The sequence below is a fragment of the Neobacillus sp. B4I6 genome, from assembly GCF_050434045.1.
In the GTDB taxonomy this organism is placed as follows: Bacteria; Bacillota; Bacilli; order Bacillales; family Cytobacillaceae; genus Neobacillus.
The window spans coordinates 5272402-5503087 of the sequence record NZ_JBNPWB010000002.1 but is presented as its reverse complement, the minus strand read 5'-3'; the positions used below and the strand labels follow the sequence as shown (position 1 = coordinate 5503087).

At 41.8% G+C, this 230686-nt stretch carries 234 protein-coding genes, 5 pseudogenes and 1 riboswitch (2 of these 240 running past the window's edge); of the genes and pseudogenes, 68 read left to right on the top strand and 171 right to left on the bottom strand.

Annotation, left to right across the window (positions count from 1 at the left end; translation table 11 throughout):
- Positions 1-361, bottom strand: the 5' portion of a protein-coding gene (locus tag QF028_RS29480) for a MerR family transcriptional regulator (RefSeq protein WP_429471049.1). The gene continues 62 nt to the left of window position 1, outside the view; only the first 361 of its 423 coding nucleotides appear in the window; the start codon lies at positions 359-361; its stop codon lies beyond the left edge, outside the window.
- A gap of 235 nt (positions 362-596) precedes the next feature.
- Between QF028_RS29480 and QF028_RS29475 the strand changes: the two genes are divergently transcribed.
- Positions 597-1718 (top strand): NADH-dependent flavin oxidoreductase, encoded by a 1122-nt coding sequence (locus QF028_RS29475; protein ID WP_429471047.1) that lies wholly within the window; start codon positions 597-599, stop codon positions 1716-1718.
- A gap of 414 nt (positions 1719-2132) precedes the next feature.
- Here the strand turns inward: QF028_RS29475 and QF028_RS29470 are convergent, their stop codons facing one another.
- From QF028_RS29470 to QF028_RS29455, 4 genes are all read right to left on the bottom strand, one after another.
- The gene (locus QF028_RS29470) at positions 2133-2507 is read right to left on the bottom strand and encodes a hypothetical protein (protein WP_429472596.1); all 375 of its coding nucleotides are present in this window, start codon (positions 2505-2507) and stop codon (positions 2133-2135) included.
- 11 nt (positions 2508-2518) lie between these two features.
- A complete protein-coding gene (locus QF028_RS29465; protein ID WP_429471045.1) occupies positions 2519-2650 on the bottom strand; it encodes a hypothetical protein in 132 nt (43 codons plus the stop codon).
- A gap of 112 nt (positions 2651-2762) precedes the next feature.
- The gene (locus QF028_RS29460; RefSeq protein WP_429471043.1) at positions 2763-3404 is read right to left on the bottom strand and encodes a hypothetical protein; all 642 of its coding nucleotides are present in this window, start codon (positions 3402-3404) and stop codon (positions 2763-2765) included.
- A gap of 998 nt (positions 3405-4402) precedes the next feature.
- Positions 4403-4789 (bottom strand): hypothetical protein, encoded by a 387-nt coding sequence (locus tag QF028_RS29455; protein WP_429471041.1) that lies wholly within the window; start codon positions 4787-4789, stop codon positions 4403-4405.
- A 410-nt stretch (positions 4790-5199) separates the two neighbouring features.
- Here QF028_RS29455 and QF028_RS29450 point away from each other — a divergent pair, with 410 nt between their 5' ends.
- From QF028_RS29450 to QF028_RS29440, 3 genes are all read left to right on the top strand, one after another.
- A complete protein-coding gene (locus QF028_RS29450; protein ID WP_429471039.1) occupies positions 5200-5301 on the top strand; it encodes a YjcZ family sporulation protein in 102 nt (33 codons plus the stop codon).
- A gap of 69 nt (positions 5302-5370) precedes the next feature.
- Positions 5371-5469 carry a YjcZ family sporulation protein gene (locus QF028_RS29445; protein ID WP_429471037.1) on the top strand — a complete coding sequence of 33 codons (99 nt, stop codon included), beginning with the start codon at positions 5371-5373 and terminating at the stop codon, positions 5467-5469.
- Positions 5470-5890: 421 nt separating this feature from the next.
- A complete protein-coding gene (locus QF028_RS29440; protein WP_429471035.1) occupies positions 5891-6010 on the top strand; it encodes a YjcZ family sporulation protein in 120 nt (39 codons plus the stop codon).
- A gap of 265 nt (positions 6011-6275) precedes the next feature.
- On the opposite strand, the gene QF028_RS29435 is transcribed toward QF028_RS29440, so the two are convergent.
- The 3 genes from QF028_RS29435 to QF028_RS29425 form a co-directional block, all read right to left on the bottom strand.
- Positions 6276-6983, bottom strand: a complete 708-nt coding sequence (locus QF028_RS29435; protein ID WP_429471033.1) for a GntR family transcriptional regulator — start codon at positions 6981-6983, stop codon at positions 6276-6278.
- An 88-nt stretch (positions 6984-7071) separates the two neighbouring features.
- The gene (locus tag QF028_RS29430; RefSeq protein WP_429471031.1) at positions 7072-8481 is read right to left on the bottom strand and encodes a GH1 family beta-glucosidase; all 1410 of its coding nucleotides are present in this window, start codon (positions 8479-8481) and stop codon (positions 7072-7074) included.
- Between the two features lie 240 nt (positions 8482-8721).
- Positions 8722-9198 carry a DUF4367 domain-containing protein gene (locus tag QF028_RS29425; RefSeq protein WP_429471029.1) on the bottom strand — a complete coding sequence of 159 codons (477 nt, stop codon included), beginning with the start codon at positions 9196-9198 and terminating at the stop codon, positions 8722-8724.
- Between the two features lie 702 nt (positions 9199-9900).
- On the opposite strand from QF028_RS29425, the gene QF028_RS29420 reads away from it, so the two are divergent.
- Positions 9901-10107: a DUF1657 domain-containing protein gene (locus tag QF028_RS29420; protein WP_410884946.1), complete on the top strand. Its 207-nt coding sequence runs from the start codon at positions 9901-9903 to the stop codon at positions 10105-10107.
- 215 nt (positions 10108-10322) lie between these two features.
- On the opposite strand, the gene QF028_RS29415 is transcribed toward QF028_RS29420, so the two are convergent.
- On the bottom strand, positions 10323-10898 hold the full coding sequence (locus tag QF028_RS29415; protein WP_429471027.1) for a dihydrofolate reductase family protein: 576 nt from the start codon (positions 10896-10898) through the stop codon (positions 10323-10325).
- A gap of 373 nt (positions 10899-11271) precedes the next feature.
- Here QF028_RS29415 and QF028_RS29410 point away from each other — a divergent pair, with 373 nt between their 5' ends.
- From QF028_RS29410 to QF028_RS29395, 4 genes are all read left to right on the top strand, one after another.
- Positions 11272-12060: an alpha/beta fold hydrolase gene (locus QF028_RS29410; RefSeq protein WP_429471025.1), complete on the top strand. Its 789-nt coding sequence runs from the start codon at positions 11272-11274 to the stop codon at positions 12058-12060.
- A 2-nt stretch (positions 12061-12062) separates the two neighbouring features.
- Positions 12063-12557 (top strand): undecaprenyl-diphosphatase, encoded by a 495-nt coding sequence (locus QF028_RS29405; protein ID WP_429471023.1) that lies wholly within the window; start codon positions 12063-12065, stop codon positions 12555-12557.
- Positions 12558-13312: 755 nt separating this feature from the next.
- Complete coding sequence (locus QF028_RS29400; RefSeq protein ID WP_429471021.1) at positions 13313-13702, top strand: YmaF family protein; 390 nt, start codon at positions 13313-13315, stop codon at positions 13700-13702.
- 210 nt (positions 13703-13912) lie between these two features.
- Positions 13913-14179 carry a hypothetical protein gene (locus QF028_RS29395; protein WP_429471019.1) on the top strand — a complete coding sequence of 89 codons (267 nt, stop codon included), beginning with the start codon at positions 13913-13915 and terminating at the stop codon, positions 14177-14179.
- An 82-nt stretch (positions 14180-14261) separates the two neighbouring features.
- On the opposite strand, the gene QF028_RS29390 is transcribed toward QF028_RS29395, so the two are convergent.
- The 7 genes from QF028_RS29390 to QF028_RS29360 all read right to left on the bottom strand — a co-directional run bounded on the left by QF028_RS29390 (position 14262) and on the right by QF028_RS29360 (position 22360).
- Entirely contained in the window at positions 14262-16199 is a 1938-nt protein-coding gene (locus QF028_RS29390) for a beta-propeller fold lactonase family protein (RefSeq protein WP_429472595.1), read from the bottom strand.
- Positions 16200-16259: 60 nt separating this feature from the next.
- Positions 16260-18362, bottom strand: coding sequence for a hypothetical protein (locus tag QF028_RS29385; RefSeq protein ID WP_429471017.1), 2103 nt, complete (start codon positions 18360-18362; stop codon positions 16260-16262).
- 120 nt (positions 18363-18482) lie between these two features.
- Positions 18483-19013, bottom strand: a complete 531-nt coding sequence (locus tag QF028_RS29380; protein WP_429471015.1) for a hypothetical protein — start codon at positions 19011-19013, stop codon at positions 18483-18485.
- Between the two features lie 612 nt (positions 19014-19625).
- On the bottom strand, positions 19626-20273 hold the full coding sequence (locus tag QF028_RS29375; protein WP_429471013.1) for a hypothetical protein: 648 nt from the start codon (positions 20271-20273) through the stop codon (positions 19626-19628).
- Positions 20274-20432: 159 nt separating this feature from the next.
- Positions 20433-21221, bottom strand: coding sequence for an ABC transporter permease (locus QF028_RS29370; RefSeq protein WP_429471011.1), 789 nt, complete (start codon positions 21219-21221; stop codon positions 20433-20435).
- A 3-nt stretch (positions 21222-21224) separates the two neighbouring features.
- Positions 21225-22124 (bottom strand): ATP-binding cassette domain-containing protein, encoded by a 900-nt coding sequence (locus QF028_RS29365; protein ID WP_410884968.1) that lies wholly within the window; start codon positions 22122-22124, stop codon positions 21225-21227.
- The gene (locus QF028_RS29360; protein WP_429472593.1) at positions 22121-22360 is read right to left on the bottom strand and encodes a PLD nuclease N-terminal domain-containing protein; all 240 of its coding nucleotides are present in this window, start codon (positions 22358-22360) and stop codon (positions 22121-22123) included. The genes QF028_RS29365 and QF028_RS29360 overlap by 4 nt, the downstream gene beginning before the upstream one ends.
- Before the next feature lie 124 nt (positions 22361-22484).
- On the opposite strand from QF028_RS29360, the gene QF028_RS29355 reads away from it, so the two are divergent.
- Both QF028_RS29355 and QF028_RS29350 read left to right on the top strand, forming a co-directional pair.
- Entirely contained in the window at positions 22485-23024 is a 540-nt protein-coding gene (locus QF028_RS29355) for a transcriptional regulator (protein WP_168241212.1), read from the top strand.
- Between the two features lie 297 nt (positions 23025-23321).
- Positions 23322-23834: a DoxX family protein gene (locus QF028_RS29350; protein ID WP_429471009.1), complete on the top strand. Its 513-nt coding sequence runs from the start codon at positions 23322-23324 to the stop codon at positions 23832-23834.
- A 332-nt stretch (positions 23835-24166) separates the two neighbouring features.
- Here QF028_RS29350 and QF028_RS29345 read toward each other — a convergent pair whose 3' ends face one another.
- Positions 24167-24289 (bottom strand): YjcZ family sporulation protein, encoded by a 123-nt coding sequence (locus tag QF028_RS29345; RefSeq protein WP_168241215.1) that lies wholly within the window; start codon positions 24287-24289, stop codon positions 24167-24169.
- Positions 24290-24616: 327 nt separating this feature from the next.
- Between QF028_RS29345 and QF028_RS29340 the strand changes: the two genes are divergently transcribed.
- Positions 24617-25234, top strand: a complete 618-nt coding sequence (locus QF028_RS29340; RefSeq protein ID WP_429471006.1) for a DUF47 domain-containing protein — start codon at positions 24617-24619, stop codon at positions 25232-25234.
- Between the two features lie 95 nt (positions 25235-25329).
- Here QF028_RS29340 and QF028_RS29335 read toward each other — a convergent pair whose 3' ends face one another.
- Positions 25330-26574 (bottom strand): SH3 domain-containing protein, encoded by a 1245-nt coding sequence (locus QF028_RS29335; protein ID WP_429471004.1) that lies wholly within the window; start codon positions 26572-26574, stop codon positions 25330-25332.
- 295 nt (positions 26575-26869) lie between these two features.
- On the opposite strand from QF028_RS29335, the gene QF028_RS29330 reads away from it, so the two are divergent.
- The 8 genes and pseudogenes from QF028_RS29330 to QF028_RS29295 all read left to right on the top strand — a co-directional run bounded on the left by QF028_RS29330 (position 26870) and on the right by QF028_RS29295 (position 32766).
- Positions 26870-27298 carry a hypothetical protein gene (locus QF028_RS29330; RefSeq protein ID WP_429471002.1) on the top strand — a complete coding sequence of 143 codons (429 nt, stop codon included), beginning with the start codon at positions 26870-26872 and terminating at the stop codon, positions 27296-27298.
- 81 nt (positions 27299-27379) lie between these two features.
- A complete protein-coding gene (locus QF028_RS29325) occupies positions 27380-27604 on the top strand; it encodes a hypothetical protein (protein ID WP_215004801.1) in 225 nt (74 codons plus the stop codon).
- Between the two features lie 239 nt (positions 27605-27843).
- Positions 27844-28053 carry a hypothetical protein gene (locus QF028_RS29320; RefSeq protein ID WP_429471000.1) on the top strand — a complete coding sequence of 70 codons (210 nt, stop codon included), beginning with the start codon at positions 27844-27846 and terminating at the stop codon, positions 28051-28053.
- A 212-nt stretch (positions 28054-28265) separates the two neighbouring features.
- Entirely contained in the window at positions 28266-28775 is a 510-nt protein-coding gene (locus QF028_RS29315) for a CBO0543 family protein (protein ID WP_429470998.1), read from the top strand.
- Positions 28776-28779: 4 nt separating this feature from the next.
- A pseudogene (locus QF028_RS29310) lies at positions 28780-28890 on the top strand (cupin domain-containing protein); the annotation flags it as partial.
- Between the two features lie 184 nt (positions 28891-29074).
- Positions 29075-29212: a hypothetical protein gene (locus tag QF028_RS29305; RefSeq protein ID WP_168240856.1), complete on the top strand. Its 138-nt coding sequence runs from the start codon at positions 29075-29077 to the stop codon at positions 29210-29212.
- Positions 29213-29755: 543 nt separating this feature from the next.
- Positions 29756-31387: an SWIM zinc finger family protein gene (locus tag QF028_RS29300; RefSeq protein WP_429470996.1), complete on the top strand. Its 1632-nt coding sequence runs from the start codon at positions 29756-29758 to the stop codon at positions 31385-31387.
- Positions 31388-31744: 357 nt separating this feature from the next.
- Positions 31745-32766: pseudogene (locus QF028_RS29295) on the top strand (FUSC family protein).
- A gap of 118 nt (positions 32767-32884) precedes the next feature.
- Here the strand turns inward: QF028_RS29295 and QF028_RS29290 are convergent.
- Positions 32885-33790 (bottom strand): PdaC/SigV domain-containing protein, encoded by a 906-nt coding sequence (locus QF028_RS29290; protein ID WP_429470994.1) that lies wholly within the window; start codon positions 33788-33790, stop codon positions 32885-32887.
- A gap of 75 nt (positions 33791-33865) precedes the next feature.
- Here QF028_RS29290 and QF028_RS29285 point away from each other — a divergent pair, with 75 nt between their 5' ends.
- Together QF028_RS29285 and QF028_RS29280 are read left to right on the top strand one after the other, a co-directional pair.
- Complete coding sequence (locus tag QF028_RS29285; RefSeq protein WP_429470992.1) at positions 33866-34138, top strand: hypothetical protein; 273 nt, start codon at positions 33866-33868, stop codon at positions 34136-34138.
- A 419-nt stretch (positions 34139-34557) separates the two neighbouring features.
- Positions 34558-37500: a DEAD/DEAH box helicase gene (locus tag QF028_RS29280; RefSeq protein WP_429470990.1), complete on the top strand. Its 2943-nt coding sequence runs from the start codon at positions 34558-34560 to the stop codon at positions 37498-37500.
- A gap of 43 nt (positions 37501-37543) precedes the next feature.
- On the opposite strand, the gene QF028_RS29275 is transcribed toward QF028_RS29280, so the two are convergent.
- Positions 37544-38164, bottom strand: coding sequence for a hypothetical protein (locus QF028_RS29275; RefSeq protein WP_429470988.1), 621 nt, complete (start codon positions 38162-38164; stop codon positions 37544-37546).
- Positions 38165-38470: 306 nt separating this feature from the next.
- On the opposite strand from QF028_RS29275, the pseudogene QF028_RS29270 reads away from it, so the two are divergent.
- Positions 38471-39207 (top strand): annotated as a pseudogene (locus QF028_RS29270) (DUF3231 family protein); the annotation flags it as partial.
- 128 nt (positions 39208-39335) lie between these two features.
- On the opposite strand, the gene QF028_RS29265 reads toward QF028_RS29270, so the two are convergent.
- On the bottom strand, positions 39336-39617 hold the full coding sequence (locus QF028_RS29265; RefSeq protein ID WP_410884998.1) for a hypothetical protein: 282 nt from the start codon (positions 39615-39617) through the stop codon (positions 39336-39338).
- A gap of 303 nt (positions 39618-39920) precedes the next feature.
- On the opposite strand from QF028_RS29265, the gene QF028_RS29260 reads away from it, so the two are divergent.
- The 3 genes from QF028_RS29260 to QF028_RS29250 all read left to right on the top strand — a co-directional run bounded on the left by QF028_RS29260 (position 39921) and on the right by QF028_RS29250 (position 41688).
- Complete coding sequence (locus QF028_RS29260) at positions 39921-40067, top strand: hypothetical protein (RefSeq protein WP_429470985.1); 147 nt, start codon at positions 39921-39923, stop codon at positions 40065-40067.
- A gap of 170 nt (positions 40068-40237) precedes the next feature.
- Positions 40238-40372, top strand: coding sequence for a hypothetical protein (locus tag QF028_RS29255; protein ID WP_282599625.1), 135 nt, complete (start codon positions 40238-40240; stop codon positions 40370-40372).
- A gap of 335 nt (positions 40373-40707) precedes the next feature.
- Entirely contained in the window at positions 40708-41688 is a 981-nt protein-coding gene (locus QF028_RS29250) for a DUF3231 family protein (protein ID WP_429470983.1), read from the top strand.
- Between the two features lie 111 nt (positions 41689-41799).
- Here QF028_RS29250 and QF028_RS29245 read toward each other — a convergent pair whose 3' ends face one another.
- The 5 genes from QF028_RS29245 to QF028_RS29225 form a co-directional block, all read right to left on the bottom strand.
- Positions 41800-42117, bottom strand: a complete 318-nt coding sequence (locus QF028_RS29245; protein ID WP_429470981.1) for a hypothetical protein — start codon at positions 42115-42117, stop codon at positions 41800-41802.
- A gap of 158 nt (positions 42118-42275) precedes the next feature.
- On the bottom strand, positions 42276-43049 hold the full coding sequence (locus QF028_RS29240) for a methyltransferase domain-containing protein (protein WP_429470979.1): 774 nt from the start codon (positions 43047-43049) through the stop codon (positions 42276-42278).
- A gap of 133 nt (positions 43050-43182) precedes the next feature.
- Positions 43183-43659 (bottom strand): CBO0543 family protein, encoded by a 477-nt coding sequence (locus tag QF028_RS29235; protein WP_429470977.1) that lies wholly within the window; start codon positions 43657-43659, stop codon positions 43183-43185.
- Positions 43660-44002: 343 nt separating this feature from the next.
- Positions 44003-44833 carry an aldo/keto reductase gene (locus QF028_RS29230; RefSeq protein WP_429470975.1) on the bottom strand — a complete coding sequence of 277 codons (831 nt, stop codon included), beginning with the start codon at positions 44831-44833 and terminating at the stop codon, positions 44003-44005.
- Between the two features lie 47 nt (positions 44834-44880).
- A complete protein-coding gene (locus QF028_RS29225; RefSeq protein ID WP_429470973.1) occupies positions 44881-46113 on the bottom strand; it encodes an MFS transporter in 1233 nt (410 codons plus the stop codon).
- 178 nt (positions 46114-46291) lie between these two features.
- Here QF028_RS29225 and QF028_RS29220 point away from each other — a divergent pair, with 178 nt between their 5' ends.
- Complete coding sequence (locus tag QF028_RS29220) at positions 46292-46663, top strand: winged helix-turn-helix transcriptional regulator (RefSeq protein WP_215004837.1); 372 nt, start codon at positions 46292-46294, stop codon at positions 46661-46663.
- Positions 46664-46961: 298 nt separating this feature from the next.
- On the opposite strand, the gene QF028_RS29215 is transcribed toward QF028_RS29220, so the two are convergent.
- From QF028_RS29215 to QF028_RS29205, 3 genes are all read right to left on the bottom strand, one after another.
- Complete coding sequence (locus QF028_RS29215) at positions 46962-48647, bottom strand: hypothetical protein (protein ID WP_429470971.1); 1686 nt, start codon at positions 48645-48647, stop codon at positions 46962-46964.
- A gap of 192 nt (positions 48648-48839) precedes the next feature.
- A complete protein-coding gene (locus tag QF028_RS29210; RefSeq protein WP_429470969.1) occupies positions 48840-49976 on the bottom strand; it encodes a 3D domain-containing protein in 1137 nt (378 codons plus the stop codon).
- Positions 49977-50374: 398 nt separating this feature from the next.
- Positions 50375-50791, bottom strand: a complete 417-nt coding sequence (locus tag QF028_RS29205) for a hypothetical protein (protein ID WP_429470967.1) — start codon at positions 50789-50791, stop codon at positions 50375-50377.
- A gap of 220 nt (positions 50792-51011) precedes the next feature.
- On the opposite strand from QF028_RS29205, the gene QF028_RS29200 reads away from it, so the two are divergent.
- On the top strand, positions 51012-51425 hold the full coding sequence (locus QF028_RS29200; protein WP_429470965.1) for a helix-turn-helix domain-containing protein: 414 nt from the start codon (positions 51012-51014) through the stop codon (positions 51423-51425).
- Positions 51426-51728: 303 nt separating this feature from the next.
- Here the strand turns inward: QF028_RS29200 and QF028_RS29195 are convergent, their stop codons facing one another.
- Both QF028_RS29195 and ssb read right to left on the bottom strand, forming a co-directional pair.
- Positions 51729-51956, bottom strand: a complete 228-nt coding sequence (locus tag QF028_RS29195) for a hypothetical protein (protein WP_215004854.1) — start codon at positions 51954-51956, stop codon at positions 51729-51731.
- Entirely contained in the window at positions 51946-52317 is a 372-nt protein-coding gene (gene ssb / locus QF028_RS29190; RefSeq protein ID WP_215004857.1) for a single-stranded DNA-binding protein, read from the bottom strand. Before ssb ends, QF028_RS29195 begins: the two co-directional genes overlap by 11 nt.
- 246 nt (positions 52318-52563) lie before the next feature.
- Between ssb and QF028_RS29185 the strand changes: the two genes are divergently transcribed.
- Positions 52564-53001 carry a YwpF family protein gene (locus QF028_RS29185; RefSeq protein WP_168241238.1) on the top strand — a complete coding sequence of 146 codons (438 nt, stop codon included), beginning with the start codon at positions 52564-52566 and terminating at the stop codon, positions 52999-53001.
- Positions 53002-53040: 39 nt separating this feature from the next.
- Here QF028_RS29185 and QF028_RS29180 read toward each other — a convergent pair whose 3' ends face one another.
- The 5 genes from QF028_RS29180 to spoIIID form a co-directional block, all read right to left on the bottom strand.
- Positions 53041-53397, bottom strand: a complete 357-nt coding sequence (locus QF028_RS29180) for a hypothetical protein (RefSeq protein ID WP_429470962.1) — start codon at positions 53395-53397, stop codon at positions 53041-53043.
- Positions 53398-53592: 195 nt separating this feature from the next.
- Positions 53593-54027 carry a 3-hydroxyacyl-ACP dehydratase FabZ gene (gene fabZ, locus QF028_RS29175; protein WP_168241240.1) on the bottom strand — a complete coding sequence of 145 codons (435 nt, stop codon included), beginning with the start codon at positions 54025-54027 and terminating at the stop codon, positions 53593-53595.
- Positions 54028-54119: 92 nt separating this feature from the next.
- Positions 54120-54875, bottom strand: a complete 756-nt coding sequence (locus QF028_RS29170) for a DNA-directed RNA polymerase subunit beta (RefSeq protein WP_429470960.1) — start codon at positions 54873-54875, stop codon at positions 54120-54122.
- A gap of 457 nt (positions 54876-55332) precedes the next feature.
- Positions 55333-56334, bottom strand: coding sequence for a rod shape-determining protein (locus tag QF028_RS29165; RefSeq protein ID WP_088090147.1), 1002 nt, complete (start codon positions 56332-56334; stop codon positions 55333-55335).
- Positions 56335-56529: 195 nt separating this feature from the next.
- Positions 56530-56802 carry a sporulation transcriptional regulator SpoIIID gene (gene spoIIID, locus QF028_RS29160; RefSeq protein ID WP_026568271.1) on the bottom strand — a complete coding sequence of 91 codons (273 nt, stop codon included), beginning with the start codon at positions 56800-56802 and terminating at the stop codon, positions 56530-56532.
- A 93-nt stretch (positions 56803-56895) separates the two neighbouring features.
- Between spoIIID and QF028_RS29155 the strand changes: the two genes are divergently transcribed.
- Both QF028_RS29155 and QF028_RS29150 read left to right on the top strand, forming a co-directional pair.
- Positions 56896-57069, top strand: coding sequence for a hypothetical protein (locus tag QF028_RS29155; protein ID WP_429470957.1), 174 nt, complete (start codon positions 56896-56898; stop codon positions 57067-57069).
- Positions 57070-57532: 463 nt separating this feature from the next.
- Entirely contained in the window at positions 57533-57841 is a 309-nt protein-coding gene (locus QF028_RS29150) for an MGMT family protein (RefSeq protein ID WP_215004866.1), read from the top strand.
- Positions 57842-58230: 389 nt separating this feature from the next.
- Here the strand turns inward: QF028_RS29150 and QF028_RS29145 are convergent, their stop codons facing one another.
- Both QF028_RS29145 and QF028_RS29140 read right to left on the bottom strand, forming a co-directional pair.
- Complete coding sequence (locus tag QF028_RS29145) at positions 58231-60213, bottom strand: penicillin-binding transpeptidase domain-containing protein (protein WP_429470955.1); 1983 nt, start codon at positions 60211-60213, stop codon at positions 58231-58233.
- Between the two features lie 329 nt (positions 60214-60542).
- Entirely contained in the window at positions 60543-61382 is an 840-nt protein-coding gene (locus QF028_RS29140; RefSeq protein ID WP_410885039.1) for a peptidoglycan DD-metalloendopeptidase family protein, read from the bottom strand.
- Between the two features lie 159 nt (positions 61383-61541).
- Here QF028_RS29140 and QF028_RS29135 point away from each other — a divergent pair, with 159 nt between their 5' ends.
- The gene (locus QF028_RS29135) at positions 61542-61958 is read left to right on the top strand and encodes a VanZ family protein (protein WP_429470953.1); all 417 of its coding nucleotides are present in this window, start codon (positions 61542-61544) and stop codon (positions 61956-61958) included.
- A gap of 21 nt (positions 61959-61979) precedes the next feature.
- Here the strand turns inward: QF028_RS29135 and QF028_RS29130 are convergent, their stop codons facing one another.
- From QF028_RS29130 to QF028_RS29100, 7 genes are all read right to left on the bottom strand, one after another.
- Positions 61980-62837, bottom strand: coding sequence for a nuclease-related domain-containing protein (locus tag QF028_RS29130; protein WP_429472591.1), 858 nt, complete (start codon positions 62835-62837; stop codon positions 61980-61982).
- Positions 62838-63036: 199 nt separating this feature from the next.
- A complete protein-coding gene (locus tag QF028_RS29125; RefSeq protein WP_429470951.1) occupies positions 63037-63219 on the bottom strand; it encodes a hypothetical protein in 183 nt (60 codons plus the stop codon).
- A 786-nt stretch (positions 63220-64005) separates the two neighbouring features.
- Positions 64006-65043 carry a stage II sporulation protein D gene (gene spoIID, locus QF028_RS29120; protein WP_429470949.1) on the bottom strand — a complete coding sequence of 346 codons (1038 nt, stop codon included), beginning with the start codon at positions 65041-65043 and terminating at the stop codon, positions 64006-64008.
- A gap of 364 nt (positions 65044-65407) precedes the next feature.
- Complete coding sequence (gene murA / locus QF028_RS29115; protein WP_429470947.1) at positions 65408-66718, bottom strand: UDP-N-acetylglucosamine 1-carboxyvinyltransferase; 1311 nt, start codon at positions 66716-66718, stop codon at positions 65408-65410.
- 32 nt (positions 66719-66750) lie between these two features.
- Positions 66751-67527 (bottom strand): YwmB family TATA-box binding protein, encoded by a 777-nt coding sequence (locus tag QF028_RS29110; RefSeq protein ID WP_429470945.1) that lies wholly within the window; start codon positions 67525-67527, stop codon positions 66751-66753.
- 168 nt (positions 67528-67695) lie between these two features.
- Positions 67696-67953, bottom strand: coding sequence for a DUF1146 family protein (locus tag QF028_RS29105; protein WP_088090158.1), 258 nt, complete (start codon positions 67951-67953; stop codon positions 67696-67698).
- 508 nt (positions 67954-68461) lie between these two features.
- Positions 68462-68782: a general stress protein gene (locus QF028_RS29100; RefSeq protein ID WP_214732837.1), complete on the bottom strand. Its 321-nt coding sequence runs from the start codon at positions 68780-68782 to the stop codon at positions 68462-68464.
- Between the two features lie 340 nt (positions 68783-69122).
- Between QF028_RS29100 and QF028_RS29095 the strand changes: the two genes are divergently transcribed.
- Positions 69123-69377, top strand: coding sequence for a GlsB/YeaQ/YmgE family stress response membrane protein (locus QF028_RS29095; RefSeq protein WP_168241256.1), 255 nt, complete (start codon positions 69123-69125; stop codon positions 69375-69377).
- A gap of 132 nt (positions 69378-69509) precedes the next feature.
- On the opposite strand, the pseudogene QF028_RS29090 reads toward QF028_RS29095, so the two are convergent.
- Positions 69510-70317: pseudogene (locus QF028_RS29090) on the bottom strand (alpha-amylase); the annotation flags it as partial.
- A 107-nt stretch (positions 70318-70424) separates the two neighbouring features.
- On the bottom strand, positions 70425-71924 hold the full coding sequence (gene cls, locus QF028_RS29085; RefSeq protein ID WP_429470942.1) for a cardiolipin synthase: 1500 nt from the start codon (positions 71922-71924) through the stop codon (positions 70425-70427).
- 234 nt (positions 71925-72158) lie between these two features.
- Between cls (QF028_RS29085) and QF028_RS29080 the strand changes: the two genes are divergently transcribed.
- Positions 72159-72617 (top strand): Dps family protein, encoded by a 459-nt coding sequence (locus QF028_RS29080; protein WP_429470940.1) that lies wholly within the window; start codon positions 72159-72161, stop codon positions 72615-72617.
- 280 nt (positions 72618-72897) lie between these two features.
- On the opposite strand, the gene QF028_RS29075 is transcribed toward QF028_RS29080, so the two are convergent.
- The 8 genes from QF028_RS29075 to QF028_RS29040 are packed head-to-tail and all read right to left on the bottom strand — an operon-like array spanning position 72898 to position 77731.
- Complete coding sequence (locus QF028_RS29075; RefSeq protein ID WP_429470938.1) at positions 72898-73497, bottom strand: PP2C family serine/threonine-protein phosphatase; 600 nt, start codon at positions 73495-73497, stop codon at positions 72898-72900.
- The gene (gene sigB, locus QF028_RS29070; protein WP_429470936.1) at positions 73490-74287 is read right to left on the bottom strand and encodes an RNA polymerase sigma factor SigB; all 798 of its coding nucleotides are present in this window, start codon (positions 74285-74287) and stop codon (positions 73490-73492) included. The genes QF028_RS29075 and sigB overlap by 8 nt, the downstream gene beginning before the upstream one ends.
- Positions 74253-74735: an anti-sigma B factor RsbW gene (rsbW, locus tag QF028_RS29065; RefSeq protein WP_429470934.1), complete on the bottom strand. Its 483-nt coding sequence runs from the start codon at positions 74733-74735 to the stop codon at positions 74253-74255. Before rsbW ends, sigB begins: the two co-directional genes overlap by 35 nt.
- A 14-nt stretch (positions 74736-74749) precedes the next feature.
- Positions 74750-75064 (bottom strand): anti-sigma factor antagonist, encoded by a 315-nt coding sequence (locus tag QF028_RS29060; RefSeq protein ID WP_214712042.1) that lies wholly within the window; start codon positions 75062-75064, stop codon positions 74750-74752.
- Between the two features lie 58 nt (positions 75065-75122).
- Positions 75123-76121 (bottom strand): PP2C family protein-serine/threonine phosphatase, encoded by a 999-nt coding sequence (locus QF028_RS29055; protein WP_429470932.1) that lies wholly within the window; start codon positions 76119-76121, stop codon positions 75123-75125.
- Between the two features lie 13 nt (positions 76122-76134).
- Positions 76135-76536, bottom strand: coding sequence for an anti-sigma regulatory factor (locus QF028_RS29050; RefSeq protein ID WP_214732844.1), 402 nt, complete (start codon positions 76534-76536; stop codon positions 76135-76137).
- The gene (locus QF028_RS29045; protein WP_373408518.1) at positions 76515-76901 is read right to left on the bottom strand and encodes an STAS domain-containing protein; all 387 of its coding nucleotides are present in this window, start codon (positions 76899-76901) and stop codon (positions 76515-76517) included. The genes QF028_RS29050 and QF028_RS29045 overlap by 22 nt, the downstream gene beginning before the upstream one ends.
- On the bottom strand, positions 76901-77731 hold the full coding sequence (locus QF028_RS29040) for an STAS domain-containing protein (RefSeq protein WP_429472589.1): 831 nt from the start codon (positions 77729-77731) through the stop codon (positions 76901-76903). Before QF028_RS29040 ends, QF028_RS29045 begins: the two co-directional genes overlap by 1 nt.
- 202 nt (positions 77732-77933) lie before the next feature.
- Between QF028_RS29040 and QF028_RS29035 the strand changes: the two genes are divergently transcribed.
- Positions 77934-78125 carry a hypothetical protein gene (locus tag QF028_RS29035; RefSeq protein ID WP_429470929.1) on the top strand — a complete coding sequence of 64 codons (192 nt, stop codon included), beginning with the start codon at positions 77934-77936 and terminating at the stop codon, positions 78123-78125.
- A gap of 48 nt (positions 78126-78173) precedes the next feature.
- Here the strand turns inward: QF028_RS29035 and QF028_RS29030 are convergent, their stop codons facing one another.
- Positions 78174-78734, bottom strand: a complete 561-nt coding sequence (locus QF028_RS29030) for a magnesium transporter CorA family protein (protein ID WP_429470927.1) — start codon at positions 78732-78734, stop codon at positions 78174-78176.
- Complete coding sequence (locus tag QF028_RS29025; protein ID WP_429470925.1) at positions 78727-79119, bottom strand: hypothetical protein; 393 nt, start codon at positions 79117-79119, stop codon at positions 78727-78729. Before QF028_RS29025 ends, QF028_RS29030 begins: the two co-directional genes overlap by 8 nt.
- Before the next feature lie 170 nt (positions 79120-79289).
- Here QF028_RS29025 and QF028_RS29020 point away from each other — a divergent pair, with 170 nt between their 5' ends.
- The 3 genes from QF028_RS29020 to QF028_RS29010 all read left to right on the top strand — a co-directional run bounded on the left by QF028_RS29020 (position 79290) and on the right by QF028_RS29010 (position 81241).
- On the top strand, positions 79290-79559 hold the full coding sequence (locus tag QF028_RS29020; protein ID WP_429470923.1) for a hypothetical protein: 270 nt from the start codon (positions 79290-79292) through the stop codon (positions 79557-79559).
- A 58-nt stretch (positions 79560-79617) separates the two neighbouring features.
- Entirely contained in the window at positions 79618-80352 is a 735-nt protein-coding gene (locus QF028_RS29015; RefSeq protein WP_429470921.1) for a TrkA C-terminal domain-containing protein, read from the top strand.
- 64 nt (positions 80353-80416) lie between these two features.
- Complete coding sequence (locus tag QF028_RS29010; protein ID WP_429470919.1) at positions 80417-81241, top strand: STAS domain-containing protein; 825 nt, start codon at positions 80417-80419, stop codon at positions 81239-81241.
- A gap of 247 nt (positions 81242-81488) precedes the next feature.
- Here QF028_RS29010 and QF028_RS29005 read toward each other — a convergent pair whose 3' ends face one another.
- Both QF028_RS29005 and QF028_RS29000 read right to left on the bottom strand, forming a co-directional pair.
- Complete coding sequence (locus tag QF028_RS29005; protein ID WP_429470917.1) at positions 81489-82784, bottom strand: hemolysin family protein; 1296 nt, start codon at positions 82782-82784, stop codon at positions 81489-81491.
- A gap of 110 nt (positions 82785-82894) precedes the next feature.
- On the bottom strand, positions 82895-84400 hold the full coding sequence (locus tag QF028_RS29000) for a mechanosensitive ion channel (protein ID WP_429470915.1): 1506 nt from the start codon (positions 84398-84400) through the stop codon (positions 82895-82897).
- Between the two features lie 441 nt (positions 84401-84841).
- On the opposite strand from QF028_RS29000, the gene QF028_RS28995 reads away from it, so the two are divergent.
- Together QF028_RS28995 and QF028_RS28990 are read left to right on the top strand one after the other, a co-directional pair.
- A complete protein-coding gene (locus QF028_RS28995) occupies positions 84842-85012 on the top strand; it encodes a CsbD family protein (protein WP_088090184.1) in 171 nt (56 codons plus the stop codon).
- Positions 85013-85099: 87 nt separating this feature from the next.
- A complete protein-coding gene (locus QF028_RS28990) occupies positions 85100-85669 on the top strand; it encodes a general stress protein (protein WP_429470912.1) in 570 nt (189 codons plus the stop codon).
- 112 nt (positions 85670-85781) lie between these two features.
- Here the strand turns inward: QF028_RS28990 and nuoN are convergent, their stop codons facing one another.
- The 43 genes and pseudogenes from nuoN to QF028_RS28775 form a co-directional block, all read right to left on the bottom strand.
- The gene (nuoN, locus tag QF028_RS28985) at positions 85782-87293 is read right to left on the bottom strand and encodes an NADH-quinone oxidoreductase subunit NuoN (protein ID WP_429470910.1); all 1512 of its coding nucleotides are present in this window, start codon (positions 87291-87293) and stop codon (positions 85782-85784) included.
- A gap of 6 nt (positions 87294-87299) precedes the next feature.
- Positions 87300-88811: an NADH-quinone oxidoreductase subunit M gene (locus QF028_RS28980; RefSeq protein WP_429470908.1), complete on the bottom strand. Its 1512-nt coding sequence runs from the start codon at positions 88809-88811 to the stop codon at positions 87300-87302.
- Entirely contained in the window at positions 88808-90679 is a 1872-nt protein-coding gene (gene nuoL, locus QF028_RS28975) for an NADH-quinone oxidoreductase subunit L (protein ID WP_429470906.1), read from the bottom strand. Before nuoL ends, QF028_RS28980 begins: the two co-directional genes overlap by 4 nt.
- A gap of 206 nt (positions 90680-90885) precedes the next feature.
- Entirely contained in the window at positions 90886-91200 is a 315-nt protein-coding gene (nuoK, locus tag QF028_RS28970; RefSeq protein ID WP_098932392.1) for an NADH-quinone oxidoreductase subunit NuoK, read from the bottom strand.
- The gene (locus tag QF028_RS28965) at positions 91197-91715 is read right to left on the bottom strand and encodes an NADH-quinone oxidoreductase subunit J (RefSeq protein ID WP_214999308.1); all 519 of its coding nucleotides are present in this window, start codon (positions 91713-91715) and stop codon (positions 91197-91199) included. Before QF028_RS28965 ends, nuoK begins: the two co-directional genes overlap by 4 nt.
- Positions 91712-92131 (bottom strand): NADH-quinone oxidoreductase subunit NuoI, encoded by a 420-nt coding sequence (gene nuoI / locus QF028_RS28960; protein ID WP_088090191.1) that lies wholly within the window; start codon positions 92129-92131, stop codon positions 91712-91714. The genes QF028_RS28965 and nuoI overlap by 4 nt, the downstream gene beginning before the upstream one ends.
- A 251-nt stretch (positions 92132-92382) precedes the next feature.
- Entirely contained in the window at positions 92383-93387 is a 1005-nt protein-coding gene (nuoH, locus tag QF028_RS28955) for an NADH-quinone oxidoreductase subunit NuoH (protein WP_335438449.1), read from the bottom strand.
- A complete protein-coding gene (locus tag QF028_RS28950) occupies positions 93387-94487 on the bottom strand; it encodes an NADH-quinone oxidoreductase subunit D (RefSeq protein WP_214999306.1) in 1101 nt (366 codons plus the stop codon). The genes nuoH and QF028_RS28950 overlap by 1 nt, the downstream gene beginning before the upstream one ends.
- Before the next feature lie 3 nt (positions 94488-94490).
- Positions 94491-95732 (bottom strand): NADH-quinone oxidoreductase subunit C, encoded by a 1242-nt coding sequence (locus QF028_RS28945; protein WP_429470902.1) that lies wholly within the window; start codon positions 95730-95732, stop codon positions 94491-94493.
- Between the two features lie 3 nt (positions 95733-95735).
- Complete coding sequence (locus tag QF028_RS28940) at positions 95736-96248, bottom strand: NuoB/complex I 20 kDa subunit family protein (protein ID WP_214999302.1); 513 nt, start codon at positions 96246-96248, stop codon at positions 95736-95738.
- Positions 96239-96613 (bottom strand): NADH-quinone oxidoreductase subunit A, encoded by a 375-nt coding sequence (locus QF028_RS28935; RefSeq protein ID WP_168241277.1) that lies wholly within the window; start codon positions 96611-96613, stop codon positions 96239-96241. Before QF028_RS28935 ends, QF028_RS28940 begins: the two co-directional genes overlap by 10 nt.
- Positions 96614-98190: 1577 nt before the next feature.
- Positions 98191-98598 carry a F0F1 ATP synthase subunit epsilon gene (locus QF028_RS28930; protein WP_410885068.1) on the bottom strand — a complete coding sequence of 136 codons (408 nt, stop codon included), beginning with the start codon at positions 98596-98598 and terminating at the stop codon, positions 98191-98193.
- 21 nt (positions 98599-98619) lie between these two features.
- Positions 98620-100041: a F0F1 ATP synthase subunit beta gene (gene atpD / locus QF028_RS28925; RefSeq protein WP_214732857.1), complete on the bottom strand. Its 1422-nt coding sequence runs from the start codon at positions 100039-100041 to the stop codon at positions 98620-98622.
- A 180-nt stretch (positions 100042-100221) separates the two neighbouring features.
- Positions 100222-101079 (bottom strand): ATP synthase F1 subunit gamma, encoded by an 858-nt coding sequence (gene atpG / locus QF028_RS28920; RefSeq protein ID WP_214999298.1) that lies wholly within the window; start codon positions 101077-101079, stop codon positions 100222-100224.
- A gap of 96 nt (positions 101080-101175) precedes the next feature.
- The gene (gene atpA / locus QF028_RS28915) at positions 101176-102684 is read right to left on the bottom strand and encodes a F0F1 ATP synthase subunit alpha (protein ID WP_429470899.1); all 1509 of its coding nucleotides are present in this window, start codon (positions 102682-102684) and stop codon (positions 101176-101178) included.
- Between the two features lie 25 nt (positions 102685-102709).
- On the bottom strand, positions 102710-103246 hold the full coding sequence (locus QF028_RS28910) for a F0F1 ATP synthase subunit delta (protein WP_429470897.1): 537 nt from the start codon (positions 103244-103246) through the stop codon (positions 102710-102712).
- A complete protein-coding gene (gene atpF / locus QF028_RS28905; RefSeq protein ID WP_098932386.1) occupies positions 103243-103773 on the bottom strand; it encodes a F0F1 ATP synthase subunit B in 531 nt (176 codons plus the stop codon). The genes QF028_RS28910 and atpF overlap by 4 nt, the downstream gene beginning before the upstream one ends.
- A gap of 99 nt (positions 103774-103872) precedes the next feature.
- Entirely contained in the window at positions 103873-104097 is a 225-nt protein-coding gene (atpE, locus tag QF028_RS28900) for a F0F1 ATP synthase subunit C (protein ID WP_088090203.1), read from the bottom strand.
- A gap of 74 nt (positions 104098-104171) precedes the next feature.
- The gene (atpB, locus tag QF028_RS28895) at positions 104172-104885 is read right to left on the bottom strand and encodes a F0F1 ATP synthase subunit A (protein WP_429470894.1); all 714 of its coding nucleotides are present in this window, start codon (positions 104883-104885) and stop codon (positions 104172-104174) included.
- A 22-nt stretch (positions 104886-104907) separates the two neighbouring features.
- Positions 104908-105282: an ATP synthase subunit I gene (locus QF028_RS28890; protein ID WP_088090205.1), complete on the bottom strand. Its 375-nt coding sequence runs from the start codon at positions 105280-105282 to the stop codon at positions 104908-104910.
- Between the two features lie 2 nt (positions 105283-105284).
- On the bottom strand, positions 105285-105509 hold the full coding sequence (locus QF028_RS28885) for an AtpZ/AtpI family protein (protein ID WP_429470892.1): 225 nt from the start codon (positions 105507-105509) through the stop codon (positions 105285-105287).
- 374 nt (positions 105510-105883) lie between these two features.
- Positions 105884-108163: a S8 family serine peptidase gene (locus QF028_RS28880; RefSeq protein WP_429470890.1), complete on the bottom strand. Its 2280-nt coding sequence runs from the start codon at positions 108161-108163 to the stop codon at positions 105884-105886.
- 97 nt (positions 108164-108260) lie between these two features.
- On the bottom strand, positions 108261-109280 hold the full coding sequence (locus QF028_RS28875; protein WP_429470888.1) for a nuclease-related domain-containing protein: 1020 nt from the start codon (positions 109278-109280) through the stop codon (positions 108261-108263).
- Positions 109281-109889: 609 nt separating this feature from the next.
- Positions 109890-110519, bottom strand: coding sequence for a uracil phosphoribosyltransferase (gene upp, locus QF028_RS28870; RefSeq protein ID WP_168241286.1), 630 nt, complete (start codon positions 110517-110519; stop codon positions 109890-109892).
- A gap of 332 nt (positions 110520-110851) precedes the next feature.
- Positions 110852-112093: a serine hydroxymethyltransferase gene (gene glyA, locus QF028_RS28865; protein WP_214712009.1), complete on the bottom strand. Its 1242-nt coding sequence runs from the start codon at positions 112091-112093 to the stop codon at positions 110852-110854.
- A gap of 266 nt (positions 112094-112359) precedes the next feature.
- Complete coding sequence (locus QF028_RS28860) at positions 112360-112926, bottom strand: TIGR01440 family protein (RefSeq protein WP_429470885.1); 567 nt, start codon at positions 112924-112926, stop codon at positions 112360-112362.
- A gap of 48 nt (positions 112927-112974) precedes the next feature.
- Positions 112975-113421: a ribose 5-phosphate isomerase B gene (gene rpiB / locus QF028_RS28855; protein WP_429470883.1), complete on the bottom strand. Its 447-nt coding sequence runs from the start codon at positions 113419-113421 to the stop codon at positions 112975-112977.
- A 171-nt stretch (positions 113422-113592) separates the two neighbouring features.
- Positions 113593-114030 (bottom strand): low molecular weight protein arginine phosphatase, encoded by a 438-nt coding sequence (locus QF028_RS28850; RefSeq protein ID WP_429470881.1) that lies wholly within the window; start codon positions 114028-114030, stop codon positions 113593-113595.
- Between the two features lie 86 nt (positions 114031-114116).
- The gene (locus QF028_RS28845; RefSeq protein ID WP_168241290.1) at positions 114117-114674 is read right to left on the bottom strand and encodes a manganese efflux pump MntP family protein; all 558 of its coding nucleotides are present in this window, start codon (positions 114672-114674) and stop codon (positions 114117-114119) included.
- 245 nt (positions 114675-114919) lie between these two features.
- The gene (locus tag QF028_RS28840; protein ID WP_429470879.1) at positions 114920-115963 is read right to left on the bottom strand and encodes an L-threonylcarbamoyladenylate synthase; all 1044 of its coding nucleotides are present in this window, start codon (positions 115961-115963) and stop codon (positions 114920-114922) included.
- A gap of 184 nt (positions 115964-116147) precedes the next feature.
- Positions 116148-116594, bottom strand: a complete 447-nt coding sequence (locus QF028_RS28835) for a GNAT family N-acetyltransferase (protein WP_429470877.1) — start codon at positions 116592-116594, stop codon at positions 116148-116150.
- A 162-nt stretch (positions 116595-116756) separates the two neighbouring features.
- A complete protein-coding gene (gene spoIIR / locus QF028_RS28830) occupies positions 116757-117686 on the bottom strand; it encodes a stage II sporulation protein R (protein ID WP_429472587.1) in 930 nt (309 codons plus the stop codon).
- A 383-nt stretch (positions 117687-118069) separates the two neighbouring features.
- Positions 118070-119056, bottom strand: coding sequence for a peptide chain release factor N(5)-glutamine methyltransferase (gene prmC / locus QF028_RS28825; RefSeq protein ID WP_429470875.1), 987 nt, complete (start codon positions 119054-119056; stop codon positions 118070-118072).
- Positions 119049-120122, bottom strand: coding sequence for a peptide chain release factor 1 (gene prfA, locus QF028_RS28820; RefSeq protein ID WP_168241296.1), 1074 nt, complete (start codon positions 120120-120122; stop codon positions 119049-119051). The genes prmC and prfA overlap by 8 nt, the downstream gene beginning before the upstream one ends.
- 181 nt (positions 120123-120303) lie before the next feature.
- The gene (locus tag QF028_RS28815) at positions 120304-120816 is read right to left on the bottom strand and encodes a hypothetical protein (protein WP_429470873.1); all 513 of its coding nucleotides are present in this window, start codon (positions 120814-120816) and stop codon (positions 120304-120306) included.
- A gap of 340 nt (positions 120817-121156) precedes the next feature.
- Positions 121157-121756 (bottom strand): thymidine kinase, encoded by a 600-nt coding sequence (locus tag QF028_RS28810; RefSeq protein ID WP_429472585.1) that lies wholly within the window; start codon positions 121754-121756, stop codon positions 121157-121159.
- Positions 121757-121864: 108 nt separating this feature from the next.
- Positions 121865-122080 carry a 50S ribosomal protein L31 gene (gene rpmE / locus QF028_RS28805; RefSeq protein ID WP_088090223.1) on the bottom strand — a complete coding sequence of 72 codons (216 nt, stop codon included), beginning with the start codon at positions 122078-122080 and terminating at the stop codon, positions 121865-121867.
- A 239-nt stretch (positions 122081-122319) separates the two neighbouring features.
- Positions 122320-123585, bottom strand: a complete 1266-nt coding sequence (gene rho / locus QF028_RS28800; protein WP_088090224.1) for a transcription termination factor Rho — start codon at positions 123583-123585, stop codon at positions 122320-122322.
- A 495-nt stretch (positions 123586-124080) separates the two neighbouring features.
- The gene (gene glpX / locus QF028_RS28795) at positions 124081-125043 is read right to left on the bottom strand and encodes a class II fructose-bisphosphatase (protein ID WP_088090225.1); all 963 of its coding nucleotides are present in this window, start codon (positions 125041-125043) and stop codon (positions 124081-124083) included.
- A gap of 116 nt (positions 125044-125159) precedes the next feature.
- Positions 125160-126446, bottom strand: a complete 1287-nt coding sequence (locus QF028_RS28790) for a UDP-N-acetylglucosamine 1-carboxyvinyltransferase (RefSeq protein WP_168241299.1) — start codon at positions 126444-126446, stop codon at positions 125160-125162.
- 183 nt (positions 126447-126629) lie between these two features.
- Positions 126630-126812, bottom strand: a pseudogene (locus QF028_RS28785) (fructose-6-phosphate aldolase); the annotation flags it as partial.
- Between the two features lie 108 nt (positions 126813-126920).
- Positions 126921-127778, bottom strand: coding sequence for a class II fructose-bisphosphate aldolase (locus QF028_RS28780; RefSeq protein WP_429470869.1), 858 nt, complete (start codon positions 127776-127778; stop codon positions 126921-126923).
- 248 nt (positions 127779-128026) lie between these two features.
- Positions 128027-128398 carry a response regulator gene (locus QF028_RS28775; protein ID WP_066248710.1) on the bottom strand — a complete coding sequence of 124 codons (372 nt, stop codon included), beginning with the start codon at positions 128396-128398 and terminating at the stop codon, positions 128027-128029.
- 171 nt (positions 128399-128569) lie between these two features.
- Here QF028_RS28775 and QF028_RS28770 point away from each other — a divergent pair, with 171 nt between their 5' ends.
- Positions 128570-129076 (top strand): DUF2529 domain-containing protein, encoded by a 507-nt coding sequence (locus QF028_RS28770; RefSeq protein ID WP_429470866.1) that lies wholly within the window; start codon positions 128570-128572, stop codon positions 129074-129076.
- Between the two features lie 387 nt (positions 129077-129463).
- Here QF028_RS28770 and QF028_RS28765 read toward each other — a convergent pair whose 3' ends face one another.
- The 10 genes from QF028_RS28765 to QF028_RS28720 all read right to left on the bottom strand — a co-directional run bounded on the left by QF028_RS28765 (position 129464) and on the right by QF028_RS28720 (position 143864).
- Positions 129464-131059, bottom strand: a complete 1596-nt coding sequence (locus tag QF028_RS28765; protein WP_429470864.1) for a CTP synthase — start codon at positions 131057-131059, stop codon at positions 129464-129466.
- A gap of 213 nt (positions 131060-131272) precedes the next feature.
- Positions 131273-131857: a DNA-directed RNA polymerase subunit delta gene (gene rpoE / locus QF028_RS28760; protein WP_429470862.1), complete on the bottom strand. Its 585-nt coding sequence runs from the start codon at positions 131855-131857 to the stop codon at positions 131273-131275.
- Positions 131858-132053: 196 nt separating this feature from the next.
- A complete protein-coding gene (locus tag QF028_RS28755) occupies positions 132054-132251 on the bottom strand; it encodes a hypothetical protein (protein WP_168241305.1) in 198 nt (65 codons plus the stop codon).
- A 150-nt stretch (positions 132252-132401) separates the two neighbouring features.
- Complete coding sequence (gene icmF / locus QF028_RS28750) at positions 132402-135647, bottom strand: fused isobutyryl-CoA mutase/GTPase IcmF (RefSeq protein ID WP_429470860.1); 3246 nt, start codon at positions 135645-135647, stop codon at positions 132402-132404.
- A gap of 241 nt (positions 135648-135888) precedes the next feature.
- A complete protein-coding gene (locus tag QF028_RS28745; RefSeq protein ID WP_214999328.1) occupies positions 135889-136527 on the bottom strand; it encodes a TetR/AcrR family transcriptional regulator in 639 nt (212 codons plus the stop codon).
- Between the two features lie 15 nt (positions 136528-136542).
- On the bottom strand, positions 136543-137682 hold the full coding sequence (locus QF028_RS28740; protein WP_429470858.1) for an acyl-CoA dehydrogenase: 1140 nt from the start codon (positions 137680-137682) through the stop codon (positions 136543-136545).
- Positions 137683-137889: 207 nt separating this feature from the next.
- Positions 137890-139020 carry an acyl-CoA dehydrogenase gene (locus QF028_RS28735; protein WP_429470856.1) on the bottom strand — a complete coding sequence of 377 codons (1131 nt, stop codon included), beginning with the start codon at positions 139018-139020 and terminating at the stop codon, positions 137890-137892.
- Positions 139021-139098: 78 nt separating this feature from the next.
- Complete coding sequence (locus tag QF028_RS28730) at positions 139099-139950, bottom strand: 3-hydroxybutyryl-CoA dehydrogenase (RefSeq protein ID WP_429470854.1); 852 nt, start codon at positions 139948-139950, stop codon at positions 139099-139101.
- Positions 139951-140322: 372 nt separating this feature from the next.
- Complete coding sequence (locus QF028_RS28725; RefSeq protein WP_429470852.1) at positions 140323-141510, bottom strand: acetyl-CoA C-acetyltransferase; 1188 nt, start codon at positions 141508-141510, stop codon at positions 140323-140325.
- Positions 141511-141761: 251 nt separating this feature from the next.
- On the bottom strand, positions 141762-143864 hold the full coding sequence (locus QF028_RS28720; RefSeq protein ID WP_214999247.1) for a 4Fe-4S dicluster domain-containing protein: 2103 nt from the start codon (positions 143862-143864) through the stop codon (positions 141762-141764).
- A 174-nt stretch (positions 143865-144038) separates the two neighbouring features.
- On the opposite strand from QF028_RS28720, the gene cls (QF028_RS28715) reads away from it, so the two are divergent.
- Both cls (QF028_RS28715) and uvsE read left to right on the top strand, forming a co-directional pair.
- On the top strand, positions 144039-145241 hold the full coding sequence (cls, locus tag QF028_RS28715; protein WP_429470850.1) for a cardiolipin synthase: 1203 nt from the start codon (positions 144039-144041) through the stop codon (positions 145239-145241).
- Positions 145242-145256: 15 nt separating this feature from the next.
- Entirely contained in the window at positions 145257-146213 is a 957-nt protein-coding gene (gene uvsE / locus QF028_RS28710) for a UV DNA damage repair endonuclease UvsE (RefSeq protein WP_429470848.1), read from the top strand.
- A 67-nt stretch (positions 146214-146280) separates the two neighbouring features.
- On the opposite strand, the gene QF028_RS28705 is transcribed toward uvsE, so the two are convergent.
- From QF028_RS28705 to speE, 5 genes are all read right to left on the bottom strand, one after another.
- Entirely contained in the window at positions 146281-146469 is a 189-nt protein-coding gene (locus QF028_RS28705) for an H-type small acid-soluble spore protein (RefSeq protein ID WP_374193704.1), read from the bottom strand.
- Between the two features lie 294 nt (positions 146470-146763).
- Positions 146764-148434, bottom strand: coding sequence for an arginine--tRNA ligase (gene argS / locus QF028_RS28700; protein ID WP_429470846.1), 1671 nt, complete (start codon positions 148432-148434; stop codon positions 146764-146766).
- Positions 148421-148846, bottom strand: coding sequence for a DUF1934 domain-containing protein (locus tag QF028_RS28695; protein ID WP_429470844.1), 426 nt, complete (start codon positions 148844-148846; stop codon positions 148421-148423). The genes argS and QF028_RS28695 overlap by 14 nt, the downstream gene beginning before the upstream one ends.
- A 222-nt stretch (positions 148847-149068) precedes the next feature.
- Entirely contained in the window at positions 149069-149941 is an 873-nt protein-coding gene (speB, locus tag QF028_RS28690) for an agmatinase (RefSeq protein ID WP_088084775.1), read from the bottom strand.
- A gap of 146 nt (positions 149942-150087) precedes the next feature.
- On the bottom strand, positions 150088-150915 hold the full coding sequence (gene speE / locus QF028_RS28685) for a spermidine synthase (protein WP_168241315.1): 828 nt from the start codon (positions 150913-150915) through the stop codon (positions 150088-150090).
- A 215-nt stretch (positions 150916-151130) separates the two neighbouring features.
- On the opposite strand from speE, the gene QF028_RS28680 reads away from it, so the two are divergent.
- A complete protein-coding gene (locus tag QF028_RS28680; RefSeq protein ID WP_429470841.1) occupies positions 151131-153200 on the top strand; it encodes a transglycosylase domain-containing protein in 2070 nt (689 codons plus the stop codon).
- 433 nt (positions 153201-153633) lie between these two features.
- On the opposite strand, the gene QF028_RS28675 is transcribed toward QF028_RS28680, so the two are convergent.
- Positions 153634-154143, bottom strand: a complete 510-nt coding sequence (locus tag QF028_RS28675; RefSeq protein WP_429470839.1) for a YwhD family protein — start codon at positions 154141-154143, stop codon at positions 153634-153636.
- A gap of 15 nt (positions 154144-154158) precedes the next feature.
- Positions 154159-154809: a site-2 protease family protein gene (locus QF028_RS28670; RefSeq protein WP_410885127.1), complete on the bottom strand. Its 651-nt coding sequence runs from the start codon at positions 154807-154809 to the stop codon at positions 154159-154161.
- Between the two features lie 203 nt (positions 154810-155012).
- Here QF028_RS28670 and QF028_RS28665 point away from each other — a divergent pair, with 203 nt between their 5' ends.
- Complete coding sequence (locus tag QF028_RS28665) at positions 155013-155198, top strand: 2-hydroxymuconate tautomerase (protein ID WP_168241319.1); 186 nt, start codon at positions 155013-155015, stop codon at positions 155196-155198.
- Between the two features lie 479 nt (positions 155199-155677).
- Here the strand turns inward: QF028_RS28665 and QF028_RS28660 are convergent, their stop codons facing one another.
- The 3 genes from QF028_RS28660 to QF028_RS28650 form a co-directional block, all read right to left on the bottom strand.
- A complete protein-coding gene (locus QF028_RS28660) occupies positions 155678-156181 on the bottom strand; it encodes a YwgA family protein (protein ID WP_168241320.1) in 504 nt (167 codons plus the stop codon).
- A gap of 60 nt (positions 156182-156241) precedes the next feature.
- Positions 156242-157540: an HD domain-containing protein gene (locus tag QF028_RS28655; RefSeq protein ID WP_215002093.1), complete on the bottom strand. Its 1299-nt coding sequence runs from the start codon at positions 157538-157540 to the stop codon at positions 156242-156244.
- 160 nt (positions 157541-157700) lie between these two features.
- On the bottom strand, positions 157701-157922 hold the full coding sequence (locus tag QF028_RS28650) for a DUF1450 domain-containing protein (protein ID WP_066248771.1): 222 nt from the start codon (positions 157920-157922) through the stop codon (positions 157701-157703).
- Positions 157923-158195: 273 nt separating this feature from the next.
- Here QF028_RS28650 and QF028_RS28645 point away from each other — a divergent pair, with 273 nt between their 5' ends.
- Positions 158196-158987, top strand: a complete 792-nt coding sequence (locus tag QF028_RS28645) for an RsfA family transcriptional regulator (protein WP_215002095.1) — start codon at positions 158196-158198, stop codon at positions 158985-158987.
- 81 nt (positions 158988-159068) lie between these two features.
- On the opposite strand, the gene QF028_RS28640 is transcribed toward QF028_RS28645, so the two are convergent.
- Both QF028_RS28640 and pta read right to left on the bottom strand, forming a co-directional pair.
- Positions 159069-159899 carry a lipoate--protein ligase family protein gene (locus tag QF028_RS28640; RefSeq protein ID WP_429470835.1) on the bottom strand — a complete coding sequence of 277 codons (831 nt, stop codon included), beginning with the start codon at positions 159897-159899 and terminating at the stop codon, positions 159069-159071.
- 127 nt (positions 159900-160026) lie between these two features.
- Complete coding sequence (pta, locus tag QF028_RS28635; RefSeq protein WP_215002099.1) at positions 160027-160998, bottom strand: phosphate acetyltransferase; 972 nt, start codon at positions 160996-160998, stop codon at positions 160027-160029.
- Between the two features lie 249 nt (positions 160999-161247).
- Between pta and hemQ the strand changes: the two genes are divergently transcribed.
- Together hemQ and gerQ are read left to right on the top strand one after the other, a co-directional pair.
- The gene (hemQ, locus tag QF028_RS28630; protein ID WP_429470833.1) at positions 161248-161991 is read left to right on the top strand and encodes a hydrogen peroxide-dependent heme synthase; all 744 of its coding nucleotides are present in this window, start codon (positions 161248-161250) and stop codon (positions 161989-161991) included.
- 230 nt (positions 161992-162221) lie between these two features.
- Positions 162222-162707: a spore coat protein GerQ gene (gerQ, locus tag QF028_RS28625; protein WP_429470831.1), complete on the top strand. Its 486-nt coding sequence runs from the start codon at positions 162222-162224 to the stop codon at positions 162705-162707.
- 288 nt (positions 162708-162995) lie between these two features.
- Here the strand turns inward: gerQ and QF028_RS28620 are convergent, their stop codons facing one another.
- From QF028_RS28620 to QF028_RS28580, 9 genes are all read right to left on the bottom strand, one after another.
- Entirely contained in the window at positions 162996-163370 is a 375-nt protein-coding gene (locus tag QF028_RS28620) for a DUF423 domain-containing protein (RefSeq protein WP_429470829.1), read from the bottom strand.
- Between the two features lie 67 nt (positions 163371-163437).
- Complete coding sequence (locus QF028_RS28615; RefSeq protein WP_429470827.1) at positions 163438-163758, bottom strand: YwdI family protein; 321 nt, start codon at positions 163756-163758, stop codon at positions 163438-163440.
- A gap of 175 nt (positions 163759-163933) precedes the next feature.
- The gene (locus QF028_RS28610) at positions 163934-164953 is read right to left on the bottom strand and encodes a thiazole biosynthesis adenylyltransferase ThiF (RefSeq protein ID WP_429470825.1); all 1020 of its coding nucleotides are present in this window, start codon (positions 164951-164953) and stop codon (positions 163934-163936) included.
- A 5-nt stretch (positions 164954-164958) separates the two neighbouring features.
- Entirely contained in the window at positions 164959-165192 is a 234-nt protein-coding gene (gene moaD / locus QF028_RS28605; RefSeq protein ID WP_429470823.1) for a molybdopterin converting factor subunit 1, read from the bottom strand.
- Entirely contained in the window at positions 165185-165649 is a 465-nt protein-coding gene (locus QF028_RS28600; protein ID WP_088084792.1) for a molybdenum cofactor biosynthesis protein MoaE, read from the bottom strand. The genes moaD and QF028_RS28600 overlap by 8 nt, the downstream gene beginning before the upstream one ends.
- A gap of 5 nt (positions 165650-165654) precedes the next feature.
- A complete protein-coding gene (locus tag QF028_RS28595) occupies positions 165655-167586 on the bottom strand; it encodes a molybdopterin biosynthesis protein (RefSeq protein ID WP_429470821.1) in 1932 nt (643 codons plus the stop codon).
- 14 nt (positions 167587-167600) lie between these two features.
- Complete coding sequence (locus QF028_RS28590; protein ID WP_429470819.1) at positions 167601-168833, bottom strand: molybdopterin molybdotransferase MoeA; 1233 nt, start codon at positions 168831-168833, stop codon at positions 167601-167603.
- 17 nt (positions 168834-168850) lie between these two features.
- On the bottom strand, positions 168851-169480 hold the full coding sequence (gene mobA, locus QF028_RS28585) for a molybdenum cofactor guanylyltransferase (protein ID WP_429470817.1): 630 nt from the start codon (positions 169478-169480) through the stop codon (positions 168851-168853).
- Between the two features lie 12 nt (positions 169481-169492).
- Positions 169493-169801, bottom strand: a complete 309-nt coding sequence (locus QF028_RS28580; protein ID WP_429470815.1) for a hypothetical protein — start codon at positions 169799-169801, stop codon at positions 169493-169495.
- 157 nt (positions 169802-169958) lie between these two features.
- Between QF028_RS28580 and pdxK the strand changes: the two genes are divergently transcribed.
- The 3 genes from pdxK (at position 169959) to bshB2 (ending at position 172239) form a co-directional block, all read left to right on the top strand.
- Positions 169959-170801 carry a pyridoxine/pyridoxal/pyridoxamine kinase gene (gene pdxK / locus QF028_RS28575; protein WP_429470813.1) on the top strand — a complete coding sequence of 281 codons (843 nt, stop codon included), beginning with the start codon at positions 169959-169961 and terminating at the stop codon, positions 170799-170801.
- 218 nt (positions 170802-171019) lie between these two features.
- Entirely contained in the window at positions 171020-171352 is a 333-nt protein-coding gene (locus QF028_RS28570) for a YojF family protein (protein ID WP_098932519.1), read from the top strand.
- 218 nt (positions 171353-171570) lie between these two features.
- A complete protein-coding gene (bshB2, locus tag QF028_RS28565; RefSeq protein WP_429470811.1) occupies positions 171571-172239 on the top strand; it encodes a bacillithiol biosynthesis deacetylase BshB2 in 669 nt (222 codons plus the stop codon).
- Positions 172240-172279: 40 nt separating this feature from the next.
- Here bshB2 and QF028_RS28560 read toward each other — a convergent pair whose 3' ends face one another.
- A complete protein-coding gene (locus QF028_RS28560) occupies positions 172280-173023 on the bottom strand; it encodes a Crp/Fnr family transcriptional regulator (protein ID WP_429470809.1) in 744 nt (247 codons plus the stop codon).
- Positions 173024-173267: 244 nt separating this feature from the next.
- Between QF028_RS28560 and QF028_RS28555 the strand changes: the two genes are divergently transcribed.
- The 7 genes from QF028_RS28555 (at position 173268) to QF028_RS28525 (ending at position 179920) form a co-directional block, all read left to right on the top strand.
- The gene (locus QF028_RS28555) at positions 173268-173711 is read left to right on the top strand and encodes a cytochrome c (RefSeq protein ID WP_215001456.1); all 444 of its coding nucleotides are present in this window, start codon (positions 173268-173270) and stop codon (positions 173709-173711) included.
- A gap of 17 nt (positions 173712-173728) precedes the next feature.
- Positions 173729-175594 carry a Sec-dependent nitrous-oxide reductase gene (gene nosZ, locus QF028_RS28550; protein ID WP_429470807.1) on the top strand — a complete coding sequence of 622 codons (1866 nt, stop codon included), beginning with the start codon at positions 173729-173731 and terminating at the stop codon, positions 175592-175594.
- A gap of 81 nt (positions 175595-175675) precedes the next feature.
- Positions 175676-176245, top strand: coding sequence for a hypothetical protein (locus QF028_RS28545; RefSeq protein WP_429470805.1), 570 nt, complete (start codon positions 175676-175678; stop codon positions 176243-176245).
- Positions 176246-177586 (top strand): nitrous oxide reductase family maturation protein NosD, encoded by a 1341-nt coding sequence (gene nosD, locus QF028_RS28540; protein WP_429470803.1) that lies wholly within the window; start codon positions 176246-176248, stop codon positions 177584-177586.
- Positions 177550-178347, top strand: a complete 798-nt coding sequence (locus QF028_RS28535) for an ABC transporter permease (RefSeq protein ID WP_429470801.1) — start codon at positions 177550-177552, stop codon at positions 178345-178347. Before nosD ends, QF028_RS28535 begins: the two co-directional genes overlap by 37 nt.
- The gene (locus QF028_RS28530; protein WP_429470799.1) at positions 178344-179021 is read left to right on the top strand and encodes an ABC transporter ATP-binding protein; all 678 of its coding nucleotides are present in this window, start codon (positions 178344-178346) and stop codon (positions 179019-179021) included. Before QF028_RS28535 ends, QF028_RS28530 begins: the two co-directional genes overlap by 4 nt.
- Complete coding sequence (locus QF028_RS28525) at positions 179018-179920, top strand: FixH family protein (protein ID WP_429470797.1); 903 nt, start codon at positions 179018-179020, stop codon at positions 179918-179920. The genes QF028_RS28530 and QF028_RS28525 overlap by 4 nt, the downstream gene beginning before the upstream one ends.
- 67 nt (positions 179921-179987) lie before the next feature.
- On the opposite strand, the gene QF028_RS28520 is transcribed toward QF028_RS28525, so the two are convergent.
- The 3 genes from QF028_RS28520 to QF028_RS28510 all read right to left on the bottom strand — a co-directional run bounded on the left by QF028_RS28520 (position 179988) and on the right by QF028_RS28510 (position 182668).
- Positions 179988-181058 carry a PQQ-dependent sugar dehydrogenase gene (locus tag QF028_RS28520; protein ID WP_429470795.1) on the bottom strand — a complete coding sequence of 357 codons (1071 nt, stop codon included), beginning with the start codon at positions 181056-181058 and terminating at the stop codon, positions 179988-179990.
- Positions 181059-181073: 15 nt separating this feature from the next.
- The gene (locus QF028_RS28515; RefSeq protein WP_429470793.1) at positions 181074-181928 is read right to left on the bottom strand and encodes a Cof-type HAD-IIB family hydrolase; all 855 of its coding nucleotides are present in this window, start codon (positions 181926-181928) and stop codon (positions 181074-181076) included.
- Positions 181929-181999: 71 nt separating this feature from the next.
- Positions 182000-182668, bottom strand: a complete 669-nt coding sequence (locus QF028_RS28510; protein WP_429470791.1) for a DNA alkylation repair protein — start codon at positions 182666-182668, stop codon at positions 182000-182002.
- A gap of 137 nt (positions 182669-182805) precedes the next feature.
- On the opposite strand from QF028_RS28510, the gene QF028_RS28505 reads away from it, so the two are divergent.
- The gene (locus QF028_RS28505) at positions 182806-182961 is read left to right on the top strand and encodes a hypothetical protein (RefSeq protein WP_168241344.1); all 156 of its coding nucleotides are present in this window, start codon (positions 182806-182808) and stop codon (positions 182959-182961) included.
- Positions 182962-182999: 38 nt separating this feature from the next.
- Here the strand turns inward: QF028_RS28505 and QF028_RS28500 are convergent, their stop codons facing one another.
- The 13 genes from QF028_RS28500 to QF028_RS28440 form a co-directional block, all read right to left on the bottom strand.
- Positions 183000-183233: a hypothetical protein gene (locus QF028_RS28500; RefSeq protein ID WP_429470789.1), complete on the bottom strand. Its 234-nt coding sequence runs from the start codon at positions 183231-183233 to the stop codon at positions 183000-183002.
- Between the two features lie 304 nt (positions 183234-183537).
- Positions 183538-184050 carry a hypothetical protein gene (locus QF028_RS28495; RefSeq protein WP_429470787.1) on the bottom strand — a complete coding sequence of 171 codons (513 nt, stop codon included), beginning with the start codon at positions 184048-184050 and terminating at the stop codon, positions 183538-183540.
- 151 nt (positions 184051-184201) lie between these two features.
- Positions 184202-185305, bottom strand: a complete 1104-nt coding sequence (locus tag QF028_RS28490) for a PRK06851 family protein (RefSeq protein WP_429470785.1) — start codon at positions 185303-185305, stop codon at positions 184202-184204.
- 100 nt (positions 185306-185405) lie between these two features.
- Positions 185406-185882: a Cys-tRNA(Pro) deacylase gene (ybaK, locus tag QF028_RS28485; RefSeq protein WP_429470783.1), complete on the bottom strand. Its 477-nt coding sequence runs from the start codon at positions 185880-185882 to the stop codon at positions 185406-185408.
- 164 nt (positions 185883-186046) lie between these two features.
- The gene (locus tag QF028_RS28480) at positions 186047-186754 is read right to left on the bottom strand and encodes an ABC transporter ATP-binding protein (RefSeq protein WP_088084811.1); all 708 of its coding nucleotides are present in this window, start codon (positions 186752-186754) and stop codon (positions 186047-186049) included.
- Positions 186754-187533 carry an ABC transporter ATP-binding protein gene (locus tag QF028_RS28475; protein WP_215001428.1) on the bottom strand — a complete coding sequence of 260 codons (780 nt, stop codon included), beginning with the start codon at positions 187531-187533 and terminating at the stop codon, positions 186754-186756. Before QF028_RS28475 ends, QF028_RS28480 begins: the two co-directional genes overlap by 1 nt.
- Positions 187530-188483: a branched-chain amino acid ABC transporter permease gene (locus tag QF028_RS28470; protein ID WP_168241351.1), complete on the bottom strand. Its 954-nt coding sequence runs from the start codon at positions 188481-188483 to the stop codon at positions 187530-187532. Before QF028_RS28470 ends, QF028_RS28475 begins: the two co-directional genes overlap by 4 nt.
- Before the next feature lie 15 nt (positions 188484-188498).
- On the bottom strand, positions 188499-189377 hold the full coding sequence (locus QF028_RS28465; protein WP_429470779.1) for a branched-chain amino acid ABC transporter permease: 879 nt from the start codon (positions 189375-189377) through the stop codon (positions 188499-188501).
- Positions 189378-189554: 177 nt separating this feature from the next.
- Positions 189555-190727: an ABC transporter substrate-binding protein gene (locus QF028_RS28460; RefSeq protein ID WP_429470775.1), complete on the bottom strand. Its 1173-nt coding sequence runs from the start codon at positions 190725-190727 to the stop codon at positions 189555-189557.
- A 320-nt stretch (positions 190728-191047) separates the two neighbouring features.
- On the bottom strand, positions 191048-192253 hold the full coding sequence (locus tag QF028_RS28455) for an MFS transporter (RefSeq protein WP_429470773.1): 1206 nt from the start codon (positions 192251-192253) through the stop codon (positions 191048-191050).
- 165 nt (positions 192254-192418) lie between these two features.
- A complete protein-coding gene (locus QF028_RS28450; protein ID WP_429472583.1) occupies positions 192419-194233 on the bottom strand; it encodes an ABC transporter ATP-binding protein in 1815 nt (604 codons plus the stop codon).
- A gap of 50 nt (positions 194234-194283) precedes the next feature.
- Complete coding sequence (locus QF028_RS28445) at positions 194284-196014, bottom strand: ABC transporter ATP-binding protein (RefSeq protein WP_429470771.1); 1731 nt, start codon at positions 196012-196014, stop codon at positions 194284-194286.
- Positions 196015-196194: 180 nt separating this feature from the next.
- Positions 196195-196545: an ASCH domain-containing protein gene (locus QF028_RS28440; RefSeq protein WP_168241356.1), complete on the bottom strand. Its 351-nt coding sequence runs from the start codon at positions 196543-196545 to the stop codon at positions 196195-196197.
- A gap of 138 nt (positions 196546-196683) precedes the next feature.
- Between QF028_RS28440 and QF028_RS28435 the strand changes: the two genes are divergently transcribed.
- Positions 196684-196938, top strand: coding sequence for a hypothetical protein (locus tag QF028_RS28435; protein WP_429470769.1), 255 nt, complete (start codon positions 196684-196686; stop codon positions 196936-196938).
- 38 nt (positions 196939-196976) lie between these two features.
- On the opposite strand, the gene QF028_RS28430 is transcribed toward QF028_RS28435, so the two are convergent.
- The 4 genes from QF028_RS28430 to QF028_RS28415 are packed head-to-tail and all read right to left on the bottom strand — an operon-like array spanning position 196977 to position 200123.
- Positions 196977-197777, bottom strand: a complete 801-nt coding sequence (locus tag QF028_RS28430) for an ABC transporter permease subunit (protein WP_429470767.1) — start codon at positions 197775-197777, stop codon at positions 196977-196979.
- 23 nt (positions 197778-197800) lie between these two features.
- Entirely contained in the window at positions 197801-198598 is a 798-nt protein-coding gene (locus tag QF028_RS28425; RefSeq protein WP_429470765.1) for an ABC transporter permease subunit, read from the bottom strand.
- Between the two features lie 4 nt (positions 198599-198602).
- The gene (locus QF028_RS28420) at positions 198603-199487 is read right to left on the bottom strand and encodes an ABC transporter ATP-binding protein (RefSeq protein ID WP_429470763.1); all 885 of its coding nucleotides are present in this window, start codon (positions 199485-199487) and stop codon (positions 198603-198605) included.
- A 12-nt stretch (positions 199488-199499) separates the two neighbouring features.
- Positions 199500-200123, bottom strand: coding sequence for a TetR/AcrR family transcriptional regulator (locus QF028_RS28415; RefSeq protein ID WP_429470761.1), 624 nt, complete (start codon positions 200121-200123; stop codon positions 199500-199502).
- A 220-nt stretch (positions 200124-200343) separates the two neighbouring features.
- Between QF028_RS28415 and QF028_RS28410 the strand changes: the two genes are divergently transcribed.
- Together QF028_RS28410 and pepT are read left to right on the top strand one after the other, a co-directional pair.
- Positions 200344-201312, top strand: a complete 969-nt coding sequence (locus QF028_RS28410; protein ID WP_429470759.1) for a nuclease-related domain-containing protein — start codon at positions 200344-200346, stop codon at positions 201310-201312.
- Between the two features lie 361 nt (positions 201313-201673).
- Positions 201674-202906, top strand: a complete 1233-nt coding sequence (gene pepT / locus QF028_RS28405) for a peptidase T (protein ID WP_429470757.1) — start codon at positions 201674-201676, stop codon at positions 202904-202906.
- An 83-nt stretch (positions 202907-202989) separates the two neighbouring features.
- Here the strand turns inward: pepT and QF028_RS28400 are convergent, their stop codons facing one another.
- Positions 202990-203931: a phosphotransferase gene (locus tag QF028_RS28400; RefSeq protein WP_429470755.1), complete on the bottom strand. Its 942-nt coding sequence runs from the start codon at positions 203929-203931 to the stop codon at positions 202990-202992.
- A gap of 162 nt (positions 203932-204093) precedes the next feature.
- Here QF028_RS28400 and QF028_RS28395 point away from each other — a divergent pair, with 162 nt between their 5' ends.
- Complete coding sequence (locus QF028_RS28395) at positions 204094-204219, top strand: DUF4023 domain-containing protein (RefSeq protein ID WP_168241366.1); 126 nt, start codon at positions 204094-204096, stop codon at positions 204217-204219.
- Positions 204220-204283: 64 nt separating this feature from the next.
- On the opposite strand, the gene QF028_RS28390 is transcribed toward QF028_RS28395, so the two are convergent.
- The 3 genes from QF028_RS28390 to QF028_RS28380 form a co-directional block, all read right to left on the bottom strand.
- A complete protein-coding gene (locus QF028_RS28390) occupies positions 204284-204889 on the bottom strand; it encodes a hypothetical protein (RefSeq protein ID WP_429470753.1) in 606 nt (201 codons plus the stop codon).
- 13 nt (positions 204890-204902) lie between these two features.
- Positions 204903-206078 (bottom strand): hypothetical protein, encoded by a 1176-nt coding sequence (locus QF028_RS28385; protein WP_410887003.1) that lies wholly within the window; start codon positions 206076-206078, stop codon positions 204903-204905.
- 556 nt (positions 206079-206634) lie between these two features.
- Positions 206635-206775 (bottom strand): hypothetical protein, encoded by a 141-nt coding sequence (locus tag QF028_RS28380; protein WP_429470751.1) that lies wholly within the window; start codon positions 206773-206775, stop codon positions 206635-206637.
- Between the two features lie 531 nt (positions 206776-207306).
- On the opposite strand from QF028_RS28380, the gene QF028_RS28375 reads away from it, so the two are divergent.
- Entirely contained in the window at positions 207307-209721 is a 2415-nt protein-coding gene (locus QF028_RS28375) for an immune inhibitor A domain-containing protein (protein WP_429470749.1), read from the top strand.
- Positions 209722-209875: 154 nt separating this feature from the next.
- On the opposite strand, the gene QF028_RS28370 is transcribed toward QF028_RS28375, so the two are convergent.
- The 4 genes from QF028_RS28370 to QF028_RS28355 form a co-directional block, all read right to left on the bottom strand.
- Positions 209876-211063: a L,D-transpeptidase gene (locus tag QF028_RS28370; protein ID WP_429470747.1), complete on the bottom strand. Its 1188-nt coding sequence runs from the start codon at positions 211061-211063 to the stop codon at positions 209876-209878.
- A gap of 306 nt (positions 211064-211369) precedes the next feature.
- Positions 211370-211825, bottom strand: a complete 456-nt coding sequence (locus QF028_RS28365) for a hypothetical protein (protein ID WP_429470745.1) — start codon at positions 211823-211825, stop codon at positions 211370-211372.
- Between the two features lie 118 nt (positions 211826-211943).
- Positions 211944-213740: a hypothetical protein gene (locus QF028_RS28360; RefSeq protein WP_429470743.1), complete on the bottom strand. Its 1797-nt coding sequence runs from the start codon at positions 213738-213740 to the stop codon at positions 211944-211946.
- 474 nt (positions 213741-214214) lie between these two features.
- Positions 214215-215954 carry an LPXTG cell wall anchor domain-containing protein gene (locus tag QF028_RS28355; RefSeq protein ID WP_429470741.1) on the bottom strand — a complete coding sequence of 580 codons (1740 nt, stop codon included), beginning with the start codon at positions 215952-215954 and terminating at the stop codon, positions 214215-214217.
- A 287-nt stretch (positions 215955-216241) separates the two neighbouring features.
- Between QF028_RS28355 and rluF the strand changes: the two genes are divergently transcribed.
- Both rluF and QF028_RS28345 read left to right on the top strand, forming a co-directional pair.
- Positions 216242-216949: a 23S rRNA pseudouridine(2604) synthase RluF gene (rluF, locus tag QF028_RS28350; protein ID WP_168241370.1), complete on the top strand. Its 708-nt coding sequence runs from the start codon at positions 216242-216244 to the stop codon at positions 216947-216949.
- 44 nt (positions 216950-216993) lie between these two features.
- Entirely contained in the window at positions 216994-217533 is a 540-nt protein-coding gene (locus QF028_RS28345) for a helix-turn-helix domain-containing protein (RefSeq protein WP_429470739.1), read from the top strand.
- A 91-nt stretch (positions 217534-217624) separates the two neighbouring features.
- Here the strand turns inward: QF028_RS28345 and QF028_RS28340 are convergent, their stop codons facing one another.
- Positions 217625-218749: a flavin monoamine oxidase family protein gene (locus QF028_RS28340; protein ID WP_429470737.1), complete on the bottom strand. Its 1125-nt coding sequence runs from the start codon at positions 218747-218749 to the stop codon at positions 217625-217627.
- On the bottom strand, positions 218721-219173 hold the full coding sequence (locus tag QF028_RS28335) for an FAD-dependent oxidoreductase (protein ID WP_429470735.1): 453 nt from the start codon (positions 219171-219173) through the stop codon (positions 218721-218723). Before QF028_RS28335 ends, QF028_RS28340 begins: the two co-directional genes overlap by 29 nt.
- 328 nt (positions 219174-219501) lie before the next feature.
- Between QF028_RS28335 and QF028_RS28330 the strand changes: the two genes are divergently transcribed.
- Positions 219502-220419 (top strand): aldo/keto reductase, encoded by a 918-nt coding sequence (locus tag QF028_RS28330; RefSeq protein ID WP_429470733.1) that lies wholly within the window; start codon positions 219502-219504, stop codon positions 220417-220419.
- 365 nt (positions 220420-220784) lie between these two features.
- Positions 220785-221564: a LysM peptidoglycan-binding domain-containing protein gene (locus QF028_RS28325; RefSeq protein ID WP_429470731.1), complete on the top strand. Its 780-nt coding sequence runs from the start codon at positions 220785-220787 to the stop codon at positions 221562-221564.
- Between the two features lie 97 nt (positions 221565-221661).
- Here QF028_RS28325 and QF028_RS28320 read toward each other — a convergent pair whose 3' ends face one another.
- The 7 genes from QF028_RS28320 to QF028_RS28290 all read right to left on the bottom strand — a co-directional run.
- Positions 221662-222435: an IclR family transcriptional regulator gene (locus QF028_RS28320; protein WP_429470729.1), complete on the bottom strand. Its 774-nt coding sequence runs from the start codon at positions 222433-222435 to the stop codon at positions 221662-221664.
- Between the two features lie 165 nt (positions 222436-222600).
- Positions 222601-223788: an amidohydrolase gene (locus QF028_RS28315; RefSeq protein ID WP_429470727.1), complete on the bottom strand. Its 1188-nt coding sequence runs from the start codon at positions 223786-223788 to the stop codon at positions 222601-222603.
- Between the two features lie 53 nt (positions 223789-223841).
- Entirely contained in the window at positions 223842-225440 is a 1599-nt protein-coding gene (locus QF028_RS28310) for a glucose PTS transporter subunit IIA (protein WP_429470725.1), read from the bottom strand.
- 288 nt (positions 225441-225728) lie between these two features.
- Complete coding sequence (mmuM, locus tag QF028_RS28305) at positions 225729-226676, bottom strand: homocysteine S-methyltransferase (RefSeq protein WP_429470723.1); 948 nt, start codon at positions 226674-226676, stop codon at positions 225729-225731.
- Positions 226651-228060 (bottom strand): S-methylmethionine permease, encoded by a 1410-nt coding sequence (gene mmuP / locus QF028_RS28300; protein WP_429472581.1) that lies wholly within the window; start codon positions 228058-228060, stop codon positions 226651-226653. The genes mmuM and mmuP overlap by 26 nt, the downstream gene beginning before the upstream one ends.
- A gap of 83 nt (positions 228061-228143) precedes the next feature.
- Positions 228144-228247: riboswitch (SAM riboswitch) on the bottom strand.
- A 121-nt stretch (positions 228248-228368) separates the two neighbouring features.
- Entirely contained in the window at positions 228369-229463 is a 1095-nt protein-coding gene (locus tag QF028_RS28295; protein ID WP_429472579.1) for an acetyl-CoA C-acyltransferase, read from the bottom strand.
- Positions 229459-230686, bottom strand: the 3' portion of a protein-coding gene (locus QF028_RS28290; RefSeq protein WP_429470721.1) for an AMP-binding protein. 239 nt of this gene lie beyond the right edge of the window; only the last 1228 of its 1467 coding nucleotides appear in the window; its start codon lies beyond the right edge, outside the window; its stop codon occupies positions 229459-229461. The genes QF028_RS28295 and QF028_RS28290 overlap by 5 nt, the downstream gene beginning before the upstream one ends.

Genomic DNA, 230686 nt, shown 5'->3' with positions numbered 1-230686 from the left:
CCTCTTCTGTCTGAAGTTCATACATGGCTATTTTATAGTTTATTTCTTCCAAGTGTTTTAAGCTTTCTTCAATTTTCTTCTGCACTTCCAATTTATGCTGTATCAACATTTCTTCTCTTTGCAAGAAGGTAGGATTTCCTACTTCATAAAGTTCCTTATATTCTTTTATTTTAGAAAGAGGCATTCCTGTCTCTTTAAGACAACGAATAAAAGAAATCCAATCGATATGTTGTTCGCTATAAACCCTACGACCTTTTTCATCACGAGTTACATTTGGCAGTATCCCTTGCTCTTCATAAAATCTAAGTGTCTTTGCTGATATATTTAAGTTCTCCACTACATATTTCATTGAATACAACATTACTTATCCCACCTTTAGTTACAGTTACTGTAACTAAAAATATATCATAAAGGAGAACTAAAAACAAAAATCCTTTATATAATCATATAAAAATTATCGCTTGACTTACCCTTACGTTAACCAATTACACTAAAGTAGAACTTCTAATAGGGTAGTTGTAACGGCTCAGAATGGTAATAATAGTAGTCCAGATTAACTCAACATTAGAAGAATATTCGATAAAGAGGTTAAAGAAATGAATCAAAAATACAGTAGATTATTTGAATCCTTCACATTCAGAAGTGGAATAACAATTAAGAATAGAATCGTTATGGCACCTATGACAACCTGGTCAAGTAATGACGATCTTACCATTTCGGATGACGAAGTAAAGTATTACAAACAAAGAGTGAATGGAGTAGGACTCGTCATTACAGGGTGTACTCATGTTACTCCTAATGGGCAAGGTTTTACGAATGAATTTGCTGGATACAATGATGAATTTACTCCAAGTTTACGAAAATTAGCTGATGCAGCGAAAAGTGGAGGCTCACCTGCGGTACTTCAGATTTTTCATGCAGGTAATAAAGCCCTGCCTGGATTGGATGCAGTTAGTGCGAGTGCATTGCAATCTGAGGCTGATGCTCTTGGCCCAACTGTGGAAACAAGAGAGCTATCACATGAGGAAATCCTGTCGATGATACGTGCTTTTGGAGACACAACGAGAAGAGCGATTGAAGCCGGATTTGATGGCGTCGAAATTCATGGGGCTCATGGATTTTTAATTCAGAATTTCTGGTCGCCAGCGACCAATCAGCGGACGGACCAATGGGGAGGATCACTTGAAAATCGCTTACGTTTTCCATTGGCGATTATTGAAGAAATCAAAAATGTCATTGAAAAACATGCTAAAAAACCATTCATTTTAGGATACCGATTTTCCCCTGAAGAATCCTCCAAAGTGGACGGATTACGTATGAAAGACACATATGAATTAATTGATATCCTTGTTGAACAGGATTTGGATTATATACATGCTTCATTATTTAATGTGTCTTCAAAGCCAGTAGATAGTCAAGATGAAAAAACATGGCTTGAATTAATTCTTGAAAGAGGAAACAGTAAGGTACCTGTGATGGCTGCTGGTTCCATAATAACACCGGATGATGCTCTTAAAACTATGGAATTAGGATTGCCGTTAGTTGCCATTGGGCATACGTTAATTATGAACCCTGATTGGGTAGAAAAGGTCGCAAATGGACGTGAAGCCGAGATAGCTTCTGAGTTGAATGTTTCGAAACTAGACCAGCTTAATATTCCAGAAAAACTTTGGAATGTTATTCAAGCAATGCCAGGTTGGTTTAATATTGGTAAATAAAAAAAGGTCCTATGGGGGCTGTTAACAAAATGGGAAAGGAGCCGTGACTCCTTTCCCATTTTGTTTTTTTCAATTTAAGTAACGACACACCAGCCACTTTCGAACTCGGATTAATCATGTTTATTACTTTCTTCATCTCGATATTTATTATTAAAAACCCACTATTGGGGATAGGAAATACAATCCTATCCAGTATCTTTAGCGGTATTATTATTACTTTATCTTTAAAAGGTCTGAAGCAATCGTCAAAAAACCAATCTAAAGGTGAAGTTGTTAATCTTGATAGCAGGGTGAGAAGGAGCTATTAATTTAGCCTTTTATGACGCCCTTTGGGGCAGTTCTGGTGATCCGAAGTCAGTAAAAAACCATGAGAATCGTCCCTGTGGTGCTCCGGAATGTTTTCCTCTTCTCGGTTTAATCATTTCTATTTGTTATCCAGCCTATATTAATGGAATCATCATGGAAAAACTCAATTAAATATTTTTGAACAGGGCAATAATAATACATGTCGCTTCCTAGCCAAATAATTTCATCAAATTTGTTCAATAACCCCGTTGTTAATCTCGTTTTTACACATGGAAAATCATCATAACCCCAAAAAACATATATCGAGCTGGAGGGATTAAAGCCTTTTTCTTTTAGAAGTAAAGGGATGCGGCTAATGTCTTTTTCATTTATTTCCATTCGATTAACTGAACTGTCAGCCCAGTCAATTCTATTCCAAAAGGCGATGGGAAAGGTTTCACCCATGTCTTCTAGGATTAATCTAGTTTCGTTTGGATCTAGAATTTCATATTCTATTACATCCCAAATGCCTCTTCGAATGCATCTCTTACAGTTTTTTCTTGTAACTTTGCGTGGTCCAGCATTTCTTTCTGCTTTTGAACCTTTAATAGTTCCTTTAACCTAGCTTCTCGCTCATCTTTGTTCATAGTTGCACTCTACTCCTTTTTTGCACTTCACTAGGCAGCGTTACATTTTAATTGATGGTGATTAGGAGTTAAAGTTGCAATATCCTTTTAACTTTTGCACCAGTTAGTTCGATCACTCCTCATCTTCCCATTCAGAAATCCAATCGTTTGTATAAGGGCTTTCTGCATAAATATCATTAAAAGCCTTATCCATTCCAAAGCTTCTTTGTACCAATGGGTCCATCATTAATTCAGGTTGATTGATTAATAAATATTCTTGAAGATGAGATATCCATTCTTCAATTGCCGCTATAAATTCGTTTGCACTTACTACAAAAGAAGATGTTTCGGGTATCTTTCGGGTAAAAATCATTTGGCTGCCGTCGTACCACAATCCAAAATATTTAAGATGATAGAACACATGTATCTCTTCTTCCTGTCTGTTAAACACCAATTCCGATTGATAGGCATCATGGGTCAATACAAATACCTGATTAGGCTGAATTTGCCTTAACCCCAAATTCAAATCCAAGACCATACTAAACAATGGGAAATGAGTGTGATCATGAGGATAGGTAAAAGCATTCCCCTCCCCCTCCCAGTCAGAATGAACAATATATTTTGCCAGTTCACTATCCTTGGTTATGGGCTGGAAATTTTCAAAAAAAGAGCGACCGTTCTTAATAATGTCGACTGTTGTATCGTAGAATTCATAGATATCCTCTTCTGGTTCAAAACTCAACTTTTTATATTCTATTTCGATTCTAATTGTCATTTATTTACCCACCCACTGCTTGTAGTCTGAAAATCATTCGGATTATTCCACAATCTAACCAACAAATACAACCGGATGCAGCTAATTGATAATATAGCTATTTTTTGTATTTTACGCATATAAAAGCGAGAGCACTTCGATCACGTAAGAGTTGACTAACATCCAGAATATCCATGAAAACTTCCTTTTTTTAATTATTTTATTGAAAATTATAACAAATTTAACGATTAAAACCCCTTTTTTTCCGTATATAGTTTATTAATAGCAATATATGGAGTTTATTAACAAATCTAAATATGTAGTGGCTTCTTTTGTTTTAGTTTTTTAACCGCCTATTTATGAAAGATCCGTTTTTGTTTTGGAGGAAATCGGGAGATTTCCTTAGCACTATCAAGGATTTATACATGTGATCTAGTCAATTGCGGAGTTTAGGTTTTCTAAGTCTGGGATTCGTCTCGGAGCCAAGAATAGGTCACAACCGCACGCGAGGTATAGAAAACGTAGATCAAGTTCATTTAAAAAATAGACTTAAATAAAAGGGATCCTCTAGAGGATGTCAATCTTGGGTTTGATTTTTTATTAAGGTTTCAAGCTGCTTCGCTCCAAATGACAAGGTTTTTTACCCTTATTAAACTCCAAATGCAACAAAGTTTGTGAAAAGAGCCTTACCAGAAAAAGGGGTGATTCCTTATCAAGAGGTTTTGTGCCATTCTCAAGGGGATTTGTGCTATTTCAACAAGGTTTTGTGCCATTTCTAATGGGTTTTGTGCCAAAATCTTGGGGTTTTGTGCAATTAGACAATATATGGAAAAAACCCACCTGAATACGGTGCTCCTCATCGAATAAAATGAAAAAATATTCGGTGCGATTGCGGATTTTTTCGAACAAACGTGAACTTGTCCAATTTTTAGAAAGGATTAGAGCTATGAAAGGGTGTTCATAGAAAATACCTACACAATTAAATGTAGGTATTTTCTTTGTTTTTAGCCTCAGCTTTGCTACTTTTTAAATTTTTGAGTAATTTTACTGAAAAAGGGTGTGATCTCTTTAAGTAATGGTTTATATTGTTTGGTTGTCGTAACGAGGGTGTCATAGGTTTGCATAAGTAAGTCAATATCAACATTGTTCATAAAGTTTTCTATTTTACTCTGGGTGGTTTGTGTCTGATGCTGCCTGTTTTTATGAGCTGTTGCAGGTTCCTTTTTTCTACGTCCAAAAAACCAATCCTCTAAAGACGATCGTTTGTTTTGTTCCGGATTTTCTTTTGCATGGTTTTCGCTTTCTTTGTGTGTTTCTCTACGTTTACGGTTTCCAAACATGAATCTTGAAAAAGGGTCTATTTCTCTTGCCGGCTTTTGTTCTTGATGATGATTATCCCCGTCCAATTACTTCTCCACCTCGCTTTTATCCTCTCTTAGATAAGCTATGATTGGTTTTGTATCAAAGTGTGGATACTTGGACAAAAAATAAAAAAGTAGGCATTTTGATTATTTTTTAATAATTTCACCCTTTTTCAGCGCTTGTCCAGTCCTCTTTATTTCTTTGGCATAGTTTATTAGGGAGAGACAGGAATCTCTCATCCGCCGTAAAGAACAGACATATTATTACCTCCGAAAAGGAGCGGATGACACCAGCATTCGCTTCTTTTTGTTTTTCAGCGGGCCATCAAAATACGGTACGATTGCGGATTTTTATAACAAACGGTTACTTGTCCAATCATGTTTCTTTGGAATAAATATATTAATGGAGAGGATGGAAATTACTTCCTCAAAAATGAATAGGTGGTGAAGAAGATATGGGCTATGGTTATGGAGGCGGCGGCGGTTATAGCGGTAACAGTTTTGTATTAATCGTTGTATTGTTCATTCTATTAATTATCGTTCTTTCAACATTCTAGTTTAGTGGAACAATCTGATCTTGTTTCATTTGAGCTTTAAATTGTCATTTTCAAAATGGGGTGAGAAACATGAGTGATCATCATTCAAGTAGAAGTTCAACTGCGTTAATCGTTGTACTTTTCATCTTGCTAATCATCATCGGAGCTTCCTTCATGGGAGGCTACTAATTTAAAAAAGTGACAGGTCACTTTTTTGAAGGAAGGACAGTCTGGAATAACCCTGTCCTTTTTTCATACATAAATCAACAGAATACCTCGTATTCTGAGCAGCCTGCCAGAGAAAGGGGGCAAAAAATTTTTCTAACCTTTCTCAACGCTTGTCCAGTCCCTCTTATTCTTTTTGCATAGCTTATTAGGGAGAGACAGGAATCTCTCATCCGCCGTCAAGCACAGATATAGAATCACCCCTGGAAGAAGCGAATGTCATCCTGCATAGCTTCTTCTTGTTTTTATCGGTTAAGAAAAATTACGGTACGATCGCGGATTTCTTCAAAATAACGGAGCATGTCCAATCACGTTCTCTTGTAAAAAATATAATAATATTGAGATGGTAATTAACATCCACAAACGAAATAGGTGGTGAAAAGATATGGGATTTTGCGGTTACGGTGGCGGTTACGGCTACGGCGGTGGTGGTTATGGCGGCAGCAGCTTTGTTTTAATCGTTGTATTGTTCATTCTATTAATTATCGTCCTTTCCACATTTTAGTTTTTTGGTGCAATCTGAACATGTTTCATTTGAGAATGAAATCGTCATTTTCAAATGATCGATCGGAAGGAAGAGCCTAGTATGGGCTCTTTCTTTCATATGTTTATTCTGCGAAAAGCACATGTGGACAGGATTAAAAAAACGGTTAAGAACAGGAGACTTAACCGTTTTTTTATTTGGTTATTTTAAAGCTCATTGTTGATTTTGGCACATGTTGATTGAAGCGCCTGGAGCGGAAATCAACAGCCAAGTATAACAGAGTTTTTTATTTAAAATTGATGCGATTTAAGATTTTTGCTTTTTGATAATGAAAGATGGATTGAGATAATTCAAAGATGGTCCCGTTTGTTAAACAGACGGTGTTTTCGATAATTAGGGCTGGATCGAGCGGATGAACCTGGAGCAATTCCGCACTGACCTCATCGATTTTTTCACAGTTGATGACTTTGTCCGCAAAACCAATCGTTAATTTTAAGTCGTCGATCAGGTAACTATAAATAGAACTCGAGGCGATCTCTTCGTTTAAGTAGGGGACAATGTCTTTTTTAAAATAACTGATTTCAATCGAGAAGGGTTCTTGATCTACGATCCGGAGCCGCTTGATATAATAAAGCTTGGTTCCGACTTCACAACGCAATTGTTTTGCTTTCTCTTCATCGGCTTCTAGCACGTGTAAATCGAGAATTTTCGTCTCAATTGTTTTTGAAGTCAAATCTTTTGTTAAGCCTCTTAAACTGCCTAAATTGATCGTATCGGTTTCGGATTTTTCCCGTAAAAACATGCCGCTGCCCTGCACCTGATAGATGTGGCCGCGATTGACGAGCTGATTAATGGCTTTCCGAATCGTATTTCGGCTCACTTCAAATTTTTTTAACAGTTCATCTTCGGTCGGCAGCCTTTTCGTTTGATCGAATTTCCCATCCCGAATATCCCGTTCTAATTGATCCGCTATTTCTTTATATTTTACAGCCATATAATCTCCCTATTGTTTCGTTCCATTATTTAATGACTTTATTATACATCAAGCCTCCTGATTAATATCAAGAGGCTTTCTTTTTAACTTAGAGCTCTTCGCCTCTTGTCTCAATGATCTGCTTATACCAATGAAACGACAGCTTTTTCTTTCGGTTTAAGTGATCCTGATGATCGACGTAAATGAAGCCGTATTGCTTTTTATAGCCGTTTAACCAGCTTAGGAGATCAATGACCGACCAGGCGTAATACCCTTTTAAATGTATGCCTTCTTGAATAGCACGCTTAATCACTTTTAAATGCGCCTCAATATATTTAATCCGAGGAACATCGACGATTTCACCCTCAATAATCGGATCCTCATCACCGAGTCCGTTTTCGGTTACATACATTTTGATATCACCATAACGCTCTTTTAACATATGGAGCCCGTCTAAAAATCCTTGCGGTGAGATTTCCCAGCCCCATTTCGTATAGGTTTTATCTTCCATTTTCACGGTCCGATAAAAGCCATCAAACGACGGGTTGCCTGGAGTCAGCGTCGATGTTTCACGTGAATGTTCCATGGTTGAAAGGACTTCGTGATTTTTTTCAACGCGAATCGGCTGGTAATAATTTAGTCCGATAAAATCATTTTTTCCGGCATTTCTTTTTAAAGTATCTAGTTCTTCGTCTGTCCAAATTGGCGTCCAGCCTTTTTCCTGTAATTGCTCGACCACGTAAGTCGGATATTCGCCTTTTAAAATGGGGTCATAGTACCAAAATGTTTCATATTCATTGGCATGCCGGGCCGCTAGGATATTCTCCTCTTGATCATCTACACTGTAGGCTGGTAAGAATACATGGGTAATTCCAATTTCGCCGTAATGATTCAGCCCCTTATAGACTTCGACGGCTTTCGCATGGGCATAAAACACGTAATGTGTCGCTTGAAAGTATTTATTCTCATCATTTTGGATCCCAGGCGGATGCGCCCCTTTTAAATAGCCTAAGCCGGTAAACATAACCGTTTCATTGAACGTAATCCAATGTTTAACGCGGTCACCGAAGGACCGAAAACAAATTTCTGCATACTTGACGAAGGCTTCCGCTGTTCGCTTATTCGTCCATCCCCCGTCTTCTTCCAGCGTAAGCGGCAAATCCCAATGATACAGCGTAACAAATGGCACAATCCCATATTTCAAACATTCATTGATGACATTGTTATAAAATTCCAAGCCCCTTTCATTAACTTCACCATCACCAGTTGGCAGAATACGTGCCCATGAAATCGAAAATCGGTACGACTCCAATCCCATCTCGGCCATTAATTGAATATCTTCTTTGTAGCGATGATAATGGTCGATCGCTACATCCCCATTGGTACCCTCATACGTTTTTCCCGGAATCTTTGAAAAGACATCCCAATTGGTTACCCCTTTACCATCTTCATTCCACGCTCCTTCTATTTGATAAGAAGCTGAAGCCGCGCCGAATAAAAAATCATGTGGAAACTTCATTTTTTCGCCCTCCATTTTTTATACCAACCTATTCAGTTTATTACTATATATATTATTTATAGGTACAAATATTAAAATGATTATATACCGTTTTTTTATATTTGACTAGAAAAACTTCCTAGATAGTATCTACTGAAATGGATCATTAAATCCGAGTGCGATTTTTAAAATCCTTCTGAATGGTTGAAGATGAAAATAAAAAAGAGGAGACTTTCTTATTCGAAGTCTCCTCTTTGTCTGCTATTCAAATGATTTGGCTGTCTCAATTAAATCCTCTTTGGACAATTCCTTATCTGATTGTTGACCATAGTAAGTTAAGGTGTATTCTAAATTGTTTTCTTTCCATCTTAAAATTTGAGCTTTTTCATCATTTATAGCATATTGACCTTTCAAATCTCCAATTTCTACTTCTTCAAACTTTATATTAGAAGAACTAGCTTTCTTATTTACTACCAAAAGCTCCAAGTGGTTGTTATTTCCTTCCCCATTTGTAAAAAAGTCGAATGTTTGGACGTCAGCTTGATCTGGAATTTCACTAAATGATGCTTTCATATTTTCTAGTGGTAATTTAGAGGGCAATTCAGGTTGGAATTCTTGGTCTTTCACTTGTTCTTTTAATTTTGAATTATCGAATTCATACAAGTTTGAACCGCTAGCGTTACATCCCATCAACAATAGCGGAACGAAAGCTAATAAAATAAGTAATTTCTTTGTCATAACCTCTCCCTTTAATATATTCTATATTTTACCATTAATTATAACCCACTTCCTTCTTCAACCACCACACAAAAAAAGCTAAAAAGCCAGGGGTTTATCCTGGCTCAGGTCTTTGTCTTTGCCCCTTATGGAGAGCAGGCTATTTTTTGTACATATTTCTCTAGTTTGTCAAAAAATGAAGTTACAAAGTTCGAGCCGACCCCTTGATGTGAGAGGCTTTTTTTTTGTTTATTTAACCGTGTTGGGAGTTGAGCTAGTGTTACCTGTATTTTAGAGTTGGTTTTCTTACTTCTTTTGATTTATTAGGCCTAAATTTCAGTTGGGGCTCCATTTGGATTGGGGATTCCGCCAACCAGTGGATTCATTCTCTTGTTTACTGTCCACTTTTCATAGTTTACTGTCGACTTTCTTCACTTTACTGTCCACTTTTCAATTTTACTGTCCACTTTCCCCTGTTTACTGTCCACTCCCACAATTTCAACCTCAAACCACCCAAAAATCCAGTCTCTAGACTGGATCAGGTTATTTTTATTCCTACTTATTCCATTGGACCAGCCTAAATTCAGGATCTAAAACCATTAAGTTACCTTCTGACGCTTTTTTCTATTCAAGCAGAGTAAATTTCAAATTTATGAGCATTTTAAGTAAGTCGAGTAGACAAAAATATTCGCATACTACATCAATGAAAAGAGGGTTTAAAAAATGACAGTTGGTAAAGATGTTCAAACCGCTTTAGCAAGTTTAAAAGGTGCACAAGCAAGCTTTGAAACTTTTGCTTTAGCAACCGATAACCAGAATGCAAAACAGCTTTATCAACAAGCCGCACAACAAACAAAATCCGTGCTTGAAAGCCTTGAACCTCGTCTTCAAGAAATTCAAGGGGAAGAACCTCAGTACAATCAGCAATAAAGTGTAAGCGTCTTTATCAAAAATGATAAGATATCCCAGATACATTTTCTGGCGGTCGGAATATGATGTTATATAAAAAATTCTTGTCCATTTTCCAAAACCATCCTTTCTAGGATGGTTTTGTTTTTTAGAACACCATTTATTCTGTTACATATGTTTTTAGCTAAAGTACATCAGAAAAAATCACACCCGAAAGATGAATTAGTTATTAATTTTCACTTTGGATTCTCATTAAGATGATAACATAATTGAACAACACCTGAAGGAAACCTTTTTGTTTCAACCAGTTTTAAATTCACCCGCTTCTTTATGTCTATAAACAAGGGTTTTCCTTCTCCCAAAATAATAGGGTGAACAGATAATCTAAATTCATCAACAAGTCCTAGATTTAAAAAGGTTGTAATAAGACTTGCCCCACCATAAAGCCAAATATCTTTTCCAGGCTTATTCTTTAATTTAATTACTTCTTCCACAATATTTTCATTTATAAATTTTACGTTATTTTCAGACTCTTTTTGTGTTTTGGAAAACACATATTTCTCTTTACTATGTACCAATTCCCAAATTTCTTTTTCTGTATCAGAAACTTCAATATCAGGGGTATACTGACCCCATAAATCATAACTTTTTCTTCCATATAAAATAGTATCAATATGATTTAAGAAATTATTGAAGTCCATATCGGGGTCCATAATGCACCAGTCTACTTCCCCTTTTGGACCTTCAATAAATCCATCTAAAGTAACTGCCAGATCTAAAAGTATTCTTCTTGGTCTTTCGTTATTAAACACGTTTTTTCCTCCTTATAGTCAGACAACATAAATTATATCCACAAATTTATGTAAAATCTCTTCTAATTTATCAGCCTTATTTTCCAGTTTAGATTACTAAAGTACTTCAACAAATCACTGATAATATTAAGCAACATAAGTCTGTTTGTTTGAGGATTATAATCCCCAACTGTAGCCGTAACTGTTAGGAAAATCCTGCTCGCATAGTACTAGTTACCTGTGGTGTTCGTGCCCTCTTGTACCGGTGGGCAGTTAAATGGGAATTTGAGTTGTAAAAAAGCAGGGAAGACCAAGCTTTTTTTGTATGATTCAACCAAATGAACCCAATAATAAATGAAAGCAAATCAAGGTATTATTAATTTGAGGTGATATAATGCCAATCCTCGATGTTGATGAGAGTACCCTTTACTACACTATTAAAGGTAAAGGGATTCCAATCATATTTATTCATCCACCTGTTCTAACTTCTATGAATTTCATATACCAGTTAGAAGAACTATCTCGTATTTTTCAGGTTATCACCTTTGATATACGAGGACATGGAAGGAGTCCCTTTTCAAGAAAACCTGTTACCTATCCACTAATCGTTGAGGATATAAAAAAACTAATGGACCATCTGGATATTAAACAAGCCTTTTTATGCGGATATTCAACAGGGGCATCTATCCTATTGGAATTTTTGTTATCAACATCAAAAGGGCGTGCTTTAGGTGGAATCATTATTAGTGGAATGTCTGAGGTAAGTGACTGGCGTCTAAAAAACAGAATACGCCTTGCTAAAAACCTTGCAAGGATTGGGGCATTGCCTGCATTAGCTCGGTCAATATCCAATAGCAATTCAAATACAAAAGAGCTGTTCGACAAGATGTTACTAGAAGCTAAAAAAGGTGATGCTAGAAACATCTTGCAATACTATGATTACAGTTTGAACTATAACATTTCCGATCAACTAGAGAACATTACAATGCCAATTTCCCTCATTTATGGCGGAAAAGATAAAACATTTTATCGTTATGCACAACAACTACATACGAAACTACCTCAAAATGAAATAACCTTTGTTGAAGGCATTAAACATCAGGTCCCAACAAAAGCAGCAAGTGAATTGAATCAAGTTATTTATCACTTTATCCAAAATTTTTCAGTAAATAGAGGTGAATAAGCTTGGATGTTAAACTATTTCGTTTAATAAATTTGCTTTCCGGACGTCATTTATTAATAGATAAATTAATGATACTTATTTCCAAAAGGATGAAATTTGTTTTCTTCATTATTTTAGTGATTTTGCTTTTTAAAAAAAAGAATGTAACTATTGAAGCAGTCGTGTCTATCATGATTTCGTTATTCTTGCATTTTATAATTAAGTTATTTTATTTTAAGCCCCGTCCATTTATAGAAGGGAGAGTAGGTATACTTACCCCTTCTAAATTCGATTCATCCTTTCCAAGTAAACATACACTACTAACTTTCGCCGTTTCAACAATAGTCCTCTTTAATCAACGCATCCTTGGATCTATTATGTTGGGGTTTTCTTTTTTAACGGGATTGTCACGAATCTGGGTAGGACATCATTATCCATCTGATATTGCAGGAAGTGCTGTATTAGGCTCTTTTACAAGTGCGATTATTCATAAATTATTTCAAAGAAAATGGCAATGAAAACTCTTAAGAAATTTCACTGCCTATAGTTGTGATTGACTTTTAAATTAATAAATAGCAGCTTCAATAAAAATAAGCGCTAATCCTTTCTGGATCAACGCACCCGTTAGCATAAGAACTTATCTGTGAGTCTTTTTGCCAGTTGGGGGCTCCATTTGGATTGGGGATTTCGACAACCAGTTGATTCATTCCTTGGTTTACTGTCCACTTTCCCCTGTTTACTGTCCACTCCCTCATTTCCACCTCAGACTACCCAAAAGGCCAGTCGATAGACTGGCTCTGGTAACTTTTACTCCTACTTATTCCATTGGACCAGCCTAAATTCAAGACCTAAAACCATTAAGTTACCTTTTTTAATAAAACCCCTGCCATCGAATTACCCTAAGGACAATTTATCGGCCACTTTCTGGATTTATCGGCCACTTTTTCATTTTATCTGCCGCTTTTCGATTTTATCTGCCACTTTCAGCATTTTATCAGCCACTTGTCTTTTTCCTGCCCCCAAAACTCCTAAAAAAACACTAAAAAACTAAAAATCCAGGCGTTCAGCCTGGATCAGGTTATTGTCTTTCCCTTTTCTCAAGACCTAAACCATTAAGTTACCTTTTTAATAAACCCCACCTAGTCAAGTCCATTTAAATGGAAAGGAAGCCTACTCTAGGTTCTTTCTTTCATTATGTTTATTTCGAAAAAGGACATGAATGATTTAGTTTTTTCATAAATTGTAAGAGCGATTTAGAAAAGGGGGAAAAGATATGGAAATTCCGGTTACTGGGTTTATCATTCATTCAAGTAATTCAGATATGGATACTGAGCATTCTCACCAATTATATCTGACGTCTTGGAACGGCACACCTATTCATAGACATCATTTTTCAGGAGTGACCTCTTTTATGGGAGGGCATGACCATAGATATACAGGGGCAACAGAACCTGCCGCTACTGGTATACAACATACTCATAATTACTTTACCGTGACTTCGTTGGATGATGGCCATAAACATGAAATCCGAGGCACAACGGGTCCTGCTATTCCCTTACCTGGTGGAGTTGGGCATTATCATAATTTTCACGGAGAGACGACAGTTAACGGAGTCCATCCTCATTCACATAAATATAGTGGTACAACTAGCCCTAGCGCCTAGGGAAGTTTCACCCCATTAAAAAGCCGATTTCCTGATGGTTTAGGAATCGGCTTTTTTTATCTTCTTTAACTGAGGCACCTGTAAGCTTAATAGGGGTACGACTCCCACTCATTTCTCTATTAATTTTCCACTATCCGTTTCACCCATGTTAAAACACACATAGACTAATGATGACTTTACAAATTATTTATCTAAGGAGATGACTGTATTTTGAATAACCCTTACCAATACAATCCTTATCACTTTAATCAACAACATCATTATAGCCCACACCATTATAAACACACAGTATTAAGTAACGTTGAACCACTTGTTCAATATGGATTACATGAAGCCCAGCACACTTCTTTTCCTCATGCCTTACGAGAAGTTGCGGCTATTACGTACCTTATGGGTATGGGATATGAACCTGCTGTAGCCCGCAAGATCGTTGAGTCTTGGGAAATCAACGAGGCATTTTACCCAGGGCAGATATAATTCCTACCCTTTCAAAAGGGTAATGAAGCACCGTTTACACGGTGCTTTCTGTAAATTTACTTGTCTATTTTTTGATTACCCTCTATTCTATAGAACGTACATATTCGGCTATTTTTAAAATTTCACCGTCTGTAAACGCAGGCTTTCCTTCATATCGAATTCGCTTAATAACCTCTTCAATCGTATTAGCACTGCCATCATGCAAATAAGGTGCACTTGCCCATACCCCTCTTAATGTTGGAACATCAAAATGAAGAGGATCTCTTGGGTTTGTAAAACCTTGTCTAGCATTACCTTTAGATGGTTTATCTAACGGATTAGTAGTACCGATATCATGCAAATAATTAGTATTGCTAGTTGTCAAATGACCGTTTTTATCAATAGCCTTTACGCTATCTGTAAATTGAGTCCCTGCATGACATGCAATACAGCCTGCTTTCCCTTCAAACAATTTTCTTCCATCCTCTGCTGTAGAGGTTAGGCTTCCATCCTTAGTACGATAAGGACTTTTTGGGACTGGGAATGAATCTGGATCATCGAGATAGGCAAACATCGCATCATACATATGCTCGGCATCATCAGGGAGTGGTTTTCCCGGATCAAATTCTGTCATGCCACCCATTTCACCCTGCACAGTCAATATATAATCCGTAAAATCATCACGACTGCCATCCCACATAAATAATCCGGTTTTAGTCGTTAAAACATTGCTTGGAACATCTCTTGGTCCTTTTGAAGTTTTTAAAGTAAGTCCATTTATTTCACCATCAGCATGACAAGAAATACAGCTCATCCAATTATTCCCTGTAATTCCTGTAGCAAACTCCTCGCTATTGGCACTATAAAAGATCGTTTTCCCTTCTCTTACTAGTGGGGACAGAGGATCTTTTGATATCAACTCAAGATTTTCACCTTTCATTTTTGCACGAGCGTATGGACTGTCTCCTCCTATAGAAATCTCGGCAAGATCATGACTCATAGCGTTGTGAACATAAACGGATTCGCCATCTGGTGAAATCACGGCACCTCTTGGATTATTTCCTTCTATTCTTCTTAAAATCTGTGTTGCATTACCACCACGTTTTAAATCGAATACAACGAGATCTTCACTTCCTGACATGACAACATATGCTTTGTTACCGTTTGGATGAAAGACGACATCATAAGGATTTGATGTAATGATTGTGTCATTCTTTTTATCTGTAACATTTATTTCTTCGAACAATTCTTTCCGTTCTTCAATCAACTCTTCATCAGTCGTTAAATCAATGACAGAGATGGCTGGAAAAATCGTTTCCTGAAAATGAATAGGAGTATCAACATTTGTTAACAAGTGTGGAATCCAAGCCTTTTTTCCATCGGGATCAATCACAAATTGTTCTAATGTATTTGGAATCCCTTGGCTTTTTTTGCGATCGTTATTATCTGGTGAATCGGCAAGGGAAATTACTTTACTTATTTTTTCAGTTTCGGTATTAATCACACTAATTTTCGCATCTAAATAATGCGGAACATATAACTTATGCCCATCTGCCGTAATCGCTAATGTTCTAGGTCGATCGCCGACTTTAATCTCAGACTCAACCTTTTTATTAGTTAGATCGATTACTGATAATGTACTAGATCGATAGTTTGCAACATACAGCTTTTTGCCGTCCTGACTTGTTACAACACCATATGGTTCAATTCCGACATCAAGAGAATCAACCACTTTTTCTTTTTCAATTGATATGATGTCAATTTTATTGTCATACCTACAGGAAACATACAAACTATTTTCATCTGGTGAAAGGGTTAGTTGTACCGGGGATTTCCCGACTGGTATTTCAGCTGTCACCTTTTTTGTTTGACTGTCAACAATGGTAACTGTATTTACATCAATATTGGCTATATAAATGGTATTACCCGCCTTATTCATAACAATATTGTTGCTGTTAACAGCATAGTCCCGGACAACTCCTGGCTCTTTCTCTTTTATAACTGCGTTTATTCTTTCCTTACAACCAACTAACGCCCCCATCAATAGGAGCGTTAACCAGAAAAGGGCAATTTTCTTCACGATTACCTACCCTCTTTATCTTTATTTTTTTACTTCAACAGGTACAAGAACAGGTGCAACGCCGTATTTACCATGACCAGCTTGAGTTTGTGGAACTTGGTCTCCATCTGTGTTTCCAGACTCATCACCATCAATGTAAAAATCACCAGTATCCCAGAATTCACTTGCCTGCATTCCTTGTTTAAGATCTGGACCATCTATGACAGTTTCATAAAAATCAACATATCGTGAAATAATGGTTTCCACTTCTAATGCTTCTGGCTGTTTTTCATCACCTTCAATATTGCTTAAGTTATTAATCGCGACACGTAAGACAGCAGATACTCCACCTGCAGTAAAGGCATCATATTTCATTTCGCCTTTCACAGTTTCATAGGCTTTTGCCTCATTATCCCAAAGCATTTCATCCATTGCTTGATAAACGGTACGAGCAGCATTACGATATTTTTCATCCTTTGTTGCAAGATATGCTGCTGTTAAGCCGCGAACGGCCCCAAGTTGTGCATTTAATGTTGTTTCCTCATCTGCACCTTTACCGAATGTATAGCCTTTTGCAACTAAGCCTGAATCTGTTATCAGTTTATCAATGATAAAATCTGCTTGTTTTGTAATTAATTCAATTGCACGTTTACCTTCAGCTGTATTTAATCCTTCAGCGTCTTCTGCATTTGCATATCCAACTGGAAGACCATCAATTGCACGCTGGAAAATACGGAGTGATTCAATTGTATAACTTGCATTAAACGTGTCTACATAATTTCCTTGCTCTTTACCATTATGTTCAACTACAAATGCACCTTCTTTTTCATTAAAGTGCATGGCATCAATGTTTTTAAACACATGAAGCAGTACGTCACGGTTAACAGAGTATGGATCGTTTACAGTCACATCGTTTCCTGCATTGTTATCAAGATTTACTTTTGGTGCAGCAGGATAAGGATCACTATCAAAAAGTGCTCGGAATGATGGTGCAACATTTTTATTTTCCAGACGCTGATCTGTCGTGCCTAAGAATTCAGATGAAGGCCAAAGCATTAACCATTGATCTGTTAAAATACTGCGCGCATCTGTTACTTCTAGTGACTCGGCATTAGGAACGTCTGAATTTCCGTCCTCTTTTACTTGGATTGTATGAGGTAAATAAACATAGCCTTTTGATGGATCATACTGACTTCCAACACTTACAGGAAGTAATTTCTTATCATTTGCCTTGTAAAATAAGTGATTACGAACGTAATTTAATTTGTTCCAAACTTCCTCTACTAGAATGGCTCCCTGCATACCATCTGCTGAGCTAACACCAATGGCAACGTTTTCACCATGATCATCTGTGGGTGTTTCACCTTCCAATTCTTCATCACCTTCTACAGTATGAAACCCACCCATAAAATCCCCGGCCCAAAGAGCTTGTTTTAAGAATACCCCACCATATGCTGCCGGATTTAAAACTTTATCCATTTTATTACGATCCCATCGAAGCGACTTAAAGTTAACTTGATATTGAGGAACGTATGTATTTTCTTCCCCTGAAGCATAGTTAGAAGTATCTACTTCTTGAATATAATGAGGATCACCTTTTGCATATTCAATAAAGGTAGGAAACATATTCCTATGAATCTCTTCACGAGGATAGCCAACTGCATCAGCTAATTTATAGAAACGCTCTGCTAATAATTCATCTGATTCTTTCCCCTGCTTTTTAGCTAATTCCTTGACAACTGGACCATTAATTAAATGTAGCCCTAACCCTGATTTTTCTACCACTTCATACATTGCTTCCTCTGAATATTCATACGATTCAATTCCTGCTGTATAATCAAACTTTGTGGGCGAATCTAACTTTTTTGGATCAAGAACATCCAAATCAAGTCCTAGTCCCTCTACTAAGGGTTCTCCTGAAAGCTCAAATTCTGCATATGCGAACATGTTACCTGCTGTATCAAACGTATAATCTGTCACAGGTACTGTTACAGAAGCGTTTGTCACGTCCTTACTTACTTGTTGCTTTTGTTCTGATGTTTTTTCTTCTTTTGCAACTTTCTTATCGCTCGTACATCCAGCAATTAGTACTAAAGTGGATGCAAGTGCAATAAATGACATCACTTTCCATGGCTTGTTTTGCATAATAATATCCCTTCAACATAATAATTTTATCTATCATTATAATAAAATAAAAAATAAATTGGATTAATAGCTAATAAACGACTAATTTTTAAACTAATCTAAAGAAAATCTTCATTTTAATTATGAAATATTCTTAATAAGCCTTTTTGGTATAACAGGCTCTTCTAACTTTTTGTTCTTAAAAGAAAGCTTTTGATCTATTCCAAAATATCGGTCTAAACTGAAAACATAACTACGTTGTATAAAAAATATAATTGCAAATGCGCTTGTATAAAGGGTCAGACTTATTAAATTCATATTTCCTGAAAGAATAAAATTCACATGCATAAAAAGACAAATGGAAACAGAAGGAATAATCAAAAATCCAACGATCAAACATATTCCCAAAATAATTTGCACAATAGGAATTGTATAATTGAAGAAAATAACATGATCTAATGCTATATGTTCAATGAAATACTTATAAAATTCTGGAACATTCGGTTTTTCTACTGCTGTTAATAAATACTGTTCGATAAAAACACCAGGTTCACTAAACCAGTGTTTTTCACTAATCTTCGTTACACCTGCTAATAGCCATCCTACACCAAAAAGAATACGCATTACAGTTACCAATAATTGCAAGACCACTTTATTAATTAATGTACTCATTATTATCACCTCCTACGAATCTATTAAGAATATTCCATAACGAAAATGATAATGATTATCATTTTCGTTTATGATTTTATACCTAAATGATAATCATTGTCAATCAAAATTGAGTGAAAATTAAAAAATATATGCTATAATGAAAAATTTAATAGTTTAAAATAGAGTAGTATACATATTAATTGTAAGAATAAGGAGAAAAAATGGATCGATTTAAAAACGTTTTAATTATTTCTTTTTTATTAGCAAATATTATCGGACTTTGTGTTTGGATTTTTTCTATATTGAAATAGAAAAATCCCTTTATTAACAGCCTCCTTGAAAAGTTAATTTCTTAATGGAGTAACCTTATTCCACTACCCTGAACCGTTATCTGAACAAGAAAAAAAGGCTGCCAAAAAGACAACCATATCTTGAACTCAAGCACCCGTTACCACTTGTCTCCAATGAATTGAGCGACGGGTTTCACTTATAATGTATTGATAATAAATATTCCCCTTTATATACTTCTTCTACTTTTTGTCATAACTTTGTCGTTGGAGAAAATTATTTAGCCAAAATTCTAGATTCCGACCCCCTAATAAGTGATGAAATACCTAAATCTTAAGCAGATTAAACTCCAATTCCTACTTTATAAGCATACGATTCTTTGAATAACTGTTCCCACTGTTCATATAGGCTTTTAGCTGTCTGATAATCATCGAAGTCCGCTTTTAAATCTTCCTGTAATTTCTCTTTTAAATTGCGGCATGATGCCTCCCATTCCTCTAAACTTTTTATATCAAAGAGTTTTGAAAACCTTGGTTTCATACTTTCCCAATTGGAATAAATGGTATTACACCATTCCAACAATTCTTCACGGTATTGTAGTTCTTCTTCCAAATCCAAACCCTTATCTGTTTCAACCTCAATTTCCTCTTGAAAAGCAGCCCTTTCCATTAATCCTTCGTGGAATGGTTGTTCCTCTTCCCATTCCAAACGTTGATCAGAATCGACTTCAATTTCTTCTTGATACGCATTCGTTTCTTTAAAAAGCTGTTCCCACTGTTCATAAAGACTTTTAGCTGTCAGATAGTCATCAAAGTCCACGTTTAAATCTGCTTGTAATTTCTCTTTTAATTGACGGCATGATCCTTCCCATTCCTCTAACCTTTCCATATCAAAGAGCTTGGTAACCTTTGGTTTCATACTTTCCCAATTAGAATAAATGGTATTACACCATTCCAACAAATCATCGCGGTATTGTTTTTGTTCTTCCATTTTGAAACATTCCCCTCACCAAGGTTATTTATTTTTTCTTATCCTGATTATAAGGACCACAAATTTATACTATGTTCCACGATTGTCCTAGGATTAGACATTCACCCATATGTAATAAAACGGAGAGGTTTCAAGACGCTATTTATCAGTTCTAAGTTTTTATTCATGATTATATTTTTTATTGGCAATCCAATAATTCGTTACCCAGAGTGTCAGCAAAATACAAGCAATTGTTAGTAGTACATTGACTATTTCGTTTAAATTTACCGAACCTGTGATTAGAGATTCCATTGCATGTTTACTCATGCTGGCTGGATTTACATAATCAATTGCTGGATTCAAACCGACGATAATTCTGCAACCCAAAAGGTAAACAATTGAAATTAGTGCGATAATACCTTGACTGTGAAAAATAGTACTAATCATCGTTGTAAAAGATACGATATAAAGAACCCATACAAGATAAAACATTAGTGCAGCAATCATGTCTAAAAATGGAACATCTTCGAAAAGATAATTTACGTAAAGAAAAGAAGAAAGGTATCCAATCGTTACACTAAAAGCTACTATCAAATAATTTGATACAATTTTTCCAGCGATATATGAAATAACAGTAACAGGTCGTGTTAAGATAAAGGCCAACATACCATTTGATTTATCTGTTTGAATTATCCCCATCATTGAGATAACAATAATCATAATCCCAAGCTGATCAAATTGGGACCCTAACGTGGTGGCTAGTACTTTTCCTCCTTCTTGAGCTGTCACACTCGAATCTATTGTAATGCCAGTCCCTCCACCTAACGATTCCAAAATGGATGGCAAGTAATAAGTTACAATTGGTTGAGTTATTCCTAAAAAGAGAAAGACAATCGGTAGCCAAATAACTTTAAAATCACGTACCATTTGAACAAATTCTTTTTTTGTTAGTACAGTAAAATTATTCATTTTTCACACCACCAATTTTAAAAATATTTCTTCTAAAGTATCATTATTGATTTCAAATTTTACGATGTCCACGTCGTGAGAGAGTGCATTCATCAGGAGCATATTTTTGTTTTTTTGGATGTTTTCAACTTTTATTTGGACTTTATTCCCTATGACCTCGACTTCCTTCACATAAGGTAATTTTTTTATCATGCCAATCCATTTTTGATCCTTCGATATGATTTCTAAATTTAATTTATTTTCGTTATTTCGGTTCAACAGTTCAGTGATTGTTGTATCTTCTATTTTTGTTCCATTTTTAATGATTACAAATCGTTCACATATTTCTTCTGCATCGCCTAATATATGGGTTGATAATAAAATAGTAGTATCTTTTTTTATTTCCTCGATCAGGTTTAACACTTCTCTTCGCCCAATTGGATCTAATGCAGATACTGGCTCATCCATGACAATAAGTGAAGGCTTATGTAATAGTGCTTGTGCGATACCAAGTCTCTGTTTCATTCCACCAGAAAATGTGCCGACTTTTGAGTTTTCTTCACCTTCTAGTCCGACTTTTGCCAAAATTTCAGGGATCCCGTTTGTTAATTCTTCTTTTAGCATTCCAGAAAGTTGCCCCATAAACGTAAGCGTTTCTTTCGCTGTCATCCAATGAAAAAAGTTAGGGTACTGTGGCAGGTAACCAATTTCCCTTTTCATTTTCGATATTTTTTTCCCATTCAACAAAACTTCACCAGAGTCTGAATTGATAATATCTGAAATCACTTTTATTAATGTGGACTTCCCTGCCCCATTCGGACCGATTAATCCGACACATTCTCCTGAATTCAGTTCCATCGAAAAATTATTGACAGCCATTTTTCCTTTAAATTTTTTCGTAACATTTTTGATTTCTAATTTCATATTCTCTCACTATCCTTTCTCCCTATGGTGAAGTACAGAATAGGTCCAAGTGTATTGGCAAATAGAATAATTAGCACCCATGGGAGCATATTTTTTCTTGTCTTTCTATGGCGGTATAAATCAATTAATGCAATTAAAATTAAGATCGTACTTACTACAATAACTGGCATTATTATTGGTAGAAAAGCCATAAAATCAAGATCCTTTAGGTCACCCAGACCATATTGCAGCTTCATTTCCATCGTTCCCTTCAATCTCATTCTCATTCTTAATAATGATAACTTAGTCGCAGGTGTGTTGCAATAGCTATTCTCATTATTTATAATGAGATTAAAATTAAACAATGAATAAGGTGAAATTGTGAGTAACAAAATTGAAGTGATAATGCATCCAGTAAGAATGAAAATTTGCCAAGCATTAATGAGAAATAAAGAAAATGGACTAACACCATTAGAAATGGTAAAAATCATTAAGGATGTGCCTCAATCAAGTCTATATAGGCATATACAAACCATGGTGGATTCCGGTGTCATCCACGTTATTAATGAAAAAAAGGTGAAATCTGTTTCCGAAAAATATTATGCTTTAAATGAAGAAGAGGCAAGAATTGACGTAGAGGAATGGAAAAAGGCTTCTAACGAGGAAAAATTAACCTATTTTTCCTATTATCAATTATTACTTATGACTCAATATCAAGATTATCTTAAGAAATTAGGAGAACAAAACTGCCAAGAGGACCTTGCTGCTTTTTCTGTAGTTGAATTAAAGATTGATGAGGAACACTTTATACAATTTCAAAACGAATTAAACGACTTATTGACTAAATACTACAATACTACGAGCAAGAAAACAGAGTCTCCGGTTCGAACAATTGCTTTTACTATTATTCCAGATGCTTAACAGACTTAATTTACCTCGATGGCTTGGAGTATTCTTCGAGCCATTATTTATGCAAAAAAAACCTTCTCCAATGTGGGAAGGTTTCAATTAGGAGTTGATCATTCAGCTTCTGTTAATCTAGAATACATTTGTTCTTTAACTAACTTGCTTCGTAAGTAGAAGAAGGAAATAGGGATATTGGTCTATCTAACCCCAAAAAACTTAGTACTTTACACTCGTTGACTAAAAAATCAGTTTAAACGATAATGATAATCGTTATCAATGATAATAATTATCAATTATTTAGGGGGTTTTATTATGTTTATTACATTTTTAAAGGAAAACCGTTTGGCCTCACTGCTACTTACTTTACTTCGGCTCTATCTTGGTTGGCAGTGGTTAAATGCTGGTTGGGGAAAAATCTCAAGTGGTAAATTTGATGCAAGCGGCTTTTTGTATGGAGCGGTAAAAAATATGTCTGGTGAACACCCTGCTGTTCAACCTTGGTGGGGAAATTTTTTAAAAGAGGTCGCATTACCATATGTCGATCTTTTTAATGTAATCGTTCCTTGGGGTGAATTTTTAGTAGGTCTCGGATTAATTTTAGGTATTTTCACCTCATTTTCTATACTAATGGGGATTACTATGAACTTTGCTTATATGTTCTCTGGAACAACCAGTACAAATCCACAAATGGTTTTACTAGGGATGTTTATTCTAGTTGCTGGACTAAATGCGGGAAAAATTGGTTTGGATCGATGGTCCATACCGTTTTTAAAAAGATTATTTTTAAAAAAGGCAGAGAAAGAACAATTTCCCCAAAGTGCTTAAAGGGAAGACAAAATCAGCAATATGCCTAAAAATACGAAAAACGTCTGCTTTATAAGCAAACGTTCTTTGGAGGTAAATCTTTATTAATTTGGATTGGGTGTAGTAATAATATATGTACAAGATATTAAAACTGAATAGGCAAGTGCTGAGCTAAATGAAAAAAAGTTCTCCAAAATCAGGCTTAACTCATTGGTTATTCAAATGAAAGGCTGCATAAGCTAGAGTGTAGCCAAAACCCATAACCAATCCATGGACCATACACCTTGGTGAGTTATCGTTTCAACCAAAAAAGCCCTTATAGGGCTTTTTTAGTTAAGAATAATTGTTTCTTCTTAGAAACAGATTACTGCTCCTACGATGATTAACAAGATAAACAATACAACAATTAAAGCAAAGCCGCCGCCATAGCCGACACCGCCGTAGCCACAACCACCAAAACCACCATAACCAAACATATTATAGCCCTCCTTTAGGATTATTCCTTACAATTTATGTTAAGAGCTTAAGAATGGGAAGGGCTTTTTCACTAGGTCTTTTACGAGACAACTACATTCCCTATGACGAAACCCGCCATATGTAGCGAATAGCTCATTTCTTTAATATCTTAATAAATAAAAAAAAACATTCGGCCATTTTTTGTCGAGTAGATATAGGACGTAAGCCGTTACTTTTGTCCAATGGTTGCATTTATTATAGTAATTGCTTTTAAAAGCGCTTTGATAAAGGTTTTTTAACCATTTTTTTAGGCAAATACACTAATTGGACCATGTGGAGGGTATTGAATGGCAGTAAAAAAGAAAGACAAGTTCTTTAATCATTTAAATAACATTTCTTTAAATTTAAAAGAAAGTGCGAACTACTTTGCTGACTACGAATTAAAAAATGTTAGTGATCTTAATACTTTTTCCGAAAAGATGAAAGAATTTGAATCAAACGGGGATGCCATGGTTCATGACCTGATTAGAGATCTAAATAATGCTTTTATCACTCCATTTGAGCGGGAAGATATTTTAGCTCTTTCCATCAGCATGGATGATATTTTGGACGGCTTATACCATACAGCTGCCCTATTTGAAATGTACTCTATTATTGAAATGGACGAATTCACGCTGAAATTTGTTGATGAGATCAAAAATTGTGCAACGGAAATTGATGCAGCGATTGAACTGCTTTCCTCTAAGAAATTGCTTCATATAAGAGAATACGCAATCAAAATTAAAGAAATGGAGTCGAATTGCGACCATATTCTGCGTGCATCCATTAAACATTTGTTTACCGCTGAAAAAGACCCAATCCGTATTATTAAATACAAACAAATCTATGAAGGCCTAGAAGAAATCGCCAACTGCTGTCAAGCAGTGGCGATTTCGTTTGATACAATCATTATGAAGAATGCGTAACACGCTTTATCCTCCAGAAGGTATTTTGTTCCTCCATATTGCACTTTATCCCCAAAAAAAAGCCTCAAACCTGAGGCTAATTTTTTTGTTACGATTTATTTTAAAGATAGTAAAGTCATTTGTTGACCCCTTTTTCCTTCGAGTGTTAGGGTCACTTTTTCCCCTTGATGTTCAAATAATTCATTTACCATGCTGCCTGATGCTTTGGCAGCATACGTGATCCCATTAGATGTGATAAACCGAAACGTTCCTTGAGGGTCCACCCCTCCTATATATGCTGCCACTTTGATTTGATTCGTAGCCGTTGCTGTTGTGGCAGGGATTTTGATTTCTTGGCCAATTTTCAACTTTGCTGAGTCTACGGTTGGATTTAGTTCTTGAATGGATGAGACAGAGATCGTAAGGGCTTTACTGATTTTTGTAAAATTATCACCGGGCTTAATCACATACACTGATGTACTTGGTTTTGTTGGTGCTGGCAGGTAAGTAGTTAAATAGGTTTCACTCACATACGCTGTTTTGCCTTTGAAATTAATCTGAGCCCATCCATTTATAGATGCTTCGACAGACACTCGATCGTTTAATCGTAACGTACCTATTTCAGCACTGCTCGTAGAGGCAGCTTCCCTCACTCTCAAGGAAGTGGCCGTTACATACATGGGTTTGGCTTGAGTGATAACTGGTTTCGTCGTTTCTTCTTGTACGGTAAGATAATTGGCACTCACAAAACAAACTCTTCCTTTGATCAGAATGCCAGCCCAGCCGTTTTCTATGAAGGAGACCTTCACTACATCCCCTTGTATATATTTTCCGATGACACGGCTTTCAGTCGTCGGGTGTGACCGAACATTTAGAGTGGTGGCGGTAACCGTTCTGTTATGTACTTTTGGTAAAAGAATTTTTTTACCGTTAATGGAAGTTCGGCCATTGGCCTCTACTATTTCTTGTACTGTTACTCCATGCGCTGCAGCAATCTCTTCGATTTTTTCACCGCTTTTTACCTGATATGTATATTCCTGAATAAAGGCTGCATTTGATGTGCTTGCAAAAAAGCTAAGGACGACGGTAAAAATACCCGTCACGACAAGTCTTTTTACTGGGCTAGTTTGTATCCATTGGTTCACCTGTGACACATATGTATTCCAATTGGCACGAATATCTTGTAGGAATCCTTTGACATCTAATACATTTCGAATATCAAAATAATGGACGCGTTGATCATATTCGCGTTTTTCCATCCTTGAAGTGAACTCTGGGACAGGTTTGGTTTGCTTGCTTTTTCCGTGGGTTTCTTTCCTGATTCGTGTCAATTCACCATTTTCAAATAATTCGTTCGTCATAATAACTTGTTCTCCTATTTCCTGTTTAGGGTCATTCATTTGTTGTCATTTAAGATAAATGGACGATTATGTATTTTTATTAAGGTAGCCGATCAAGTTTAACACTAAATGCGACCCATGACCATTTACCTCCCCTATGTATATTTCGACATTTTCCATCATTTTCTGTCCCAATTTTCGTTGGTCTTTCAGAAATATACGAAAATACTGCACACTGACTACATCACTATGACAAATTTTTCAAAGGCATTCCCCTATATATTTGCATACGTATATAAAGAAGGAGTGAAATACAGTGAATGCTCAAACAGAAAATAAAAAAGAATCCAAGGAAAATAGTAATTCTGACAAGGAGGAACTGATTTCACAACTTGAAAAACAAGTTTCCGTTGCTGTCTGGATTCAATTTATTGGTCAAATCATGGAGGCGTACTATTTATCTAAGATTATGTTGGTTGATGAGGAAATCCGATCGGATGCCAATGAAAGACAGATATTACTGGGAGCATGGATTCAAACCATGGGCCAATTTTTAGAAAGTATTGGTGTTACAAAACAAGTTTTAACGGATGAGGAATCGCTCACGTTGGAAGCTCAAGAAATCACCAATTTGGGAGATTGGTTACAATCCTTAGGGCTCGTATTAGAAGCAAACGCAGGTACGCAAATTATTCTGGAAGAAAAAAAGAAAGAATTGGAACCGACCAAGGAGTTCTTGCCATAACAGTTATTTATTTGTTGAAGTTTGAAGACTTAAATTGTTACATGGCTAAACAACTACATTGAAAAAAGGAATGGGTTGGAAATGAATCAATCGAGTATGCTCTTGTTTAATGAAAATGATAAAAGACGGATATTTCTGCGGCCTCATGCTTTTTATCACCATTTTTACTATGGGGGACCACATTTCGGCACCCCTTTCTGGGGAGGGTTTACGGGTGGAATGATGGGCGGCTACCATTTATCCCCATATGGTTACAGCTCCCCTTATTATGGATATGGTTATCCTGGCTATTATCCTTATTATTAGTTTAATGTCTTTTTTAACTGCCATGTGCAAGAAATTATAGTTGAAGATTGGGGTTGCGGCTGCAACTCCTTTTCTAATTCCACTAACGGCCGTTAGTTTATTAAGATATTTTCCATCTGTTTAATTGAGTGCCAGCTCATGTTATAATGAGTAACTTAGGATAATTACTACATTTACTTAGAATTGAACGGATGCTAAGAAAAGCCTCCGCCTAGCGATAAAATATGAGGTGTTAGAGAATGAATAAACGATGGACGATTGGTAAAATTAAAGAATTTGTTGAGAACCATTCGGAAAGCAAGTTGCTGACTACGGAATACCAAGGTTTTTCGCAAAAGTTACTATTTACATGTGCATGTGGCAACAACTTTGAAAAAACATTTACGAAATTTAAAAATAATGACCAACGTAAATGTGACGTGTGCCAACCTCCAAAAGCGACACGATAACGTATAGCGAATAAACGAAGTGCCAATTTCTATTAAAGAGAAGTTGGCACTTCGTTTATTTTATAGGGGGAATAAAAGTGGATTTCACGTATGGTGATTTGGCGAACTTCTATGTAAAAGAATGGGTTTTTATTGCACCTGTCAGTTGAAGAGGAAATAGTAATAATTTTAAGCTTTTTGGTAAATTTTAAAATAAAAACTGTTGAAATTGGGTGTTCCTATTGCGTGTTGTTCTGTGCCTAACTCTGGTACTTTGCTGCTGGAAATTTGGAGATATAAAAAATTGGAGAAAATATTACCCCACTATTTTATACCTAATTGTAAATAATTTATTATATAGCTTTTTTGTTAACGGAAAATATTTTCTATGGAAGTTGAAACCTGATTTTTTATTAAACCATACCTTTTCAGTATTAATTCAAACCTTCATTAATTTTCCATGTATTGTCATACTATTTTTGTCCTATTTACCTAAAAATCGGAAGAATCAAATAATGTATTTACTAATATCGGGAGTAATTCTTGTTTGTATCGAAGGTATAATGTTTATTGGTGGAAAAATCACCTATCATAACGGATGGAATTTCTGGTGGTCAATCGCCTTTAATTTCTTGTGGGTTATTATGTTGCGATTTCATTACCTTAAGCCGATTCCAGCTTGGTTGGTTTCTTTTTTATTTTCAGCTTTTTTTATCATTTATTTCCATATTCCGTTGCCTTAACACAATCTATTGTATTTCTGGTTCTGCAACAGTATCCATACTGAACCCATTTACAAAACAGATACTCAATTACACGATTACTCCTGGACAGGTGGCGAACGTTCCTCACAACTATAACTGGGACGAAGACCGCTTCGAATCTTGAAGGGGTCTTTGTATGTTTATATAGATGGGCTGGTCTAACTAATGATTAGTTAGATTTTTTTGCGATGGGCATACCCCTACTCAAGTTTACTGGTATAAGAGAGTGATAGTTTGGCAATAATGATGATAGTTCCATATTCGAGGGGGTTATGAGGGTGAAAGAGAATAGGTTGTTATTGTCAGAGTTTGCGAGTGAGGAAGGTTTTGAGCTTAACAGCTATCTTACCAGTTTATTTGAATATTTTTCTAGTTTGACTAAAAATGAAGGTACGAAGATCGAGCCAACCCCTTGATTTGTGAGGAGTGGCTTTTTTTGTGTGTTAATTTTACTGTGTTTGGGATTGAGAATGGGGTTTCAGGCATTTACTGGCAACCAGTGGATTCATTCCATGGTTTACTGTCGACTTTTTTCACTTTACTGTCCACTTTTGATTTTTACTGTCCACTTCTATCAACTTACTGTCCACGTTCCCCTATTTACTGTCCACTCCCTCCATTCAACCTCAAACTTTCCAAAAAGCCAGGCGAAAGACTGGCTCTGGTATCTTTTATTTCTACTTTTTCCATTGGCCAGCCTAATTTCAAGACTTAAAACCATTAAGTTACCTTTTTTTATTAAAACCCTGCCACCGCCTGAAATTTGGTGTCAGGCACCATGATAATTGGTTTGAGATGAATTGCGGTGCGATGGAGTTTTCGCAAACGTTTCCTATTCGGCGAGGGCGATTTTGGGTTCATTTTTCAAAAATGTGTTTTGGATTGAGGGTTGCCTTCCTCTTTGGGCGTGTTTTTGGGTATAATAGAGGAATATGGATTTTTTGGAGGGGGTTGTGGCTTTGGAGTCGACGCCTGCAAGTGAACGGATTGAGCTTTTTGGGGATCAGGTGCGGGAATTGCTGCACCCGACGGTGACGGAGGATGCGAAGCTGGTTCAGAAGGGTTTGATGTTGTACCGGCAAGGGCTGGTGAAGCAGTTACAGATTTGGAATGAGCAGATTACTGCGACCGTCCAGGATGTGACGCCTTGTTATGTGAAGTTGAATTTTGAGTTTTTGTCGCAGAGTGAGTGCTCGTGTCCGACTGAGGGGTTTTGCCGGCATCAGATGGCGGTGTTTTTGAGTGCTTATTCTCGGGTTGGCAGTGTGGCGGATTGGGTCGCTGAATGGCGGGAGCCGATGCGTGAGTCGAAGGCGGTTTCGGACTGGGGGCTGCAGACGGCGAAGGATTTGATTAAGGCGAATGGGGTGTCGAAGCCGGATTATGGGCGTTGGGTTCATTCGTTTGAGGTGAGTTTTGATACGCTGCTCGCGACGAAGAAGTATACGAGTCCGTATGTGATTCCGGAGTTGTTTGGGATTTATGAGCGCCGGATTCATGCGAGTGCGCCGGTTGAGCAGGAATGGCGCTTGCTGTATGAGTTGGTCGGGATTGTGGTTTCGTTTCGGAAGCTGGCTCGGCTGAGTGAGCAGCTCGGGCATGATGAGGATATGGTGAAGCGGGCTTATTTGCATTTGTTCCATAATTTGATGGATGATGCGGAGGAGCTCTCGATGAAGATTGGCGTGCAGTCGCTGCCGTTTGATTTTGATGAGTTTGTCGATAAGTTACGGGAGGATACGTTTGAGCTGTTGACGTGTACGCAGGGGTTGGCGTATGAGAGGATTTTCTTGTACCGGCTGTTGTGGATTCATTTTTTCAAGAAGAAGGCGTGGCGTGAGGAAGAGTTAGTGAAGATTCAGGCGCGGATGAAGGAGCTGCAGGATTGGGAGAGCCCTGCCCCGCTGCTGCTCGCTGGGATTCATTTGAATTTCTTGCTTGGGGATGATGAGGCGGCGTTGAAGTTGACGGGTCCATTTGGCGATGAGGAGATTGCACCTTATTTGGTGTATTGGATTGAGTATTTGTCGGGGCTGAAGGCGTGGAAGCGTGTTGGCCCGGTGATTGAGTTGTTTTTGCAAAAGGTGAAAGGTTATTTGGAGTGGCTCGGTGGTTATCATAGCTGTGCGACGTTTGTGCGGAATGCGCTGCGGGCGGTGGCGCCTTATTGTGCGGAGAGTGACCGGGTGGATTTGTATGAGCGGGCGATGCTTTCGACGCTGCCGTATAGTTTTGGGGATTACGAGTATGTGTTGTTTGAGCGCGGGCAGTATGATCGCTGGGGTGAGCTGCAGGCGTTTGTGGGCTTGGATTATTATGAGTTGCCGAAGGACCGATTGAAGCTTGTGGAGAAGGAGCGGCCTGAGGTGCTGCTGGCGATGCTGCATCAGACGGCGCAGCGTGAGATTGATCAGAAGAACCGGGCGAGTTACCGGATGGCGGTGCGGCATTTGAAGAAGCTGCGGACGCTGTATAAGAAGCTGAAACGGGTCGATGACTGGGAGTATTTCTTGGATACGTTGATGGAGCGGACGAAGCGGCTGCGGGCGTTTCATGAGGAGTGTAAGCGGAGTAAGTTGATTGAGGGTTGAGACAAAAGGTGCCGGTTGATACTAACGACGGGTTCCGTTTAGAGGTGCAAACAACCTATTACACATCTTGTATCTCCCCGAAAATCTCAAAGTAACTCACATAAATAAACACATAAGAAAACGCTGTTGAATCTGACTTCAACAGCGTTTTTCATTTAACTAAAGCTCATTCATTAGTTGAAGATTGGCATATTAAAAGAAAAAGACAGGAATGATGAACACAAATGGTGCAAGAGTTAGCAAGGAAATGAGCTAGACAAGACCAGCTGCTTTTTATATTAAATATTTGCTGCTTCTGTATAAAAGGCCAGGGAGTACCAAACATAATGAAGAAGGACGGATGGAAGGTGGATCCACATGAAAAGGAAAAAGAATCATTTTGAAAATAAAACAGCTATGGTCTGAAAATGGCTATTGGATCGGCTTTTTCTTGGGAATTAGCAAAACTAGTGGGCTCTGATCACCCCTATTTAGCACCGCTTTCTGTTGTTTTATGTTTGCAAACTACCATTGATCAGTCGATTCGATATTCTTTTCACCGTATTGTGGGAACTATTATTGGTATCATTTTAACTGCTTTTCTTGTGAGTCACTTAGACATGAATGGTTGGATATTGGGTCTAATAATGTTAGGCGCAACCTTCATTGCAAAGTGGTTAAGACTAGATGAAACGGTTTTACATCAAGTAGCCCTCACCATTGTATTAATCTTTACGTTTGAACGAAAATCAAAGGATTATGCCCTAGATCGGATAGTCGACACGATTATTGGAGCAGTAATCGCTGTATTGATTCACATGTTTTTATTCCCGCCAGACTTTACAAAGAAAGCAGCTACATCTTTTGAAAAATTAACTCGTCAGCTGTCTGAAATACTTTTAGAACTCTCCCATTGGATCCAATTAGAATGGGGAAGTGAAAAAGCAAAAGTGATGGAGAACAAAATAAATCTTTTTTCACAGGAGTTACATAATACAAAGGATGCGTTAAATATGGCATCCAAAAGCTTAAAATTCAATCCTTTTAGCAAAAAACATAAATCTATTCTTTCTATGTATCGAATGGAAATCAAAAAGATGAACAAAGGCTACCAGTATGTTTCAACTATAGTTGGGACCCTAAAAGAATGGGAAAAGGAGGGGCAGCCATCTTCATATGATCAAATGGAAGTTGGAAATCATTTAAAAACTTTAAGTGAGTTCTTTGAAAATCTGGAAGTTCTACACCAGAACGAATTAAAAAAGGAGAAAGAAACCGATCTTCAGGGGTTACTGGACTTGCTTCCTTCAAAAATGCTGTTGAACTCACAACCCAGTTATAAGCTGTATAGGGATTCTTTCTATTTAGAAACAAAGAAATTATTAAAAAGTTTATTTTAAAGAATTTTGCGCTTAAATCTTATAGAGATTTACCTTTTTGACCCCCGAATCGAACCCGTTAGGTTATACCGGCACCTTTTGTTTTTTACTAGGGCGGTTGCAAATTTAATAGCGGATGTTACTGTTGAAGCAGGCTAAGAAACAATAACGAATGTATGTTTTGGGCTATGGACTGATAGGTGATCTCGAATTCTGCATGGTCCCCTTCTGCATGGCTGACGGGAATGCTAATTCCGAGGGAGTCGCTGGTGAAATAGCTAAATGTGTCGGACTGATTTTCGGTACCGATATTGTCGAGTGAATCGGCGTTTGTGAGCATGTTTAGTAGGTCGCTTGGGTGTATGCTGCTAAGGATGCCTTGGTGTTCAGGCTTCATGGATTTGGCGTTTTGCTTGAGATTATCTACAAAGTTTTCATCGATATTGATCATGTCTTTTAATTTTAGAATCGTTCCCGTTTCGATGTCGATATTGGTTGTATAGTAATGATTATTGGGATGGGCTGCACCGTTCATGTACCCCACGCCTGTGTATTGAATGCTCAGCAGGCTGGGACTTTTGGATTTGATTTCATAATTGATTTCGAGGGTTAGGTCTTGAAGATCGGGCAGGTAGTAGTTTAGTACTTTGATGGCTTCTTTTTTTATAAGTTGATTAATGGTTTTCTCCTTTTGATGATCGCTTGATTTCGTGAGTTGGGGATAGTTTATTTTGATGTTGTTTTCTGTGTAGTTTGTTTTTGTTATTTCGTAGGGATTACTGGATGGACTTGGATTGTTAGGGCTGCTATTGTTGTCGGGTTGTTCGGCGGGTTTTACGCCGGGGTTGGTGTCAGGGTGTTCATCGGCATCGGGCTTGGGTTCGGGCTTATCGGCGGGTTTTTCAGCGGGTTTATCGTTTGGATTTTCAGTTGCTGGTTCCGGTTGTGGGTCACCACTCGTTTTCGGATTATTCCCTTGGCTGCATGAGGTTAACAACAAGAGTAAAAATATTAATAGCATTATAATTAGATTCTTCTTTCCCATATACGATCTCCTCGTTTTATGTCCTTAAAAGATACAATAAAAAATCATAGCTGAAGCTTCCATTGGTGGGTCCAGATGAAACTTGATTTCGCCATCAATTATATGCCGATTTATTCGTTTTATGATCCGACTAGGGCTTTCCTTTCTCAGGTCATTGTCTTTCCGATTATGGAGAATCAGCACTTATTAATGGCTGGATCTCTTGCCCGGGACTACTTTTTAGTTACCTTTTTTAACAATAAACCACGTACGAATATACTACTTACGGAAGAACTTCAAGCCTCGCCCTCCTCTAACCACACTTTTTTGGGTATAATAGAGGATATGGATTTTTATGGAGTAATTTAGATTTCATTTATGAGATTTTTTGGAGTTAATTTTGATGTATTTTAGTGTAATTTTTGGTGTTATTTATGGTGTCATTTTTGGTGTTATTTATGGTGTCAGGCACCGCTCGTGGACACTTTAGTTATTTTGTCCATACGGAGCGGACATTTAGTTAGGATTAGCTAGGTTGACTGGTATTGTGGCTTGTTTATTTTTAGGGGAAATTTGTTTTGTGCTATTTTGGATGGGTTTTGTGCCATTTTAATAAGGTTTTGTGCCATTTCAGGGGGCTTTTGTGCCATTTTTAAGGGGTTTTGTGCAATTAGACATTTTCTGGAAATTTACAACTAGTAAATAGCTTTGATGTTTGTGAAATTATGCATTTTTTGGAGATTTCCATCTAACTTTGTTCTCTCCCCCAATAAAGGAGTTTTGGATCGATGCTTAAAACAAGGTTTATGAAATTGCTGACAACTAAATTAGGGGAAGGTCGCTTTCTTCTTACTGCGGAGGATGAACGGGGTCATGTGATGAGCCCGTCTAGATGGAAGAATCTCGTTTTCAGCAGTCATGAGGAAAGCTTCTTTGGTACGCTCCTTGAGACAGAGACGGTGAACGACGTCGAGGGTGTGGTGGTGAGCGGCTGGCATCTGGTTTCACTTTTTGCCAAGGAGTCGTTTAATCGCTATATCGAATGGGATTGGAATGAGCAATCTGAGATTTGTCTGGCGGCCGCCCATTCGCTGTATGAAGGCATCGTCGAGAAGGATTGGCTGCCGGACTTTTCGGTCTGGGAGCACGGGGATTTCCGTTGGAAGCTTCCTGAACGCGTGAAGGATGAGTTTGACCCGTCGTTTTGGGAACAAAGGATTGAGGAGCCCGAGCCAGCCGTCGATGAACTGATAGGCCATGAACTTGGGACGACCAAAAACTATATCTCAGCTTTGTACAACGATGCCCTCGACGGCTATTTGACGCGGAATTCAGCGATGAAGGAGTTATTCGGGCCGAAGCTTGATTTGCTCCGGAAGCAAAATATTTCCGGCGGCGAGCTCGCTCGCTATTTTGATGAAGAAAGCTGGCTGGAATGGGTCGGAATTAAGGAAAGCGACACACCGTTTACGATTGGGCTGCGCTTAGATGAGCCGGTTGATGGCGAAGGTGCGTGGAGTCTGGATTTATTTATACGAGGAAAGAAAAATGTCGATGAGGTTTATGATGTGGATGGGACCACCAAGATCCCAGCGAAGTGGCGTCCATTTTTAGAAAAAGTTGACCGCGAGCGGGAGCGCTGGGTGCGATTGATTCCGTGGTTGGGTGAAGACGGCTATTTCAAAACGCATCTGAGCGAGGAAGAAGCATGGATGTTTTTGACGGAGGCGAGTGAGACGCTGGTGGCATTGGATGTCGAAATCCTCCTCCCTTCCTGGTGGCAGGCGATGAAAAATGCCAACCTAAAAGTGAAGGCATCGCTGAAGGGTGGCTCAAGTCACCGGCCGTCATTCGTCGGGCTTCAGGCTATGCTCGATTTTAACTGGCGCTTTTCGATGAATGGTGTCGACTTGTCCGAAGATGAGTTTGGGAAACTTGTCGAGGAAAAAAGACGGCTTGTCTTCATTCGCGGCCGTTGGGTGAAGCTTGACCCGCAGTTCATTCGACAAATACAAGATATGATGAAACGTGCTGAAAAAGAAGGCCTGCATGTCCGCGATTTGTTGGAACAGGAATTGATGGAGTCGGATACTGCTGAAGATGAACTGGACAATCCAAAGGCGTTTGCGAAAATTCAAATTGAGTTGAACCGCCAATGGAAGCAAATGATCAAACAGCTAGCGGAAGTCCACGAAATTCCGCTCGAAGACGTGCCTTCTGGGTTGCAAGGTGAGCTTCGTCCTTACCAGCAGCTCGGCATGAGTTGGCTCTGGTTCTTGCGCCAGTACGGATTTGGCGCCTGCCTCGCCGATGACATGGGTCTCGGTAAAACCGTCCAGCTGATCTCTTACCTTTTGAAGGTGAAAGATGTGGTCGGGGATGAATTGGCTGTGGTGCCTGACACCCAAACTGAGACGAAAAAACGCCGCAAAAAGGATGATGAGGCGGCTACAGTTAAGGTTCCGACGAAGGCTGCGCTGATTATTTGTCCGACTTCTGTACTCGGAAACTGGCAGAAGGAGCTGGAGCGCTTTGCACCGGAGATGAAGGTGTATTTGCATTACGGGTCCAACCGCCTGAAAGAAGAAGCTTTTGCGGAGAAGGCAAAAGACGCCGATATTGTTTTGACTTCGTATGGCTTGAGCCACATCGATTTGGCGGAGTTTGAGTCGCTGATTTGGAGTTCGATTGCGATTGATGAGGCGCAAAACATTAAGAATGCCCAGACAAAACAGTCAAAGGCAGTTCGCAGGCTGCGTGGACGTCATCACATCGCGCTGACAGGAACACCGATGGAAAACCGCTTATCGGAGCTGTGGTCGATCTTTGATTTTACCAATCATGGCTATCTTGGCAGCTTGGGGCAATTCCAGAAAAAGTTCGTGATTCCGATTGAAAAAGATGAGAAGAAAGACAAGGTTCAGCAGCTGCAAGCGTTGATCCGGCCATTCTTGCTGCGTCGCACGAAAAAGGATGAAGAGGTTGCCCTTAACCTCCCTGACAAGCTGGAGCAAAAGGAATATTGCCCGCTCACCGCTGAGCAGGCGTCGTTGTACGAACAGCTCATCCATGATACGTTTGCGGAAATTGAAAAGCTGTCAGGCTTTGAGCGCAAGGGGTTAATTTTACAAATGTTAAGTAGATTGAAGCAGTTGTGCAACCACCCTGCCCTCTATCTGAAGGAAAAGTCGGCTGGGCGCGAGCTGCTGGAACGCTCGAATAAGCTAGAGAAACTTGTCGAATTGATTGACGCAGTTTTGGAACAGGGCGAAAGCTGTCTGATCTTCACCCAATATATCGAAATGGGCGAAATGATTCGGAGTACATTGAAGAAGAAGTTTGGCATTGAGGTGCCGTTCTTGAACGGAAGTGTTCCGAAAGTGAAGCGTGACGAGATGATTGAGCGATTCCAGAATCAGGAGTTTCCGGTGTTCCTGCTGTCGTTGAAAGCAGGCGGAACTGGGCTGAACCTGACGGCGGCCAATCACGTCATCCACTACGACCGCTGGTGGAATCCAGCTGTGGAGAACCAGGCCACCGACCGTGCCTACCGGATCGGTCAATCGCGCTTCGTTCATGTGCACAAGATGATCTGCACGGGTACCCTCGAGGAGAAAATCGATGCGATGCTAGAGAAGAAGCAATTCTTGAATGACCAGATTATCCAAAGTGAGAACTGGATCACCGAGTTATCGACGGATGAGCTGAAAGACTTGGTTTATCTGGGGTAACGTGGTTTTTCGTGTAATGATAGTGCCTGTGATGGTAATGGTGTCAGGCACCATCGTGTAGACCTAAAAAACATACAATGAAAAAATGCTCAGAGATTTCCACTCTGAGCGTTTTTTCATTGTTGCACTTATAGTCCCCCGTTTGTAGATAGGCTCCTCTTTTTGGAGGAATATTCCTAAATTGGAATTTGCAATTAATAAATTTCTTGTGTAATGGGAGGAAAAAGCTAAATACAACAAAATACAACGGTATTGAAAAGAAAAAGCTCCAGCCGTGTGGCTTGATATAACCCACTTTTCGCATTCCCCATTCCACTAGAGTAGCAATTATGGTAAATATAATGACTAGTATCCATTTATTTGTTTTCTTAAAATAGTTTAAAAAAATAACGGAAAGAGATGAAGGAATTAAGCTGTAACTTATAAACTCTCCTATTCCCGTGATATTTGGGTTACCAAAATCAACAAGGTCGAACATTTTTGCAAATAAGGAATCACCAATCCAAGCAAAATAACCAATTACTCCAAATGTAATATAAAGATCTCTCCAACCGATCTCTTTTTTAGGCATAAAAAGAGCATATAAAAACAATAGCAAGCCTACACTGATCGGCAGCCAATTTCCTTGTGCATGTAAATCTAAATTCTTACTCAATGAACTCAAACTAATCACCTCTTATTTACTCTCTCCAATTTTATTATGATTATTTCAAGCTTTGCCCTACGGATGGACTAGTCATTTAATTTAAGATTTGTAGATTATTACATCGAATTGATTTAAGCCGCCAAAAAGTCATTCTCGATAGAATGACTTTTTACTGCTTTATACAAATTGATCTGTCTGATTGTTAAACTCTTGCACTCGTTAGTTCAACAAGCAATTGCTCGACTTTTATCATCTAAAAGGTTTAAGTCCAAAGAAATTCATACCTTTTTCTGAATTAGTAAATAATACGGAAGACGTGATAAAATGGAAAATGAAAATTTAAAACTTACAGCTTCCGAAATAGGAACACTATGGGGGGAGTATGTAAACGGAACAATGACCGATATAGTAAATTGATATATGTTTTCCATTATTGAAGACGAATCAATAAAAAAGTTTTTTTAATAGCCATCGAAATCTTCGAAAAGCAAAAGAAGCAGCTTGTTTCCTTCATTGAGAAAGATGGATTTCCAGTTCCAATTGGATTTACTGAGTCCGACCTTAATAAAAGTGCAGAGAGATTGTTTTCTGACACCTTCTGTTTGAATTATTTACATATTATGACTTTACACGGTTTGTTGGGACATACAACCGCTTTAAGTGTTTCTGTCAGAAAGGACCTACGTGATTTTTACAATTCATGTGATAATGATGCAAAAAATATGTACGATTTAACCATTGAGTTATTGCTTGAAAAAGGAAAATTCCAAAGAGACCCCTATTTCTATCCTAACGAGAGCCCTGAATTTATTTCTACCAAAGATTTTACTGATGGATTCTTCGGAAAAGGGAGACTTTTATCTGCTACAGAAATAATCAGTATATCTCTTAACATTAAAAAGAGCATTATGGCAAAAGCTCTTTCAATTGGATTCAGTCAAGTCACTGAATCCAAAGAAGTAAGAAAGTTTTTTGAGGAATCTGAAAAAAGGGCTGATGAAAACATACAAGCCCTTACAAAAATTATGCACAAGGATAATTTGCCAGTTCCAATGTCGTGGACTGTATATAAGGTCAGTTTAGTGCAATAAGAAAAAGCCGCCAAGTAGGCAGCTGGATCTTCGAATCTTGCACCCGTTAGTTTTCCAAGTATCTGTTCTTCTATAATAAAGCATCTTCGTACTTTGAATTAATGATTATTTTTCATTCCTATAATCAGAGTTTCTATTTGTTCTTGTGAAAGTTGCTCACGATCAATCTCAACATCTTTGCCGCAACCAATCAAAACTAGATCATCATGATTTGATAAAGGTTTTCTTCCTCTGGGTACAGATTCTGTGTATTTTTCCCACACACCATTAATCTTAGCGAGTGATACATCACCTCTTTTCATCATCAAACCACCTATACTTTTCGGCATCATCAAACCTCTTATAAATTGTTTTTTTGAGAAATAAAAATCTTCTTCCATTTATTCATCTCCTTAATATAGTATATGTAAATTACGTCATAAACCATTTATGAATTTTCATCGTTATTGTTTAACTAACCTGCTCCGTTAGTACAATAAGAAGAGCCACCAAAAAGAGAGCTGGATCTTCAAATAAAAGTAACGCGCTTAGTCCCTCCTTTTTGTCCCCTCAATGAGACAAACTTCTCTTATTTTTCTGTATAATTTTGCTATTTCGCCTATTTTGTAACCGCTTTTATGTGAATTGATTCACATGTATAATAGGTTTATAAGGAATCCAATAACCCATTCCAGGGAGGAATCATGATGCTTACTGATTTTTTGTTTGAACTCAAAAACTGGTTGCTTGGCGAGCCAATGGATGAAATCCACGAATTCGAACGATTAGAATCAAAACATACCAGGGTTCACCACGATGAATATATTTCCGAAATTATCCGGGTCCATTAATCCATTTTATACGTCAAAGAAGCCTTCAACTTAGAGGGCTTCTTTTTTTCGAATGAGACGAAAGAAATTCAACTAGCATAGCCTCAAAAAAAGAATGCAAACTAAAATCGTGGGTGCCGATAACATATTGGTTGGCATCCTTGAAGGAATAACTAATGGGTGGTGAAAAAATGGCTAAAAATAAGAATAACCAATTTAGAAAACATAATACGGCTCTGCCAAAAGCCGATTTAGAATTTGCGGAAGAACGAGGAAATGGCTTTGAAAAAGTCGCATTAAAAGCCCAAAAAAGTCATAATAAGTAAACAAAAACGGGACAGTTAACCTGTCCCTTTTGTTGTTCTAGTGGGAGGTTTCTGTTATGTGAAAGTATTGGAAAATTAAAGAGATTGGAAAATCCTAACGGGTTGCTTTGGTTTTCCTATAAATCTTCCGTTAACCCTTTCTTCAACTATCCTGCTTAAAGTTTGTCGAAAAAGCAAAGGGATCGCCGCAGCACTTCCCAATCTTCAACTCTTGAAACTGTTAGTTGAACAATTTCGGGTTCATGTTTTCTTAAAAAGTTTATTTTCGAGGAAGAATAATCCTTACCTTACAGGAAATTCTAAGATTTAATTAGGAAAAATAAGGGGAATGTAAAATGGATATACCAAAATTAACTCCAGCAGAAATGACAAATTTATGGAATTCATATTTAATTAACACAATGACACAATGGGTTACAAGATATTTTATAGCGAATTGTCAGGATGAAGATTTACGTCCTATCCTTGAGTATGCGGAAGAGATGGCAATAACAGAAGTCCAAAAGTCTAGAACTTTCCTAGAAGAGGCAAATCATCCACTCCCTCAAAAGTTTGATGCTGAAGATGTGGATGTTAATGCTCCTGCTCTCTTCACAGACAAGTTTGTCCTCATTCTTAAAGGTGTGTTGTGTCAAGAGTCACTAGGTGTTTATTCACTTTCATTAAGCACTTCAACACGGACTGATATTCGTCAATTTTATGAAGATTGCCTAAAAAATGCTTCACAACTATTTAATAGGTTGGCTGACCTTATGATAAAAAAAGGGTTACACCATCCGGAAATACATATCCCTACTCCAGAACTTGTTGAAAAAGTTAGTAAGCAGAACTTTTTGGCTGGTTGGTTCACTGAACGTCGTCCACTAACATCTTATGAAATCTCTCAATTAGTAGCCAACATTCGAATTAATGAAGTAACAAAAGAGTTTATGAGAGGTTTTGCTCAAGTCACTCGGTCAAACGAATTTAAAAATCACTTTCACCGTGGAGCAGAGATAAGGCAAAAACATATCGAAATATTCCAATCAATTCTTCTTGCTAATGAATTACCTCATCTACCTACGTGGGAAAGTGAGGTTACTGACACAACCGTTCCTCCTTTTTCCGATAGACTAATGTTGTTTAAAATGACATTGCTAACAGGAGCAACGGCAGGACATTATGGAGTTTCACTTTCAAGTGTCCTAAGAAAAGATATTGGAGCTCTCTATACACGTTTAATGGCAGAGGAATTACTATATGGTGAAGATTGTGTCAACTTAATGATTGAGCATGAATTTTTGGACCAACTTCCAATGGCAAAGGAACGGAAATAAGGTCTTTTATTTGGAGATTAATAATGGAAATTATAAAACAATATATTTTAAAGTGTCATCTTTTCAAGATGACACTTGAATTGTTTAACAGATAACGACCTACTTCCACTTTTAGAAATAACTTCTGTAATAATATAACATTACTCCAAGGGTAATGATGGTATAAGCCAGGGAGGTTAGGAAAACAACATTTGGTGAAAACTCATACTTTTGTTGGTCAACTTTGACCCCAGTGGTGCCTTGAACTGTCATATCTAAATATCTTGAAGTGTGCCCGCCTTTTGAAGTAAAGAACCAAATGATTACGGTGAAAGCTAATCCAATAAAGAATGAATAATCAATGAATTTTGTATGGGTATAATACGTTATGCCAAAACTCAATCCTGTTAAAACTAAAAACGTAATCCCGATGGTCATTAGTCTTTTCATTATTATTAACTCCCCTTTTAAAATAGTTATCTCTATATACGGATTTACCGCAAAAGGGTTCCAATTATTGGGTTTTTAATATTAGCTCTTTGTTCACAGAGGTACAGAACCATTTACCAGGCTTAACCAAAAAGAAGGACCCAATATGGTCCCCGTGATTACTCTTTTATCCCCAGCACACGAATCCGCTTATAATCCGCGATCCACTCGCCGTTGCGGAATAAAACTTCTCTTAAGTTCTCTTCCACTCTTGTGATGATTAACTCTTTGGTTTCGCTTGTCACGCCTTCGAACATGCTTGTTGCGAACATCTCGATCCAGTTTCTTAAGCCTTGCTCTCCAAATAAAGGGGTCGGCCGATCAAAATGTTGGGCGTGGGTGACCCGAAATCCTACTTGTTCCATTATGGATGTGTATTCGGCAATGCTTGGGTAGTACCAAGGGAACTGCTCTGATTTATACGCGGTTCCGTGTTCGCCTAATTGGTTAATGATTGCATTGGTTATTTTCTGGACGTTGTCTTTCCCGCCGAATTCAGCGACAAATCTGCCCTCAGGTTTTAAGGCATTATAGATGGACTGTAGAGCCTGTTTTGGAGTTTTAATCCAATGAAGTGTAGCATTAGAGAAAACTGCATCAAACTCGTTGGTGTACCCCATGTTCACAGCGTCCTGTACCTTGAAGGTGAGACCCGGGTACTTTTTTTGGGCCTGCTGGATCATGTTTTCGGATTTATCAATCCCAATAATATCGACGCCTAGTTGATTCAGTTGGTTGGCTAGATCCCCTGTTCCGCAGCCAAGATCAAGAATCTTTTCACCTGACTGCGGTGCTAGCCATTGGACCAAATCCCCTCCAAATTGAGAAACAAAAGAATGCTTCGTATCATATAAACTAGCATTCCAACTATCTTCCTTCACTCTACTAGCCATTTTTTATCACAACCCCTTTTTAGATACTCTATTTAATAATTATAGCAAAGGGATGTGGAAAATACCTGTTTGATGTCCCCCACAGGAGGACATGTGTCCATGGACGGTGCCTGACACCATTATTGTGACACCATTATTGTTTCTCGGCGGTTTTACTAATGAGAGACATGAGGATGCGCACGATTAAAAAGGTGGATGCGATGGATGCAAAGCTATGTAGTGAGGTCCAGGATTTTTTATATTTGATTAATTTTGTGTTTTTTTCGAGCCAAGATTCAACTAGTGTCGATGGTAGTGTAAATAATAGGCACTTGGCTAGAATTCCTATAACACCTGAATTTCTAGTTACTTGATTGAAATAAATGCAGCTGATTGGGAAAATGAGATAGCTAAATAAAACACTTATGTCAAAGCTTTTTGATAAGTTAACAGGGTATTTTAAATATCCTCTTTTTACTAATAAATTATCGAGAATGGTGGCAATATAGCTCTTCATTAAGAAAATAATCAGCCAGTCCTTTATAGGTGGCTTTCGAATTAAGTTCATAAAGGTACCAATTCCAGAAACAAATAAAAACCTTAAGATGTTTTTTTCAAGCTGATTTCGCATTTTCTTCACCCCTCAAGCATGTCGCCTTAGTTTATCCAATAAAGTTGAAAAAAAAAGTACTGAATTTATTATTGTTGCTTTATGCTCTTTCCATTTACCGCTGGAGCGGATTTTTGCTTTGGATGGTAAATGAGACGGCTCTCCATTTACCGCCAGTGCAGCTTTCGCTTTGACACGGTAAATGCAAGCATAGAAATAAGGCCAATCTCAGTAGCGAGATTGACCTGTCCACACCTGGCGGACGAATAGGTGCATTTGTCCACGAACGGTGCCTGACACCAATGATGGATGACATAAAAGATGGAACACCAATGATGGCACTAAAGATGGAACCAAAGGTAATTTAAAAGTCAAAGTTGTCGGGGTCTGGGCCGACGCGATGGTTTTGGTTTAGGTTGTTGATTTGGTGCATGTCTTCTTGTGTTAGCTCAAAGTCGAATACTTGTGAGTTTTCGATGATTCGGTGTTCTTTTGTTGATTTTGGGATGGTAACGATGCCGTTTTGCAGATCCCAGCGCAGGATGATTTGGGCGACTGATTTCTTGTATTTTGCGGCGATTGCTGCCAATCCTTCATTGTCTAACAATTGGCCTTGCATTAATGGCGACCAGGCTTCCATCTGAATTCCCTGTTCACGGCAGAATGCATGGACTTCATTTTGGGTTAAGCGCGGATGGTATTCGACTTGGTTTACCATTGGCTTAATTTCTGCATCTTTCATCAGGTCTACAAGGTGGTGCACTTGGAAATTGCTTACCCCAATTGCACGTACACGCCCTTCTTTATAAAGCGTTTCTAATGCTCGCCACGCCTCCTTGTATTTCCCAGCCACAGGCCAATGAATCAGATAGAGGTCCAGGTACTCTAAACCTAGTTTATCTAGGATTGTTTGATACGCTGCTAATGTGGATTCGTAGCCGAGGTCAGCATTCCAAACCTTGGATGTGACAAATAAATCTTCTCTAGCGATGCCTGATTCCTTAATCCCTTGTCCGACACCCTCTTCGTTTTCATAGATTGCCGCTGTATCAATGCTGCGGTAGCCATGTTGGATCGCCGTTTTCACCGCGTTCACGAGCTCCGGTCCTTCCTCTACTTTAAAAACGCCAAGGCCGAACCAAGGCATTTTTACTCCATTATTTAATGTAGTTGTACTTTGTAAGTTGTTATTCATTGATATAGCCTCCATTTTTTTTAAATTGAATTACGCAGCTGTCCTCCTCAGGGGGACAGTTGTGTTTTAATGGTGCCTGACACCACTGCTGTTGCAGTTGTTTGATCTCTCCGTTCCAATGCTCGGCTCCATCCTGTTAGGATGGCGGCTGCGAGGACCATTAAGGCTCCGATCCATGTGGTGTGGATGAGGCCAAGTGTGTCTGTGATGGTGCCGCCTAGGTAGGAACCGATGGCGATTCCGGCGTTGAAGGCGGCGATGTTGATGGCTGATGCGACATCGACGGCACTCGGGACGTAGCGCTCTGCAAGGATGACGACGTATACTTGCAGTCCTGGTACGTTCATAAAGGCGAGTAAGCCCATAAAAATAATCGTGATGAGGCCAGCGATTTTGAATTGTGCGGTGAACATCAAGACGAACAGGACCACGGCCTGGACGATAAACATATAAAATAGGGATCCAATCGGATTGCGGTTCGAGAGCTTTCCGCCCACCATGTTGCCAATCGCGATCGCCAATCCGTAGGCGAGTAAAATTATTGCAATCGAGCCTTCTTTAAAGCCGGTTATTTCCTGTAATAATGGTGACAAATAAGTAAAGACAACAAATGTGCCGCCATACCCCAGTGCCGTGATTGTGAATAGAAGTAAGAGCCGGCCATTGGTCAGGAGCTTGAACTGGTCTCGAACGCTCGTCTGGGTTCCTTTTTTCAAAAAAGAAGGAATGAGAATCCAGTTGGCGATGAAGCCGATGATGCCCACGGCGATGATGATGACGAAGGCTAGTCTCCAGCCATATTGTTGGCCAATGAATGTTCCGAATGGAACGCCTGTGACGGTGGCGACGGTGAGGCCGGAGAACATGATGGATATGGCGCTGGCGCGGCGGTTGGCCGGGACGAGGTCGGCGGCGATGGTTGAGCCGATCGACATGAAGACGCCGTGCGACAGTGCGGAAATCACGCGAGCGACAAGTAGGACGCTGATGCTTGTTGCGCTTGCGGCGATGCTGTTACCGATGATGAAGACGATCATGATCCATAGTAATAAGGTTTTGCGAGACATGCGCGATGTCAGAGATGTTAGGACTGGCGCTCCGAATGTGACCCCGAGGGCGTATAGGGAGACGGTTAGTCCGGCCGTTGTGACGGGAATGTCTAAATCGTTGGCGATGAGTGGCAGCAGGCCGACGCTGATAAATTCGGTGGTTCCGATCGCGAAGGCGCTGACGGCTAGGGCCAGTAGTGCGAATGTGCTTTGTTGTTTATTTAAAGGCATGAATTTTCCTCCTCATTTGTGTAGGTTTATTTAAAAGGGTATGATTGTTTTCATCCGGCAAATGTTATTATGGGATATATGAGGAATATTAGGAAGTACGCACTTTTAAGTGATATAGATACCTTTTGGTGCGGTAGGTACTTTTCGGTGCCTGTCTGAATGAGGAGGAAGATGTGTGATGGAGAAGAAGAAATACAATATATCGGTGGAAGCGACGCTTGAGGTGATTGGGGGGAAATGGAAGTGTGTAATTCTCTGCCATTTGACGCATGGGAAAAAGCGGACGAGTGAATTGAAGCGGTTGATGCCGAATATTACGCAGAAAATGCTGACGCAGCAGCTGCGGGAGTTGGAGGAGGATGGCGTGATTAATCGGATTATTTATAATCAGATTCCGCCGAAGGTTGAGTATGAGCTGAGTGAGTATGGCCAGAGCTTGGAGGGGATTCTGAATTCGCTTTGTACATGGGGCGAGAATCATATTACGAGGGTTTACGGGGATAAGTTTTCTGTCCTGGAGGAAAATGTATTGAATGATCATCTGAAATAGATGGTTTTTATTGGTGTCAGGCACCATTTGTGATGTGAGTCTAGTGCCCATGATGTTTTTGGTGTCAGGCACCATTTGTGATCTACGTCCACTGCCAATAGTGTTTTCCAGTGTCAGGCACCGTTTGTGTTGCTCACCTTTTGCCCCATAATTCTTGACACTGGCCCCCGAGGGATTGTTTACCAGTTTCGTAACGATATAGAATGAAAGGAGCGTTAGTGATAATAAAATTAATAGAGTCACTTTTTTCATTTTACGCTCCTTTTTTATAGGGATTTTTTACACTTATGCCTGCTTTTTATGATTGTATAAATGGCCTGTCTTTTAGATGGTCGGTATGCTCCATCATGTGAACGTAAAACAGGTCGTAACGGACCCAGCGGAGCGGGAATTTAAACGCAAGTTCGTTTTTCTTGTCGTAGACGAGAACGTGCTTTTTGTTGTATTCTACCTTTTTGATTTCGTGCATTCCGATCGCATGCTGTTTAGAACCGTCCTTCATCACTAGCTGCTGGCCTACGACCTGGATGGCTCTTTTCTTATTTTTTGTCAGTTCATATAGACAGAGCGCGCCGCCGATCACGGTTAGTGCAATTAAGAAAGGAATCGAGTCTTCTGAAAATCCTCCGACCGCCTCTCTAATCCAGTTAACCACCGCGAGGCTGAGGAAGAACCAGGCACCTTTGCTGAGCCGTGGCGAACTTTCAAAATAGACACTGATTTCATGTTCTTGCTTTTCCTCTTCTCTTTTTTTGAAAAAAGCGGCTTTGTGTTCTTCGATGCTGGCTGAATCCCATTCGACAAAATCAGTGTAGGTGCCGTCCCATATTTCGGCCGTATCGTCGCCATCCTCGAGCGCATAGCCGCCTGCCCAGCCCGCATATCGGGTCCCGATATGCAAGAAACTCAATAAGTAATAGCGGATCGGCTGGCCATAGGTGTTTTCTGTATCGATTTTATCGATGATCTGAATGTCTTCAGGAAAGCGGATGACTCCTTCTTCTTCCTCTGGCAGATTGATAATTGTCGAAAAAAGCCTAGATTTCGCCAAAAGGGGCTGCTTTCCTTCAGCGATCGGATACAGATGCTCTAGATTTCTTTCCTTCAACTCCCAATAAAGAATTTCTGCAATTTCGATCTGATTGGCAGCCTCTACTAATGTTTTCTGATCATATGGAAGGTTTTTGGCGATAGATATGATCAGCGCTTCTGTATTAATAGACGGATCACGGAAAGCCATTGCCTGCTCCAGCTCGGAGCCTATGTCAGATGAATAATAATATTCCATTAATCTAATTAATAATCGCATTCTCGAACGAAGAGCAAAATAGCTAACCTTCCATGCAGAATACACATATTTGCTTGTAAAATCGGTATCATATTTCAAGTAAGCTTGTTTCTCTGCCTGATAATCTTCAAGCAGGATCGGGAGGATTACCTCTTTTTTATAGCCTTGCTCGAAGCCGGAAGAGTTTAGCGATAATAACAAATCATAGAGCATGAATTTATAGTGTTTGGTATTTAGATGCTCGAGTGTTTTATCAAGGATTCCCTTGATCAGCATCGGATAATTTTCAAGTTCTTTAACGGGAATAAAGAATTCCTCTGTCTGGATTAACCCGATTATTTTTTCCTCAAGCACGTAGAAAATCTCTTCATCTTCTGTTGCTAGCAACATTACAATCGCCAGCTCTTTTGCCTGTAAATCGAGACCGTCGAAATGCTTTATGAGTCCCTCCACCACTTCCGGCATGGGAAAATCACAGACAAAGTCAATGAGATAAAAGGATGGGTTGTCCCAATTTTCCACACGCTCTGGAAAGTTGGATGCAGCCGTCTTGATCATATCCTTTAATACATCGATTTGAACCTCGAGTCCTTCTTGAAATTTATATTGAGCAAGCTGTTGTAGTGCCTCAAGTCTTTTATGCGGACTTTGGCTTTTTACCTGTTTTAAAATCGAACGCAGCTTTAATTCAATCATCGATCCCCATCCCTATCTCAATCTTCTAATTTGTGACATTATGAATTTATTTTATTTCATAACAAGCAAATCAGCAATGAGGACATGGGTCATGGAGTACTCAAAAAAGGAAAATGATCCAAAATTGTGTCAAAAAAAAGACCTAACAGTGGAATGTTAGGTCTTCTTGGATGGCTGAAGTGATTGCCGGGATTAGTTTAGGACGACAACTTTCACGGTCCTTCTGCCCCATTGTAATGCTTTTGCTCTATTTGGCACTAATACGTCGATTTTATGGCCCTTAATTGCACCGCCTGTGTCACCTGCGATGGCAACGCCATAACCTTCAACCCAGACTTTTTTTCCAAGTGGAATGACTCTTGGGTCGACGGCAATCAATTTCATATTCGGATTTTTACGAATGTTGTAGCCGAGTGCGGTAATGGAACCGGACTCTTCTGGGCTGTATGCTGTTGCAGAGACATACATCTCCCTGCCACTTATTGTTGCTGCTGCTGTTGTTGTGATGTTTTCTGATGATGATGGCGCTGCTTTTGTTGTTTTTGCAGTTGTACGTGCTTTGGCCTCATCTTGTTCTTTTTTGATTTTCGCTTGAATATCCATCATTTGTGACTCAACGCCGGCTTTTTCCTGTTCGGCTAGCGCCATTTGTTTAAGGATTTGACTGTATTTTTGTTGCATAACGGTTAAGGTTTGTTGTCGTTTTTGCATGTTTTGATCAAGTAGAGCTTGTTGATTCGCAAGTTCCTCTTGGTCTTTTAATAAAATTTGTTCTTGTCTATCAATCTCTTTTTTATCATTTTCAATCTGTTGAAGGTCTTCCTTCTGGGATCCTAAGATATCTTTATCCGCATCCATCAGGGCCGAAACGGCGCTCGCACGTTGGATAAATTCTGAGATACTATCAGACTCGAAGAATAGATTGATCATCACATTGACGTTATCATTTTGTTGAAGTGCGACGGCCCGCTGCTTCATAATCCCTTTACGTGCAAGGATTTTATCTTCTAGGACTACGATTTCTTGTTTCTTTTGTTCAATGAGTTGGTTTGTTGCGTCTATTTTTTGCTGCGTTTTTGCCATTGTTTCTTTGTTTTTTGTAATATCGCTGTAAAGAGAGTTCAATTCTTGTTGAATTTTTTCTATCTCTTGATTAACAGTCTGCTTTTCTTGGGCTTTTTGCTCTACTATTCTTTGTTTCTGCTCCAGCTGTTGCTTGGCATTATGTAGGGCTTCACTGCTTGTTTGTGCATATGTAACCATAGACCCCGTTACTGATAGCATGATTGTAAGTAACACGAGAATGATACGCTTTTTTGTCGTTTGCATACGCTTTCTCCTCTCCTTAGTACTCTATTTATACCAGATGAATGTACCAGTAATGTTACAAAAAGATTAAAAGTACATCACTTTTTGTCATATTACACGTAAAAGTGTCAATTCTGTGTCATAACAGTGTCCTCTTTTTGAAGTGAAATGTCAGTTGTGGGTGGGGTTTCTTGGTGGTGGAAAATTATTGGTGTCAGGCACCAAGGTTGGTGTCGGGCACCAAGGTTGGTGTCGGGCACCAGGGTAGTCAGTTACCTGAGCCAGGCTGGACGACTGGCTTTTTAGTGGTCAAACGTAAAAAAAGGTCCCGAATAAATCTTCGGAACCTTTTCTATGCTGCTAGTGCATTTCCCACTCTTCTCCGTTCGTTTTCGCGCACCTCATATTAAAAACCTTATCTATCGCTCTTCCCCCTTTAACTCCCTGCTCTCCGCGTGGATGGATGCTTTTCTCACTCCTTTAAGTCTTCTCTTACTATTCGGGAATACGGCTAAAAAGGAAACTTTGTTATCTTCTTTTATAGCAAAATGATTGAGGACCTCGAACACCTCTTTTTCTGTTAGATCGATATTTTCTTTAACAATTTGCAGCGAATGTCGGTGACGGTGGTAGCTGATTTGAATATTGGAATTATTGATTTGAATGGGAATGATTACTTTTTTATAAAACGGGATGGATTGGTATGGAATATCTCCTGTTGTATGGGGCGACTGGGTAGAAAGTTGTAATGCATCGAAAAAACTGGGTTTACTTTTGATTTCGACTTTTTGGTTGCTGTTTTGCTCACCAATAAATATGATTAAGTTTTTTTCCACAAATATAAATACCTCCCAATATTACAATTATTTACACCAACTATCATTATTCGACGATAATTTCCAATTTCCTTTAATGTCATTTTCCGCCAAGCCTTATTTTGTCGACATTGTGCATTTTTTTCACAAAAATGATTGTGCATAATTCACACATTCAAACTTAATGTTCTGTTTTCCCGTTAAGTTAAAACCATGAATTGTTTTAATGGCGGTGAATTAAATGTCTTTATCGGAAAAATTAAGGAAATTGCGCGACAACCGAAACTGGTCCCAGCAAACGCTTGCCGACATGATGAGGATGGATCGGTCCACAGTAAGTCGCTACGAAACGGGTAGAAGTATTCCCAACTATCAGACGGTGGTTCGATTTGCGGAAATTTATCAGGTCGATAAGGAATATTTGGTGGAGGAGCTCGATCAGCTGCTGCCTAAAACGGAGGGGTCTGGATTCATCGCGAAGGAAACCAGCGACGATCACGATCTGCTCATTATTAACCAGTTTCTTCAGAAAGAACCTGATTTTAAAATGGCCTTATTAGAGCTTTATCTCATGCCGCCCAAACGGAAAGCTTTTTATATTGATTCATTTATCAGCCAGATTAAGGTGAGTAGGCATCATAAGGATAAGTTTTAAGAAGAAGGTTTTCCTGTTTAAGCAGTTTACAATCGTATAAACATCAAAGAAGCCGCTGACGAGTTCAGCGGCTTCTTTTTAAAAAAAACAGGGGGGTTTTTTACATAGTTTATCCTGATTAATTATTTTTATACCTGTAGACAACAAAAAAATTCCGGCAATTACCTGCCGGAAAAATGGAGATGAAACACGGAGCTGTTTTTGATTTTCTATATAGATAGTCGTTGCGGGGATATTTTTTTAAAAATATTCGCCTGGCAGCTTGAACATGATGCAACCAAGGCGTATTTTTTTGAATATCACTCAAGAACGAAAAGGAATGTTTTGTGAAGAATCGTGTGGATGTGAGGAGTAAATTCTGATGAGGTTGTCTCTTTCCTTGATTTCATGTTGTTGTTCCTTAATGGCCCATTCTAATTGGCAGACGCGCCTTTGGAGGCTGTCGACGTTTTTGTTGGCATTTCCCACCATCTTAATTAAGCTTTCCAGTAATTGCTCGAGGTTGCTGGCCATTTCATTGTTAGACCCCAATCGTCATTTCCTCCTTTTTTGGCTCAGGCGCTGCTTCATGCGGCTTCGAGCTTAGGAAGCGGACTGTTTCGGCGATCACCTCGGTCACATACACCCTCTTCCCCTCTTTGTTATCGTAGTTCCGGGTTTGCAATCTCCCGGTGATCCCAACGACTGAACCTTTACGGCAATACTTGCATGTATTTTCTGCCGCTTTCCGCCAAAGTGTGCATTGAACGAAATCTGCTTCAATTTCGCCGTTTTGATTGCGATAGTGACGAGTCACTGCTAAAGTGATATGAGACACATGTGTCCCTTCTGTTGTCTCTTTTAATTCCGGGTCCCGCGTCAACCTGCCAACCAATGTGACTTGATTGATCATTTTTTCATCTCCTTTTTGTTTGATGGTCCTAGCATAGCCCGTTGGACTAATGGTTGTAAAACAAGAAAAAGGAAGTTATCGAGGCTGATTCTTGCAGGATAATCGGTTTTTCTCGGGGCTTTTTGTCAAAAAGGAAGGGTCTTTTTTGCAGGAAAACTGATCTTTGAAATTTCGACAAATATTATTCGACATTTGCTTTAAGCGAACCTATGTTATAATTTAGTAAAAAGAAATCAGGAGGTTGTGATGAAATCTTTTAAATTGTACTCATTAGATGTGGTCGAAAATGATGCTTCAGTTGAAGTTCCGTTGGTGGATGGCTTGATTCTTAATAAGGAAGACGAGCGCTCGACATGGCTGCTTGAGGCGTATACAGATTTGTCCCTCTATGATTATTTCAAAAAAATTTCCGAGCAAGACCGCGACCTTATTGTCGAAGCTGTCATCACGAAGAAGGATAATGCGCCTGCTTATTTTCAAACAAAAATTTGTTCATTGACTAAATTCGAAAAGCATATCAGCGTTTTGTTCGAAGGCAGCATTCGCCGCAACAAAAGTGATTACTCCGAACTACTGCTCGAAAGTCTCCTCCAAAAAGGGCTTGAGGGTCCCGCGCTGCTTACTGAATTTAGGGATAAAATAAAAAGCAAACCGAAACTAAAAGTAAAAAACGAAATAAAATAGAAACAAAGGGACAGGCAGATGCCAGTCCCTTTTTGTTACTTATTCATCTTTATTGTCTGCATCATTCCTGTCAATATCATCTTCGATTATTTCTTCCTTTTTGGTGTTGCTATCCTTAATTGGATCTTTGTCGGTATCGGTATTTTTGTCCTCTGTGTTTGGATAATGGTTGTTCTTGTTGTCTAAATCGATGTTGTCATCATCATATCTAACACCATTTGGATTATTCAGATCTGTTCGGTTGTTCAAATCTGTTCGATTATTATTATCTGCTGGATTATTTACAGCCGGTGGTGGTGGATTTTGGTCATCATTATCATTATCGTTATTACAGCCTGTTAACACGCCAGCAGATAAAACCGAACCTGCGAGCAAAAGAAATAACTTTTTCTTCAAAATCATGTACCCCTTCCAAACATAATTTGACCTATCTTTTATTGGTCTGTTTTTAGGGTTCCCGACATTTTTCATATGATAGCAAGCATTTTTTTACAAAAATGTTTTCAAGGTAATTGCTGCTTCTATGTTTTTGCGCGCCTACATAATAGCATATGAAAAAGCGACCAGAATCCTCCGGCCGCTTTCATTTGGTTATTCCTTTTTCTCGCCTAAGGCAAATGTGATTTCCGCTTCGCAGGCAATTTCACCGTCAACAGTCGCAACAGCTTTCCCTTTGCCGATTGGTCCGCGCAAGCGTACGATTTCCACTTCTAGTCGAAGCTGGTCGCCTGGCTTGACTTGCTTTTTAAAACGACAGCCATCAATTCCCGCAAAAAAGGCTAAGCGGCCGCGGTTTTCTTCTTTTTTCAACATAGCGACAGCGCCAACCTGTGCCAGTGCTTCCACGATTAACACACCAGGCATCACTGGATAATCTGGGAAATGACCGTTGAAAAATTCTTCATTGGCGCTGACGTTTTTAATCCCAACAGCGCTTTTTCCTTCTTCCACTTCTAAAATTCGATCGACTAACAAAAATGGGTAGCGATGTGGGATGATTTCTTTGATTTGTTCGATATCGAGCATTATTTAGTACCTCCTACTAGTAACAAGTGTCTATTTTCTATTCTACTACTTAAGGTATACAAAAAGGAAGGGATTTACGTCCCTTCCTCCATTTATTTTCCTTTTTGAACTAAATCAATAATATGTGTCCAAGTGGATTCTTGGAAAACTTCTGCTACTTTTCCGCCGCCAAGCATGCCGTAACCAACAACCGCACCTGCCGTCACACAGAAAATGGCCATTACTAGTAATAGAACGAGCCGCAGCCAAATCGGAATGAGCCGTATTCTGATCCGTTGGTACGAAACAGGTGCTGTCTCCGCATTCTTACCCGCGCTGTTCGTGTTGTTTGAATCCTTTGACCTTTGGGCCTCATGAGTTGAGCTGGTTTTCGTTTCTTTGACCCCTGGCGTCTCGCTTTTCTGACGCGGCTGTTTGGTTTTTGCCTGTTGACCCGCATCCTGAGTTTTTCTTGCAACATTCAGGTCTGGTTTTTTTAAACCCTTTAGTCTACCTGCTACATTCTTGGCTAGTATCTCTATAATCTTTGTTGGCGCTTGTTTCTCTACGACCTTCGTTTGTTGTGCTTCGTCCCTAGCCTGTTTCTCTGCGTCCTTTATTTGCCGCCCTTCGTCCTTGGCCGTTTTCTCTGCGTCCTTTATTTGCCGCACCTCGTCCTTGGCCTGTTTCTTCGCGTCCTTTATCTGTCGCGCCTCATCCTTTGCCTGTTTCTCTACGTCCTTTATTTGCAGCGCCTCGTCCTTGGCCTGCTTCTCTGCGTCCTTTTTCCGTTGCAGTTCTTCGGCTTTAGCGCGTTTGTAATCTTCTCTCGTGCTATATTGTTCATGGTTTGAATTATTTACTGACATTCCTTAATTCCCCTTTAACTGAAGCCGTCCATCTATTTTTATCTGGCATGGTTGACCCCGGATTCAGTGAGTTAGTACATATTATAACCATTAATTGTGTTCAACTCATGTTGCTGAGTCATTCAATTTATAATTTTAAAAAAATAATTTTTCCAATTCATTACCTCTATTATAAAAAATAAATTGAAAATACTCATCAACTTTTTACAGGAAATAGTCAATAAACGTAGAAATAGCTCAATTTTTGTCGCTTTCTTTGGTTTTTAAGGTGTATTATTGCAAAATTATTCCTCTGAACCCAAATAAAAAAGCCCAATGATCGAGGCTTGTCCTGCCTGCTTCATTAGACTTTTTGTATCCAAGGTATGATGTCATACAACAGTAAACCTGAAAGGGCCATAGTGATTAATTGTTTATCCAATTTCTACTCGCAGGCAAAGGACAATTTTTCAAAAAATCATCCAAACTTCCGATTTGGAATCTTGTCGATGTTATCTAGCATAATTCCTGTTCCAATTGCCACACAATCCATTGGATTTTCTGCGACAAGGACTGGAACCTTTAATTCGTCCGCTAGCAGCATGTCGATGCCGTGCAGCAATGCTCCGCCGCCCGTTAAAATCACACCGCGGTCAATGATGTCAGCCGATAGTTCCGGCGGTGTCCGCTCAAGAACGCTTTTTGCAGCCTGAACGATCACGGCCACTGATTCACGCAAGGAGCCTTCGATTTCTTCCGAACGAACAGAGATGGTACGCGGCAGGCCGCTAACCATGTCACGGCCACGGATTTCCATTTCTTCCGAGCGTGATCCTGGGAAAACTGTCCCGATATTGATTTTAATATTTTCAGCTGTGCGTTCACCGATCAACAGTTTGTACTCGCGCTTGATGTAGTTGAGGATTTCCATGTCGAACTTGTCGCCGGCCATTTTGATGGAGGAGGAAGTCACGATATCGCCCATTGAAAGAACAGCCACATCCGTCGTTCCTCCACCGATGTCCACTACCATGTTTCCGCTCGGTTGGAAAATGTCCATTCCCGCACCAATTGCAGCTACCTTTGGTTCTTCTTCTAAGTAAATCTTTTTCCCGCCGCTTTTTTCAGCAGCTTCTTTGATTGCCTTTTGCTCAACGCTTGTAATATTCGTTGGACAGCAAATCAGAATGCGCGGCTTCGATAGAAAGCCTTTTACGTTTAACTTATTAATAAAATGCTTTAACATTGCTTCTGTCACATCAAAGTCAGCGATCACGCCATCTTTTAATGGGCGGATCGCTACAATGTTCCCAGGTGTCCGACCAACCATGCGGCGGGCTTCTTCACCAACAGCAAGTACGCGATTTGTATTTTTGTCAATTGCCACTACGGACGGCTCATTTAATACGATTCCACGGCCCTTGACGTGAATTAACACGTTAGCCGTTCCTAGATCAATCCCAATATCTCTTGCAAACATTCTCTTTTCTTTCCTCCTTAAAACGGTATCCACATACTTTTCCTAATTGTATATTGTACCATACTCATTAAAATTTCCATACTTTTAGAAAAGAAAAGATGGTATATTTTGCAGAAGGATGTCGAGTTAAGGAATTCTAGAGAATGCCCTTGAAATATTTTGTTTTCTCAGCTTGAATGATTCGGAAATTGAGGTCTATTTTACAGCTTCGCCTTCCTTTTCTTCTTTTTGATATTTCATTTTCGTTGCCTCTCCCCCCCGGAGATGACGGATCGATTTATGATAATCTAGAATACCTTTAACCTCATTTGCCAGCTCTGGATTAATCTCAGGAAGCCTCTCAGTTAGATCCTTATGGACTGTACTTTTGGATACGCCAAACTCCTTCGCAATCACGCGAACCGTTTTCCTCGTCTCCACGATATACTTTCCAATCTTGATAGTTCTCTCTTTGATGTAATCGTGCACACTCTCGCCCTCCCTAAATTGGATGTGAGAAGTGTGAAATGAGACCCGCTTATCACTTCGACGAATTCTGCTTCCGTTTTGGTGTCTGTTTTGGTGTCATCAATTTTGATGTCATGGTGGTGTCATATTTGGTGCCATTTTGGTGTCACCATTTGGTGCTACTATTTGGTGTTACCATTTTGGTGTCAGGCACCATTAAAAGACATTCGTCCACCAGTGGAGGACACTTCTGTTGATGAGTGTCAGGCACCAGACGGCAGAAAGTAATTTACCTTCTGACTATACGATGAATAATCATGTCCCCGACTGAATATCCGCTAATTTCAAACGACTCTTCACCTCAAACACTCTCTTTGTAAAGGTTTGTAATCATTTTATTAGCTTGGATACGGGATTATGCTATAAATACTCAATCTGGACAAGATGATATTCCAAAGTTTTTTGAAAATTGGACTTCTTACTTATTTTCGACAATCGTGAAGAATCGTCCAGAATAGCATGATATATGGGTTTTGGGCTGGAAATATCACGCTCTCAGCATTTATTTCCCGAGAAATTTGTCGAGAGAAAATTATTCAAATATGGCGATAATTATTGGAATGAGGAGAGAATTTAGGTTTCGAAAGCCCGTACTTGATATGATTTGGGGCAATTTTTTACAAAAAGGATTGTTCAATTTATTATATTTTTGATACCTTTTTGATATGTACTTTTCGAAAGGACGATCACGATGACACCTTTTACGGAAAATGTAGTAGAAATTATTCGCAGTATCCCTGAAGGCAAGGTTGCGACTTATGGTCAGATCGCTGGGCTCGCTGGAAGCCCCCGTGCTGCCCGCCAAGTTGTCCGCGCCCTCCATTCCATGAGCAAGAAGCACCGCCTCCCCTGGCACCGCGTCATCAACGCTAAGGGGCAAATCGCCCTCCTAGATGACGAGTCCTACAATGAGCAAAGGCTGTCGTTAGAGGCAGAAGGCGTGGAGATCGGTCTAAACGGGGTCATTGATCTGGAGCGGTATCAGTGGAAGCCACAATAATACTCGCCAGGGAGGGAAATTGCCTCCCTGGCATCATCCGGTGAAAAATGGATATTGAGTTGGACAGTAAAACTTGAAAAGTCGACAGTAAATCTCTAAACCTTGACAGTAAATGGCTCAAAGTGAACAGTAAAACCCTAACCGGACAATATATGGCACCAAGTGGACAGTAAATCCTCAAACCCCGACAGTAAATGGACAAAACTGGACAGTAAAACCCTAACCCAACAGTAAATAGGACTCCCCGCAATCAGCCCCACATAAAAATGACCTCAAAACAAAGAAAAACACCTAGCCCCCTAGGTGTTATCCCAAATCTATTTAAAAGTCCACATGGTGGTGCCTGACACCAGATCCTGGTGCCTGACACCAACCGATCCATCGTCCATTTACCGCACCAACTCAAATACCTTCTTCACTTTCTTCACGGGCACCAGCGAACCGCCCCGGCCTTGGACGTTCTCGACCATCATCGCCACCATCAAACTCGGAGACTCTGTGTTGTAACCAATAAACCAGCCATTTTCCGTGCCTGTTTCGCCCTGTTTCTGTTTTATCTCCGCCGTCCCCGTTTTACCAGCCAACGGATACCCCAATATTTCGGCAGCATGGGCCGTTCCGCCAGTGTCACCAACGACCTTCCGTAAATCTGACGCAATGACGCCGGCGTGTTCAGGCGAAACTACCGCCTCTTTCAGCACCTGCCCCTGCTGCTCATCCGCCAAAAGAATCGGCCTAATCATATTGCCATTATTCACAAACGGCGTATACGCCGAAAGCAAATGAACGATACTCATCTGAATCTGCCCTTGGCCATAACCAGAATCGGCCAGTGCAATATCCCGATCCAACGCACCAATCGTTGATTTTTCAAGCGGGAATGGGAACGCCAAATCTTCCTCAAAGCCAAATTTCTTCAGCCCACCCGCAAACGCATCTTTCCCCGTTTTCAACGCCGCCTGAGCAAAATAAATATTATCGGAGAACACCAATGCTTTTTCAAGATTAATCGGGCTGCCTCCATGGACCCGCGTCACAAAATAGCCGCCCCACGATTTATCCTTTTGCCACTTCGACCCTAGAATCGGCACCGCCAGCTCCGGCGTAATCGCCCCGCTCGACAACGCCACCCCCGCCGTAATCGGCTTCATGACCGAACCCGGCGCATAGGCCTGTTTAAACCGCGTGGAGAGCGGCTGTTGCTTATTGTCCTGTAGCGCCTTCCATTCAGCCGCCGAGAAGCCAAGCATCGCTTGATTCGGGTCAAACGAAGGCGTGCTGACAAGCGCCAGCGTTTCCCCCGTCACAGGGTTTATGGCCGCACCCGTGCCGGCTTCCTTGCCAAGTTCATCATAAATAGCCGCCTGAACATCCGCATCGATCGTCAGCTTGACATTTTTTCCATCTTCGACCGGTTTTTCAGCAAGCACCTCGGCGTCACCATTCTTCTTTTTAATCGTAATCTTTACACCGGGCTTGCCCTTTAACTGCTCGTCATAGACTTGCTCGAGCCCTCTTTTTCCAATCATATCACTGCTCGTGTACCCTTTATCCTTCAACTTTTCCAACTCATCGGCCGTAATCGCACCCACATAACCAATCAGCTGCGCCGCAGCCTGATCATACGGATAAATCCGTGCCTCCACCTTCCTCGTTTGCACCGGCTCGATCGCGATCAACTGGGCAATCCGCTCCTCATCCTGCATCGACACCCGCTTCAACGGCACAAACAGCTCTGGCTTTACCCAACTCGCCGTAATCGCCTTCTTGATTTGGTCTGGACTCATTTTTAACAGCGAGGCTAACGGTTCCAACACTTGGTCCGTCACCTTCCCAGCAACCACCCCAACCTCATACACATGGCCATTCACCGCCAGCCCGATGTTATTACGATCAAGAATCTCCCCTCTTTGCGGCGCATCCGTACTAATCCCGATCTTATCGCCTTCGTGCAATTTTGGAAAAATGAACTCAGTATTCCAGTCTACATACCAATTCTTCTTGTCGTCTCTTTCTTCTTTTTGCAACTTAGCTTCCTGAGTGAATTGAATAGCTCCAGCGATGCTATTCATTTTCGCGTCAAAAGAATATTGGGCTTGCTCTTTGTCTGCCTGCTTATCCTCTTTCGGTTCTTTGAAGTCAATCTTGAGGTCAGTAATCTGAAGGTCTTTGTAGATTTTATGATAGCGGTTCGTAAATTCTTCTTTAGTGATTTTTTTCTTGGCATCCGTTGAAAGATAATCATACATCTGATCAAACTTCTGCTCATTCCACAAAGCTATGTACTTAGAAAATCGATCCTGTGGCGTCGGTTCTTTGCTACAGCCAGCGACTAGTAGAATCAGAAGCATGGCTGCTATTATTTTTCTCAATGTAATCCCTCCTTTTATTACCATTTTAACACACATGCTAGAAACACCTTTTAAATTTTCCTCAACAAAAAATCCAGTCTTGTCTTACTCACTGGATTTCGGTCTCGTTATATTATTTGGTATCCATAAAGAGCTAGAGCAAAACTAAGCGTAGTATATAAAAGCTGTTTAGGTGTAATGTTGACCAATTTATAAACGTTTAACTTTTGAAAAAGCCAATTGAAATTCTTTATCCAAGTTAGTATTTCTGCCTTTATGCCATTTAATTCCTCAAAAGCCATCTAAACGAAAAAAAGAGGAAAGAATTCCCCTTCCCCTTTGTAACGATATTATGAATTTGTATTTTTTGTAGAAGTAGATGATTCTTCGTCCACATTTGTTTCTTGGTCGGAAGAGTTTGCTGGGTCTTCAATCTTTTGTTGTTCTTCCTTCATTTGTGGAGTCTCTACTGATTCGCTTGCCTTTTCATTCGAAAGTTCGGCTTCCTGTAATGTGCTTAACGATTTGTTAAAATAGTTAGTGGGATTTACAGCAATTCCATCTTTACGAATTTCAAAATGTACATGTGTTCCAGCTTTTTCATTGAACAAGCTTTGTCCAGCCGTGGCAAGAACTTGTCCCTGTTTTACTTCGTCGCCAACCTTGATCTTTATGTCTTTTACGGATTGATATTGTGTTACAATACCTTTGTCGTGTTCCACTTCAATGACATTCCCAAGGACTGCATCTTCATCAACTCGTGTGACCGTACCGCTTAATGCTGCAACGACATTAAAGGACTCATCGTCTTTCATGGTAACGTCGATTCCAGTGTTTGGCTGGTAGGTATTGTTATAAAATACCAATGCCGCTTCCTGGTCTTCTGTTTTTCCATTGAAATCATAGAATTTCGTTTTAACGACTGCTGCGTCTGCATTTTCCACTGGCATTTTGAAGTTTTCAAGTGTTTTGCTAACTTCAATCGCTGGTTCTTGGTTCTTTTTACCGGCAATATCAGTGGATTTGTAATCGTATTTGTCTGTCGCACTGTTGCTCGATTGATACCATAGTACTGCGGTCAGAATGAGTGCTGCACTTGCAATATAGATGGCTGGAAATACCCAACGCTTTTTGAAAAAGCGTTTTACGCTGGAACTTTGAGAAGATCGTTTGTTTTCTTCCTCTCTCATTTTCATCACCTCAGCAATCATTCTGAACAGATAAGTAGAATTATATACACGAGCGAAAAAAAATTTTTTGAACTTATTTTTTAACAGTGTTTATGTTTTTATGCATGAAGGGTGAAAAATTATTTTAAAAATGTTTTTACGATATAGGAGGAAATTTTCATGAAAATCATAAAATGGGTGTTGCGGGTGCTCCCGTTTGCCTATATGGCGGCCATTTGGATTATGTCTAGTCTGCCAGCGGACCATTTTGTAAAGCTGCCCGATTCCCAAATCGACCACTTTATAAAGGAATCGTTGCATTTAATAGAGTTTGCGATTTTGTATGTTTTGCTCGTGCTAGCGATGTTAACCCGCCGCGCTGCCTTCACACCTGCGTTGAATATAGCCTGTGCAGTCTTCGCAGCCCTCTACGGAATCAGCGACGAAATCCACCAATCATTCTATTCCTATCGCTCTTCCTCGCTCTTTGACCTTGTAAAAGACTTCACAGGGATCTTGGTTAGTTTTTATTTTATCAGAGGGGCATTGTTTAAAGGGAAGTTTACGCGGCTTAGGAAGGTGCTGGGGCGTGTGTAGCGACTGCAACTTTTGCGGTGGTTATTTTTGATTTTTTGGTGGGTGATGATAGACCCGGTTTCTATATGTTCCTGTAAAAGGTAAGTTCATGGAAGTTAAGAATTTACTTGCGATACTAGTCGAACCAATTTGAAGGAGCTCCCGCAGCTCCGCATTCGTGATTGAAGGCTTTACCAGCAGAAAATAATCGTTGATTGTTGGTATATGGGCGGTTTTGGATTTCAGTTTACATTTTGGACAGCACCATGTTCCATAGTGTAAGTTTATAGGTACATAGCTACATATGGGACATTTTACGCCCGAGAGGAGTTCTAATGGAGATAGGTTGAATTGTTTAAGAATATCTGGATTTTCGGGAGTGTGTTTTGCGAGGAGAAGCCGTTTTATTCTTTTCATCTCTTTACTATCTAATTTCTCCTCCTTATTAAAATTTGCTATTTGATCTATTTTGTCTATTAAATCCTCACTATTGCAAATATGCCGAGTGATCTGTTCGTTTCCCGAGGATGACGTGATCGTGGTTTTTTCATTACTGTTTACAACAAGATAATGGATTGGTATTGCTGTACAATTATGCTCTTTTAGCCATCCTTTCAGTTTCTTCGCCTGGAGCTTTGCTTGTAATACAGGGTTTTTGATTCTTTCCTCATTCCCGTTCTTTTTACAAGTAGTCTGGTTAAAGTCTTTTTCAAATTTCAACTCCCCGCTAATATTTTTCACTTCAAGAACTAAGGCAAATGCTGAACAAAGGATTAGGTAATCAATTTGAAAATAGTATCCTTGATATAATAGTCGTATACCATGGAAAATGTAGTATTTTTCATCGGGAAGCATGCTTAGGTGAAAGACCAGGGACTTTTCCCCCCGATAGCCAGCCATCCTACTTTTATATTCCGCTACTACTTCAGGATAGGATGGTTGTATGGCAGCCTCCCACCTTGAAGAAGAATTTCTAGTTTCTGGATTCTTAATGACATCGTGCACTCTTTACAAAACAAATGCATCATTCCTTTCCTTTTTTTCTATACTTCTTTTCTTCCTCCGCAAATTCCTGCAAAAATCGACACTACTTTGGAAATTATTTCTTCCCGTTTCTATGAAAAACTGGTTTACTGTCCACTTTGAAAAGGTTACTTTCCGGTTCCGAGGATTTACTGTCCAGTTTTCTTATTTTACTTTCCACTTTCATTGGTTTACTGTCCACTTTCCCACTTTTACTGTCGAACCACATCAAAACCACATAAATTTCTAATTTTCCCATCTAACCCAAGCTCCTTTATTTAGAAGGAGCACTATTTTTGGCTATTTTCCTTTGCCTGGATTCTATTTAATTACACTTTTTAGAAAGAACTTTCGATTACTGTCCACTTTCAATAGTTTACTGTCCGGTTCCAAGGATTTACTGTCGACTTTTTAATTTTACTGTCCACTTCCAAAGGTCTACTGTCCACTTTCCCACTTTAACTGTCGAACCCCCTCAAAACCACAAAAAATGCCAATTTTCCTTCTAACCCAAGCTCCTTTATTTAGAAGGAGCCCTATTTTTGGCTATTTTCCATCGCCTGGATTCTATTTAATTACACTTTTTAGAAAGAGCTTTCGATTACTGTCCACTTTGAATAGTTTACTGTCCGGTTCCAAGGATTTACTCTTTCTAACCTTTACTGTCCGGTTCCAGAAATTTACTGTCCACTTTCCCACTTTTACTGTCGAACCACATCAAAACCACATAAATTTCTAATTTTCCCATCTAACCCAAGCTCCTTTATTTAGAAGGAGCCCTATTTTTGGCTATTTTCCATCGCCTAGAGTTCTATTTAATTACACTTTTTAGAAAGAGCTTTCGATTACTGTCCACTTTGAACAGTTTACTGTCCGGTTCCAAGGATTTACTGTCGACTTTCTAACCTTTACTCTCCACCTCCCAAGGTTTACTGTCCACTTTCCCACTTTTACTGTCGAACCCACCCAACTTCAAAACCTCCCACCTAAAAATCCATCAAAAAAAGCCAGGCATCTTCCCAACCCAGCCTGGCTCCCCACTTATTCATTTCTTCGCAGTAACCGTATCTAGCATTTGATCCGCCGACGTAATCTCGACTCCTTGATAATAATGCTTCACAATTTCCTTATAATTCTTTCCTTCCATTGCCATTCCGTTAGCCCCGTATTGGCTCATTCCGACGCCATGCCCGAATCCTTTGGTGGAAATTATAATATTATCGCCCTTACGCTTCCAGGCAAAGTCAGATGACCGCAGATTCAGTTTATCGCGGATATCGCGCCCGCTCAAAACCTTTCCATTAAAATCAACCTTGCCGACACGTTTCCCCTCTGTCCGATCGACAATTTTTCCAATCGTCGACCCCGAACCGAGCTTCACTCCAAGCCGTGCCTCAAACTGATGAACCGTCATAACCTTTTGACTGTTAAATTTCGGGGAATTTTTATCCCATGGACTGGATACACTTCTTAAGTATGGGATGTTGCCTGCCCAATAATCTTCCGAGTTTTCCGTATATCCATTACTCGTGGAGAAGAACAATGCATCAATTGGCTCGCCATCATAGGCCAAAATTTGCCCAGCCGTTGCCCGAACAGCGTTTAAAATCTTCTTCCTTTTCGCGTCGTACTCCATTCCCCATTCCCTTCTTAGTTCATCATCATTCATGTAAACCTGATGGATTTGGGTGTCCGTTACCTGCGCACCTTTAGGGACGCCGAGCGTATCCTTACTTAGTAACCTTTTCACGATATATGTTCTCGCTGTTAGTGCCTGGGCCTTCAGGGCTTCTTCCTTAAACTCTGTCGGCATCTCAGCTGCTACCACACCAACGAGGTAATCTTCTAATGGTACATTCTCAATTTGGGATTTTGAGGTACGGAACACCGCAACTTCGACGGCCGGATCGGAAGAAGTGGGCACCGCTTTGGTTTCTTTGGCCGGGGTCTTGGTCAAATCCTCCCCTAACTTTCCACTCGCCCGATGCTCATCCGAAAACGGTAACACAAGCACTGCGGGAATAATTAATGTCAAGGCAATGAGGACTGCTGCTAGTACGACGAAAGGTTTGATTTTTTTCATGATAGTGCCTCCAGTTTGCAAATTCACAACCCCGCCTACAGCACAGGCGGGTTGCGTCTCAATTAATACATATGGAGGCGGACAAGCATTTATTACGGATTTTTTATATAAATAATGAAACGGGTGTCAGGCACCGCTCGTGGACAAATGTCTTTTATTGGTGTCAGGCACCACCCAAACACAAATATCCACACCACGTGGACACACGCACCACGCGCGCCGCGCCACGATTCCCGGAAAATATAAAAAAGGCCCTGATTCTACATCAGGGCCCGTTGTTTTGAGTTTGTTTTTATTGGCTGTAGGAATTTGGTAAAGCGTCGCCTAACAAATCCGATACAAGTTACACGATCTAAGATCCAAACTAAGCGTTCATGTCCGATACGTAGTCTTGGACTTCTGTGAATATTTCGTCTGCTTCAGTAACACGTTCGATGTCGGCGCCTAGGCTTGCTAGCTTGCCGTGGAAGTCGACGTAGCCGCGGTCTAAGTGTTTCAACTCGGTCACGCGTGTCATGCCTTCAGAAACTAAACCAGTCAGAATTAATGCGGCAGCGGCACGTAGATCTGTTGCAGATACTTCCGCTCCTTGTAAATTGGAAGAACCATTTAAAATAACAGAACGGCCTTCAATTTTGATGTCGGCATTCATGCGGCGGAATTCCTCAACATGCATAAAACGGTTTTCGAACACAGTTTCTGTAATCATCGAGGTGCCGTTTGCGCGAAGCAATAAAGCCATCATTTGTGATTGCATATCGGTTGGGAAACCTGGATGCGGCATCGTTTTGATGTCAACAGCCTTCAAACGATCGGTTCCGATGACACGAACGCCATCTTCTTCCTCACGGATTGTGATACCCATTTCAACCATTTTTGCAATCAAAGAAGATAAATGTTCAGGAACTGCGCCCTTTACCAATACATTTCCGCCAGTGATTGCGGCAGCCACCATAAAGGTTCCCGCTTCGATTCGGTCAGGAATAATATGGTGTTCTGCGCCAAATAACACGTCCACACCTTCAATACGAAGGGTCCCAGTGCCAGCGCCGCGAACCTTAGCGCCCATTTTATTCAAGAAGTTTGCAAGGTCAACGATTTCTGGTTCTTTTGCCACGTTCTCAATAATGGTCGTACCAACCGCAAGAGTTGCAGCCATCATAATGTTTTCGGTAGCCCCAACACTTGGGAAATCCAAATAAATCTTTGCACCTTTTAAGCGGCCATTAACCTCCGCTTCAATAAAACCGTTTCCTACCTTCACTGACGCTCCCATGGCTTCAAAGCCTTTGAGATGCTGATCGATAGGACGGGATCCAATAGCACAGCCACCCGGCAGGGCCACACGTGCACGGCCATTTCGAGCGAGTAATGATCCCATGACAAGCACAGACGCGCGCATCTTTCGAACATATTCGAACGGCGCCTCATCCTTTAACACTCTGGATGCATCTACTACGACTGTATTGTTTTCAAACGACACTTCAGCGTTTAAGTTGCGTAAAACTTCATTAATTGTGTATACATCGGAGAGTGTAGGTACATCACGAATTACACTTTTTCCGTCACTTGCTAATAATGTTGCAGCGAGTACAGGCAAGACAGCATTTTTTGCGCCTTCTACTTTAACAGTTCCATCAAGCCTTTTTCCGCCGCGGACGATAATCTTTTCCAAGAGTATTCCCCTCCGCGTCCATTTTCTCTATATTAATATTCAATCGTAATGATTGGTGTGCCAACTACGATGGTAGTCTTACCGCCCAATCCTTCGGAGCGTATACCAATTTGTAAATTCATGTTATCTCTTTGATCATCTATGGAGCCTTTAAACATCGGCGAGTTCGCCGAAACAGACATGAATGTCTCCTCTTTTAACGCTTCGATTTCTTTTGCCTTAAATACGGACAGCAAATGTTTCGCTGTCTTGGGTAAAGCCGTATTCATCTTATCACCGACCGTACCTTTCATACAAGAGAAAATTGTTGGTTTCCCTCGAAATATGTCAGACAGCCTAGATTTAAATTGACGGGTCGTGAAATAGGCCTCAGTAGACTTGTTCCACTCTTTACCACTGATACTATATACTATATACGCATTAACCGGTTGTTTTGTGTGGGTTGCCAACATTTGAAGCTTTTCTATGTGGTGTTTAGTCGTTGGAGATACTGCCGTTACTTCCCATTTTTCGCTGGTACTTTTTACAGACCATTCCCAATCAGGAAACTTCGTTTGAAGCTCTTTAGCATATTCCTTAACTTCCTGCTCACTTTTTAGGCCATCCACATGCTCTCTTGCATAAAAAGTCCAATCATCGAGCAAAATATCTTCGGCTTGTAAAATAGAGCCGATTTTCGTTAAGTCCATTTCTTTTTGAAAAATGGAGCCGATTCCGCCACCGTTTGCTTCAGTTTGGTTCCCAATAACAACCAGGATTAAACTGATGATTGTTATTACGCTCAAAAGGATCTTACGATTTCTCTTCATCTCTACTCCCCCTCATTACCATTGTTACCAGGTAGAGGAGTAGCATACTTGGGAAATGTCGTCACTTTTAGACAAGTTCCAAACTTTATGACAGTTCATTTGAAGTTATTTTTCCACATAAAGACGATTGTACTCAATTTATTAACAAATTGGAACATGTACGAAGACCTAAATTTTTACCAATTGAATATTTTGCATGATCAAAGGTAGTTGTCTAGACCATTGGAGATAATCAAGGAAAAAGTTACTAACAGATGATCCGACGAAAATTGCTAATAATATGTAAAGTAAGCGCGCCTGAAATACATGGTTGGGTTTCAGCAATTTTTCTAAACGGATTGCTTGTAGGGCCCACCAGGAAATCGTAATAAAAATTAAATGAGACAGGATACTTAACACGGCAATTTGCCCAAAATCATTTATCACTCGGTAACCTCCTTTTTTCACACAAAGATTATTCTATCACAAAGAAGTTCAGAAAAGTTTCCTTTTGTATCCATTTTTAAAAAATAAACACATTTTCTATCTTTAAAAAAAAATTCACCTTCCTATGACTCGATTCGAAGGCGAATTTTTATTGCTTTATCTGGTCGGTTGACACGACCTCGGTTTCTAATACCGTACAAAAATACATAACCCACGCACTTACCATTAATTTACCTGATTCCAAACCCTGCCTAGATTTAATGGGACATATACTTTCTCGCCCTGTATTTCCTTGTGTATGATCGGATTTTCAAAATTCGAATCCCAACTATGATCTACTCTAATTTTGCGCCGGGCTCTGATGTTTCCTCCAAAAAAATCACCTAAGTTCACTCTTGAAAATTTCATTCACCTTACCCCTTTCTTCATATGATGAGGGATAGGAAACAAAAGGAATGTTCCCTTTTGTTTCCTTTCATTATACTAACCTAGTAAAACTGTCTTACTTTTATTTTGCAGCGACCACCAATACGCGTCCCCTGTCCAATTCTTTTTCAAATTGTTGTGCTTCTGTGTTGGTTAATCCTAAGGATTCCATTTTAGAACGTAGTTCGTCCCCGCGTGATCGAAAAACATTTGCGATTGAATCAAAGACGCCTTGCTCGTTTACCCCAATTTCATTGGTATCCAGTGCATCTGACAAATCTTCTGAACGATCTTTGCCGTGGGCCAATAAGTAGACCTCATCTTTTTCGAACCCTTGATTTAAAAATTGTTCAATTTCCTTTTTTGCTTGAAGTCCATTTTCTACTATTTTTACTTGTGTCATTTTAACTTCCTCCTCCATTTTTAATGTGTGACCATCTTGATTTTGTAAGTAAGTTGAAATGCAACTTGTTGTTCTATTTGATATATAACCCTTTTTAAAAAGTTGAAACCTTTTTTGTGAAGATTAACTGTTCTCCCTAATTATTTTCCTGTCAGTTAAGTCGATGAATTACCATGCAGGTACTGAAGCTCATCCGCTGTTTGAATGCGTTTATCTCCTCTTTCATCTTCCTTCGGAGTGGAAAATGGTAGAATTTTTTTATCAAAAAAGGTTTGTCCATTGAAATAACGGGTACTTATCTTAGTAGATTCACATTAAAATTTGAAAGGGATGAATTTTCATGGGATTTATTTGGTCTTTAATTATCGGAGGAATCATCGGGTGGTTAGGCGGTCTAGTCATTGGACGTGATTTACCTGGAGGTGTAATTGGAAATATCATCGCCGGATTTATTGGTGCTTTTCTCGGTTCATTGATATTAGGAGATTGGGGACCTGAAGTGGGCGGTTTCTATCTCATTCCAGCCATCATAGGAGCTATTATTCTCACCCTAATCGTTGGCTTTATTTTAAAAAGTATGAGACATACAGCATAATTATATAGGATAACTTTCACTCAAGAGGCTGCTAATCATGCAGTCTCTTTTTATGTAGCATTTTTTAGACAAAGGAAAACACCTTAAAACAACAAGGTGCTTTCCTTTTTGATTCTTATTTTAAAATAGCAACTATTCCTCGTCTTGTTCAGAATGAGCCCAAACCGAGACACTGCCACCGTTAACAAAGAAGGTGGCAAATCCATCTTCTTCAATTATAATATGATCGTCTCTCGTTCCTGCTAGGTCCACCCATACTTCTCCTGCCCGCGCTTCACCGACGAACATTCTTTTTTCGCCCTCGTCCTGATTAGAAATGAGGACGGCGCAGCCTGAAGACTCCATTTCCTCAATCCCCAGACGGACCCATCCAATCAGATGGGGGTCATCGAAATAATCCTTTTGTTCTCCATAGGCTTTATGGTAACGAGCAATAAAGGAGCGGATCAATCGCTGCCTGTTTTCCATCGATTGGTTTTTCTCCCCCAATGCCAAAATAATCTCCGTAGAATATACATGGATGTCCCTCTTTGCGAAGCAGGATAAGCGCATAAGCACTCTGCTTAAACCAGTCATCCACCCATGATTCAAGGGCTTCGTTTGCTTGGGTATCATGATTGTCCACAAAAGTGACCGCATGTTTTGGATTCACATTCACTAATGTATCATCGAAGATCGTGGTAAGATCAAAATCAGCTCCCGCTTTAGAGACTTCATGTAATTTATAATGAAGCGGAACATCAAATAAATTCAGTTTGAAATCAACATTTTCCAAAAATGTTTGGCATGCTTCAAGTTCTGGGACCCAAAACTCACCTTGAACATAAAAGTCTTCTCCTCGCTGCTGCCTTACATTATCTACAAAACTTTTAATAAAATGATAATCAATATGTTTAATCGCATCTAAACGGTAACCATTGCATTGTAAAGTATCGGCCAGCGGTTCCAATGCGTACCACCTGGATCTACATTCCATTCAAAAAATTGCATCATCGTATGATTTCGTTTCATGTTTGTATCCCCCTTTTTTCTTCTATATTAGAAATTTTATAAAATTCCCGAAAATAGACGAGCAAATGACTCTTTTGCCTTTTCAGTAAATCCTCTTTTGTAAAATTCGACTGGGCGAATTCTCAGGCAATCCTCTCGGTCTTCCTCATAATGGGCCACTAGGTCTTGGATGGAATCTGTGCCTATTAAAAATAAATTCACTTCAAAGTTGAGGCGAAAACTGCGCATATCCATATTGGCTGTTCCAATTGTGGCAAGGTCCCCATCAACAATCATTATTTTTTTATGGAGGAACCCTTTTTGGTACGCATAAATTTCAATTCCAGAACGCAAAAGTTCAGGTAAATACGACCGTGAAGCATATTGGGTGAGAAAACCGTCATTGGTGTCAGGCACCATGATTCGTATTTGAATCCCTTTTTTGGCAGCAATCCTTAGTGCTGTTCGAATTGCTTGATTAGGGACAAAATACGGCGACGCAATCCAAATCGATTTTGTTGCACATGAGATCATCGAATAATAATGATCACTCATCCGTTCGGTTTCGGGACCGGTGGCGACGACATGAACCAGACCATCTCCAGCGGCAAATATGGGTTTCATATAGCGTTCGTCCATAACCAGCATTTCCCCACTAACATAACTCCAATCTAATAAAAAAACGGCATGTAATGTTTGGACTGCTTCCCCTTCCAGGACGACATGTGTATCACACCAAAATCCAATTTCCTCGTCTTTACCAAGATATTCAACCCCAATGTTCAGTCCGCCGACAAATCCTACCTTCCCGTCAATGACAACGATTTTTCGATGATTCCGGAAGTTAAACTTTTGATTATAAAGGCCGCTTTTTATGGGCAAAAAAGGATGGACCATGATTCCGGCCTCCTTCATTTTTTTAATAGCGGCACCTGAAAGTGTGATACTTCCCATCGCGTCGTACATAAGACGGACTTCTACTCCTTCCAGCACTTTCTCGATTAAGATGTCGATGATCTCACTGCCTAATCGGTCATCTCGGAAGATATAATATTCCATATGGATAAAGTCGGTTGCTTTCTTAAGCGCACTTTTCATTTCTCGGAAAGTTTCCTCACCATTTTTTAATATTTTTGTCTTCGTGTTGGTATTCATTGGTGTGAAGGTCGCCCGATCCAGATAGTGTGCGAAATGATGCTGGTGATGATTAAGCTGCGAAAACTCGACTTTCTGCTTTTTCCTACTGATTGTTTCAAACACTTCACGATCTTTGATGCGCTTACTTTTAAAAAGATACCCTTTTAAAAATAATTGACCTGAATAGACATAGATGATATATCCCAAAACCGGTAAAAACACCAATATATGTATCCACAAAAGCGTGTTTTGCGCCGTCCGATTTTCCAGCATCAAGGAAAACACTGTAATCAAGATAATTACGCCGTAGAATGCCATTGATATCATTTTCGGCAGGAAAGGAACGTCTGTAAAAAACACCAAATATGCTAGAGCAATCATCATAATGACAAAAACAAATTCCATTCTCCGTTTTTTCATAACGTTGTTCTCCCCCATAATTTTATCTAGATACCCTTATGGGGTAATACCCGATTTATACGGAGATTAATCCTGCTCCTAAAAAAAAAAGATGCCCGCGCCTCCAATCGAGGGAATAGACACCTACGCCTTTCGGTAAACTTTCTTGGAAAAATTTTTTATATGGTTTCAAATGATGTAATCCGGGGTATGGAATAGATATCAACACTATTCCACTAAACGGAGGTAATGAAAATGGCAAAAGTAAAAGAAAAAAATAGTTTAGTAACAGAGACTCTCAACACTCAGGTAGCTAATTTCTCAGTTCTTTATATGAAGCTGCACCACTACCACTGGTATGTAAAAGGTGAAAATTTCTTCACCCTGCATCCTAAATTTGAAGAATTGTATAAGGAGTCGGCGCTCCATCTTGATACCATCGCTGAAAGAATGCTTTCACTAGGAAAATTACCTACGGCGACACTAAAGGGGCAATTACAGATCTCTTCCATCAAGGAAGCCGCGGGCGACGAAAATGCCGAGGGAATGATTCAGACTCTGGCTGATGATTTTAACACCGTCTGCACCGAACTGACAGAGGGAATCACCTTGGCCGAGGACAACGATGATCAACCTACGGCAGATCTGTTCATTGCGATTCGCACTTCCTTAGAAAAGCACAGATGGATGCTCGAAGCCTATCTCGCAGAATAAATAGAAAAGCGTAAGCGCCTTGCTCAGGGGCGACAGGCATAAGACGAGCCGGCGAGAAGGTTGCTCTTTAACCTTCTTGACGGATTGGCTTATGACCCCGAGCCCCTAGGCGCTGAAGCTAGACAGTTATCTATGTTCAAAAACTTTCTTATCTTTTAAAAAGGGTGTCAGCTTTACAGCTGATTCCCTTTTCCTCTCTCACGGACACTGTGAACGGACAAAACAAAACACGTATCCAAAAACGGTTGGATACGTGTTTTGTTACGCTTATAATAGTAGGTTACAAGAGTTGACCAATAATATAGGTTAAGTCATCATTCCGTGTTTTCGTATACATTTTTAAATGATTCGACATCTCTTCAATGGATCGAATACTTGATAATAAATGTTTAATGGCGGGAATATAAATGCCGTCGGTATGAATAATAAACTTCGCATCTTTTTCATACGTAAACGTTTCAATTCCATATTTTTGCGGCTTTCCAGATAAATATCCATAGACAGGGACTGGGTTGAAAAATTGACCAGAGGGCGAATAAAGAACAAAGCGAATGTTTCCTACGGAGCTATAAGTAATTTTTTTAAGTAAAAAGTCTACCTTAAAAAGAGATACGGTTGCACCTCTTTTATCCTTAAGGACTTTATTACAATAATCGATTAATACATCGACCTCTTCATAATGGTATTGTTCTACCACTTCCCGAATCGCGTTAGACGAGGCATGTGCGTATATCCCGCTTCCCAAACCGTCCGCAACGGCACAAATGAAATAATCATCGGTTGTCTTAATAAAAAAACTATCGCCGTTACACACATTACCTTCCTTTTGAATCTGATACACTAAGGTTTGAATATATTCATTTGATTCAAGTTCAAGCATTTGTTACTCCTGTATTGGCATTATCTTTGTTTAGTGCCTGTCGTAATTTTTGAATCGCCTTTTTTTGAAGACGAGATACATGCATCTGAGAAATCCCCAAGGACTCTCCTGTTTCTTTCTGACTCTTATTAGCGATAATTGTCAACATGAGAATTTCTTTTTCACGTTCTGTTAGCACATGCAGAACACTCTCAAGCAAGAGCCTTTGGTCGACTCTTTTGAAACCATCATCATGCGATCCGATGGTGTCGAGAATTGTAACCGTGCTGCCATCTGAGCCCGTTTCAATTGAACGATCCACAGATACGGCTTGATAACTTTTACCCATTTCCATCGCTTCTAATACTTCTTCTTCCGAAACGTCCAAATGCTCGGCAATTTCATGGATCTTTGGTGACCTTTGATGTTGATTGGTCAGTTCATCGACAACTGTCTTTATTTTCGTCCATAATTCCTTTACCCGTCTCGGTACATGGACTCCCCATGTTTTATCCCTTAAGTAACGTTTGATTTCTCCAATAACTGTTGGTATTAAAAATGTTTCAAAGGATGATCCAAGTTCCGGATCATATCTTCGTATCGCACCCAATAGCCCGACTATTCCTATTTGCATGAGATCCTCATGAAAATTGCCGCCTTTTGAATATTTCATCACAAGGCTTCCGACTAGCGGTGTATAGTGGTCTACTAATATTTCTTGAGCTGACTTACTCTCATTTAGCTGAAAGTCTTTGATTAGGGCGTTGATTTCTTCCTTAGTTCTCTTCATAGTTCGAAATGGTCGAGTCATGACCTGCACGCTCCCCACTTAAATACTTCACCATGAAGACCGTGACTCCGGAATGATCAAATACATGGACTTCATCCATGAGCGTTTCCATTAAAAATAGACCCAACCCTCCCTCCACCAGTTGGTCGGTTGCACTTGAGGCGGAGTATGGGCCTAGCTTGCTTCTTGTCTGTTCAAAATTAAAACTCTCTCCATTATCAGCGATCATAATTTCTAGTTTATTTTCATAAATTCCAAATCCAACAATGGTTTCTCCGCCGGCGTTATCTTTATAAGCATGTTGAACGGCATTCGTACATGCTTCACTGACGGCAATCTTTAAATCTTCAATCTCCTCATATGCGTATCCCATTCTGCTGGCTATTCCGGATAACGTTAATCGGATTACCCCTACATATTCCGGCTTAGCAGGCATTTTCACTTCAATGTAGTCAACTAATTGTTTCATTGTACCCCACCTCTCTAGTTCGTAGAAATATCAATGATGTTGCTTAAACCTGTAATTTGAAAAAGTCGTTCCAAGCGATCTGACAAGTCCACGAGCTTTAATTCCCCATCATTTTTCATTATTAGTTTGAATAAACCAATAAATACACCTAGGCCAGTACTATCAATATATGACACATCTTTTAAACTGACGATCAGTGATTGGTTTTGCTCTTCAGCGAGTGGTAATAATTCCTCTCGTAGCTTTGGTGCAGTGTATGCATCTATTTCTCCTGCAACAAAAACGAATGTCTTTCTATTATTTTGGTGTTTATCAACTTTTAAATCCATTCATTATCACCCCAGGAATTTAATCTATTTTTATGTACTTACCCGCACTCATGGAAGATTAAACCTTTCTTCGAAAAATAATTAGCGTAAAATCATCATTCATTTCAAAGTTCTGCATCTTTTCCAACTCACGATAAATTTGTTCCACCATTTCTTGGGCTGTTAATTGCTTATATTTTTGAATTAAGTCAGTTATCAACGAACGTTCGATAAAACCATCTTCTGTTCTTACTTCCGTCACTCCATCCGATAATAAGACAATCATATCCCCGGGTTCCACTTGTTTTTGATACTGCTCATATGTAAAGTTCTGGTCCACGCCTAATACTAGACCTTTTGTCACGAGATCCTCAAATGAATTCGTAACGGAATGATAATAGAATCCTTGTTCATGCCCTGCTGCTCCATAGGTAAAGGAATGATTATCTGTATCGTACATCCCATAGAACATGGTAATAAACATACCTTCATCCAGATTATCTTCTACGACTCTATTTATACTTTCTAAAACAAAGTGAGGACTTTTCCTAGACTCTGGTAAACTATCGATTGCATACTTGATCATCGACATACAAATGGCTGCAGGTATTCCTTTACCAATTACATCTGCAACGGCTATATGAATATTTTGCCCCTCTTGAATAAAGTGATAAAAATCCCCATTCATTTGTTTGGCAGGAATACTTGTTGCCCCAATATCTAAATCGTCCATTTGAGGAATAGATGTTTCTAGTAAATTTTCTTGAATGCTTGCCGCAATCTCAATTTCTGATTTTATTTCAAGCTGCTGATCCCGCATGCTTTGATGCTCCTGGTAGGCTAAGCCATAGTCCATCATCACCTCTAAAAGAAAATCAAAGGACAATAAGACCTCTTTTTGAATATCCGGAAAAATTTCTTTCAACGCTTCACTATGTAAACTGACAATTTCCTCAGGAGAAATTTGCTTTAAAATCGATTTTCTACTAAATAGTTGTGCTTGGTACAAAGCTTTTTCGGATGATTCTTTCAGATAACTGCGAAGCAAATGCCGATACCTTGATTTGAAAATTTCCATAGCAAGCATCCTCCTAACGAGTCCATTTTACCGTCTTAATAATCGTACCTTCCTCTAGTGAAGAGGTAATATCAAATTCATCCATTAAGCGCTTAACCCCCGGTAATCCTGCTCCTAACCCACCTGATGTAGAATATCCATCTTCCATCACTTTTCTAATATCCTGAATTCCTGGTCCATTATCAGCAGCGATCACCTTTATACCACGTTTATCACGTCCATTTATGCGTTCAATCCGTATTTCACCTTGCCCTGCATATAAATAAATATTACGTGCAAGCTCAGAAATCGCTGTCGTGATTCTCGCTTGGTCAACTGTACCAAATTCAAGCTCCTTGGCAATATTTCTTCCTAGTTGCCTAGCTGCAACGATATCCCATTCGGTAAAAATTTTCACATAGGATTCGTTCTCCATGCTTTCTCCCCCAACTCCCGTTGTAGTGTTTCTAACCCCTTTTCTAAATCTAGTGCTGTAAGCACCTCTTGAAGATGGATTCCTAGTTCAACTAATGTAATGGCTACAGCTGGTTGGATGCCCGTTAAAACTACTTTTGCCCCCATCAATTTGGACATACTAATAACATCGCCTAATACTTTTGCAATAAATGAATCAATCACATCGATCGACGTTAAATCGATGACTACACCATTCGATCCTGTTTCATGGATTTTATGAAGCAAATCTTCTTGAAATTGTATTGCCGTTTGATCATCAAGTTCCCACTGAATAGAAATAAGCAGGCAGTTATATAACTTTAGTATAGGTATTCTAGCGACCATTATGATTCCTCCGTTGATATGACCTTTCGATTCGTCATTTCCAAGGCAGCCTCAATTCCTTTTTGTAAGCTATTCTTTGTCATGACTTGAGTTAAATTTATCCCTAAATTAACGATTGTTTGTGCAATCTCTGGACGAATCCCAACGATTAAACATTTTGCTCCTACTAATCTGACGGCTTCGGATGCCTGAATAATATGGTGGGCAACCATCGTGTCTACGACAGGAACTCCTGTGATATCAATTAATACAACTTGGGCGCGATGCTTAACAACCCCTTGTAATAAATTTTCCATAATCGATTTTGCTCTTTCTGTGTCAATGGTTCCAACTAACGGCATGATCGTAATATTTTCAAAAATCGGGATAAGCGGGGCAGATAGCTCTTGAAGCGCAATCTTTTGTAAGGATACCGTTCTTTGCCAAGTTTCAGCATACTGATTAAACACTGCAACGTTGATCGGACTAATCCATTTGTCATAATCCAAAATAAATTCAACTTGTTCCTTTTCTGAGGTCTTATCTGCCATCGGAAAGAAAACAATTTTTCCAAATTCACTTAAACTGTCCATAATAAAACCTAATGTCCAGCCGAGTTGAACTATTTTTTGAGTAAATTCACTTATCTTGCTTTCACTATTTTTCTGTTGATTGGTAGAACTATTAATTAGTAAATTTATATAATCATTACAAATATTGATATAGACTTTCTCTGATATCAAATTAGCTGCTCTTTGTTCATCCATCAGAATTACTTTCTTCGACCACTCTTTTAAAATTTGCTCCCGGTTTGTTTGAATATATTCTACTATTCGATTTGATTTTTCCATCATTTCCCACCTAAATATATCTTCGAAGTTCGAAGAATTATTTGTTATCTAGAATTATACCAATTTATGCTAGCTGAAAAATGAAGAAAATAGCATAGACTTTTAGCCCTAATATCCTCAAGGTTTCAAACGAAAAAAAAAGGGTACATTAAAGGTAGAATAGAATCTTTGTAACCTAATTTTCCAAAGAGGAGGAGACGCAATGGATAAAGAAAAAAGGCAACGACAGTTTAAGGAACAAGGGTCCACACTACAATCAGTCGAAAAAAACAATAATGGCTCGATGGCACAAAATTTAGACGAAATGAAAAAGCTCGGTAAGGAAATGAATCAGATGAAAACCGGGAGTCAGCAACAAGAAAATGAAAATCTGATCCCTGATCCAATCCAATAGCTGAAGCATTTTAGTAGCGGTCCCTCCTTAGGGGACCGCTACTTTTGGTTATTTAAAAAACGAGCCTTTCTTTTTCCCTCTTAATAGGTCACCGGTCCAGCCATTAAATTTCAAAAATCCATAAAGTAGGATGGTTGAGACTCCAATTAGAATGACGGACATTATATAGCCGAACTTCCATTCTAGTTCCGGCATATGCTTGAAATTCATCCCCCATAATGCCCCAAACGCCATGACCGGGGTAAAGATCGTTGTGATGACCGTTAAGGTTTTCATAATTTCATTTCCACGATGGGATGAGATGACTTCCTCCAAATTAATGATTGAATCAAGCTCATGTTCATATTCATTGAGCAATTCAACCGCCCGTTCAATCCGTTTACACGTCGTCTTAAAAATATCCCCCGTGCTTACCTCATTTAGATTGATCTCCTCTATCCCCATTTTCAACTCTTTTATCGGGATTAATAGATTCTTCCAGACTAATAGTTCATGCCTTTGCGTATAGATTTTTTCAAGAATACTCGTTTCATTTCGTTTCCGAACACTCCAGATTAGTGTTTTTAACGCATCTTCAAATTGATCGATCTCATACAACATTTCATTCATAAGTTCTCACCAAAAAAATTAAAAAGCCATCAACCGGGTTTTCTGTTCGATCAATGAGCCTGAGAAGGTCCTCCGTATGGATATGTTTAAAGGAAGACAGCATCAGATCAACTGTAATCAACTGATCCGTACTTACATAAAAATGAAAGATTTTATAATCTAGTTCCTCTTCAAAATTTTGCTGATAAATAAGGGAGCCGGTCACAACCTTTTTTCCATTATCAAGTGTTTTTATCCGTAAGAAATTTGTTTTATGTTCCTGCAGCTGTTCCAGCCATCCGGTGCTCCCGCAGTTAACATTTTCAATAATTGGTTCTATTCGTTCGCTGTCGTTTTTGTCAAATTGATACCACTTCCATTTGTTCGGTCCGATAGTTTTCTCCATAGAATCTCCTTTTGATAAAAGTTTTCCTAATTAAATCCCCTAATTTTCAAAAAATGAAACATTAAAAATAGGTTTTAAATGTAAAGAAGCGGGTATGAAAGGATTAATAGAACTTAGTTGAAATGAAGTCCTATTTTAAGAGATTGTTAAAATCTAAAGGAGGTCTTGATATGAAACGAGTTTTGCCTATTACATCATTGGTTGTGGTTGGAATGGGGGCATCTGCAGCGATGTGGTTATCTTCTAAACCGAACAGAGTAAAAGCAGAGAGTGTATTTAGAGACTGGAAACGTAAAATTAAACCTTCTCCTTTTGATAAAAGTGAAACACTCCCGATTGAAAAAGGAGGACACCCGCATCCACATGATCTAGAAGATAATAATATGGTCAGCGAAGGGGCTATGTATTCGGTTCAATTTTTTAATGAGAAAATGCAGTGATAAGCGGTTGGGGCACGTTACTGCCCCAGCTAATTTTTTGACCATTTGAGGTGGTAAAATGAATTTATTTTTTTTACTCATCTACTTCATCATCATTACAGCCGTTATCGAAATTTACGTGGTTTTATTTCGGTTAACAGGGCTCAAATTGGAGATTTCAAGATTTCAGGTCATATCTTTGATGACAGGCACTGGCTTTACTACAGGAGAATCCGAGCTTATTTTAGGTCACCCCATTCGAAGAAAACTTGCCACTTTCCTGATTCTGTTTGGGGCCTTCTCCCTTGCAGTGATTATTTCATCGATTAGCAATTTCCTTTCGGACGATCTTAGAATGAATGACATTTTATTTGTAGCAGGTGGTGTCCTGCTAGTCTTTGGGGTATTAAAGCTGGCATGCATCCAGAAGTTATTATCGAAATTATTTCATAAAAAAATGAAACAGAATATTGAGCTTGGAGATTTGCCCATCCGGGACGTATTCTTAACAGATAAAGATGATTATCTACTAAATCTGCATATCTATAAAGACTCTTTTCTCGCTTTCAAAACGATAAATCAAGTGATAAAAGAACATGAGCGGCTTGAGTTTGTTGTAATTTTTATTAAAAGAGGTGAATTGAAGATTAGAAGAAACATCTACAACGAAAAAATCCATGAAGGAGATCAGCTGTTTTTATTTGGAGAAAAAGAGGTTATCACCGAGTATTTTAAAGATGATATGAACATCATGGAGGAAAATTTAAAGAATCAACAACATACACCGTTAACGAGGCAGTTTAACAGTGGATAACACCTCATCTAGATAAACTATGAAGCTTTGAAATAAAATTTATTTATATAAGGAGGAACTACCTTTGAATACCTTTTATGACACAAGAAATATTTCGGAATATCTTATCAACAATAATGTGGATTTTCAGAAAAAACTTTTATCCGAGGCTGTCAATGTTGCCTCTAATATTGAGCGTATTTTACAAGCTGGAAATATTGATCTTTTGAAAAACGCTCAAAGGCTAGTTCTTTACGTTGTGGAAAATAGAACAGATGAACTCATTGCTTTTGCTAATGAAGAAGGAGTGGCTTGGGCGAGATTTTCTTTAACTCTGGCATTCAAACTAGAATGGGTACATGCCATTAGACGTGCCTTATGGCATTTCATAAAACTTTATGATCGATTAAATGAGAAAGGTAATTATGTTGATGATTTTTTCGAATTGGAACATAAAGTTAATGATGGGATTGATGAATTTCTAAACACCTTTTTCATTAGCTATTCGCAGTATAAAGATGAATTAATTCTTTCTCAAAGAAAATTAGTTGAACATCTCTCGGTTCCCATCATACCAGTTAGCACAACTGTAGCTGTATTGCCGTTGATTGGTACGCTTGATTCTTATCGAATGAATATTATTGAAGAAAAAGTATTAACGGATATATCAAGGTTAAGGATTCTGACATTGATTATTGACCTTTCGGGAATATCGGACATGGACGAAGGTACCATTTCTCATTTTCAAAAAGTATTGATTGGCGTAACGTTAATGGGTGCTAAATCAATCATTACTGGATTACGCCCTGAACTTGTAAGAAGAATGGTTAATTTAGGAATTGATCTTCACAGTTATACAGAGACAAAAGCAACGTTACAGCAAACATTAAATGAACATCTTGTTGTTTAGCACTCACATTGTTTAGAATGAAATAATTTGAAGGGCTTGGATATTCCAAGCCTTCTTTTATTTTCGAGATTTTTAATTTTGGCTCTGTTATACTTGGCCGTTGATTTCCGCTCCAGGCGCGTGCGGTTCGCGGGCGGTCCGGGGAGCCTCCTCGGCGCTAAACGCCTGTGGGGTCTCCCCTGCCCCGTCCTCCCGCAGGAGTCTTCGCGCCTTCCGCTCCAATCAACTTGGCTATAAATCCTTAATTTTAAATCTTTTTTACTTCTAAATTCGAAATGTGATAACCACTGATTGTGTGGATTTTGAACTGATATCCTTCTGTTATAACTTCACTACCATTTTGGAAGTCAAGGTTTTGTGATAGAAACCAGCCGCCAATTGTTATTATTCCTGCAGTCGCTAGGTTTGTCCCGAGTAAATCATTTACGTCCTCTATTAATAGTTTTGCATCTACTAAATAATGGTTTTCCTGTATCTTTAGAATCTCTGCAACTTCATCCGCATCAAATTCATCTCTAACTTCTCCGACGATTTCCTCAATAATATCTTCAACCGTAACCAAACCAGAAGTCCCACCGTATTCATCTATTAGGATGGCCATATGGGTACGTTCTTTTTGCATTTTCACCAATAAGTCATGAATGGGAATGGTTTCGATCACGTAAATAACAGGATTGATATAGGATTTTACCCTCAACTCTTCCGTATTACCTTTATTCATTATTTTTGCTGTTAAGAGTGCTTTAACGTTTATGATTCCGATGATATTATCTATATCACCGTCCATTACTGGATATCGAGTATAATTCTCCCTTCTCACCCTCTTAATAACTTCATTAATTGTGTCGTCTATCGTTAAGCTGCTAATCTCCGTGCGAGGGACCATGATTTCTTTTGCCAATCTCTCATCGAATTCAAAAATATTGTTTACATATCGTAATTCATTCTGATTAATCTCGCCGCTCTTATAGCTTTCTAACAAGAGGATCCGCAGCTCTTCTTCGGAGTGAGCTGATTCCTGTTCGGATGCTGGATTTAAGCCAAATAGACCGGCCAACAGACGGGCAGAACCATTTAATAGCCAGATAAACGGAAACATGATTTTGTTAAACCATATGATTGGCCGTGAGAAGTAAAGCGTTACAATTTCCGCTTTTTGGATTGCTACTGTTTTAGGCGCCAATTCACCAATTACTACATGTAAAAAGGTAACTGAGGCAAAGGCAAGCCCAAAGGATAAAATATGTGTAACAGATTCATTTAGGTTGAGTACCGTTAACAATGGGTGCAGCAGCCTTTCTACTGTTGGTTCTCCTAACCATCCCAGCCCGAGTGCCGTTACTGTGATTCCCAGTTGGCAGGTTGAAAGGTATTCATCGAGATGTGATACCACCTTTTTAGCTGCTACAGCGCCCTTCTCTCCTTCCGCAATCAATTGATCAATTCTAGAGGGGCGTACTTTTACGATGGCAAATTCGATTGCGACAAAAAATCCAGTAAGTGCGATTAATAGTGTGATTAAAAGTAAATTTATTATCATCAAGAGAAGTTTCACTCCCTCTCTTTTTATTAAAATAACAATCCGAAATTATCTGAGTTTCGGATTGTTATTCGTGTGATCAGGTAACAACCTGTCCCTTTTGCTTAAATCTTTTATTCTACTATTTTCTTGTCTATTTTATTATCTAGCTTACCTAAATATTTCGTGGCAAATTCCTTTCCTCCGAGACCGAAGGCGAGGCCGAATGCTAATGCTACTCCACCTAATACGAGAATAAAGGCCGCATTTACGATGGAATGAGCAACCCCAAGCTGGTCTAATGCCATAAAGACAGTAACTGCAAAGATTGCATATTTCCCAACAGCTGCGAGTGTCCGCGAGTAGCTGTTCTTTAAAATGTTTTGTAAAATACGTTCTACTAAATGACCTAAATATAATCCAACTCCTAAAATAACTAGTGCAGCGAATAACATCGGTAAATAAGCAATCACGCCTGTTGCAAGAGTCACTAAGAACTCTAAGTGGACAATTTGTAATGCTTCCACTGTAAATAATAAAACAATCACTATTTTTGCGAGCATACCAACGATTTGTGAAAGATTGTACTTGGATTGCTCTGGATTTAATGAGCCAATGCCCATATGGTGAAATAAATTGTTAAATCGTAAGCGCCAAAGCATTTGAGTAACCATTTTTTCGGCCCATTTTCCAAGCCATAAGCCCACTAAGATTAAGATTACCGCCACAGCGATGTTTGGAATGAGGGAGAGCACATGATGAAGCATCGTTATGGCTGGATCAGAAATTCCTTTTAGATCGAGTTTTTCTAAGGCTGTAATAATCGTCGGAATTAAGATTAAGATAAACACAATATTGCCGATCATACTTGAAAGTGTGGTTCCCTCTCCTGTTGGGCTTAACCCAAACCGTTGACCAATTCTCTCTGTACCAATACTTCTTAAAAAGTTGGTTAGAATATCACGGACAATTTTTGCAATAAGCCAGCCGACAAAGACAATCAGTGCGGCAGCAAATAACTTAGGTATAAAGGCAAGCAAAGTTGATAGAGTGTTTGCGAAAGGTTCAGAAACACCTTCCATTTGCAATGCATCTAAGACCCCTGGTAAAAATAGTAAGAAAACAAAATAGAAAAGAGCTTTTGCGATACTGTTTACCTTACTTACAGCATCCGCTGGATTATTTGTCATCTTCCATTGGACTAAAAGACGTTCAAAATGAAACATTGCAGAGGCCTTTTTAAAGAGCATACGAACGAGTGAGGCAACTGCCCAAGCTAGTAGTAATATTAGAGCAGCTTTTAAAACGTTCGGAATCGCTGCTGTAATGATTGATAACATTTGAACCAGTGGTGTGGCAATCAAGCTTAAGTTCAGCATATTAAAAAAGATAATCCACACAAACACTAGTAAAATATAATAAACAATTTTTCCAATAATCACTTCAGATGAGTATTTTCTCTTTCCAAAGTTTGAAAAAAGCTTATCATCAAAGCGTGTTTTCTTTAAAATTGCCTCGACACCTTTTCCGATACTCTTAGCGATCAGCCATCCAACTAATAATACAAGAAGGGCAAACAGCAAGTTCGGAAGCTGATTAAAATAAGAGTACCAACCCGTCATCATTTGATTCATATCCATCGTATCGATCTCCTTTTCCCCATTTTTTCTGTTTCCAACTTATTTACGTAAGTAAGTTTTCTATTGGATATATAACCCTAATAAAAGAAATGAAACCTTATTTTTTTTTACTAGTTGGTCCAATCTCCATCAATTAAAATTTTTTTAAATGGGAATCAGAAGCTTTTAAAAAAGGGCCTTTAATAGAAAGAAAACGATTTTTTATTCTGGTATGGATCATCCAAACCTTACTCTTAAAAAAATTGAGGTTTCGTATTTTATACAGTGGGAATATAACCAATATGCAAACGAAAGGGGCTGAAAGGTATGAGTTTAATAGCAAATCCAATAACCATATTGGCACCATTAACCTCCCACGTTTACTTATTGAGATCATGGTGAAAAGAAAGATGAACTAGATAATAAAAATCCATAAGAACAAATACAAGGAGGCTAAACAATATGAATAAGGATAAATTGTCAGGTAATGTAGATCAAGTAAAAGGTGAGGCTAAAGAGCAATGGGGTCATTTAACAGATGATGATTCAAAGGTAGCAGAAGGAAAAATGGATAAAGCAAAAGGCAAAGTAAAAGAAGGCGTTGGCGAAGTAAAAGATAAACTATCAAGATAGTAAACATTCACATTGGCAGCCTATTGATGATACTACTATATTCATTTTTTATAAAACATCCAAATTTTTATAAGAGGAGGAGTAAAAATGAACAAACATGAAAAAAACATTGTAGGTGTTTATCAATCCGAACAAGAGGCCATTGCCGCAATTGAGGATCTTGTAAAATGGGGATACGATAAGTCAGAAATCAGTGTAATCGGTAAAGATCACAATCACGTTGATTACGTTACCGAAGAAACAGGCACTGCAGTCGAAGATACCGCCACCACAGGTGCTATTACAGGTGGGGCACTTGGTGGCGCAACAGGATTATTAGCTGGACTTGGCGCTCTTGCCATACCGAGTATTGGTCCAATAGTTGCCGCAGGTCCTATTGCCGCAAGCATAATGGGTGCATTAACAGGTGCAGGTTTAGGAGGTTTAACTGGAGCACTAATCGGACTTGGAATTCCAGACGATGACGCCAAGTATTATGGGGAGTCCGTTGAAGAAGGTAAGATCTTAGTCCTGGTCAAGAAAAGAGAAGACTCTGCCCATAATATGATCGACAGTGATGAAGAGATTCCTTTAGACGTGGAACCAGCTGCTGATCATGAGGATGACCGATTCAAATCGATTAGAAATCGAAATCCTGCCTTGAGTAACAAATATTAAGTAACTTATAGATAAAAAAAAGAAGAGGTTCCCCAACCTCTTCTTTTTCATATAAAACCCCTTTAAATTAACCCGCCGCCTTCCCCCAAGCAGCACAACTCTCCCTTAACAACTAGCTGAAAAAGTCTGCTAAGATATCAAGGTTATTTTGCATAAAATCTAAAGCGATATTCGGCATCACACCAAACAGTACTGAACCAACCACCGCAACAATCAAGACCACATTAATTCCGAATGGAAGATTGAACTTGCTGTCATCACTTGCCGGACGGAAGAACATTTGCGTCATTACGCCGAAATAATAGTAATATGAGACGACCGTCGTCGCGATCATAATCGACGCAAGCACATAATGCGGCGTACCATAAAATGCCCCGATAAAGATGTTTAATTTTCCGATGAAACCAGCTGTACCCGGGAAACCTGCCAACGAAACAAGCAGTAAGCCCATCACGACTGCAAGCACCGGCGAGCGGCGATACAATCCAGCAAAATCAGCAATCTTCGTTGAGCCTGTTTTTTCGCTAACCACCTGGATGACCGCAAACGCGCCAAGGTTCATGAACAAGTAAGCGAGCAGGTAGAACCAGATCGAATAAAACATATTCGAGCTCAAAGATGTTAACGCCACTAAAATATAGCCGGCATGAGCGATACTTGAGTAAGCAAACATCCGTTTTATGTTCGACTGCTTCAAAGCGATCACGTTACCAATAATCATGGTCGCCCCAGCGATAAAGGCGATATAATCCTGCATCTCTAGCAAAATCGGCATTTGTGGATTTCCAACCGATGCGGCCGAACCAAATACCGTTAACAAAATGCGGAGCACAATTACAAAACCAGCTGTCTTCGAAACCACACTTAGAAAAGCGGTAACTGGTGTTGGCGCCCCTTGGTAAACATCAGGTGCCCACATATGGAACGGAGCCGCACCCAGTTTAAAGGCTAATCCAACAAAAACCATCAAAAATGCCAAGGTTAACAAGTACGCTTGCTGGCCATCCGTAACCGTGGACAACCGGCCGGCAATGTCGAGCAAGTTGGTTGAGCCTGTTAAGCCATAGATATAGCTCATCCCAAACAACGTAATCGCAGTTGAAATTCCGCCATTGATGACGTATTTCATCGCTGATTCGTTAGACTCTAAATGATACTTGCGGATCCCCGCTAAAATATAAGAAGAAACAGTTAACAATTCCAAGCCGATAAACAGCGTAATTAGATCACCGCTGGATGTCATAATCATCGCACCGAGCAAGGCCGATAAGAACAAGTAATAAAACTCGCCGCGATATTCTTCCAAGCCTTCTTTCGGCTCATAGCTGACGGCCAAGAACATAACCAGACCTGCACCCGCAAGAAGCAATAATTTAAAGGCCATCGCGAAACTATCTAAACGGAATGAATTCTCCAAAATCGACGTCACTGGTCCGCCGACCATGCCAAGCACAGAAACGATCGCTGCAAAAATGGCCGCAATCCCGATCCAGCCGAGAATTTTTCGATCCATATTTTTCGGCATAAATAAATCTAAAAGTGTAAGAAGTGTAGATACACCAAGGATGATGAACTCTGGCGTCATGGCACTCCAATTGATTTGCTGCAAGGTCTCAAGACTCATCCTTCATCACCCTCCTATCCCTAGCATGATCGTTTCAAGTGTAGTTTGTAGCGGTGCGCTGAGGACACTTGGGAAAACACCAATTAAAACGATTAACAGCATCAAAATAACCACCGGCACGAATTCCACGCCTTTAAGATCGAGGATGCCGGTAAATTCACGATGTGACTTGCCGTACGTGATCCCTAATACTGCGCGAAGCAAGTAAGCCGCCGTCATGATAATCCCGATTGTACCAACTGCGGCAATCCACGGCATTTCTTTGAAAAGACCGAGGAACGCCATAAACTCACTGACAAATCCAGACATCCCTGGCAAGCCAAGCGACGCCATCCCTGCAGCCAACAAGAAGCCCGCTGCAATCGGCATGCCCTTCGCCATTCCGCCCAGATTCTCAATCAGCGATGTACCGGTGCGTTCATAAAGGATGCCCACCAAGAAGAACAACAGTGCGGAAATCAATCCGTGCGAAATCACTTGGAAAATCGCCCCTTGAACCCCAGCCTCATTCATCGCCGCAAGTCCGATTAACACAATTCCCATATGAGAAATGGATGAATAAGCCAAAACCATTTTAAAATCTGTTTGAATGAACGCTAGAAACGCCCCGTAAAGGAGATTAATCACTCCAAGGACAGCAATCAGCGGCGCAAGTGTCTTAAATTGCTCGGGAAAAATACCCATCCCAAAACGGATTAATCCGTACGCACCGATTTTCAGGAGAATCCCTGAGTGGATCATAACAACAGATGGCGGCGCTTGAACGTGTACCTTCAGCATCCAGCTGTGTAATGGGAAAATCGGTAATTTTACCCCAAACGCAATCAATAAGGAAATGAACAAGCCAAGCTTCAAGTCGCCAGACAGCGGCGCATTTGGATCAGCCACCATTTGGACTAACGTATCAATGTTTGTTGTGCCTGTTTTTGCAAACAGAATCATGATCACGATAAGTAGTACGGCTGACCCTAAGCCGTTATAAATTAAGAAGCTGTAAGCTGCCTTTTCTTTTTCAAAATAACCCCATTTTCCAATTAAGAAGAAGGTCGGGATTAAGGTGATTTCAAAGAAGATGAAGAACAGAATTAAGTTTTCGGCGGTAAACACGCCGAGCATTCCGATTTCTAACAGAAGGAAGAGCATAAAATAGCCTTTCCATTCTTTTTTCACAAACTTTGCCGCCGCAATCGCTGACAGCGTCGCTACGACCGCTGTGAGGACGACCAGCAAGAGTTGAAAGCCGCTCAAGGCAAGTTCATAGTACACCGAGAAAACTGGCTCTTCGATGCCTGCAATGCCGCGGAATTGAATCCACGGGACGGATACGGTAAAGTCCGCCAAATCCTTGCCAAATTGATAATGAAGATAAGCTGCGATTGCCAACAGTAAGGCCGGCAGTGTGGCTAGAAAGCCTACCGCTTTAATCGCTTTTTCTTCCGTTTTAGGCATAAAAGCCAAAACCACGATACCTAGTAAAGGGGAGAATACTAGGATTGAAAGAACAGATGTTAAATTCATCGTAAGTACCCCCCTGTTAATGCAAAGATGACAACGAGTACCGCTAGCCCAATAAAGGCGACCGCGCCGTACGTTTGAACCTGTCCGGTTTGCAGCTTTGAACCTGCTGCCCCAAGACCTTGGACAATCCCAACCACGCCCTTGACGAGTCCTCCGACAAGGAAGCCATCAATGAACCGTAAAAAGTAGCTGAGTCCTTTGGTGAATGCGACGACCGTCAGTTGATAGAACTCGTCGACGTAATATTTGTTCGTTAAAATCGTGTGTAATGTATCCCCTGTGCCGCTTAACCAGTTGCGGGCCACAGACCGCTTGCTGTACATCAAGTATGCAAGGTAAATTCCCGCTAAGGAAACAACCGTTGCGGCAATCATGATCCAGCTTGGACCTTCGACGTGACCATGGTGTGCGAGCGCTTCGTTGCCATCGACAAGCCAGTCGCCAAGGAACGTTCCAAACCAAGGTGTATTGACATAACCAGCAACAATCGCTAGCACACCGAGGAGAATCATCGGGTAAGTCATGTTCGCTGGTGATTCGTGCACATGCTTTTGTTCTCCGCGTGCTTCTCCGGAAAATACCATGAAGAACAAGCGGAACATATAGAAAGCTGTCATAAATGCGGCCGCAAGTGCGAGTAAGAAGAGGAATGGATGTCCGCCTTCCCAGGCCGCAACTAAAATTTCATCTTTGGAGAAGAATCCGGAAAGCCCTGGGACACCGCTGATCGCGAGAGTTCCAATTAAGAAAAGCGGTCCGGTTAGTTTGAGCTTTTTCCAAAGTCCGCCCATTTCTTCGATGTTCTGAGTATGTACCGCATGAATGACGGAGCCGGCGGCTAAGAATAATAGCGCCTTGAAGAATGCGTGTGTCATCAGGTGGAATACCCCAGCAACATAACCGGCAGACCCTAAGGCAAGCATCATGTAGCCAAGCTGTGAGACCGTTGAATAAGCGAGTACGCGTTTGATATCAGTTTGCACAAGACCAATACTTGCCGCAAAAATCGCGGTAAATGCGCCAATCACGGCGATCGTAAGGAGCGCTGTTTTGCTTGCTGCGAACAGTGGAAATAGTGCCGCTACCAAATAAACACCGGCAGCAACCATCGTCGCCGCGTGGATTAAGGCCGAAACAGGCGTCGGACCTTCCATCGCATCCGGAAGCCAAGTGTGAAGCGGGAACTGACCCGACTTACCCACCGCCCCGATGAAAATAAGGATGGCAGTTAAGGTAATCATGGTGCCTGACACCGCACCGGCATCAACGGCAGCAAAAATTTCACTATATTCAAAGCTTTTGGTTTCCCAGAATAGCAGAATCATGCCGATAAATAAGCCTACGTCCCCGATCCGGGTCATAATGAACGCTTTTTTCGCGGCCGCCTTCGCTTCGTCCTTGTAAAAATAAAAACCGATTAATAGGAAGGAACCGACACCGACAAGCTCCCAGAAAACATAGGTTTGCAGTAAGTTTGGCGAAATCACCAGACCAAGCATTGCAAACGTAAAGAGTCCTAAATAGGCATAGAATACTGGAAACCGCTCGTCCCCTTGCATATAACCTTTGGAGTAGGTATGTACTAAGAAACTTACGAGCGATACGATAAACAGCATTAATGCATTTAATTGATTCACTTCAAAGCCCGCTGTTAGATGCATATCTCCTATCGTGAGCCAGTCAAATTTCGTAACATAGGTTGGCTCAGAAAAGCGCTCGAATAATACCAAAATCGAGTAGACAAGCGATGCCAATGTGAGCAGAATCCCCACATACGCACTCGCCTCTTTCAGTCGCTTCCCGAAAAGAAGAAGGATCAAAAACGATAATAGCGGGAAAAGCGGTATGAGCCATGCATTCTCCATCATTATCACTATCCCCTTAGACACGGGCGGTGACTGTCACCACCCGAGTTTTGTCGAAAGTTATTTTTATCTGGTGCCTGACACCCTTCGTGGACAAATCCACATAAATGTCCGCGTACAGTGAACAACCCAACACAAAGTTGCAGTGTCCGTCCAAGGTGGACAAAGTGACGAAGTGTCTTTTCGTGGTGCCTGACACCCAATTTTTTTTAGTTTTTCATTGTGTCCATTTCGTCGATGTTGACGGTCTTTTTGGCGCGGTAGAGTGAGATTAATATGGCTAGACCGACAGCTGCTTCGGCTGCTGCGACGCTGATCGCGAACAGGGCGAAGATTTGGCCGGTAATGGACGGCGCCATTCCATATTTGCTGAAGGTTACGAGATTAATATTGACCGCGTTCAGCATTAATTCAATCGAAATCAGGACAATCACGGTGTTTCTTTTGGTAAGTGCACCGTATAAACCGATGCAAAACAAGATCAGTGCAAGTGCCAGGAAGGCTGAAGCGGGAACAGAACTCATTGGTCGTCCGCCTCCTTCTTCTCATTTTTCGCTAAGATAATCGAACCAACAAGGGCAACCAGTAGTAAAACAGACGTTAACTCAAACGGAATGATGTATTTTGAGTAAAGTGCTTTACCGATTTGCATCGTGTTGTTTTCATGCAAGGTGGTCGGAACCTGTGCGATATTGAAATTGTAAATGCCAATGTAAACAGCAAATGCAAAGCCGAGAATCCCTAAGAAGACAAGGATTTTTCTCCATTTGCCGGTTTGTGGCTCATGTTCATCATTATGCTTTGTTAACATGATTCCAAACAGCATGATGATGGTAATCGCACCTGAATAGATTAAGATTTGCACAGCTGCCACAAATTCGGCTGACAGCAGCACGTAAATTCCAGCGATTGCGACAAAGGTGAAGATCAGTGAAACGACCATATGAACCACCTTGGTAAGGTTTAAAAGAAGCACACCGCCAATAATGGCGACAAGTGCGAGTCCCATAAAAGCGAGGAATTCGCCGGAAAAGGTCATGGTTTATTCACCTGCCGTATGTTTTCATCGTTTTCATCTAACCATTCTAGGTTTTTAAATAACATGTCACGGCTGTATTCAGCGAGCTCGAAGTTATTGGTCATGATAATCGCTTCGGTCGGGCATACCTCCGTACATAAGTCACAAAGGATGCAAATTTCAAAGTTAATATCATAGGTATCAATGATTTTCCCTTTTTTCGTTGGGTCCGGATGCTTTTTACCCGTTAAATTAATACAATCCGTCGGACAGATGTTCATGCACTGATTACAAACAATACATTTTTCCGGATAAAACTTTTGAATACCGCGGAACCGGTCTGGCAGTGGAAGCGGCTTGTTTGGATAATCATACGTAACCTTTTCTTTGGTCAAGTTTTTTAGGGTATATTTCAAGCCTTTTGCTAATCCAAGCACGTTTTTCACCCCTTTTACATTTTAAAGATGGTTTTTGGTGTCAGGCACCATAAATTTTTTTAAGGCTATTAAAAACTTGTCTGTTGATTTCCGCTCCAGGCGCTTCGCTTTCCGCGGGCGGTCCGGGGAGCCTCCTCGGCGCTAAGCGCCTGTGGGGTCTCCCCTGCCCCGTCCTCCCGCAGGAGTCTCGCGCCCTCCGCTCCAATCAACAGAGGTACAAAATCAACAATGACTTTTAACACAGCCTTTTCTTAAAAAAATAACGATTTAACTAGCGCTGTTAAGAATATGTTTGCTAGTGCGATTGGCAATAGTACTTTCCAGCCAAATTCCATGAGTTTGTCGGCGCGGAAACGTGGTAGCGTGGCCCGCAGCCAGATGTAGACAAAGACGACGACGCTGAATTTGAGTGCGAACCAGACGGCGCCTGGGATGAAGTCCAGGAAGCTGATTGGTGCCAGCCATCCGCCAAGGAAGACGACGGTAATGAGTGCGGACATTGCGAATAAGTACACATATTCAGCGAGCATAAAGAAGGCCCAGCGGAATCCGGAATATTCTACGTGGTATCCAGCAACTAGTTCATTTTCCGACTCCGGCAGGTCAAATGGTGTCCGATTTAATTCGGCGATTGATGCAATGAAAAAGACGATGAAGCCGATTGGCTGTAAGAGTATGAACCAGCCATGTTTTTGTGCTTCGACGATATCATTTAGGTTTAAACTTCCTGATAAAAGGATGACGCCTAGGACGGACATGACTAACGGGATTTCGTAGGAAATCATTTGGGCTGAAGCACGCATTCCTCCTAAGAGGGCGTACTTGTTATTTGATGCCCAGCCGCCAAGGAGCATGCCAAAGGTGGTTAATCCGCTAACGGCAATATAATAGAGTAATCCGACACCGATGTCAGCAAACTGAAAGGCGTCTGTGAACGGCATCGTCGCCAGGACCATAAAGGATGGTGCGAAGGCGATGACTGGTGCAATGATAAATAATGGCTTGTCGGCTGCCTTTGGAATGATGTCCTCTTTTAGTAACAGCTTGAGGACGTCTGCGACGGTTTGTAATAGTCCCCATTTACCGCCGACCTGGTTTGGACCATGGCGCAGCTGCATGTAGCCTAAGACTTTCCGCTCTGCTAAAATTCCGTAGGTAACAAATCCTAATACGATTAAAAGCAAGACAGCGCCGAGTAAAAAGAAAATTCCAAAGTTAGCCCAACCCGGACTTGACTGGAGCAATTCTTCTATCATTAGCCGTCAACCTCCCCAAGGACAATATCAACTGCCCCTAAAATAGCAATCATGTTTGCAATGTTTTCACCCTTTAAAAGTTTCGGGAGAATTTGCAGGTTATAGAAGGATGGTCTTCTAAACTTTAAGCGGTACGGCTCTTTTTTGCCGTCGCTGTAAATATAGCAGCCAATCTCTCCGCGCGGTGATTCAATGCGGACAAATGCTTCGCCTTTAGGTGCCTTAATGATTTTCGGCACTTTCGCCATAATTGGACCTTCACCAGGGAATTGTTCCACAGCTTGTTCAAGGATTTTCAAGGATTCTTCAATCTCCGCCAAACGCAAATGGTAGCGAGCTAAGCAATCGCCGTCTTCTGAGGTTGGTACATCAAAGGTAAAACGGTTGTAAACAGAGTAAGGCTCATCTTTACGAAGATCCCATTTCACGCCCGTACTGCGCAGGTTTGGTCCGCTCAGTGAATATTGAAGCGCCTCTTCTTTTGTATACTTGCCGACGCCTTTGACCCGGTCGAGGAAGATTTCATTTCCACTGACAAGCTCGTGATAGCCTTTCAGCTGGCCGCGCAGGTATGGTACAAAGCTGCCTACTTTTTCAATCCAGCCTTCAGGTGCATCCCACTTCACGCCGCCAACGCGCATATAGTTGAAGGTCAAGCGGGCCCCCGATAATTCGTTGAGCATATTGATAATCATTTCGCGGTCACGGAAGGCGTAGATGAACGGACTTGTTGCACCTAAGTCAAGGATATACGTACCCCAGGCAACAAGGTGGCTGGCAATCCGGTTCAATTCCATCGCAATCACACGTAAGAAATCAGCTCGTTCAGGAATTTCAATCCCCATCATCGTTTCGACTGCATGACAGAGGATGTAGTTATTGGTCATCGAGGACAAATAGTCCATTCGGTCGGTGTAAGGAATAATCTGCGTATATTGCAGGTCTTCAGCTAACTTTTCTGTTCCGCGGTGTAAGTACCCGATGACAGGTTTCGCTTCGGTAATGATTTCCCCATCAATTTTAACAACCAGCCGGAACACTCCGTGCGTACTTGGATGCTGAGGACCGACGTTTAATATCATTTCTTCTGTTCTGATCATTGGTTACACCTCCACGTCGTACGGCTCGTAATCTTTTCGCAGTGGATGGCCAACCCAATCTTCACCCAGCAAGATGCGCCGTAAGTCTGGATGTCCTGGAAACTTGATTCCTAGTAAATCATAGGCTTCACATTCAGGCCATTCTGCGCCTGCCCAAAGCGGCTGCAAGGACTCGATTGTTGGTTCGCTGCGGTCAATCTTCACTTTTAGGGCGACGGACTGACGGTTTTTGTATGAGTACAAGTGAACATAAACTTCCATATGTGTTTCAAAGTCTGTCCCATGAAGCTCTGATAAATAATCGAACCCTAAGAGCTCGTTGTATTTTAAAAATTGAGCTACTTTGTAATATGTATCACGCTTCGCCACGAGGGTTGGAACGTCCTTAGATAGTTTATTAATATAAGAATCTTCTAAAACATCTGGTCCCAGATGTTCGGTAATCACCTTCACATACTTATCGAGGTATGGCTGGTTTGGTGATGGCTTCGTTTCGGCTGCTGGAGCCGCTGTCTCGTCGACTTTTCCGCCCGCTGCCGCTTTCGCCTTGGCTGCTGCCGCTGCTTTTGCCTTTGCTTTAGCCGCCGCAATCGCTTTTGCTTTTTCGTCATCGCCGCCTGCTGGTGCGACTGAGTCGGTTCCTGCTCCTGCCGCTTTAGCTTTTGCCGCCGCTGCTGCCTTTGCCTTTGCTGCCGCCACTGCTTTTGCCTTGGCCGCTGCTGCCGCTTTTGCCTTGGCATCGTCTCCGGCTGCGGCGTTATCGCCTGCCTCGGATTCAGCTGCTGGGGCTGCACCGCCAGCTAGTTCCATCGCTTTTTTCTTCGCTGCGGCCGCCGCTTTCGCTTTCGCTACCGCTGCTGCCTTTTTCTTTGCTAAATCGTCACTGTCGTCTGAAGCAGAAGTTTCAGCCGCTGGTGGTGCCGGCGTATCAGCTGGGGCAGATTCCTCGGCTGGGGCTGTACCACCGGCAAGCTCCATCGCTTTTCGCTTTGCCGCTGCGGCCGCCTTCGCTTTCGCTACCGCCGCCGCCTTTTTCTTCGCTAGATCGTCGCCGTCATTTGCCGGTGCCGGTGCCGGTACTGGCTCTGGTGCTTCGGCCTTAACTGGTTCCGCCGGTTTTTCCTCCTGCTTCGGAGTTGGTGAGGCTTCCCCTGCGGCCTTCGCCGCCCGTTTCGCCGCCGCTGCCGCTTTCGCCTTTTCAACGGCTTCCTTTTTTAACTGATCAAGATCTTTATCCCCACTCATCGGTTAGATCACCTTCTTCCCAGTCTTCGCTTCATAGCGAATCTTTTCCTTTAATTTATTGATTCCATAAATTAAAGCGGCTGGGTTTGGAGGGCATCCAGGTATATACACATCGACAGGAACGATTTGATCGACTCCTTTAACGACGGAATAAGACTTTACATACGGCCCACCTGCTGTCGCACAAGAACCCATCGCAATGACCCATTTCGGTTCAGGCATTTGGTCATATAATCTTCGTAAAATTGGTGCCATCTTCTTCGTCACCGTTCCAGACACAATCATACAATCCGACTGGCGTGGTGACGTACGGAAAAAGGAACCCGAACGATCCAAATCATAATTCGCTCCGCCTACACCCATCATCTCAATCGCACAACAAGCCAGACCAAATGTCACCGGGTAGATCGAACTGCTTCGAGCCCAAGCTTTAATTTGCTCTAGCGTAGTCATAAATACATTTCGCTGTAACTCGGACATTTCTTGTTGTGAAATGCCATCTAGTTTTAATTCCATCGTAGCACCTTCTTTTTCCAGGCATACACAAGGCCAATTAATAACATAATAACGAAAATCAACATCTCGATTAGTGCAAAAATCCCCAGTTTATCATAAGCCACCGCCCACGGATATAAAAACACGGTTTCTACATCAAAAATAACAAACATCAGGGCAAAAATATAATAGCGGACATTGAACTGTACACGGGAATCGTGAAAAGGCTCAATACCGCTCTCATATGTGGTATACTTCGCTTCGCTCGGTTTATGCGGACGCAGAAGCTTACCTAAATATAAAGCCACCACAGGCAGCAGCACCCCAAGACATAGAAACGCAAAGACGATCAGATAATTATTCTGATATACATTTAGAAGTTCCATGTCTATCCCCTCCAATGTTGTAAATTTTCATACTAATGAATATTGTAACCGAATTCATTATAGCATTGTTACAAACCCATGTCGACAAGCCGAATTCATAATAATTGGAATTCTATCCGCCGCGAAATTCCTGATTAAAAGGCTCTTGAGAGCTCGCTCTCAAAAGAGACTTTCAATCAGGAATTTTGCAAGCTTCAGCGATAGCTGAAGCGCAGGATGCGCTAGCATCCGGCGGGTAGAATTACAATTTACACCTGAACTAAGTCGTCGACATGAAGTCCCCTCCCCTGAGCGTTTGCGTGATCTCACAGAAACACATCCTGAATTACTTCAGAAATGACGCAAGAGCGAACCCGTCACACTAGATTAAAAGGACATGCTTTAGCGCACGTGATCTGGAGCGTTAGCGGAAGATGACGTGCATAAAGGGTTCGCACGAACCCAATAACCTACCTAATAATTCGACAACAACCCCTATTTAACAACAAAATGTGTATAATGTCAGTGAGTTTTGTCATTAAAAATACATCAAATATCTCTTTTTTTAAACAAACTTATATTTTTCTAAAAAAGTAATAAACAAACCAAACAAAACTCAACCTCGCATTAATGTAAACATGTCCCCTCTACAATCATATTCACACCCAAACTTTTCATGCTATTTTCCGGATCAAGTCTTAGCTCCCGTTAAAAAGCCAATCGCAAGACTGACACACCTAACTAATTTCCCACAATTATAGAAATAAATCTCCCTCATAACCCTTTCCAAATACCACACTTTCAATAAAACCTCATATTTACTGTCCACTTCTACCAGTTTACTGTCCACTTCCCTAATAATACTGTCTAATTCCACAATACACCCTCAAACCAAACCAAAAAGCCAATCGCAAGATTGGCTCAACTTACTAATTTACCCCAATTATAGAAATAACCCTCCTTCATCGGCCTTTCCAAATACCACTTTCAATAAAACCTCATATTTACTGTCTACTTCCCCAATACACCCTCAAACCAAACTAAAAAGCCAATCGCAAGATTGGCTCAACTTACTAATTTACCCCAATTATAGAAATAACCCTCCTTCATAGGCCTTTCCAAATACCTCTTTCAATAAAACCTCATATTTACCGTCCACTTCTCCTAGTTTACTGTCATTTTCCTCACTTTACTGTCGACTTTTATAAATTTACTATCCACTTCTAACCATTTACTGTCCATCCTCCAATAAACCCTCAAACCAACCCAAAAAGCCAGTCGCAAGACTGGCTAGGTATCTAATTTCCTCAAATAAAAGAACGAGCTGCTCCCTCTTTAACATTTCCAGATACCGCTTTTAATAAATCCTCATATTTACTGTCCACTTTTCCCAATTTACTGTCCACTCCCATATAAACCCTCAAACCAACCCAAAAAGCCAGTCGCAAGACTGGCTAGGTACCCTTCTTCCCATCATGAATACGCTAAAATCCCCCTCCCTCCACACCACAACCATAGCTACACAAAAACCCAAAAACCACAAAAAACCCCTCCAGCAGCATTTAGCCGCCAGAGGGGGTTTACTTTTTTCAAAAAAACTACATTCTTCTATCCGATACGCCGAGGCGATTGATGGCACGCTGCAAGGCAAGCTCAGCACGTCTGAAATCGGTATGATCGACTTGATGGTCTCTCAGACGCTGTTCCGCGCGTTCCTTCGCTCTTAGGGCACGTTCAACATCAATTTCAGACGCAGTTTCCGCTGATTGGGCTAAGATAGTCACCTGATCAGGACGGACCTCTAAAATTCCACCACTGACTGCAACATAATCTGTTTTACCGCCTTTTTTAAGACGAACAGAAGTAATTTCCAGCGGGGCAACCAACGGCATGTGGCCAGGGGAAATCCCCAAATCACCACTTGTTGCCTTGGTACTTACCATTTCTACATCTGATTCATACACCGGGCCATCGGGAGTAACAATACTGACTCGAATCGTCTTCATTTTTTACCCTCCAGGCTCTGTTTAGACCTCTACACCCATACGTTTCGCGCTCTCAATAACATCCTCAATACGGCCAACGAGACGGAATGCATCTTCTGGAAGGTGGTCATACTTGCCTTCAAGAATCTCTTTGAAACCACGAACCGTTTCCTTAACAGGTACATAAGAACCTGGCTGGCCAGTAAACTGTTCAGCAACGTGGAAGTTTTGAGATAAGAACACTTGGATACGACGCGCACGTTGTACCGTTAACTTATCATCATCACTTAATTCATCCATACCAAGGATCGCGATAATATCTTGTAACTCTTTATAACGTTGTAATGTTGATTGAACTTGGCGCGCTACATTATAGTGCTCTTCGCCAACAATATCAGGTGACAATGCACGAGAAGTTGAAGCCAAAGGATCCACCGCTGGGTAAATACCCATCTCAGAAAGCTTACGCTCAAGGTTTGTTGTTGCATCTAAGTGAGCGAAAGTAGTAGCCGGAGCCGGATCCGTATAGTCATCGGCTGGTACATAAATCGCTTGGATCGATGTAACTGATCCTAAGTTTGTAGACGTAATACGCTCTTGTAATTTACCCATCTCAGTAGCAAGAGTCGGCTGGTAACCTACCGCTGATGGCATACGGCCAAGTAGCGCGGAAACCTCAGAACCTGCTTGCGTGAAACGGAAAATGTTATCCATGAAGAAAAGAACGTCTTGTCCTTGCTCATCACGGAAATACTCAGACATTGTCAAACCTGTTAAAGCAACACGCATACGTGCGCCAGGCGGCTCGTTCATTTGTCCGAATACCATCGCAGTTTTCTTGATAACGCCTGAATCAGTCATCTCGTGGTAAAGGTCATTACCTTCACGAGTACGCTCACCAACACCGGCGAATACCGAAATACCACCGTGCTCTTGAGCGATGTTATTGATCAATTCCTGGATTAATACGGTTTTACCTACACCCGCACCACCGAAAAGACCGATTTTTCCACCTTTAATATATGGTGCAAGAAGGTCTACTACCTTAATACCAGTTTCAAGAATTTCAACTTCAGTAGAAAGGTTTTCAAATGTTGGTGCTTCGCGGTGAATCGAATCACGGCGCTCACTTGCAGGAATCTCAGCCGCAAGGTCAATCGTTTCACCCAATACGTTAAATACACGACCAAGTGTTACATCACCAACTGGTACAGAAATCGGTTTACCAGTATCTTCAACTTCTATTCCACGAGTTAAACCATCTGTGGTAGACATCGCGATCGTACGAACTGTATCATCACCTAAATGAAGAGCTACTTCAAGGGTAATGTTGATATCAACTTCGGATGCATTACTCGCTTTACTTGAAATTTTCAACGCATTATAAATCGCAGGCAGATGACCGCTTTCGAACTTAACGTCAACTACCGGACCCATAATCTGAAGAACGCGTCCTTTGCTCATCGTTTTCCCTCCTTACTTACTCTCTCGCAGAAACCACCACAAGCATTTTTATAAAAATGAACTCATTGTGGTCACGCGTCTTGTTCTATAATGAACAAAATGAGTGGGAACGGACATAGCGTTCCCTGCTCAAAATCTAGTCAAACCCGCTACATCGGGTTCATTTTTAAAATAAAGGTTTTATTCTAGCGCTGCCGCACCGCCAACAATTTCCGTGATTTCTTGGGTAATCGCTGCTTGACGGGCACGGTTGAAAACTAGTGTATAGTGATTAATTAATTCTTTAGCATTATCAGTTGCATTTCTCATTGCCGTCATCCGAGCAGCATGCTCACTCGCTTTGCTGTCTAAGAGTGCTCCGTAGATCAAACTTTCAGCATATTGAGGCAGGAGAACTTCTAATATTTCTTCAGCAGACGGCTCAAATTCATAGGAAATGAGTTTGTTTGAAGTGGCTAAGTCCGATAACGGAAGGAGCTTCTTCTCCTGTACTTCCTGTGAAATGGCACTTACATAATGACTGTAATAGACATATAATTCATCGAAAGTTCCATCGGTAAACATTCCAACCGTTGCCCGGGTAATGTCTTGAATGTCAGCAAAGTTAGGTTGAGCTGGAATCCCAATTGATTCAAGGACCACATTCATGCCGCGTTTGACAAAAAAGTCACGTGCCATTCTTCCGATTGCAATGATCGCGAATTCATCATTCGATTTATGACGGCTTTGGATTGTTTGATAAACATGACGGAGAACGTTGCTGTTAAAACCGCCAGCAAGTCCGCTGTCAGAAGTCATAACAATATAACCGGTTTTCTTAACAGGTCGACTGGTCAGCATGGGATGATTTACTCCGCCTGAGCCAATTGCAATCGATGCCGTTACTTCTTGGATTTTTTCCATATAAGGTACAAATGCTTTCGCATTTACGACGGCACGATTCCACTTTGCAGCAGAGGTCATTTCCATTGCTTTGGTTATTTGACTCGTCTTTTTGGTTGAATTAATACGAGTTTTTATCTCACGTAATGAAGCCATAGGTTCTCACCACCCTTTTTCAAAGAATGTCTGGCAAGGACGTGCGGCACGCCTCACGGGGCCGCACACTCTCACCGTTCTAAATGTCAGACCCTATTATTCGGAAACTGCAAACGTCTTTTTGAAGGCGTTGATTGCAGAAGCCATATCGTCATCAGAAGGAAGGTCCTTCGTTTTTGTAATATGGTCTAACAACTCTTTGCGGTTGTGGTCTAACCAATTAAGGTATTCTGATTCAAAACGACGGACATCCTCTAATGGAATATCATCAAGGAAACCGCGTGTTAATGCGTAAAGGATTGCAACTTGCTTCTCAACTGAAAGTGGCTTGTGAAGATCTTGTTTCAGAACTTCAACTGTACGTGCACCACGATTAAGTTTCGCTTGGGTTGCTTTATCTAAGTCTGATCCAAACTGAGCAAATGCTTCTAATTCACGGTAAGATGCAAGGTCAAGACGTAAGGTACCAGATACCTTTTTCATCGCCTTGATTTGTGCAGATCCACCTACACGTGATACGGAAAGACCCGCGTTGATCGCCGGACGAACACCGGAGAAGAATAAGTCAGATTGTAAGAAAATTTGTCCATCAGTAATTGAGATAACGTTTGTTGGGATATACGCTGAAACGTCGCCTGCTTGCGTTTCAATGAACGGAAGCGCAGTGATTGAACCAGCACCAAGTGTATCGTTAATTTTTGCAGCACGCTCAAGTAAGCGGCTGTGCAAGTAGAAAACATCCCCTGGATAGGCTTCCCGACCTGGAGGACGACGAAGCAGCAAGGAAAGCTCACGGTAGGCAGCTGCTTGTTTAGAAAGATCATCATATACGATCAATACGTGCTTGCCAGCATACATAAACTCTTCAGCCATTGATACGCCCGCATATGGAGCTAGGTAAAGCAACGGAGCCGGTTGTGATGCAGATGCAGTTACAACGATTGAGTATTCTAACGCACCGTATTTACGAAGCGTTTCAACCGCGTTACGAACGGTTGATTCTTTTTGTCCGATCGCAACATAGATACACACCATGTTTTGACCTTTTTGATTGATAATGGTATCAATCGCAACAGATGTTTTACCAGTTTGACGGTCACCGATTACTAACTCACGTTGACCACGTCCGATTGGCACTAGGGCGTCAATCGCTTTAATACCTGTTTGTAATGGCTCATGAACGGATTTACGAGCCATAACGCCTGGAGCAACTGCTTCTACTGGGCGTGTTTTTGTTGTATTGACTGGACCCATACCATCTACTGGTTGTCCAAGCGAGTTGACAACGCGTCCGATTAGTTCCTCACCAACTGGAACCTCCATGATGCGTCCTGTACGGCGAACCTCGTCACCTTCTTTGATTTCAGTGAAAGGTCCGAGAATGATAATACCAACGTTATTTGCTTCAAGGTTTTGTGCCATACCCATAACGCCGTTTGAAAATTCAACAAGTTCTCCAGCCATGACATTGTCGAGGCCATGAACACGTGCGATACCGTCACCGATTGAGATAACTGTACCGACATCAGTCACTTGAATTTCCGCCTGATAGTTTTCAATTTGCTTTTTTATCAGGGCACTAATTTCTTCAGCTTTGATGCTCATGAGTTTCACCCCTAATCTTTCGAATCTAGCTTAACAATTTACGTTCTAAACGATCGAGTTTTCCTCTTAATGACCCGTCATATATACGATTTCCAATGCGAAGGCGGATACCGCCAAGCAGATTGGAATCTACGATATTTTCAATTTTTAGGGACTTTTTGCCCACTTTTGCTGCAAATACAGACGAGATTGCTTCGCGTTCCGCATCCGTTAATTCACGGGTGCTGTAAACTTTCGCCTCGGCAATGCCCATCTCATCATTTGCCAGCTCTAAAAATTCATTTGCCACGTCAACGATTTGGTCTTCACGGTGGCGGTCGATTAAGATCAACATTGTATTTAATACATTTACATTTACTGTTGCGAAAGATGCTTTAATGATTTCTTTTTTCTCTTCAATTGAAAGCTTAGAAGAATTTAAGATATTTTTTAATTCAGGATTGTATTGTACAACTTCCTTCACTACACGAAGTTCTTCTTCAATAACTCCGAGCGCTTGAGTCTCTTTCGCAATTTGGAAAAGAGCCAACGCGTAGCGTTTTGCTACCATTGAGTTACTCATCGCTCTTCTCCTGCCTCTTTAATATATTCGTTAATGAGTTGCTCCTGATCTGCTGCAGTTAATTCCTTTTCAATTACTTTAGAAGCAATTAATACAGATAGAGAGGCAACCTGTTCACGAATAGCGGCAACAGCTTTTTCTTTTTGCTGCTCAATTTCAAGCTTTGCTGCTTCTTTGACGCGTTCAGCTTCTGTACGAGATGCCGCAACGATTTCTTCACGTTGAAGTTCACCTTGCTTTTTGGCATTTTCGATTAAGTTTTGCGCATCATTACGTGCTTCTTTTAAAAGATTTCTTTGTTCTTGTAAAATCTTTTCTGCTTCTAAACGGCTGTTTTCTGCCGCACTAATTTCACTACCAATATGCTCTTCACGCGTCTTCATAATGCCCATTAATGGACCCCATGCAAACTTTTTGAGCAAGGCTAACAATACTAGAAAAACGATAAGCTGGAAGAAAATATCTCCAGTATTAATGTGGCCGCCGCCTTCAGCAGCAGTGGCTAATACTAAACTGTTTGTTAACACCCTCGGTTCACTCCTTTCAAGAGTTGCTTAACGATAGCAAAAACACATAAATGAATGGCGAGGATTTGTTGATCATCGCCATCTGGAATTTTTCTACTATTATCGGTTTAATACCATGAACGCGATAACTACACCGATAATCGGTAATGCTTCTACTAACGCAACCCCGATAAACATAGTTGTTTGAAGCAAACCACGATGTTCAGGTTGACGAGCGATACCTTCTACTGTACGACCTACGATAAGACCGTTACCAATACCTGCACCTACTGCTGCTAAACCGATTGCGATTGCTGCTGCTAAAACACCAATTGATCCTGTCATTACTTTTTTCCTCCTTAAATGTATAAAACATCAATTAATTTTTTATTTTGTTCATAAAAATGAACGGTGTATTATTAATGGTCGTGACTCACTTTATGAGCCAAGTAAACCATTGTTAACATTGTGAAAATATAAGCTTGAATCGTACCAACGAAAATAGAGAACCCTTGCCATACCAATGTTAGCGGCACAGCTGCAATGGTACCAGCTATTCCTTGATGTGCTAAGCCTGTTGCTAATAGTGATAGAAGCAACTCACCCGCGTAAATGTTACCATATAGACGCAGACCAAGAGTCAGCGTATTGGCAAATTCTTCAATGATCTTCAATGGAAATAAGAATTTCATTGGACTGAAGAAACCTTCTGCATAGCCTTTGACACCTTTTAGCTTGACGCCATAATAATGGGATAGCGCCAGAACCATAACTGCTAGTGTTAAAGTGATGATTGGATCGGCTGTTGGTGATTTCCACCATAGCTTTTCATCCACCACAATCGCAAATGGAAGACCTAGCATATTGGATACAAAAACATACATAATTAATGTAATCCCAAGGATGTGGAATCTCCCGCCATCTTTCCAATCCATCGTGCTGTTGATGATCCCTTTAACAAAGTCCATTACCCATTCAAAAAAGTTTTGCATCCCTGTAGGTTTCATTGCCAGCTTTCGTGTGGAAAGGACAGCAATTAGGAAAACAATTAGACTTGCTACTGTGATCATCAGCATATTTGCGCCGTTAAACCAAAGGCCCATAAATTTAAACTCTGGAACCTCATGATGCATGTAAACTCACCTCGCTTCCGCTTCATTTATGTACATGCAATGCATGGTAAAAATAATCTATCATAATGACAATATAGGATGTCATTAATCCTATCACTAAACTAATCATATCGAATTGCTCTGGGTATCTTAATGCGATTAACGCAGCAATTCCCGCCACAGCCATCCTCGAAAGTGAACCTAAGGACTTGGGCTTTTTGCCCTCTGTTACCTTTTTATCAAAGCTTTCCGTCTTTCTAACTAGTATCCAAAGATTTAGATAACTAAAGCATGTCCCAAGAATCAGCCCTAGAAATATGGTTTGGTACGAGGTGAAGCCCCAGCCTAGAACATAAATGGACAACAAGTAAAAAATCCATTTGCGCTGCCTGTTGAACATTACTCTGAAATCTGGCATAGTTATTTATCTCCTGAATAGAAATGGCGGATTGAAAGAAGCATGGAATAGGTACCACCTCCAAGACCTATAAGCAGTCCGATTATTAAGAAAATTGGTTCGGTACCCCAATGCTGATCCAGCCATCTGCCTGAGAAAATACCTATTAGAATGGAACCTACTAATTGGGAGACGATTGCGGACATTAAAGCCATAGCTTGTAATGGGTTGCGGTTGTTTTTACGCATATAACACATCCTCACTCTGAGAGAATGTCAATCGGGCAAAAAGTAAATTCCATAGCCTAAATACTATCTTTAGATAGATTTATTTACATGAAAACCCTATCATTTACACCCTTAGTTAGCATACAATAGCACCCTGTCAATGTCAATGAAATTACGTGAATTATGCCACAAACTATTTCCTGAAGTATTTTCCAATTTGGAATTTACTCAACAATCTTATTGTAGAGTAAATTGTGAAGGAATTTTGTTCATTTTGTGTCTATTTTGTGAACAATTATAATTATACTAATGGTACAATATTATGAACTTTTATTATGATTTTGTTAAAAAGACCATGTCTTGGTGTGGACAAGGTCTTTTCTCAAAATTGCTATTTAGTTTTCTTTCCTCTCAATCGTGATCATCCGTTGGATATGGTCCTCTTTGCTGGCCTTTTTGGCAAAAACCTTTACTAAATAGGTCCCGTTTGTTGGTAGATGGTCGTCTGGGATGTCCTTGCGAACAAGTCCCTTTTTCACATTGGTAATCGTATCTAAATAGCCGACAAACCGATAATCCTCCGGGTTAAACAAGGCAATCCCAAATTCCTCCGCCCCGCCTGGCAAATACACCTCATAGCGGTACTGCCCTGGTTTGTCGCCTTCGGCAAAATCAAAGCCCATGACACGTGGATAGTCCGGTTCTTCTAAAACATAGAGATAGGGAATGCGAACTGATGCCCCGCCCGCCTGCAAGCGGAGATATCCGTCATGAATTTTCCCTTTAAACACCTGCGGGTCCACCGTTAACTCGACCGTTATGTCCTTTGTTTGCTGAGGTTCGAGCGTAAACGAAAGCGGCAGCCGCCATTCCAGCCCATCGACATACGGCGGGATATCAAACGAATAACGCTGGTCTTGCTGGCTTGTATTTTCGACATGCAAATACGCTTTATGGACGTCACTCTGTTCCGTAAATTTCCCAAACCGGATACTGCTCGGTGTGACGAGTGTGGTGGCTTGGATCGCTTCGTCGACCTGGATTCTGCCTGCCCCCTGTTCAAAGGTGCGGTAGTAGGCGGGTTCCCTCTGTGTCCCAAGGGTTCGGCCGTTGATGGTAGTGGTCTTACGTCCGGCTCCGTTCGGGATGGTCGCCGTACGGTCAACGCTATTAGACTTTGCGAGCGGTTTTGCCGTGTTCATCAGGGCCGCTTTGATTTGTTCGGGCGTCCAGTCCGGATGGGCCTGCTTAATTAATGCGCAGGCCCCAGCGACGTGCGGCGCCGCCATACTCGTCCCTTGGAGCGACAAATAGCCGCCCGGAATCGTCGAATTAATGGCTACCCCGGGGGCAACAATATCCGGTTTGATTTCCCACGTCCCCGTCACCGGACCCCGCGAGCTAAAGTCAGCAAGCCGGTCCAAATCCTCGCTGACCGTGACCCGAGCCGAGGTGGTTTGTTTTTTTAAGGCTTTTTGTAATATAACCCCGTCTTCCTTCGAGATGGCCCCGACTGGGATCGACATTTGCATGTCGAGGTTTCCCATGAAACGGCCGCCGCTCATATTGTTGTAGATGAGCACCGCTTTTGCCCCTGCCCGCTTCGCATTTTCTGCTTTTTTTGAAAAAGTTAAGACCCCTCTTTTGATGAGGGCAATTTTCCCTTCAATATTTTTCAATTCGTCTGGTCTGCCGATGCCGCCATCGACAAGATCAGCGGAGCGGTCGAGCGCCCACTTGGCTGAGCCTTCGAGCGGTTCAATCTGGAGTTTATCCCGACTTCCTTCTATTAATAGATAGGGCGTCTCCAAAGTTGGGGTCGATGCTCCTACCGATATCGCTTTGGAGGCGGTTCCAGGTGAGCCAACACTCCAAACATTTGGCCCGGAATTACCAGAAGCCGCTACGGCAACGATTCCGCGATCAACGGCGCGGTTGAGGGCAAGGCTGATTGGCAGGTCGGGCCCGTTGATATCATTTCCGAGCGAGAGATTGACGACATCCACTTTATCCTTAATTGCCTGATCAATCGCCGCGAGCACCTGCTCGGTGGTCCCTCCCCCGCCCGGCCCTAGCGCGCGGTACGCAACAATTTTTGCCTCCGGGGCAACGCCTTTTATTTTTCCATTTGCCGCAATAATACCGGCCACATGGGTTCCGTGGATCGTCGCCTTCCCGAGCGCCAGCGTTTCCATCGGATCGCGGTCGTTGTCAACCAGGTCCCGGCCGCCGGCATAATTGCGCTTGAGGTCGGGATGGTTGTAATCGACGCCCGTATCAATGACCCCGACCGTTACCCCTTTTCCCGTCAGCCGCTCATTTTTTTTATCAAAAAAACTGCGGACTGCTTCCCCGCCAATAATTTTGACGCTTTCCTCGGTTTCGGCTTGGTAGGTAATAACAGGCGAGACGTTTTTGATTTGTTTATGGCTGCGGCCGATTTCGGCAAGTGTTTCTGCACTGCCTTCGACCGAGAATCCATCTAGCGCGTGGTGGAAGACACGGCGCAGCTTAACGTCTTTATAGGGTTTCATGAGCTGTTGGATTTCCTGGTCGGTGTGTGGTTTGTCCAAGATTATAATGGCGGTTGTCTCCCGCGTGCTTTTGGTTATCGAAGGATGGATGAGTATTTTCGGAGTTTGAAAAGCTAGCAGTAACGCGAGTAAAAGTTTCATCGATAGATTTCCCCTTTTTCCATATCGTTTTCTTCGAGGGGGGAAAGTATGCACGACTATTTTGGGAAACGGGTATCGGGTATCGGGTATTTCCTATTTACCCGGTGGGAATCGTGTATGCGTTGATTTCCTTTTCATCGAGCGGGCACAGGAGTTGATTTTTTGGAAGTGTGTATTTTGTTCCTCGTTTAGATCCATTAGACGTGAGGTTAAGCGCCCTTAGTTGTTTCCCTGCTACAAAGGTGGATTTAATATGTGTAAACTCAGCAAACTGCTTCCTCGTAATCATCGGTCCAATCAAGAGAAAATAATCATCTACAGTTGGAAAATGAGCCGTTTTTGAGATTAACAGGCAATTAGGACAGTGCCAATTTGCTGAATAATAGTCCATCGTGACGTTTTGACACTTAGGACATAACACTCCAGTTATAATGTCGTCTTTTGATAATTTGTAAGTTTGGAGAATATCAGGAATAGGAGTTTGATGGAGGGCTAAAAGGAGGTCCACTAATTGACTGGTTTTTCTTTTGCTAAACACGGGTTTTTGATACTTCATTTCAAGCTCTTCCAGTTTGTCCAGAAGTGACTCGGCATAAATCAACTCATTGAAAATTTGCTGATTGTCAGGAGTTGTTTCCACTTTAGTCGTCGGTTTACTGATGATTACCACTTTTTCAATTGGCAAACCCTGCATTTGCATCTTTCTGAGCCAATTTACGAATTGCAGTTTCTGCCTTTTCACCTGAAGAATTGGATTCGAAATGCCCTCTTCTTCATTATTAAATTCCTTGGTTACATGATTGGTTTCCTTGTTAAAAATCAATTTCTTCGATAGATTTTTGACTTCTGCCATGAAGATAAACCTCTGTGAAAGTATCACTAAATCAATTTGGAATGCCTTCTTGTCAGTTAGCCGCAGGCCATGAAAAATGTAATATTGTTCTTCGGGCAAAAGCGAAAGATAGTAGCTGCATTCCTTCTCGCCGTAGTATCCCTTCAGCCACGATCTTAAATCGCGTTCGACTGTCGGTCTGATTAGATGATTTTTCGATATCCTGCGGAGTATCGCCATACATTGGTAAGCTTGAATTGGTAACTTCAGTTCTAAAACGACCATATACATCACCTCTTTTTATATATTCAGTGGTAATTTCTATTAAAAGATTAGATATCCTGCTTAAAAATTAAGCAAATTATATCTTTTTAGTGAAATATAGTCGTTTTGCCGTTCATTTTTTAGGTCTATTTCGGTTCTTGTTATCGATTTTTGTTCTTTATTCGAGTTTAAAATTGTTCTCGTTGAAGTTTTGTGCCAATTCTCGGTGGTTTTGTGCCATTTTGGGCAGGTTTGTGCCGATTTCTATAGTTTTGTGCCATTTCTAAGAGGTTTTGTGCCATTTCCAAGGTGTTTTGTGCTATTAGACATATTTTCCCAAAAATGAACCCTTTTTTTAAAAATAAATGGGTTCCAGTATGGATTTTCTCTTATTTCGAGAAATATATCGGGTTCCAAAAAGGATTTTGTATTTTTCGAAAAACAATTTGGTTCCAGTACAGATTTTCCTTTTTTAAGAAAAATAATTTGAGTTCCAAAACCGATTTTTTATTTCCCAAAAAAACAATTCAGGCTCCCAATCTCATTATTTTTCCAAAAACAATTGACCTATTTTTAATAAAACCAACAAAAAAAAAGCCGAATAAGCTCGACTTTATTTCAAACGGTATCCTATTTCGTTCCAAACAACCGATCTCCTGCATCACCAAGGCCTGGGACGATGTAGCCGTGGTCATTTAATTTCTCATCCAAAGCAGCGATATAGATATCCACGTCCGGGTGGGCTGACTTTACTGCTTCCACGCCTTCTGGTGCTGCAATTAAACACATAAATTTGATATGTTTCGCGCCGCGCTTCTTCAAGGAGCGAATTGCTTCAATCGCCGAACCGCCTGTTGCAAGCATCGGATCAACCACAATGAAATCACGCTCTTCCACATCACTTGGGAGCTTAATATAATACTCAACCGGCATCAAGGTTTCAGGGTCGCGGTATAAACCGATATGGCCCACTTTCGCAGCTGGGATTAATTTTAAGATGCCATCAACCATTCCGATTCCTGCACGCAAAATGGGCACAATCCCGATTTTCTTACCGGATAGAACCTTGGATTTCGCTGGGCAGACAGGTGTTTCGATATCGATATCCTCAAGCTGCATATCTCTGGTAATTTCAAACGCCATCAGTGTCGCGACTTCATCGACAAGCTCGCGGAATTCCTTTGTTCCTGTGTTTTTATCACGTATGTAAGTTAGTTTATGTTGAATGAGTGGATGGTCGAATACGAATACCTTGGCCATAATCATCGCTCCTTATTTTAAATTATAAACACTTCGTCTCATTTTACAGAAAAAAAAGGCAATGAGCAAATAGAATTCAGCACTTTCAACTAGTTAGATTTTTCAAAAAAAATCGGCCTACGATAGGCCGATTTTCTGTTGCTAAAATAAGAAAGTATAAGTTTTTGAACATAGACAACTGTCTAGCTCCAGCGCCCTAGCGGCTAGTGTCCTTCGCTCTCCACTCTACGATAAGTCAACATCGAATCACCTTCGGCTCTTCGTGTTTCCTTTATCTCAGTTGGAGCGCTCCAGGCCATACGCCGCTGAAAAGGGCGCTTGCGCTTTTCTTATTAATATTCAGGATAAAGAGTAAATTTGCTTGTTAATGCTTCGACACGGCCTTGAGCTTCTTCAAGTTTCGCCTCATCTTCATGGTTCTTCAAGGTAAACGCGATAATTGAAGCGATCTCGTCCATATCTGCTTCAACAAAGCCACGGCTTGTCACTGCTGCCGTACCGATACGGACACCGCTTGTTACAAACGGACTTTGCGGGTCAAATGGAATTGTGTTTTTGTTAACCGTGATGCCAACCTCATCCAGGACCTTTTCAGCAACCTTGCCAGTTAATCCAAGCGTCGTTACGTCCACTAACAAGAGGTGGTTGTCCGTTCCGCCGGATACTAACTTCAAGCCTTCTTTTTGAAGACTTTCAGCTAAGCGCTGAGCGTTCGTGATAATCTGACCAGCATATTCTTTGAAGCTTTCCTGTAATGCTTCGCCAAACGCAACAGCTTTTGCAGCAATGACATGCATTAGTGGACCGCCTTGAATACCTGGGAAGATCGATTTATCAATTTTCTTGCCGAATTCCTCTTTGCAAAGGATCATCCCGCCGCGTGGACCGCGTAATGTTTTATGCGTAGTTGTGGTAACAAAATCAGCGTACGGTACTGGGTTTTGATGCAAGCCTGCTGCAACAAGTCCAGCGATGTGCGCCATATCCACCATGAGGTATGCACCGACTTCATCGGCAATCTCACGGAACTTTGCAAAGTCAATTGCACGCGGGTAGGCACTAGCACCAGCAACAATCATTTTCGGCTTGTGCTCGAGTGCTTTTGCACGCACATCATCATAATTGATGCGGTGCGTTTCTTGGTCCACACCATATTCAACAAAGTTATATTGAACACCACTGAAGTTAACTGGGCTGCCGTGTGTTAAGTGGCCGCCGTGGGATAAATTCATGCCAAGCACGGTGTCACCTTGCTCTAGAACTGTGAAGTAAACTGCCATATTAGCTTGTGCACCTGAGTGAGGCTGCACGTTCACGTATTCCGCTCCGAAGATTTCCTTTGCGCGGTTGCGGGCTAAATCTTCGACGATATCAACATATTCACAGCCGCCATAATAGCGTCGGCCAGGATAGCCTTCTGCATATTTGTTCGTTAAAACGGACCCCTGGGCTTCCATAACTGCTTCACTTACAAAGTTTTCTGAGGCTATTAATTCGATTTTTGAACGTTGACGACCTAATTCTTTTTGAATCGCTTGAAAAACCTGTTCATCAGCTTGTGGCAAATGCTTCATGACAAAAATCCCCCTTATATGTAAGTAAATTAGATACTTTTCGAAAATTCTTTTTTATTTTAGCAGAAACACCCTTAAATTAAAAGAGAAACATTTTTCGGTTTTTAATTATATTTTATACCTAAAGTGAACATCTTTATACATCAGTACGTTATTTTCCGAACGAAATTAATTTTCATCACATAAACATTCGTGTTTTAGCATAATGTATCAAAATTTACCAGAATATAAAAAACTTTAATGATGGTGCCTGACACCCAAGTTTATTAAGAGCAGCTCGTGTTTTCCTGATTCCGTTCGTATACGGCTCTTGCGCCGCCGATCAGTTTCGGGCGTACTTTGGCGAGTGTTACATGGGCCTGTCCGATGCTTTTTTGCTTCACGCGGACTGGAACGGCGACATGTTTTAAGTGCATCCCGATGAGTGTGTTGCCGATATCAATCCCGGCATCCGCCTTCACGAACTCCACTACAACCGCGTCATCCATCGCTCCAAACGCGTAAGTCGCCATCGCCCCGCCTGCCTTTCGGACAGGGACAACCGAAACTTCATCGAACCGCCTTTCCTCCGCAACCGCACGTTCGACGACCAAGGCCCGGTTTAAATGCTCGCAACATTGGAAGGCAAGCGTGATCCCCGTCTCCGCTTGAAGGTTTTTCAAACAGCGGTAAATCATTTCCGCCACTTCAACCGTGCCAGAGGTGCCAATTCGCTCCCCAATTACCTCACTCGTACTGCAGCCGACCACTAACAGCTGCCCTTGTCTTAACGCACCCTGCTCTTTGAATTCCGTTAAAATCGCTTCCAGTTCTTTTTCACACGTTTGAATCATACGCCTTGACCTCCACTAAAAAATATTTCCAGTCCAGTCCGAGCTAAATTAGAGGTGCTTATCCTCGTATTCACCAATTTTTCCTATCCGGTTCGCATGACGGCCGCCTTCAAATCCACCCGTCAGCCAGATTTCAGCTATATCTCGGGCAAGGCCAGGGCCAATGACGCGTTCACCCATCGTTATGATGTTTGAATCATTATGAGCCCGCGTTGCTTTGGCGCTAAACGTATCATGGACCAAGGCACAGCGAATCCCTTTCACTTTATTAGCAGCAATACTCATGCCAATTCCCGTTCCGCAAATCAGAATCCCGCGGTCAAACTCGCCGCTCGCTACCTTCTCAGCAACTGGCAGCGCGTAATCTGGATAATCAACCGATGTTTCACAGTCACAGCCAAAATCCTCAAATTCAATCCCCAGTTCGTTAAGTAATTGCGCAATTTCCTTGCGAAGATTCACTCCGCCATGGTCTGATGCTAGTGCCACTTTCATGTGAAAAACCTCCTCTATTCTATTTATCTTTTACAGACTAGCCCCAGCTCCTCGCCACTAGTGTCCGTCACGAAAAGGGGCTTTGCTCTCCTGATTAATTTTGACATACTGCCACAAAAATATAAAGTTTCAATCAAAAAATAAAAGCCCTCTTCGAAAAGAGAGCATCTGTCACTTTAGTTTTCCAATTGTTTTATCAATTAATCCATTTAGTTCACGAAAGGTTTCTTCGTACATGGCGAGCGGTCCGCCGTACGGGTCGACGACATCATGATTGAAGCCTTCCCCGCTGTATTCCTTTAAGGTATATACCTTCTGACCCTCATGAGGGTATTGCTGCAGAATGGCCAACTTATGCGAAGATGTCATCGTTAGGATGAGGTCGGCCCATTCGACCTCATCACTCGTTAACAAACTGGAACGGTGATTGTGCACGATCCCATTGTCCTCCAACACCCTTTTTGCATGTGGCGATGCCTCACTGCCGTTCGCAGCATAAATTCCTGCCGACCTTACTTCGATCTCGTCGACCGCTTTATTTTTCAAAATCGCTTCTGCCATTGGACTCCTGCACGTATTTCCTGTACATACAAACAAAATGTGCTGCAATGTGTTTGCCTCCTTACAAGATTCTTATGTAATTTATTTTATCATATTTAAGTTAGGGATTCGAAAAGGTTGGCCGATCCCGCCCGTTAAAAGAAGGGAGCGAGCAGCTTTAAGCCAAAGGCCAGTAAAATAGCTCCTCCAAGTGCCTCACTATATGACCCGACCCAGCCCTGCATCTTGCGGCCAAGCAGCAGTCCCGCCCATGTTTGGATGGTTGCCATGATTCCAAAACACAAAATAACCATAATCGTCTTCGCACCATAAATGCCTAAGGTAAGCCCTACGGAAAAACTATCAAGACTCACACTCAAGGCAAAGAGCAGCAAGCCGAAACCAATTGGGGAAATAACCTTCTCATCGCTCTTTTTGAGGGTGGACCAAACCATTTGCACACCGAGTAAAATCAGCAGAAAACCGCCGATAAAGGTCGCAAAGGTACCAAATTTATCTGATAAAAATTTCCCAGCAATTAAGCCAAGCAGCGGCATCCATACATGGAACAAACCGATCGTGATGCCAATATTAAAAATTTTCTTGAGCCGAAGTTTGTACATCCCCATGCCAAGTCCGACTGAAAATGCATCCATCCCTAGTGCAAACGCCATTAACATAAGAGTTACTATTTCGCCAATCATTTCAGACATTCGGACCCCGCCTCCTTGGACTAACTACCCTAGCATATGCACGTCCAAACTAATTTAGAAGTCTTGTTGGGGAACTGGAATATTGGCCGCATACGTCTATTATACCGCTTCTTCCACGTTTCTAATTCCAAAATTTGTTACATAATGGTGTTTGCGACCACATTTAATTGGTGCCTGACACCAAAAAATTGGTGCCTTACACCGAAAAAAAAAACACCAGGTCCCCTCACCGGAGAACCTAGTGTTTATTCAGCGATTAGTTTATTTCCAGCGGCTTTCTGAAGGCGGTTCATGATTGCATTTCCGACACCTTCGTTCGGAAAGATCTCACTGTAAATGACATCGACCTTTTCTAAATTAAATTTTCGCAGCGTATCATAAAGCGCCGCGGCAACGGTCGTAAGTTCTACCCGCTTCCCGCAAGCTAGCACCACATCCGCTTCATACACATCCGCCTGCTCTTCCGTTGTCAGCACCCCGACCCGCAACCCCTCCATCCGTTTTTCTTCTATTAGACGCTGGAGAAATTTAGTGGTGCCTGACACCATAAATAGCGGTGCATTCGGGGCGTAATGTTGGTATTTCATGCCTGGGGCTTTCGGCCGCGCCGCCTCGTCTGTTAACGCGGCATCGACACGAACTTCACCGAGCACAGCCTCAAGCTGCTCCTTCGTTACCCCGCCTGGTCTTAAGATAACCGGAATCGCTTCCGTGCAATCAATGACCGTTGATTCCACGCCAATTCCTGTTGCCCCGCCGTCGATCACCCCAGCAATTTTCCCATTTAAATCGTCAATGACATGTTGGGCCTTCGTCGGACTTGGTTTGCCCGAACTGTTGGCGCTCGGGGCAGCAATCGGCAGTCCACAACTTTTCAACAACGCCAGTGCGACAGGGTGGTCCGGCATCCGCACCGCAACCGTCGACAATCCCGCCGTGGCCGTTTCCGCTAGGACGCCTTCTTTCTTTTTAAAAATAATCGTCAGTGGTCCCGGCCAAAATGCATCCATCAACACTTCTGCCTTGTCAGGAACCTCAGTTACAAACGTGCTCAGCTGCTTTTTTTCAGCGATGTGGATAATTAGTGGATTATCACTCGGCCTTCCTTTGGCTGCAAAAATCTTCCCAACCGCCAGATCACTTTCCGCGTTCCCACCAAGACCATAAACCGTCTCTGTCGGCAGGGCAACCACTTCGTTATCCCGTAAAAAATTCGCTGCATCCACAACTTGTGGATTATTTTCAAGATTATCCACATACTTATCCACTTTCCAGACCTTTGTGTTCATAGTTATCCACCTTTATCTCGAATGAGTCTATTAGCGAAATTTGGCGAATTTAGTCACCTAGACTCATATTTTTAGCTCAATACGTTTGAAAGTATAAAAGAAGGTGGGTATAAAAACAAGTGTTATCCACAAATTGTGCACAACTTCCTTGAAAAAGTGGATAACTTTGTGGATATACCCACAATTATAGTGAAAATTTCAAAAATATAGAGTTATCCACATTTAAAACGTGTCGAATATGTTCAGATTGATAAAATTCGCTGGGTATATCCTCACGATCCACTCTTTGGAAGCCCATTAATTCGAAAAACGGTAAGGCCACGCTCTTATTTGTTGCCAAAAACAAACCTTTCATCCCTTTTTCTTTCGCTAATTGCACCATTTGATCAAAAAGAACGAAGATTTCCTTTTCAGCTTGGCCAGGTGTCACAACGAGTGAGCGCAAGAGCCCGAACTCCGTGAAAGCCTCCATGCCAAGCGAACCCTTTAAGGTGCCCTCCTCATTCTCTAGCAGCAAAAAATAGTCAATCGTTTCATCTGTTAGTCCATCCGTCCCCAGATTGGCTCTGGATAAAAACGCTCGTAAACTGCCCAAGTCTTGTTTATTTGCTCTGCGAATCAATGCCTGCATCGCTTCCACCTCTTCTTTTAAGATTCTACTCTATGGATATGGATGAGCTAGAACAAATAGAACCGCTAGATTTGGGAATCTAGTAAAATTTTATTGAAGAAACGACCACAGCCTCGCCGCATTTTTCCACACAAAAAAACCAGCCCCATTGCTGGACCTGGTCTAATTAAACATCTTCTCCCACATCTCTACGACGAAAAACTTCACTTCCACCGGCTTTTCATCTTCAGCAGTATACACGGGCGCATCCTTTTTAGCCAACTTCACTGGCTCATCATCAACCTCAACCATTATCTCATTGAACACCGGTGCATCTTTTTCAATCAGCCTCTCCGGCTTCTTCATTTCTTCTTCGTTCACAGTTGCGGCTTTTTCCTCTTTTTCACTCTTTACCTCAACCTCTTTTTCTACCTTAACCGCAACCTCTTTCTTATCCTCAACTGAGCTTGCTTCTTCTTTTACTTCTTCTTTTACCTTTTCAACCGTTGCCACTGTTTTGGCCTTTTCAACCTTTTCCTCCGATTTAGCAGTAGCAGGAGTCACTGTTTTTGCCTTCGCCTTTTTCTCTCCTTCAAAGCCATCACTGACAGCTACACCATTTGAAAAATCAAGGAAGCATAATGGCGGGTAAAGCACACACCACCAGTTCGCGCCTTCCCCGCTCCCGAGCGTAATCAAAATCGCTTGATATTCTCCGGCAGGATATAAAAATTGACCATATAATTTCGTCGGAAACTGAACCTTGCCAAACTCCACTTTCACGGATTGATCAGACCCTTGGTCGCGGACCACTTGTTCCGAAATCGCTTGAATCTCAGGAAGCTTCGACTTGATGACCGTTCTTGCTTTTTCCATTGACGTTAAATCCTGAACCCACAGGGTAATCTGCGCATTCACCGCATCGCGCACTTTCCGTTTAATGGCCTGATCTTCTTCAAAATCACTATTCGCAAGAATCCTAAGCCGAATCGCTTCACCAGGAATCACAATCGATTCTTTCGACGCGGCTTCCGTCTTCGGCATATATAAACTCAACATCGTCCCTAAAGACAAAACGATTAGATATCCCCAAACAATCACTTTACTTTTCAATTCTAGCACCGTCCCTTCGATACCTTCATTTTGGACAAAATGCCAGAATCTTAAACTATTAAATTTTGATATTTTCCAAAGAAACGATTGCATGTGCTTCCACTCAAAAGGATAAAATCTAATATATTGAAATCCTCACAGAAGAATAAAGTAACCGAACTGCAGATTAACACCATTATCACCTGCTCAGCTAACAGTACCCAAATCGTAGAAAACAAAAAGAAATATGCATTTTGTAACGTATACCAATTTTCCAGGTCCCGTAATAACTCCAAAATCAAAGAAATGACATCCTATCTAATTGAACTATAAAAAAGCTCAGAGCCAACATACTCTGAGCTTTTTTATGGTTTTCATTATAGTATTCGCCACATCAATGGAACCTAAGCCCCGAAGCCGATCTCCGCAAACACCATCCGGTCCTTGCCATTCAAATCATTCACGATCTCTACCTGTGCATTGGCAAACGCTTTTTGAAAAAGCTCCGCTACCGCTTCGCCCTGACCGGCCCCAATTTCAAACCCAACCAGTGCACGCTTCTCCAATACTTGCGGCAGCTCAACCATAAAGCGGCGGTAAAAATCCAAGCCATCCGCCCCCGCAAACAAGGCCCGGTGCGGCTCATGCTCCGTCACAACCTCCGACATCGCCGTCATATCACCGAGCGGAATATACGGTGGATTCGAGAGGATCACATCAAACCGAGCCCCGCTCTTCATAAACGGGCCAAGCAAATCCCCCTGAACAAACTCCACCTCCGCCCCAAGCCGGGCCGCATTCTCCCGCGCCACAGCCAGCGACACCTCCGCAATATCAGTGCCTGACACCAATAACACTGGCTCGATAGGAGAATTGGTACCTGACACCATTTCCAACGGCTTGATAGGACTATTGGTACCTGACACCATTTCCCCTAGCATGATGGTACTATTGGTGCCTGACACCCGAAGTTCCGCTTCTTCCAGCTTCATGGTAATCGCGATGGCACCGCTCCCGGTCCCGATATCCGCTAACCTGATAACCTGCTCTCCACTGAACAGCCGCTTGATCCGTTGAAGTGCACCGTAGACAAGTTCTTCCGTTTCCGGCCTCGGGATCAGCACCTCTTCATTGACGATAAACGGGCGCCCGTAAAACTCCTCCGTGCCGATGATATATTGGACCGGCACACCCTTCACGTGTTCACCAACCGCTTTTTCAAAGACTTCCCACACGCCCGGCGCTAACTCATCACGCATATTCGCAAACAACTGCGCCCGCGACATCCCCGTAAAATGGCGAAGTAACAGCTCCCCGGCATTCTCATCACGACGCGCTGAAACTAAAAAAGAAGAAGCCCATTGGAGAGCTTCATAGACTTTTTTACTCATTAGAGGCACTTTCCAGCCTGCGCGCTTGATCATCCATAATCAACGCATCGATGACATCATCGAGCTTGCCTTCTAAAATTTGATCGAGCTTTTGAATCGTCAAGCCGATGCGGTGGTCCGTCACCCGGTTTTGCGGGAAGTTGTACGTACGAATCCGCTCCGAACGGTCCCCCGTACCAACCGCAGATTTACGGACAGAATCATACTCTGCCTGCGCTTCCTGTTGATACTTATCATAAATTCGTGCCCGTAAAACCTTCATCGCTTTATCTTTATTCTTGTGCTGCGATTTCTCATCCTGAATCGAAACCACGATCCCAGTTGGAATATGCGTTAACCGAACCGCTGACATCGTCGTGTTAACGGACTGTCCGCCGGCGCCACTTGACGCAAACGCATCAAAACGGATATCTTTATCGTTGATTTCCACTTCTAATTCTTCCGCTTCCGGCAAACAGACAACCGTCGCCGTCGACGTATGAATCCGGCCGCTTGACTCCGTCTCCGGAACACGCTGCACACGGTGTGCGCCGTTCTCATACTTCAACTTCGAATAAGCCCCCTGGCCATTAATCATAAAACTAATTTCCTTATAACCGCCAAGACCAGTCGGGTTCGCATCAATCAATTCCGTCTTCCAGCCCTGCGCTTCCGCATAACGGCTGTACATGCGATATAAATTCCCAGCAAACAAGGCCGCTTCGTCTCCGCCCGCTGCCCCGCGGATTTCAAAGATAACGTTCTTGTCATCATTCGGATCCTTTGGAATCAACAATAGTTTCATCTTAGCTTCTAACTCAACGATTTGCGCTTCCAGCTCATTAACTTCTTCCTTCACCATTTCACGCATATCCGCATCCAACTTCTCATCCAGCATCGCCTTGGCATCCTGAAGCTGTTCGCGCGCCTCTTTATATTCACGATACGTTAGTACAGTTTCTTGTATATCAGATTGTTCTTTTGAATATTCACGAAGTTTCTTTGAATCATTAATAATTTGTGGGTCGCTCAAAAGTTCATTCAACTTATCATAACGATCTTCCACCGATTGAAGACGATCAAACACGGTCTATTCACCTCAATTTTTTGTCCATAACATTCTAATTATAGTATAGGTGAAAACAACCGTCAAAACCAAATTAAGGGGAATTTTATTCACGGAGTGATTTTTCAGGTCAAAATCCTTTTTTAAAAAAGGAACTCAGGCTACAGCCGTAGAAAAAACATGCCCTGATAATCAGAGCATGCTACCTTCGATCTTCTTTGACACGTACTTCAATATTATACCGCGGCAAGGCCTGGATTAGTTTCTTATGGAGTCGTGCCTCGGCATTAATTTTTCCCCGCTCAGACTGCATTCCTTTTTTATAAACAGAAACCCACATCCGGTCGCCGTTGATCCAGATGGAATCGGCCGTAAACTCATCGGAATCCGCGATAACCTGCTTGGCCTTTTGGATATCGTTGCCTTGATTATTCGCACCAGCTTCGCTGCCGCTTCCTGTCCCCTTCAGGTCAAGGAAGTTCGGATTTTGATTGGTGATATCATCTTCGACCATATGCTGCTTATTCTTGCCCCTATCCGACATATTTGTCGACGTGTTGCGGTCATTGCCACGATTGGATATATAATTGGGTTTGGATTGGTCACTCCGTAGGTCATACGCCTCTTCATTCCCATGATTCCCACCCCGATTTCCGTCACAGCCGCTTACTAAAAACAATATACTTAATGAGAGAAACAACATAAATTTTTGCATCTTACACCTCCCATTACTATCATGCCCGGTCACGGCAGCAATAGGTCGAGTGAATTCTTTCCAAGTCCGGGGGGCGGAATTTGCGGTCCCACAAGTGATTCCGCTAAAACTGGGTCGGATTCCGCCAACTTCCAAAGTGATTCCGCCAGACTCCCCAGAATTCCACCGAACTCAAAGTTTATTCCGCCGAACTACCCAAACATTCCGCCAAACCGCAAATTTCTCCCTAATCAAACAAAAAAACTGCCTGAGAATCCCTTCTCAGACAGTTTTTCCAATGGTGTCAGGCACTAATTATGTAAACTCAACCAACCCTGACATTCATTTGTACCTTTTTGCTCTATGCATGAACGGTATAGGACGCCGTTTTTGGGACTTCGTGATGATGACGGCAGCGGGGCTCGTACGCTTCGGAGGCACCCACTAAAATCACTGGGTCATGGTAAGAGGCTGGACGTCCATCAATCAGACGCTGCGTCCGGCTTGAAGGCGAACCACAAACAGAACAGACCGCCTGCAGCTTCGTCACCGACTCAGCAATCGCCATCAACGCAGGCATCTGCCCAAACGGCTCACCGCGGAAATCCATATCAAGACCCGCACAAACCACACGATGGCCGCTGTCAGCCAGCTGCTGAACGACCCTGAGAATCCCCTCATCAAAAAACTGAACCTCATCAATGGCAATAATATCCATATCCGCTTCCACATGGTGAATAATCTCAATCGAATGAGTAATTGGCTTCGCATCAAAAGAAGATCCATTATGAGAAACGACAGATTGATCGTGATAGCGATTATCAATTTTCGGCTTAAAAACAGCTATCTTTTGTTTGGCGAACTGAGCACGTCTAACGCGGCGAATCAATTCCTCCGATTTCCCAGAAAACATACTGCCACAGATAACCTCAACCCATCCGCTTTGCTTCATTAAATACATAAAACGGCGTCTCCTTCCAAGCAAATCCTTAAATATCTATCAATTATTTGAATTTTATTAAAATAAAAAACAGGCAAGTAAATTGCTGCTTGCCTGTACTTTTTACAATTATTGTTGCTGTTGGCTCTTGATGCCGTATTTCTTGTTGAAACGGTCAACACGTCCGCCAGCTTCAGCGAATTTTTGACGACCAGTATAGAATGGATGACATTCTGAACAAGTTTCAACGCGAATTTCTTTCTTAACTGAACCAGTTTCAAAAGTGTTTCCGCATGCACAAGTCACCTGTACCATTTTATAATTTGGATGAATTCCTGCTTTCATTCTTTTCATCTCCTTCCGCCCTGAATCATTCGAAACAGAGTTATATAAAGCACTTGTAAAAACAAGCACTGAAATACTAAAAACACACTGCACCCATTATAACAAGCAAAGCCATCTTTGGCAAGTTGGGATTTATTGGTTTCTTTTTTTAAAAAGGAACCCATCATGCCCCCTTTACCAGGGTTGTCCGATTCCTAATTTACAAGGACCGGCTTAATTTGACCCCTTCACCGCATCGGCTACGAACGTCTAGATTTCAGCTCTTCCCCTAGTTGCGCGAAGAACTCTTCATTCGACTTAGTTTGTCTTAATTTTTTCAAGAAGCGCTCCGCAAAATCTGGTGAATCTGACATCGACTTTCTGATCGCCCATAATTTATCCAAATGATCCTTCGGAATCAGCAGTTCTTCCTTACGCGTTCCCGAACGACGGATATCAAGCGCAGGGAAAATACGGCGTTCAGCCAGCTGACGGTCAAGGTGCAGTTCCATATTACCTGTCCCTTTAAATTCCTCATAAATCACGTCATCCATCCGTGAGCCTGTATCGACTAAAGCCGTCGCAAGAATCGTCAAACTGCCGCCCTCTTCGATATTACGGGCTGCCCCGAAGAAACGCTTTGGACGGTGGAAGGCTGCTGGGTCAATACCACCAGAAAGCGTTCTTCCGCTTGGCGGAATTACAAGGTTGTATGCACGAGCCAGACGCGTAATACTATCCATCAGGATCACGACATCGCGTTTGTGCTCGACTAAACGCATCGCGCGGTCAAGCACCAACTCCGCTACTTTAATATGATTTTCAGGTACTTCGTCAAACGTCGAACTGACGACGTCACCGGCAACCGAACGCTCGATGTCGGTCACTTCTTCCGGACGTTCATCGATTAACAACATGATTAATTCCACTTCAGGGTGGTTCGTTGTAATGCTGTTCGCAATTTCTTTTAACAGCATTGTTTTACCGGCCTTTGGCGGAGCGACGATTAAGCCACGCTGCCCAAAACCAACCGGTGCCACAACATCCATAATCCTTGTCGATAGATGTTTTTGCGTCGTTTCCAATTTCATCTGTCTGTTTGGATATAATGGTGTGAGGCCCGGGAAGTACACCCGTTCTTTCGCTGATTCCGGATCTTCCCCGTTGACAGCCTCCACGTGCAATAGTCCATAATAACGCTCATTTTCCTTTGGAGGTCGTACCTTACCGGAAACTTTATCCCCATTACGAAGGTCGAAGCGGCGGATTTGCGAAGCAGAAATATAGATATCCTCTGAGCTTGGCGAGTAGTTAATTGGTCGTAAGAATCCAAATCCTTCTGATTGGATGATTTCCAAGACGCCTTCCATAAAGAAATACCCCTGCTGTTCCGCACGAGATTTTAGGATGGCAAAAATTAATTCTTTTTTTGTTAATTTGCTGTAATAGGTCACTTTATATTCGCGAGCAAGCTCATAAAGCTCCTTCAGCTTCATATTTTCTAAACTTGAAATTGTTAAGTCCATTTGTGCACCACACTTTTATTTTTTTGGTTCTTTAAGCTTGGTCGTTGATTTCCGCTCCAGGTGCTTCGCTTTCCGCGGGCGGTTCGGGGAGCCTCCTCGGCGCAAAGCGCCTGTGGGGTCTCCCCTGCCCCGTCCTCCCGCAGGAGTCTTCGCACCTTCCGCTCTAATCAACGTAGGCTTTATATCAGCAATGACCTCTAACACAGCCATTTCTTTCAATCAGATAATAATTAAGAGAGTTGAGGAATTGAAATAGAAGTAGTAAGAAATGAATAGAATTGCAGAAAAGTGCATAAAAACAATTACTATTTTACCCTCTATGCAAAAAATTAATCAACTAAATTTTCTATTTTCATTCATTGGGAATTTTTTCTGTGAAGGAGTTCGTTGAAAATTCCTAATCGAGTGTAATAGGAGTTTTTTAATTTAGGAGAGGTGATGCCATGAAGGGTGCCTGACACGCACTGGTGTCAGGCACCCTTCACGGGGCATCGCCTATTTAATCACTAAATTAGGTTTTTTCTTTAAACTATGACGACCTTCGACAAAGCGGACGGTGCCTGATTTGGCACGCATAACGATTGAGTGGGTCGAACCGTAGGATCCTTTGAATTGAACACCGCGCAGCAATTCTCCGTCGGTAATCCCTGTCGCAGCAAAAATGGCGTCATCGCCTTTGACAAGGTCCTCCATCCGCAGGACGCGATTGACATCGAGGCCCATCTTGATGCAGCGCTCAAGCTCCGCATCATTTTGCGGCAATAGTTTACCGATGATTTCGCCGCCAAGACATTTTAAGGCAACAGCAGACAGAACGCCTTCAGGAGCACCGCCAGAACCAAAGAGAATATCAACACCGGTATTGTCGAATGCCGTATTAATGGCACCTGCCACGTCACCATCATTAATTAACTTGATTCTTGCCCCTGCTTCACGAAGCTGGGCAATGATATGCTCATGGCGCTCACGATTTAAAACAGTCGCCACGACATCCTCGATATCTTTATTTTTCGCTTTGGCAACGGCCTTTAAGTTATCTAGAACAGACGCATTGATATCAATATGTCCGACTGCTTCGGGCCCAACCGCGATTTTTTCCATGTACATATCAGGAGCATGAAGAAGGTTGCCATGGTCAGCAATCGCAAGAACCGCTAAAGCATTCCAGCCGCCTGATGCTAAAATATTGGTACCTTCGAGCGGGTCAACGGCAACATCGACGCGTGGTCCGTAGCCTGTCCCAAGTTTTTCACCAATATAAAGCATTGGTGCTTCATCCATTTCCCCTTCACCAATGACAACTGTACCTTTCATTGGCACGGTGTCAAACACATCGCGCATGGCAGAAGTAGCTGCACCATCGGCCTCATCTTTTTTCCCACGGCCCATCCAACGGGCTGAAGCTAGTGCTGCTGCTTCTGTGACACGGACAAGCTCCATCGTTAAACTTCTTTCCATCGGTCTCCATCTCCCCTATGTCTTTTGTTTATCTCCCGAACTTTGCTTTCTGTCTAGGCTACAGCGCTCTGCGGCTAAACGGGCGCTTCTGCTTTTCTATTGTCTAGCTCCAGCGCCTATGTGTTTTTCATCTGTTCTACTTCTTCTTTTGTTAACGCTTCCCGCCAAATGGTTGCACCGAGTCCGTTTAGTTTTCCGACAAGGTCACTGTAGCCGCGGTCGATATGTTCAAGACCGGTTACTTCAGTAATTCCTTCGGCAATCAAACCGGCAATGACAAGAGCGGCTCCTGCCCTGAGGTCGCTTGCCTTCACTTTGGCACCTTGAAGCTGAATCGGGCCATTTATGATGGCGGAGCGTCCTTCCACCTTGATATTGGCGTTCATTCTTCTTAGTTCATCGATATGTTTAAAGCGGGCACCGTAAATCGTGTCTGTCACAACACTTGAGCCGGCAGCTTTTGTCAGGAGTGTTGTAAACGGTTGCTGTAAATCGGTCGGAAACCCAGGATAAACAAGCGTTTTAATATCGACAGCCTTTAATTTTGTTGACCCGTCAACAAACACTTGATCATCGCCGGATTCGACACGAACACCCATTTCGCGCAGTTTGGCAATTAATGATTCTAAATGCTGCGGGATGACGTTATCAATTAACACGCCTTCGCCCACTGCTGCGCCTAAAATCATATACGTGCCAGCTTCAATTCGGTCCGGAATAATGGTGTGGCGGCAGCCATGGAGTGATTCCACACCATCGATGCGGATCACGTCGGTTCCTGCGCCTTTAATTTTCGCACCCATACTTGTTAGCAGCGTCGCCACATCAATGATTTCTGGCTCTTTCGCCGCATTTTCAATCACCGTCCGGCCTTTGGCCCGAACAGCCGCCAACATGATATTAATCGTTGCTCCCACACTGACGACGTCGAGATAAATCCGTGCGCCGCGAAGCTCGTCCGCCCGTAAATAAATCGCCCCTTGTTCATTGGTGATTTGGGCCCCAAGTGCTTCGAAACCTTTAATATGCTGATCAATCGGTCTTGGTCCTAAATGGCAGCCGCCAGGTAAGCCAATTACCGCCTTTTTAAACCGGCCGAGCATCGCACCCATTAAGTAATAAGAAGCACGGAGCTTTTTTACTTTCCCGTTTGGCAGGGGCATGGAAATCATGGTAGATGGGTCGACCGTCATATCGTTGTCAGAGAGCTGAACATTTCCGCCGATTTCTTCAAGAAGGTCCTTCAAGATTTCAACATCTGAAATGTCCGGCAATCCCTCAATTGTCACTGGTGATTCCGCTAAAATTGTTGCAGGAATTAATGCGACGGCACTGTTTTTTGCCCCGCTGATCCGTACAGTTCCCTTTAACGGATATCCACCCGCAATTTTAAGTTTTTCCATTTTCGACTCCCTTCTAAGCCCTTGTAAGTCAATCGGTACGCATCCGCTTATTACTGAATGAGGCTCTAGGTATATTTTTCCATCATGAAAAGTCAAAATCCGACAGTTTGTCTATCCTTTAGTTTACACCAAAATTCTATTTTCAAGTATGGCAATGAAAAATTTTTTCATAAAACTGGAAATTTATGCCTCTGTACGAGCTTTCCAGTCTGTTAGGAAGCCTTCAATACCCTTATCTGTTAATGGATGATGGAATAATCCCATTAATACTTTGTATGGAATGGTTGCAATATGAGCGCCTCTTAACGCGGCTTCTGTCACGTGAACTGGATTACGAATGGAGGCTGCAATGATTTCTGATTCAATTTTCAGTTTTCTTTACAGACTGAAACCGCCCTTTTGTAAGGACGGTTTCATTTTATCATAATTGGAACAAATATAAAAACGCCATTGTTCCCGTTTTTTAGAATTGTCTTACGCTTTGCCTGAAGAACCGAATTCACGAATTTTGCCAATAACGGTTTCTTTGATGGCATCACGAGCTGGTCCTAAATATTTACGTGGATCGTATTCTTCAGGTTTAGCAGCTAATGATTCACGAACAGCTTTTGCAGATGCGATTTGATTTTCTGTGTTCACGTTTATTTTGGCTGTTCCAAGTGAAACAGATTTTTGGATATCCTTTAATGGGATACCAGTTCCGCCGTGAAGGACTAATGGAAGACCAGCAATCTTTCCAATTTCTTCCATCTCAGCAAAACCAAGGTTTGGTTCGCCTTTGTATGGACCGTGAACAGAACCTAATGCAGGTGCAAGGCAGTCGATACCTGTGCGTTTTACAAGTTCTTCACATTCTTTTGGATCTGCGTAAATGACGCCTTCAGCGATAACATCGTCTTCTTGGCCGCCAACAGTTCCTAGTTCCGCTTCAACAGAAACACCTTTTGAATGAGCATAGTCAACTACTTTAGATGTAATTTCGATATTTTCTTCAAATGGGTGGTGAGAAGCATCGATCATAACAGATGTGAAGCCTGCATCAATCGCTTCTTTACATTTTTCAAAGCTTGAACCGTGGTCAAGGTGAATGGCCACTGGTACTGTCACTTTCAAGTCTTCCATTAAGCCTTCAACCATTTTTACAACGGTTTTGAAGCCGGACATATAACGGGCAGCACCTTCAGATACCCCAAGGATAACTGGTGAATTTTCAGCTTGTGCAGCTTGAAGAATGGCTTGTGTAAATTCTAGGTTATTTAAGTTAAATTGCCCAACCGCATATCCTTCTGCTTTTGCTTTGATGAGCATTTCTTTCATTGAAACTAATGGCATTTCTCTTCCTCCTTAGTTTAGGTCGCTATCTTTTTCAAAAATGAGCCTTCCATATTAAGGTTTTCCCTCAATTTTACGGATTATGTATTACTTGAAAAAGATAACCAAACAGTAAAAAGTTCATATGTATCATATCAAACCAAGGTTCGAAATGCCATTAAAAAGACAGAGTTTTATAAACTTTCATAATGAAAGCGCGTCCATTTAACTATTCCTAAAGTTCTTATGTTTTTTATAAAAAAATGACGTTAATTCATCTTTTGAGGGATGTGTTTTCGAACGGCTGCACGAATATCATCAATGTCAAAAGGCTTGGCAAAATGAGTAATTGCTCCAAGGTCCTTCGCTTCTTGAATCATATCCAACTCGCCATAAGCTGTCATGATAATGACGCGAATGTCAGGATCGATTACTTTCATTCTTTTTAAAATCTCGATTCCGTCCATTCCAGGAATTTTCATATCCAATAGGACAAGGTCGGGGTCATGCTTTGTTACAATTTCAAGGGCCTGAATGCCATTGGCAGCCTGAAAGGTCTGATACCCTTCTTTTTGAAACACTTCATTTAGCAGGATTCGAATGCCAAACTGATCATCAACAATTAAAATTTTCTCTTTCATAACTCCACCTCTTCCTTATTTTTAAATTGCTTTTTTATTATCCCCTATATCTCTCACTTGTTATATTTCTCGCTGAAAGAGAAATTCTCCTGCAGAAATTTTGATATTTTTCTTTTATTTTTGCAGTGGCATAAAAATGCTTATAATAAGAGGGTGAATAGGAGGGTTTTTATGTTAAAAATGTTTACTACTCAATTAACCGGTCTATTGAAGCGGATTGAGGAAAAAGAGGAATATTCCTTTGAAGATGGTGCCCGCTTGCTTGCGCAAGGGCCGATATATATTTTTGCCACGAAGGAAATGAAGGCGGTTGAGTTTGAAGCTTTAGAGGGTGCCGAACCATTAAAGGGCGCAAAGGTGTTTGAGCACATGGGAGAGCTAACTGACTCGGATCGGGTGCTGATTTTCTCACGGTATTCAAGTGATGAAGACGCTATGGAGGTGGCCGCTCAACTTCAGGAAAAGATGATACCTTTTGTGGCTGTTTCCACGGCTGTACCGGAGGGTGGAAAATTGCAAGAGTTGGCTGATCTCCATATCGATTTACGGCTGACGAAAGGCCTCCTCCCCGATGATTTTGGAAACCGCTATGGATATCCATCATCAATGGCAGCATTATTCGTTTATTTCGGCTTGAAATTTACGATTGAGGAGATTTTAGCGGAGTATGAGGAGTAAAACGGGGTGAATAACCCTGTTTTTTTTATTGCCTTTGATTATTTCCCGGGGGGTTAAGAGGTCAAAATTATAGACTTTGGACCTTTGTGCCATTTTGGGGTGGTTTTGTGCCAATACCAGGTGGTTTTGTGCTTTTTTGGCATGCTTTTGTGCCATTTTCAAAGGGTTTTGTGCCATTTTGAAGTAGTTTTGTGCAATTAGACAATAAATGGAAATTACTTGCATGATGTTAATACCACTTTTACAAAAATCCCCTATATATATTTCACTGCAAGTTACCTTTTTATAAAAATCACCTTTGTATAACCTGACACACATACCCTTTTTATAAAAACCCAAAGATAAAAAAACAGGACCAGCAAACTAAACTGGTCCTGACCACAAAACTTATTTTTGAATTGTTGCTTTAATAAAGTCACGGAACAAGGGCTGCGGACGTGTTGGTCTAGAGACGAATTCCGGATGGAACTGCGAAGCTACAAACCACGGATGGTCCTTCAATTCGACAATCTCCACTAAACGGCCGTCCGGGCTAGTCCCAGAGAACACAAAGCCGCGAGCTTCCATGTCTTGACGATAATGATTGTTAAACTCATAACGATGGCGGTGGCGCTCATAAATAACCTCTTCGTCGTACGCTTCAAACGCCTTCGAGCCCTCAACAATACGCGCAGGATAAAGACCTAAACGCAACGTGCCGCCTAAATCCTCAACATCCTTCTGCTCTGGAAGCAAATCGATAATCGGATGAGCTGTATCCTCATCAAATTCTGCAGAATGCGCACCTTGAAGTCCAAGCACATTGCGGGCAAATTCAATCGTTGCCAGCTGCATTCCTAAACAAATACCAAGGAATGGCTTCTTCTGTTCACGAGCATAGCGCGTCGCTTCAATTTTCCCTTCAATCCCGCGGTCACCAAAGCCGCCCGGAACAAGGACACCGTCGACATCATTCAATAACTCAGCCACATTTTCACGTGTAACCTCTTCGGCATTAATCCATTTAATTTCAACATCGGTATCAAACGCATAACCCGCATGTTTCATCGCTTCAACGACAGAAATATAAGCATCCTGAAGCTCCACATATTTTCCGACAAGACCAATGCGCGTCTTATTCGAAAGGTTGATGACGCGGTCAACGAGTGCTTTCCACTCCGTCATATCCGCTTCGTTCGTAACTAATTTCAAATGATCGCAGACGATTTGGTCCATATTTTGATCTTGAAGCGCTAGTGGAATCGAATAAAGTGTATCGGCATCGCGACATTCGATTACAGCTTTTGCATCAATATCACAGAACAAGGCAATTTTATCCTTCATATCCTGTGAAACCGGCATTTCCGTCCGCACGACAATAATGTTTGGCTGAATACCAAGGCTGCGAAGCTCTTTCACACTGTGCTGGGTCGGCTTGGTTTTCATTTCACCCGCTGCTTTAATATATGGAATCAGCGTACAGTGAATGTACATCACATTTTCCGAGCCGATATCGCTCTTGATTTGGCGAATTGCCTCAAGGAATGGTAGTGATTCAATATCGCCTACCGTTCCGCCGATCTCCGTAATCACGACATCGGCATTCGTTTCTTTACCAGCGCGGAAGCAGCGCTCCTTAATTTCATTGGTGATATGCGGAATAACCTGTACGGTTGCACCCAAATAATCACCGCGGCGCTCTTTCCGTAAAACCGTCGAATAAATTTTTCCGGTTGTTACGTTGCTGTACTTGTTTAAGTTGATGTCAATAAAACGCTCATAGTGACCTAAGTCCAAATCTGTTTCAGCGCCATCACCGGTAACGAATACTTCACCGTGCTGGTACGGACTCATTGTTCCAGGGTCAACGTTAATGTATGGGTCGAATTTTTGAATGGTCACATTCACGCCCCGATTTTTCAATAAGCGTCCTAAAGATGCTGCTGTAATTCCTTTTCCTAGTGATGAAACCACACCACCAGTTACAAAAATATATTTTGTCATAAATATTTCCCCCTCTTATACAGTTTGTACATTATTCAGTTTGTTTAAGGGTTTTTGTAAAAAAATATTTTCCTTACGCCCGAAAAAATTTGGAACAATAAAAAACGCTCTCCTACTCTTAGTAGGGAGCGTATTATAAGTAAATAACGTATCGTCCTTTTTTAAGGAGCCCAAAAGTGATTCTACAAGGGCATGCAAAAAAAGTCAAGTTGATTAATCTTTTTCTACTTCTTCCTCATCATCGAATACTTCTTCTTCCTCAAGATCATCATCGAGGTCTTCGTCTTCTTCATCAAGGTCAATCTCGAGCTCATCCTCAATCACATCATCATCATCGTCTTCATCAAACTCGTCTACTTCGTCGATATCAAGATCATCTTCATCATCAAGGAGATCATCTTCATCATCAAAGTCATCAAAATCATCATCAATTTCTTCCACTTCATCGATTTCATCGAAATCTTCTTCGTCGACAACCTTCTTCGCCTTTTTCTTCTTAGGTTTCACAACGGTGACAACTTCTTCCTCAGCAGTATCGACTGGATACCAAACGCGAAGTCCCCAGCGGTTACTTCCTAATGAAAGGAAACGGCCATCTACATTTATGTCGGTGTAAAATTGTGCTAGTCTTGATTGAATTTCCTGCTCAGTAATCCCAGATGCCTTCCTTATCTCCTTTAATAGATCATTAAAGGCAATCGGCTCCTTACTATTTTTCAAAAATTCAAAAGCCATTTCCATAAGGGAAAACTCTTTTAATTCCTCTTTTGAGTATTGTGCTAAACTCAATATGGGCACTTCCTTTCTCTATTTAACACTCTTAAATGAGTGATTAACGGACATAACAATAAGGTTGATTAATATAAATTTGAGAATTGTCCAGCTCCAGCGACTAGTGTACTTCGGTAAATAGGCGCTTCCACTTTTCTCTTAAAAATACATATTCTTCATTATAAACAAATTCTTCCGGTTTATGCTAGTGCTAGTCGTTGTTTCACTTGAATTTTTGCGGATGAGCCTTTTCACTATCCGTTTTCTTGGCTTGCTTCTGCTTTCTCATCTCCTTAATAGATATCACTAGAAAGAAGATTGCTAGCAGCAGGAACGAAATTGCGCCCAACTGACGTTGATAGAGATAATTTAATGGCCAGGCACAAACAATTAAAACCACCAATATATGACTTACCTTCATTTGCTCACCTGCCCAAAACCCTCGAAATATGTACGCTAAATCGATTATATAAGATTAACGCAAATATTAATATCTCATAAAATAAGTTTTATTACAAAAATTGGTGTCAGGCACCATGTGAAACATTCACATGGTGCCTGACACCGTACTTTACATATTTCGTCGATATTGTCCGCCCACTTCGTACAGGGCTCTCGTGATTTGCCCGAGGCTGGCTACTTTAACGGTTTCCATTAATTCGGCAAAAATATTGCCATTGTTGACGGCGGCCTCTTTTAATCGCTTCAACGCTGCCCCTGAAGCATCTGCATGACTTTCCTGGAAGGCCCGTAAATTGACGATCTGCAGTTCCTTCTCTTCGTAGGATGCGCGCGCTATTTCCATATTATTGACATCTTCCGCTGACGGAGGATTCGGGTTCAAATACGTATTAACGCCAATAATCGGTAATTCGCCGGTATGCTTTTTCATTTCATAATACATCGATTCATCTTGAATTTTGCCGCGCTGATACTGTGTTTCCATCGAACCAAGCACACCGCCGCGGTCATTCAAACGCTCAAACTCTTGTAGGACCGCTTCCTCGACGAGATCGGTCAGTTCCTCGACAATAAATGAACCTTGCAACGGATTTTCATTTTTCGCTAAACCATGTTCTTTGGTAATAATCATCTGAATCGCCATCGCCCGGCGTACTGATTCTTCCGTCGGAGTCGTAATGGCTTCATCATACGCATTTGTATGGAGCGAATTACAATTATCCTGCAGGGCCATTAATGCCTGCAGTGTCGTCCGGATATCATTAAAGTCAATTTCCTGAGCATGGAGCGAACGGCCAGAAGTCTGGACATGATACTTTAATTTTTGGCTGCGCTCGTTAGCGCCGTATTTATTGCGCATCACCGTTGCCCAAATTCGTCGTGCGACACGGCCAATCACCGTATATTCTGGATCCAATCCATTCGAGAAAAAGAACGACAAGTTCGGGGCAAAATCATCAATGTTCATTCCGCGGCTTAAATAGTATTCCACATACGTAAACCCATTTGACAATGTAAACGCCAGCTGCGAAATCGGATTGGCACCGGCTTCCGCAATATGATAGCCCGAAATCGACACAGAATAATAGTTGCGGACTAGATGTTCGATGAAATACTGCTGAATATCACCCATCATCCTTAGAGCAAACTCGGTTGAAAAAATACATGTATTTTGGCCCTGATCTTCTTTTAATATATCGGCCTGAACCGTCCCGCGCACCGTCCGTAACGTATAAGCCCGTACCTCCGCAAACTCTTCAACGGTTAACACGCGGCCAAGTTCCGCTTCCTTCCGCTGCACCTGCTGGTCGATCGCGGTATTCATAAACATCGCTAATATTATCGGTGCTGGTCCATTAATCGTCATCGAAACTGATGTCGACGGATGGCACAGGTCAAAGCCGTCATATAGCTTTTTCATATCATCTAACGTACAAACACTGACGCCGCTTTCCCCGATCTTCCCGAAAATATCCGGACGGTAATCCGGATCTTCACCGTACAATGTCACGGAGTCAAACGCGGTACTTAACCGTTTCGCCTCATCATCCTTCGATAAATAATGGAAGCGGCGATTCGTCCGCTCCGGTGTCCCTTCGCCTGCAAACTGCCGTTTCGGATCTTCCCCCTCACGCTTGAACGGAAATACCCCCGCCGTATACGGGAACGAACCCGGTACATTTTCCTGGTAGACCCAGCGCAGAATTTCACCGTAATCCTTATACCTCGGCAGCACCACTTTCGGAATGTCGAGTCCTGAAAGGCTTTTCGTTTTTAACACCGTGATAATCTCTTTATCACGAATCCTCGTCACGAACTTATCGCCAGAATAGGCCGCCTTTGTCTTCGCCCACGAATCGAGGATTTTCCGTGATTCTGGTGTCAGACGCGCCTCGGTTTCTTGCTTCACCGCTTCTAAAGCAGCATTCACCGCCGCATCGCTTACCGCTTCAATCGCCCCTTCTAACTGGAATAACTTCCGGGCAATATTCGCCTGTTCTTCGGCTTTCTTATGATAACCGCGCACCGTTTCAGATATTTCACGTAAATAATAACGACGGTCGGTTGGGATAATCACATTTTGCTTCTCCACAAGGGCATTTTTACTAAAAGAAGTCACCCAGCCGGTGCCCATTTTGTCATTAATTTTTTCAATCAAGGCCGCGAACAATGCATTCGTGCCCAGGTCATTGAACTGGCTCGCAATCGTTCCATAAACCGGCATATCATCGATGTCTTTTTCAAAAAGCATATGGCTCCGCTGATACTGCTTTTGCACCTGACGCCTTGCATCCTCCGAGCCCTTGCGCTCAAACTTATTAATGACAATCAGGTCAGCAAAATCAATCATATCAATCTTTTCAAGCTGGGACGGCGCTCCAAATTCACTCGTCATCACGTACAAGGAAACATCGCAAATCTCCGTGATTTCCGCATCCCCCTGGCCAATCCCGCTCGTTTCGACAATCACGAGGTCAAAGCCAGCAGCCTTCGTGACGGCAACCGCATCGCTGATCGCCAGTGATAATTCACTTTTCGAATGTCTTGTGGCCAGACTGCGCATATACACATTCGGCGAAAAAATCGCATTCATGCGGATCCGGTCCCCTAACAGCGCACCGCCTGTCTTTTGCTTGGTTGGATCCACCGACAGAATCGCCACCTTTTTATCCGGCAATTCATTAATAAAGCGGCGGATCAATTCATCGGTCAAGGAACTTTTTCCGGCACCGCCCGTACCCGTGATCCCGACAACTGGAATCCGCTTCTCCAGTGACTTTACTTGGTCAAGCACCTGCTCAACCGTTGCCGCCGCCTCGTTCCGTTTATCAACATGAAGCTCTGCCAAGGTAATCAACTTCGCCACTGCATTCACATCACCCGTCGGAAGCTTCTCCATTTGTTCAGCCGCATCCAGCGGAACCGTCGCAAAATCGCACTCCTCCAGCATCCGGTCAATCATCCCTTGAAGCCCTAACTTCCGGCCATCTTCCGGTGAAAAAATCCACGCAATCCCGTACTCATGCAGCTCATTTATTTCCCGAGGGATAATCACACCGCCTCCGCCGCCATAAATGCGGATGTTCGGCGCCCCTTTTTCCTTCAGTAAATCGTACATATATTTAAAGTATTCAACATGCCCGCCTTGATACGACGAAATCGCAATCCCCTGCACATCCTCCTGAATCGCCGCGTTCACAACCTCCTCAACCGAGCGATTATGGCCAAGATGAATGACCTCGGCCCCGCTTGCTTGAAGAATACGCCTCATAATATTGATGGAAGCATCATGCCCGTCAAACAAACTCGAAGCCGTGACAAAGCGAATATGATGCTTCGGCTGATAATTTCCCATAGTTCTCCCCCTTTTTTATAAAAGGCTCCGTTAAACTTGGCTGTTGATTTCCGTTCCAGGCGCGTGCGGTTCGCGGGCGGCCCGGGGAGCCTCCTCGGCGCTAAGCGCCTGTGGGGTCTCCCCTGCCCCGTCCTCCCGCAGGAGTCTTCGCGCCTTCCACTCCAATAAACATAGTGAGCACTCTTAACATAGCCTTTTTTATAGAAATGAACTCCATTCACTGTTCGCCATACGTCTAGCATTACGAGCTTGCTTGTGTGGACGAATGAATGCCGTTAAACAATTGATCGGTTTGGAGTTCAATGTATTCATCAAGTGTATATAATTTTTGCAGCGCCCAGCGGCGGAACGCCCACATTTGGCCCTCGACAATAATGTTATGGGAAATCAATTCGATCTGCTTTTCTGATAACTGCAGCTCGCCATTGTCGACGCACCTTGTGATCAAGCTCTCAAACATCGCCGCCATTTCCATTTCTTTTTTCAGCACATAGGGAAGGGCATCCTTCGTCAGCGATTTGGCTTCTTGATACATGACAAGAACCTCATCCTGCATCTCATCAATCACTCGGAAATAATGACGGACCCCCATCTTCAGGCTCAAAAGCGTGCCTTTTTTCTGCTCGAGATCCTGCTCGAGGCGCTCACGAACATGATCATAGATTCTGTCGCACACGAGATAAAGGACGTCTTCCTTGGAACGGATGTATTCATAAAGTGTCCCGATGCTAAAACCGGCCGCTTTCGCGATTTCCCTTGTCGTCGTCCGATGAAATCCCTTTTCCTTAAAAAGGCTGACGGCCCCTTTGATCATTTGATCACGCCTTTTTTGAACCAGGCGTTCATCCTTTACTGAAGCCAGTACTTCCCGCTTTTTCATCATGCTCTAACCGCCTTATTTCGTGATCATCCGTGAGATAACGAGGCGTTGAATTTCTTGTGTTCCCTCGTAAATTTGCGTGATTTTTGCATCGCGCATAAATCGCTCAACAGGATAATCCTTTGTATAGCCATACCCGCCAAAAACTTGTACGGCTTCGGTTGTTACCTTCATCGCTGTATCGCCAGCAAATAACTTGGACATCGCTGACTCCTTGCCGTACGGCAGACCTTGTGACTCCAGCCATGCCGCTTGATAAGTTAATAATCTCGATGCCTCAATCCCGGTTGCCATATCCGCCAGCTTAAAGCCGATTCCTTGATTGGCGACGATTGGTTTTCCAAATTGATGGCGTTCCTTTGCATAATCCACTGCTGCATCGAGCGCCCCTTGAGCAATTCCTACGGCTTGCGCAGCGATGCCGTTGCGGCCGCCATCAAGCGTCTGCATGGCAATTTTAAAGCCTTCGCCTTCTGCGCCGAGTCGATTGGCAACAGGAACCTTGCAATCTTCAAAAATAATTTCTGTTGTTGGTGAGGAACGAATGCCGAGTTTCTTTTCTTTTTTTCCAACCGAGAAGCCTGGGAAGTCGCTCTCGATAATAAACGCGGTCGTTCCTCTTTGTTTACTTGTTGGATCGGTTAGTGCAAACACGACATAAATGTCGGCCACGCCGCCGTTTGTAATGAAGATTTTCGAACCATTAAGGACATAGTGATCTCCTTCTAGACGTGCGGTTGTTCTCATCCCGCCTGCATCCGAACCGCTGCCAGGCTCTGTTAAGCCGTACGCGCCAATTTTGGTTCCTTCTGCCATTGGGCGCAGATAGGTTTGCTTTTGCTCCTCACTGCCAAATTTGTAAATCGGCCAGCCGGCTAGAGACGTATGGGCGGAGAGCATCACGCCTGTCGATGCGTCGACGCGGGACAGTTCTTCAACGGCAATACAGTAAGCAAGATAATCGCTGCCAATCCCGCCGTATTCTTCCGGCCACGGAATCCCGGTTAAACCAAGCTCCGCCATTTTGTCAAAAATCTTCCGGTCAAAGCGCTCTTCCTCGTCCCGCTCTGCGGCTGTCGGTGCTACTTCATTGCGCGCAAAATCCCGTACCATTTTCCGGATCATTTCATGTTCTTCAGAAAGTTTAAAGTTCATTTCAAGTCCCCCTAGTGGATGAATATATATTAAAAGATTAAGATTTGAACTCAGATTACTGTCTAGCTCCGGCGCCCAACGGCTAGTGTACTTCGCCCTTTTCCCTACGATAAGTCAACATCGGATCGCTTACGCTCTCCGTGTTTCCTTTATCTCAGTCAAAGGGCTCCAGTCCATACGCCGCTAAACGGGCGCCTCCGCTTTTCTTTAAAGATGTTTACTAATCACAATCCGTTGAATTTCACTCGTGCCTTCATAAATTTCGGTTATTTTCGCGTCACGGAAATAGCGTTCAACCGGATAATCTTCGGTATAGCCGTAACCGCCAAATACTTGGATCGCTTCGGTTGTTACCTCGACCGCTGTTTTGGTCGCGAACAGTTTCGCTATCGACGCCTCCAAGGTACATTTCAACCCATGAGTTCGTAAATAAGCAGCCCGATAGACTAATAGTTTTGCCGCTTCGACACTTGTCGCCATGTCGGCTAGTTTGAAACCAATCCCTTGTTGGCGGGCGATCGGCTTGCCAAATTGCTGGCGGTCCCCAGCATAGGTGGTTGCGGCTGACAGTGCGGCCTCGGCAATCCCTAGTGCTTGGGTTGCGATCCCGATGCGGCCGACATCAAGGTTCGCCATCGCGATTTTAAAGCCCTCTCCTTCTGCCCCGAGAAGGTTTTCTGCCGGAACTTGCATGTCCTCGAACGTGAGCTGGACAGTTCTCGAACCATGCAAGCCCATTTTCTTCTCATCCTTACCGACGACAAAGCCAGGGGTATTTTTTTCAACAATAAACGCAGAAATTCCCTTGCTGCCTTGTTCCGGATTCGTTTTCGCAAAAACAATATAAACATCGGCCTCGCCGCCGTTCGTAATGAACACCTTTGAGCCGTTGATGAGGTAATGATCACCCTTCTTGACCGCACGGGACTTTAAGCTGGCGGCATCGGAACCTGAACTTGGCTCGGTTAAGCAAAATGCACCAAGGTACTCCCCTGAAGCAAGCTTCGGCACATACTTCATTTTCTGTTCTTCTGAGCCAAAATAGAGAATCGGGTTGGTGCAGACCGAGGTATGGACTGATAGAATCACTCCCACCGTCGCACTGACTTTGGACAGCTCATTAATTGCTAGGATATAGGAGGTGAAGTCCATCGCGGCTCCACCGTATTTTTCAGGTACAGGAATCCCCATCAGGCCAAGTTCGCCCATTTTGCGGAGGATTTCGCGCGGGAATTCGCCTCTTTCCATATTTTCAATAAATGGTGCAATTTCGCTGTTGGCAAAATCGCGAACCATTTTACGCATCATTTCTTGTTCTTCGGTGAATGAAAGATTCATGGTGGTCTCCCCTTTGGAGGAATGTAATATCGTGGTACTCATCATCATCACGACCCCTTTTTCGAAGAAATGCTGTGTTTATTCGTACGTATAAAAACCGCGTCCTGTTTTCTTACCGAGCCAGCCTGCTTTCACATATTTACGGAGGAGCGGGCAGGGACGGTATTTGTCGTCGCCAAAGCCTTGGTGAAGCGTTTCCATAATATACAGACATGTATCTAAGCCGATAAAATCGGCCAAGGTTAACGGCCCCATTGGGTGGTTCATGCCGAGCTTCATGACTTCGTCGATCGCTTCCTTCGTAGCCACGCCCTCATAAAGCGTATAAATCGCTTCGTTGATCATTGGCATCAGAATCCGGTTCGAAACAAAACCAGGGAAATCATTGACTTCAACTGGTACTTTGCTTAAGGTTTTTGTCATATCTTCAATGACTTGGTACACTTCGTCGGCAGTCGCGAGGCCGCGGATGATTTCGACGAGCTTCATGACTGGAACTGGGTTCATGAAGTGCATGCCGATGACTTTTTCCGGACGCTTGGTTGCCGCCGCAATTTCGGTGATTGGCAGTGATGAGGTATTGCTCGCTAGTATTGAATGTGCTGGGGTAATGTCATCGAGTTGGGCAAAGATTTTTGTTTTGATGTCCATATTTTCAACGGCTGCTTCGATGACGAGGTCGACGTCACTGGCATCATTTAGGTCGGTGGAAGTGGTGATGTTGCTGAGAACTTTCTGTTTTTGCTCTTCAGTCAGGCGCCCTTTATCAACGTTCCGTTTAAGTATTTTATTGATCCCTGCTAAGCCGCGTTCCACAAATTCCGGTTTTAGATCATTTAAGATGACCGTGTATCCCGCCTGGGCACAAACTTGAGCAATCCCTGAGCCCATTTGTCCTGCACCGATCACCATAAGCTTTGAAATCTTCATTTTTTCCCCTCCGAAGTAAGGCCGGAACAAGTCCGACCTAGATTTTTTATGTTTTTGTCTATTTTTTATTTCGGTTTTGTGTTAATTTAAGAGTACTTTTGAGTCATCTCAGGTGTTTTGTGTTTTTTCAAACAAGCTTTTCGAGTCATCTCAGGAGTTTTGTACGTGCTTCTTGGTGTTTTGTGCTATTCCGGCAAGGTCTTGTGTCATTTTCCAAGTGTTTTGTGCCATTTTCAAATGGTTTTGTGCCAAAATTCTGCTGTTTTGTGCAATTAGACATTATTTGGAAAAAGACCACTCTGAAAGTTAGCTTTTTGGAACCCTCCGTTGAACACGACTCCGATTAATCACATTAAAATCTCACCCTTGAGATTAGCCCTTTGGAACCTCGATCATCACGGCATCCCCTTGGCCGCCGCCGCTGCAAATCGCAGCAATCCCAATTCCGCCGCCGCGGCGCTTTAATTCGTGCATTAACGTAAGGATAATGCGCGCCCCGCTGGCACCAATCGGATGACCTAAGGCAACCGCACCGCCATTGACATTGACTTTTTCTAGATCAAGACCAGCAATTTTCCCGCTCACTAAAGCAACCGCAGCGAAGGCTTCATTGATTTCAAATAAATCTATCTCCGCCAACGTTTTCCCTGTTTTTCGTAACAGCTCATTAATTACAAGTCCTGGTGTTTTCGGGAAATCCTTTGCTTCCACAGCGACCGCCGCATGGCCGACAATCACCGCTTCCGCCTGCCTGCCTTCACGAATTGCACGCTCTTCACTCATTAACACGAGGGCTGCTGCTCCGTCATTGACTCCCGGGGCATTTCCAGCTGTAATCGTACCGGTTGAATTAAATACCGGTGCTAATTTAGCTAACCGTTCAATCGATGTGTCTTTACGCGGTGATTCATCATTCTCGACAACAAGTGGCGCATCCTTTCGTTGTGGAACCTCAACCGATACGATTTCTTCCGTAAATTTTCCACTCTCGATTGCGGCAACCGCGCGCTTGTGGCTTCGCAATGCCCACTCGTCCTGTGCTTCCCGGCTAATTTCCATATCGGCAGCCGATACGTTGCCGTATGTGCCCATGTGAACACCGGTAAAGCTGCAGGTTAACCCGTCATGAATCATTAAATCTTTGACCTGTGCGTCACCCATTCGGAAGCCCCAGCGTGCTTTTGGTAAAACATATGGTGCATTGCTCATCGATTCCATTCCGCCTGCAACAATCACTTCTTCATCGCCAGCACGGATGATTTGGTCTGCCAAGGTAACACTGCGCATCCCTGACGCACAAACCTTATTGATTGTTTCGGTTTTCACTTCCCACGGCAATCCGGCGTGATGCGCTGCTTGGCGCGATGGAATCTGCCCCTGGCCCCCTTGTAAAACAGTTCCAAGAATGACTTCCTGTACGTCTTCAGGCTTCACTTCGGCACGAACTAATGCCTCTTTTACGGCAATTCCCCCTAGTTGGGAGGCAGTCAAGCTGCTTAATGTTCCCCCTAATTTTCCAAAAGGCGTTCTAACCCCGCTTAAAATGACCGTTCTTCCCATTCAAAACACTCTCCCTTTTCTTAATATTCAGTCAAACTTTTGTAAAAATATCGCGGCGACTGAACGCTCGCTCGGGTAGGAACCAAAAAAGAAGCGCAGGCTCCTGCTTTTTTTTAAAAATGTTAATGTAAGCGTTTTTATCTACATACTATATTCTACATAAAAATGAGCAGAAGTTGAAATGTTTTCCATAAAATTTTTAAAATTTTATGAATATGTAAACAAATCGAACCTCTGCTCCCCCTTAAAAACTATGCGACTTCCCCGCAAACCGCTTTTTCAAGCAGCTCAGCCACATCGTAGGTCGAAACCTTTTCTTCCACTTCTTTTGCCTTCGTACCATCTGACAGCATCGTTAAGCAATACGGACAGCCTGAACTGATCACCGATGGATTAACAGCAAGTGCCTGCTCGGTTCTAGCCACGTTAATGCGGTGTCCAGTTTCTTCCTCCATCCACATCAAACCGCCGCCAGCACCACAGCACATCGCTTTCTCTCTGTTCCGCTCCATTTCAATCAACTTCACGCCCGGAATAGATTTAAGAATCTCACGTGGTGCATCATAGACATCATTGTAACGGCCTAAGTAACAAGAATCATGGAAAGTGATCGTTTCATCAACCGAATGTTTCGGCACAAGCTTGCCATCGCGAACTAGCTCATATAAAACCTCGGTATGATGGAACACTTCGACATCCGTTAAGCCAAAATCAGGGTATTCATTTTTGAAAATATTATAAGCATGCGGGTCAATTGTGACGATTTTCTTGACTTCTGCTTTTTCAAATTCCTCAATATTTTTCGCTGCCAAGTCTTGGAACAAGAATTCATTGCCGAGACGGCGCGGTGTGTCACCAGAATTTTTCTCTTTGTTGCCAAGAATCGCAAATTTCACGCCTGCTTCGTTCAGCAGCTTCGCAAACGATAAGGCAATCTTTTGGCTGCGATTATCGTAAGAGCCCATGGCTCCTACCCAGAAAAGGTATTCAAATTCTTCGCCGGCTTTATTCATCTCTTTCACAGTTGGCACATGAACATCTTCGCGGGCCTCACGCCAAGTTTCACGTTCCTTTCGGTTCAAGCCCCATGGATTGCCTTGGCGTTCAATATTCGTCATCGCACGCTGGGCATCGGCATCCAATTTCCCTTCGGTTAAAACCAAATAACGGCGCAGGTCAATAATTTTATCGACATGCTCATTCATGACTGGACATTGGTCTTCACAATTTCGGCACGTTGTACATGCCCAAATTTCTTCTTCGGTAATGACATCGCCAATTAAGCTCGGGCTATAAGCTAATGCGGCAGCGGATTCCTGTGCGCCTTGACCTGCAGATGCAAGCGCCAGTTGATTTCCCTTCGTATTCGCAAATGCAATCGTTGGCACCCACGGCTGTTTCGAGGTAACCACAGCACCGTGGTTCGTTAAGTGATCACGAAGTTTGACAATTAAGTCCATCGGTGACAGCATTTTGCCAGTACCCGTTGCCGGACACATATTCGTACAGCGGCCGCATTCAACACATGCATAAAAATCGATCATTTGGTGCTGCGTAAAGTCTTCTATTTTTCCAACCCCAAACGTTTCTTGGGATTCATCTTCAAAATCAACTTTTTTCAACTTTCCTGGTTTATCTAAACGGTTAAAATAAACATTCGCTGGTCCAGCAATTAAGTGAGCATGTTTGGACTGCGGTACATACACTAAGAACGTTAACAAGAATAATAAGTGCGCCCACCAGGCAATGTAAAAAATTACAATGGAGGCGGTTTCATTTATCCCTGAAAAGATCAGCGAAATCAGCGAGGCTACCGGTTCTGTCCATGAAGCTTCTTCCCCATGCCAGATCAGACTCATTCCGTTGCCAAGTAAAACAGAAAGCATTAAACCACCAATAAATATAAGGACAAGACCGGATTTAAAGTTCCGCTTCAAGCGGACTAATTTTTCCACATAGCGGCGGTAAAAAGCCCAAATGACAGCCACTAAGATCATCAGTGTGACAAGCTCTTGGAAAAAAGTGAACCCTGCATAAAGAGGTCCAAGCGGCAAATGTGCCCCAGGTTTAATCCCTTTGATAATAAAATCAATCGCACCAAATTGGACCAGAATAAAGCCGTAGAAGAACATGACGTGCATGATCCCGCTTTTCTTATCCTTCAGCAGTTTCTTTTGGCCAAACACATTGACCCAAATTTTTTGAAGCCGCTCTTTCACATTGTTATCAAACTCAACCTTTTTACCGAGTTTAATAAATTCAATTCGGGTTTTGACGACATACACAAACAGACTGACTGCGTAAGCGGTTACAACAAGAAATGCAATCAGGTTGACCCAGAGTAAACCATTCATACAAATGCCCCTTTCCGATAACTTCTAGAAAATAATTAATTTTCAGAATCTACACTTAACTCTATTATATTATGAATGAGCATTCAGTCAAATAGTTTTTGAAAAGTTTCTCTAACTTATAGAAATGACCGCTTTCGGAAAAACTAACAAAACTGATTGGAGGAAAGAATTCTGATGACGTTTGCACTCTTTTCGAGCGTACTTATTTTTCTCATCATTCTATGGCTTGTTTTAGATTTTATTTTAGGTAAAAGGAAGCATCTTTCCATTGTCAGTCGAAGAGAAACAGCCATCATTCATGGGAATTTTGATATTTTCACCCACGGAAAGAAGTTATTCGCCGACTATTTCCATGAACTGCGGAACGCGAAAAAGCATATTCATGTGCTATTTTATATTGTTAAAGACGATGCGATTAGTCAGGAGTTTTTCTCTATTTTAAAAGAAAAGGCCCAGGCCGGGGTGGAAGTTCGGCTGCTTATTGACCGGCTTGGCAGCTGGAAGGTGAGGAAGGAGGCCGTTAATTCTTTGCAGGAGGCGGGTGTTCGATTTGCTTTTAGCAATACAATCAGGCTCCCCTTCCTTTTTTATTCTTCTCAGATTCGAAATCACCGCAAGATTACGATTATTGACGGGGAAATTGGGTATCTTGGCGGTTATAACGTTGGGAAGGAATATATTGACGAAGAGCCTTCCTTGGGGATCTGGCGCGATTACCATTTAAAAATTACCGGCCGGAGCGTAAATTTTTTACAAAGTGAGTTTTTGCTTGATTGGCACGAGTATGCGGGGGAAGATATTATGGGGAATCCGGCCTATTTTCCGCCCCTGGCTGATGGTCCTGTCCGCCATCAGTTTGTTCCAACGGAAGCCAATCAATTAGAGCAAAATTATCTTCGTCTGATTCAAAAAGCAACCCATTCGATGATCATTGGCACTCCCTACTTTATTCCATGTCATAAGATTTTGGCCGAGTTACTTGCAGCCATAAAACGCGGGGTTCAGCTTTCTGTCATCGTCCCGTATACCGCTGACCACCTGCTTGTCCAAGAGGCCTCGTTCCGTTATTTACGGAAGCTGATGCGGGCGGGGGCGGCCGTTTATCAATATAAAAAAGGCTTTTATCATGCCAAAACACTCGTTATTGATGACAAACTGTGTGACATCGGCACCGCCAATTTTGATAAACGAAGCATGTATTTAAACAAGGAAATCAATTGCTATATTTATGACCCTGCCTTTATCGAGCGCTTGATGGATATTCTCAAAAAGGACATCGATGACTCAGAACCTCTGACATTAGCTGAACTTAACAAACCGAACCCTGTCCGCTCCATCAAAGAAGGCATCGCCGCGGCCGTTTCCTATTTTTTATAAGAAAGGAGTTTGTCTATGAAGATTCGGTTTGGGTATGTTTCGCATGCGATAAGCTTATGGGATGCTTCGCCCGCAAAGACGCTGACATTTACTCGTTATCAGCAGTTAAGCACCGGGGAACGGCAGGAAAAATTGCTTGATGTGACGAAGCAAAATCTGGACCACACCCTCAGGATGCTCTACTACAATATTGCTCATCAACTTGAATTGTATCGAATGTCTAGTTCGATTGTCCCGCTAGCGACCCATCCCGAAGTGAACTGGGACTTTGTGACCCCCTTTCATTCGTTGTGGCAGGAAATTGGTGAACTGGTTAAAAGGAAAGAGCTGCGGGTGAGTTTTCATCCGAATCAATTTACCTTGTTTACCTCACCGCAAACGAAAATTACCGATAATGCCGTAGTCGATATGAGCTACCATTATCGAATGTTTGAAGCGATGGGACTGGAGCAGGAAGGACTGATTAATATCCATATCGGTGGTGCTTATGGTGATAAACGGAAAACTTTACCACGATTCCATCAAAACTTAACCAAGCTGCCAGCGCCGATTAAACGCGTGATGACGCTGGAAAATGATGATAAAACGTATAATGCTGAAGAAACGTTAGCCGCCTGTGAAAAGGAAACAATCCCATTTGTATTCGATTATCATCACCATATCTCCAATCTGTGTGAAACCGCGCTTGAGGATTTGCTGCCGCGGATTTTTCAGACGTGGAAGCATGCACGCCACATCCCGAAGGTACATATTTCCTCCCCCAAAAACGAAAAGGAATTCCGCTCACACGCTGATTTTGTTGACCCGGAATTTATCATGCCTTTTTTGAAAATGCTGCGCGAAATCGGTACGGATATTGATTTCATGATTGAGGCCAAAGCAAAGGATCAAGCCGCCCTGAAATTAATCGAAGATCTCAGCCGGATCCGCGGCTTTAAACGGGTCAGCGGCGGTGCTGTTGAGGTGAAATAGACTAACCGCTGGGTCCCTGGGCTAGACACAATGAAAAAAGTCTTCGAACGACTTCGAAGACTCTTTTCTATTCCTCAATTAAGTTTAAAACAGGAACTTCCCGCTCATTGTCCGGGTCCGTTCTTGAGTATATTCGCGCCACTTGTGTGGCCTCATCGACATGTTGAATGATCACAGGCTTCCCCTCGTAAGTGACATTAAACATGTCGGCAGATTCGACGATCTCCTTCGCTCTTCCCACATTCATCCGCTTCATCCACTCCTCTCTCAAAGTTCCCTACTAGTATTTGCCTTTTATTAGGTAATATTCACAAATAGGGACAAGTTTACCTTGATAAATTTTGCCTGTTTTTCAGGTTACTGTCGGGTTTTGATCCTTTACTGTCCACTTTACTTAGTTTACTGTCCAGGTCTACGATTTACTGTCGACTTTATTCAATTTACTGTCCACTTTGAAAAATTTACTGTCCACTCCACCTAATTCCGAATATTCACATAACAACAACCACAATAAAAAGCCCCCTTAACCAAATAAGGGAGCCATCATCATTTACATTTTTTCAGGAGCTGAAACCCCAATCAACGCCAGCGCATTGCGGAGTGTAATCTGCACCGCTCGCACCAACGCGAGGCGTGCTTTAGTGCGCTCTACATTATCAAGGTCGAGCACCTTTTCCGCATTATAAAAACTATGGAACGTCGACGCTAAATCAAAGATATAGTTGGTAATCCGGTGTGGGACACGCTTCTGTGCAGCCTCGCCAACAGCCAACGGGAACTCACCAAGCTTCTTCAATAAATCCATTTCCTTTTCCGATGCCACTAACGAAAAATCCGCATCCGCATCAACGCGAACACCCTGCTCCTCACCAGAACGCAGAATACTAGAAATCCGTGCATGGGCATAATGCGCATAATAAACTGGATTTTCATTCGACTCCGACACCGCTAAATCCAAATCAAAATCCATATGCGTATCCGAGCTGCGCATCGCAAAGAAATAACGCGTCGCATCGAGGCCGACCTCATCAACCAAATCACGCATCGTGACCGCTTTCCCGGTCCGCTTACTCATCTTCATCTTCTCGCCATTTTTATAAAGGTGAACCAGCTGAATGATTTCCACCTCAAGCGCCTCGCGGCTAAACCCGAGCGCCTGAATCGCCGCCTTCATCCTTGGAATATATCCATGGTGATCCGCGCCCCAAATATTAATCAACTTCTCAAAGCCGCGGCCTAACTTGTCCTTATGGTAAGCAATATCCGGCGTCAAATACGTATACGATCCATCCTGCTTAATTAACACACGGTCCTTGTCATCGCCAAAGTCCGTCGAACGGAGCCAAGTCGCACCGTCTTCCTCATACACATAACCGCTCGCCCGCAATGCGGCCAACGCCTCATCAATTTTTCCATTTTTATAAAGAGACGTCTCCGAGTACCAGACATCAAAGCCCACGCGGAAATCCTCAAGGTCCTGCTTCAACTTCGCCATTTCATATTTCAGACCGTACTCACGGAAAAATTCCTGGCGCTCTTCAACGGAAATATGCACATACTTGTCGCCAAATTCTTCGGCCAAAGTTTTCCCAATGCCAATAATATCGGTACCATGGTAACCGCCCTCCGGCATTTCTTTTTCCAAACCAAGTGCCTGGAAATAACGTGCTTCCACCGACAGTGCCAGATTATTAATCTGGTTCCCAGCGTCATTAATATAGTACTCACGCGAAACATCATAGCCCGCTTTGTCCAAAATGTTACATAACGAATCGCCGACCGCTGCACCGCGGGCATGACCCAGGTGCAAGTCACCCGTTGGATTGGCCGACACGAACTCCACCATTATTTTCTCGTTGCCGCCTACCGTGGTCTCACCGTACCGCTCACCAGCCTTTAGAACCGTCGGAATCAGCTCCGTTAAATAACTATTATTCATATAAAAATTAATAAACCCCGGCCCCGCCAGTTCAATTTTTTCAATCGAAGCCTTTGAGCGGTCTATATTCTCAATCAATGCTTCCGCAATCACTCTTGGCGCCTTCTTCGCAACACGAGTCAGCTGCATCGCCATATTCGTCGAATAATCACCGTGCACCTTCTCCTTCGGCGTTTCAAGAACCACAGCAGGAATCTGCTCCTCCGTTGCCAGACCCGCCTTCAGCACCGCCGCGCGAATCTCTTCCTTTAACTTACTTTGTACTTGTTCAACTATGTTCATGTTTATCCTCCTGAAAGGTAATTTCCAAATGGTATGTACCGGCATGCGAGCCCTGCATCGTAAAATCATAAAGGATATCAATCAAGCCATCCGAATGCTCAATCCGCTTTGCAAGCGTCATCGTCTCAAAGGTACCAAACGGCATTTCATAACTGCCGCGAAGCTTCTTGTGCAAGCGAAACGGCAAACGCATCTTCACCGCACCACCACGCAAAATCAGCGCCTCATCCCCAGCCACCTTCACAATCGTCCGAACATTGCCCTCTTCCTGCACCTCTTCATACTTAAGAAACGAGGCCCCATCTTTTTGCAGATAACGGCCAAACACCGCCAGCTCATAGACTTCCTTGCCCCCATGCTGATGAATCGTCGTTTTCACATTAATTTTCATAGGAATTTCCGTACTAGACAAACGAAATCGCACTTCCTTTTTTCTTTTTTAAAAAGGAACTCAGTAACACTCTTTGGAATGGTTCTAGTCCTAGTAATTGACTTAACTGCATTATTGCATACTTTTTCTATTATAAACATTGCTGGGGCACAAATCAAAAAATGCCCGCCCTCAAAAAGGGTCAGGCAACTTAAGTTTGAGAATTGGCCAGCTCCAGCGACTAGGCGCTTCCGCTTTTCTGTTTTATTTCACCCAGCCAAGCAGCATTTCACGAATTAACTTGCTCGCTGTATTGGCTGTTTGCTCGGAAGGGTCGTAGATTGGCGCAACCTCAACCAGGTCCCCGCCGACAACATTCACTTCAGAACGGGCAATCGCATGAATAGAGGCAAGCAACTCTTTCGAAGTGATCCCGCCGCAATCAACCGTACCTGTGCCAGGTGCATGCGCTGGATCAAGGACATCGATATCAATCGTGACATAAACCGGACGTCCGGCAAGTGTCGGCAGGATTTCTTTTAATGGCTCAAGCACTTCAAACTTCGAAATATGCATCCCGTTTTGCTTCGCCCACTCAAACTCTTCCTTCATCCCTGAACGGATCCCGAAGGAATAAACGTTGTTCGGCCCGATATGTTCCGCAATCTTGCGGATTGGGGTCGAGTGTGACAACGGTTCGCCTTCATATTGCTCACGTAAATCGGTGTGGGCATCAAAATGGATAATTGCTAAATCTGGATACTTTTTATACATAGCTTTCATGACCGGCCAAGAGACCAGATGCTCGCCGCCCATGCCAAGCGGGAACTTGCCGGCAGCAAGGACTTGGTCAACAAAATCTTCAATGATATCAATGCTCTTTTGCGGATTCCCGAATGGAAGCGGAATATCGCCAGCATCGTAATATTTTACATCCTCAAGTTCACGGTCAAGATAGGCGCTGTACTCCTCTAAACCAATCGACACCTCGCGGATACGGGCCGGACCAAAACGTGACCCCGGACGATAACTGACCGTCCAATCCATCGGCATCCCGTACAGAACAACCTGACTCTCCTCAAAATTTGGATGACTCTTAATAAACACATTCCCTGAATACGCCTCATCAAAACGCATCTATGTATCCCTCGCTCTCTATTCTATAAGGGTGTCAGGCACCATCGGTGGACAAAACACTCACTTTGTCTGCACGGAGTGGACACTTATGATTTTGTACCACTTTCTTTGTGGTGCCTGACACCACTTCATTATATCTATTTGAATTACTTCACTAAATCCCCAACAAACTTAGGCAGTACGAATGCTGCTTTGTGAAGCTCTTTTGTGTAGTATTTTGTTTCGATTTCGTGGAAGCGGTCTTCGCTTACTTCTAATGGATCGTATTTCTTTGATCCGATCGTGAAGGCCCATAAGCCGCTTGGGTATGTTGGGATATTTGCAACATATAGTCGTGTAATTGGGAAGATTTCACGAACGTCGCGTTGTACGTTACGGATTAAATCCGCTTTAAACCACGGATTATCAGACTGAGCCACAAAAATTCCGTCTTCTTTCAACGCCTTCGAGATGCCTGCATAGAAACCTTTTGTAAATAGGTTAACCGCTGGTCCGACTGGTTCGGTTGAGTCAACCATAATAACGTCATACTCATTTTCGCTTTTCGCAATGTGCATGAATCCGTCGTCGACTTGAACATCCACGCGTGGGTCATCAAGCATCCCGGCAATCTCCGGAAGGAATTTCTTTGAGTACTCAATTACTTTGCCATCAATATCAACAAGCGTCGCTTTCTTCACGCTTGGGTGCTTTAACACTTCACGAATCACACCGCCATCGCCGCCGCCGACAACAAGAACATTCTCAGGGTTTGGGTGTGTAAATAAAGGAACGTGTGCCACCATTTCATGGTAAACAAATTCATCGCGGACAGAAGTCATCACCATGTCGTCTAATAACAGCATGTTGCCCCACTCTTCTGTTTCAATCATATCGAGCTTTTGAAATTCCGTTTGTTCTGTATGTAAGGTTTTATTTACTTTCATGGTGATTCCAAAGTTTTCGGTTTGCTTTTCTGTAAACCAAATTGACATGTTCATCTTCCTTTCACTTCATTCTATTTAAACCTCTAGTTAATTACAAAGTAATCACTTCAATTTTATAGTACCCAAACTATTGAATTACAATCACACCAAAAAGTCTAGCAAAATTTAAATAAATCCTACATTAAATGTTTAAAATGACTCTATTTTTTCAATACTATTACTATCTATTTTTTTAAAATCTGGAAATACGGTGGTGAGATATAGTGGAAATCATGACTGATCAAGGGTTTCGGAAGACGATTAAATATTTGCGGGCAGCTATTATCATCAGTTTGATAGGCATGATTTGTATGCTTATTCTCTTCCTTGGAATTCTGGCCTATGCAAAAATCCTCGGCGCGCCGCCGCTCGCCGTGCCGCAATCGACCCTTTTCTTCGCGGATGACGGGACATTGATTGGCGAAAGTAATAGTGGCCAAAAACGGTATTGGGCCCGGTTAGAGGATATTTCACCGGATATTGTCGCGGCAACGATCTCGATTGAGGATAAAAATTTTTACGAGCACCATGGCTTCGATTTTAAGCGTATTGGGGGTGCTGTCTTAGCCGATATTCAAGCCTTCTCAAAGGTACAGGGGGCAAGCACAATTACCCAGCAATATGCCCGAAATCTATTTCTCGAACACGATAAAACGTGGACACGGAAGCTGCACGAGGCTTTTTATACGATCCGCATCGAGATGAATTATTCAAAAAAGGAAATTCTCGAAGGCTATTTAAATACGATTTATTATGGCAACGGTGCCTATGGTGTACAGGCGGCCAGTCAATATTATTTTGGAAAAGATGCAGCTGACTTAAACCTTGCGGAAGCGAGCATACTCGCCGGAATTCCAAAGGGGCCGGGAATCTACTCTCCGCTGGCCTCGATGGAACATGCAAAAAAGCGCCAGACGATTATTTTGAAAAGCATGGTAACGAATCATTACATCAAGAAAAAAGAAGCAATAGATGCTGCCATGCAGCCGCTGACAATTGTCGGCGCTCATAACACACAAAAAGTGAAGGTGGCTCCTTATTTTCAGGATGCTGTCAGAAATGCCTTAAAAAATCAATTACATTTAGATGACCGCACGATTGCCCTCGGCGGATTAAAAGTCTATACCACGCTTAATCGCAAACAGCAGGAGGCAGCTGAAAATCAGGTTCATAAATTTGTCGCGAATCTATCGGAAATTCAAGTGGGTTTAGTTGCAATGGATCCGAAAAACGGTTATGTGAAAGCGATGGTCGGCGGCAGGGATTATGAAAAGAGCCCGTTTAACCGCGCCGTTCAGGCGATCAGGCAGCCAGGCTCCACGATCAAGCCGCTGTTGTATTACGCAGCCCTGGAGCAGGGGTTCACTCCATCCTCGACGATGCGCAGTGAGTTTACGACCTTCCATTTTGACGATGGCCAGGCTGATTATACCCCGCATAACTTTAACAATAAGTATGCCGACGGCGAAATCACCCTCGCCCAAGCACTTGCTGTTTCTGATAATATCTTTGCCGTCAAAACGCATTTATTTTTAGGAGAAGAGACCTTAATTGAAACGGCTAAGAAATTTGGCCTTTCATCCAAAATGGCTCGTGTTCCCTCACTCGCTTTGGGGACTTCAGGTGTACGGGTCATCGAAATGGCGAATGCCTATAGTCTGTTTGCAAATGGTGGGAAAAAGGTGAATCCAACCTTAATTACCAGAGTGGAAGACTACAATGGCAATGTCATTTTTGAAAAAGAAAATGAGACGAAAAAGGTTTTGGACCCAGCAAAGGCTTTTGTTATGACGCAAATGTTGACGGGGATTTTTGATCCGAAGTTAAACGGCTATGCCAAGGTAACCGGCAGCACGGTCATTAAGGATATTTCGCGCCCTTATGCAGGTAAATCAGGCTCAACGGAAACGGATAGCTGGATGATCGGCTACTCGCCGCAGCTGGTTACCGCCGTTTGGGCCGGCTACGATATGGGAAAACCGATTGAGCTGGTCGCGGAAAAAACATACGCCAAGAATATCTGGGCTAATTTTATGGAAGAAGCCTTAAAAGGCAAGCCCGTGAAGGCGTTTAAAGCACCAAAAGAAGGTGTCAAAGGGGTTTATGTCAATCCTGAGAATGGCAAATTGGCAACAAAGGATTGTCCAGTACGCCGCTTTACCTATTTTGTCGCTGGAACGGAGCCAACCGAATACTGCACGGAGCATCTCAACCATCATGAATCCGCTCCTGCAAATCACAAAGACACCAACAAGAGAGTGCCATGGTATAAAAAGATTATGCCATGGAGTTAAACAAATCTAAATATAGAAAAGCTCCGGAAAAATTTCCGGAGCTTTTCTTGTCCTAGTTTTAAAGCGTTTTTACACTGCTTATAATACTATACCTTTTGAAAAAACTACAAGCATTTATTTCAAAATAAGAAGGTATAAAAGTTTGAACCTAGATAACTGTCTAGCTCCAGTGCCCAGCGGCTAGTGTACTTCGCCCTTTTCCCTACGATAAGTCAACATCGGATCGCTAACGCTCTCCGTGTTGTCCAGCTCCAGCGCCTAGGGGCTCGGGGTCATAAGCCAATCCGTCCTGAAGGTTAAAAAGCTACCTTCACGCCGGCTCGTCTTATGCCTGTCGCCCCTGAACAAGGCGCTTCCGCTTTTCTATTTTCCTTTATCTCAGTCAAGGGGCTCCAGTCCATACGCCGCTAAACGGGCGCTTGCGCTTTTCTTTTTATTCGGCCATTAAACCACGTTTTAGCTCATCCGTTGAGTTGTTCCACAAGACCTCATTATGATTGCGCAAGAAATCGGCTAACACCTTTTTCGAATTCGCATCCATGTCGTCCACAATGATATGGCGTTTCAAAGACTTATCCATGCGGTTCACGTGTTCAGGCAAGGATTTGTAGCCGCGCCGAATCTCCCGGTCAACGGTCATAAAGCAGGCCGTCACACCGGCGTAGTACGGACCTTCTTGCTTGCGGTCAATCGTTACCCATACAAGCCAATACGGTTTCCCGTTCGGAACCTCTTCTTGCGTTTTCAAAAATTTAATTCCCTTTTCCACGACGCTGCGGGCATGCATTGCACCGACATCAATCTCAGCCTCGCCTGCATCGACATCAATGATGACCGGTGACACATTATCAAGGCTCAATGCACCTTTTCCGTAGCCTTTGTGACCATCCGTCGGGTCACTTTTTATAATATTAAAACCAAGTTTCTTCTTTTTTTCATCCATTAAAACGCAAGCCTCCTAAAAAAACAACATACTAAAGAAATTACTTAACCCATCCCACACCCAAGGGATGACCACCCCAAAAATAGGCTCAATTGTAAATTTATCAAGGGGTGTGAAAACTAGAATTAAGAAGATCAACGCACCGTACTGTTCATACTGGGTCATTTTTGCCCGCACATGAGTGGGAGCTAAATCTTCAATAATTCGGTACCCATCGAGCGGTGGAAAGGGTAACAGGTTAAAAATAAATAGAACAATATTAAGCCTGATAAATATTTCGAGAAAATCATAGAAACTATCTGGTACGATGACCCCTGATCGGTTTAATCCAAACGCAACAATGAAGCCTAGCGAAGCTAAAATAAGATTGCTGAGCGGCCCTGCAACCGAAACGAGAATTCCTGCGAGACGGGGCTTTTTAAAGAAAAAGCGATTAACCGGAACCGGTCGGGCCCAGCCAAAGCCGGCGATAAAAATTAAGATGGTTCCAATCGGATCGAGGTGCTTGAGTGGATTCAGCGTCAAGCGTCCTTGGTTTTTTGCCGTCATGTCCCCGAATTTATAGGCAACAAACGCGTGAGCAAATTCGTGAAACGTAAAGGCAATCATCAGGGTTATTGCCAAATAGGGAATCATGCTAAGTGGATAGGCAAGAAAATTTTCCAACGCGTATCTCCTTCCAGCTCTACCGGATGGCACACTTTGTATGGTGCACAAACTCCGTTTTTCTATCTATACTATATTCCTTTTAGTATACATGAAACCGTTTATAAAAAGAAAATCAAAAGCGTCATCTATTATTGCACTTTTCGTCGAATTATGGAAAACTAAAATAGAAAAGCGAACGCGTTATATAGGAGGGAAAAAACATGCCATATGTTACCGTAAAAATGCTTGAAGGACGTACCGATGAACAGAAACGTGAACTTGTTTCAAGAGTAACCGAAGCAGTCAGCGAAACAACAGGAGCACCCAAAGAAGCAATCCACGTAATGATCGATGAAATGAGCAAAAGCAATCTCGGAATTGCCGGGATTAGAAAAAGCGATCAATAAGAATGGTTTTAAAGGTGTCAGGCACCAAGTGAAATTTTCACATGGTGCCTGACACCTTTTTTGTTACAAAAACTTTATCTCGTCTTTTGGACTCCCAATCTTCATTTTTTCCAGCTCTATCTCCATTTTTCCCCTCTTTATACAAACCATAACAAATCCACAACTAAAAGAGTATTGATTTAACTGAAAATCGCGTGCGATTGTACGGGCTCCGATGGACAAAATTCCACAAGGGAACAGGAGAAATGTCTTTCGGACGGGTTCCGATGGACAAAATCCAACTAGGGAACAAGAGAAATGTCTTTCGGACGAGCCACGATAGACAAAACCTCACATGGAAACGAGAGAAATGTCTTTCGGACGAGCCACGATGGACATAACCTCACATGGAAACGAGAGAAATGTCTTTCGGACTAGCTTAAATAGACTCAAAAAAACACCACCCAGACTCAGCAGCTGTCCAAGTGGCGCTCACAAACTTATTGAATTTTACCTTTTAAGGATTCGATATATTGATAGGCCTCATCGATTTCCGCTTCCGTATAGCGCTGGCTTGCCTTTAATGTAAACACCTTGTTCATGACCTCTTCTTTTGGAAGATTATCAAAATATAAAACCGTGGAAACCAACTCCAAGAATCTAGCATTCTGCTCATTCATATCCACCAGGCAATCCTGCAAAAACGGCATCTCAACCTCATTCACACTTAAAAACTCTTTCCCCGGCTCTGTCAGAGAGTAGCGATACTGAAAATAACCGCCCTTTTTCTCCTTCACCTCATTGAGAAATCCCATATTACATAGCTCTTCGACCCGTAACGTCAATTCCTCTGAGTAGGGGCCATAAAAATGAAACTGGAACCGCTCATGAAAAGGGAATGCCACCTTTTTCGCAATATATATCATCTTTTGCAGCTTTTTTCGTCCGATAATTTCACCGGAAACCATAACCGCCTGCATCAGCTTCGCGTGATCATTTAACAACGTTCGTCATCTCCTACTCCATCTCAACAGATCAATATTGGGTGTCAGGCACCAATCGTTCTATAGCTCTAAAAGGGCACGGATTTGCTTTTTGACATTCTTTTTGGACGAGTCATCCTCTAGGAAATCAGCCGGGTAATAGAGCTTGTGGTCCGTTCTTCTTTTCCCCGAGATCGCATCAACGATCTCTGACTCTCTAGAAAGCTCCTTCAATTCCCCATTTTGCATCAACAAATGAATCGGCAGCCGTTCCTCTTCCTCTCCAGGACGGTAGAAATCATACGGCAAATCCGACGAGGAATCGACAACCAAATAGTATTCAGGATCAATCCCTGCCTTTTTGAATAAGGAACCTAATTCGGCGAGCTTTTTGTATTCCTTCGCAGGATCAAATTCGGCATACTTAAATAGATTGCGATTCACAAACCGCCGGCAGAGGTCACTAATAATCGGGTCAGTTTCCTCCTGCCAAATTTGAAAATAATATAAAATCACGGATTCATCTAATTTTAGATAGTCTTCTAAGGTTACTTTTTCATTGAAGATCGAAGTAAAGTGGATCGGTTCATATTTAAAAGAATAGTTCTCTTCAAATAATTGCTTGGCGCGGTGGAGAATTTTTGTCAAAATAACCTCCGCACTGCGCGAAACTGGATGAAAATAGACCTGCCAATACATCTGGTAGCGGCTCATTATATAGTCTTCCACCGCATGCATCCCGCTTTTTTTGATCACCACTTGATCCTCGCGCGGCCTCATCACCCGCAGGATCCGTTCCATATCAAACTGACCATAACTGACACCCGTAAAATAGGCATCTCGCTGCAAATAATCCATCCGGTCGGCATCAATTTGACTGGAAATAAGGCTGACAACTAGCTTTTTCTCTGAAGTTTTCGCGATCACTTCGGCTACTTTTTCAGGAAAATCTTTACCAACCTTCAACAGTACCTTATTCACTTCGGTATCTCCTAAAATAATCTTTCGGGTGAACTCCTCATGATCGAAATCAAACACTTTTTCAAAGGAATGAGAAAACGGTCCGTGGCCGAGGTCATGGAGCAGGGCCGCGCATAGGGTCAACAGGCGTTCGTCATCGTTCCATTCCGGCCTTCCCGCAAACACATCATCAATGATGCGGCGGACAATTTCATAGACACCTAGTGAATGGTTGAAGCGGCTGTGCTCTGCGCCGTGAAAGGTTAAAAAAGTGGTTCCGAGCTGTTTGATGCGCCGCAAGCGCTGAAACTCTTTTGTGCCAATTAAATCCCAGATGGCCAGGTCACGTACATGGACGTAGCGGTGGACGGGGTCTTTAAATACTTTTTCTTCACTTAGCTTTTCCGCCGAATATGCCATAGACTTCCCTCTTCCTCGTATACTAGTTCGGGCTTCCAGAGCCCTTCGCTTATATATTTCCTATTATATCCCAAAAACCACCCAGTTTTCAGCAAAATTCTACAGGATTTTTCGACATTGATGAGAAAAAAAGTCACCTAAGTTTATTTGACAAAGGTGACTATTTTATCTTTTTATTCACTTTTTCCATTAATTCCTCTTCCGTTAATGCGGCAACCGGACGGTTATTAACGAAAGCAAAGGTCTTTTTCCGGCCTGGTCCGCAATAGGATTGGCAGCCAATTTTCACTTCAGCATCCGGATCCAGTTCTTTTAACCGAGGGATTAATGTCTTCAAATTCACGGCCTGACAATCATCACAAACGCGAAATTCATTGGACATTTGTTACAACCCTTTCTTTTGGCACTCTCTATCTATATTTTATCCAGTTTGGATTACTTAAAACAACCGATTAACTCCTATGGTATTTTACATTTTCTTGTTTTCGATTGCAAGTTGCAATCTTTACTAAACTCGTGAAAAAAATCTACTATCCTTGCAACCATTTTGGTATAAAGGCTCATAAACTTGTCCATCCTAAGACTAGAACTTTTAAAAACTCGTCAAGATTCATTGGCGGGTTCATCAAAAAAACTATAATAGGGAGTTGAAAATATGAAAGTTCGTCAAGATGCATGGACAGATGAGAATGATTTGCTTTTAGCCGAGACTGTCCTTAGGCATGTAAGAGAAGGAAGCACCCAGCTGAACGCTTTTGAAGAAGTGGGCGATAAACTGAATCGTACTTCTGCCGCGTGTGGGTTCAGATGGAACGCTGTCGTCCGTCACCGCTATGAAAAAGCACTACAGCTAGCTAAAAAGCAACGGAAACAAAGACAAAGAGTTTTAGGAAAAGATCAGGGCGGCAAGAAGAAGCTGCTGTATAGTCCGCCGCTCACGGGAACACCGGAGTTTGAAACGATGCCAATGGAAGTTGAAATGCCGCTCGAAACTTCGTTTGAACTGCCAGATATGACGGCAGAAATGGCAGAAGAAACTTATGTAAAACCGGCTGCTTCCGTCCAAACACAAGCGCCAGTTCAAGCACAGGCACCCGTTCAGCCATCCGTCCAAACGTACCGGCAGGCAAATACCACAGGGCTTTCGCTTGATTCCGTCATTACTTATTTGCAAAACTTTCATCATGCCAATCTGCAAAATGAAGCATTAAAAAGTGAGAATGAAAGATTGAAAAGAGAGTTGGCTGAGGTAAGGCGTCACAATGAAGAAATGGCAGCCAAAATCGCGGGGCTTGAGCAGAATACCGAAACAATCCAGGAAGATTACGAGACCTTAATGAAGATTATGAACCGCGCCCGCAAGCTTGTTTTATTTGAAGAAGAAGAAAGACCAGCGACTAAATTCAAAATGGACCGTAACGGGAACTTAGAAAAAGTAGCAGAATAAATAGAGCATTGGGAGAAGAGCAAAAGCGCAACATCTCTTTGAAAAAAAGCCGCAATTCCACTTTGGTGGGATTGCGGCTTTTTACATGGCGGCGATTTTTTCATTACGATCAATGACCCTTTGATAATAACCGGGAAATAACGCCAGCTCATAGTCATTCAATGGCCCAGTATATAAAAATTCACTATTTTCCTTTAACTGGTTTAATAGACGGAGCATTACATCACCGATAGTCAAATCTGTCCCGAGCAATTCCGCAAGTGATGCCATGACAGAAGGGACAATTTCCGGATAAGCAAATTTTGTTTCTTCCTCTTGTTTTGCTAGTTTGTAAAATTGCCTGACCAGCTCGGCCCGCTTTTTACCGCTCCCATTCACACAAAGATAGATCTGAACGGCAACCCCTTTTTTAAGGCGGCGCTGGGAGATACCGGCAAACTTTTTCCCATCGATACTCAGGTCGTAACTTCCTGGGCAATAAGAGCCGATAATTTCCCTGGCCTCAATCTGGTGCGGGAAGTCCGCAAACATGTTTTGAATGAGCTGCCACATCGTCTCATAGCCGCGATTAATATCAATCCCTTTTTCCGCCTCTGGAAAAATTAACGAAACGTTGAGGACGCCTTCATCAAGGACGACAGCGAGGCCGCCGGAATTTCTAACAATTGATTGATAGCCTTGCTCCTGTAGAAATTGAATGCCTGCTTGTAAAAATGGTAATTTGGTATCCTGGATGCCGAGGACGATGGTATTGTGGTGGACCCATGTCCGAGCGGTTGCTGGTGCCTGCCCCGATCCGACCGATGCACACAGGGTATCATCCGTTCCAAACGATTGTAATGCTTGAAAATGAATGCCAACAGCTGATTGATCGATGATTCGCCATTGCGGTTGACGCAGTAACCCTTCCATATGAGTAACTCCTTACTGATTTGATAGACTTATTTTAACAAAAAGAAGCAAAATAAAACAGATTGGACCGGGTTCGGTCACTAAAAAAGCCAGCCCACTACCCGTGGACCAGCCCTTCTCAAACCTCTTATAATCCTTGCGCCGCTGTAATTAACGCCAGTTTGTAGACGTCTTCTTCATTACAACCGCGTGATAGATCGTTTACTGGTGCATTTAAGCCCTGTAAAATCGGTCCTACTGCTTCAAAGCCACCTAGGCGCTGTGCAATTTTATAGCCGATATTTCCTGCTTCAAGGCTAGGGAAAATGAACACATTCGCATCCCCTTGCAGCGGTGAATTCGGCGCCTTACTTTTTGCAACAGATGGCACAAACGCTGCATCAAACTGAAATTCTCCGTCCAAGACAAGTGATGGGTCACGACGCTTGGCTTCTTCTACTGCCGCTGCCACTCGTTCCGTTTCCGGTGATTTTGCTGAACCCTTCGTCGAAAAACTGAGCATTGCAATACGCGGTTCCATATCAAACATATGAGCAGTCTTCGCGCTTTCAATTGCAATTTCAGCTAAATCATTGCTGTCTGGTGCAATATTAATTGCACAATCGGCGAACACATACTTTTCATCCTCACGAACCATGATGAACACACCTGACGTTTTCTTAACGCCTTCTTTTGTCTTGATAATCTGTAACGCAGGGCGCACCGTATCTGCTGTGGAGTGGGCCGCACCGCTAACAAGGCCGTGTGCTTTATTTAAATAAACAAGCATGGTGCCGAAATAGTTTTCATCAAGCAAAATTTTCCGGGCATCCTCTTCGGTTACTTTCCCTTTACGGCGGTCAACAAACGCTGCCACCAACTCGTCCATGCCTGCATAGCTCGCAGGGTCATAAATTTCCGCATCGTCGAGCGATACGCCAACCTCTGCCGCTTTGGCCTGAACCTGTTCGATATTGCCAACCAAGATCGGTGTCATTAATTTTTCTGAACCCAAACGACCTGCGGCTCTGACAATCCGTTCGTCTAATCCTTCTGGAAAAACGATTCTCAAATCACGTCCAGAAACTTTTTGCTTTAATCCTTCAAATAAATCACTCACGACTAAAAATCCTCCCTTAATAAACCTACCTAATTAGCATACTTTACCTTTTTTAAATTTCAAGGATATCACTCACACCAGCTAAAAGTTTATCTTTTCAAAAAATTACACTCTAGGTTTTAGAATTTACTTTTTCCCACAAAAATATCCATTTGCCTATTTAGAAAGGTTTATTCGCGCGCCACTGGGTCAAACTATGATATAGTAATGAATGTAAATAAGAAGAATGATTATTTAGGAGTGATTATAATGAGTGAAGCAGCAGTAACGCTTGATGGCTGGTATTGCCTCCATGATTTCCGTACCGTTGATTGGACAACTTGGAAAATGCTCCCTAGTGATGAGCGCCAGGCAGCGATCCACGAGTTTTTAAGTCTCGTTGAGAAGTGGAATGCTACACAGGAACGTAAAGAAGGCAGCCATGCTTTATATACAATTGTTGGTCAAAAGGCAGATTTTATGATGATGATTCTGCGTCCAACAATGGAAGAACTAAACCAAATTGAAACCGAATTCAATAAAACAAGATTGGCTGAATTCACGATGCCTGCACATTCTTATGTTTCAGTGGTCGAGTTAAGTAACTATTTACCTGCTGGTGAGGATCCATATCAAAACCCGCAAATTTTAGCCCGTCTGTACCCGACGCTGCCTAAGTCCAAATATGTCTGCTTCTATCCAATGGATAAGAAACGCGAGGGCAACGATAACTGGTACATGCTGCCGATGGAAGAGCGCAAAAGTTTAATGCGCAGCCACGGAATGATTGGTCGTACATACGCTGGTAAAGTAAAGCAAATCATCACGGGTTCCGTTGGTTTTGATGATTATGAATGGGGCGTTACTTTGTTTGCGGAGGATGTCCTTCAATTTAAAAAGCTTATCTATGAAATGCGTTTTGATGAAGTAAGTGCTCGATACGGAGAATTCGGCTCATTCTTTGTTGGTAACCTGCTTGAAGAAGAACGAGTGGCAAATTTCTTACATGTGTAATTTTTAAGTCTTCAGCTTCGGCTGGGGACTTTTTTGCTGTTTCCCCCTCATTAGCTAGTCATATTCCGCCCTGTGTGCTCATACTATTTAAACAGCGAGTCTAAGAAAGAACGCCACTAATCTCAAAGGGAAAAAAGTTTATTTTCCCCCTTTGGCACATATTTGGGATTAAGGGAGTATTAATAGGATGTTGGGCCACTTGTTTTATTCACTTTTTAGGAGGGAAAAAGATGAATCAATACTACAATCCACAGGGATATCAGCCTTTTACTGGAGCAGCAGGGCAACAACAGGGAGCTCAAGGGATGCCGGGGGGCGGACAAAGCTTTTATCCCGCACCTGGTGCACAAGGATTCCCACAATTTCCACCCGCCGGGGCAGGAGCTGGAGCTGGAGCACCATCTGCACCGCAAGGGCAAACACCAGGCATGCTGCCAATTGAGCAGTCGTACATCGAAAATATTTTACGCTTAAATAAAGGGAAATTGGTAACGGTCTTTGCCACGTTCGAGGGGAACAATCAATGGAATGCTAAGGAATTTAAAGGGATTATTGAAGCGGCAGGAAGAGACCATGTTGTCTTAAGTGACCCACAATCCGGGGCCCGTTACCTTATCCCAATGGTAGCCGTCGATTACGTCCAATTTTCTGAGGAAATTGAGTATGAATATCCTTACGGCAGCGCTCCGCCTTTATCTACTTACCCGCCAAGATAAATCATTTCAAACAAACACCAATTGACCCACAATTGGTGTTTTATTTTTTTGGGTAATCTCTTTATACTAGCCTGTTGATTTCCGCTCCAGGCGCTTCGCTTTCCGCGGGCGGTCCGGGGAGCCTCCTCGGCGCTTAAGCGCCTGCGGGGTCTCCCCTGCCCCGTCCTCCCGCTGGAGTCTTCGCGCCTTCCACTCCAATCAACAGAGTGCCAAAATCAATAATAATGTTTTAAAAGAGACTTCGACAAAAAAAGTCATCGGGAGCGTTGCCCAATGACTTCCTTTCCATTACAGATGTTTAACCGCCCCAACCACCATTAGGATCCAGGCTGCTAAGAAGCATACTCCTCCAATAGGTGTAATCGCCCCTAAGATGCCAATCTTCGTCAAGCTCAATACATACAAACTGCCGCTAAAAAAGATAATACCGGCCAGCATTAACCATCCTGACCAGGTGAATTGCGGACTGGCGGCGGCTACTTTCCCAATCAGCAGCCCGATCATTAAAATACCTATCGCATGGAACATTTGATAGGTGACCCCTGTTTTCCAAATATCTAAATAATGTGCATCCAGTTTGTCTTTTAACCCATGGGCACCAAAGGCACCAAGCGCTACTGCTATAAAGGCATTTATGGCTCCTATAATAATAAATGCTTTCATTTAAAAATCCCCTCCACTTTTATATTTGCTAAAGTGCCAATCTAAAACCGGCCCTTCCGCTTTTCCTTTAAAAATCAAATAACGAATCCCCATTTGCTTCGTCTTCCATGTCGAGTTTTTTGGGCTGCTGTAATGTTGGTGCTTGTTGAACGATTGGTTGGTTCATTACTGGCTGTTGGTAAGCCTGGAACGAGATGGCAGGTTGAACTGCAGGCATTGGGACCGCCGGAACCTCGCCTGTCAGTGACGGTTTTTCGTCTAGCAGCAATTCGCATAATATTTTAATAGAGTAAACTTTTTCCCGCAAGCTTTCTTCCTTCGTGCTGGTTTTCGCCAGCTTCAATTCTGCTTCTATTTTCGTTAATAGTTTTTGGACGGATATATTCACTTATCAAGCACCTCAAATTTCAGTCTCGTTTCTATTCTACATGAGTATGACCTTTTTTTCGAAAAATTAGCCCGAGAGATTGGCAGACACTTCGACATTATCTCCATTGTTTCACGTGAAACACCTCGAATGTTGACAAAGAAAAACCCGTACCACTAAAGATACAGGTCATAGCTTATCCTAAGATCCGCTGGTAAATCGATTTGGCATGGGTCAAATCCTTTGTCCCGTGAATAAGGGCGCGGCCATCTTGAAAAATAACCATCCGTTCTTCGCCCATTTCAACCGACACCAAATACGGGTTGCCCTTCACCACATAACCAAGTGTACTAAGTTGTCCAGCAAGGCGCTCCAGCGATATCTCCCCTTGAGTCGAGGGGCGGATTTGGACCGTGTCGCGGCCGCACAGGACTGTTGTTTTCGTCATATTTTCATGATCAAGATATGGATACGTCCGTTCCTCGCCGCACGACAAGCAGCCGGCAAACTTTGCCTTCGACATCTTTAAGAGACTATATTGATTTCTCCATAAATCAAAGCTGACAAACGAAGTCCGCACCGCGTCCCAATCCTCGACTAGCATCTTCAGCGCTTCCGCTGTCTGATGGGCGATTACCATTTGCACGGCAGGAGAAATAATCCCGCCCGTATCACAAGTCATCCCCTGAAGTGGAATGGAGCGTAATAGGCAATTTAAACAGGGAGTTTTCCCTGGAATCATTGAAAACATCATTCCAAAGCTGCCGACGCATGCCCCATAGATCCACGGGACCTGGTATTTTTGTGAGACATCATTCATCGCCATCCGGGTTTCAAAATTATCCGTCGCATCCATCATCACATCGACACCAAGGATAAGTTCCTCCAGCAATTCAGGGGTGGCATCACCGATGATTGAAACCACTTCCACATCGGAGTTAATCGCCCGCAGGCGTTTTTCTGCCGCTGCAGCCTTCGGAAGTTTCTCGGCGACATCTTCTTCGGTATAGAGCTGCTGGCGCTGCAGATTGCTGGCCTCAACATAGTCTCGGTCAATTATCGTAATCTTGCCAACGCCGGCCCGGGTCAACACCTCCGCACTGCCTGACCCTAAGGCCCCCGCCCCGATGATCAGTACATGCTTGCGACTAATCTTAGCTTGTCCTTCTTTACCAATCCCAGGAAAGAGGAACTGCCGTGAATACCGTTCGTTCATGATGATCAGCCCCCGCTTACTGGCGGAATAAAAGCAATTTCATCACCATCTCGAATGATTTCATCGTTCGAGGCAAATTCCTCATTGACCGCAGTCATCACGGTGTCCATTTTCGGCAGGTTATATTTAGCCGATAAGTCCGCTTTTAATTCTGCCACCGTTTTTCCACTGGCATCGACGGAAAGAAACTCTTCGCCGACTGCGTCGCGTAAATGGGCAAAAAATAGTACCTTATTCATTTAAGTCACTCTCCTCCGGCTTGCCGCTTGGGTAGGCGACTGTTTCCAGCTGATTGCCCATCCATGCTTCGCCTTCTTCCCAATGCTCTTTCTTCCAGATCGGGACGATTTCCTTGATCCGTTCAATTGCATAGCGGTTGGCTTCATAGGCATCAGCACGGTGCGGCGTCGAGACGGCAATGACCACCGCAACATCCGTTATATCTAAACGGCCGACCCGGTGGGTGATTGCAACGCATGAACCTTCCCAGCGCTGTTCAATTTCCTGGCCAATCTGCTCGAGCTTCTTCACAGCCATTGCTTCGTACGCTTCATAGATTAAAAACAACGTTTTTTTACCCTTCGTTAATTCCCGAACGGTACCGATAAACGTCGTAATCGCACCAGCTTCGCGCTGGACCACCTTATCAATTACTGCTTGAATATCGATTGGTTCCTTTGATATTTGATACATCATCCTGATTACACCTCTACATCCAAGCACTTAGGCTCTGCATTTTCGACCACTTGGTAACCGCCAATTTTTTCGACTTGTTCTTTAAACGCATCCGATTGGATTATTGCCATCAGCAGCTTGCCGCTTTCGCTCTCATAAAAGCCTCTCGTCATCAGCAAATCATATTCTTCATCAGCAACAGGCACAAAATCTAGGTCCATCGCCTTTGCGGCAGGATAAATCCCGAGACCTGCCCCGTGCGCATCACCGTTCACTTCCGCTGCTACCGCTAAATGAGAAAACATTTCTCGGTCATAACCGGTAATATCCTCTGGTGTCAGGCACCCTTCCTCGAGTAAAAGATCAAAGAGGATTCGAGTTCCCGCTCCTTTTTGACGGTTGACGTAATTCGCGTTCACACGGGCTAAGTCAGCCGCTGATTCAATGCCAAGCGGATTGCCTTTTGGAAGGATCCAGCCTTGCTTTCTTTTTAAAAATGGATACAGAACGACGTCTTGACCGGCTAATAGTTTGTTTACATAGGAGATATTATATTCTTTTGTACTTGGGTCAAGCAAATGAATACCCGCTACATGGGCCTCTCCTTTTCGAATCGCCATGATGCCTGCCATACTGCCGACATGCGAGGAGACAACTTTCATGTCGGTCCGCACCTGCTTTAACCGTGACGACAACAGGTCAATCGTCAAATCGTGGCTGCCGCAAAACACAATTGCCTGCTTGAGTTCCTCAAGCGGGCGCATCAGTTCTACTTCGGCTAGATCCCCTTGTTCATAGCCAATAATGTTAGCTGGGACGATTAACAAGCCATCTGCCCTGACATATGACATCGTTACTCCTGCTGCTCGAGTCAGCGGATTGGCAACGAACTGTCCATTCACATAGCCGATATTCATTCGTACGAAGTCCTCCGCACCCATGGACGAAACGATGCGGCGCCCTAGCTTAACGGTCACGGTCTGCCTTTTGGGTTCAGGGATTTGCAGGTACTTGCAGATAAGCGGTCTGACAAACCACTCGAGCGCCAAATAAGCTGAGACTGGATAGCCCGGAACTCCGACAACGATCTTCCCGTTTATTTTCCCCAAAATGACAGGTTTGCCTGGCCGTGCGGCGACCCCATGGGTAAAGACCTCGCCTATTTCGCCAATAATGTGGACCGTGTAGTCCTTCGAGCCTGCAGATGAACCCGCATTAATGACGATGATATCAGAGGTATCAGCTGCTTCTAAAAGTACTTCTTTTATTTTTTCAGGTTCGTCCTTCACAACCGGAAGGAGGTTCGGTTCTCCGCCCCAATCCTTAATGAAGCCAGCAAATACCGAGCCATTAAATTCAATAATCTTTCCAGGTGCTAACTCAGCATTGGCTTCAACCAGTTCATTCCCGGTCGGAATAATCGTCACGACAGGCTTTTTTGCAACAGGAATGACCGTTTGCTGTCCTCCTAATAGGACACCTAAATCAGCTGGCCGGATAATATGCCCTTGTGGAAAAAGCATTTCCTCTTGAACCACGTCTTCGCCAATCGGACGAATATGCTGCCAAGGGGTTGCCGGCTCGATAATTTCAATCGTTTCCTCATCAAGACAATCGACATGCTCAATCATAATGACGGCGTTAAACGGTGAAGGGATCGCGTTCCCCGTATCAACATAACAAAATTCTTCGCCCCGTTTGAGACGAAGTGGATTTTGCTCATGGGCTGTATAGGTATTTTCAGCAATGACCGCAATTCCATCCATTGCGCTGGCATGGTAATGCGGCATCGAGACCCGTGCAAAAATGGGTTCAGCTGTCACACGGCCCAAGGAGGTAATCGTTGAGATTTCTTCCTTTTCAGGGGTCAGGACCTGAGCTGCGAGAATTTCCTCTCTAGCTTGTGCTCGGGGTTTATCTTCTAAATATATTTTTCGTTTAAAGTTTTTATAATTCACTGCTTAGCCCCCCCTTATCGTGAGACAAACACAGGTACGTATTCCCCCTGTGAAATTCCCTCTTTTTCTGAACTAATCTCAACAAGTCCATCGCTTTTGACCAAGGTTGTAATTAAACCGGACTTGCCAATAATCGGCTCAGCCCACCATTCCCCTTCTTTTTCAAATAAACGGACCCGAATATAATCAGACCGTCCTGGTGAGGAAGGAATATTTTTTGTGATTCTAGCAAAAATACGCTCCGGTTTCCGCCGCGAGTCCTCGCCCTTTAATTTTCGTAAAATTTGCTCGCCAAACAGCTTAAAGATAATCATCGCAGAGGCGGGATGACCTGGCAGTCCTATCACTGGTTTCCCATTAGCCATTGCCAGAATGGTCGGTTTCCCCGGCTTAATCGAAATACCGTGGACAAATACTCCCGGGTCGCCTAAAGACTGGATGACATCCGTGGTATAATCCTTTGCGCCGACCGAGCTTCCGCCGGAAAGGATTAAACAATCTACCTGCTGATAGAGTTCACGGGCCTTTTGTTTAAACTCCTCAAAATCATCACGGACAATGCCGCCATATAAGACATCCACATTCCATTCGCTCGAAGATCCTGAAATCGTCAAATAGTTGATATCGCGAATTTGCCCTTCTACTAGGTTTTTTGTTTGATAGGGAACAATTTCATCCCCCGACGAAAGGTAACCGACTTTTACTTTGCGGTAGACCGTTACAGTCGTAACCCCTAAAGAAGCGAGGGCCCCTAGCTCCTGCGGACGAAGTTTCGTGCCTGCCGTAAGAAGCGTTTCGCCTTCTTTAATATCTTCCCCAGCCCGAATCACGTTTTCTCCGGGTGCAATCTGCTTGTACGTATTTAATAGCGTATCAACCTCTTCACAATGCTCAATCATGATAACGCTGTCACTTCCGATCGGAAGCATCCCGCCCGTTGGCACATAGACCGCTTTACCTGGGCCGGCTTGTGCATTTGGAACCTCACCCATTTTTACTTCCCCTGTAACCGTAAGGAAGCCTGGCATGGATTCGGAAGAACCATACGTATCCTTGGCACGAACAGCATATCCATCCACCGTTGAACGATCAAAACTCGGCACATTTTCCTGTGCAATCACTGGTTCAGCGAGGATATAGTGAAGCGCCTCTTCGAGCACCCGTACTTCGGTTTGCTTGGTTGCCGGTATTTTTTCCTCGATTAAGGCAAATGTTTCTTCCACTGTTTTTACTTTGAAAAATTGCATGGTTCCCTTTTTCCCCCTTATACTTCCTTGTTCTGCCCGTTAAAGCGGGGAAAATCCGCTTCAGCCCACTTTTTGGCGTCTTCATACTCATTTGGGTGATTCATATTAAAAAAGACTCGTTCTATGTCAATACTGTTTGAGTGAAGGTCTTTTTCCGTTACATATAAAACGTTTAAGTGATCGAGCAAATGCTTCATCCGTAGACGGTCCGCTTCGATCCTTTGTGCAACCTCATCTGCCACCCTCTTTTGGAAGACGGCAAATAAAGGGTGCTGGACTCCATTAATAACGGGGATAACCGCATCATAATCGCCGCATTTGTTTACGAGCACCTCTGCAAGTTCTCCTGAAACAAATGGCATATCACAAGCTACAATAAAATTCGTATCATATGTGGAAGACAGCAAGCCGGCATGAACCCCTGCAAGCGGTCCTTTATCTGGATAATAATCCGAGACCATCTTCAATCCTAAAAATTGATAGTCTTCAGGATGATTGGTTACAAGAATTATATCATTAAAGGACAACTTTAGCGTATCGGCAATTCTCTCAATGTTGGTTTTTTCGTTTATTTTTAAAAGCGCTTTATTGGTGCCCATCCTGCTTGATTTTCCACCTGATAAAATAATAGCCGCTGCCTTCATCATTCGAGCACCCTCTTAATTCAAATCTTTTTTCTCGCCCACCGCATGATAGCCATTTTCCTGTGCAACATAATCCAAGTGGATCGAGTTTAAATCTAGTAAGGCTGCTGATGGTTTTTCAATATATTGTCGTATATCAATAATTTTAATATAGCCATTACATTCTTCGCAAACCTGAATTTGCGATACCGCATCGCCTTCAGAAAACAAATATCCATAGGTCCAATCGTCTAAGTTGTATTTTGTTAGTTGAAAAACAGCGATTTCGTAGCCGTTAATAAGCAAGGAAATAGGATATTCATCGGGACAACCTTTATGGTTCATTGTTTTCTCTCCTCTTCAGGAAATACTTCATAAAATGACATTGAGATACTATTTCTTCCAAATCGATTTACCTAGTCCTGTCCTCGCATGAATTCTGTTAAATTTATAAAATTGTTCTATAATAAGTAGAAGGTTTTAGATACGAAGGAGGATACATATGACGATCAAAAAGGTAATGACGATTGCGGGCTCTGATACCAGCGGCGGTGCAGGAATTCAAGCAGACTTAAAAACATTCCAGGAGCTTGGCGTCTATGGAATGACGGCGCTGACATCGATTGTAACGATGGATCCGAAAAACCATTGGCACCATAACGTGTTTCCGATTGCGGTTGATACCCTTGAGACTCAATTAGAAACGATTCTTTCGGTTGAAATTGATGCAATGAAAACGGGCATGCTTGGTACGGTTGAAATTATCGAATTAGCGGCGCGAAAAATAGTTGAAAATAAACTGGAGCGTGTCGTCATTGATCCGGTTATGGTTTGCAAAGGGGAAGATGAGGTCTTAAATCCAGAAACGACCGATGCGATGCGCGAGTTCCTCTTACCACGTGCACTGGTAGTTACCCCCAATTTGTTTGAAGCCGGACAGCTTGCAGGGATGAAGACTCCGCGTACTGTTGCGGAAATGAAGGAAGCAGCGGTAAAAATCCACGAGCAAGGGGCAAAATTCGTATTGATTAAGGGCGGCGGCAAGCTCCAATCCGAAGAAAAAGCAGTTGACCTGCTTTATGACGGAAAGGACTTTATGCTGTATGAGTCTGAAAAGTTTGCAACTACCTACACGCACGGTGCAGGCTGTACCTACTCATCGGCGATTACCGCAGAATTAGCCAAAGGGAAATCCGTTTATGATGCTGTCGATGTCGCGAAAGAGTTTATTACAGCCGCCATCCAGCAAGGCTTCAAGCTAAACCAATATGTCGGTCCGACCTGGCATGGTGCTTACCGCAGTGGATTTTCAAAAACAGAGTACTGTGAAGATTGTGTTGAATAACCATAGAGAAAAGAGCCGGTCAATTGGTCGGCTCTTTCTTTTGGTGTCAGGCACCGCAACCTTAAGCACCGTGACCCTTTGGTGTCAGGCACCGAGCATTGATTTCGCATTTTTTTCCTGATTCTAGTATGATAGTTACATTATTAACTAAAATAGACATTAGACATAATCATTCTATTTATAAAGGGAAAGGAGGTTGCACTTTGGAACCTATTGATATGAAAGGCGCACAGGCTGCGATTACGAGCTTTGCCAATAAAGATGTCTACATTCACCTTGAAACGACAAACGGTGCCTATGCATCACATAACGACCAATCATTTTTTTCCGCTGGTGCTTTCATCCGCAATGCGCTTGTCCGTTATGAATTAGGAAAAATAACAGGGAATGGCCCGTTTCGGGTTGGTCTGAAGATCAACCTTGGCTGGATTTATGCAGAAGGGATTACACATTACGAAATAGATGAAGACAATCATCTGCTTTTAGCCGGTCATGATAATGCAGGAAAACTAGCGGTTGCCTTGGAGATTTCCAGCACCCCTTTTGAATAGGCTGTGTTTACTTGCATGTTTATTTCCGCTCCAGGCACTTCGCTTTCCGCGGGCGGTCCGGGGAGCCTCCTCGGCCCTTTGCGCCTGCGGGGTCTCCCCAGCCCCGTCCTCCCGCAGGAGTCTCGTGCCTTCCGCTCCAATCAACATGACTAAGATATCAACAATAACCTTTAACACATCCTTTGAATAATAGGCAAGGCCCGAAAGGAGAATGATTTATGGAAAAAGAACGTCACCTCTTGGTCGTTTTTCCGCACCCTGATGATGAGGCATTTGGTGTGTCTGGGACGATTGCGACCCATGTACAGAACGGCACTCCTGTCACCTATGCGTGTTTAACCTTAGGAGAAATGGGACGCAACATGGGGAATCCCCCGTTTACCAATCGCGAAAACCTTCCGAAAATTAGGAAAGAGGAATTGAAGGAAGCGGCTCGGGTGTTGGGCATTCAAGACCTGCGCATGCTTGGATTCCGTGATAAAACGATTGAATTTGAAGACGAAGAGAAACTCGCCAACAAAATGTTAGCTTTGATTGAGGAAGTCAATCCTTCCCTTATTATTACCTTTTATCCAGGCTATTCCGTTCATCCTGACCATGATGCCACCGGTGCGGCGGTTGTTCGGGCAGTTGGGAAGATGCCCGCTGCCGTGCGGCCAACCTTACACTGTGTCGCCTTTTCGAATAATTGTGTAGACGAAATTGGGGAACCAAACATCGTCAATGATATTAGCCCCGTCGTAGAAACAAAGCTGGCTGCCATCCAAGCTCACCGCTCGCAAACCGAGCAGATGTTTATTGGTATGGAAGAGAAGTTGAAAAATCAAGACCCGCAAATGATGAAGTGGATCAATAACGAACGATTCTGGACGTACAAATTTGATTAGCAAACGAAAAGCCCTTCATAGCGAAGGGCTTTTTTCAATGTTAATATTCCCGGTGCAGCAGTGTACAAAGCGTGCACCAATCCCGGATAATAATCTTCCTAGACTTCATATCAATAATCCCATCTTTTTTTAGCTTGGAAAAAACACGGCTTACGCTTTCTCTCGTCGTGCCAACGACGGTTGCAAACTCTTGAATCGTCAAGGGAATTTCAATATCCCATCTGTTTAGACCATTATTAAATTTATTTCCCAGGCGCTCTAATGTCTTCACTGTCTTCGCATAAACATCGAGCAAGGCAACATCTCGTAATTGTGAGGTCATTTCCCGTAAGGCATCGCTCATATAACTGATCATTTGCATCGACAGCTCTGGGTGGTTGAATAAATCCCGTTCTAATTCCAACTTATCCAAAAAGAAGATCTTTCCATCCTGGAGCATAGTCGCTGTCGCTGGATAAAACTCTGTCCGCTTTGTAAACAAACAGGCCTCTGCAAACACATCCCCTTTTTGCTTCACACAGACAATAATTTCATTGCCATTCTCATCCTGCTTTGTCAGCTTAACAGCACCTGAATGAACAAAATACACCCCCTTGGCCACATCCGCCTCAGAAATGATCTGTTCCCCTTTTTTCAACTCCAGCGTTTGAATCCTCTTTTCAATAATCGAAAGCGACTTTTGTGATAGATCCTTAAAAATAACAATTTTTCGAAGTAAATCCGTTTGTATTACTTCTTGATAGACTCCTAGATGCGGATCTTTTAAACAATCGACTCGATTCATCCTTCTCACCACCCCTTTATAGAACTCTACTTTTGATAAATACTTACCATCTATTGTAAACAACTCCATCCGCTGATGTAGTGACGAAATTCACAAAATGTTCATTGTTATAAAGCCAATTGTAACAATCGGTTTCACATAACGTTCAAAATCTACCAAAAAGGTGTGAGGTAGGTCACATTTTTCTCCCTCCTGAGCGTTTAGGATGAAGGTGTTCATTTTATATAAAAAGGGAGGGAAAACAGTGAATAAAGCCATTATTAGTTTTGTAGTCTGTGCATTACTTGGCTTTGGACTTGGCTACTTAGTGTTTGGCGTGATCATGGGGGATTCCGAAAAACAGCCTCAGGTGGCACAAACAGAAACTACAGAAACTGCTGCTGCCAAAGAAGAAAGTACGGATGCAAAGGAAGCAACAACCGTTTCAGCTAATGAGGATAACATCCTTAACAAGAAGGGCTGTCTTGGCTGTCACAGTGTTGAAGCATTAAATATTAAGGGCGGTGCCGTAGGACCGGACCTTTCCCAAGCGTTTGCTAACGTGGAAGGGAAACATGGCAAGCCGATTGAAGAATTCCTGAAGGCGCCTACTTCTGCCGTTATGTCAGGCGTTATTGGCAAAAATCCATTATCAGATGAAGAACGCAAGCAAGTGTTAGAACTACTTAAACAAGCTTCTGAAAAATAAAAAGGTGGTGTAATTAGATGAAAAAATGGATTCCGATTGCATCGGGTCTCTTAGCCGGGTTTGTTGCAGCAACGATTTCTTTTGCCGATTTCTCAGCAAAGACGAATACTGAAGCTTCTTCAAGCACTAAGAGCGATGCAGAAAAGATGTATGTGCCATTCGGTCAAAAGGATGATTATTACCTATTTGCCTCTGGCGGCCACTCCGGCCAAATGTTTATTTATGGGGTTCCGTCGATGCGAAAAATTAGAACGATTCCTGTATTCTCCCAAGATTCCGCCACAGGATACGGTTTCGATGAACATTCCAAAAAAATGATGGGCGACTATACATGGGGTGACCTTCACCATCCAGCCTTTTCAGAAACAAAGGGCGACTATGATGGAAAATATATGTTTGCTACTGATGTAGGAAACAGCCGTGCCGCTGTTGTAGACCTTAAAACATTTACGACGAAAGATATCATTCAAGTTCCGAACACTGCCGGCCCACACTGTGCAGCATTCGTGACAGAAAATACAGAGTACATGTTCCTGCCAACACGTTTCGCCGTTCCGCTTGGCCAGAAGTATGAATCTCTAGATGACTTCAGCACACAATACCGCGGTGTTATGTCTGCTGTAACCTTTAATGAAAAGAATCAAAAACTAGGTATTGCTTATCAAGTGGCTCTTCCGCCATGGTCCTATGACCTTTCCGACGCTGGTAAAAAGAGCTCCGCGGATTGGGCCGTTATGACGACCTACAATACAGAGGAAGCAACTACAAACATGGAAATCAACGCATCACAAGCTGACCGTGACTATATTGTTCTTTTTAACTGGAAAGAGCTTGCGAAGATGGTCAAGGAAGGTAAGTACGAAAATGTTGGCGGTCAAAAAATGATTTTCCCTGGAAAACAAAAAGGAGGAATTTATTTAATTCCTGTCGCTAAATCACCACATGGTGTCGACGTCACACCAGATGGCAAGCAGTTCATCGCTTCAGGAAAATTAGCACCGACAATGACTGTCTTCTCGTTTGAAAAAGCGTTTAAAGCGGTCGAAAACAAAGACTTCGCTGGTGAACGGAACGGAATTCCAGTACTTAATTACAAATCAGTAATGGAAAGAGAAGTAAACCCTGAAAATGCTTTAGGACCGCTTCACACCCAATTTGATGACAAAGGCATGGCCTATACAACGATGTTCATTTCTTCTGAAATCGTGAAATGGGATCCAAATACAGGTGAAACATTAGACCGTGTGCCTGTTCAATATTCCCCAGGACACTCTGTTTCTGCAGAAGGTGATACCGTTGCACCAGATGGAAAATGGATTATTGCATTAAACAAGATTGCTAAAGACAGCTACTTGTCTGTTGGACCTTCCCATCCTGAGTCGATGCAATTGATTGATATCAGCGGGAAGATGAAGGTCATCCAATCTTCACCAGTAGACCCTGAACCGCACTATGCACAAATGATTAAAGCCGATAAGATTAAAACGATTAATGTATATCCTAAGGATGTCAAGAATAAGGAAGCCGTTTACAAGCAGAGTGATACGAAAATCGTCCGCAATGGCAACAAAGTTGACGTATACGGTATTGCGATGCGTTCAAAATTCATCTTTGATGCAAAAGCAAAACGACCAGACGTCATTGAAGTGAATGAAGGAGATCACGTCACCATCCATCTGACGAATATTGATTTCGATGAGGATATTACACACGGATTTGCCATCAACAGCTATAACTTAAACATGGAAGTTCAGCCTGGACAAACCAACACAATGGAATTTGTCGCGAATAAAGCGGGAACCTACCCACTTTATTGTACAAACTTCTGTTCTGCGCTCCACCAAGAAATGAACGGTTACTTCCTTGTAAAACCTAAGAAATAATATGTTGGAGATGGGTATCAATTAAAGAGATTGATACCCATCCCTGTTTAACGAAGATTTCATAATAAAGGCGATGTTAACATGAAGGGTAAAACTAAGAAATTATCAGTGGTTTCTTCATTATTAATAACTGCTTCAACTATTTTAATTGTCATCTCATTATTTTTCCCATGGTGGAAAATGGTCTTTGTTGCACCGCAATATCCCGAAGGGTTGAATATCATTGTTTACCCAAATAAGCTTGGGGGCGAAATCGATATTGTCAATGGTCTCAACCACTATATTGGGATGGCGAACTTCAGTGAAAAAAACTTCCCTGAATTATCGTATTTACCCTATTTAGTGGGAGGATTAGCTGCTCTAACTCTATTAACAGCCCTTCTACGAAAAAAATCGGTTCTATATGGATTAATCGGCCTATTTGTAATTGGCGGCGGGCTAGGAGTATTCGACCTCCAACATGCACTGAAAAAGTTTGGCACCAACTTAAGTCCCGATGCACCAATAAAAATGGATCCATTTGTACCGCCTATTTTAGGGCATAACACTGTAGCGAACTTTCAAACCACCAGCCTGCTTGGCCTAGGTACGTATTTGGTAATTGCAGCCTTTATCCTATTACTCATTCCGATATGGAAGGATCGAAAGTAAATGAAAAAAACTGCGCTCTTATCTTTCATTTTTTCTCTATTTCTACTGATGAGCCCTGAGAAAAAGCTGGCCGCCGAAAGTTTACAAGCAACCATCGACAGCCTGAAAGATGGGGCGGTATTACAGCTTGAAAATAAAACCTATCAGGGCAATATTGTCATCAACAAGGCAATGACGATTATTGGCTCACCTAAAACCGTTATTAAGGGCGACGGAACGGGAAATGTCATTTCCATTAAAGCCCCTCATGTGAAGCTGAGCCATCTAACAGTAACGCACGGAAGTATGAACCGGAACTCTGCTGAGGAATACGCGGCCATCAAGATTTATACAAACAGCAACGTCGTCGAACATATCAACATCCGCGACTCCTTTCACGGCATATATTTAAGCCAGGCTCACGATAATACGATTCGTGCAAACCATATTAAGGGAATGGGCAAGGGCAAAATCGCCGAGCAGGGAAATGGAATTCACGTTTATTATGCAAATGATAATCTGCTTGAAAAGAATACGATTGAGGGCACCCGGGACGGGATGTTCTTTGAATATGCCAACAACAATTACAGCTATGAAAATAATATCAGCCACACAAGATATGGACTGCATTACATGTATTCCGACGAAAACATTTTTAAGAAAAATACCTTCACGATGAATACCGGCGGCGCAGCCATTATGAACTCCAATCATTTGAAGCTCGAGGATAATCAATTTATCGTTAACTACGGCAACCAATCATTTGGCCTATTACTCCTCCAAGCCAATGATAATTTTATCGCCAATAATATCTTTTACATGAACCAGCGTGGTTTGTATATCGATCAAGCGACAAGAAACGAATTTCGTCACAACAAAATCGTTCAAAACCAAATCGGAATTGAACTATGGGCGAGTTCCAATGATCAAGTATTTACATTAAACCAAATTTCCGAAAATACGATTCCTGCGGTAACTCTTGGCGGCAATAGTGAGAATAACTCTTGGAGCAAGGATGGCAAAGGGAATGACTGGGGCAGCTCGTTCCCGATTACCGATTTAGACCAAGACCGCATTGGGGATTTTCCAATAACCTATCGTTCATCTTTATATCAATTAATGGAGGACCAAGAATTATCCTATTTATTTTTAAAAAGTCCGGCCCTGAAGATATATGAAAAAATGAATGCCGCACTTACAAACGAAGCCATTATGTTTAATGACCCACACCCATTAACAGCGTCAAATGGAACACATACGAAGGCTATTTTCCTTATTGTCAGCTTACTAATTGTGGGGATTTTAATAAAGGGGAGACACCTACTATGCATTACATTTGGAAGGAATGGAAGGAAAATATAAGAGGAAAAGGGCTTTGGCTAAGTCTAAGCATTATTGTTCTCATTTCAATCGCGATTTTATTTCGTTCCTCAGCCCTTTCATTTGATAAAGGCTTTTATGTTCTCTTAATCAACTTGTTTGATACGATTATCTATTTTATTCCGATTCTATGCCTATTTATCGGGGCCTTCTCGATTTTTCAAGAAAAGGAACAAAAAACATTGATCATGCTGCTGACAAAGACAGACTCTTTCGGAAGCTTCCTAATTAAAAAAAGCCTTGGGCTTTATGCAGTCGTCCTTGTCCCGCTGATTACTTGGTTTTTCATCTATTTGTTCCTATTAAAATTTAATTTCCATCTCGATATAAAGGGCTATTTTATCTTTGTTGCAGCAATCGTTTGTATGAGTCTCGTCTTCCTGCAAATAGGTGCGGCCATCGGCAGCTTTAGCCGCTCGCGGATGCAGATTTTAGGGTTTACGATCTTCGTCTGGTTTTACTTTTTCTTCTTACATGATTTTATCTTGCTGTCGTTCTTACCTGATGTCACCCATGAAAATGTGAAACTATTTTCTTCCGTCTACTTTTTAAATCCGCTTCAAGCAATTCGAATGTTTCTAGAAACAGGCACGGGCGTGTATTCCTTTGGCCATATGTCAAGGCTCTTACAAGCATTTATGTGGACGAAACCTGTATTCTTCCTGCTCGGAAATCTGTTATTCTGGCTTATCACTTCGTTTTTAACAGCGATTGTTTTCAACCGTAAGGAGGGGTACGAATGATCAAAGTAACGAATTTAAACCAATCGTTTGGAAAAAAAAATGTCTTAGATTCCATCAATCTAGACATTAACCCGAACGAAATATGTGCCCTTGTTGGCCGCAATGGGGCCGGAAAATCAACGTTCATCAATAGTCTGCTTGGGTTACTGCCAGTGAAGCAAGGGGAAATTTTGATTAACGGGACTGCTGTTAACAAGAAAAATGATGAATGGAAAAAGACGATTGCTTATTTGCCGGAAAAATTCATGCTATATCCGATGCTGACCGGTCTTGAAAATATCACCTTCTTTGCAGAAGCTGTGACCAAGACGGTCAACCAGGAACGGATCGAGCAGGTGCTTCGCTCGGTCAGCTTGTGGGAGGACCGTGATGTTCAAGTGAAGAAATATTCCAAAGGGATGCTGCAGCGCCTTGGTTTAGCAATCACCCTTTATCAGAATTCAAGCCTGCTCATTCTGGATGAACCGACGAGCGGCATCGACCCGCTCGGAAGAAAAGAAATTTTGGAGGTCCTTGGTTCCCTCCATGATAAAACGATTCTGCTGTCTTCCCACCATCTTGATGAAATCAAGCAGATTTGCACCCATGTCGCCTATTTGGACAATGGAAAAATGGAAAAGTTTACAGTAGATGAATTCTTACAAACTCATAATTTAGGAGGAATCAGTTCATGAAGACACGGATTATCTTTAGCTTGCTTCTGCTGATTGCCTTAATCACAGGATGCAGTTCAGGCCCTGACTATAAGGTAACAGTGACGAAGGACCTTTATTTCGTCAAGGACACAGCGATGCCCTTTGAAATAAAAGTAACTGAAAACAACAAGGCCGTGAAAGGGCTGAAGGTCGCCGCACAATTATCGATGACCAATATGGACCATGGCAGCTATGATGTTAACCTTGTGGAAGGCAAAAATGGGACCTACTCCGGCAAAGTGAATCTGCCGATGGGCGGTAAATATGAGGCCGCGTTTACATTAGAAAAAGACGGCAAAAAGGCAGAGAAAGTCATCGATCTACATGTGACTAAGCCAAAAGGTGTCGCCATCATCAACGGCGAATGGATTACCAATGAAGATGTCAGCTTCTATAAGTTTATTAACCAGTTACAGCTGGAAATCAACCGTGAGAGCGCCCAGAAAAAATACACGGGTAAACAGTTAGAGGAAGAATTGGCTTATTTAGTTTCCCAGGAAAAAACACTTGAGGATAAAAATCAATTATTAACGCAAATTATCCGCCTCCGTGCGATGGCCTTACTGGCGGATGAAAAGGGCCATAAAGCAACTGAAACGGAAGTGGATACAGCCCTCCTCAAAGCGCGCGAACAATATAATCAGTTCGAATCCGCTAAAAAGCTAATCAATGAGTACGGTGCAGAGAAATTTTGGGCAACGGAAAAACAGCAATATCAAATGATTGTCATGTCCCAGAAGGTGCAAAAGGACTTAATTGAAAAAGTCAAAAAAGAAAACCCAAAAGCAGGCGAACAAGAAATCTACTACCAAGCTCAAAAAGAATACGAAGAACTCCTCGTCTCTCAGGTGAATTCCTTAAAGATTGAGATACTCTAGAAAAAGAAGGGTGTCAGGCACCATGTGAATTCTTCACATGGTGCCTGACACCCTTTTCCTTTTCGGTTTATAAATCTCGTAATAGCACACGATATAGTTTATCGTCTTTTTCGTCCGGATTTCCTCTGCCGTCGGTGTTGTTGCTGACAAAGTAGAGGTAGTCGCCGTCGACATAAAGGTCACGAATTCGCCCCAGACTTGTAATGACGGGTCTAGTAATCTTCTGACGCAAACCAAATTCGCGGACGGCATTGCCTCTTAATGTTGCTGCATAAAGCTTCCCATTCGCCACAGCCAACCCTGACGGTGCCCACGTTTCATCACCGGACTGATACAATGGGGTTACCATCCCCGCTTGCTGTTCGTCGCCTTGAATTACCGGCCAGCCAGAATTCGCCCCTGGGGTAATCCGATTGATTTCATCATGAGCCGATGGACCGTGCTCACTTGCATATAAAGTCCCGCCAACCCACACTAATCCCTGCGGATTGCGATGGCCATAACTGTAGACATATGAGTTTGGAAAAGGGTTGTCTGCAGGAATCGTCCCATCTAACTTCATTCGTAAAATTTTTCCATTTAATGCATTCAGGTTCTGAGCCGTTTCCGGAGTGGTCGCATCACCTGTGGTGATGTACAGCATCCCATCCGGACCGATTTTCAGCCTGCCGCCGTGATGATAGGCAGCACTCGGAATCCGGTCCAGCAGAATTTTCTCCTCGGACCACACAGAACCGTTCGTCCTTAGGATAATCACCCGATTAAATTGCCCCTTGCCATCATCACTATAGGTATAATAGGCGTAAGCCTTATGATTATCTAGAAACTGAGGATCAAGAACAAAGCCTAGCAGTCCCGCTTCAGCCGCCTTGGCAAGCGGCTTTTCTAAACGAACTGGCTGGCGTTCTATTTTACCATTTTCAATCTTAACGATATTTCCGGTTCGTTCATTGATGTAGAAAGCTTGGTTCACCCGATCAATTGACCAAGGCACTTGCAATTTTTCAGCCAAAACTTCTATATTTGGCTGATTCACAACGACCTCTTCCTCTTGGATCCTATCGTCCCTTTTTTCAAAAAGAGAACAGCCCGACAACATGACAACCATCAGTAGTAAAATAGAACACGCTTTATTCATTGACTCCTACCTTTCTTAAATTACCTCAAGAATCGCCTTCGCTACGCCACTTTCTTCATTCGTATCCGTAATCACATCACAAAGAGACTTTATGTAATAATCGGCATTTCCCATTGCGACCGATCTTCCTGCTTTTTCAAGCATGGAAACATCATTATAATTATCGCCAATCGCCATGGTTTCCGCTAAATCAATCCCTTTTACCTTTACAAACGACTCCAATGCAATCCCCTTTTGAGCCTGTTCATTGGTAATTTCCAAATTATCATGGCCAGACGTTGAAACGACGATTCCTTCTAGCTCTGAAATGGACTCGTTTGCTGACTCCAGTCGGTCTGCATCAAAGGAGAAGGCAAGTAATTTATAGATTTGGTAGTTTTCATCGGCAAATAAAAGTTCATAATCTTCGATCGTATGTATTAGGCCATCACGCAGTCTAGCCCCAGCAGCCTCTTTAATCTCTTCTCGATTTACTTCGGGATTGGCACTCATAATGATGTCAACGAGAATGGATACCGCCTTGTCGGCATCCATCGTGAAGGCACCTTTGTTTGTGTATACTTCGAAATAAACATCCTTTTCCCTTAGCCTTGCCGCTACCTCTCTTGCCATTTGTTTGCTGATTGGCGTAGCCGAAAGAACGACTCCTTCCTTGGAGCGTACCTCTGCGCCATTCGCACAGATAACCGGGCAAGTTATGCCAGCTTGAGCTAAGACGTAAGTTGCTTCTTGATACGATCTTCCAGTTGCGACCACAAATTCAATTCCTTGCGCTTGTGCTTTTACGATCGCTTCCTTATTTTCCTCGCTGATTAATTGATTCGAATTCAATAATGTTCCATCCATGTCTGATGCAATACATTTAATCATGTTGTCCACCCTCTATCCATTTTCATTATTGCCATTTTAACATGATTACCAAAACATTTTCTCCCATATGCTCATGCTACATACTTACTACCTTCGCGAACACTTAACGGCGCTAACTTTGTTCCTTCAATAAATCCCTTTGCAGAGGAAGGATTTGTCTTCGAATATTCACGTAACACCCAGCCAATTGCCTTTTGGATAAAAAATTCCTTACTGTCCGCATTTTGCCGTATGTACTGATAGAGCAATTCCTCATTCGTTTTTCCCTTATATTTTAATTGAAAAAGCAGTGCCGCTCTTCGCAGCCAGAGATTATCATCAATGGCCCAGCCATTAATTGTTTCGGCCGCCACTTCGGGGAATTTCTCGGCAATTTTCCCAACCGGCTTGGGAGCAATCGCATCAACCGTATCCCACCAAGACTTGGTTGTAATCAGTTCCTCCATAAATGGCAAATCCGTTTTCTCTAGCTTATTCAACGACTTTTCCATATAAACCAATGCTGTATATTGGTATTCTCGTTCTTCCTTCGCCCAAAGCTCTCGAATCAGATCTTGGTTAAACGGCTCTTTTAAGATCCCTGTCTCTTGAAAAAATTGCTTTTCCAGCACACTGCGCTGTGGTTTCTTGATGCCCAAGAAGGGGAAATGATCTTTCATATATTTCTTCATCGGTCCGGCATTCTCTTCATTGCGATTTTCTTCAAATAGTTGTGTTAACAGCGCAATATTTGGCGACATCCAATTCCACCCTTTAAAAAAAATACCCACTAAATCAATAGTAATTCTCCTACCTCCCAATATTTCCTTTATTTTTTTCGAATAAACCACTTTCCTGAAACCAAACTAAACCATAGTAGAAAAGGAGGGATATTACCATGACCAAGAAATACAACAAGGGCAGCAACAATCAAAACTCCCCGCAAGCAGGGCATGCAGAGGCTGAATTTGCCAGCGAGTTTGTGAGCGGTGACAACAGCAAAGGTAATAAGCGCAATAAAGGACAGAAAAGCAAGACGAATCCAAACCCTTAAAAGGTAAAAATCGACTTTCACATTTGAAAGTCGATTTTTTAGTCTTCATTATCCTCATTTAATTTTATTGATGGGTTAAAAATAAATGCACCCGAAACACCTTCAGAGGGCTGTTTTTGCTCACCTCTGAATTGATCCTGCATTTCGAGGTTTGCACTTTCTGCTGCAGAACGTCTTTCTGTAGATGCCTGTACCTTCCCATCTTCAAGTTGTTCGTTAATCTTAATGTTTGCTTCAACCGTTTCATTTTCTGCATTCTCGTCTTTTGCCATTATGTAAGCCCCTTTGATTTCAAGTATTTTAGTATGTTGCCCAATTCACTCCTTTGTTATCTAAATTTTTCATATAAGTTGGAATGTGTATGGCTACACTCAACCATTGATTATTAAGATGAGTGCCACCAAAAGAAAGAACTGCCCAGTTTAGGGACAGTTCTGACTCCTTAGTGACAACTAAACGAACGGATTCTGTTTAAATCCATTCCGTAATATTCCCAGTGGTATCCTCGCCAGCGATACCCGGCGATCGAGGTTCTGCCTACATAGGTTGGATAATACCAGAAGCTTCTACCATTATTCAACCAAACATAGGTATAACGGTACAGACAGTGCCTAATTCCACCAGGGTCAACCGCATATAATCCAGCTGTTTCCTGAGGGATGTAGGTTGGCGGCGGTGCAGTCGGGGCACCTCCATAATGAAGGCCACCTCCAAATGGTGGATGATATCCCCCTCCGTACGGCGGTCCTCCCCCGTGCGGCGGCGGGTGATGTCCTCCTCCGTGCGGTGGTGGTTGATGTCCTCCTCCGTGCGGCGGTGGTTGATGTCCTCCACCGTGCGACGGTGGTTGATGTCCTCCACCGTGCGACGGCAGCTGCTGGCCTCCACCATGCGACGGCAGCTGCTGGCCTCCACCATGCGACGGCAGCTGCTGGCCTCCACCATGCGACGGCAGCTGCTGGCCTCCACCATGCGACGGCAGCTGCTGGCCTCCACCATGCGACGGCAGCTGCTGGCCTCCACCATGCGACGGCGGCTGATGCTGTTGGCCTCCACCATGCGGCGGTGATTGCCGCAGGTTGTTTTCATAAGAAAAATTAGGCATACTACCATGCCCCTGAGGGTAATTGAAATGATCCAAGGCTTTAGTCCCCTTCTATTTATATTCCCTCTACTGTATGCACCCAGCCTAAATTGGTGAAAAGCTATTAATATATACTAGTGATATTCAAACGTTTGGTTATTCTACCTTGCTTGCTGCTAACTCCCTGATTTCCTCCGCAATTTTACCCTGGATCCGTTCGACGACTGAAAAATCCATGGCGGCAATATAAATTTCCTCTAACTCATCATGAAGTTCCTTTGCCTTAGCCAAATAAGAAGTAGCCTCAAGCATTTTATTTTTGTAATTCGTCGAGATTTTAGTGATGATATCGGCAAAAATTTCATCTGTCCCGGACGCAATCAGTAATTCATACATATCAATGATTTCATCCCCATCTCTGCTTGGGAAATATTCATGTGGTGCGGTACTATCAAAGATAGCAATTCCTAATTCCCTAAAGATGACCATATCAAGGCTGTGCGGGTCAAATCCGCAATGATATACTTCTACATCGACCCCTCTTACTTCGGCCGCTGCGGCAAGCTTCTTCAGCATCGTTGATTTCCCAGAACCCGGGCGCCCTTTAATGAAATAACGTTTTGGAATTTCTTCGGTTAGATTCGGGACATAATCTACCGGCCCTTTTGGCGTAGCAGCACCTAAAAAGCGATGGCGGATATCAGATTTTTTACTGAGCTTCATTTTTCCAAAGAAGGTATCAATTAATTTGTTAGTTAATTGATCGGCTTTCTTAAAGTCCATACTGTTGATATAAATCTTTTCCCAATCATCGTGGATATCCAGGGCTTCTTTATAGGTATCGTACGCCTTATGAAAGGATTGACTAATCTGATTGGTTAACTTCAGGATCGTATTTTTATGGATGGCCAGCGCACGGGCATCCCAGGCTTCACCAAGGTTAATGTATTCGTCAACCGCTCCTGGTGCCTTCGGTTCAATCACATGCGGAGCGGTACCATCGACAATTCCCACTTTTAACGCTGGGATCAACACTCCATCAATGGAATTGTTATCAGAAGAACAATGTAAAAATTCAATATCATAGCCCTTTTCAAGCCACTCATTACCGATTTTTTTCATTAATGAGGATTTACCTGTTCCTGGACCGCCTTTTAAAATAAATAATCGGTCGAGACCTTGAAGATTGGAGTCATATAAATTATGAAAGCCTCTCGCTGTATTCCCGCCTGCAAAGTAATTTCTGGTTTTCCCTGCCACTCATCAACACTCCCTTTTATAGTGACAATCGTAAGATAAACTCAATTTCACCCTATCTTATGCGATTGTTATTTATGGGTGAGTGCCTAGGGAAAAAATCTTACTTAATGATGGGGACAATGTCAGCTTTTGTGACCTCTTGCAATAGAATAGGGTCTAATACGATTTGAACCCCGATTTTCCCACCACTAACTATGATTGAATCGATCGACCTACAGCTTACATCAATAAACGTCTTAAATTCTTTTTTCATGCCAATCGGCGAGCAGCCGCCGCGGATATATCCAGTCCATTTCTGAATATCCTTCACCGGAAGCATTTCAATATTCTTTTCACCGGCTGCTTTGGCTGCCTTCTTCAAATCCAATTCCTCTGCCACGGGAATGACGAAAACAAATATATTCCTGCTCGCGCCCATTGCAACAAGCGTTTTATAGACTTCCTTTGGCTCCCGGCCAATTTTCTCAGCAACTGAAACACCGTCGATTTTCCCATCTTTATTATCGTAGGTCAGCATCTCATAGCTAACCTTTTTTGCGTCAAGAATACGCATTGCATTGGTCTTACCCTGTGCCACTTTACAAATTCCTCCCTGACTTTAAAGACTACTATCCAGTATCAGCATACTGGATCAGCAAAAATTACACGAAATCACCCAAATTCTAGCTTGATACCGAACAGAGAAAAATGAAATATTAAAAGGAGTTGGGGGATTCCCAACTCCTCTTTTATAGTCTAGGCTTAATGACCGCCTAAATAAGCATTTCTTATTTGATCGCTTTGATTTAGCTCTTCAGCTGTACCTGAAGCAACAATTTTTCCGGTCTCAATGACATAGGCACGATCGGCAATCGATAACGCCATATTAGCATTTTGCTCTACCAATAAAATGGTTGTCCCGGTTTTATTGATTTCCTCAATAATCTTGAAAATGGTTTTTACTAAAATCGGCGCAAGACCCATGGAAGGCTCATCTAATAGCAATAATCGCGGTCTAGCCATTAATGCGCGGCCCATGGCGACCATTTGCTGCTCTCCCCCTGAAAGGGTACCAGATAGCTGTTTACGACGCTCGAGCAAACGAGGGAATAGCTGATAGATCTTTTCAAAATCTTCTTGAATGCCTTTTTTATCTTTCCTTAAATACGCACCTAATTCTAGATTTTCCTCAACTGACATGTTTGAGAAAACACGGCGGCCTTCTGGTACTTGTGAAATCCCTCGTTTAACAATTAATTGAGGAACCTTGCCCTCCACATGTTCACCTTCAAACAAGACTTCACCATTTTTCGGCTTTAGTAACCCTGATATGGTTTGTAATAGCGTACTTTTCCCAGCACCATTGGCGCCAATCAGTGTGACAATTTCTCCTTGATTGATCTCGAGAGAAACTCCCTTCAATGCATGGATATTTCCATAATAAACATTAATATCATTTACTTTTAGCATTAGGAGACCTCCTCTCCAAGATAAGCTTCGATAACTTTTGGATTATTTCTAATTTGTTCAGGTGTACCATTGGCAATTAATTGACCATGGTCAAGCACATAAATTCGCTCACAGACACCCATAACGAGAGGCATGTCGTGTTCAATTAATAGGATCGTTAACGAAAATCTCTCACGAATTAACGCGATTAAATTCATCAGTTCTTCTGTTTCCTGTGGATTCATGCCAGCAGCTGGTTCATCCAGAAGCAATAATTTAGGATTAGCAGCTAATGCCCGGGCAATTTCAAGGCGACGCTGCTGACCATATGGTAAGTTTTTTGCCTTTTCATGCATCACATTTTCTAGCTTAAAGATTTTTAAGAATTCAATCGCCTTTTCTTCCATTTCCTTTTCACCGGAGAAGTGGGAAGGGAGGCGTAAAATAGAGCTCAGCATCGAATGCTTGGCCAGCGAATGATAGGCAACCTTTACATTATTGAGAACCGACAGTTCACTAAACAAACGAATGTTTTGAAAGGTCCGGCTGATTCCTTTTTTGGTAATTTTATAAGGCGCTAAGCCATTTAGTTTTTCGCCATCTAGCGAAATGCTTCCCTCGGTTGGAACATAAACACCTGTTAGCAAGTTAAAAAACGTCGTTTTCCCGGCACCATTTGGGCCAATTAAACCGACAAGTTCACCCTGATTTAATTCCAGGTTTACATCCGAAACAGCCTTTAAGCCGCCAAAACGGATCCCGGCATTTTCTACTTTAAGCAGCTTTGTTTTTTCATTCATTTTTGCACTCCTCCTTTAGCGGTTTTACCAGCTTTAAAGAATGAGGTAATCTCTCTCGTTCCTAGCAATCCTTGTGGTCGGAAAAGCATCATTGCAATTAAAACAAGACTGTAAACAACCATCCGAACCTCTGGATAACTGGAAAGGTAGGTCGAAATAATTGTTAATAGGACCGCTGCAATGACCGCTCCAGACATACTTCCAAGCCCGCCTAATACAACAAAAATTAAAATATCAAATGATTTCAAAAAGCCAAAGTTAGTCGGCTGAATGATATAAAAGTTATGCGCATATAAGGCACCGGCAATTCCGGCAAAAAAGGCACCGATGGCAAAAGCTGTAACCTTATAAAAAGTTGTATTGATCCCCATTGCATCGGCAGCAATTTCATTTTCTCTAATTGAAACACAAGCACGTCCATGTGTCGAGTTGGTAAAGTTCACAATCACAATGATGGTTAGCAATACACAAGCGACCAGCCATGGCCACGTTGTTAAGTGGGAGACTGTCATCCCGCTTGCCCCACCGACATATTCAATATTTAAAAAGACAATTCTTACAATCTCTCCAAAGCCAAGCGTGGCAATGGCAAGATAATCTCCTTTTAATCTTAGTGTTGGAATCCCTATAATGAGCCCCGCCACTGCGGCTGCCAATCCGCCAACAAGGATGGCCACTGGAAAGGGCAGGCCCAATTTCATGGTCATAATCGCTGAAGCGTAGGCTCCAACGGCTAGGAAACCAGCATGTCCAATTGAAAATTGCCCTGTAATCCCAATAATTAAATGGAGACTTGCGGCAAGGATAATATTAATTCCGATAAAAAATAGTGTGTTTACATAAAACTGGTTCAATGACCCGCCAGTTATTAAAAATTGCATGACGACTGAAAATATAACGGCTAGAACGATTGAGGTCCAGAAAAACTTCGCTTGTTTTAAAATTCCCATCGCTAAAAGACCCCCTTAAACCTTTTCCCTGATATTTTTACCAAATAAACCTGCTGGACGGAAGATTAAGATTAAGATAAGGACGACAAATGCTACGGCGTCACGCCATAGGGAGTAGCCTGCTGCACTAACAAGTGACTCGATTACACCCAAAACTAAACCGCCAGTCATTGCCCCGGGAATACTCCCAATTCCGCCTAAAACTGCGGCAACAAACGCTTTAAGTCCTGGGATAATTCCCATCAATGGCTCAATTTTTGTATAGTAGACACCAAAAATAACTCCTGCTGCACCAGCAAGGGCAGATCCAATTGCAAAAGTTGCTGAAATCGTGTTATTCACATTGATTCCCATTAATCTTGCGGCATCCATATCGTGTGATACGGCTCGCATGGCTTTACCAATTTTTGTTTTATGAACGATAAATTGTAGTAAAATCATTAAAAATAACGATGTTCCTAAGATAAGTAAGGACTGACCGCTAATTTTTACCCCAAAAAGCTCTAAGCTCTTGATTGGAACGATTCCATCTGGATAGGCTTCCGGCTGGGCACCACGAATATAAATGGTTCCATACTCAATAAACAACGAAACCCCAATTGCAGTAATAAGGGCCGCAATTCTAGTTGCATTTCTAAGAGGCTTATAAGCAATCCTCTCGATTAAAACACCAAAGATGGCACAAGCCACCATTGAAATAAGTAATGCTGGGAAAAATCCTAAATCAAAAATAGTAATGGAATAAAAACCTATGAATGCACCAACCATGAATACATCTCCATGGGCGAAGTTAATCAGTTTTACAATACCATAAACCATTGTATACCCTAGCGCGATTAATGCATAAATACTGCCCAAGGATATTCCATTTACAAGCTGCTGTATTATTTCCATATGTCTTACACTCCTTCGGACCGACTTCACGTATCTTTTTTTAAATACAATTAAACAAAGTTTGCATGTTGGGAAACTTGTATTCTTTTTATACAGCGGAATAGGGAGACATCACGCTCCCTATCCCTTTAACAAACTATAAAATTTGTCTCACACTAAGGCGCTTCCGCTTTTCTCTTAAGGATTGATCTTTGTCTTAAATTGTTGTTCACCGTTTTTGTACTCAAGGATAACAGCGGCTTTGATTGGATCATGGTTTTTATCAAGCTTCACTTTTCCAGAAACAAGTTCTAATCCATCTGTTTCAGCGAGTGCCTTCTGAATTTTGTTAGAATCACTGCTTCCAGCACGTTTAATCGCATCCGCAAGGAAGTATACTGTGTCATAACCTAGAGCTGTAAAGGCATCCGGAGATTTACCATCGTATTTTGCTTTGAACGCTGCAACAAAGTCTTGAACCTTCTTATCACTATCACCTGATGAATAGTGGTTTGTAATAAATGTGTTATTCAGTGTATTTGCTCCAGCGATTTCTACTAGTTTAGGAGAGTCCCAACCGTCACCACCCATGATTGGCACATTTAAGCCAAGCTCACGAGCTTGTTTGATAATTAAACCTACTTCTTCATAAAAGCCAGGAACGAATATATATTCTGGTTTTGCTGATTTTATATTTGTTAAGGTTGCACGGAAATCTGTATCCTTCGCCACATAGGCTTCTTCTTTAACAATTTTTCCGCCATTTGCCTCAAAACTCTTTTTAAAAGAAGCAGCAAGACCTTTAGAGTAATCGCTTGAACTATCAATCAGAACAGCCGCACTCTTAACCTTTAAATCATTGGAAGCGAAATTTGCTGCAACTGTACCTTGGAATGGGTCAATGAAGCATGTACGGAATACAAAGTCATTTACCTTTCCATCTTTATTTGTGATCGTTGCGTTTGTTGCCGTTGGTGTAATTAATGGAATTTTGTTATCTTGAGCAATCTGCACTTGTGCTAATGTGTTTGTACTTGTTGCCGCACCGATCATCGCAACAACTTTATCCTGAGTGGCAAGTTTTAGAGCACCATTTGTAGCCTCTGCTGCATCTGACTTATTGTCAACTGTCACCAATTCTAGTTTTTTGCCATTAATACCTTTTTTGTTGATTTCTTCGATTGCTAACTCAATACCTTCTTTGGCAGATTGACCATAAGAAGCTACTCCACCCGATAGTTCAAGGTTCGCACCAATCTTAATTGTGCCTCCTTTTTCCCCATCGCCACTAGCACTTGAATTACATCCTGCCAACACACCTGCTGCAACCATAAACGACATAAAGATACCAGCTAATTTCTTTTTCCTCATGATTTACCCCCTGTTTTTTGAAAAAAATTTTCCCAAACACCTTTGTCTAACTGTTTTAAAAAAAGATAATATTCTGAAAACATTGTACAAAATATTTGGGGGTTCGTCTAGTGGTATTATACATTATTTTAAGATAATTTGCAATATATCAAATATACGATTTTTACTCACTCAAAAGACTTTATTCCACTAAAGTTGAAAAGGATTTATGTGAAACAGGAAAATAAATTCTCTTTTTTAAATATTTTGGTTAAATATGATTCAACGTTCTATATAAATAAAAGGAGACTCCTCTATAAGGAATCTCTTTGGACTATTTATTATACTAGTTCCGTATTTTTCGTTTCTTTTCCCAACACGAAAACGGACATTGCTCCAATTAAGACAGAAATACAGAAGATCATAAAGATGGTTGAAATCGATACTTGCTGTGCGAGAAGATTACCTACTAATAAGGGTCCTAACACGCCGCCAACTCTTCCAATCGCTGCTGCCATACCAGAGCCTGTACCACGCATAATGGTTGGATATTGTTCAGGGGTATAAGCATAAAGACCTCCCCAAGCACCTAGGTTAAAAAATGATAATAGAATTCCTGAAGTCATCAACAGGGCAGTCGATTCTGCTGCACCAAAGAAATAGGCACTCACTGCTGTACCAATTAAATAGACAACTAAAACGAACTTACGGCCGAATTTTTCAATAAACCAGGCAGCTGTAAAATAACCGGGGAGCTGCGCTAACGTCATAATTAGCACATATTCAAAGCTTTTAATTAAGCTGAATCCTTTCATAATCATTACACTTGGAAGCCATAAAAACATTCCATAATAGGAGAAAACTACACAAAACCATAGGATCCAAAGCATCGTTGTTTGGCGCCTGTAATCCTTTGAAAATAAATTCCTCATGCTTTGGAAGACTGAAATTTTTTCCTTGTCCTTTACTGCCGTAAATCGGGGTGAATCCGGCAACCCCATGCGTAGGTATAATGCATATAAAGCTGGAATGGCACTAATAAGTAAAGCCACTTGCCAGCCAAACTTCGGAATAATGAAATACGAGATAACTGCAGCAACTAGCCAGCCTCCTGCCCAAAAGCTCTCAAGCAGAACCACAATCCTGCCGCGTTTTTCGGCGGGGACACTTTCTGATACGAGTGTGGAGGCAACAGGAAGCTCTCCTCCTAAACCAGCGCCGATGAAGAATCTTAACACTAAAAAGGCGGTTAAAGTGGTGGTCATTGCGGATAGCCCGCTCCCAACGGAAAATAATAATAATGTGATGATAAATACATTTTTGCGGCCAACTTTATCTGCCATTAAGCCAAAAATAAGTGCACCAACGGCCATCCCAATCGAATTGACACTTCCAATCCAACCCATCTGCCCAGGAGTCAGCTCCCATTCTACTTTTAAGGCTGCAATGATAAAAGAGAGCATGCCGACATCCATGGCATCAAACATCCAGCCCATCCCGGCAATGCCAAGCAATCTTCGGCCTGAAATTTCCTTTTTATTTTTCATGTAGATCCCCCTAAGTTGTAGCTACTTTTTTACATTATTCCCTAATTTTCTATACTTTAGGTACGAAAATAATCGATTAACCATAAGTATTCTAGCAGGTGTCTTTACAGTTGTCATTAATAATTTAAAAAGAAGAGACTGGAACCCCAGTCTCTCCTTCAATACCTATTCATCCAAACCCGTTTCCACATTTTTGAACTGGTTAAAAAACATATTGTAATATTTGCCTTGCTGCCTCATTAATGTATCGTGGTTTCCACTCTCGATAATTTCTCCATGGTCAATGACCATGATGGTGTCGGCATCACGAATTGTATTGAGGCGGTGGGCTATGATAAAGCTGGTCCGGTTCTCCATCAATGTGAGCAGGGCTTCTTGAATATGGAGCTCTGTCCTGGTGTCAATGCTGCTCGTCGCTTCATCTAGAATCAGCAGGGCGGGCTTAGCTAAAATGACTCGCGCAATCGCCAGAAGCTGCCGCTGTCCTTGGCTTAGATTGCCGCCATTTTCAGACAAGACCGTTTCATATTGGTTAGGAAGCCGTTTGATAAAAGTATCGGCATTGGCCATCTTCGCCGCGCGTTCCACCTCATCGTCCGTTGCCTTCGTATTTCCATACTTAATATTTTCCTTGATTGTCCCTGAGAATAAATAGGTATCCTGGAGGACAAATCCAAAGCATCTTCTTAAGCTGTCCCTTGTGTATTCCCGAATATCATGGCCATCGAGGAGAATTCTTCCGTCTGTCACGTCATAAAATCTCGTCAGGAGATTTACGATCGTCGTTTTTCCAGCGCCGGTTGGTCCGACGAAGGACGTACTGCTGCCGATATTCGCTTCAAAGCTGACATTTTTTAGAATCGGCACATCCGGACGGTAACCAAAACTTACTTTCTCAAATATGACATGTCCTTTTGGGTTTTCTAAGGCGATTGCCTCTGGCAGATCTTCTGGCTCCTCTTGTTCATCGATGATTTCAAAGACACGTTCAGCCCCAGCAACGCCAGACTGAAGAATGTTGAAAATATTCGCCAGGTCATTAATCGGCCTGACAAATTGCCTGGAGTAGGTGATGAAGCTGGCAATTGCCCCAATCGTGATGATGCTTTTGACCGCAAGGATTCCTCCAACCACCGCGACCACTGCAAAGCCAAGGTTATTAATGACGTTCATGATCGGCATCAAAAATCCGGACCAAATTTGCGCCTTGAGGCCGACCTCACGCAGCCTAGTATTGACCACTTCAAATTCTTCGATGACCTTTTCCTCGTGATTAAAGGCTTTGACAATTTCAATTCCAGAGATTGTTTCCTCAATATGACCATTTAATTTTCCCAGCTCCACTTGCTGGTTTTTAAACAGGACACTCGTCCGTTTGGCGATCGTTTTTGTGAGTAAAAAGACAAGCGGTACGGTTATTAAGCTGGCGAGCGTCAAGATAGGGCTCAATAGTAACATCATCATTAATGACCCGGTAATGATGACCACCCCGGACATTAATTGCGTCGTTGATTGCGAGATTGTATTACTAATATTATCGACATCGTTCGATAGCCTGCTCATTAACTCACCGTGTGAACGAGAATCAAAAAAGGATACCGGCAGCTTTTGTAATTTTTTAAAGAGGGCATCCCTTAAGCTTTTGACAATTCGCTGGGAGACGCCGGCCATCAGCCATCCTTGTAAAAAGGTTAACAGGCTGTCAGTCAGATACGCTGCAACCAAGATCCAGATCATCACCTCAAGAAATCCAAAATCTACTTTTCCACCATTCATTCGCATCGCATCAATCGCTTTTCCAATCAGGAAGGGGGCCAGCAGCATCAGGGCTGCGTCCATTACAATAAAAATAAAAATAACCGTGAGCATTTTTCGCTCTTTGCCGAAGTATTGCCAAAGTCTTTGCAATGTCCCTTTAAAGTTCTTTGGCTTGACAACAGGCCCACGGCGTTGGGCTCCACCAAAGCCCGCTGGTCTCATCGGCGGCGGGGCAGGGGGAGTATTCCCAGTCTGTACGTTTCCCTTTGACACTACGGATGCACCTCCTTGCCGACTTGAGATTGGTAGATTTCCTGATAAACACGGCAATCCTTCAATAGTTCCTGATGTGTACCAACCCCAACAACTTCGCCGCGGTCGAGGACGACAATTTTATCGGCATCGATAATCGAGGTGATTCGCTGGGCAATTAATAAACAGGTAAGCCCTTTGGCATATTTCTTCAAGGCCTCCTTGACTTTTGCCTCGGTTGCGACGTCAACGGCACTTGTACTATCATCTAATATCAAAATTTCTGGTTTCTTTACTAAGGCTCTAGCAATGGAAATCCGTTGCTTTTGTCCGCCGGAAAAATTGACGCCCCCTTGGCCAATCCTTGTTTGGTAGCCTTCCGGTGACCTCTCAATAAAATCATGTGCCCCGGCCATTGTCGCGGCCGTAACCACTTCTGCATCCGTTGCCTCTTCATTACCCCAGCGAATATTTTCCGCGACACTCCCCGTAAACAAAATATTCTTCTGCGGCACGATCGCAATTTTCTCACGTAATTTCTTCGGACTGACCTGTTTACTATCAACACCGTCTACTTTAATCGTACCGCCCGACGTATCGTAGAAGCGGGGGATGAGTCCGACAAGCGTGCTTTTCCCTGATCCTGTTGAGCCGATGATTCCTACTGTCTCTCCTGGCAGGATGGTAAGATTAATATTTTTTAAGATTGGCTCGCCTGTTGCTTGTTCATAGGAAAAAGAAACATTTTCAAAGTCGATTCGGCCTTTTTCAATAGAATTTACCCTAAGTTCCTCATTCCAAGAAACGTTATCCGCTTGAGAAAATACCTCATCGATTCTTCCTGCCGAGGCCTTTGCTCTGACAAACATCGTAAAAACCATCGAGATTATCATCAATGAAAATAGTATTTGCGTCATATAGTTGATAAAGGCAATAATATGGCCGACCTGAATATCGCCCGTATTCACACCATTTCCGCCGATCCAAAGGACAACAACTATCCCAAGATTAACGATGAGCATAACCGCTGGACTGAAGGAGGACATCAGTCGATTTGCTGAAATGGCTTGATTTTTATATTGGTCATTTACCTTCGTAAACTTACCAACCTCGACATCAAAGCGATTAAACGCTTTCACAACTCGGACCCCGGATAGGTACTCCCGCATGACACTATTCACCCGGTCCAATCCATTTTGAACACGGGAAAAGAGGGGAAAGCCCAATCTCATATTAAAGATGATTAATAGCGCAACAATTGGAACCACAACCGCCAGGACCACGGAAAGCTGCAGGTTTAACCGTGTGGCCATAATCAAACCGCCAATGGCTAGCAACGGGGCTTTGACAAAAACCCGCATCAATCCATTAACAAACACCTGAACTTGGGTCACATCATTCGTCAATCTGGTAACAAGGGAGGCGCGGTCAAATTTATCGACGTTCCTAAAAGTGAGCGTTTGAATTTTTTTAAATAAGTCAGACCTTAACTCCGTCCCGAAGTTTTGTGAAACAATACTAGCAACCACACTCCTGGTGGAAGCAGCAATCGCTCCACAAGCCGTAATCAGCAGCATCAAACCGCCCATTTTCAAAACATAGTTGATATCCTTGTTGGCCACACCTACATCAATAATTTTCGCCATAATAGTTGGCTGCATCAAATCACTAATCGCCTCAATGGTAAGGAATAAAACCGCTATGCTAAAAGATTTCCAGTACTTCTTTATGTATTTTGATAAAAATTTCATCCACTCACCCCAGCCTCTCGGAAATCCTTCTCTAGGAACATTATAAATTTTTTACTTCGATTAACCAACTAATTGACCTGCAAACGTAAAGGTATATTTCGAAGGCTTTTTTGGGATTATTATCGAAAATTCCATAAAAAAAGGGTCCACTTTTAAAAGTGGACCTCGAGCATTTATAGACTATTTTTGAACAGGGCTAAACTCATGAACCCATACACGCATTTGCGGCAGCCATGGCATTCCAGGATGAATACTTAGAATCGATTGTTTATAGGCTTCCACATTTTCGAAGCCCTCACGGCGTGCATCATCATCCGTTAATTCACCTAATGACTGGGAATAGACACGGTCTACCACAAAGTCACGGCCTTCCAATGTCATGACTTCACCTGGGTCCGCATATCGCCCATTCCGTCGTGTCGCTGTTTTTTCACCTGAGAGTACTTTTTTCACATCTTCTTCTAGTGTGACTAAGCGTTCCACGGAACAAGTTTTTGGCGGCAAGGTATTGTTTTCATTTTGAGTTGTCATTCGCTTCTCCTCCTATTTCCAATTCATTAACCTATATTATCACTATCGTTATCATTAAATCCATTTTCAAGGAAAATTATACAACCTGTCTGCCTTTATCATGGTATTTAATGATTCCTTCAGCCTCTCCAGATAGGCGTGATTCCAAATGGGAAGAAATCCCGCCGTCATGGAGGCTGGAACTGCCAATCAAGCTATAATGACAATTTAGATCGAGCCAAAGAATTGATGGACAAAGCCTTTAACGGCCATGTTCAAATTTTAACAATTACAAACCCAAAAGCATTGCCGCTCATTGATGGGATAAAGGCAAATATTAAGTTAGATACTCCTTCCTATAGCAAGCTTTCAAGCGATATCAATCCCCTTGTTAAAATGACGCGGGAAAAATAGTCTCATAAGGAGAGGCCTGACAAAAGTCAGGCCTCTCCTTATGCATTTAAATCCTTCTTTTTATAAAAAGTGAAGGTCACTACTAATAATGCGGCAATGATAATCACGGATATGGCGATGAAAATCGCCTCGAGTCCACCGCCAAACATCACATTTTTTGCATCAAAATATTTAAAGGGGGTGAAGTATTTCATGCCTTCAATGTTCTCATTCAAATCAATCGCAATCGATAACATATACGTAAGTAGAAGGATACCAGTTGCTAGAGATGGAGCCGTTTTCGGTTTCTTTTTTACAGCCGCAAGCGCGCTCCCGATGACCAGAAACAAGACCTGTAAAATAAACATGCCTGCCATGGTAAGGGCGATATCGCCATTCACAGCTTCACCTGCGCGGTTGTATTTCCCAACCAAAATAATCAACGAACCCCAGGTGACAAGATTGAAGATGACAAGATTCGTGAAGGCAGCCAATAATTTTGCGCTAATAATGGTATTTCTGGAAACTGGTTTGACAAAGAGAAACTCCGCTGTTTTGTCCCGTTCTTCTTTGGCAATAATCGAGGCCCCGAGCATTGCTGCATGGATCGTTGCCATTAATAATAAATAAATATACAGCAAGGAATAATAACCACTAATCTTTGATAAATCAACGACACCGAAACCCATGACTGCCTTCATCGATTTGGGCAGATCGGCAATCAAATCATTGATCGATTGGCCCGATGAGGAATAGGCCTCATATTTAGCCATGCCTGATGCCACCATGAGGAAGACACCGATGCTCCAAAATATCAGCGATTTTCGATAAGATTTCAGCTCTTTTAAAAATATAGTCATGACCAAACCCCTCCATTTCGCAGCTATACAGCGTGGATATCCTTTTTGAGATAAACAAAATAACTCGCAGCGATGGCCAGAATGACAATAACGGCGCCAGCCACTAAAAAGGATGCTTCGAAGCTTTCATGTTTGATGATATAGGTGGTGTCAAAATACTTAAACGGCGAGATATACCGTTTCGCTTCCTCACCGGTTGTGCTGCTAAACATCCCCAGAAAATAGAACGCAAACACGGTCGTAAGGGAGACGGTCAATACAGACTTAATCTTAGGTACAATCACCGACATCAACACCCCTAAGGCGAGGAAAATCAGCTGGATAAAAAAAAGCGTCAGTGAAAGCATAATAAGTACCTTCAGGCTAAAGTCATCTGTCTTGACTTGAAATGCCAGGATTATTGTTACAGCTAGGTAGACAATATTAGTCATGATGATTGAGACAAAGGCTGCCATCAGTTTGGCTGTTAATACAGTTGTCCGGGTAACAGGCTTCGTTAATAAAAAATCGGCTGTCTTTTCGCGGACTTCCTTACTGACAATGCTCGTGCCAAGATTCATCCCCTGAATCGCCCCGCACAACGTAATAAACGATAACGGGAAGCAATAAAAGCCTAGAATGGTAAAGAAATTCCCAAGATCAAATCCGATGGCATTCCTGATTGCCTGGGGATAGCCTTCCATGATCTTTTGGAAATCCTCTGCATCCTTGGCAAAGGCAGGATAGAAGGACATAAATAAAGCGATGATCAACACTAACGAAACAGACCAAATAATCGTCGACTTCCGATAAGCCTTCAATTCATGAAAAAAGATATTCATAGTCTTAGGCCTCCTTTTCGTAGTAATGCATAAAGATCTCCTCAAGGTCCGGCTCTTCAATCCACAGATTCACAAGTTCAATGTCAGCAATCTTTTTCAAGATGGCATTGATGTTTCCTCTAAATAAAAAGCTAGTCGTCGTGTCCTTAACTTCTAAATTATTGACGCCGCTGATGTTGAAGCAGCTTGGATCGAGCGGTGCTTTCGTTTCAATTTTGAACTTTTTATAATTGTTTTCTTGTAAGGTACTAATCTTTTCAACCGTAACGATTTTACCTTCTTTAATGATGGCGACCCGGTTACATAAGCGTTGAACTTCACTGAGGATGTGAGAGGAAAAGAGAATTGTCGCCCCTTTTTTGTTCTCTTCCTCTAACAGTTCAAAGAATTTTTGCTGCATGAGCGGGTCGAGTCCGCTCGTTGGTTCGTCAAGGATAATCAGCTTCGGTTCATGGAGAAGTCCCTGAACAATGCCAACCTTCTTTTTATTTCCCAGGGAGAGGTCATCGATTTTTTTGTTAAGATCCAAATCCATAATGTTTGCTAATTCTACAATTCTCTTACTGCAATCTTTTTTATAAAAACTAGCTGAATATTTTAATAGGTCCTTAACCTTCATATTGTCATAGTAAAAAACTTCAGAAGGCAAATAACCGATTTCCTTTTTAATTTCAGGTGCAAATTGAACACAGTCTTTGCCAAAGATAGTCGCTCTGCCGCTGGTTGGGTAAATGAGGGACACAAGGGTCCGGATCGTGGTTGATTTACCGGCACCATTTGGCCCAATGAAGCCAAAAATCTCGCCTTCTTCGACATGAAAGCTAATGTCCGTGATCCCCCTTGACTTGCCATACGTCTTTGTCAGATTTTTGATTTCAATTACATTCATCGTAACAGCCTCCTATTTGTAGAAACATTTAATCAAAACCTCAAAATACTCCTCTGCTTCGGCTTGGATCGCTTGATAATTAAACTCGTGGGTTGGCGACAACTTGGCTTTTTCAATTGCTTCATCACTCATCTTTTCAAACGTCCAGTTGATGATTTTTATGATTTTTGTCAGATCGACATCATCTCTAAATTTCGAGAAATCAATGCCCTCATACGCTTTTTCCATATTAATATGTGTTAGTTCTGATTTTTTTCTATCAAATTCAACCTTAATTTCAGCAGATTCCTCCAAAAATACTTCTTGGATAAATTTAAAGATATCTGGATACGTCCCAAGCATATCCGCTTTGATCATGATGGCATGGCTCATACGCCTAAAAAAGTCAGTCTCTTTGAAATTAATTTTCTTGTAAAATTCGTCGGTAACGAGTTCGTAGCAATAATCAAATAAAAATAAAAACAGCTGCTTTTTGTTCTGAAAATAATGAAAGAGCAATCCCTTTGAAATACCCGCCTCTTTGACGATTTCATTGGTCGATGCTCGGTCATATCCTTTCTCAGCAAATTCCTTTATGGCGGCATTAATAATTCTGTCTTGTTTTTCTTTATCTAAGTTGAGAAATTTTGAAAACATTGTCGCTGCCCTCCTTTTTCAGCTATTGACCACATCGGTCAACCACATTGTACTACCGTTGACTCATTCGGTCAATAGCGGTCAAGCCCTATTTTTTTACAAAAATATGAAATAACTGTTTGAAGTATAGTATGGCCTTCGGGGACGTGCTACGATGCAAGATGACGGATAGATTTTAAGGAGCTGATCGAAGATTATTATTAAAGACAGAGATGTATCATTGACGTTAGAAGGATTAATTGCAGCTCAGCAACGGTTATCAGCTGGCCATTCCCTCCAGCCAGTACTGGCAGCTAAACGAGCGTCCGTTGAGGCGGGTATTGGAGGAGAGGAAAGAGTAGCAGAAGTCTTCCGGAAGCACTCATTTTCAGCAGAACATCACATTTTCCACGATTTATCTCCCGCATGGTCTGAAAATTTTCAAATGGATACGTTTGGGCTGACTCCTTGGGGTGGCGTGGTTTTAGAGGTAAAAAATATTGGCGGAAGCCTGGAGTTCAAGGACAATCCTCCTCAATTAATTCGAACACGGGAGGATGGACACAAGGATGGTTTTGAGAATCCTGTAGTCCAATTGGAAAGAAATCGTGGGTTAATTAGTGATTGGTTTCTGAATCGAAACATCCATCTCCCAGTCTACGGGGCAGTCGTTTTGGCTTACCCGAAACAAATGGTTACCGTTCCCCCTGCAAAGACTAAAATCTTGTTCCCCAGCTTAATCCCCTCATTTATGAAAAGCATCCCACAACAAGCAAATAAGTTGGACCAAGAAACCCTTCATTGGCTGTCTGCCGAACTTCTAAAAAGTCATCAACCATTTATCCCAAAACCGATATGCGCGGCCTACGGTATTCCTTTCGAGGATTTTCGTTCTGGGGTGAGGTGCTTGCCATGCGGCAGGTTTGGCATGGTGAAGCTGCCCCGGACCTGGTGCTGCCCATATTGTGGAGCGAATGATCATCTTGCCCACCTTAGGACTTTACGAGAGTGGTTTTTGATTTGTAATAGGACCATCACGAATAAGGAATGCCGGGAGTTTTTGGGAGTTGATGATATCCATACGGCCAAACGCATATTGCTAAGTATGAATTTGCGAAGCCAAGGGACTTATCGAGATCGTTGTTATTTTATGGATTTTAGCTGTAAAAACCTCAGCCAGAACCAGGAAACCATAATAATTCGCAATTGAGGAGTAGTTTCGCCAGTATTGGATGCTTATCCGCCAGTTATTTCGGCTTGCGCCAGTAAAGTGTGCTCATCATCCAGTAAATAGCGCCTACCCGCCAGTATTGGATGCTTATCCGCCAGTTATTTCGGCTTCCGCCAGTAAAGTGTGCTCATCAGCCAGTAATTGGCTCTTATCCGCCAGTATTGGATGCTTATCCGCCAGTTATTTCGGCTTCCGCCAGTAAAGTGTGCTCATCAGCCAGTAATTGGCTCTTATCCGCCAGTAAACCACACCACTCAAAAAGTTTCTGAAAAAGTGTAACCGCTCTCTCATAGTGATATGATAATCATGAATTCATCCAAAAAAGGGGAGTGTAGTGCAATTGAAAAACGAACTCATTGAAAGATTTACTTCCTATGTAAAAGTGGACACACAATCCAATGAAAACAACGAAATTTGTCCATCAACAGAGGGGCAGTGGACATTAGCTCGCATGCTTGTCGAGGAATTACAATCCATCGGGATGCAAGAAGTTACAATCGACGAGAACGGTTATGTGATGGCGACCTTACCGTCAAACACAGAAAAAGAAGTGCCCACCATCGGCTTCCTGGCCCATGTCGACACTGCCACGGACTTTACCGGAAAAGGCGTTAACCCGCAAATCGTCGAAAATTATGATGGCAACGAAATCGTCTTAAATGAGGCGCTAAAAGTTGTGATGTCTCCGAAGGATTTTCCAAGCCTACCCGACTATAAAGGACACACCCTAATCACAACTGACGGAACCACATTGCTTGGAGCGGACAACAAAGCTGGCATCACTGAAATCATGACAGCAATGGCTTACCTGATTAACCATCCGGAAATTAAGCACGGTAAGGTCCGCGTTGCGTTCACCCCAGATGAGGAAATTGGCAGAGGTCCACATAAGTTTGACGTTGCGGCCTTCCATGCGAAGCATGCTTATACCGTCGATGGCGGTCCGCTAGGGGAGTTAGAATACGAGAGCTTCAACGCGGCAGCAGCGAAAATCACGATCAAAGGTAACAATATTCACCCCGGTTCCGCAAAAGACAAAATGGTCAACTCCATGAAAATTGCGATGGAATTACATAGCCAACTTCCAGCACAGGAAGCACCAGAACATACTGAAGGATACGAAGGCTTCTTCCATCTGCTATCATTCAATGGTGATGTCGAACTAACAAAGCTCCACTATATTATCAGAGATCATGACATGGAAACCTTCAAGTCGAGAAAAGCGTTGATTGAAAACATCGTCAATGGACTCAAGGCCAAATACGGCACAGACACCATCAACCTCGAATTGAACGATCAATATTACAACATGGGTGAAAAAATCAAGCCGGTCATTGAAATTGTCGACATTGCCCATGAAGCGATGGTGAACTTAGACATTAAGCCAATTGTCAAACCAATCCGCGGCGGCACCGATGGCTCCCAGCTTTCTTACATGGGACTGCCAACACCAAATATCTTTACAGGCGGCGAAAATTTCCACGGCAAATTTGAATTTATCTCCGTGGATAATATGATCAAAGCTACCAACACCGTCATTGAAATCATCAAATTGACAGAACAAAAAGCGTAAATTACACAATAAAGCTAACCTTACATGAACCATGCTTAATATACACAAAAAAGCTAACCTTGCATGAACCAAGGTTAGCTTTTTCATAAAATAAGAGCTGCTGCGCACTGTTGAAGACTCGAAACAGTTTCTTCAAGCTGGGTGTTTAGTTGCTCAACAGACCATTTCCCGCCGTTCTCCACTAAATCTTTCTGAATCAGCAGGATCATCCAAATCGAAAACACGGATGAAAATAAATAATACTCTTTGAAAAAATAATCCCGATCAATCTCAAACTTAACTAGACTAAGATAGGACTCCAAGATGTGATCCCGAAATGGACTCGTTATTTTTTTCGGGAAGAGGGGATGTGACATATCGATGAGATGGTACAAATCCCAGTGTGGTGAATTAATATGGGTATGCTCCCAGTCCAAAATCTTCAGCTCTTTTTCGACGATTGCAAAATTCCCCGTATGTAAATCGCCATGAGTTAACACCTTTTTTTCCAAAAATTCCAAGTGATTAATTTGTGAGAAAATAGCATCGATGAGCTCTTCCTCGATTTTTAAGGAAGGCAATAAACGGTAAAACTCCTTCTTTTTCACACAAACATCTGATACTATTTGCTCTATTTTTGGCTTCAATCCTGTTAACGGGACATTTCCTAATACCTCAATTGGGAGCGAATGCCACCACGCCACCCATTTGATCACACCTAGTACACTTTCTTCATTAAATTCGTGGGAGAGTGGGCCAAGATCCTCAAGGATCATCCAATTTAATTCAGTCCGTTCACTTATCGAGTAGGAGATAATTTTTGGATAAATCGCTGGAAATATGGGAAGAATATGTTCATGGACCCAGACCTCTTTGCCTAATTGGCCATCGTTTGTCAGTGGTTTAAAAATATAGCTAGTTGATGGAGTTAGATAGAATCTCTCCACAAATCTCCCATTCATCCCCTTATAGAGGATTTCTTTTTTGAGGATGATCTCCTCATTTAATTTCCCGTTGGCCCGGACAATATTGTTAGGCATTACCATCGGCTCACCACCGCATCTATTAATAGTTTCATAGATTTATTTATTTTCAACTATGACTATAATGATTATTCTTATTCACAACAAATGAAATGCATTACAGAATATTTCCGACTTGTTTGGTCAAAATAACATTGGTTCGATTTTTCAAGGAGGTTAGGCAGAATGGATAACAGAAGTACACACGAATTTGTAGAACAGCTGCATGAAAAACAGGAAAAAGATAAGAAAAATAAAGAACGGCAAGCAACAGGCCAAAAAAGTCAAAGGATGCCTAATAAACAGCATTAATTACGAAAAAGGACCAAACCTCTCAGCCGCGCATAGGCGGTGTGTGAGGTCTGGCCCTTTTAAATTACTTATTCATGTTTGCAAGAAAACCGCCAAGTAAGTCGTCGATATCCGGCTCGACTTCGTTTTCCTCTTCTTCAATTAACGGCTGCTTTTCTTTTGCACTTTCCCAATCAAACTCACTGAGGTCATCTTCCATATCACTTAAGTCGATAGGGGAGGGCGGGACCTCCTTACCTACAGCGACCTGCAGATAACTTTCATCTCTTTGAAGTTCCTCGGGAAATACTTCTTCCTGAAGGTACAAAGCTTCGTCGATATCGATTGAATGGCTATTTAATGAAGCAAGCAGCGAAGTCGAACGGACTGGGTCAGAAATCAGCTGATAAAGAATACTTCCCAGCAAGGCTTCTGAATGCTCATGCTTTAACCAATTTCGCTGGGCTTTCGTTAACTTCTGGGGGAGGGGGATCGTAATTGTCTCCTTTTCCCTCGAAACAGAACTACTCACACCTTGCATCACAAACTCGGCAATTTTACTGGAAAAATTCCTTCTTTCTGTATCCTTCAACTTTTGTAAATGTTTTAAAATATGGTCAGGTGTATCAGAGGGGATACGAAAGGATATCGCTTGACCCCGCTGAACTTCATTTTGGGCTGCTTTTTTCATATAATCACCTTACTTAGCTTTTTACAGGTTCAACTCTAACTGGTTTTTGTTTCTCTGCTTTACGAACAAAGTCGTTGATGAGTTTATAATAAGCATTGGCCATCATCCAAATACTCTCTTTTTCATCTTCAAAGAAATCTATATTATAACCTTCTAAATTATTATTTAACGTTTTAAGATATTCCTTTAAGACATTGGCTCCGCCACCCACAAAGTAGCAAATTTCCGTTTGCGAGTTTCTCTGCCAAACATTACGTAATAAACGATATTGCTTTTTAGCTAAATCAAGCAGGATTCGATCGGTAATATCATGAACGCTTGTACGGCTTCCTTTAACCATAATATGATTACGATCGCTTTTCTTAGTGATAATCTCAACCACATCACGTCGGCTATCAAGTTCGACTCCATGCTTTGTTCTAATCTCTTCGCGAATGGCTTCTAATGATTCTGAAACCCCTAGATTAAACCCTTGTGCTTTATCATCATCAACATTACGATTTTTGATGACTGCAATATCAGTTGATAATCCGCCGATATCTTGAATTAAGATACGCTTATCAATAAGTTCCTTATTGATTATTTTCCCGCTGTTGTCCAAAACAAGGTTAATAAATGCAGCGAATCCCTCAGGATATACTTTTACTTCTTCAAATTTAATATTTACTTTCAATCCTTGGTACTTTGGTGTGACAAGGAATTCAACTTGATGAACGGAACCAACTAATTTAGAACGATAGCCAGCATCCTTGCCTTCTTTTACTTCACGAAGGGGAAGACCTGTTCCCAATGTATAGTTAGCATCAATCACATTTTTTGTTCGTGGGAAAGCATGTGAATTATTTTCCTTTACTGCGTCTAAAGCTAATGTTGCAAAAAGCATAATTAACGTTTGATCTTCCTCTGACTTGCTGCTGCCAGGGTCTAGTTCTGTGGCGTTAATACTTTTAGTAGCTAAATTACCAATACGATAAATTCCGTTGTTCTCTTTTAAAGCAGGGGAGTGGACTTTGATGTGAATTCCATCCAATGGATTTTTATTATCAAGTTCTTCAATCCCAATAACAGGTCGATCTTCTGTATCCCTAGCAATAATGTTAGGAATATTCAATTCATAGTCCAGTTCTCCGAAAATGGCCTTAATGGAGTCATTCCCAACATCAATAGCTGCAACTCTGGATTTAGTCATAAACATCATTCCTCTTCATTTATAGATTTATTTTTTAATAGAAGTTATGTAATTTTAGTTACACCTTTAAGGGTATAGAAGATTGAGAGATTCTTCAATGATTTATAAGTAAAAAAAATATAACTGTAAAAATGTAAACAACATGTAAACTTCAGAAAGATGTAAACATTATTGTATACAACGATAACAAATTTGTAAACATGCGCAATTCCAAAATGTACACGATTTTGTATACATGTAAACACTTTCGTAAACACAAAGTATACAAATTGTAAACAAGTGCACATAAACTGTAAACATGTATACGAAAATGTATACAATCATACAAATAACGTAAACATGTATGCAAAATTGTATACTTCCTAATGCCCCCCTGCCCGATCCACCCTATTTCGATCAATACTTTTATCAGCAAAAAAGCACACTCTCTAAGGTGTGCTTTAACTATTAATTTATCATGAGGGAGGAAGAAGGACACAGGTCCCTACTCTTCAAACATCGAACTGGCAACCATATCTTTTTCTACATATAAGCACTACCATTTCTCATTGTAATTTTACCAGCCCGTCACTACTTCATTTTTACTATTAAGTTTGTATTCCTCTAACAAATTGGAACTATTTGAATCAACAGCCTCATCTTTATCGAGATAATCCCACTGACTGTTGCTGACAAGAGTTTGAGGATTATTATTCATGTTATATCATCGAGAACGCATCATCTCCCTTCAGAGCTTATCTAGCCAGTCTTCATGAGACGAGGAGCATCCAGACAACAACATTCTCCACCGTCCGCTAACCAGCCTGTTTTCAGGTATCGCTGTTATCAAGTTTTTGTAAACAACGATTACAAACATGTATACACTGCGCCATTACGCGATGTGTACGAGTTTGTACACATGTTTACATTTTGTAAACACAAAGTATACAAAATGTAAACATGTGTACGAAAATGTAAACATGTATACGAAAATGTAAACTTTTCGATATCCCCCCACAGTCCGCTCTCACATGGATTTATGTTCCCCTCCCCTCTTCTAAAATCGTTAACTAAGAAACTATTAAACCAGCCTTCTTGTAAATATTTAATCTATAAATTTGTTATTAATTAGCGAAGAATTGTAGATTATCACTATTTTTGTCGTAATGTAATTTTAATATTCACAACATTCAGTCGCTATTGTATGATTAAAAATGCACTATAGACACATTAATTAGGGGGAATACGTTTGGTAAAGAAAAATCGAGCACTGAAGGTTTTTTCTAGTATTACCGCAAGTACGATTGTTGCTTCCAGCTTGTTTGTTGGAACGCTGGGAGGCTCTACCTTAGCACCAAAGTCCGCAGCAGCAGCCACAAAAGTACCCACATCATTTGACGCAGGGATTGCAAATGATGAAAAATTAATTGAAATGTTGAAGCGCGAAGGAAAACTAGCAAAGAATGCAAGTCCGGCAGAATCTGAAAAGGCGTTAAAAACCTACTTAAAAGGAAAGAGTAAACCTACTAAGACAAAGGACCAATTACCAAAAGGAATTGGAAATTTTAAAGAAAGTGAACCATCGATATCAAATGGACTTAAGAACGGAAAGGGCAACAAATTAGGACAAGCAAAGAAGAATACTGTCGATTCTGTTCAAAAAGAGCCGTATACCGATGGTGTTCGTAAGGACAAAGTCCTTGTTCTTAAAATTAAATTCCCTGATTTTGCAAATAACTCAATAAAAAAAGAAGAATCAGACATGTTCTATGAAGATTATACGGATCAACACTTCCAAAATATGATTTTCGGTGAAAATGGGTATATAGGGCCTGATGGAAAAAATTATATCTCAATGAAACAATACTACGAACAGCAATCTGGAGGCAGCTACTCTGTTGAAGGTGCTGTTGCAGGTTGGTATACAGCAGATCATCCTGCTGCTTATTACGGCGGTAACGTACCTACCCCCGATGGTAGTGATGCTCATGCTAGGGCATTAGTATACGAGGCCCTTAAAAAAGCAGCAGCAGATCCTAACATTAATTTAGGCGATTACGATAAGTGGGATCGTGATGATTTAGATGGAGATGGTATCCACGCAGAGGCAGATGGAGTCATTGACCACTTAATGGTTATTCACTCAGGTGTAGGGGAAGAAGCAGGCGGTGGCAATCTTGGCAGCGGTGCGATTTGGTCACACCGTTGGGACCTTGGGGAATATACTATTGTCCCTGGAGAAAAGTCCGAAAGTGACAATTTTAGTCTAGAAGGTTTTGGAGACCATCTCTTAGTAGCATTAGATTACACCATCGAACCTGAAGACGGCGCGGCTGGTGTCTTCTCCCACGAATTTGGCCATGACTTAGGTCTTCCGGATGAGTATGATACACAGTACACTGGGGCCGGTGAGCCAGTTGAGTACTGGTCACTAATGTCAAGCGGAAGCTGGGCAGGTGCTATTCCTGGTACAGAACCACCGGGAATTAGCCCATACTCAAGACAGATGCTGCAAAATTTACATGGAGGGAATTGGTTATTAGGAGACACTCTTAAGTCCAATGAGATCACAAAGGCTGGTACTACTGTCCTTCTTGATGAAGCAGTTACAAAAGGTACGAATAATGATGCTGTAAGAGTTGATCTACCTGATAAAGTAAATACCCTGAATACTCCAATAAACGGAGCATTCGAATACTTTGGCGGTAAGGGTGATGAGACTGACCACCATATGTCGGCAACAGTTGATTTAACAAGTGCTACTAGTGCATCTCTCGATTTCGATGCTTGGTATAACATTGAAAAAAATTGGGATTACGCCATGGTACAAGTATCAACAGATGATGGGACTACTTGGAAGTCTTTAGAAAGTTCAAAAACTAGTACTACCCTTGATACTAATGGAGATCCTAACATTAGAGCAAATCTTCCTGGTTATACAGGTTCAAGTAATGGCTGGATTCATGAAACTATTAATTTAAGTGCCTACATAGGGCAAAAAATTCAACTTCAATTCCGTTCAATGACTGATGCAGCTGTAAATTTAGATGGCTTCTTTACGGATAATGTCAAAGTTACCGCTGATGGAAATGAAGTATTCTTTGATGGTGCTGAAGGGGCTTCAAAATTTACATTGGACGGCTTTGAAAAGCATGATGGTAAATACACAACTAAACACTATTACCTACTAGAATGGAGATCCCATAACGGTGTTGATGCTGGTCTAGCCCATATCCGCCGTGGAGCAAGCTTAATGTCCTATGATCCAGGATTAGTTGTCTGGTATGTGGATGAGTCCTATGGGGAAGACAATTGGACTGGTATTCACCCTGGTGAAGGATTCTTAGGAGTCGTAGACGCCGACCAGCATACAACCTATTGGAGTGATAAAGCCGTTGCGGCTACTCGCTACCAAGTCCATGATGCGGCATTTGGGCTAAGCAAAACAGATAAAATGTTCTTAGACTATTCTAATATCCCAGGATTTGGTGTCACAATGAAAGATAACTTCTCTCAACGTAACCCATTATTTGATGACAGCGCAAACTACAGTAACGCTGGACTCGTTGATGCTGGCCGTAAGGTGCCAAATTACGGATTAAAATTCCGTGTGGTTGGGGAAAGTCATGATGGTACAGTAGGTAAAGTCTTAATCTTCAAATAAACTAATAAAAAACCTACCTTCAGAAGCTTCTGAGGGTAGGTTTTTGCTTGTCTATGTCCATTAAATATTCAGGCTTTACTGCAAAAAAAAGCACCTGCAAGAGGCACTTTAAGGTATCTATTAATCTATGAGGCATTATATCCTTCCAACCTATTTACCCTTCACTCATCGCGCTAGCAACCATGTCAGCACCTACATACAGGTAATACCATTTCTCCTTATAATTCAACCAACCAGTCACTACCGACTCTTGACTGCTAAGTTTGTATTTTTCCTCTAATAAATTGGACCGATCTGCCGTTACTTCTTCATTTTTGCCGAGGTAATCCCACTGACTATTGTTGGCAAGAGCCTGAGTATTTTTCAAGACACCACTACCATTGAGATAGAACCAGCGACCTTCCGAATTGACCCAGCCCGTTTTCATCAATCCTGAATTATCGAGATAGTACCATTCTCCAGCATCTGCTAGCCAGCCGGTTTTCATAGCTCCGCTGCTATCAAGATAGTACCGATTCTCAGCGATAGATAACCAACCTGTTTTCATTACACCTTTGTTATCAAGATAATATTCCTTCCCACCGTCTGCGACCCAGCCCGTTCTCATCGCACCTGTTTGATCGAGATAATACTTATTTCCATCATCGTCCAGCCATCCCGTTATCATTTCACCTTTGTTATCAAGATAATATTTCTTATCACCCTGGGTTATCCAACCGGTTTTCATTACACCAGCTTCATCAAAGAAATACCTTTTTCCGTCTATCGACTGCCAGCCCGTTTTTACTTGGCCATCCACATAATAATACTTGTTGCCGCTAAGTTCCACCCAGCCACTGCCATAACCGTTGGCCTTTGCAATCGAATCAAAGCTGCTATTTGAATGGGTGATGACTACCAATGTATACTTATTGACATGGCTATAAAGCCAACGTACTTCCGAATTGTGCATCCGTACACAACCTGAACTTGCATAAGTACCAATCGAATTTTCATTTGCATTCCCATGAATAGCATAGGTGGTACCAAAGGTGCCCCGTGCTTCTAATCCCAGCCAACGATTACCTAGCGGGTTGCGAGAATCTCCACCCGGAATTTTCAATTTATAATAGGGGCGATTAACGATCTTAGTTACAATTCTAAAAGTTCCTTCCGGTGTAAGAGACCTTGATCTTCCAGTAGCAACGCTGAATGTTCTAACTAATTTACCACTATCATAGAATGCAAGGGTATTTGTCTTTTTGTTAATAATAATTAACTGTGACCCACTGCTTGCATCTGCTTGGCCTGTAAATAAGAATACACTGAACAGCAAAACAAAAATAATAGATAGTTTTTTCATCGTAATCTCCCCAATTATGTAGTTTTTACTAAAAGTAACATATGTAATCAGAATATTTTGTCAAAAATTGGAGATAAAATGGTGATAATTTCCTGCCTATTTAGAAATTTAGTTTGTAAATCTTTACTTTTTCGACATATTACTTCTCATTCCATCTCTTAATAAATCGTATAAAAAAGGAGAAGCGAGATAATCTCTCTTCTCTAACTATGAAGATTATGTAAGTATTGTCACTGCAAAGAAAAAAACTTTACCCTACTTCTCTTTCATTGACATAATCTTACAAACTCAAGTTGTAACTCATCCTTATCTGCTAGGCAATTTCACCACAGATGAAAACTGTACATTTGTTGTATGCGCAGTTTGGTGCTGAATGGTTTTGCCGTTACGAAGGGTTACATCAACACTGTTTGCGACCGAATGGCTTCCTGATGCCTGGATCACTTGGCTTGGCTCTGAAGTAGCAGCTGTTTGATCCACAGCACCACTTGCACTATTATCACCCAGGTCTACAGAAGTAGAACCTGATTGCGTTGCAGTTGCAGGTCCTGAAGTATTTGCAGCTTGTACTTGTGCACCATTGGCGCTTCCTGCATTTACTCCACTTGAACTGTGACTAGTGGTTGATTGGATTCCAAAATACTTACTCCAAGATGGAGTAACACTTTGAGTTTGAGAAACCTCTGTAGCGCTAGCAGCACTGCCCATACCTGCAGTTAATAATCCAACTGCCAATAAAGAACCTACGCTTTTTTTCAACATAACCAAACCCTCCAAAGTTTTCTAATATAATCAGGAAATAATGACTGCACCATTTTTTAACAAAAAACTCCATCCAGCAAAGTACCAGATGGAGCTGAATTCATTTTAAAGCTATAAATTAATGTGCACTTTGTCCTTGAATGACAACTGAGCTAGAACCTTGAGTTTGGCTGATGTTAGCACCAACCGCAGTTGCTGTTTGATTTTTAGTGCTGCTAGCAGCCTGTCTTTGTTTTGCACTACCAGAAGCAGCTTGTGCCTGTTGAGTAGTAGTTTCTGCTGCTTGAGTTTGATCATTATTTACCCCTGCAGTAGTAGCAGATTGGCTAGTAGCCTCAGCAGCTGCTTGGTCTTGCTCAACATTGCCTTCTCCAACTTGAGTTTGGGTAGTTTCTGCTGCTGCAACTTGAGCTTGGTCGTTAGCTACGCCTGTAGCATCAGCTTCCTGAGATGTAGCAGTAACGGCAGCTTGCTCTTGGTCTGCACCGGAGTCTGCTGCTTGACCTTGAGTTGTTTCATTGGCTGCTACTTGAGCTTGGTCGTTAGCTGCGCCTGTTGAAACTGCAGCTTGAGCTGTTTCATTACCAGAAGCTTGCTCTTGATCCGTGCCTAATGCACCAGCTTGTTCTTGAGTTGTTCCATTAGCTGCTACTTGAACTTGATCATTGGCTACACCAGTTGTATCAGCCACTTGGGTAGTTTCGTTTCCAGCAGCTTGACCTTGGCTTGCACCAAAAGCTCCTGCTTGAGCTTGGGATGTGCCATCCGCAGATACTTGAGCTTGACCGTTATTTTCTCCTTCAGCCCATGCATCTTGTTCTGTACTATTAGCAGAACCTTGACCTTGAACTACACCTACTCCAACGGCAGCTTGGTCTTGTTCAGTAACACCTACAGCAGCTTGAACTTGATCATTCTTTTTGCCATCGGCAACAGCATTTTGTACTGAATCATTTGCAGATCCTTGAGCTTGAAGAATGCCTGCACCTAGAGCTAATTGGTCTTGTTCCGTTACTGTTGCATTTACTTGGGCTTGATCATTTTTATACCCATAAGCGTCTTGATATTGTGATGAACTGTTAGCAGAACCTTGTAATTGACCAATCAATAGGCCTGCTGCTGCTTGACCTTGAGAGCCAACATTAACGTTCGCTTGAGCCTGATCATTCTTGGCTCCAGTTGCCACTTGTGTTTGGTCTCCAACATTTGCAGAACCTTGAAGCTGGCCAATAAGCGCACCTAAAGCACCTTGAGCTTGCGCCCCTTTATTGACAGAAGCTTGACCTTGGCTGTTGCCAAAACCGCCAGCTGATTGATCTTGAACATTAGAATTTCCTGATCCTTGACCCTGACCAATTAAAACACCCAATGCACCTTGAAGTTGAGCATTTTTATTCTTGCTAGATTGGTCTTGGTTATTAAATGCACCGCTTGTATTTTGATATTGAGCAGTCCCGCTTCCAGAGCCTTGAGCTTGCAAAATTAGCGCGCCCAATGCACCTTGGCCTTGAAGTGAAGTATCTTTAGAACTTTGTTTTTGTTTTGATTTAAAATCATTGGCTGCATTTTGATCTTGAATCGATAGTTTTGATGCCCCTTGATTTTGGCTAATAAGGGCACCGGCTGCTCCTTGAAGTTGAACAGATGTTTTTGACGCCTTTTGTTTTTCCTTTGTTTTAAAGGAATGTGCAGCCGTTTGGAATTGGCCTGTTGCATCACCAGCTCCTTGATTCTGCGATATAAATGTCCCTAACGCAACATTAGCTCCATATTGGTTAGAATTGGCGACATGTTTTTGGTTTACACCATAAGATGCAAAAGCAGAGGTAGAACCAAGTAAAGTTCCTGCAATCACACCTACGCTTACTACCTTCTTCATGTTAAGAACGTTTTTAATTTTCAAATAATTTTTCACCTTTCATTCCTCCACTATAAATATTTGGAAATTTGTTTCCCAAACTTAGTATACGACCTTCATATGTTGTAAGAAAAACCCCATATTCGTTCATTTTTTCCTTATAAAGAACAATATTCGTTCGTTATTGAGGTGTATCTCTCTTTTTCTTTGTTTTTCATTTTTTTACCACAAAATGAAAATATAGCTAAACAACCGATAAAACTACCGATATATAGTGATTAGAAGAACTTTTTGTTCTATATAGGGAACAAAAACATTGATATCATACACCCTAGAAAGAAATTAACATGAGATCTCAGGAAGCTCTGGTTAATTGCTGTTAAGTTGGGAAAAATTTGCGATTTATTTATGAAATTTAATGAACTGAATAATTCGGCAAAAAAAATAAGCGTAATGTTGACAGTGTCAATATTACGCTCATATAACATCCATTTTAAACTGGTAATCTTGTATTCTCTTTTTAAGGAACGGTTACACCCTTTTCCTTCTAATTAATACGAATACTGAGCCCGCTGTAACCAAAAGCAACCCAAAGATAAGGTAATTATAGGTATTTGAAGCTGTAATCGGCAGTGAATTTGCCTTATCTGACACTGCAGCTGTATAAATTACATTTTCTGGTTTAGATTCAGCCAGTTTTTGTACTTCTGTTTCAGTGGTTAGCGATGGTACTTGCCCATTTTCAACTGGAGGTGAAGTTACTACATCTCCTCCATTACCGCTATCTTGTGGCGGATTTTCATTTTCTCCTGGAGGCGGTGTTACTGGGTCTCCTCCATTATCTCCGCCTTGTGGCGGATTTTCATTTTCCCCTGGAGGCGGTGTTACCGGGCCTCCTCCATTATCTCCGCCTTGTGGCGGATTTTCATTTTCTCCTGGAGGCGGTGTTACCGGGCCTCCTCCATTATCTCCGCCTTGTGGCGGATTTTCATTTTCCCCTGGAGGTGGTGTTACTGGATCTCCTCCATTATTTGGATCTGGCTTGTCATCATTATTAAACAAATTTACAAAAAATGTAATCCCTAAAAAACTGCTCATTGTTGTCTCAAAACTTTGTAATTCTTCATTAAAATGAACCATTGCTGAATTTTCAACAACAAGATTTCCCCAATCAAATTGCTTCTCATATTTATGTTGAGGTGCATCGCTGATTTCTGTACCATCTAATTTAAACTGATGATAATACAAATCAACCAACTCATTATTTACGACAATTTCTTGGAAGACTTTTACCATACTGCTGACGGAATCCTTGACAATCTCAACATAGTTTCTGGTTGTTACACTCACTCCAGTTTCTACGATTTTCTTTAATGTATCGACCACTTTACTTTTGACCTCTGCTGTTTGGGTTTGTTCCACCTTTGCAGAACCAGAAGTGCTCAAATATTGATTTTGCAGTGCTTCTATTGTGGTTTGCTGCTTTTGATCATCCACCTTTGTTTCAGAGGCGCTAAGCTGCTGTCTTTGGTTGATGCCCACGCCTGTTAACTGCTCCTGGAAGAAAACAGCTTGTTCTTCTGCGGTTATTGATTGTGACTGGCTTGTCTGAGCATTTGTCCCTTGATTTTGTGATAGAGGATCTCCTAAAGGTAAAGTGACCTCTTGAGTTTGACCAGATGTTACATCGATTTCCTGCTTTTGGTCTGCGTCTACTTTTTCAGACGAAACACCTGATTGCAGTTGACCAGCCTCTATTTTAGTGATTTGGCTTTGGTCTAAGTCTCCATTTACATCACTATCAAGTTTGTCATTACAGGAAACAGATGCACTGACGGATTGCTCTTGACAAACTGCATCATTCGCCACTTGGTTTTGGACAACCTCTGCCTCACCATTTACAACTTGTGATTGATTACCGTATGTGTCTGTTGATTGGTTCTGATCCATAGTATCTTCAGAAACGGCATCTTTCTGTTCACTTGTGGCAGGCTTATCTTGTCCTGCATCTGATGGTGCAACTTGATCCTGCCCAGCCGTATTTTCATTTTGCTGTTCGGTAGATCCAATTGGTTCTTCTGCTAGTGTCGATGTCTGACTTAATTCGACATCTACAACTTCCTCCGGCGAATCGGATGGAATAGTAGCCTCTGCGTACCCAGCACTGCCATCATTAGCAGCAACTATTTCATCTGCAGCTGCATACCCAGTATGTAATCCCATTGTAGCGAATTGGAATAATAAAATAGCAAGAACGAGCTTTTTAAGCATCCTTTTCCCTCCCTTCAAATAAAATATATCGAACATTAGGTTCAGTATATAGAACGGAATTTAAAAATAAAATCCCTGTTTTTTGGCGTTTTTCACTATAAAGAACACTTTTTGTTCACTATAATACGTTTTCCTTTCATTTTCTTATATTTTCAATTTTTAAAATCAATGGTTTAAAAGATCATGTTCTATAAAAAACATAAAACGGTGTCAGGCACCGAGGACTTGAAAAAAAGGCAGCAGTTGGGTATGGTAAACTTACAATTCTCCACTTAAGGGTGTGTATCATGCGTATTAATAAATTTATTAGCGAGTCTGGCAAGGCATCTAGAAGAGGAGCAGATAAGTTAATTAGTGAAGGAAGAGTTACGATTAATGGGAAAGTTGCGGTGATCGGGAGCCAGGTTGAGCCCGGGGATGATGTCCGTATTAGCGGCAGCCCAATTAAAGTGGCTAAAAACTATGTCTATATCGCTTTAAATAAACCCGTTGGGATTACCAGCACTACAGAAAGGCATATAAAGGGAAACATCATTGATTTGGTCAATCATCCCTTACGGATTTTCCATATTGGCCGCTTAGATAAAGAATCAGATGGGTTAATTCTCTTAACGAATGATGGAGATATCGTTAACGAGATTTTGCGTGCCGAAAATAAGCACGAAAAAGAATATATCGTGACAGTCGACAAACCGATCACACCTGAATTTTTAAAGAGGATGGCAGCGGGTGTGGAAATTCTAGATACGAAGACATTACCATGTAAAGTAACGCAATTGTCTAAATATGTATTTCAAATCATCTTAACACAGGGGCTAAATCGGCAAATCCGCCGAATGTGTTCTGCCCTTGGCTATGGAGTTGTCAGGTTGCAGCGGACGCGAATCATGAATATTCATTTAGGCAATCTACCGATCGGACAGTGGCGCGACCTATCTAAGAAAGAACGCAATCAATTGTTTGCAGACTTAAACTATCAGCCGAAAGAATGGTAAAATAGAATTATGTTTTTTATTTGGAAACCTTTGAGGTGGATCATTTGGATATTGGATCAAAAATCCGTGCAATACGAAATAGAAAAAAAATCACCATTGCGCAAATGTGTGAGGGGACTGGACTTTCAAAGGGATTTATCTCAAATGTCGAGAACAATAACACCTCACCATCGATTAGTACTTTGCAAACCATTGCAACCTTTCTTGGTATCCCTTTACCTTATTTATTATTAGAAAAGAAGCAGCATATGCGCGTCGTTCGAAAGGCTGAAAGGACTCACTCCACCTTTAACAATTTGAAGGTTGAGCATCTAACCTCCAAAGGTGGATTAAGAATGATGCTGGTCGAATTCCCTGCTGGTGCTTCCATGGGTGAATTAAATGCCCATGAAGGAGAAGAATGTCATTTGGTTTTGGAGGGAAAAGTCCTGGCCGAACAAGGCGAAGACTCGATGATCATTGACGAAGGCGATTCCTTCAGTTGGAACGCTAGTGTCCCGCATTTCGTAAAAAATATTGGTGATGGTAAAGCTGTTGTGTTAATTTCCATTTATTCTGATAGCGAATTAAATGACATTTTCTAAAAACGGTTAGCTTTCCCTTAGAAATTCACAATAAAAAAGGCTGACAAAGAGGAACAACAGATTCCATATTTCTCAGCCGTTTTTATTTTCCCTAATCTACTTTCATATCATTGATTACTTCATGTGCTGCCCTCTCACCAGTCTCGACCGCCCCATTTAAATAACCAGGAAACTTAATCGAAGTGTGCTCACCGGCAAAGAGGATATTGCTTTCCCGCTCTCCCAAAATACCAGCAAATTTCGTATATTGGCCAACTTTCCAATAGGAATAAGCCCCTTTACTCCATTGGTTACTTAGCCAATGGTCTACGGTTGCTAAACCATTCCATTTATTATTACTTCCAGGCAATACAGGATCAAGCTTGTCCAAAAATTCTTTCGTCTTCTCTTCTAATTCTCGATCTGTGTAAGCAAGCAGTTGCGCCGCTGTTTCACCTCCTAGGAAGTTAACAAGAATTCCTGAATTACCTGGTTGAGATCGAGAGGATTCAAAGGTCTGTTGATAGCCTGTATCCGCAAAGGTTTCACCATTATTTCCAAGCACATTCCAGAACCGATTAACAAATTGTACATGAAGTTTTGTGTTTACCCCCATTCCGAGCTCTTCAATTGCTGTTTCTTTTAACGGACGAAATCTTGCATTCTGATAATCTATCGTTCTTAAAATACTAAAAGGGAGAGCAAGAATAACTTTATCGGCTATGACCTTCCATTCCCTTTCTTTATTTCGAAAAACGAGCGTTAGTTGATTTTGAATGGACTGTTCAATCTTAATCAATTGGGCATTAAATACGATTTGACCATGAAGTTTTTTTGCTAATAAAGCAGGGAGCTGGTCATTCCCACCCCTTATATGAAAGCACTCATCTGAATCACCATACATTCGAAAGGGCTCATTTTGTGCAAATCCTAACATATAAAGTAGATTTAAGGCACTTTGCTGGTGAGCATCAGCTCCATTTTCAATGGAATAGGCAAGGGCAAGTAATTTACCAAATCTTGAATGGATGCCTTCTTGTACGGTTTCATTGATATAATCGACTATAGACATATGATCGAGTTCAAATCCTCGCTCAGTATAACTATTATAAAGGGTCGTTTCACCCACTGCTTTCAGATCCTTTTGTAGTTTAGGGAGGATTTTTATAAAATCATTAGTTACTTCATCAAAGGAATAAGGGCGTTGATCAAAAAAATAAAATGGGTTTGCTGTCAACCGGTTCTGCCATGATTAAATTATCTAATTCTAATCCCAACTCTTTGGCGAGTTCTTGAATTTCGATATGGCAGGTATCTATTAATTCCCCGCCACGCTCGACAATTTGCTTGTCGTTGAAGTACCCTCTTCTTGTCCAACAACGTCCCCCAACCCGATCGGTCGCTTCATAAATAGTTGATGTGATCCCAGCTTGTTTAAGTCGATAAGCACTCGTGAGACCTGCCAATCCCGCTCCTACAATGACGATCCTAGGAGCAGCCTTTCCACCCTCATTCGTATACTTTTGTGGCGTGAGTAGAGCCTTTTGTAAATGATTATTATCTAGTGTACTAGCTTGTCCAGTACTTAATGGTTTCTTCGTTTCAGTACCTGCCAACAAAAATGATTTCTGCAGGATACTTGCCAATGGCGTTCGTGCCAAGAAAAACCAGCCCCTTTATGCAAAAATAAAACCATGCTAAATGATCGATTAACTATCGTGTAATAGTAATTACCAATAAAATATGCATGGTCTATTGATTTGCTTGAGGCAAGAAGCCTGTTTCCGGATTTATTTTTTATCGCTACTTCGATATGGCTGTAGCCGCTGCTGTTTAAAAATTGCCTATTACTAAACCCATGTGTCAAAATAGGGAAGAATAGGTAATAATAGTTTCACTCATTCTGGTAATGATGTTGGAAGAAATAGTCGAAGTCTAATTACATACCGACATCATTCGCCAAGTTCTACAAATTGGAGGAAACAAAAGATGAGAACCATTAAATTAGGAAGCAGTTCATTAGAGGTGCCTGTCGTAGCAGTTGGCTGTATGCGTATTAACTCTCTAGAAAAAATCGAGGCTGAACGCTTTATCCAAACTGCCTTAGAAGAAGGGGCAAACTTCTTCGACCATGCGGACATCTATGGCAGCGGAACATGCGAAGAAATATTTGCAGATGCCATCCATATGAACGCGGAAATTCGTGAAAAAATCATCCTGCAATCCAAATGCGGCATTCGCAAGGGAATGTTTGATTTTTCGAAAGAATATATTTTAGAATCAGTTGACGGAATATTGAAACGGCTGAACACCGAATATCTTGACGTTCTCCTTCTGCACCGACCGGATGCGCTGGTCGAACCTGAAGAGGTTGCCGAGGCCTTTGATAGCCTTGAGAAATCGGGGAAAGTGCGCCATTTTGGTGTCTCCAATCAAAATCCGATGCAGATCCAACTGCTCCAGAAATTTGTGAAGCAGCCACTTGTAGCTAACCAATTGCAATTAAGTATTACCAACGCCAACATGATTTCTAATGGAATCAATGTAAACATGGAAAATGATTCTGCAATTAACCGGGACGGCAGCATCCTCGATTTTTGCAGACTAAATGATATTACCATTCAACCTTGGTCTCCATTCCAATATGGATTTTTTGAAGGAGTATTCCTTGGAAACGACAAATTCCCAGAATTGAATCAGCAGATCGATGAAATTGCGGCCAAATATGAAGTGAGCAACACGACCATCGCTACCGCCTGGCTTTTACGTCATCCGGCCCACATGCAGCCTGTGATCGGAACGATGAATATCGACAGGTTAAAGGACTGCTGTAAGGCAAGCGAAGTTCAGTTAACACGTGAAGAATGGTACCGTATCTATCGTGCAGCAGGCAATATTCTCCCGTAAATAAACACTCCAAAAAACAAGGCACAGCGAATGCTGTGCCTTGTTTAGATGGGAAATTAGTTTTTAAAGCAAAAAATAAATGGTATTTAAGGAAAATAATAGGATGATATAAACTTCAAATTCATTTTATGTAACACTATTGTAAAAATAGAAGTAACGCGCCCAGATAGGACTACTACTGGGTCTTTTGCATTTTAGGAGCCTTGAAGGGTGGTATTTTCAAATTATTAGATGAATTTAGAAATATTATCGCAATAATATTGCCACGGATGTAAACGATTTAACATCTCCCTGTTCTTTGTGTCAGAAAATTCTATGTTACGATGATAAAAACTTAGCAACCAAAGAACATGGAGGGTAAAAGAATGCTTAAAAGAATTATATCAATAATAGCAGTTGCTGTACTCTCAGTAACTGTAAGTGCTAATGTACAAGCTGCAACAGTAACAGTACAAAAAGGGGATACCCTTTGGGATCTATCACGCGCAAATAATACATCTTTAGAAAATATACAAAAGTTGAATCATCTTACTACGGACCTTATTCACCCTGGAGATGTACTAACCATTGCACCAGAAAAACATTATGATGTTAAACAAGGTGACACTTTATGGGACATTGCCATGGATTATCAGGTAACTGTTTCGCAACTTAAAGAATGGAACAAATTAACTACCGATCTCATCCATCCTGGATTAAATCTATTAATCTATGAAGGTTTAAATACGACTAATACTACTGTAACAGAAAAACAAACGAAGCCTGCTGCACCTACAGCATCAGCAAAGCCTGCAGAGCAAGCACCAAGGGAAAGTGAACCCGCGGTAGAAGCTGCATCAACTACTAATACAAGTTCAAGGGAAATTACAGTGAAGGCTACAGCCTATACAGCTTCGTGTGAGGGATGTTCTGGTACCACGGCAACTGGAATTAATCTTAAAGCAAATCCAAATGCAAAAGTCATCGCAGTTGACCCCTCGGTTATACCGCTTGGCAGTAAAGTTTATGTAGAAGGCTTTGGTGAAGCAACCGCTGCAGATACTGGCGGGGCTATTAAAGGCAATCGAATTGATGTCTTTATTCCTTCTGAACAAGATGCCATCAATTTTGGGGTAAAACAATTAAAGGTAACCATTTTAAACTAACATACCCGTATGTTAGCCAAAAGATTCAAAGGACCCGAAATATCATTTCGCGGTCCTTTTTCATTTTAACCATAACGAAGATCAATATGTCCATTCTTCAATATTTGTTATTAAAGTGCTGGTTAATTGTTTGACATGTATGAAGGAGGGCAGCCGCTAGCTTCTCTTCATTGCCATAAAAACGAATGGAGGGGAGCGGAATCGAGATAGCGCTTAAATTTCCCATTCGATCATAAATAACTGCGCCCACTGCACAAATTCCTTGAATGTGCTCTTCCCTGGCAAAAGCTACTCCCTCTTTACGAACCACTTCTAATTCCTTTAGCAGTTCATACCGGCTTGTAATTGTCTGATCATTGAACTGTTGCATATCCACCGGTAACAATTTCTCAACCTCAGCTATAGGTAAGGAGGCCAGTATCGCCTTTCCGTTTGCCGTGCAATGTAATGGAAAAGACGCACCAGGTTGTGAAGTTGCTTGCAATGGATGCGGTGCGATTATTTGATCCACAAAAAGCACCTTACTGTTATCTAAAACGGACAGGTCTACCGTTTCATTAACTTGACGTGATAGTTCTATTAAAAATGGCCTGACTTCTTCTCTTAAATCACTCTGGACCGCAGCCGCTAGTAATGCAATCTCTGGCCCAAGACAGAAACCTTCATTAGCGGAAGCTGCTGCAACTAACCTCTCCTGTTCAAGAGCAGTCACAATTCTTTGAACCGTCGATCTGGCCAGACCTACTTCTTTAGCAATTTTCGATAGGCTTAATCCTTTTGGATGGTCTCTAAGAGCCCTTAGTATTTTAGCCGCACGAGAGATCACTTGAATATTGGATGTTTTTGTTTGATCCTGTTTATCGATGTTCAAAAATATGAACTCCTTCCTCCAATCTATTCATTCTATTATAACTGAAATTGGTCAAATGGCATCCAGTTTCTACAAAGGTGGTACTAATATAGTGTCACTGTCCATGCAAAAAAACCTATCACATACTGAATCTAATGGCGGATGTCATAGGTCTTTTTAAATTTTTTAATCTAATTGATAATAACTGCAAACCACTTGTCCAACAGCTTTAGCAGCTACTAGGAGTGCATCTTCATCGATATCAAATTTTGGATGATGATTGAAATAAGGATTTTCTACTCCTTTTGGTGTACATGCGATGTAAAAGAAACAGGCAGGGAATTTTTCAGCATAATAAGCAAAGTCTTCGGATGGAGACATGGCTGGAAATTCGTTTACTTCTTTTATATCTTTATCATTCATGCTTCGTAAACTTTCTGCAACCATTGCCGTAAGCTCAGGGTTGTTGTATAAAGGTGGATAATCTGGAGCATAAGTAAGCTCGCATGTTACACCAAATTCTTCTTCAATTCCTTTTACAATCCGTTTAACTTCTTTCTCAATCGTTTCTTTTGTTTCTACAGTCATATACCGAATATCACCTTCAAGTTCGACGCTGTCCTTGATCACGTTGAATGTACCTTTTCCATCAAAAGATCCGATTGTGATCACACCGAAATCGAATGGACTTAATCTGCGGCTAACAATGGTTTGAGCAGCTGTAACAAAATGTGCAGCAGCAACAATGGCATCGTTAGCTAAATGAGGAGAGGAACCATGTCCACCTCTTCCTTGAACTTTCAATTTCATGTAAGCTCGTCCATTGAAGGAATACCCCGCATGATATCCTACTGTTCCCGCAGGTCCCATCGGTAACAAATGAATGCCATAAATGGCATCTAAGTCATTAATCAAGCCAGATTCGACAATACTTTTTGCCCCACCTGGCGGAACTTCTTCTGCATGTTGGTGAATGATTTTGATGGTGCCTGGGATGGAGTCTTTTAATTGAATTAAGCAATCAGCTAAAACTAACAGGTAAGCTGTATGTCCATCATGTCCACACGCATGCATAACGCCTTCATTCTTTGATTTAAACGGTACATCCGTTTCTTCTGCAATTGGAAGTGCATCAAAGTCAGCGCGAAGACCAATGGTGTTTCCAGGTTTTCCACCTTTAATCGTTACAATCATACCATAACCATTTCCAACATTCGTTTGGATGTCAACATCTTTCCCTTTATAAAAATCTGCAATATACTGAGCCGTTTTCTCCTCTTTAAAAGAGATCTCAGGATTTTCATGTAAGTGGCGGCGGATTTCGATTATTTCTTCCTTACGTGATTCTAACATGCTTATTAATTCACTTTTCATCCTGTTCGTCTCCTTTTTTGATGGCAAAAAGAGTCGGAATAAATATATTCCATTTATACAACTAGCTTGATTAATTCATCTTTTGCCTGGACTTTCCCATCTATGACTGGGACAACATCAACATATTGATTGGTATTAGTGATGACTACAGGAGTTTTTACATCAAAGCCTGCAGCTTTAATTTTTTCAATGTCAAATTGAATTAGCAAGTCGCCCTTTCTCACTGTATCCCATTGTTTTACTTGAGAAGTGAAAAATTGTCCTTTTAAATTAATGGTATCAACCCCAATACAAATTAAGATTTCAGCCCCATCTTCTGATGTAATCCCAATGGCATGCTCGGTTGGAAATAGAGTGGTAACCGTTCCATCAACGGGTGAGATCACTTCACCGTTTGTGGGTTCAATCGCAATTCCTTTACCTACCGTCTCAGTTGAAAAAAGCGGATCGCTAATTTCACTTAATGGAACAATTTCCCCGCTTAATGGGCTTAAAATGGTTTCTCTCTTTACATTCGCTAGTCCAAATTCTTTCGCCGTTTTGGCAGGGACTGCATCGCTTTTCCCTTCATATCCAAATACAAGTGTCAGAACCAAAGCGATAACTAAAGCCGTTAAAGTCCCCATTAAATATAGTCCGATTGGTGTAAATACAGGAATCGACAAGAAACTTGGGAGAGCGAATGCCGTCCCTTTTACTTCAAATGCCCCATTTATTGCTCCGCCAATTGCTCCGGCTACTGCAACAAAAAGCATCGTTCGTTTGTAACGTACTAGGATACCGTATGTAATGATTTCTGTTGTACCTGCCAAGGCACTAGGGATAAGCCCTGATCCAGCTAGCGTTTTCAAATTTTTATCTCTCGTTTTAAAGAACACCCCAAGACCCATCCCGATTTGAGCAAAAGGAGCTGCTGATATCATCGCACTAAGCGGATCACCGCCAGTCGCAAGATTTGCAATAAATATTGGAATTATCGCCCAGTGGAGGCCTAATATAGTCAGGAATGACCATGCAGCTCCCATCACCGCTCCAGTTAACATTCCACTTTTTGAACTTAAAAATTTGATAACCACAGCTAAGGCCCCGCCCACATATGTACCAAAAGGACCAAATACGAGTACGGTTAAAGGAACAATCACCATTAATGAGATAAGTGGATTTAGAAACATTTGTAAGTCTTTATAAATTACTTTTTTCAAAAACTTATCTAATACGGAATATATGGAAACAGCCATTAATATTGGAAAAACGGTTGCAGAATAATTCGCTAATATAACCGGAATCCCCAAGAAATCTACGTTTTGAGCATTTGCTTCAACTAAACCCGTATAATGCGGTTCCAAAAGTGCTGCACCGATCGCACCACCAACATAGCCGTTGGCTCCAAGTTTTAAGGCTAATGTAATCCCTAGAAAAACTGGGAAGAAATAAAAAACAGCATGTCCAGCTGCAGAAAGTATGGCATAGGTTCCGCTTTTAGCAGACAACCATCCTAATGTCGATAAAATAGATAATAAGGCTGAAATTAATCCGGATCCAGCAAGTACCCCTAAAATAGGCGCGAAACTTCCACTGATTGCTCCTAAAATTTTATTCATGACTGTTTCTTTTTTTTCTATAGAAGCATCATTCGTATTAATCGCATTCATTTTTTGATCTCCTTGTTTGGAATTTCACCTTAGATAAAACGATTTTTTATAAGCAGAAACCTTATCTTATGATTTCCGAAAAGGTAGAATTCAAACGAAGATAATCCTTTTTTTAAAATTTTTTAAAATATATAAAAGAACCTCTCATTCCCAAACGAGAGGCTCAAATTTCAGCAGTTATTTATCGCTGGGTGTGAAAGTAAAGTTCCCCTTGCTCTTACTCAACAATAAATATTTGACCATACGAATAATGAGGCATGATACGGTTCTCCGTAACGATCTAAATAATTAAGAAGTTCGCCACTTTTTTGAAATCTCTTCAATATGACGAGGTGCTGTTCTGCAGCATCCTCCTATTAGTCGTGCCCCTGCAAGGTACCATTCTTCAGATTTAAAGTCGAGCCCATTACATAATTCTTGACCATGCCATGTTTTAGTTTCTGGATTATAGGTTTCACCAGAGTTCGGATAAACAATAATCGGTTTTGTGGTGTTTGTTCGCAACTCGTTTATAGCTTCCGTCACGATTGTCACTGGTGCACAGTTGAGACCAATGGCAACAATTTGTTCGTTGTCACCAAACACTCTTGCACACTCTGCCAGCGGCGTACTGTCACTTATCGCTTTCTCATTTTTCAAAGAAAAGGATAGCCAGGCATATGTATCTGGAAATTCCTTTAACAATGAAGCTAATACCTTCGCTTCCTGCAGGGAAGGAATCGTTTCAAATGCTAATAGATCAGCACCTGCTTCAATCAACGCTGACATTCTTGTGCGATGAAAGTCTATTAATGTTTCATCTGTAACACCGTAGTTTCCCACATACTCTGAACCATCGGCTAGGTAAGCCCCATAAGGGCCAACGGATGCGGCAACCAATGGCTTAGGTCTATTGGTTTGTGAATTTTCCTGCCAAAAATCATCTCTTGCTTTTCTCGCAAGTAACACCGTTTTCTTAATTAGTTCTAAAGCTTCTTTCTCTTGAATACCACGCTTGGAAAAACCGTCAATGGTTGCTTGATAGCTTGACGTTATGGCACAGTCCGCTCCAGCACGAAAATAGTCAGAATGAACCTGATAAATCAATTCTGGATTTTCTAGTAATACACGTGCAGACCAGAGGGGATCGTCCAAATTACACCCATGCGATTCAAGCTCTGTGGCTAACGCACCGTCCAGCAGCATAATGGAATGTTCGGATAAAATAGCCTTAATAGGGTTGATTTTGTTGAACATAGCCTACTCCTCTTTTCTTTAATCTTTGGGTTAAATAATAACTTGCATAGCAAAACAATATAAATGGAATGCCACAATATAAGGCAATTCGTTGTGTAGGGTCAAATGCGATTCCAATACATGAAGCAAGACAAAGGATAAAGGAAGCGATTGGTACCAAAGGATAGAATGGTGTACGATAAACCAAGTCCTTTACGGAATTTCCTTCTTTAATATATTGTCTGCGAAATAAAAACTGTGAAGCACTAATACTCATCCAAACTACCACCACAGCTAGGCCCGAAATGGATACAAGTACGATATACACTGTATCTGGTGCAATAATACTTGAGAACAAAGCTAAACCACCGCCAAACATGCTAAAAATGACTGCATATATTGGAACACCTTGTTTTGTTAATTTTGCAAAAATGGGTGATATCGTATTCTTATCTGCTAGTGACCAAAGCATTCTTGAAGAGGCATAAAGACCTGAGTTTGCAGCAGATAGAATGGCTGTTAATATGACAAAGTTCATAATATCCGCTGCATATGGTACGCCAATTTGTTCAAGAACGGCAACAAAGGGGCTCTCTAATACTCCTGCATCTGAAGTAGGCAATAATGCAGATAATACAACAATCGTTCCTACAAAAAAGATAATCAATCTCCACAATGTAGTACGAATGGCCTTTGGTATCGTTTTTTCCGGGTTTACTGTTTCCCCCGCTGCAATTCCTATTAATTCCGTTCCTGAAAAGGCAAAGTTAACCGCAAGCATTGTCATGACAATCGCAAAAGCACCATTAGGAAATAAACCTGCACTTGTAAAATTAGAGAAGAACGGTGCTGATTGGGAATGAGTCATAGGAAGATAACCTACCATTGCCGCTGCTCCTACAATAATAAACAGAACAATCGCTATTACCTTTATAGACGCAAACCAGAATTCAGATTCAGCGAAAAACTTAACCGTCAGTATATTTAAGACAAAAACCAAAATAGCAAACAGCAAACTCCAAATCCAGACATTAATGGATGGAAACCATCGCTGCATTAATAATCCTGCAGCCGTAAATTCAGAACCTAAAGCAACAGTCCAAGTTAGCCAGTACAACCAAGCAACTGTATACCCAGTCCCTGGTCCAATATATTTAGTCGCATAACTGTGAAAGGCACCAGTTTCAGGCATATGTACGGAAAGCTCTCCTAAACATAGCATGACGAGATAGACCACTAGTGCACCAATCAGATAGGACAGAATGGTCCCAAACGGGCCAGCTTGTTGAATCGTGTAACCCGAACTTAAGAATAATCCTGTTCCAATCACTCCGCCGAGCGATAGCATAACTAAATGCCGTGTTTGCATTTTTCTTTGAAATTTTTGCTTGCTTTTCTTCTCCATCATAGTCTCCTTTTTCCTACATCCAGAAAAAACAAAAAACGCACTCAGATAAATGAGTGCGTTACTGACAAATAATAACGTAGCTCTTATCTCTCAAGGCTTCACACCCGATGGAATTAGCACAGTGTCTTATTGACCTGCTGCTGAGGTTTCATAGGGCCAGTCCCTCCACCTCTCTGGATAAGAAATATTTTTTTAAACTTTATCAATCTATTAAATAATTGTCAATATATTTCTGAGTTTTTTAAAGTTTTAAACAAGTTGTTGCACATCTTCTTTATTAAAAATAAACTCATTTTCCTTAGTTTTCATGTTACCACCTCGAATAGGACTGCTACTCCAACTCCTCCACCACTCCCAATCGCGGCCAGTGCATATTTGATATCCTTTCGTCTTTGTACTTCGTAGAAAAGCCTCGTGATCATAATACTTCCTGAAGCTCCATAAGGATGTCCTAGCGTTAAAGCTCCTCCGCCGACATTTAACTTGTCATAAGAAATGGAAAGTTCTTTTGTACAGGCAACAATCTTAGAGGCGAAAGCTTCGTTTATTTCAATTAGGTCAATGTCCTCAATGGTTAACTGGTTTCTTTTTATTAAGGCTTGAATAGCCGGTATAGGGGCTTCTCCTGGATAATTCGGAAGTACACCTGAGACTTCACTATCCAAAAATCGTAAAATAGGCTGGAATCCATTATTCAATGCCATGTTTTCTTCCATGACAAGTACAGCTGAAGCCCCGTCATGTATCCCACAACTGTTCGCTGCAGTAACCGTCCCGTTCTTTTTAAATATAGGCTTTGCCCTATTTAAAAGTACTTCCATCTTTCTTTTCTTAAAAAGTTCTTCATCTTGGTGGAGATCCCCAATTTGAATGATCTCTTGATTAAAATATCCTTTATCGTAAGCTTCCCAGCTACGTTTATAACTTAATAGCGCATATTCATCCTGCATTTCCTTTGAAATAGCATATTTTCCAGCCACATATTCTGCTGCAACGCCCATATCTGGATCGCCAATTTTTTCAGGAGAAAATCTTGCTCTAGAAGGAAACGGGGAGGTACTCGTACTTTCTACACCACCAGCAATATAACAAAGGCCAGCTCCACCTTGGACAAAGTAACATGCCATTCGAATCGCTTCTAACCCTGCACTACATTGTCGGTCAATGGTGATTCCCGTTACTGAAAGAGGAAGTCCTGCTTCTAACGCAGCAACTCGAGCTACGTTTCCACCTGGTCCAACTACATTTCCCAAAATGATGTCATCTATCCTATCATCCAATCCCTTCGCTAAATGTTGGAGGAGTGGAGCTGCAAGCTCATGTGGCAGAATGTCTCGTAACATTCCACCCGTTTTTCCAATTGGTGTTCGTTTCGCTTTGACAATTACTGCCCTTTTAATCACTGCTCACCTTGCTTTCCAATCGTTTTATAAGCTCAGCACGAGCTATCTTGCCACTCGTTGTATATGGCATTTCAGATAGAAAAAACCACTTACGTGGAATTTTATAAGAAGATAAATGCGTCTTACAAAATCTTTTTAACTCTAATTGGCTACCCTTTCCTTTCACCACCGCAGCAACAACCTGACCCCAATACAAATCTGATAGGCCTATTACAGCAACTTCCTCGACATCTGGATGCAAGGAAATCACTTTTTCAATTTCTTCAGGAAAAATATTAATTCCCCCATATAAAATCATACTTTGTTCACGGCCTACAATATATAAAAAGCCATCCTCGTCAAAATAGCCCATATCATGGACCGTGGCCCATCCCTCTTCATCATGAATTGAATGAATGGTACTTCCCTCATAATCAAAGTACCCATTTATCACAAATTTGCTTCTTACATATATTTTTCCGGTCTCAGTTGGCATTGCTAATTTCTGATCTGGACGCCGTATTTGTACCTCTACACCATAACAAGGCTTTCCGACAGATGTTGCTTTCTGAATACCTTCTCTATCAGAAAGTACAGTAATGAAGCTCAATTCACTAGCTCCATAAAACTCGTACATGGTCATGTTAGGAAACATATGACGGATTTCTAATTTCGATCTATCCGACCATTTTGCACCAGATGAAATAATTTTTATAGACTTATCGACTTGGATTCCTTCTTTCAAGAATGCTTCTACCATTGTCGGAACTACATATATCGTTGTAATTGGAAAGGAATGTATCCATGATAGTCCTTCAATAGGAGAAAACTTTTCTAAAAGAAAAACGGTTCCACCTAAATACAAGGTGCTAATAGCTCCATACAGAAAATGAGAATGAATTAAGGCACCAGGAATAAGAACTTGATCGGATTCATCTAATCCGAAATCAAAACGATTGCAATCAAAGCTAGCCACCCACGAATCTTGAGAGCGAACAAAAGCTTTTGGGTTACCTGTCGTACCAGAAGTAAATCCAATGTAAAAAGGCAGATTTTCTTCCGTTTTTCTTACAGTTGTAGGATCAAATTGAGAGATTTCCTGTAAACAATCATCTAAAATCGTTACATTAGGAATGATTTGTTTGATTTGAGAGTAAATTTCTCTAGTTGTGACAATGATAGAAGGATGCGAAAGTATCACCCTTTTTTCCAATTCGGTTATCTTCCATTTCAAATCATAT

Coding starts and splice junctions, on each gene's coding strand:
- QF028_RS28940 (WP_214999302.1), bottom strand. CDS start 96,248: ATGGAATTAAAACTAGATGGCATTTCACAACAAGAAATGTCCGAGTTA.
- QF028_RS29390 (WP_429472595.1), bottom strand. CDS start 16,199: ATGGGGGCGTTAGTTGGTTGTAAGGAAAGAATAAACGCAGTTATAAAA.
- QF028_RS29385 (WP_429471017.1), bottom strand. CDS start 18,362: ATGCAAAACAAGCCATGGAAAGTGATGTCATTTATTGCACTTGCATCC.
- rpiB (WP_429470883.1), bottom strand. CDS start 113,421: ATGAAAGTGGCACTAGCATCAGACCATGGCGGAGTGAATCTTCGCAAG.
- QF028_RS28570 (WP_098932519.1), top strand. CDS start 171,020: ATGAAAGGCGCACAGGCTGCGATTACGAGCTTTGCCAATAAAGATGTC.
- QF028_RS28815 (WP_429470873.1), bottom strand. CDS start 120,816: ATGCAAAAATTTATGTTGTTTCTCTCATTAAGTATATTGTTTTTAGTA.
- QF028_RS29460 (WP_429471043.1), bottom strand. CDS start 3,404: ATGACAATTAGAATCGAAATAGAATATAAAAAGTTGAGTTTTGAACCA.
- QF028_RS28845 (WP_168241290.1), bottom strand. CDS start 114,674: ATGTCTGAAATGATTGGCGAAATAGTAACTCTTATGTTAATGGCGTTT.
- QF028_RS28835 (WP_429470877.1), bottom strand. CDS start 116,594: ATGCAGGCATTGATTCGCAGAGCAAATAAACAAGACTTGGGCAGTTTA.
- QF028_RS28910 (WP_429470897.1), bottom strand. CDS start 103,246: ATGAGTAACTCAATGGTAGCAAAACGCTACGCGTTGGCTCTTTTCCAA.
- QF028_RS29265 (WP_410884998.1), bottom strand. CDS start 39,617: ATGGAAGAAGATTTTTATTTCTCAAAAAAACAATTTATAAGAGGTTTG.
- QF028_RS29255 (WP_282599625.1), top strand. CDS start 40,238: ATGGCTAAAAATAAGAATAACCAATTTAGAAAACATAATACGGCTCTG.
- speB (WP_088084775.1), bottom strand. CDS start 149,941: ATGCGTTTTGATGAGGCGTATTCAGGGAATGTGTTTATTAAGAGTCAT.
- QF028_RS29375 (WP_429471013.1), bottom strand. CDS start 20,273: ATGGAAGAACAAAAACAATACCGCGATGATTTGTTGGAATGGTGTAAT.
- QF028_RS28655 (WP_215002093.1), bottom strand. CDS start 157,540: ATGGCATATTCGGCGGAAAAGCTAAGTGAAGAAAAAGTATTTAAAGAC.
- QF028_RS29125 (WP_429470951.1), bottom strand. CDS start 63,219: ATGGGAAAATTAGAAATTTATGTGGTTTTGATGTGGTTCGACAGTAAA.
- QF028_RS29250 (WP_429470983.1), top strand. CDS start 40,708: ATGGATATACCAAAATTAACTCCAGCAGAAATGACAAATTTATGGAAT.
- QF028_RS29425 (WP_429471029.1), bottom strand. CDS start 9,198: ATGACAAAGAAATTACTTATTTTATTAGCTTTCGTTCCGCTATTGTTG.
- QF028_RS28355 (WP_429470741.1), bottom strand. CDS start 215,954: ATGCTTAAAAAGCTCGTTCTTGCTATTTTATTATTCCAATTCGCTACA.
- cls (WP_429470942.1), bottom strand. CDS start 71,924: ATGAAAAAACGGAGAATGGAATTTGTTTTTGTCATTATGATGATTGCT.
- QF028_RS28500 (WP_429470789.1), bottom strand. CDS start 183,233: ATGGCAAAAGACGAGAATGCAGAAAATGAAACGGTTGAAGCAAACATT.
- QF028_RS28560 (WP_429470809.1), bottom strand. CDS start 173,023: ATGAATCGAGTCGATTGTTTAAAAGATCCGCATCTAGGAGTCTATCAA.
- nuoN (WP_429470910.1), bottom strand. CDS start 87,293: ATGAGTCTTGAGACCTTGCAGCAAATCAATTGGAGTGCCATGACGCCA.
- QF028_RS28735 (WP_429470856.1), bottom strand. CDS start 139,020: ATGAATCTTTCATTCACCGAAGAACAAGAAATGATGCGTAAAATGGTT.
- QF028_RS28640 (WP_429470835.1), bottom strand. CDS start 159,899: ATGGAAGGGTTACTGCGTCAACCGCAATGGCGAATCATCGATCAATCA.
- QF028_RS28610 (WP_429470825.1), bottom strand. CDS start 164,953: ATGAACGAACGGTATTCACGGCAGTTCCTCTTTCCTGGGATTGGTAAA.
- QF028_RS29430 (WP_429471031.1), bottom strand. CDS start 8,481: ATGAAGTTTCCACATGATTTTTTATTCGGCGCGGCTTCAGCTTCTTAT.
- moaD (WP_429470823.1), bottom strand. CDS start 165,192: ATGAATAAGGTACTATTTTTTGCCCATTTACGCGACGCAGTCGGCGAA.
- QF028_RS28310 (WP_429470725.1), bottom strand. CDS start 225,440: ATGAATGCGATTAATACGAATGATGCTTCTATAGAAAAAAAAGAAACA.
- QF028_RS28440 (WP_168241356.1), bottom strand. CDS start 196,545: ATGACAACTCAAAATGAAAACAATACCTTGCCGCCAAAAACTTGTTCC.
- QF028_RS29235 (WP_429470977.1), bottom strand. CDS start 43,659: ATGCGAAATCAGCTTGAAAAAAACATCTTAAGGTTTTTATTTGTTTCT.
- QF028_RS28765 (WP_429470864.1), bottom strand. CDS start 131,059: ATGACAAAATATATTTTTGTAACTGGTGGTGTGGTTTCATCACTAGGA.
- QF028_RS28885 (WP_429470892.1), bottom strand. CDS start 105,509: ATGCGTAAAAACAACCGCAACCCATTACAAGCTATGGCTTTAATGTCC.
- QF028_RS28315 (WP_429470727.1), bottom strand. CDS start 223,788: ATGAAAAGTGAATTAATAAGCATGTTAGAATCACGTAAGGAAGAAATA.
- QF028_RS29185 (WP_168241238.1), top strand. CDS start 52,564: ATGAAATCTTTTAAATTGTACTCATTAGATGTGGTCGAAAATGATGCT.
- QF028_RS29210 (WP_429470969.1), bottom strand. CDS start 49,976: ATGCAAACGACAAAAAAGCGTATCATTCTCGTGTTACTTACAATCATG.
- QF028_RS28525 (WP_429470797.1), top strand. CDS start 179,018: ATGAAGACACGGATTATCTTTAGCTTGCTTCTGCTGATTGCCTTAATC.
- QF028_RS28385 (WP_410887003.1), bottom strand. CDS start 206,078: ATGACTAAATCCAGAGTTGCAGCTATTGATGTTGGGAATGACTCCATT.
- QF028_RS29045 (WP_373408518.1), bottom strand. CDS start 76,901: ATGGTCGCTAGAATACCTATACTAAAGTTATATAACTGCCTGCTTATT.
- QF028_RS28965 (WP_214999308.1), bottom strand. CDS start 91,715: ATGACCTTTTCCGGCGAATTCCTCGCTTTTATGGGACTCGCACTTGTC.
- QF028_RS29380 (WP_429471015.1), bottom strand. CDS start 19,013: ATGAGTACATTAATTAATAAAGTGGTCTTGCAATTATTGGTAACTGTA.
- QF028_RS28445 (WP_429470771.1), bottom strand. CDS start 196,014: ATGAAATTTTTATCAAAATACATAAAGAAGTACTGGAAATCTTTTAGC.
- pdxK (WP_429470813.1), top strand. CDS start 169,959: ATGACGATCAAAAAGGTAATGACGATTGCGGGCTCTGATACCAGCGGC.
- QF028_RS28425 (WP_429470765.1), bottom strand. CDS start 198,598: ATGAATATCTTTTTTCATGAATTGAAGGCTTATCGGAAGTCGACGATT.
- speE (WP_168241315.1), bottom strand. CDS start 150,915: ATGTCAATTTGGTTTACAGAAAAGCAAACCGAAAACTTTGGAATCACC.
- QF028_RS28325 (WP_429470731.1), top strand. CDS start 220,785: ATGCTTAAAAGAATTATATCAATAATAGCAGTTGCTGTACTCTCAGTA.
- QF028_RS29325 (WP_215004801.1), top strand. CDS start 27,380: ATGAATCAATCGAGTATGCTCTTGTTTAATGAAAATGATAAAAGACGG.
- QF028_RS29015 (WP_429470921.1), top strand. CDS start 79,618: ATGAATTTATTTTTTTTACTCATCTACTTCATCATCATTACAGCCGTT.
- QF028_RS28330 (WP_429470733.1), top strand. CDS start 219,502: ATGAGAACCATTAAATTAGGAAGCAGTTCATTAGAGGTGCCTGTCGTA.
- QF028_RS28675 (WP_429470839.1), bottom strand. CDS start 154,143: ATGGATGAAAAAAAGAAGAAACTTGGTTTTAATATTATAAAAAGTGAC.
- atpD (WP_214732857.1), bottom strand. CDS start 100,041: ATGAGCAAAGGACGCGTTCTTCAGATTATGGGTCCGGTAGTTGACGTT.
- QF028_RS28945 (WP_429470902.1), bottom strand. CDS start 95,732: ATGAGTGGGGATAAAGATCTTGATCAGTTAAAAAAGGAAGCCGTTGAA.
- QF028_RS28475 (WP_215001428.1), bottom strand. CDS start 187,533: ATGAATGAAAAAACAAAGCTGCTTAAAGTAGAAAATGCCGGGATCCGT.
- QF028_RS29345 (WP_168241215.1), bottom strand. CDS start 24,289: ATGTTTGGTTATGGTGGTTTTGGTGGTTGTGGCTACGGCGGTGTCGGC.
- QF028_RS28810 (WP_429472585.1), bottom strand. CDS start 121,756: ATGTATTTAATGAAGCAAAGCGGATGGGTTGAGGTTATCTGTGGCAGT.
- QF028_RS29465 (WP_429471045.1), bottom strand. CDS start 2,650: ATGAACAAAGATGAGCGAGAAGCTAGGTTAAAGGAACTATTAAAGGTT.
- QF028_RS28730 (WP_429470854.1), bottom strand. CDS start 139,950: ATGAAGATTTCAAAGCTTATGGTGATCGGTGCAGGACAAATGGGCTCA.
- rpmE (WP_088090223.1), bottom strand. CDS start 122,080: ATGAAAGCAGGAATTCATCCAAATTATAAAATGGTACAGGTGACTTGT.
- nosD (WP_429470803.1), top strand. CDS start 176,246: ATGAAAAAAACTGCGCTCTTATCTTTCATTTTTTCTCTATTTCTACTG.
- QF028_RS28840 (WP_429470879.1), bottom strand. CDS start 115,963: ATGAACACAAAGGTCTGGAAAGTGGATAAGTATGTGGATAATCTTGAA.
- rsbW (WP_429470934.1), bottom strand. CDS start 74,735: ATGAAACAATTAGTTGACTACATTGAAGTGAAAATGCCTGCTAAGCCG.
- QF028_RS29130 (WP_429472591.1), bottom strand. CDS start 62,837: ATGGCTGGCTATCGGGGGGAAAAGTCCCTGGTCTTTCACCTAAGCATG.
- QF028_RS29475 (WP_429471047.1), top strand. CDS start 597: ATGAATCAAAAATACAGTAGATTATTTGAATCCTTCACATTCAGAAGT.
- QF028_RS28930 (WP_410885068.1), bottom strand. CDS start 98,598: ATGAAGACGATTCGAGTCAGTATTGTTACTCCCGATGGCCCGGTGTAT.
- argS (WP_429470846.1), bottom strand. CDS start 148,434: ATGAACATAGTTGAACAAGTACAAAGTAAGTTAAAGGAAGAGATTCGC.
- QF028_RS28980 (WP_429470908.1), bottom strand. CDS start 88,811: ATGAATTTAACATCTGTTCTTTCAATCCTAGTATTCTCCCCTTTACTA.
- QF028_RS29025 (WP_429470925.1), bottom strand. CDS start 79,119: ATGGAGAAAACTATCGGACCGAACAAATGGAAGTGGTATCAATTTGAC.
- QF028_RS29400 (WP_429471021.1), top strand. CDS start 13,313: ATGGAAATTCCGGTTACTGGGTTTATCATTCATTCAAGTAATTCAGAT.
- QF028_RS28950 (WP_214999306.1), bottom strand. CDS start 94,487: ATGATCAGAACAGAAGAAATGATATTAAACGTCGGTCCTCAGCATCCA.
- QF028_RS29040 (WP_429472589.1), bottom strand. CDS start 77,731: ATGGAAAAATCAAATCGAATAGTAGAATATATTCAAACAAACCGGGAG.
- QF028_RS28745 (WP_214999328.1), bottom strand. CDS start 136,527: ATGAAAAAGCGGGAAGTACTGGCTTCAGTAAAGGATGAACGCCTGGTT.
- nosZ (WP_429470807.1), top strand. CDS start 173,729: ATGAAAAAATGGATTCCGATTGCATCGGGTCTCTTAGCCGGGTTTGTT.
- QF028_RS28400 (WP_429470755.1), bottom strand. CDS start 203,931: ATGGTAATGCCTAACAATATTGTCCGGGCCAACGGGAAATTAAATGAG.
- QF028_RS29150 (WP_215004866.1), top strand. CDS start 57,533: ATGACACCTTTTACGGAAAATGTAGTAGAAATTATTCGCAGTATCCCT.
- icmF (WP_429470860.1), bottom strand. CDS start 135,647: ATGGGAAATTATCAGCCGAAGCATCATATTCGCTTTGTCACGGCTTCG.
- QF028_RS29335 (WP_429471004.1), bottom strand. CDS start 26,574: ATGACGAACGAATTATTTGAAAATGGTGAATTGACACGAATCAGGAAA.
- glyA (WP_214712009.1), bottom strand. CDS start 112,093: ATGAAGCATTTGCCACAAGCTGATGAACAGGTTTTTCAAGCGATTCAA.
- QF028_RS28380 (WP_429470751.1), bottom strand. CDS start 206,775: ATGAATAATAATCCTCAAACTCTTGTCAGCAACAGTCAGTGGGATTAT.
- QF028_RS29020 (WP_429470923.1), top strand. CDS start 79,290: ATGAAACGAGTTTTGCCTATTACATCATTGGTTGTGGTTGGAATGGGG.
- atpA (WP_429470899.1), bottom strand. CDS start 102,684: ATGAGCATCAAAGCTGAAGAAATTAGTGCCCTGATAAAAAAGCAAATT.
- QF028_RS29170 (WP_429470960.1), bottom strand. CDS start 54,875: ATGTCAGTAAATAATTCAAACCATGAACAATATAGCACGAGAGAAGAT.
- QF028_RS28590 (WP_429470819.1), bottom strand. CDS start 168,833: ATGCAATTTTTCAAAGTAAAAACAGTGGAAGAAACATTTGCCTTAATC.
- bshB2 (WP_429470811.1), top strand. CDS start 171,571: ATGGAAAAAGAACGTCACCTCTTGGTCGTTTTTCCGCACCCTGATGAT.
- QF028_RS28705 (WP_374193704.1), bottom strand. CDS start 146,469: ATGAAGCGGATGAATGTGGGAAGAGCGAAGGAGATCGTCGAATCTGCC.
- QF028_RS29245 (WP_429470981.1), bottom strand. CDS start 42,117: ATGAAAAGACTAATGACCATCGGGATTACGTTTTTAGTTTTAACAGGA.
- QF028_RS28520 (WP_429470795.1), bottom strand. CDS start 181,058: ATGAATAAAGCGTGTTCTATTTTACTACTGATGGTTGTCATGTTGTCG.
- QF028_RS28755 (WP_168241305.1), bottom strand. CDS start 132,251: ATGAAGGTAAGTCATATATTGGTGGTTTTAATTGTTTGTGCCTGGCCA.
- QF028_RS29260 (WP_429470985.1), top strand. CDS start 39,921: ATGATGCTTACTGATTTTTTGTTTGAACTCAAAAACTGGTTGCTTGGC.
- QF028_RS28740 (WP_429470858.1), bottom strand. CDS start 137,682: ATGAACTTTAAACTTTCTGAAGAACATGAAATGATCCGGAAAATGGTA.
- QF028_RS29095 (WP_168241256.1), top strand. CDS start 69,123: ATGGGATTTATTTGGTCTTTAATTATCGGAGGAATCATCGGGTGGTTA.
- QF028_RS29100 (WP_214732837.1), bottom strand. CDS start 68,782: ATGACACAAGTAAAAATAGTAGAAAATGGACTTCAAGCAAAAAAGGAA.
- QF028_RS28780 (WP_429470869.1), bottom strand. CDS start 127,778: ATGCCATTAGTTTCAATGAAAGAAATGCTCATCAAAGCAAAAGCAGAA.
- QF028_RS28495 (WP_429470787.1), bottom strand. CDS start 184,050: ATGAAAACAACCTGCGGCAATCACCGCCGCATGGTGGAGGCCAACAGC.
- spoIID (WP_429470949.1), bottom strand. CDS start 65,043: ATGAAAAAAATCAAACCTTTCGTCGTACTAGCAGCAGTCCTCATTGCC.
- QF028_RS28650 (WP_066248771.1), bottom strand. CDS start 157,922: ATGTCCAATGAATTTCGCGTTTGTGATGATTGTCAGGCCGTGAATTTG.
- cls (WP_429470850.1), top strand. CDS start 144,039: ATGACGTTTGCACTCTTTTCGAGCGTACTTATTTTTCTCATCATTCTA.
- QF028_RS29320 (WP_429471000.1), top strand. CDS start 27,844: ATGAATAAACGATGGACGATTGGTAAAATTAAAGAATTTGTTGAGAAC.
- mmuP (WP_429472581.1), bottom strand. CDS start 228,060: ATGGAGAAGAAAAGCAAGCAAAAATTTCAAAGAAAAATGCAAACACGG.
- QF028_RS29220 (WP_215004837.1), top strand. CDS start 46,292: ATGGAGAAGAAGAAATACAATATATCGGTGGAAGCGACGCTTGAGGTG.
- QF028_RS28775 (WP_066248710.1), bottom strand. CDS start 128,398: ATGAAAGAGAAAATTTTAATTGTTGATGATCAGTTTGGCATTCGAATC.
- QF028_RS28480 (WP_088084811.1), bottom strand. CDS start 186,754: ATGCTAAAAGTAAATGATATTAATGTTTATTATGGAAATATCCATGCA.
- QF028_RS29365 (WP_410884968.1), bottom strand. CDS start 22,124: ATGAAATTAGAAATCAAAAATGTTACGAAAAAATTTAAAGGAAAAATG.
- sigB (WP_429470936.1), bottom strand. CDS start 74,287: ATGACTCGACCATTTCGAACTATGAAGAGAACTAAGGAAGAAATCAAC.
- QF028_RS29440 (WP_429471035.1), top strand. CDS start 5,891: ATGGGATTTTGCGGTTACGGTGGCGGTTACGGCTACGGCGGTGGTGGT.
- prmC (WP_429470875.1), bottom strand. CDS start 119,056: ATGAGTAAAAAAGTCTATGAAGCTCTCCAATGGGCTTCTTCTTTTTTA.
- QF028_RS29035 (WP_429470929.1), top strand. CDS start 77,934: ATGGATAAAGAAAAAAGGCAACGACAGTTTAAGGAACAAGGGTCCACA.
- QF028_RS29200 (WP_429470965.1), top strand. CDS start 51,012: ATGTCTTTATCGGAAAAATTAAGGAAATTGCGCGACAACCGAAACTGG.
- QF028_RS29445 (WP_429471037.1), top strand. CDS start 5,371: ATGAGTGATCATCATTCAAGTAGAAGTTCAACTGCGTTAATCGTTGTA.
- rluF (WP_168241370.1), top strand. CDS start 216,242: ATGCGTATTAATAAATTTATTAGCGAGTCTGGCAAGGCATCTAGAAGA.
- QF028_RS28720 (WP_214999247.1), bottom strand. CDS start 143,864: ATGAATGGTTTACTCTGGGTCAACCTGATTGCATTTCTTGTTGTAACC.
- QF028_RS28390 (WP_429470753.1), bottom strand. CDS start 204,889: ATGAAAAAAGCAGCCCAAAATGAAGTTCAGCGGGGTCAAGCGATATCC.
- QF028_RS29450 (WP_429471039.1), top strand. CDS start 5,200: ATGGGCTATGGTTATGGAGGCGGCGGCGGTTATAGCGGTAACAGTTTT.
- QF028_RS28510 (WP_429470791.1), bottom strand. CDS start 182,668: ATGTCGCCAAATATTGCGCTGTTAACACAACTATTTGAAGAAAATCGC.
- QF028_RS28420 (WP_429470763.1), bottom strand. CDS start 199,487: ATGAATGTAATTGAAATCAAAAATCTGACAAAGACGTATGGCAAGTCA.
- QF028_RS28395 (WP_168241366.1), top strand. CDS start 204,094: ATGGATAACAGAAGTACACACGAATTTGTAGAACAGCTGCATGAAAAA.
- QF028_RS28620 (WP_429470829.1), bottom strand. CDS start 163,370: ATGAAAGCATTTATTATTATAGGAGCCATAAATGCCTTTATAGCAGTA.
- QF028_RS29165 (WP_088090147.1), bottom strand. CDS start 56,334: ATGTTTGCAAGAGATATTGGGATTGATCTAGGAACGGCTAACGTGTTA.
- QF028_RS29135 (WP_429470953.1), top strand. CDS start 61,542: ATGAAAATCATAAAATGGGTGTTGCGGGTGCTCCCGTTTGCCTATATG.
- QF028_RS29075 (WP_429470938.1), bottom strand. CDS start 73,497: ATGCTTGAACTTGAATCAAATGAATATATTCAAACCTTAGTGTATCAG.
- QF028_RS29410 (WP_429471025.1), top strand. CDS start 11,272: ATGCCAATCCTCGATGTTGATGAGAGTACCCTTTACTACACTATTAAA.
- QF028_RS28530 (WP_429470799.1), top strand. CDS start 178,344: ATGATCAAAGTAACGAATTTAAACCAATCGTTTGGAAAAAAAAATGTC.
- QF028_RS28465 (WP_429470779.1), bottom strand. CDS start 189,377: ATGGAAATAATACAGCAGCTTGTAAATGGAATATCCTTGGGCAGTATT.
- QF028_RS29000 (WP_429470915.1), bottom strand. CDS start 84,400: ATGGATATGAATCAAATGATGACGGGTTGGTACTCTTATTTTAATCAG.
- QF028_RS28470 (WP_168241351.1), bottom strand. CDS start 188,483: ATGGGAATTTTAAAACAAGCGAAGTTTTTCTGGACCTCAATCGTTCTA.
- mmuM (WP_429470723.1), bottom strand. CDS start 226,676: ATGTTCAACAAAATCAACCCTATTAAGGCTATTTTATCCGAACATTCC.
- mobA (WP_429470817.1), bottom strand. CDS start 169,480: ATGATGAAGGCAGCGGCTATTATTTTATCAGGTGGAAAATCAAGCAGG.
- QF028_RS28460 (WP_429470775.1), bottom strand. CDS start 190,727: ATGAGGAAAAAGAAATTAGCTGGTATCTTTATGTCGTTTATGGTTGCA.
- QF028_RS29240 (WP_429470979.1), bottom strand. CDS start 43,049: ATGGCTAGTAGAGTGAAGGAAGATAGTTGGAATGCTAGTTTATATGAT.
- QF028_RS28415 (WP_429470761.1), bottom strand. CDS start 200,123: ATGTTTTCAAAATTTCTCAACTTAGATAAAGAAAAACAAGACAGAATT.
- QF028_RS28430 (WP_429470767.1), bottom strand. CDS start 197,777: ATGACTATATTTTTAAAAGAGCTGAAATCTTATCGAAAATCGCTGATA.
- QF028_RS28370 (WP_429470747.1), bottom strand. CDS start 211,063: ATGAAAAAACTATCTATTATTTTTGTTTTGCTGTTCAGTGTATTCTTA.
- gerQ (WP_429470831.1), top strand. CDS start 162,222: ATGAATCAATACTACAATCCACAGGGATATCAGCCTTTTACTGGAGCA.
- QF028_RS29280 (WP_429470990.1), top strand. CDS start 34,558: ATGCTTAAAACAAGGTTTATGAAATTGCTGACAACTAAATTAGGGGAA.
- QF028_RS28600 (WP_088084792.1), bottom strand. CDS start 165,649: ATGATGTATCAAATATCAAAGGAACCAATCGATATTCAAGCAGTAATT.
- QF028_RS29285 (WP_429470992.1), top strand. CDS start 33,866: ATGAAACTTGATTTCGCCATCAATTATATGCCGATTTATTCGTTTTAT.
- QF028_RS28890 (WP_088090205.1), bottom strand. CDS start 105,282: ATGCCAGATTTCAGAGTAATGTTCAACAGGCAGCGCAAATGGATTTTT.
- QF028_RS29350 (WP_429471009.1), top strand. CDS start 23,322: ATGTTTATTACATTTTTAAAGGAAAACCGTTTGGCCTCACTGCTACTT.
- QF028_RS28770 (WP_429470866.1), top strand. CDS start 128,570: ATGTTAAAAATGTTTACTACTCAATTAACCGGTCTATTGAAGCGGATT.
- QF028_RS28875 (WP_429470888.1), bottom strand. CDS start 109,280: ATGGTCGTTTTAGAACTGAAGTTACCAATTCAAGCTTACCAATGTATG.
- fabZ (WP_168241240.1), bottom strand. CDS start 54,027: ATGCTCGATATCGAACAAATCAAAGAAATCATCCCACATCGCTACCCA.
- atpE (WP_088090203.1), bottom strand. CDS start 104,097: ATGACAGGATCAATTGGTGTTTTAGCAGCAGCAATCGCAATCGGTTTA.
- nuoK (WP_098932392.1), bottom strand. CDS start 91,200: ATGAGTTCTGTTCCCGCTTCAGCCTTCCTGGCACTTGCACTGATCTTG.
- hemQ (WP_429470833.1), top strand. CDS start 161,248: ATGAGTGAAGCAGCAGTAACGCTTGATGGCTGGTATTGCCTCCATGAT.
- QF028_RS29215 (WP_429470971.1), bottom strand. CDS start 48,647: ATGATTGAATTAAAGCTGCGTTCGATTTTAAAACAGGTAAAAAGCCAA.
- QF028_RS29050 (WP_214732844.1), bottom strand. CDS start 76,536: ATGGAGAACGAATCCTATGTGAAAATTTTTACCGAATGGGATATCGTT.
- QF028_RS28665 (WP_168241319.1), top strand. CDS start 155,013: ATGCCATATGTTACCGTAAAAATGCTTGAAGGACGTACCGATGAACAG.
- QF028_RS29060 (WP_214712042.1), bottom strand. CDS start 75,064: ATGGATTTAAAAGTTGATAAACACCAAAATAATAGAAAGACATTCGTT.
- QF028_RS29360 (WP_429472593.1), bottom strand. CDS start 22,360: ATGAAGCTGCAATATGGTCTGGGTGACCTAAAGGATCTTGATTTTATG.
- QF028_RS29140 (WP_410885039.1), bottom strand. CDS start 61,382: ATGAGAGAGGAAGAAAACAAACGATCTTCTCAAAGTTCCAGCGTAAAA.
- QF028_RS28990 (WP_429470912.1), top strand. CDS start 85,100: ATGAACAAACATGAAAAAAACATTGTAGGTGTTTATCAATCCGAACAA.
- QF028_RS28790 (WP_168241299.1), bottom strand. CDS start 126,446: ATGGAAAAACTTAAAATTGCGGGTGGATATCCGTTAAAGGGAACTGTA.
- QF028_RS28545 (WP_429470805.1), top strand. CDS start 175,676: ATGAAGGGTAAAACTAAGAAATTATCAGTGGTTTCTTCATTATTAATA.
- QF028_RS28645 (WP_215002095.1), top strand. CDS start 158,196: ATGAAAGTTCGTCAAGATGCATGGACAGATGAGAATGATTTGCTTTTA.
- rho (WP_088090224.1), bottom strand. CDS start 123,585: ATGGACTTAACAATTTCAAGTTTAGAAAATATGAAGCTGAAGGAGCTT.
- atpB (WP_429470894.1), bottom strand. CDS start 104,885: ATGCATCATGAGGTTCCAGAGTTTAAATTTATGGGCCTTTGGTTTAAC.
- ssb (WP_215004857.1), bottom strand. CDS start 52,317: ATGATCAATCAAGTCACATTGGTTGGCAGGTTGACGCGGGACCCGGAA.
- QF028_RS29110 (WP_429470945.1), bottom strand. CDS start 67,527: ATGAAGAGAAATCGTAAGATCCTTTTGAGCGTAATAACAATCATCAGT.
- QF028_RS28995 (WP_088090184.1), top strand. CDS start 84,842: ATGAATAAGGATAAATTGTCAGGTAATGTAGATCAAGTAAAAGGTGAG.
- QF028_RS29290 (WP_429470994.1), bottom strand. CDS start 33,790: ATGGGAAAGAAGAATCTAATTATAATGCTATTAATATTTTTACTCTTG.
- QF028_RS28725 (WP_429470852.1), bottom strand. CDS start 141,510: ATGGGAAGAACGGTCATTTTAAGCGGGGTTAGAACGCCTTTTGGAAAA.
- QF028_RS28535 (WP_429470801.1), top strand. CDS start 177,550: ATGCATTACATTTGGAAGGAATGGAAGGAAAATATAAGAGGAAAAGGG.
- nuoH (WP_335438449.1), bottom strand. CDS start 93,387: ATGATAGAAGAATTGCTCCAGTCAAGTCCGGGTTGGGCTAACTTTGGA.
- glpX (WP_088090225.1), bottom strand. CDS start 125,043: ATGGAAAGAAGTTTAACGATGGAGCTTGTCCGTGTCACAGAAGCAGCA.
- QF028_RS28880 (WP_429470890.1), bottom strand. CDS start 108,163: ATGAAACTTTTACTCGCGTTACTGCTAGCTTTTCAAACTCCGAAAATA.
- QF028_RS28365 (WP_429470745.1), bottom strand. CDS start 211,825: ATGTTGAAAAAAAGCGTAGGTTCTTTATTGGCAGTTGGATTATTAACT.
- QF028_RS29080 (WP_429470940.1), top strand. CDS start 72,159: ATGGCAAAAGTAAAAGAAAAAAATAGTTTAGTAACAGAGACTCTCAAC.
- QF028_RS29030 (WP_429470927.1), bottom strand. CDS start 78,734: ATGAATGAAATGTTGTATGAGATCGATCAATTTGAAGATGCGTTAAAA.
- QF028_RS29225 (WP_429470973.1), bottom strand. CDS start 46,113: ATGCCTTTAAATAAACAACAAAGCACATTCGCACTACTGGCCCTAGCC.
- QF028_RS28935 (WP_168241277.1), bottom strand. CDS start 96,613: ATGGAACTTCTAAATGTATATCAGAATAATTATCTGATCGTCTTTGCG.
- atpG (WP_214999298.1), bottom strand. CDS start 101,079: ATGGCTTCATTACGTGAGATAAAAACTCGTATTAATTCAACCAAAAAG.
- QF028_RS28580 (WP_429470815.1), bottom strand. CDS start 169,801: ATGAACCATAAAGGTTGTCCCGATGAATATCCTATTTCCTTGCTTATT.
- QF028_RS28450 (WP_429472583.1), bottom strand. CDS start 194,233: ATGAGACCAGCGGGCTTTGGTGGAGCCCAACGCCGTGGGCCTGTTGTC.
- QF028_RS29055 (WP_429470932.1), bottom strand. CDS start 76,121: ATGGAAATTTTCAAATCAAGGTATCGGCATTTGCTTCGCAGTTATCTG.
- QF028_RS29435 (WP_429471033.1), bottom strand. CDS start 6,983: ATGGCTGTAAAATATAAAGAAATAGCGGATCAATTAGAACGGGATATT.
- QF028_RS29340 (WP_429471006.1), top strand. CDS start 24,617: ATGGCAGTAAAAAAGAAAGACAAGTTCTTTAATCATTTAAATAACATT.
- QF028_RS29420 (WP_410884946.1), top strand. CDS start 9,901: ATGACAGTTGGTAAAGATGTTCAAACCGCTTTAGCAAGTTTAAAAGGT.
- upp (WP_168241286.1), bottom strand. CDS start 110,519: ATGGCCAAGGTATTCGTATTCGACCATCCACTCATTCAACATAAACTA.
- QF028_RS28515 (WP_429470793.1), bottom strand. CDS start 181,928: ATGATTAAATGTATTGCATCAGACATGGATGGAACATTATTGAATTCG.
- QF028_RS29230 (WP_429470975.1), bottom strand. CDS start 44,833: ATGAATAACAACTTACAAAGTACAACTACATTAAATAATGGAGTAAAA.
- QF028_RS28455 (WP_429470773.1), bottom strand. CDS start 192,253: ATGAAAAATAAAAAGGAAATTTCAGGCCGAAGATTGCTTGGCATTGCC.
- uvsE (WP_429470848.1), top strand. CDS start 145,257: ATGAAGATTCGGTTTGGGTATGTTTCGCATGCGATAAGCTTATGGGAT.
- QF028_RS28860 (WP_429470885.1), bottom strand. CDS start 112,926: ATGATTCAAACGTGTGAAAAAGAACTGGAAGCGATTTTAACGGAATTC.
- QF028_RS28505 (WP_168241344.1), top strand. CDS start 182,806: ATGACCAAGAAATACAACAAGGGCAGCAACAATCAAAACTCCCCGCAA.
- nuoL (WP_429470906.1), bottom strand. CDS start 90,679: ATGATGGAGAATGCATGGCTCATACCGCTTTTCCCGCTATTATCGTTT.
- QF028_RS29370 (WP_429471011.1), bottom strand. CDS start 21,221: ATGAATAATTTTACTGTACTAACAAAAAAAGAATTTGTTCAAATGGTA.